A 230,686-nucleotide genomic window follows, 5' to 3' on the forward strand; every position below is an offset into this window, starting at 1 on the left:
AGTCGAACCGGCCCAGCAGCCGGAGGCGTGTCCGAGCGCGCAACGGAAGGCAACCCGCCCTTCTGAAGGGTCTAGAACTCTGGTGAGGTTTGCCCGCGTTTGTGGACATCTCTTGAGGATCAGATCGTGGGATCTGACATGGAGGTGTCGTGGTGGGTACATCCCGGTATTCGGAGGAGTTCAAGCAGGACGCGATCAAGCTGGTGGCCTCCACCGGCCGGTCCGTCAACTCCGTGGCCAAGGACCTCGGCGTCAACACCGAGTCCCTGCGGAAATGGGTACGTGCGGCCGAGGCTGCCGCTGTTGTCGGGGGCGGTGAGCTGATGACCCCGGCGGAGCGGGAGGAGCTGAAGCGGCTGCGTAAGCAGGTGCGTGAGCTGGAGCTGGAGAAGGAGATCCTGAAGAAGGCGGCCCAGTATTTTGCGAAGGAGATGGGTCGATGACCGGCCGCTGGCGGTTCATCTCCGACCACCACATGGAGTACGGCATACAGCGGCTGTGCAGAATCTTCAGCGTCTCCCGATCCGGTTTCTACCGCTGGCGTGCTGCCGGGCCTGCCCGGGTGGCCAGAGCGGCGGCCGAGGCGGATCTGACCGAACAGATCCGCGGCATCCATACCGAGACCAAGGGCGCCTATGGCGTCCCCCGGATCACGCGTGAGCTGCGGGAATGGGGTCCGGTAGTGAATCACAAGCGGGTCGCGAGGCTGATGCGGGCCGCCGGCATCACCGGCCGCCACCTGCGTAAGGGGAAGCGGACCACCGTCCAGGACGCACGAGCGCCCAAGGCCCCGGACCTGGTGGGTCGCGACTTCACCGCGCCGAGGACAGATGTGCGCTAGTGCGGCGACATCACGTATCTGCCGGTCGGGAACGACTGGATGTATCTGGCGACGGTTATCGACATGCATTCGCGGCGGGTGGTCGGCTGGTCGATGGCCGAGCACATGCGGGCCGATCTGGTCATCAACGCAATCGAGGCCGCTGTCGCTACCCGTGGCGGATCTGTCGACGGTGTGGTATTCCACTCGGACCGCGGCACGCAATATACGTCGGATGCCTTCGCCGTGGCATGCCGCAGGCATGGAATTCGCCGCTCTATGGGGCGAGTTGGCTCCAGCTACGACAATGCGATGGCGGAATCCTTCTTCGCCAGCATCAAACGAGAGCTCCTCCACGGAGAACGCTGGAGGCAGAATTCAGAGGCCCGTATGGCGGTGTTCTCCTGGCTCGCCTGGTACAACAACCGGCGCCGCCATTCCGCCCTCGGCCATCTCAGCCCAGTCGAGTTCGAACGACAAGCAATCACATCAAGTAGCCTGAATCTGGCTGCATAGCTCGTAGATGTCTACGTAGCGGGGCAAAGCCCACCAGCCGCCCGACCCGACGACGGCGACGAACCACCCGTTCGTGCAGCACCCGTCCGCTGACGTTGCCGTCAACTACTGCCGTCAGACCACAGCGAGGCCCCGCCGGAAGCAATCTCCAGCGGGGCCTCTGCCCTATTTACAATGGAATCATCCCAAGGGATCCCGGCGCTGTCACGCACCTGTTCCGTTGGCCCCATCATCCATCGCCGAAAGCCGCGCCTCCATATATAGAGGAGCAGTCCACGGTTCTTTATCCATGAATGCCTCCCAGAAGTCGGCATTCCGCAACTTGCCAGATCCAAATACCAGCAAGTCAACCCCGACCTCCGTTACGCACCAATCGCCTGGAATGCGGCTGGAGATAACCTTGAACATTCTTGAGTCAAACAAGGCGGGAATTTCATCAATGGAGTATTCAATGCGATACTCAACCGAACCTCCGCGCCTGGCGTAGATCTCAATAACGTGATAATGCGATCCGACCTTGAGCGCCGAGGCACCCCGCAAGGCGGGCACCCCAAGGTCACCAGGCCCGACAAAGCGAACCTGCATGCTACCTCCGATTCAAGACTGCCTTGTAGTCGTAGTTCATAATCTCGCCGGTCTCCTCATTCATATAGAAGTGCACCTGGAAGGGGCCATAGGGACTCTGGTGGGTTTCCGTAGTGTATTTACCCCACTGCGAAGCCCCGCCATTTTCTTCGAAGTATCCGCGCACATTCGGATTATTAATTTCATCCCCGGGAATGATCTTATTCGATCCGTCGATCGCCCCTTGCGAGAGGGTTCCATCCTCATTGAAGGCAGAGTTGGCGGATTCTGTGCGCAGCTGATCAGCAAGATTCTGCCCATCAGCCGAGCCCGATATAACGTTTCCGTTCGCGTCACTCCCGCCACCATCACGAGGAGTGACATTGCAATTGTGAACGAGGACTGGCGTGGTGCCTGCGAGTACATAGTACGTGTGCAGTTCCTCGACCGTGAGGTTGTACATGTCGCGGTCGCCGGGGCGTGGAGTGACGGCGGTGACGTGGACGTGACGGTTGCTGACCGTGTTGAGTGCGTGGCCTGCGGGGAGTTGGCCGGCGGGTACCCAGGTGTGGAGGGTGTCGTCCCAGAAGGGGTGTTTGAACGTGGTGTGGAGGGTTTCCGTCTTGCCGCTATCCAGTTGGATCTTGAGATCGACCAGATCGTAGTCGTGGTTGATGTGCGTGGCCGTAACCGTACGGGGGCCCTTGTGTTTGCCGTTGGCGGGGTTCGCGGCCTCGACTTGGTCGCCGGACTTGATGTCACCGATGGGTTTGCTCTTGCCATCGGCCATCAGGACAGGGGTGGAGGGAGTGAAACTCAACTTGCACGCTGTCGCCCTGCTGGCACCAACTTCGCCCTCGGCTTCGGCGCCGGCGCCTCGTGTTCCCAGAAGGAGGGCTATGTCGAAGAGCAGCTTTCCGGTGCCTTCAGCGCTCTTTCCGTCTGCGTAGTCGTCGTATATTTCCTTGCCGCGCGATGTCACGGCTGCCGCGCCGGCGAGGGCCGGATTGGAGTTCATGAGCAGTTGGGTGAGCATGTCCGCGCAGCCGTCGCCGTCGACCAAGCAGTGCTTGTCGGTGATGAGTTGCTGAACGGGGGCTTCGAAGATGGTGACGACGGTCGATTTGGCCTGGCCTACGATGGTTTTGCCGACATCACTGACCCAGCCCCAGGCGCCACCGCCGCCGTCGTTGACGTCCCCCTGGCTGTTGGAGGAGGCAGTGCCGCTGCCGTGGGAATTCTTGGTGGTGTCCGGAGGCTTGTCCCCGTCGGCGCGGCCGATGCTGTCACCCCCGGGATCCGGGACATTCATCAGTCCGGTGGGGTCGCTGCCGGTGACGGGGCTGTTGTCGGCGTAGGTGTAGCCGTTGAGGGACTGGGCGTCGCCGGTGTCGAGGACGGGGTCGACGCTGAGGAAACGGCCGGTGGTCGTGTCGTATTCGCGGGCGCCGATATAGGTGAGGTTGCTGGTGGGGTCGGTGGCTTTGCCGAGGAAGGTCTTGTCGTCGGCCCAGACACCGGTGCCGCCGGCGCGTGCGGCTCCGAAGGGGGTCAGGTAGCGCTTGGTGACGGCCTGGGTGGTGGCGTCGAGGCTGAGGGTGGAGGTGCCGTGGGGGTCGCCGGAGAGGTAGGAGAGGCTCTGGGTGCCGCTCTTGTTGGTGCGCACGGCGATGGTGGCGCTTCCGGTGCTGTAGTAGCGCTGGGCCCAGTACTTGGCCGTTGTGGTCGAGGTGTCCAGGTGGACCTCGGTGGCACCCAGGTAGAGGACGGTCTCTCCGCTGGTGTTGCGGCGGATGAGGAGGTTGCCGCTGGCGTCGTAGACGTGGCTGGTCGTGCTCTTGGTGGTGCCGGCGCTGGACTTCTCTGTGACCGTGTCGAGGCCCCCGGTGGTGTTCCAGGTCAGTGACTGGGTGTCGGTGCCGTTGGGGCGGGTGGTCGTGTCACCGATGTTGTCGTAGACGTAGGTGGCACTCACACCGGTGCAGGAGGTCGCGGTCGTGGTTGCGGTGAGGCGGTGGGGGTTGCTGGTGTTGTTGTAGCAGTAGGTGCGGGAGGAGTCTCCGGTGCCCGTGTGGGCGGTTTCCGTGGTGCGCAGTCCGCTGCTGGTGTAGCCGTAGGAGGTCCAGTAGGGGGAGGCTCCGCCGAGGTTGCTGGTGGTACGGCCGGTGGTGGCGCAGGAGGCGGTGGAGGGGGTCCAGGCGTCGGTGAGGCGCTGGTAGCCGTCGTAGGTGAAGCACTGGTAGTCGGTCGCGCCGGTGCCGGAGAGGTTGGCGGTGTCGAAGGTGGAGGTGACGTTGCCGGCGTCGTCGTGGGTGAAGTTCAGGTCCTGGACACTGCGGCTGGCGTCGGTGGTGAGGCTGCGGGTGAGCCGGTCGGTACCTTGCTCGTAGGTGTTGGTGATGTACGCCTTCTTGGCGGTCAAGGCCTCGGAGGTGCCCAGCATGTACTGGTTGACCTGGCCCAGAGCGTTGTAGTCCGTGGCCAGGAGGTAGCCCGTGGCGCCTCCGACGTTGGTGACCATTCCGAGGTCGTTGTACTCGTAGTCCACGGTCTCGCTGCTGAGGCCGCCGGCCGCGGGCTCGGTGTAGTACTGCTGAGTGCCGTCGATGTTGTAGTACGAGGTGGTGGCCAGCGTCGCAGAGGCGATCGCGCCCGAGGTGACCAGCGGGTCGCTGGAGGGCAGGGTCAGCTGGCTGCCGGTGGCGTGGTAGAGGGTGTCGTAGGCGGTGACCTTGCGGGTGTAGGCGCTGCCGGTGGTGCCGCCGACGTAGCTGATGGAGTCGTCCAACTGGCCCTTGGCGAGGGTGTCGTAGTCCCAGTGGGCCAGCTTGTTCGCGTTGGTCTTGGAGGTCTGCCACTGGTCGGTCTTGCGGCCCAGGACGTCGTAGCCGTACAGCAGTTGGGTGCCGCGGTTGTCGGTGGTGGTGTCCGTCTGGTCCAGGGCCGTGTAGGTGGTGGTCGTGGTGCCCAGGTCCGGGTCGGTGGCCGAGGTCTTCCGGCCGAACAGGTCGTACACGTACGACCATTGGGCGCCGTCCGGTCCGGTGACCGTGAAGGGCTTGCCGTCCAGGGTGTACGTGTACTTGGTGGATGTGTAGGCGGCTCCGGTCCCGGCGCCGTAGGCGGCGTCTGCGGGGTCGGTGCCCGCATAGGCGCGCTTCTCGACGGTGTTGCCGAAGATGTCGGTGATCGTGCGGGTCGCAGAACCTCCGTTCAGTGCAGTGGTCGCGGTGGAGTCACCGGTGTAACTGGTGCTCGTCGTCCACTTCTTCACGCCGTACACGTACAGGCTGCTGCTGGTGGCCCGGCCGGCACCGTCGAAGACCGTCTCGGTCTGTTTCGGCGCGCCGCCGTCTGCGGCCCGTGCGTAGGCGCCGTTGGGGAGATTCGCGGAGTCGAAAACGTCCGCGTAGGTCTTGTAGGCCAGACCCCGCGTGTCGTAACGGGTGTCGGTGAGAAGACGTCCGCCGTCGGGCGTCGGGGACTGCGTCTGCAGGGGGCGCAGGAGGGAGTCGTAGATCGAGTACGCGGTGTTGTAGGTGGTTCCGTCGGCCTTCAGGGTCGAAGTCGACTCCCATGACAGGGCGTCGTTGGTGACGCTGTAGGCGTAGGTGTAGTTCGGGGTCTGGTTCCCGGAGTGGGAGCGGTTGGGCAGCCAGGTGGCGGTCTTGCGGCCCAAGGCGTCGTAGCTGGTCTCGGTGATCTTGTTGTTGACGTCGTAGACCTTGGTGGGCAGGCCCGAGGCGTAGTCGGTGTAGGTGTAGATGGACTGCGACTTGGCGTTGGTGACCTTGGTCTTGGTCAGCGGGCCGGAGTCGGTGGGTGTGTAGGCGGTCGTGGTGGTGTTGCCCGCTGCGTCGGCGACCGTCAGCCGGCGCCCCAGACCTGCCGTGCCGCCGCTGTCGTCGTAGGTGGTCTTCGCGACGGTCTGCCACGTGGTCGGGTAGCGCTCGCCGCCGGTGGCGGTGGCCGGGTAGGCGGCGGCGCGTCCGGTCCAGGTCGCCTCGCCGAGCGTGGGGGTCTGGGTGGCGGACCAGGCGGTCGCGGCGGTGTTGTCGTAGACCGTCGCGGTGTCGGAAAGGACGTCGCCGCGGGAGGTGGAGGAGGCCGGCAGGTTCACGCTGGTCTCGGCGACGGAGCAGTCCTGGCCCACGACGCGGGTGCGCGAGACGAGGTTGGTCAGGCCGAGGGCCGTGTTGCGGGCGTACCAGGTACGGGTGCAGGTGTTGTCGCCGCTGACGCCGGTCTGACCGGTGTCGTTGGCCTGGGTGGGCATGCCGTAGGAGTCGTATGTGGTGCTGGTGGTGCGGGTGCGCCAGGTCGCGGACGTGGTGAGGTAGGTGGAGGTGGAGGTCGTGCCGGTGCGGACGTAGTACGCCTTGATGCTGGCGTAGGACTTCTGCTGGCTGGCGGTCTGTGATGTCCAGGGCGTGTTGACCGTCACCGAGACGGGGACGGTTCCGTTGTAGGTGATCTGCTCGCGGAGGGAGCCGGCGTCCTGGTCGCTGTCGGTGAGGTCGGCGACGTCGAGGCCGGAGACGTCGAGGCCGGTGCGGATGGCGGAGGTGGTGGTGCCGTCGGTCTGTTTGTCGCCGTTCATGCCCTGCATGTACAGGCTGACGGTCTTGGACTGGGTGGTGCCGGCGGCACCGGTGACGGCGGTGACCTTGCCGTAGCCGCGCCACTGCGACCAGGTCCGCTCGTCGGAGGGGACCAGCGGGTCGTAGTTGTAGTGCCAGGCGGGGTCGGCGTAGGTGTAGGAGTTCTCGACGCCCTGGCCCAGGCCGGTCGGGTCGGTAGTGAGCACGGCGGTGACCCGGTACTTGTGGAACCAGTCCAGTGACGCCTCGACGGCTCCGTTGATGTGCCAGTACTGGGGGTAGCAGCTCAGGGTGTCGTTGTCCTGGGACGAGGGCATGTTCGAGCCGCGTACGCACTCCGGGTCGGAGAGGGTCACCGTGGTGATGGCGCCGGTTTCGGAGGTGATGGTCGACATTCGCGGCATGCTGAGTTTCAGGATGTCGTCGGAGGTGGAGTCCACCCGGTTGGGCCGCAGTTGGTAGGTGAAGGTGACCGGATCCAGCTTTATATCGGTGCCGTTCTTGCCGGTGTGCTGGATCGAGGAGAGCGCCAGGGTCTGGTCGGAGGTGTCATCGATGTCCTGGCCGTCCTGGAACTCCTGGGTCAGCGCCCAGGAGTCCACCGCTGTGTAGGCCGAGGTCGTTGCCGAATAGGCGAGGGTATCGATGCCGGTCAGGCGTTTGCGGCTGAAGAACGACGGGCTGTCGGTATTGCAGTCGTCGTCACCGCTCGCGCAGATGCTGTCGTACGGCACGTCCGGCCAGTTGTCCGATGTCGAGTCGGTCAGCGAGGAGCAGTCCGAGGCGGTGCAGCGTTCGTCGTAGGAGAACGTCACTTCGTCCGAGGCGGTCCCGGTGAACAGGGTGCTCGCACGCTGCCCGTAGAGGATCTTGTCCAGGTGTCCGCCGCGGGTGTATTTGGTGTTGGCGGTCGAGGCCCCGTTCTTTGGGTAGTAGTTCGTCTCGGCCGTGTACCAGTACGACATGGCGTTGCCGTGCAGGTCGACGACGTAGTCGAGGTTCCAGCGCCAGGCTTGGTTGAACGAACGGTCGGCGAAGCTGGATCCCTGGTCGTAGCCGGGCTCGCCGGAGTCGTCGCCGAAGACCGGCGTGGTCCACACCGAGTTGGTGCGCTGGGTGTCGGCGCCGGGGAGTTTGTTGAGCCCGAACTTGTACTGGGTGCCGTCGCCTGTGGTGACGGTCCAGTATTCGCCCTTGCCGTCGATCCCGGTCTCGCCGTCGTCGTCGTTGTCGGCGCCGGTGGAGTGGGTGACGGTGGAGGCGTCGTCGTCCTTGAGGTGCCAGGCCCCGTCGGCGTCATTCTTGACCAGTTCGGTGGACTTGCCGTTGAGGACGAGCGAGGCGTTGTCGTACTTCCAGCACTCGTCGTGCTTGTCCGTCTGGCCGTCGTCGTCACAGGATGCGTAGGACCGCTCGATGTACGAGGAGGTGCTCAGGTCGAAGCCCTCACCGACCTGGGTGGACTGGTTGTTGGTGGACGCCGTCTTGCCGTCGGTGCTGCCGGAGTTGTAGTCCAGGGAGAGGGAAGGTGCCGGACCTGCCGCTGCAGGCGGTGCGGACATCGGATAGCTCCAGGTGAACGACCCGGAGGAGCTACCGGCCTGCCAACTCGACGACGAGGACAGGGGCGAGGCGGAGTTGTTTCCCGAACCGGACGCGGACTCCCCCGAAGTGGCCGTCAGCGCGAGTACCGTGGCCGTGGATGCCGTGGCCTGGGATAGCGCGGCTGTACTGACGTTGGAGCGAGATGTCCGTGCGTCGACCTTTACGGGGGACTGTCCCAGCGGCACTGTGGCGGACACGCTCTGGCCGCTGATGCTGTTGTGCGAGTCCAAGGTCGTCTGGGCTCGGCAGGCGGCTTTGTCCGGAGTGGTCAGGGCACAGGCCGGCAGTTGTACGAGGTGCAGGCGGCCTGCCCAGTCACCGCCGTAGGCCGAGGCGAAGGCACTGTAGTCGACGCTGATTTTGGCGTTGCCGTCGTCGCTCGCACTGGCGGTCAGCAGCACGCCCTTGATACCTGCGGCGGCTGCGGCCTTGTGGCTGAGTACCTGGACGCCGGCCGTGCCCGAGGCGGATGTCGCTCCTGCGGTGCGGCTCAGGGACACGGGCAGTCCACCTGCCGTAAGGCGGGTGACGCCGGATGCAGGCAAGGGCGCGGAAGTGGCCGCGGCTTTGGGCCACGTCGCCTTCTGTTCAGCGAGGGCGTCTTGAGTCTGTTTCTTGTTGGCGGCCTTTTCCGCGGCCACCCGGGCCCTGGCCTTCTTGGCGCCCAGGCCGTCGACCGTCTTCACGGTGTCGGAACGCTGCTCTGGCACGGCGGGTACCAACTGCTTGGTGGATGATGCGGCTTGGGCGGCCATGGGAGTCAACCCGGCCAAGGCCAGCGCGAGTGTCACGCCGACCGTGAGCACTCGATGTCTACGGCGTCTCGCACCACTGGCGGCACTCACGACAACAACCCCTCACACGTCAGAAGTCATCAAGAAAGGAAGCGCGGGACTTGCTCGGGCGAGGCGGCAGCAAATGCCGCTTCGCCCGGGAGAGGGGAGAGATCAGTCCCCGACCGTCTCGACGATCTGTTGCTGGCTGGCCATGGCACCGGCCCAGACCCGGATGTCACTGACCGTCGCGGGCAGATAGCGGTCCCAGACCGATTTCACGTACGTCTTGCCGACGGCGAAGTCACCCGTACCTGGAGTCGCCGTATAGGCAGTCGCATCCCCGTTCTGCGCGTTTCCCACGTAGAGACTGACCGCGCCGGACTGGGCGTCGAACACACCGGTCAGGCGCACCGCGCTCCCCAGATCGGCAACATGGTCGGAGACCACACCGGTGAAGCTGCCGTCGGTGTTGAGGCGGCCGAAGTGCCAGAACCCGGCAGGAGCGGTGGCACCGGTCTCAGGATCGGGATCGCTGCTGCCCGTCCGCTCGTACCACAGCCCCCACGCGGAACCGTCCGCACTGCGCTGGCCGAGAACCTGCCCCATGTAGTCCACCGCTTTCGCCGCGAGCGCGGTGCTGTCCAGTTGCACGGCGGTGGTCACGGTGAAGGATCCGGTGTCGTCCACCAGCGGGCCCGGCGCGGACGCGGCGTCATCGATGCCGTCCAGGACGATTCCCGTCCCGTCCAGTGACGCCCCGCCCGACAGAGTCAGGGGCGTTCCGTACCCGGAGGTGGTGTCGGCAACCGTGGTTCCGGTTGCCGCGGACGGATCCCAGGCCGCCACCAGCTCTGCCGCCGCGTAGCTGTCGTTGGTCTTCAGCTGTGCTTCGGTGGACAGCGCCTGCGGCGATAGGGCCTGCTGCCAGACGGTGACCTCGTCGATCTGACCGTTGAAGTAGTCGGTGAACGTGCCCGCGGTGGCACCGTTTCCGCGGCCGAACTCCAGCGGGCCGGTGTCCGCCTCCGGCTCCCCGGTAGGCAGCGCCTGCGGGCTGCCCTGTGGTTTGCCGTTGACGTAGAGCTGGATCGTGCCCGCCTTCGTGTCGTACACACCTGCCAGATGCGTCCATACCTTTACCGGCGGCGAGGCCGCATCCGCGAGCGAGCGCACGAAGTGTGTGGTGCCCGCCGAGTCAATCCAGTGCCAGTTGAAGATCCACTTGCTGTAGGCAGTGGAGTAGTAGATCGCGAAACCGGGTTGCGTGCTTCCACTGCCCGTCTGCGAGAGCAGCACGTAGTTGCGGGTCGGGGCGGCGGCCATCCGGGCCCACGCCTCGACCGTGTACGACGACCGGGACTCCACCACCGGGCCCGAGGTGGCCGCATAGCCTGTCGAACCGTCCACGGACAGGCCCGTGTCGGTGACCGGCGTCGCCAGCTCCGCACCCGCGGCGTCATGGGTCAGTACACCCCGCCGGCCACGCCCGTCCCGGGAAGCGCCGGAAGAGGAGAGGGTGGCGTTGTCCTGATCCCCCGCGACGGTGGTCGACGTGTCGAGCGCGGCGCCGCTCGCCTCGTCGAAGTGCCACTGCCCGATGGCGCCGGCACCCTCCGCGACCAGGAAGTCGACGGCATTCTGAGCCCCGTAGTCGATGGAGTCCTTGGCTCGTACGTACACGCTGAAGGTCCCGGAGGTGGGCGGAGTGAAAGTGGCCGTCGCCGTCGAACCGGTGATCGGTGCCGACCATGCGGCCGAGGACGTCGTCTTGTACTGGTAGGCAGTGTTGGTGGTGTCACCGGACGCCGGCGTGAAGGTGAACGTCACCGGCGTACCCGGGCCTCCCGCGGCGGTGCAGGAGGTCGCGGTGCACGCCGAGTACGGGCTCGACAGGGCTACCCCCGGAGCCTTGGGACGGGTCGGGTCGACCTTGAAATAGCACCAGGCCCCCGAAGCCCCGTTAGAGGGGCCGGCCAGGTAGTCGCCTCCGCTGTTGTAGTACGACCGCGTCCAGGACCGGTACCGGTACAGGGTTCCCTCGGTCAGCGTCGACGTCTGGACGCTTCCGGGAGAGACGTTGTCACCGACATAGCCGCTGGTGGGCCGGGCCGTCTCGAATACGGTCGACCATGTGTCGCTGCTTGCCGTGTATTTGTCGACGCTGTAGACGGCCTTCAGCGACGCACCCGGCTCACCACCCGCTGCGGTCTGCGGCGTCGACTGGAGCAGCGGCTGGGACTCGGACACCACCAAGGGGTCCGACTGCTTGGTTTCGCAGGCGACAGTGGTCCTGGTGGTGGACCCGACGACCAGCCCGATCTTCGTGGGTTTCGCCGGGATACCGACGTACGTCACGTCGAGTTCGGCATCGTCGTCGAACCGCTTCCAGCCGTTCGGATCAGTCTCGTCGTGCGCCTTGAGCATCAGCGTCAGGCGGGAGAAGTCGCCGTTGGCGAACTTCGTCACCGTGGAGGTGAGGTTCTCGTTCGTCTCCGTGGGGCTGTCGTTGAACTCGATCGGTGCGGCGGGCTGGCTGGGAGAGCAGGCAGACCCGCGTCCCGCGGACACATTCCGGTCCACCATCAGGTCCCAGTTCGCCGTTGGCCCGGGCCAGTTCGTCGACGAGGAGATGTTGCCCGTCCGGGTCAGGTCCACCCAGGAGGGGGTGCAGGACATTGACCACTTCTCCGTGATGGCAAAGGTGGCATCCAGGACGTGCTTGCCCGCCAGCTTCGCCGGCGAGAACTCGAAGTACATGCGGTTCTTGTAGCCGGAACCGCAGTAGTACCCGACACCCCCGGTGACGTAGGTGCCGCAGTAGCCGACGCCCTTGCCGTCGTCCCCGCCGGAGAAGTTGTAGAAGGTGTCACCGTCCGAGGACAGCAGGGTCCGCTCGGAGGCCGTCATGCCGACGTCCGGGTCGATGTACTGCGGGAAGACGGACGACTCGTCGGCGAGCATCGAGGCGTCAGGGGTCACCTTGATCGAACTCTGCCCCGCGGTGACCGGAAGGCGGGTGGAGGTGTCTCCGTCACTGGGGCCCTCAGTCGGGTCCGGCGTCGTCTCACCGTCGCCACCGGTCGTGGCCGCGGCAACACCGTCCTGCGTCGTCGTCAACGACGCCTGGGACGCCGAGCGGGAAGAGACCTTGGGCGAGGCGGATGCGCTGCTGGTGGTGTCGCCGGACGAATCCCACTGCTGGGCGGCCGGAGCACGGAAGACAGCGTTGCCATCGTCGTCGACCGCGGACAGCCCGCCGCCACCGCCGCCCTGCAGAGAGAGCCCGTCAGCTCGCACGGGGAAGGAGAGTTCCTTCAGCTCCGGGTTCGCGGCAGCCGACGCCGAGGTGACGACCAGCACCTCGCGGTAGCCCTCCGTGGTGGCGGTCATCCGCAGATCAACGCCCGGCAGGACACCCGCGTACACCGCCGAGTCCCCGTCCAGCGTCGGCTTCGGCAGTGTGCCCGGCCAACCCACGCTCAGCGAACGCCCGTTGAGGGACAGCTTCACCAGGTCGGCACCGTCCCCGCCACCGGAGAAGGAGATCTTGGCGACTGATGCCTTCGGCCCGACCGTGCCGTCCGACCTCTTCTCCAGCGTCGCGTCCGGCTGCACCCACGAACCATCGGCCTGGCGCGTTCTCACCGGAACGACAGAGTCCTTCAGCGTGAAGGTCACACCGTCCGGATTGGCGAACGTCGTGGTGTAGGGCGTGCGTTCACCCACGACCTCGACCTGCTCCCCCGACGCCGCAGCCTTCTCCGCGTCCGCCCGCGCCTCCGGCGTTGCCTGATCGGTGGTTGTGGTGTCGTCCGCGCGTGCTGCGGTCGCCGGTACGACAAGTGTCGGCACAGCAGCCATCAAAGCGGCCGTTGCAGCCAGCGAGACCACTCGTCTACGCGCGGCGACCGCCGAGCGCGCACGCCAAGAAAACCCCATCCCCCACCCCAACTGTTCACACGGCTCTTACCCCGCCCTTACGGCCGCCTCATCAGAACCGGACGCATCACAGCTGGTCAATGGCGTATGCAGCCAAGATAGACGATTTCAAGCCACCCTTCGAGCAGTACCAAGTAGGGCAAATCAGAGCCGTGTAGAGGGAGGGCCGCCATCAAACCCTGGGACCACCGGATCGACCTCGGCACCTGCTGACCAATCCCGTCGGCAGATCCGCCGCAGATGCAAACCGTTCACCCAAGAAGCTCTTTTTCTGCAACCTCCAGAGCACCATCGAAAGGTTCACTGAAATGAAGAGCTCAGCCTTCGGTCCAGCCTCGGGACTCTGGCAGCAATCCAGGCACACCTTCCTCGCCCTCGCATACGACGTACTGGAGACGTGCCGCCAACGGGGCCCAGCCCCATGGGAGCGACCAGCTTGGTGCGGCTGATTTTCCACCTTCAAAAAGTGAAAGAAACAGCAAAGACGGACCGGTGTGGCCACAGTTGGCTCACAGCTTTCTTATGCGGGACATGCTGACCCGAGTAACCACTGCGACGAACTCACTCGCCGTGAACTGGCCACCGCCTGGACCATCGAGCGCGTCGAGCGATGGCCCGACTGCACCAACCCTCGCCTGCCTGTCAGCAGACAGGCCGCCGTCAACGAGCTGAACCCGCTGGTCGGAGGCGGTCGCCAGGAAAAATTTCGTGCGGTCGCCTTGTACCCGGACAGACACAATGCGTCGAGCCACGACCGTCCACCGGCCCCCGGACCGCCGAGGGGAGCCTGACACCCCACCATCTGGCCATCGTCAGCTACATCCGGGAAGCCGTCGGCCGGCACGGCTCTCCGCCGTCGATGCATGAGATCGGCCAGACCCTGCAACTCCACCACTATCCAGCTGAGGTATCACAGGACGGCTCGGCTCCATGGTGTTATCGCCGAACTACATGCCGGGAGCAGGCCATTCCATACGCTGACCGCATGGAATGGCTGGACGGCCTGCTGCGGGGAGCCTTCGGCGGCCTCGCGATGGAGACTCTTCGGCGACGCAACCCACACGGCCCGCTTGCGGATACCCGTGGAGCTGCGGGACGGACCCATGCCATCGCTCACGCAATTCGAGCCGGGCTCGTAGCGGGTGAGTCACCTGAAGAGATAGAGGAGCGCATCCGGGCCGCCGAGGAGGCCGGCCTCCCCCTCACCCTCTGGTGAACGTGATCACGTCGGCATAGAGGCTGTCCAGCCGCCCTGTATCCACCAAGGGGTGCAGAAGCCGGTCCGCACCCGCTTCCTCGCCGCTGGTACACCCTCACTCCGAACTGGGAAATTAGGGAACGGCGGTACGGCTGGCAGGTCAGTGCCCCATCATCGGGATGTGACCGCCTCGGAGCCCATTCGCGTCGCAACGAGCGACTATGTGAGCCGACGTGGCTGACGCCCAACGCTGGGCGGGGGTACCCCTGGGGCAGCCCCTGACCGGCCACAGCGGTCGGGTGACGTCGGTGGCCTGGGCGATCATCGATGGCAGACCTGTCCTGGCCACCGGCGGGGGTGACGCCACTGTGCGGCTGTGGGATCTGCGCGACCCCGCCGCACCCACCCCCCTGGGGCAACCCCTGACCGGCCACAGCGCGCCCGTGACGTCGGTGGCCTGGGCGATCATCGATGGCAGACCCATCCTGGCCACCAGCTGCGGTGACGACACGGTGCGGCTGTGGGATCTGCGTCACCCCGCCGCACCCACCCCTCTGGGGCAACCCCTGACCGGCCACAACCTTCCGGTGCGGTGGGTGGCCTGGGCGGTCATTTACGGCAGACCTGTCCTGGCCACCGGCGGTTACGACGGCACGGTGCGGCTGTGGGATCTGCGCGCCCCCGCCGCACCCACCCCCCTGGGACAGCCCCTGACCGACCACATCGGTGCGGTGCAGTCGGTGGCCTGGGCGGTCATTGACGGCAGACCTGTCCTGGCCACCGGCAGCTACGACGGCACGGTGCGGCTGTGGGATCTGCGCGCCCCCGCCGCACCCACCCCCCTGGGACAGCCCCTGACCGACCACATCGGTGCGGTGCATTCGGTGGCCTGGGCGGTCATTGACGGCAGACCTGTCCTGGCCACCGGCGGTTACGACGCGGGGGTGCGGCTGTGGGATATGCGCAACCCCGCCGCACCCACCCCCCTGGGGCAACCCCTGACCGGCCACAGCGCGCCCGTGACGTCGGTGGCCTGGGCGATCATTGACGGCAGCCCTGTCCTGGCCACAGGCGGCGGTGACGCCACGGTGCGGTTGTGGGATCTGCGCGACCCCGCCGCACCCACCCCCCTGGGGCTACCCCTGACCGGCCACAACGGTCCGGTGGCATCGGTGGCCTGGGCGGTCATCGATGGCAGCCCCGTCCTGGCCACCGGCAGCTACGACGACACGGTGCGGCTGTGGGAGGTGGTGGAGGACCGGCCGGTGGGGCGGCTCCCCTCCTACCGTTCCGATGCGACGTCGACGGGCGATGACCTGTCCCGGGCTGGCGAGGCCCGCGCGCTGGCGGAGTTGGTGACCTCCCGCTCGGCCCGGCCGCCGCTGGCGGTGGGACTGTTCGGCGACTGGGGCGAGGGCAAAAGCCACTTCCTGGAACTGATGCAGCAGCAGGTCATATCCGTTGCTCGGCCGAACAACCCTCTGGCCCACCACGCGGTGCGCCAGGTGCGGTTCAACGCCTGGCATTACGCCGAGACCAGGGTGTGGGGCAGCCTGGTCGCCGAGCTCTTCGCCCAGCTCGCCGCCGCCCCTGTCCAGGACAGCGGTACCACCCAGCGGCAGCTCTCGCGACTGTCGGCGGACCTGGTCGCCCAACGCGAGCTCCCACGCCGGCTGCGCGCCGCGCGCAGGCGCCGCGACCAGCTCCAGGCGGCCCTGACCACCCGCGGATCGCGCTGGTCCCAGCTGTCCGAGGAGCAGCGCCTGGACTGGGCGGCGGTGGCCGGGAACAGCGGGGAGCCCGGGGAACTGTACGAGCGGATGCGCGGCGGGGGCCAGCTGGTGCGCGGCACGGTGCGCGCCGGGTTGCGGCTGGTGCGGAGCAATCCGCGCAGTGTCGTCGGGGGCTTCCTGCTGTCGGTCCTGATCCTGGCGGTGATGTCGGCGGGGGCGATCTGGGGACCGCCGGTGTGGGCACGCCTGGTGGCCGGGCTGCCGGCGCTGGCCTACATCGGATTCCTGCTGGGCAAGGTGCGCCAGGCGAAGGAGATGGGCGATCCGGTCCGCGAACGGTTGCAGGCCGTCGTGGAAGGGTGGCGGGACAGGCTGCAGACGGCAGCCGACGTCGCGGCGGGGGAAGTTGCCGCGCTGGAGCGAGAGGTGCAGGATCTGACCGCCGCGGGCCAGTTGGCCGGGCTCGTCTCCGAGCGTGCAGCCGGCGGTGACTACCGCACCCACCTGGGGCTGATGACGCAGATCCGCGAGGACTTCCAGCGCATGGCCGCCCTCCTTGCCGACGCGGGCAGCGGAGCGGGCGAGGCAGCCGAGGACGCCGCGGGCGACAGGCTCCCGGCGGTCGACCGGATCATCGTCTACATCGACGACCTGGACCGCTGCCCGCCGTCCCGGGTGGTGGAGATGCTCGAAGCCGTCCATCTGCTGCTGGCCGTGGATCTGTTCGTCGTGGTGGTCGCCATCGATCCGCGCTGGCTGCTGCGGGCCATCGCCGCGCACTACCGCGACATCCTCCACATCCCCGCCCCAGACACCCCGGGGGCGCTTGAGGTCCTGGTGGACCCCGACGACGAGGAACTGTGGCACTCCACTCCCGCCCAGTACCTGGAGAAGATCTTCCAGGTCGTCCTCACCCTGCCTGCCCTGGACACCGCCGGGTACCAGCGCATGCTCCGCTCCCTGGTAGGCACCCGCATCGACCAGACCGCCCCGCTTCCTTCCGCCCCGACCACCCCCGGCCCCGCGCCGGGCGCTCCTGCCGCCACCGCAGCGGCCCCGCCCTCCTCCGCCGTAGCAGACCCGCACGGGCAGGGCGTCCACCTCCCTGCCCCGCGCGTCATCGAACGGGTCGACCCGCTGACCCTGGACCCCGGCGAGATCGCCCTGATGGACCTCCTGGGGCCCCCGCTACTGGTCTCCACCCCTCGCGCCGTCAAACGCCTTGCCAACAGCTACGGCCTGCTCACCGCCCTGCGCCGCACCCAGCGCGCCCACGACTTGGCCGAACAACCCGCCACCACCGCGACCGCAACTCCCTACCATCCCTACCGCGCCGGTCTGGTCCTCCTGGCCGCCCTGGTCGCCTACCCCCAGCTGGGGCCGGCCCTGTGCCTGCACCTGCACCGCACCAGCCGCACCGACCCGCAGCAGACCTGGGCACAGTTCCGCACCGACCTCCAACCCCAGCGCAACCCCGCAAGCGGTCCCTGGTCCAACCCCGCCGACCCGAAGATGACTCCCGTTCAGGCCCAGCAGTGGACCTCCCTGCTCGCCGCCCTGCACCAGGTGACCGACCAGGCCGCCGCGGTCGGCCTGCCGCTCCCCGAACTGCTCGGGCCATGGGGCGACTGGGTGGTCCCGGTCGCCCGCCTGTCCTTCCCCGCAGGGCGGATCGTCTCCCTCCTGGACCGTTGACCAACCGCGTAGCACAGCGGTCTTGGACCAGGATCATCCCTTGCCCCTTCTCCCCTTGGCCGACGCTGGGGAGGGACCGCCCGATAGCCAGCCAGGTCCGGCGGGGGACGGACTGTCCGGGGTGGCCGCAGGCGCCCTTGCCCGGTCGGCACGGCCCGCACACTCCACGAGCATCTGGGCGCGACAATGCGCATGACGCTTGCCGAGTGGGCGTTTTGTGATTCTATGACCGGTTCTGATGTCGCCCGATGGTGTGGGCGTAGCCGGAACGTGCCGGTTTGATGCCGGTGGCCTGCTGGGATCGGTGGGTGAGTGAACGCAAGCCGTATTAGAGCGATTTGACGGACGGGCAATGTGCGTTGACCGAGCCGGTGCTCACGGCCTGGAAGAACCGGCACCGTTCCGCCAGCGGCCATCAGGGCCGTTACCCGATGCGGGAGATCGTGAACTCGATTCTCTACCAGTCCCGGACCGGCTGTCAGTGGGCTCTCCTGCCGAACGACCTGCCGCCGAAGAGCGCGACGTATTACTACTTCGCCGCCTGGCGGGACGACGGTACCGACCAGCAAGATCCATGAACTCCTGCACTGTCAGGTGCGGGAGAGGAACCGGCGGTTAGAGGACCCGACCCTGGTGATCCTGGACACCCAGAGTGTCCGGGCGGCCACCGGGGTCCCCGCGGTCACGACGGGCAAAGACGCCGCGAAACGGGTGCCTGGCCGCAAGCGGGGCCTAGGCAGTTTCGTTTGGATCAGGCGGTCGCTGGTCCGGGTGCGGGCCGCAGTCCGTCAAGCACGGGCGGCACCGGCCAACATGCGCGCGCGTCTGGTACAAGACCGACGAGACACGGTCAGACACGGACGTGATCGGAACGCGTTCCAGGAAGCGTGACGCCGAGACTGGGCAGGGGCTGACACCCACGCCACCCCTTCGCTGAGTCTCAAATGGTGCTGCATTTCCTACCGCGCGGAGTAGGGCGGGCGACGGCCCGCGCCGCTCTCGCGCGCCGTGAGTGCCCGAAGGGAGCCTTCAGGCACTCACGGCTTGTTGGTCCGGTCACAGGGAGAGCTGGTCCAGGAGCCAGGTGGTGACGGCCCGGGCGATCCCGGAGACGGTGCCAGCCAAGACACTGCGGACCAGGGTCAGCCGCTCTCTGCGGGTCAAGCGCTTGCTGGGCATGGGAACCTCCACGGAGACGTGGGGTGAATGGGTGGGCAGCCGGCCGGCTTGCTGTCCACGTTCAGGCCCCTACAAAGATCGACTCCCAGTTGCGACAGGCCACCAATCGGGTTGGCGGATAGGGCTGTTCGCGCCCTGTACGTTCAGCGGCCGCGTCATGATGGTGCGATGAGTGGCGACACAGGTCGCAGTTCGGTCAGTCGCCCGCGGAAGCTGGCGCGGGCCGTGGTCGGGCCCGGCCCGCTGCGAGCCCTCAAGGATCTGCTCTATGAGCTCTACACAGCCGCCGATGCACCCAGCCTGGATCAGATCGCCGCGGCCATCAGCAAGGACGACACGTTGATCGGAGCGCCGAGCCGGGACACGATCCGCCGGTGCATCACCGACCGAGACATCCCTGCCCAGCAGGGCGACACCGTAGCGATCGCCGTCGTCCTGGCTGGCCGGGCAGGCTGGGATACCACCGACGTGGCCTCCCGCAGCGCGGACCTGTGGATCCAAGCGCGCCTAGCAGACCCGCCGCCGGGCAAACCGCTGGGCGAGGTGAACGACCCCTTCGCGCTGGAAGTGCACCACGCCATCAACGCCGACCTGCTGGGCGCCGGCCGGGCGCTGCCGGCTCTACCGGCTTACGTGGAGCGGGACCATGACGTTCGCCTGCGATCCGTCGTTGAGGCGGCTGCGGCTGGGGCGAGTCAGCTGGTAGTGCTGACGGGCGGGTCCTCCACCGGGAAAACACGTGCCTGCTGGGAAGTCCTGCAATGTCTCCCCAAAGGGTGGCGGCTGTGGCACCCGTACGACCCCACACGTCCCGAGGCCGCCCTCGCAGCCATCGAGAACCTCGAGCCGCACACAGCCGTGTGGCTCAACGAAGCCCAGCACTATCTGCTGACCACCACCGACCTCGGTGAGCGCCTGGCGGCGAAACTGCGCACCCTACTGTCCGACCGTGGACGGGCACCCGTACTGGTCCTGGGCACGATGTGGCCCGAATACTGGCACACTCTCACCGCCCCACCCGAACCCCCCGCGCAGGACCTGCACGCCCAGGCCCGGGTGCTGCTGACAGGCCATGACCTACCCGTTCCGCACGCCTTCACCGGAACCGACCTGCGCGCCCTGGCCACACGCGCCGGCGACGATCCGCGCCTGGCCTACGCCGCCAACCATGCTGAAAGCGGCGCCATCACCCAATATCTGGCCGGGGCACCCGCCCTGCTGGAGCGCTACCGCACAGCAACCGATGGCGCGCGGGCACTGATCGAGGCCGCTATGGACGCCCGCCGCCTTGGCCACGGCCCCGCCCTGCCCCTAGCCCTACTCGAACAGGCCGCCGTCGGCTACCTCACCGACACCCAGTGGGACCTGCTGGACGAGGACTGGCTGGAGCAGGCCCTGGCCTACACGGCTGCACCGCTGCGCGGCGCCCGGGGCCCTCTCACCCGCATTCGACCACACCGCGGCGATCCCCCACCCCCTCAGCCGCTCTACCGCCTGGCCGACTACCTCGAACAGCACGGCCGCACCGCCCGCCGCGCCATCCGTGCTTCCGCTGCCCTGTGGAACGCCCTTACCGACCACGCCGCCCCCGCACACTGCCTCGCACTCGCCCAGCGGGCCGAGAAAATCGATGGGCTCGTGGAAGTCGCCCTTCGCCTCTACACGGCCGCCTGGGACGCAGGGAGCTCCCAGGCACCCTGGCTAGCGGCCAATATGCTGGCCGAAGACGGTCAGGTCGATGCCGCGCTGCTCTGGTATGAGCGGGCAACTGGCCGGGACCACGGCATGATGGGCGCGGACGGTGCCTTCCGCGGAGCAGAGCTTTTGGCAGATTCGGGGCGATTGGAAGAGGCCCTACCTTGGTACGGGCGTGCTGCCGCAGCCGGCTATCGTGACGCTCTCGCAGTGGCGGTCGGTCGGCTGTCGGACGAGGGTCGGCTGGAGGAAGCTCTGGCCTGGTTCGAGCGCACCGTTGCAAACGGTGAGCCCCGGGCATGGGTAACAGCAGCTGGCCAACTCTCAAGGAGAGGTCGGCTCGCAGAAGCTCGTGCTTGGCACATTCGCGCCGCTGACGCCGGCCACGTCGGCACTATGCTGGAACTCGGCTCGCATGCGGACCGGCAGGGCGATACCAAGCAGGCTCGCAACTGGTACACCCGCGCCGCTGACGCTGGCCACGGAGGCGCCGTACTCAGCCTTGGGCTGCTTGCCCAGCGCGACGGCGACACCAAGACCGCTCGCGCCTGGTACGAGCAAGCGGCTGAGCTCGGCAGCGCCAGCGCCATGTACCACCTCGGGGTACTTGCCCAGCGAGAGGACGACACCACAGGGGCTCGCGCCTGGTACGAGCAAGCGGCTGAGCTCGGCAGCGCCAGCGCCATGTACCACCTCGGGGTACTTGCCCAGCGAGAGGACGACACCACAGGCGCTCGGGCCTGGTACGAGCAGGCCGCTCGAGGCGGCAACGCCAGGGCCATGCTCAACCTTGGCCGACTCGCGCGCGAACAGGGCGACAACGAGACGGCCACCACTTGGTTCGCCCGGGCGGCGGGCACGGGCGACCCCCACGCCAAGTTCAGCCTCGGAGTGCTTACCCACCATGACGGAGACGTGGAAAGCGCACGGGCCTGGTACACCCGCGCGGCCGACGCGGGCCACGCCAAAGCCGCTGAAGCATTGGAAGGGCTAGGACCACCCCCCAATTGAGCTGGATGTAGCTTCTGGCGACCCGGATCCGCAGCCCGGACGACGAGCCGCCGCGCTAGCTACTAGGCCGTTTCGATTGGATCATCGGGCTGACCAGATGAAGATGCCTGCGAGGTGGAGTCCGGCAAGGTAGATGGTGGCGGTCTTGTCGTAGCGGGTGGCCAGGCCGCGCCATTGCTTGAGCTTGTTGATGCAGCGTTCGACGGTGTTGCGCTGCTTGTAGGCCTCGCGGTCGAAGGCCGGTGGTCTGCCGCCCTGGCTGCCCTTGCGGAGTCGGTGGCCGCGTTGGTCGGCCGGGATGGGGATGACTGCGCGGATGCCGCGCCGGTGCAGGTGTTCGCGGATAGCGCGGGAGGAATAGGCCTTGTCGGCCAGGACCACGTCGGGCCGGGTGCGAGGCCGGCCTCGCGGGCGGGGAACGCGCAGGCGGGCCATCACGTCGGGGAAGGCCGGTGCGTCGCCGGCCTGCCCAGCGGTGAGCACGAAGGCCATCGGCCTGCACCGATCGTCGGCGGCGAGGTGGACCTTGGTGGTCAGGCCTCCTCGGGACCGGCCGATGGCATGGTCGTGCGGCTCGCCGATCGGGGCCCCTTTTTGCGGGCCCCGGCCGCGTGCTGATGGGCGCGCACGATCGTGGAGTCCACCGAGACCGCCCAGTTCAGGTCTTCATCCGCGTCGGCCTGGGCCATCAGCGCGGTGAAGACCCGCTCCCAGGTGCCGTCGACGGCCCACATCCGCAACCGGTTGTAGACCCCACGCCAGTTCCCGAACTTCTCCGGCAGGTGGACCCACTGCGATCCGGTCTGGAACTTGAAGGCAATCGCGTCGATCACCTCCCGATGATCTCGCCACCGCCCACCCCGCCTGGGCGTCCGGTCCGGCAACAACGGCTCGATTCGCGCCCACTGCGCGTCACTTAACGGCACACCCCAACCAACGATCAGATGATCCGAACGAAACGGCCTAGCCGTGGACGTCCTCTGCCTGGTCATCGCCGTCACCGTGCTGGCCGCGAGTGTCCACGACAATGCCGCCGACATACCTCTGCTCGGCCAGGTCGCCGTCGCGGCCGGCGGGTCGGTCAGCAAGGCCCTGGTCGACCAGGGCTTCAAGAACCAGGTCGTCACGCACGGGGTCACCCTCGGTGTCGACGTCGAGATCGTCCAGCGGAACCCTGAGGAGCGGGGATTCGTTCCGCAGCCCAAACGGTGACGGGTGGAGCAGACGTTCGGGATCTTGATACTGCACCGGCGGCTGGTCCGCGACTACGAACACCGCCCGGCCTCCACCCGAGCCAAGATGAAACGCCTGGTCACACTAGGAATCCTCACCGAGGCCGAGCCCGGCATTCTCAGCAAGAAGCAGTAACCAAGTCCGGAACGGACATCAACTCACGAACCGCCCACTCAGAGGGCGTTTACGTAGATTTGGTCGGTTATAAGGCTTTCATGCGTGCCCTATTTCAGTATGAGATGCCGCGTTTGCGGCTATCGCCCCCTCAAGGGTCGCGTACCCGACTGCCCGTCTCATCCGACCTTGAGTCCCGAAGTCCGTCTGACTTAGAAAGATCATAGAATCGCCTAAGGAGCGGCACAGCGATGCATTCCGGCGCGCCCCATGATCACGCTGTGCCATGAGCGAGCGGAAGCCTTACCCCAGCGACCTGTCCGACGCCCGATGGGCCCTGATCGAGCCGAAGTTGACGGCCTGGAGAAAGGCCCGGCTCGACCGCAGGCCCACCGGCCAGCCGGCCAAAGTCGACCTCCGCGACGCATTCAATGCGATTCTCTACGTGAACCGCACCGGAATCCCCTGGAAATACCTCCCACACGACTTCCCGAGCCACGGCGCCGTCTACTTCTACTACGCCGCCTGGCGTGATGAGGGAATCTTCGCCCAGCTCAATTACGACCTGACCGGCCTGGCCCGCGTGAAGGAGGGGCGCAAGTCCGAACCGACCGCCTCCGTGATCGACACCCAGAGCGTGAAGACCTCCACCAACGTGCCCCTGACCAGTCAGGGAACGGACGCTGCCAAGAAGATCGTAGGCCGGAAGCGAGGGATCCTCACCGACACGATCGGACTGATCCTGGCAGTCACCGTCACCGCCGCGAGCTTCTCCGAGAACGCCCTGGGAATACGCCTCCTCGACCAGGCGAAGAGGACGTACCCGACCATCTCCAAAAGTTGGGTCGACACCGGCTTCAAGAACGCCGTCGTGGAGCACGGCGCGGGCCTCGGAATCGACGTCCAAGTCGTCAACAGAAACCCCGGAGTTCGCGGCTTTCACGTCGTTAAAAGGCGCTGGGTAGTAGAGCGAAGTATCGGTTGGATCATGATGCACCGCCGTCTCGCCCGCGACTACGAGACCCTCACCGCCAGTTCCGAAGCCATGATCCACATCGCATCGATCGACAACCTCGCCAAACGCATAACGGACGAGACCACACCAACCTGACGAGGAACCTACTAGGGCATACAGGGCAATACGTCTAGATCAAATGCCCTCTCAGAGTCATTGTCAGTGGGGCGCTCTAGGCTCTGCTCCGTTTGGGAGATCGATGTTCGTTCTTCCGTCTCGATCGGTGTTGTGGCTTCGGAGAGTGAGCGGTGTGAGACTGCGGTTAGCTGTCACGACGACGGCCTCTGAGCTGCCCTGGCAGGCTGTCCTGGCGCCGGGGCGTGGCCTGGTATATGACGTGCTGGCCCGTGCGGCCCCCGAGTTGGGCAGGCAGTTCCACGAGAGGGGCGCTGGGGCGCACGGCATGGTGCCGTTCGGGCACAGTGCTCCTGTGTTCCCGTCTGCAGGGCGCAAGCGGGGCCGTTATGCGGCTGGCGGGCGCGGCGCGGTGGAGTTCGGCAGCCCACTGCTGGAGGTGGTGGAAGCACTCGGCCGGGGATTTGCCGAGCGGGAACTGCTCGACTGGGGCGGTGTTGCCCTCCGTCTGACGGGTGTCACGGTGCTCATGCCTCCTGACTTCGCTTCCGGCCGCGCCGTTTTTCGTACGACGACGCCGGTGGTGATGAAGGGTTCCGGGCACGGGGAGGACGGCGTTCGTACCACCCGGCAGGACTGGCTGTTGCCGACCGAGCCGCAGTGGGCTGGGTATTTCCAGGGCAATCTGCAGCGCAAGGCCGAGACGCTGGGGCTTGACCCGGGGGTCGAGCTGGAGTCTGTCACCTGGGTTGGGCCGAAACGGTCGTTCAGCGTTGGCCAGGGGCTGAAGCCTGGGGCCGCCGTGGAGGTGGAGTTGACCGGCCCCCCGGAAACCCTGCAGGCCCTTTGGAGTTGGGGACTGGGTCAGGCGAATGCGGCCGGCTTCGGCTGGGTAGCCGCGTGAGCGCCCCGTCGGCGGACCTGGTCGAGCAGTCCCGTCTGGTCCTCACCGCGCATCCGCTGCAGCGGATCGGCGCGTACGCGCTCGCCGCGCTGGCTGATCGCAACCGCCCCGAGGACCTTGAGCCTGAAGACTTCAACGACGCAGTGGAGCAGATGGATCGGCACGCGATCCAGGCGGCACTGCTACGGGATAGCAAGGCCGCCAACGGGTTCTGGCTCAAGAGCAGTCTCTCCCTGTTCCCCAACTCGCCGATGAACCACAACAGCAACGGGCGTAGAAGCGACGATGCGATTCGTGAGCGCATCAGAACCTGGCATGCTCTCGCAGATCCGGCCACCTGGCCTGGGGTCGGCTGTGTACTGTGCGGGCGCCCGGCTGTGGACTTCTTCGGCAATCGTGATGTGGTCCTGGCTGAGAGCGTCTCCTATCGGAACACCACCCCGCGAGGGCATGCGGGGATGGCACTGTGCCGACCCTGCCATGTCAGTTTCTACGCGCTGCCGTACGGAAGCCAGTTGACCGGCGGCTCCTCCATCGCCGTGCACAGCTGGGACGAACGCTTCCTCAAGCGGGCCGTGACCCGCCAAGTAGACCGCAGCCTTCGCCTTGCGGAGACCGGCGATCCGAGCCGCCGTCAGACCGATGTCCGCGAGGTCGTTGCGCTGACTTCCATGCGCCGTTATGGCGAGCGGATCACCGACGGAGTTGACCTGCTGGTCTACAACAACTTCAACGGCAAGCCGTCCTTGGAAGCCCACTCTCTGGAGCAGCCCCTGGCCGAGTGGCTGCGGATGACCTCGCGCGACCCGGAGCTGCGACGCGGATTCACGGCCCTGCTGCGGGCCCACGCGACCAAGATTGACCCCGGTGTGGTGGCCCTGGCCCGCAACGCCTTCCGAGATCCGGCACGGATCCTGGCCCGCAGTGTGCGCTACCTGGGCCGACTCGTGACCGGCACGGCCCCCGACCGCGAGCGGGTGGCCGCCCTGGCGGCCCTGCTCTACTCCTTCGCCACCGAGGTGATGCTCATGAACGAGAAGGACCTGTCCGAGATCAGGTCGACCGCCGGCAGGATCGCGCGCCTGCTCAGTGAGGAGACCTCCGGCGGCAAGCTCAGGAAGTTCCGTGCTGATCTCAAGGACTCGCCCAAGCTGCGGAGTTGGCTGACCAGCCGCGGGGTGCAGTGGGCGGTCAAACCGCCCAAGGGCTCCGAGGGGCCGCTGGTGACCGAGCGGGCCTTCACTCTCCTCTTCGCCCCCGGTGCGGACAACCCGGCCTGGTTTCACCGGGACCTGCTGCTGGTCGGGGTCCTGGAGGAGTTGTCCCGCCTCGGATGGCAGGCCAAGGAGGACACGGACGAGGAGGAGGGCGACGAGGAACTCGACGCCCTCGACCAGAAGTTCATCACCGACGAAGCAGAGGACGAGCAGTGAGTTTCCTGGCAGGCAAGATCGTGCTGGATGTGGTTGCGGGTGCCCCGAACAACGGGGAGGGCGAGGACAACACCGGCCGGATCAAGAAGCTCAGGGTGGGGCGCGAGGAGTATCCGTACGTCTCCGCGCAGGCCTTCCGCCGGTGGCTGCGCGACTCGCTGCCGCCCGAGGAGTCCCGCTCGGAGGTCACCCGCATCGGCAAGGGGGCCAAGCAGCAGGCGTACACCGAGGGCCGCCCCGATCGCCACCTGGACGACGACCTGTTCGGCTACATGGTCGCGGTGAAGAGGGAGAACTTTCAGCGGGACACGGTGCTGGCCACCGGCACGCTGGTCTCCGTGGTCCCGCAGCGCCCCACCATGGACTTCGGCACGATGAGCCGGGACTTCCCGGCCGGTGAGCACCCCGTCATCCACAGTCACGAGCTCTACAGCGCCACCCTCGCCGGGGATCTGCTGCTCGACCTGCCGCGCGCCGGGGTCTTCGAGACCGACGGCAACGGTCTGCGGGTGGCGATCAGTCAGACCGTCGCCAAGGAAGCCCAGGCCGCCGGCGCGGAGAGCGCCACACTGCGCGGCACCGCCGCCGTCCGCCTTCCGCTTACGGAGCGCCGCCGCCGGATCGCCACCCTGCTGCAGACCCTGGCCGCCGTACGCGGCGGAGCCAAGCAGGCGCTCCACTACGGGGACCGCACGCCTTCGCTGATCCTGCTGGCTCCCCTCAAGGGCGGCGTCAACCCGTTCACCCGCGTCCTGGGTGCCCGCGACGGGAAGCCGGTCTTCCTCCCCGAGGTACTGCGCGAGGAGCTGAATGCCTGGGACGACGAGCTGGACGGTCCGGTGCTGCTCGGTTGGTCCCCCGGGTTCCTCGGCGAGCAGCGCGAGCAGGTCCGAGGGGAACTCAAGGATCTGATGGAGGAGGGCCGTGTGCTGCTGGATCACCCCCGCGTCCTGCTGAACCAGTTGGCCGAGCGGATCCAGCAGGGTGCGCACGACTCGTGGTTCGAGGACCCCGCAGCATGACCACTACGGACACCACGGCGCTGGAGGTCACTCTCACCGCGCCCGTCGTCTCTTTCCGCAATCCCCTGTACGCCGGGGTGCAGGTCAGCCTGCCGTGCCCGCCGCCGGCCACCGTCGGCGGGCTGCTCGCCGCCGCGGCCGGCGGCTGGCCACAGGTGGATCCGGGCCTGCGGTTCGCCATGGCCTTCCACGCCGGTGGCAAGGGAGTGGACCTTGAGACGTACCACCCGCTGGACGCTTCCGGGAAGAAGACATCTCCCACCCCGCGCAACCGGGAGTTTCTCACCGCTGCCGTGCTGACGGTGTGGCTGCTCGACGAGCCCGAGGCGTGGCAGCGCAGGCTGCGCCGGCCGGTGTGGCCGCTGCGGCTGGGCCGCAGCCAGGACCTGGTCGGCATCCGTACGGAGCGGATCGAGCTCAATGCGACGCCCGGAGCGCAGCGGTCCGCGGTCGTGCCGGATGGCGCCGCCAGGGCGGGCACGCTGCTGCGGCTGCCCACCGCGATCGCGGCCGGACGGGACCGTACCCAGTGGGACGCCTACCGGTTCGATACTTCCGGCCGCTGCGAACACCCCGTCACCGGCAGCTACTCGACGACCGGCGGGCAGGCCGTGGCCCTGCTGCCCACCTCCCACCCCGATACCGGCCTGCGCTCCTGACCGCTCCCATCCCCGCTCCGGCCCGTGCCACAGATACGGATCACCCTCACGATGACGGACATCCTGTCCACGCTGCGGGCCAAGAGCGCCCAGCGGCACCGCCCAGCCGAACTCCTCACCGCCCACCTCGCGGACACCCGCGCCGCCGCAGCCCAGCTGCAGCGGCGCGTGGGGCGGCTGAACGCGGCAGAAGAGATCTTCGACGGCAGTTTCTGGACGGCCGTGGAACTCGCCGGCCTCACCCACGACGGGGGAAAGATCCCCGACGGATTCCAGCGGATGCTCGCCGGCCGCATCCGCAGCTGGGGCGAGCGCCACGAAGTCGCCTCCCTCGGCTTTCTGCCCTCTCTCATCGACGACCCCGGCCTACTGTCGTGGGTAGCCACCGCGGTCGCCACCCACCACCGCGCGCTCACCGGCCAGACCGGACGCGACCTGGAGACGCTCTACGCAGGCGGCACCGCCGACGAACTCGCCGACCGCCTCGGCCCGGTCGATCCGCAGGCCGTTTGGGCCCTGGAAACATGGCTGCACGAAACCGCCACCCGGGCCGGACTGCCGGTGACCGCCTCCCAGGACCACGACGGCCTCACCACTACCCAGCTGGTGACCTCCGCCCACCGGGTCCTGGAGGAGGTCCTCGACCGCTGGACCATCAGGGTCGGCCCCGAGGAGGGCCTGGCCGCCGTCCTCCTGCAGGGCGCCGTCACCCTGGCCGACCACCTCTCCTCGGCCCACCAGGCCCTGTCCGCCCTCCAGCCGCTGGACGCCGCCTTCCGCCCCCTGCTGGAAAACCAGTTCGCCGCCCGCGGCAGGACACTGCGCAAGCACCAGCTCCAGGCCGCAGACACCACCGCACACCTCCTGCTGCGCGGGCCGACCGGCAGCGGAAAGACCGAGGCCGCCCTGCTCTGGGCCGCCCGCCAGGTCGTCGACATCATGGCGGCCGACGGCGGGGTGCCGCGCGTTTTCTTCACCCTCCCCTACCTGTCGTCCATCAACGCCATGGCCAGACGGCTGGGCGAGACGCTCGGCGCCCCCGAAGCGGTCGGCGTCGCCCACTCCCGCGCCGCCTCCTACCACCTGACCGCGGCGATCGCTCCAGAGGACGGGGAGGAGGAGCAGGAGGACGGCGCCCCGTGCCGGGTCGACGCCGCCACCAAGGCCTTGTCGCGCGCCGCAGCCACCAAGCTGTTCCACGAGAGCGTGCGCGTGGGCACCCCGTACCAGCTGCTGAGGGCCGCCCTGGCCGGTCCCGCGCACTCCGGCATCCTGGTCGACGCCGCGAACTCCGTCTTCATCCTGGACGAGCTGCACGCCTACGACGCCCGCCGACTCGGCTACATCCTGGCCAGCGCCCGGCTGTGGGAACGCCTCGGCGGGCGGATCGCCGTCTTGTCCGCGACCCTGCCGGGCGTCCTGGCAGGCCTGTTCGAGGACACCCTCACCGGACAGACTGCCCTGCTGGACACGCCCGACCTCGACCTGCCCACCCGTCATCTCCTGCACACCCGCGGCCACCACCTCACCGCCCCCGCAGCGCTGGAAGAGATCCGCCAGCGGCTGGCGCAGAACGAGTCCGTGCTGGTCATCGCCAACAACGTCGCCCACGCCCTGGAGCTGTACGCGGAGCTCGCCCCCGCCGTCCGGGCACGAAACGGCGAGGACGCCGCGCTGCTGCTGCACTCACGGTTTCGCAGGACGGACCGCTCCCGTATCGAGAAGAAGATCGCCAACCGGTTCGGAACCGCAGCCCCCGACGCCCAGCACACCCGCGGCCCCGGCCTGCTGGTCGCCACCCAGGTCGTGGAGGTCAGCCTCGACGTCGACTTCGACGTACTGTTCACCAGCGCAGCCCCGCTGGAGGCCCTCCTTCAACGCTTCGGCCGGATCAACCGCATCGGTGCCCGCCCGCCCGCCGACGTGATCGTCCACCACCCAGCCTGGACCACCCGGCGCCGCCAGAGCGGCGAGTACGCCGACGGCATCTACCCGCGCGAACCGGTCGAAACCGCCTGGCACATCCTCACTCGCCACGAGGGACAGGCCGTCGACGAGTCGGACGCCACCGGCTGGCTGGACGAGGTGTACGCCACCCCTTGGGGCGCGCAGTGGCGCGACGAGGTCCTGGAGCGCCGCGACAGCTTCGATCGCGCCTTCCTGCAGTTCCGTTACCCCTTCGAGGACCGCACCGCCCTATCCGAGACCTTCGACGAACTCTTCGACGGCACCGAAGCGATCCTCGCAGCAGACCGCGACCTCTACGCCGCCGCCCTCGCCGAAGCAGGCGACGACCACCAGGCCGCCGGCCGCCTCCTCGCCGACGAATACCTCATCCCCATGCCGCACTGGGCCGGACCGCTCAGCCGCTACGAGCGCGAACTCAAAATCCACATCATCGACGGCGACTACGACCCCGACCATGGCCTGCTCGCCGTACACGGACCGCCCCAGCAGGCCTACCAGCCCGGGGAAGTCCTGTGATCGGGGCCGAGGACGTCGGCGGCGTCCACACTAAGTACCTCTACTACTGCCGGTCCTCATCGTCCCTACGAGGGGTCACAACCAGTTGACGGCTGCCGTGTTGGTGCCGACGTCGAGTCCTCATCGTCCCTACGAGGGGTCACAACACGGACGAGGACATCGAGTTCCTGATCACCGCCCTGGTCCTCATCGTGTCCCTACGAGGGGTCACAACACATGGTGCCGTTCTTCGTCGACGCCACCCCGTACGCCCGTCCTCATCGTCCCTACGAGAGGTCACAACTTGGAGGTCCGCAGGTCATCCGAGAGGCCCTGTATCGTCCTCATCGTCCCTACGAGGGGTCACAACGTGTCGTAGTAGATGTTGGCCGGGACCTGGACGAGCGTCCTCATCGTCCCTACGAGGGGTCACAACACGGTGACGCTGCCGCCGGTGTGGTCGACGTCGATGGTCCTCATCGTCCCTACGAGGGGACACAACTGGTCGAAGACGGTGGGTGCCGCCAGGAGCACGGTGGTGGTCCTCATCGTCCCTACGAGGGGTCACAACCCGTACGCGGGCAGGTCGTCGCGGGCGGCGACAGCGGTCCTCATCGTCGCTACGAGGGGTCACAACATGGGTCCGGGGCGTGCGTGGTCGACGGTACCGAGGTCCTCATCGTCCCTACGACGGGTCACAACCTCGGATGGATCTTCGACGTCACCCGCGACGACGACGTCCTCATCGTCCCTACGAGGGGTCACAACGAGTCGAGTTCCTCCGTACGGACGCTGATGTACGAGCGTCCTCATCGTCCTTACGAGGGGTCACAACGTGACGACGACAAGCGCCTCCGCCTGGACCTGGACCGCGTCCTCATCGTCCCTACGAGGGGTCACAACATCCCGAACGCGCGGCGTCTGCTGGAGGAGCTGTCCAGTCCTCATCGTCCCTACGAGGGGTCACAACAGGTCGAGCCGGAGCCCGCCACCGTGGCGAGCCCGGGTCCTCATCGTCCCTACGAGGGGTCACAACTCGGCGGCCGTGTTCCTGACGGGCCTGCTCGTCAACGTCCTCATCGTCCCTACGAGGGGTCACAACGTGGCGGCGAACAGCGCGGCCGCGGCGGTGCCCGCGGCGTCCTCATCGTCCCTACGAGGGGTCACAACACGACGGACCGGAACTGGTGCTCGTCGACAAGGAGAGTCCTCATCGTCCCTACGAGGGGTCACAACCACCTTCGGTGCGATCCGGCCGTGCGCCGCAGTCGGGGGTCCTCATCGTCCCTACGAGGGGTCACAACCACCTTCGGTGCGATCCGGCCGTGCGCCGCAGTCGGGGGTCCTCATCGTCCCTACGAGGGGTCACAACCATCGCATCCACCCGCCATCCGTCCGGCAGGTACGAGGTCCTCATCGTCCCTACGAGGGGTCACAACTCGGCGCAGGTGTCGGCCCAGTCGGCGGACGGCTCACGTCCTCATCGTCCCTACGAGGGGTCACAACCGCACCCAGCGGCGCAGCGTGGACACCGGGGCGTCGTGGTCCTCATCGTCCCTACGAGGGGTCACAACCATCGCATCCACCCGCCATCCGTCCGGCAGGTACGAGGTCCTCATCGTCCCTACGAGGGGTCACAACCAGTCCAGCACGACCAGTGTGAAGCGCCATCCGCCCCGTCCTCATCGTCCCTACGAGGGATCACAACTCGGCGCAGGTGTCGGCCCAGTCGGCGGACGGCTCACGTCCTCATCGTCCCTACGAGGGGTCACAACCGCACCCAGCGGCGCAGCGTGGACACCGGGGCGTCGTGGTCCTCATCGTCCCTACGAGGGGTCACAACATGACGGCGAGGTCGGCGTTGCGGTAGAAGGTGGCGGGTCCTCATCGTCCCTACGAGGGGTCACAACGGGATGTGGACGATCGGGTCGGCCTCGTCGTACAACGTCCTCATCGTCCCTACGAGGGGTCACAACGTCCCGCCCACGTCCGCGGCACTTGCCGCTGACCTGCGTCCTCATCGTCCCTACGAGGGGTCACAACCCAGCCACGGCCGCGACAACGGCGGGCCGCTCCAGGCGTCCTCATCGTCCCTACGAGGGGTCACAACTCGACGAGGCGGTCTGGGGACAGGGCGAACAGGTACGTCGTCCTCATCGTCCCTACGAGGGGTCACAAAGTGTTTTACGGGCGGTACTGAACGGCCGGTCAGTAGGTCCTCATCGTCCCTACGAGGGGTCACAACCACACGAGCAGCGGCATCGCCGCCCACTCCAGCCGTCGTCCTCATCGTCCTTACGAGGGGTCACAACCTGAAGCTGCGCAAGGGCGAAGTCGACGTCCTCACGGGTCCTCATCGTCCCCACGAGGGGTCACAACTCCGCGACATAGGTGATCGTTGCGGTCAGGTCGGCTGTCCTCATCGTCCCTACGAGGGGTCACAACCCTATGTCGAGTCGGGTGGCGCCGGGCATCCACAGGGTCCTCATCGTCCCTACGAGGGGTCACAACGTGCGGAGGTCCATGACGACCTCGGCGGGCTCGCCCGTCCTCATCGTCCCTACGAGGGGTCACAACGCCCAGTCCGGGTCGTAGCGCGACGCTGGACTCCGGGGGTACCCTCACGACCTGCCGCCAGGCCCGTCCCGCCGAACGCCGCGACGTCGCCCACGGCTACGTGGTGCCGCAGGCCGCCTGAGCACCGCAGCCGACTGTCCGCACCCGATCCGATACCGCCACGAAGGCCGGTAGTTGGGGGTGTCGCCCATCCCCTGCCTGGTTCTACCCTGGTCCCAGGGCAGTCGTCTGCTTCACCGGCATCAGCCGGCCACCGGACGCTGAGCCCGCGTGTTTGGCCCCCCAGCCCCCGGGGCGAGTGACGGTCGGAGCCGTATCGCCGACAACACGGCTCCGACATCGTCCTCCCAGCGTTTCGAGCCGGGGTGAACTCCCGCGCACCCCGGACGCCGGTGAGGACGACCGGTGCGAGGACACCGCGGAGGGGTGCCGCCCGTCCCCGCGCCACGGCCGCCGCCGGGGACGCCGATGCCTTGGCGGCGGCCACACACTCCGGCCCAGGCCCGGAGTCCGTCCTCGTACTCCGACACTACTCGGGGCCTGCCCGCGAGGAACCCCTTCTGCGCCACGCCGATTACGGACCAGACAGCCAAGGCTGAGAAGCCGCCAGATCAGAGTCACCGTCCAGGCAGGACCCGACATCCTCCGCCGCCCCGGCAAGTCGACGCCGCAGGCGACAGTTCTCGTCAAGCAGCCCCTGGCACTCCTCGGTCAACAAGCGAGCCGTCCGCACGAGCTCAACAGCGCACTCCGTCGACGCATCCAACCGCTCCCGCAGCACATCCCATCGCGCGTCCAACACCATGAGAACAGGATTCCCCAAATCGGGAACTGTCATATCGGCCTCAGACACAGGCTCTGACCGCCATCGCGGTCAACCTCGAACGCATCAGCATCCACCTGCCGACGACACCGGCTCGGCAGCCTCGGAATCGAACCGCACTTCAGGGATTCCTCGACTGGCAGCACATTCCCCGGCCCCGGTCCTGGCGCATCGCCACCCACCCCGCAGGCTGAGGTGATCGTTCTCAAGGTGGTGCTCACCACGTTGCCCCAGACCTCGCCGAAGCCGGGCTCCATGAGCAGAGCAACCCTCCCATGACCGCTGTGGGGAGGACCGCCGTTTCAGCCCAACGCCAAGGCCCCAGCGTTGGAATCCTGAGCCGGGCGAACACTCTCCTGCACGCAAGGGCGGCTCGCCGCGTCGATGTATGTCTTGGTGACATCGGTGATGAAGTCGCGGCTGCTGTCCGGGTCGAGCGCCTGGGCCTGGAGGTGATCGTGCAGCACGCTGTAGTGCCGCACGTCGGAGTGTTTCTCCAGGTAGAGGTCGCAGAACTGGGCGTACGCGAGCTCGCTGCTCGGAACCGAAGCGACCCCGCGGCGTGTGCGGCGGCCGGACTCTTCCCCCCGGACGCCCCGGATCTTGACCGCCCGCTCCTCGGGGAACACCTGGGAGACCCAGTCCTTGCCCAGCTTCTTGGCCAACACTGTGGAGATAAGGCTCCGCAAGGCCTGCTCACACGTCGCCAGCGCCTCCGCCAGCTGCATCTGCAGCATCCGTTCCTCCACCCCGTGTGACCTCAGGACCACCATCATCCCGAAGGCGCGCGCCTCCCGTCACCGGGATGTCTCTCTCCCTTAGGCTCCAACTCGCAGGTGACATGAACTGTTTCTCGACGTCATGACCGGCTCGCGGGTCTCGCCCCTCGTCTCAAGTCCCCTGGAATTCCGCACTGTTCACATGGCGTGGGCGTACTCCACTGCCAGCGCCGCCGCCTCGGCCAGGGTTTCGGCGACGGGTAGACCGCTGTGCCGGAGAATGTCGCGGTGCGTCAAGCCTCCCGCGTACGGAACAGGCTGAACCCGATTCGCTACCGCGGCCTGGATGTCATCCACGGCATCACCGATGAGAGCGATCGGCCGGTCTCCCACCGTCTGGCGCAGCGCGGAGAGGTGCTTGGCCAGGGGTTGCTTCTTGCTCCTGGCGGAAGGGCCCGTACGTCCGTCGACCCGCAGGAACAAGGAGTCGACACCCAGTTCAGAGATGCGCTGGGTCAGCCCGTTGTGGGCGGCGAGGGAGAGCACGGAATGGGTGCAACCGCTGCGGATCAGCCGCGTAAGGAGATCCTCGGCCCCGGCCAGGAGGCCGACCGGGAGTCGGCGGGAGTGGTAGGTCTCGAATGCCACGCTCGCTCGGGTCCGCTCTCGGTCGGTCAGTGCGCGGCCGAGTATGCCGGCGCACAGGGTGGGTGCCGAGGTGGCGAAGTGGTGTCGGACGGTGTCGAGATCGACGGGTTGTGCGCCCAGGGAGGCCAGGGCTGCGTTCACCGCTGCGACCTGCCGCTGGACATCGTCGGCGAGTGTGCCTCTCCATCCCCATATGAGGTGTGGGCGGTTGAAGTTCCGTGACACCGGCCGTTTCTTCCTCTCTTGATCAGGTGAAGGGGGTTGGTTCCGGTTCTGGAGAAGGGGCCGTCACCGATGTTGGGCCTTGTGAAGGTCTGTCATCAGGACCTGGATGCGGTGGTAGTCCTTCTCGACCGTCCCGGGCACCGTGTGCGCAAGGACGATCTCGCTGGCCTCCCCGCCGGGCACGGTCGGCGCGCTCCTGGAGATGAACGAGCCCGGGTCCACGTCTATGCAGGCTGCTGTGGGCAGTCCGGCCAGGGCTCGCAGCAGTTCCAGTTCCGCCGCACACCCGTGGGGAGCATTGACGTAGATGCGAGCCACCCGACTTCCGCGGGTGTCGTTGCTGTTCCAGCGGGTGGCGGAGGATCCTTGCAGGCTTGCGTCGATGGGGTCGTGGCCGGAGATCTTCCAGACGGTCTCATCGGCATGTGATCGGTTGGTGACAACGTTGGCGGAGAGCAGGACCGGGCCGCGCTCGGGGTCGAACGCGACGTGGCATTGCATCGGGCCCCAGGTCACGGCCAGGGTGTCCAGGGCGCTGAGCGCGTACAGGGTCAGTCGGCGGGCCAGTAGGTCGTGTCGGTGCAGTAGGTCCGCTCGGTCGAGTACCCCTGTCGGAGCGTGGGCGTACGACCAGATGCCGGTAGCAGTGTGCTGAGGACCGTCCGGGTCGAGCCGCGTGACGCTTTCGACCAGGTACTGCCGCCCGTCCACTTGTTCCTGAAGGACGAGGGCGGTGTCCGCGCTGTGACGGTAGGCGGCCTCTTGGAGCTGCGGCCAGGCGGCTGCGATCTGCTGCTTGGTGGAGCACACGACGGGTCCCACGGGCGCTCCGATCGCGGCGGAGGTCAGCTGGTAGGCAGAGGGCTGATGGCAGTCGGTCCAGGCAAGAGCCTCGGCCAGACTGGAGGTGCGGAGAGTGTAAGCCGCGGTGATCCCGGCGTGGCACAGGGTTTCTGCCTGTACGCCGCGGTCTGTTCGTAGGAGTGCCGACCCGGGGATCCCGCTGCCGGGGAGACGGAGTTGCCAGGCGATCCGCTCAGCCAGCTCCACGCCTGCCGGGCTTGCGGCCACCACGGCGTCGACTCCGGCTGTGCGCAGCTTCTTGACGGTGTGGCGGAGGTCGCCGGCGTGCTCGACGACCTCGGTGTACGCCTCTTGCGCCCCAACTCCGCTGTAGGCAGGGGGTCTTGTACCGAAGCCCAGGGTGACCGCGACCGCGTCCCGTCCCCGGCGCTTCAGTGCGTCGGCGTAACCGGAGCCGGCTTGCGGGGCGATGACCGCGACAGCCGTCGTCCCCGCCGCTCGGGGTGGCGTTGCCGGTGCTGCAGCACGTGCGTTGGCTATTGGGCAGCCTCCAGCGGAGATCGGAACATGTGCGGGAGTACGGCTCACCGTGTGCAACTCGTTGTGTGTGCGGGGCGGTTGATGCGAGCCGTGAGGTGGTTGGCGACCAGGTCCAGGCGTTTCGCGCACTCTGCGGCCGTGGAGCCGGTGACGACCCAGTGGGCGAGGCGGTCGTCGATGCTGGCGTGCGGTGGCGCGGCAACCTGCGTACCGACGTCGCGCGTCCAGACAAGCCGTTCCAGCCACAGCTGGTCGCGTACAGAACCGAGCACGTCGAGCCGCTGGATGTTGCCGGCGTGCTGGGGGTAGAGGAAGCCGATCGCGGCGGCCTCCGCGCGGGTCGGGGCCAGGTCGGGCTTTTCGCCGGCGGCGAGGGCTGCCAGTGCCTGGGGCAGGTTGACGCCGGTCGCCCGCTCGACGAGAAGCGGGATGAGGTCTCCCGCGGGCCGGCCGTTGACCTCGATCACCCGGGGACCGGTCGCCGTCAGCCGCAGTTCGACGTGCAGCACGCCCCAGGTCAGTCCGAGAGCCTGGACTGCCGCGGTCACGACGTCGGCGAGGACGGGGTCGGTGAGTAGTGGGTCCCCTGCATCTACGATGTGGGCGATCTCCTGGAACTGTGGTTCGGGGCCGAGGGTCTTGCGGGTGACCGCGACGATCTGCACCTGCTCGGGGCCGAGGACGACGGTCTCCGCACTGATTTCGGGTCCGCGTAGGTACTCCTCGACCAGGACGCCGGGCACGGACCAGTCCTCCAGTCCCAGGACGCTGTCGACCAAGGCACGGTGGAACGCCGCGCGTACATCCCCGTCGCTGTCGGCCCGCAGGACCCCCGCGCTTCCCGCCCGGCCTCGCGGCTTGACGATCACGGGGTATCCCAGCCCACGGCCGATCTCCACCGCTTGGTCGGCGTCCTCCGCCAGATAGGAGCGCGCCGAGGGAACATAGTGCTCGGACAGGAGGCGCCTCGTGATGGCCTTGTCACGGCAGGCGGTAGCCGACGCCGGGGAGTTGCCCGGAAGACCGAGGTGGTGGGTGATCCTGGCCGTGAGTTCGACGAAGTGCTCCATGTAGGTGGTCACGCCGACCGCGCCGAACTCGATGACCGCATCCCGTATGAAGGCCTCCGCAGCCTCGGGGTCACGCAGGTCAACGGCTGCCTCGGCGGCCACGTAGGGGTGGGCCCACTTGGGCGGGTCCTGGTCCACGAGCACCACAGGGCGGGCGCGAGCGATCTGGCGCAGGAGAAACTCTCGGTATTCGGGCGCTCCGGCGCCCAAGAGCAGAATCGGGCGGGACCCCGGGGAATTGTGGTAGCTCATGCCGAGTCTCCAGTGTCGTGGGAAAGAAAAGGGCGGCGTACGGACTCCGGCTTCGATTGCGTCGGCGACGGGTTCATGACGAGCTGTCATGGGCCCAAAGCCGGCGCGACGTGTCCAGTTGGGCCGCGGTCGGTGGGGCAGATGGTCGGGCGAGCGCGAGGCCGTAGAGCGGTCCGGCGGTCCACCAGCGCATCAACTCCATTCCCCGCAGGGCGAGTTCGCGGCGGAGGACCGGTTCGCGGAACTTGGCCGACACTTCGGTCCGTAGCTCCTCGCCCGCTGCGAAGTCGACGGTCAGGCCGATTGCGGGGATCTTGACGGTCTGGTTCGTGCGGGCGCGCAGCCGCATCTCGATCCGCTCGTTGGCCGCGTTCCACCGGACTACGTGCTCGAAGGCGTCGAGATCGAAATCGGCGTTCAGTGCGCGGTTGATCACGCTGAGGACGTTCTTGTTGAACGCCGCCGTCACGCCGGTGGCGTCGTCGTAGGCGGCGATGAGTGCCTGCTCGTCCTTGACGAGGTCGATGCCGAGCAGGAGGGCGTCGCCGGGCGCGAGCAAGGACTGTATGGAGGACAGGAACGTGGCGCGTTCGCGGGGCAGGAGGTTGCCGATCGTGCTTCCCAGGAAGGCGAAGAGCCGTGGCCCGGGTGTGCCGGGCAGGGCCAGGCCGGTGGTGAAGTCGGCAATCAGGGCATGGACGTTGAGGCCGGGACGGTGCTCGACCAGCGTGTGTCCCGCCTGGGTGAGGGCGCTCGCGCTGACGTCGACCGGCACGTAGGTGTGCAGGTGGGGCATGGCGTCCAGCAAGTGCCGCGTCTTCTCGGAGGAGCCGGAGCCCAGTTCGATCAGGGTACGCGCGCCGGTTGCGGCGGCGATGTCGGCGGAGTGGGCGATCAACAATTCGCGTTCGGCGCGCGCGGGGTAGTACTCGGCCAGGTCGTTGATCTTCTCGAACAATTCGCTGCCGTGTGCGTCGTAGAACCACTTGGGCGGCAGTGTTTTCGGGGTGCGGGTGAGGCCGCGCAGGACGTCGGCGCGCAGGGCGGCATCGGTGGCCTCCTCGGGCAGGGTGCGGGTGATCAGGAATGGGCTCACCGTTGGGGCTCCTTTTCCGCTTCGAGATCAGAGGTGAGAGGCAGGGAGTGCGGGCGCGCCGGGGTGAGGCGCCGTCGGGTGGTGGCGAGGATCAGTGCCGCGGCAGCTGCTCCGGCCGAGAGGAGGAGCTGGGTGTGGGTGAGGCCTGCCGCGGCGGTGCCGATCGCGCACCCGATGTCGAGGAAGGCGACCAGCAGGGCGTGGGCCTGGGTGGCGTGCCCCGGTGGGGCGAAGGTGCTGGTGGTGACGAAGCCAGCGCTGAGCAGGGGGGCCATGGCCAGCCCGGGGATCACTGCGCAGGACAGAACGGTTGCGGGGCTTCCTGCAACGGTCAGGGGGATCCAGCCGGCTACGAATCCGGCGGACAGGATGATCAAGTGGTCGGCGGTGGTGCCCCGCCAGGTTCGGGCGCCGTAGACGAGGCCGCCCAGGAAGGCGCCGCAGGACAGGGCTGCGGGCAGGCCTCCGGAGAGTCCGGGGGCACCGAACCGATCGGCCGCCTCCACGGCCAGGGGCGTAAGAGCCCCGATGGTGACTCCGACACACGCCATCGCCACGTACAGCGCCCGAAGGGGCCGCGAGTGGATCGGCCCGCGCCAATTGCGCTGTGTGGGCGCGGAGTTGGCGCCATGCTCACCGGAGGCCGGGGTGCTCACGAACAGGGCGGCGCCCAGGGCGCCGACGGCCGCAGTGGCCACGAGCGCCCAGGAGGCAGACGTCGCCGTGACGATCGCGGCCACCAGCAGCGGGCCGAGGACGTACACGATCTCCTGGGTCCCGGAGTCCAGGGCCAGCGCCACCCGTTGATGGGCGGGCGACGGCATCATCCCCCACGCGCCCCACAGGGTTCTGAGCGCTGCGTCCAGCGGGGGCCGGGCTGCTCCCGCAACCGTCACGGTGGCGGCTGTCCACCGGACCTCCCCGGGGCAGGCAGCCATGGTGACGAAGGCCGCGCTGCTCAGGGCAGCACCCGCGGTGAGCACGTGCCGCTGGCCGTAGCGATCGACCAGGCGCGCGCTGAGAGGGCCTCCGACGGCGTTGGCCACCAGGTACACCGCGGCAAACAGGCCAGTTGGCGTTCCGCCCTCGCCACCGTGATCGGTGCGCAGGAGGATCGCCAGCGGGGCCATCCCGGTGGGCAGTCGCCCGATGAGCGACCCGCCCAGAAGCTGTGCCGCGTAGGGCACACGCAGGATGTCGCGGTACCCGACCACGGGGACCGATCTGCCGGCGGACGTCCGCGTGCCGTCGAGCAGGGTCATGGCCGGCGTGCCGGGGCGTAGGCAGTGGGTGAGAGGGGCGCCGTGGCAGCGGGATGGAAGGCCGGCTCCCATCCGGAGGTGTTCTGCCACGCGCTGTGGGCCAGGCAACGCAGCGCCCAGCCCATCGCGTCGGCCTCCGCGTCGGCGTGGTCGAGGTGGCTGGACGCGGCGAGTTCGCGTTTGTGGTGCCACTCGGTGTACAGGTCGAGTACTCCCGCCGCGAGCTTTCTCTCGGCGAGGCAGCCGGTCGCCTCCACGTCGGCGAGTCGCTGGGCGAGGAAGTGCGTGAAGCGCGCGTCGCGCTCGCACAGCCATCCGTCGTCGTGGAGTGTGGCGGTGAACCGAAGGTTCGTCAGGGGGTGTCCGCCGGCCCGGCTCGTCCGGTGCGGCGCGCTCATCGCGAAGCCACCATCCGGTACTCGACGCCGAGAACCTTCGCCTCGCCCTGTGCGTCGATCTCTTCGTAGTGGTCGACGATCCTGGCCGCTCCGGTGCGCGTGACCGCTCCGGTGGGGGTCAGGCTCGCGGTCGTTGCGGGGGCATCGGCCTTGTCTGGGTCCGAGCCGCATGCCGTGAGGGTGGCGGCCGTGCTGGCGCTGACGGCGAGCAGGGTCAGATGGTGCTGGCGCCGGGATCCGGGCGTGTGTCGCATCGTGCGGTGTTCTCCTTGTCTGGCGGTGGGATGTGACGGCAGGTGTGCCTGGCCCGTCCTGTTCGCCGCGGTGCAGGGCGCCAATGCGTTCACGGCAGACCTGTGGCGGCGAGGGGGGCTCGGACGATCGGCCCGTGGCTCATGACGAGCCGCGAGGTGGTGGCGTGGGCCGGCGCCGTGCTCGGCGGTCGCGATGTCCGTCATGCGCACGCCCGTGATGGGCGGTGAAGGAGCGCGGCCAACGGAAGACAGAGGGCCGCGCCGAGCAGTCCGGTCGTCAGGAGTGTCAGGGCGACAAGGTGGTGGCCGCCGTGGGCCAGGGCCCATCCGCCGAGGGCGGGAGCGCAGAGAACTGCGGTCGCGAGCGTGGTGCCCCAGAGGCCCGCGTACACGCCCCGGCTCGTCGGCGGCGTGATCCTGTTGAGGATGTCGGTCGCGGCGACGAAGGCAACGATCTCTCCCGGCACGGACAGCGCTGCGGCGGCGCTGTAGCCGGCCGCCGAGGAGACCAGTCCTGCGGAGCCCATGCCCGCGCCGAGGATGATCCCACTCATGCCGAGCAGGCCCACCATGGGGGCGGGGCGCTTGGCTCGGCGTGCGAGCCAGGGGTTGAGGAGGGGGGACAGCCCGATCACCGCGGCGGCGCTGGCGGCCTGGGTCCACCCGTAGGCCGTGGGCGGGAGACCGTCCTGGGCCATCATCATCGGGAGCACGGAGAACAGGGCAGCGACCGGGACCAAGGTCAGAAGGCTGGCCAGCCACAGGAGCCACAGCAGGGGGTCGGTGAAGGCCTCCCGGTGTCCTTTTCGCCCGAGGACCTGTGCCGGGGCGGACGGCGGGAGGACCCGCAGGACGACGACGGCGAAGACGGCACACACCAGTGCGTTGCACCAGAACAGCACCGGGATACCGACCGGCTCAGCCAGGGCCCCGCCGACAAGGCCGGTGGTCGCGGCCCCCAGGTTGACGGCGAAGTGCCGCCAGCCCGTAATGCGTGCGCGACCCGATCCGTCCGGGACGGTGTCGGCGACGACCGCGGTCAGGATCGGGCGTGGTGCGTCGTAGACGAGACCGGAGAGAGCAGCCGCAATACCGAGGGCCATCGGGGTGCGGGCCTCGGCGAGCAGAGGAAATCCCGCTGCGGCCACCGCCATGGCACCCGCGAGAGTGGCCCGGCGGCCGATCCGGTCCGCCAGCCAGCCGCAGAGCAGTTGGCCGGCGAACCAGCCGGCGCCCCACAACGCCAGGACAGTGCTCACCGCCGACGTGTCCAGGTGCAGCTCGTCCAGGCGGTAGGGCAAGTCTATACGACGCGTCTCGGCGCCTCGGGCGAGTTCGACCCCAAGACCGTACAGGCGCTCTCCCGTCACGCAAACTTCAACGAGACGTGGGACACCTACGCGCACCCTCCGGTAGCTGTCCAGGGCGTCAAGGTCAACACCTTCGGATCCATCTTCGCTCCCCTGACCGCCGGCCCGCCGGAGTAACGTTCGCCAGGTCACGGGGACTTGACCCGACCCGGCCCTGTTGTGCAAGACTCGTTTTCAGTTCGAGGCTACCCATCGTGGCGTGGGAGGGCACCGGTCCGTGGAACGGCCGATGCACTCGATTCGACCCCGATTCGACCCCGTGAGTACGGGCAGATTTGAATTATTGCTCTGACCAGGGAAGACAGGGTGTGGAGGAAGTCAATGTTCTACTTCCTCCTGAAATACGTCATTCTGGGGCCGTTGCTCAGGCTGGTCTTCAGGCCCCGAATAGAGGGCCTGGACAACATCCCGGAGTCGGGCGCGGCGATCATCGCGGGCAACCACCTCTCCTTCGCCGACCACTTCCTGATGCCGGCGGTCCTCAAGCGCCGCATCACCTTCCTGGCCAAGGCCGAGTACTTCACCGGCCCCGGCATCAGGGGCCGCCTCACCGCGACCTTCTTCCGCAGCGCGGGCCAGATCCCGGTCGACCGCTCCGGCAAGGAGGCGGGCCAGGCCGCGATCCGCGAGGGCCTCGGCGTCCTGAGCAAGGACGAGCTGCTCGGCATCTACCCGGAGGGCACCCGCTCCCACGACGGCCGCCTCTACAAGGGCAAGGTCGGCGTAGCGGTCATGGCCCTGACGGCCCAGGTCCCCGTCATCCCCTGCGCGATGATCGGCACCTTCGAGGCCCAGCCGCCCGGCAAGGTCATCCCCAAGGTCCACCCCGTGACGATCCGCTTCGGCAAGCCCCTCGACTTCTCCCGCTACGAAGGCATGGAGAACGAGAAGGCGATCCTGCGCGCCATCACCGACGAGATCATGTACGCGATCCTCATGCTCTCCGAGCAGGAGTACGTCGACCAGTACGCGGCGGTCGCCAAGGCGGAAGAGGCGGCCGCGGCGAAGGAACGCAAGTTCCCGCGCCTGCCGCTGAGTTGAGACCCCGGGAACCTTGAGTCGATGTGCGTGAGGGGCGGCCGGTTCTGAACCGGCCGCCCCTCACCACGTACAACTACTTTCTACGACGTGCTACTTACGACGTGCCGCTTACGGCACCGGCGTCGCGTGCGGGGTGCACGTGAAGTCGGCGGCGTCGAGCTTGCCGGTCAACAGGTAGGCGTCGACACGGGAGTTGATGCAGGGGTTGACCAGACCGGTCACACCGTGCGAACCGGCGTCCTTCTCGGTGATGAGCCGGGAGCCCTTGAAGCGCTTGTGCAGGTCGACGGCGCCGGCGTACGGCGTGGCGGCGTCGCGCTGCGACTGCACGATGAGGACGGGCGGCAAGCCCTTGCCGGTCTTGACCTCGACCGGGGACTGCTGCTTGACCGGCCACGTGGCGCACGGCAGGTTCATCCAGGCGTTGGCCCACGTCAGGAACGGGTACTGCTTGTTGAGCGCCGTGTTGTCCTTGTCCCACTTCGCCCAGCTGGTCGGCCACTTGGCGTCGGTGCACTCGACGGCCGTGTAGACGGCGTTGCCGTTCTCCGAGGAGATGTTGCCCGCGGTGTCCGACAGGTCGGGCGAGGCCGCGTCGATCAGCGGCTGGGGGTCACCGGCGACGTACTTGCTGAACGCGGTGGCGACCGGCACCCACGAGGAGTCGTAGTACGGGGCACCCTGGAAGAAGCCGAGCAGCTCGGCCGGACCGACGACCCCGCCGAGGGGGTTCTTCTTGGCGGTGGCGCGCAGTTCGAGCCACTTGGCCTGGACGGCGGCGCGCGTGGTGCCGAGGTGGAAGGCCGCGTCGTTCTTGGCGACCCAGTCCTCCCAGTCCTTCCAGCGGCCCTCGAAGGCGACGTCCTGGCCCAGGTTGGCCTCGTACCAGATGTTGTCCTGCGCCGGGTTGACGACGCTGTCGACGATCATGCGGCGGAGGTGGGACGGGAACAGGGTGCCGTAGACCGCGCCGAGGTAGGTGCCGTAGGAGACGCCCAGGTAGTTGAGCTTCTTCTCGCCGAGGGCGGCGCGGATGACGTCGAGGTCGCGCGCGGTGTTCGGCGTGGTCATCTGCGCGAGCATGGTGCGGCCGGTGCGCTCGGCACAGCCGTCGGCGTACTCACGGGCCAGCTTGCGCTGGGCGTTCTTGTCGGCGGTGCTGTCCGGTACCGGGTCCGCCTTGGGCGCCTTCACGAACTCCTGCGGATCGATGCAGGAGATGGGCGCCGAGTGGCCGACACCGCGCGGGTCGAAGCCCACGAAGTCGTACGCCTTGGACGTGTTGACCCACAGCGGGTTCTTGGTGGTGACCCGGAGCGGGAAGCGCATGCCGGAACCACCGGGACCGCCGGGGTTGTAGACGAGCGCGCCCTGGCGCTCCGCCGCGGTCCCGGTGCTGACCGCACGGTCGACGGCGAGCTTGATCTTCTTGCCGTTCGGCTTGGTGTAATCGATCGGCACGGTGACCCACCCGCACTGGACCGGCTTGGCGAATCCCCAGTCGGTGGGGCAGTCCTGCCAGTTGATCCCGGCCTTGGCGGCGCGGGCGGCGGTGAGCGCGGCGCCCTGGGCGGCGGCGCGGTCCTGCCCGTGTCCTGCCGTCTGGCCGGTCTGCGCGTTGGCCGCGGGTGCCACCACGGCACCGGCTATCAGTGCCGCCGCCGCGAACCCGGCCGAACCGAACGCCAGCACCCGGCTCTTCGGTCTGTTGTGCCTCAAGTGGGCCCCTCCCCGTACATCGTTGCGAAATGGTCTCGGAGGATCCTCGCGGCTGTGAGCCACCTGAGAACAGGGTCTGTTGACCTTCTTTACCAATCCGATAAGCGGAAACACCCGTACCGCTCAGCGGATACTCACCCGAGGATCGACATCGCCTCGTCCAGCACCCGCCGCAGCCGCAGCGCGTCGGAGGCGATCGCACTCACCAGCACAGCGGGCCCGGCGAGCGGCACGAGGCTCGCACACTCCCCCAGCATGCGCGCCGCGACCGGCTTCCGGGTGAACTCCGGCCGTACGACGAGGAGTTGCCCCACAGCGCGATGTCCTCCGAGCACGGCGGGCCCGTCCCAACCGCCGGGTGCTCCGGGGCCGCAGGCCAACTCCTGGTCCAGGACGGTCCGTCCGGCGATACGCAGCGTGAGCCGACTGGTGAGCCGCCCGGGCTCCTCCCCGACCCGCCCGAGCACCTGCTCCTCGCGCAGCACGAGCCGAGCGGAGTCGGCAAGGTCAACGCGCGTCGCAACCCGCAAGTCACTACCGCGCACGGAGATCAACTGCTCGGGCAACCAGTGCAGTTCACCGTCCTCGGCGACGCTGAGCCGAACGTCGTACCGGGAATCCCCCTTCGCCTGCCCGGGCAGCGCGATGGTGGCGGCAGCGGACCCGACCCGCAACCGGGCCCCACGCTCGACGCCCGCCTCGACGGCGAAGTGATCCCCGCCGAGCGGCCCGCTCATGGCCCCGACGAGCATGACCTGAGCCTCGGCCCCGCTCCCCCGGGTCCGCCGCAAGGCAAGCGGCCCGTCCCCTTCCAGCACGGGCAGCGCGGTACCGCCCCGCCCGTCCTCCCGGGCCACGATCCGCGCGGTGGCCCGCACCCCGCTCACGATCACGCGACCCACGCGGCAAGCCGCTCCCGCACCCAGCCGGCGACGTCGGCAACCCCGGCCTCGCTCCTCAACGACTGGAAGACAACGGGCAGTTCGGCCCGCTGAGCCTTGGCATCGGCAGCCATCCGCCCGAGATCGGACCCGACGTAGGGCGCGAGGTCGGTCTTGTTGACGACGAGCAGATCGGCGGTGGTGACACCGGGCCCGCCCTTGCGCGGAATGTCGTCCCCGCCGGCCACGTCGATGACGAAGATCTGCGCGTCGACAAGCCCCTTGGAGAAGGTGGCGGTGAGATTGTCCCCACCCGACTCGACCAGGATCAGGTCCAGCGGCCCGACCTCGTCCTCCAGATCCTCGACAGCTTCGAGGTTGGCGGAAATATCGTCCCGAATAGCGGTGTGCGGACACGCCCCGGTCTCCACGGCGGTGATCCGCTCGGGCGGCAACACGGCCTCCCGCAGCAGGAATTCGGCGTCCTCGCGGGTGTAGATGTCGTTGGTGACGACAGCGAGCGAGAGTTCGTCGCGCAGGGTCCGGCAGAGCGCGGCGACGGTGGCGGTCTTGCCCGATCCGACAGGCCCACCGAGCCCGATGCGCAGGGCACGGCGAGTGCCGTCGGCACGACGAGCGTCGGCACTGACGGCGGCGGGGCCGTCGTGGGTGTGGTCGAGGTGCATGGGGCGGCTCCTTCTGGTTTCCTACGGGTCCTTGTCGGCGAGGGGGGACCAATCAGCCCGTCCGGCGTTTGAGGACGAGGCCGTTCAGGCCGATCGGGGGTTCAGGGGGCGGAGCCCCCTGACGGGGTCGAAGGGGCGGAGCCCCTGGGAATGGGACGGGTAGGGGCGGCGGGGGCGAGAAAACCCCCTACGACGCGAACAACCGCACAGCCCAAGCCGCATGCGCCTCCGCCCCGATCTCCAGCAAGGGCGCAGAAACACACGGCAGCACGTCGACCCCCGCGTCGAGCACACCCCGGGCCGCCTCCACCGCCCGATCGACGACTAGGTCCAACTCCGGCGCCAACCGTGCCAGTACAGCCGTGGCGTCGAAGGGATTCAGGCTCAGCAACCGCACCGTCGCGGACGCCGGCCCACTCACACTCTCGTAGGCCGCGCAGTACGCCGCGTCCTCCGGACCCAGCCCGGCCGACCGAGCCACCAGCCCCAACACCACCGGCTGATGCGCTCCCTTGGGGAACTCCCTTGCCAGGGCGTCGAGTTCGGCGGACGGCCAGGTGGCCCGGGCGGCCCGCATCAACTGCCGCCCCAGCTTCCGCGAGGCCAGTCGCAACGCGGGCGACGGGGTCCGCGCATCCGCAGCGAGGTCCAACTCCCCGGGATCGGCGCCGAGTACGGCCGCGGCGGCCAACGCGGCGGACACAAGCCCGGCCGTGTGCAACCGCCCCCGGCAGAACTCGCCAAGGCTCGCAGCCCCGGTGACGCGCCCGGCCTTGACGGCGGCCTCCGCCCCGCCGGAGTGCGCGTGCCCCCCGGCGGGAAAGCGGCCGTCGGCCAGCACCAGCAGTGCTCCCCTGGACATCAGAAGAGGAAGTACCGCTGAGCCATGGGCAGTTCCGCCGCTGGAGTCGCCTCGACCAACTCCCCGTCGATGTGCACGGCGAAGCTGTCGGGATCGACCTGGACGCGAGGCCGGGCGTCGTTCTCCCGCATGTCGGCCTTGGTGACCCCCCGCGTGGACTCGATGGCGACGAACTTCTTCCCGAGATCGAGCCGCTCGGGAAGCCCGTCCTCGATCGCCAACTGGGCGACGAAGTTGAAGGAGTTGGCGGCCGGCGCCCGTCCGATCGCCCCGAACATCGGCCGGGGCAGGATGGGTTGAGGGGTGGGGATGGACGCGTTGGCGTCGCCCATCTGCGCGTACGCGATCTGTCCGCCCTTGATGACGAGGTGCGGCTTGACGCCGAAGAACGGCGGCTCCCACAGCACGAGGTCGGCGAGCTTGCCGGTCTCGACGGAGCCGATCTCGCGGGCGAGGCCCTGCGCGAGGGCGGGGTTGATCGTGTACTTGGCGACATAACGCCGTACGCGATGGTTGTCGGCACGGCCGTCTCCCGGCAGCGCACCCCGCCGCCGCTTCATCACGTGCGCCGTCTGCCAGGTCCGCAGGATCACCTCGCCCACGCGCCCCATCGCCTGCGCGTCGGAGGAGATGATCGAGATGGCGCCGAGGTCGTGGAGGATGTCCTCCGCGCCGATCGTCGACGGGCGGATGCGGGACTCGGCGAACGCCAGGTCCTCGGGCACCGCCGGGTTGAGGTGGTGGCAGACCATCAGCATGTCGAGGTGTTCCTCGGCGGTGTTGACGGTGTAGGGCCGGGTCGGGTTGGTGGAGCTGGGCAGCACGTGCGGCTCGGAGACCACGGTCATGATGTCCGGCGCGTGCCCGCCGCCCGCACCCTCGGTGTGGTACGCGTGGATGCCGCGTCCGGCGATCGCGGCGAGGGTGTCGCCGACGAACCCGGCCTCGTTCAACGTGTCGGTGTGGATGGCGACTTGGACGCCCGTACGGTCGGCGACGGTGAGCGAGGCGTCGATGACGGCGGGAGTCGAGCCCCAGTCCTCATGCAGCTTCAGTCCCAGCGCTCCCCCTCGGATCTGGGACATCATCGCGTCGTGCGAGACGGTGTTGCCCTTGCCGAGGAAGCCGATGTTGAGCGGGTACTGCTCCATCGCCGCCATCATCCGGGCCAGATGCCAGGGGCCGGGGGTGACCGTGGTCGCCTTGGAGCCCTCGGCCGGTCCGGTGCCGCCGCCGACCAGCGTGGTGACCCCGGCGGAGAGCGCCTCGTCGGCGATCTGCGGGCAGATGAAGTGGACGTGCGCGTCGACGGCACCGGCGGTGAGGATGCGTCCGTTGCCGGCGATGACCTCGGTCTCGGGGCCGATCACCAGGTCGGGGTGGATGCCGTCCATGGTGTCGGGGTTGCCGGCCTTGCCGATGCCGGTGATGCGGCCGTCGCGGATGCCGACGTCGGCCTTGACGATGCCCCAGTGGTCGATGATCACGGCGCCGGTGATGACGGTGTCGGGGGTGCCCTCCGCACGCGTGGCACGCGCCTGGCCCATGGACTCGCGGATGACCTTGCCGCCGCCGAACACGGCCTCGTCACCGGCGAGTCCGGGACCGCCGCTGCGGTCCTCCTCGATCTCGATCAGCAGATCGGTGTCGGCGAGCCGGATGCGGTCGCCGGTGGTCGGCCCGAACAGGTCCGCGTACGCGGCGCGGGAGATCTCAGGCATCGAGGGCACCTCCGGTCTCCCCGCGCAGTCCGGGCACGATCCGGGCGCCCGCGAGGGGGACGAGTTCGACGTCGACGGGGATGCCCGGCTCGAAGCGCACGGCCGTACCGGCGGCGACGTTGAGCCGCTGCCCGCGCGCGGCCACGCGGTCGAACTCAAGGCCGGGGTTGGCCTCGGCGAAGTGGTAGTGGGAGCCGACCTGGACGGGCCGGTCGGCGGCGTTGAGGACGGTCATCCGTGTGACCTCGCGGCCCGCGTTGTAGACGATCGGGTCGTCCGCGAACAGGATCTCGCCGGGAATCATCGAGGCCTCCTACACGATCGGGTCGTGGACGGTGACGAGCTTGGTGCCGTCCGGGAAGGTCGCCTCGACCTGTACGTCGTGGATCATCTCGGGGATGCCCACCATGACGTCGTCCCTGGTGAGCAGCTTGCGCCCGGAGGACATCAGCTCGGCGACGGTCCGGCCGTCACGGGCGCCTTCGAGGATGTGCGACGTGATGAGGGCGACGGCCTCGGGGTGGTTCAGCTTCAGACCACGGGCCCGGCGCTTCTCGGCCACGTCGGCCGCCACATGGATGAGCAGCCTCTCTTGCTCGTGCGGGGTCAGTTGCACGTCCCACCTCACAGTCCTCGCTCCGGACCGTGCGGGGTCCGGCTGCCGCAGCCCCCGGGCAAAGTCCCTGGTGGCGTGGATCGGCAGGCTAGTTGGACGGCGTTTCAAGCAAGTTAACCGAGCTGTGATCAGGACAATCACATCTACGCCCGTAGAGCGGCCCCGCACACGACCCCGCACACGACCCCTCGCGCGACCTCCCGCTACGAGGGATTCGAGCCCCGGTGTTCGGCCGCGATACCGAACCGCCGGTGTTCGCGGGGAGCGGACGCGACCTCACGTACACGCGAGACAGAGCTGATCACCTGCTCCTCCGCGACCACGTCGAGCTTGTCGAGTTCTTCGAGTCGCTCCAGGTCCGCGGCGGAGACCAGCGCGACAAGGGGCTTGCCGTGCCGCGTCACGACGACACGCTCCCCGCCGTACACCACCCGGTTGATCAGGTCGGCGAGCTCAGCCCTGGCTTGCGTCACCGGAATCTCGTAGGCCATACCCCCATCATAACGCGATGTACGTCCTGTACATTTCTTACAGATGCCGAAGGAGGGGTACCCATGACCCGACCGTCCGCCCGCCACGTCCTGCCCGAGTTCACCGAGCGCACCAGCGCCGGGCACCGGACCCTCGACCCGTACTCGAAGCTGCTGGAGGAGCGGATCGTGTTCCTCGGGACGCCGATCGACGACATCTCGGCGAACGACGTGATGGCCCAGTTCATGCACCTCGAATACCAGGCACCGGACCGGGACATCTCGCTGTACATCAACTCGCCCGGCGGATCCTTCACCGCGATGTCGGCGATCTACGACACGTTGCGGTTCGTCACGTGTGACGTGGAGACGGTCTGCCTCGGCCAGGCCGGCACCTCCGCGGCCGTGCTGCTGGCGGCGGGCACGCCGGGCAAGCGGTCGGCGCTGCCGGGGGCGCGGGTGGTGATCCACCAGCCCTCGTTCCCCGAGCCGATTCAGGGTCAGGCGAGTGATCTCGCCATCCAGGCCGAGGAGTTGGCGCGCACGCGGGTCCAACTGGAGGAACTGCTCGCCCTGCACACGGGCCGGACGGTGGCGCAGGTGAGCGCGGACATCGAGCGGGACCGGATCATGGATGCCCAACAGGCCCTGGAATACGGGTTGGTGGACCGGATCGTGTCGACCCGCAAGACCTCGCTCACCGAGCCGGGCGGGGAGTGAGCCGACGATGCTGCCGCCGGAACTGCCTCCGCTGCCCGCGCTGACGCGCGCCGAGGGCGAGTTGATCGACCGTTACCTGGATGTGGCCGACCTGCTCGGCCGTATCAACCCGGCGCACGACGGTGACACGTACCGTGGGCTGAGGGCCGCCCAGGCGCTCGTGGCCAAGGCCGCCGAGCTGCGGGACGCGCTGGCGCTGATGCACCAGCGGGGCGAGACCGAGCTGCACGCCCCCACACTCGCGCGGGCGCTGCGCGTGCTGGACGGGGAGCGCCGCACGGCTCGCGTCACCATCCCCGCGCCCTCCGACAGTTGACGGACCCTGAGCCGTCCCGGCCGGGGGCGAAACGAGCCGAACGGCGTACCCCCGATCGGAGTAGTCGCCGCTCCGTCCATACGGCCGTCCGGGTTGCGCAACACGCGTAGCCCGAGGGCCGCATGAAGTGTTCCGATGCTGGTCCGAGGGCCTGGCACCCCTCGACACCCCTTCGAACACGGGGCTGTCCACCCGAACGGGTGAGTGGTGAGTAACCCCACAAATCCCCGGTTCCGTTGGGCTTTTCGGACATTCATAGGTGAAGATCCCTGTCTGACGACAAGACCCCGCCGCAGCGGCGGGGCGATCCGGGCGGACGCCGAGTCCTGCCGCCACCCGGATGACAGGTCGACAGGAGTGCATCGGCAGGAGTGGAGGACCCAAGCACGACGGGTCGCCGGGACGGTCACGCCATGACCGGGTCGAGCAGCCCTTGGGGTGAAGCCGCGTCAGCGGCCGGGCAACTTTGTCAGCCCGAATCCGACAGGTCATCTTTCACAGGCGGCTGACGAAGGGTTGCGCATGACTGCGCTCAATCGTGTCCCGTCGCTGATGGTCAGGGCCGGTACGGCCTCGGCCTTCGCCATCGCCGCCGTGGGCGGCTCCGTCGTGATACCGGGCGTCGCATCCGACGCCGCGGCCGCGACACCCGCGACGAAGGCACTCCAGGTCGCGGCGTCCAAGAAGGGCGCCCCGTACAGGTACGGGGCCACCGGACCGGGCCGCTTCGACTGCTCCGGGCTCACGCTGTACTCGTACAAGAAGGCAGGCAAGAAACTGCCCCGTACGGCGGCCCAGCAGTACAACAAGTCCCACCACATCTCGGCCAAGAGCCGCAAGGCCGGGGACCTCGTCTTCTTCCACTCGGGCTCCAGCGTCTACCACGTCGGCATCTACGCCGGCAAGGGAAAGATCTGGCACGCCCCGAAGACCGGGGACGTGGTGAGGCTGCAGAAGATCTGGACCAAGAGCGTCTGGTACGGCCGGGTCAGCTGACCTGCGCTGAGAACTCCCGTGGGGGTGGCGGTCTCCTGACGGACCGCCACCCCCACGGGTGTCCAGAGGCGTTCGGCACGGTCCTCTACGGCTCCTGCTGGCCCGCCGCGGTCACCGGCCGGGCCGGTACCGTCCAGGGCACCTCGATGGAGACGGTCTTGCCGCCCTCCAGGGTGGGCCGGACCTTGAGTTTGCCGCCGCACTCGGCGGTCAGCCAGCGGATGATCACCATGCCCCGGCCGTTGTCCTGCTGGACGGCGGCCGGCAGGCGTTTCGGGAACCGGGGATGGCTGTCGGTGACCCCGATGCGCAGCCGTTCGTCACGCTCCAGCTCCATGTCCACCGTGAAGGTGGGTGACTGCCCGAAGGTGTGCTGTACGGCGTTGGTGGCGAGTTCGGAGACGATGAGGCGGATGGTGTCGGCGACCTCCGTGTCCGCCGGAAGTCCCCATTCCACCAGGGTCCCGACGACATAGGTGCGGGCGGTGGAGACCGAGGCGGGATCGCTCGGCAGAGTGACGGATGCTTCCAGATGGTCTGCCATGGCGCGGTCGTCCCTTTCCCGCGGGACCGGTGTCCGACACGGAGCGGATGGTTCGAGTACGGTCCCGGACTGGTGCTTCTTCGCCAGACTGCCATTACCGCGTCGGTAACGGTGGCGATCCACCAAGATATGCATATATCTGTCGCTCGAAGCGGTGAACTCTGCGACCCCAGACCGTATTTGGGCGGCTCGGAAGGAGTAAGGAGAAACCCATGCAGTACGGTCCCGCGGTGCGCCGCCGGAAACTGGGCGCGGAACTGCGCGCGTTGCGTGCGGAGGCGGGGCTCACCAGCGGTGAGGCGGCCCGGTTGGTCGGCTGGCACCAGTCGAAGGTGAGCCGCATCGAGACCGGCGCGAGTGGCGTGAAACCGCCCGACGTCCGGTTACTCCTCGACGTCTACCAGGTCGGCGACCCACAACTTCGGGACATGCTCCTCGTGTTGGCCGGCTCCGACGACGGCGGCGGCCGGCACCACTGGTGGCACGCCTATCGCGGTGTACTGCCGCCCGCCTACCGGGACTTCATCAGCCTGGAGTCACAGGCCAGCACGCTCCGCACCCTGGAGACCTCGGTGGTCCCCGGTCTGCTGCAGACCCCCGAGTACGCCCGGGCGGTGACCCGGGCCGCCGTAGGGGGCCCGGACAACGACGGCCCCGAGCGGCTCGACGCGCTGGTACAGGTGCGGCTGGCCCGGCAGGACGTGCTGCGCGCGGATCCGCCGCTGGAGCTGAGCGTGGTCCTCGACGAGGCGGTGCTGCGGCGCGAGGTCGGCGGGCCGGGCGTGATGGCACGTCAGCTGGACCGGCTCGTGGAGGCGGCCAGGCTGCCCCAAGTGAGGCTTCAGGTACTGCCGTTCGCCGCAGGAGCACACATCGGTATCACCGGACCTTTCGTTATCTTCTCCTTTCCGAGCACTTCTGATCTGGACGTGGTTGTTCTAGACCACTTGACGAGTAGCCTCTACCTCGAACGGAAAGAAGACCTAGAGGCCTACAGCGAGGCCTTCAGCACCCTTCAGTTCCACGCCCTTTCGCCCGATGATTCGTCGGATTACATCGCCGGGATAGGTGACGGCGCGTAAGGAGGCACCATGTCTGCACTGCCTCGGAACGTACCTTCCAGTTCTGAACTGTCCGGTGTGCTGTGGCTGCGCAGCAGCCACAGCACGGGAGCGAACAACTGCGTCGAGGCGGCTCGTCCGCGCTCAGGCCCCCGCGCGGGGCTGCTCGCCGTACGCGACTCGAAGGACCCGCAAGGACCCGCCCTGCTCTTCTCCCCCGAGAGCTGGACGGGCTTCCTCGCCACGTTCCACTGATCTGTCCGACCGTCAGCGACGCACGACCGTGTCACGCCGACTCATGGTCGCGTCTCGCCGATCACACGTACAGCGCGTTCGATCTCGGCCCCGGAGAGGTCCGCTCGGGCGGTCAGCCTGAGCCGTGAGATGCCGTCGGGCACGGAAGGAGGACGGAAGCAGCCCACGGCCAGCCCTGCCGTACGGCAGTCGGCCGCCCATTGCACGGCCGCCTCCGGGGACGGCGCACGCACCGAGACCACGGCGGCGTCCGGACGTACCGCTTCCAGACCCGCCGCGGTCAGCCGCGCGTGCAGCTCACTCGCCACGGCGCGGGCCCGGGCGGCCCGCTCGGGTTCGCGCCGCAGCAGGGTGAGCGCCGCCAGCGCCGCACCCGCGGCGGCGGGCGCGAGCCCCGTGTCGAAGATGAACGTCCGCGCCGCGTTGACCAGATGGTCGATGACCCGCGCCGGCCCGAGCACGGCCCCGCCCTGACTGCCCAGCGACTTGGACAGGGTCACCGTCACGACCACGTCCTCGCTGCCCGCGAGCCCCGCCGCGTACGGCGCCCCGCGCCCGCCCTCGCCCAGCACCCCGAGCCCGTGCGCGTCGTCGAGCAGCAGCCCGGCCCCGAACTCCCGGCACGCCTCGGCGAGCGCCCCCACCGGCGCCGCGTCCCCGTCCACGGAGAACACCGAGTCGGACACGACGACAGCCTGCCCGTCGTGCGTCCGCAGCGCCTTGCGCACCCCGTCCGGATCGGCATGCCCTACGACCTGGGTCGCGCCCCGGGCCAGTCGGCAGCCGTCGATGAGCGAGGCGTGGTTGCCCGCGTCGGAGACGATCAGCGAGCCGTGCGGGGCGAGTGTGGTGACCGCGGCGAGGTTGGCCGCGTAGCCGGAGGAGAAGACGAGGGCGGCCTCGAACCCGGTGAACTCGGCCAGCTCGCGCTCCAGTTGGGCATGCAGCTCGGTCGTACCGGTGACGAGCCGCGACCCGGTCGACCCCCCGCCCCAGGTCCGCGCCGCGTCGGCGGCCCCCTCGACGACCTCGGGGTGATGGGCCAGACCCAGGTAGTCGTTGCTCGCGAGATCGAGGAGCGGCGAGTCGGCGGGCCGGGGCCGCAGGGTCCGTACGAGCCCGGCGCGACGGCGCTGCTCCGCCTGCTCGTCGATCCAGCCGAACGCCATGGTTCCTCCGGGCTTTTGTAGGCAATGCACAGACACTAATCGGACGACGAGCCACCCATGGTGTGGTGATACCCACACGCCCAGCCCCATGTCTTGTGCATTCTCTCCTTGGCCGCAAGCGGTCCCGTAGGACAGGATCGGATCTCATGGACCTGCTGAACACGCTCGTGGACAAGGGGCTTCGGCGCGAGCTGCCGACCCGCGCGGAAGCTCTCGCCGTCCTCTCCACCTCGGACGACGACCTGCTGGATGTCGTGGCCGCGGCCGGAAAGGTGCGCCGGCACTGGTTCGGCCGACGGGTGAAGCTCAACTACCTCGTCAACCTGAAGTCCGGCCTGTGCCCCGAGGACTGCTCGTACTGCTCGCAGCGGCTCGGCTCCAAGGCCGAGATCCTGAAGTACACGTGGCTGAAACCCGACGCCGCCTCGAAGGCCGCGGCGGCCGGTGTGGCGGGAGGCGCCAAGCGCGTCTGCCTGGTCGCCTCCGGCCGGGGCCCGACCGACCGGGACGTGGACCGGGTCGCCGGCACCATCAAGGCGATCAAGGACCAGAACGAGGGCGTCGAGGTGTGCGCCTGCCTCGGCCTGCTCTCCGACGGCCAGGCGGACCGGCTGCGCGAGGCCGGCGCCGACGCCTACAACCACAACCTCAACACGTCCGAGTCGACGTACGGCGACATCACCACCACCCACACGTACGCCGACCGGGTCGACACCGTGCAGAAGGCGCACGCGGCCGGCCTGTCCGCCTGCTCCGGCCTGATCGCCGGCATGGGCGAGAGCGACGAGGACCTGATCGACGTCGTCTTCTCCCTGCGCGAGCTGGACCCTGACTCGGTGCCGGTCAACTTCCTGATCCCGATGGAGGGCACCCCGCTCGCCGCCGAGTGGCACCTCACCCCGCAGCGCTGTCTGCGCATCCTCGCGATGGTCCGCTTCGTCTGCCCGGACGTCGAGGTCCGTATCGCGGGCGGCCGCGAGGTCCACCTGCGCACGATGCAGCCCCTCGCCCTGAACCTCGCCAACTCGATCTTCCTCGGCGACTACCTCACCAGCGAGGGCCAGGCCGGCCACGCCGACCTGGAGATGATCGCGGACGCGGGCTTCGAGGTGGAGGGCGCGGGCGAGGTGACGCTGCCGGAGCACCGGGCGACGGCGGGCGGCTGCGGATCACACGAGGACGCCGGGTGCGGTGGGGGCTGCGGTGGGCACGAGGGCGCCGGAGTCTGCGGTTCCGCTCCCGCTTCCACGTCTACGTCGGCTGCCGCGCCGCAGGTCGACGAGGTCCGCCGGGACCTGGTCTCCGTACGCCGTCGAGGTGCCGGAACGGACATCGCGCCCAATGCCTGACCCGATCGGCCACCTGCCCGTCCCGGAGCTGCTGGAACTGGACCGGCGGCACGTCTGGCATCCGTACGGTCCGATGCCCGGCCGTGTCGACCCGCTCGTCGTGGAGTCGGCGAGCGGGGTGCGGCTCCGACTGGCGGGCGGCGGGGGCGAGTTGGTCGACGGGATGTCGTCCTGGTGGTCGGCGATCCACGGCTACAACCACCCCGTGCTCAACGCGGCCGCGCAGGAGCAGCTCGGCCGGATGAGCCACGTCATGTTCGGCGGGCTCACCCACGAGCCCGCCGTACGCCTGGCGAAGCTCCTTGTCGACATGTCACCCGACGGCCTGGAACACGTCTTCCTCGCCGACTCGGGCTCGGTGTCGGTCGAGGTCGCGGTGAAGATGTGTCTCCAGTACTGGCGCTCGCTCGGCCGCCCCGCGAAACAGCGCCTGCTGACCTGGCGCGGCGGCTACCACGGCGACACCTGGCAGCCGATGTCGGTGTGCGACCCCGAGGGCGGGATGCACGAGTTGTGGTCGGGAGTGCTGCCCCAGCAGGTGTTCGTGGACGCGCCTCCCGCCGAGTACGAGGAGTCGTACGCCGACCAGCTGCGCTCGGCGATCGAGCGGCACGCACATGAACTGGCCGCGGTGATCGTGGAGCCGGTGGTACAGGGCGCGGGCGGGATGCGGTTCCACTCCCCCGCGTATCTGCGGGTGCTGCGCGAGGCGTGCGACGCGCACGACGTGCTGCTGGTGTTCGACGAGATCGCCACGGGTTTCGGCCGCACGGGCGCGCTGTTCGCGGCGGAGCACGCGGCGGTGACGCCGGACGTGATGTGCGTGGGCAAGGCGCTGACCGGCGGCTACATGACGATGGCGGCGACGCTGTGCACGTCACGCGTGGCCGAGGGCATCTCGCGGGGCGAGGTTCCGGTCCTCGCCCACGGCCCGACCTTCATGGGCAACCCGCTGGCGGCGGCCGTGGCCTGCGCCTCGCTCGAACTCCTCCTGAACCAGGACTGGTTGACGGAGGTCAAGCGCATCGAGACGGGCCTGCGAGAGGGCCTGGCCCCGGCGGCCCAGCTCCCCGGCGTCCGGGACGTCCGCGTCCTCGGCGCCATCGGCGTGGTCCAGCTCGACCACGATGTGGACATGAAGGCCGCCACGGACGCGGCCGTACGCGAGGGCGTGTGGCTACGGCCGTTCCGCGACCTCGTCTACACGATGCCGCCGTACGTCACGGGCGACGCCGACCTGGCTCGGATCACCCGCGCGGTGTGCGCGGCCGCACGAGAGGGATGACATGCCGGTACTGGTGATCACGGGCACGGGCACGGAGGTCGGCAAGACGATCACCACGGCCGCGGTAGCAGCGGCGGCGCTCGCGGCCGGCCGCACGGTAGCCGTCCTGAAGGCCGCCCAGACGGGTCTACGGCCGGACGAGCGCGGGGACGCCGACGAGGTGGCCAGGCTCGCGGGCGCGGTCACGGCGACCGAACTCGCCCGGTACCCCGAGCCGTTGGCCCCCGGCACGGCCGCACGCCGGGCCGCTCTGGCACCGGTACGCCCGCACGAAATCGCCGAAGCCGCCCAGAAGTTGGCCACCGAGCACGACCTGGTGCTGGTCGAGGGCGCGGGCGGGCTGCTCGTACGGTTCGACGACGAGGGCGGCACGCTGGCGGACGCGGCGCGACTGCTCGGTGCCCCGGTCCTGGTGGTGACGTCGGCGGGCCTCGGGACCCTGAACACGACGGAACTGACGGCCCGTGAACTCCGTTCCCAGGGGCTTGATCTGCTGGGCTTGGTGATCGGCAGCTGGCCCAACTCACCTGATCTGGCGTCGCGTTGCAATGTGGCCGACCTGCCGGAGGTGGCGGGGGCACCGCTGCTCGGAGCGTTGCCCGAAGGGGCGGGGGCGCTGGCACCGGCGGACTTCCGTGCTGCGGCGCCGAGTTGGGTGGCGGGGCGGCTCGACGGGGTGTGGGATGCGGAGGGGTTCGGGGGGCGGGAGGCTCCGGCTGCTTGGAGTGGGGGCGCGGTTTAGGGGCCGTCCGGTTCGGCGGACAGCCGGAGGGTCGGTCGGTCCGCCGGGCGGGGGGCATGCCCTTCGGCTTCGGGGCGGCAGCGATGCGGGGAGCGGGTCGGGGACCGTGCCCCCTGGCAGACACCATCGGTGAGCACCACCAACTGGCGTCGGGCACACCTCGGTTGAGGAGACCCCGCCCGGCTGCGCAGCGTGGCTTGGCCGGTTCAGGAGAGACCGCGCCCCGAATCGCAGGCCGCGCGGCCCAAAGGCCCATGCTCGGCAGACTCCCACCGCCTAGCACCGCCTCGCCCGTCGCGTCTCTCACGCGGCCCGGCTCAAAGGCCCGGCCTCGGCGGAAACGGCGCCACCTCGGTCCGACGCGGTCCGGGTCCGGCCTACGAGGCCTCTCCTTCCGCCAGCAGCCGTACCAGTTCGATACGCGACCGGATGCCCAACCGGCTGAAGACGCCGCGCAGATGGTGGTCGATCGTGCGCGGGCTGAGGGCGAGGCGGACGGCGATCTCGCGGTTGGTGGCGCCGTCGGCTGCCATGCGGGCGACCATGAGTTGCTGAGCGGTCAGGCGGGTGGTCGGGTCGAGCGCACCCGGTGTGGGGAGGGCGGTCGCGGCCACCGGGGTACCCAGAGCGCGGAGTTCGGCGCGTGCCTGGGCGGCGCAGTGCGGGGCGCCGAAGGACTCGAAGGCCTCCAGCGAGGTGTGCAGCCGGTCGCGGGCCTCGGTACGCCGACGCAGTCGACGCAGCGCACCGCCGAACAGCAGCTCGGTACGGGCCCGTTCGAAGTCACGGGTGCCGCGCGCGTGCAGGTCGAGGGCGATGCGGTAGTGCTCGACGGCTTCGTCACCGGGCGCGAGCAGAGCCCGGCAACGGGCGCTCAGGGCAAGGTCGTCGGGGCTGCGTACGGCACGTGCCCAGCGGTCGTAGTCGGCGTGTGCGGCACGGGCGATACGGGTGTCGCCGCTGCGGACGGCGGCCTCGACGTAGTGCGGGGTGGCCAGGTGCCGGATCGCCCGGTGCCCGTGCCCCGGCCCGAACCCGGCGAGCGCACGCAGCCGGGCCGCGGCGGCGGCGAACCGGCCACTGCTCAGGTCGAGATAGGCGAGCGCCCACTGGGCGAGAGCGGCGGGCAGCCCCAACCCCCGGCCGAGGGCGTACGAACGAGCGGCGGCGGCACGTTCCCGGCAGACATCGGCGTCCCCGGTGAGCGCCGCGAACATGGCGAGCGCGGCCTGCAGATGACAGGCCCCGTTGTCCTGCCCGGTGGCGTGGGCCTGCCACAGGGCATCGGCCGTGGCCGTCTCGGCGGCCTTCGGATGCCCGGTCCAGAACTCGGCGTAAGCCCGAAATTCCATCGCCTGCGCGACGACCACGTTCGCACCTCGCGCCCGCGCCGAGGCCGCCGCCCGCACGGTGGCGGTGGTGGCACGGGTGTGATCACCGAGCATCAACGCGGCGATCCCGGCATGGATGAGGAGGGTGGGGTCCCCTCCGGGCCCACACCGCCCGGCGGCAGCCTTGAGCAGATCGCGCGCGTCCTCGTACCGCCCCTCAAAGGCAGCGGCCAGTCCCCCGAGCGTCCCGTGCGGCACGATCCCGACCCGGGAGGCGACGGCCGCCGCCTCCCTGCACCGTCTCAGGTCCCCGGTATAGACGGCGGCTTCGGTGGCTCGGGCGAGGAGGTGAACTACGTGGTCGGGGGCGGGAGTTCGGGGGGTGGGGGTGGTTCTGGATGCGGCGGGAGTCGGGGGTACGGCGGTTGTTGGGGACGCGACGGTCGTTCGAGGCATGGCGATGGTTCCGGGGCCTGTGGTGGTCCGGAGTGCGGGAGGCGTTCGGGATGCTCCGGCCTCTGAAGGCGCACCGGTAAGGGAGTCGACGGACTTCGCCGCGCCCGCGCCCGCAAACTCAGGCGCCGACGCCGACGCCGCCCGTGCACCCTCCGTAGGGGCTACGTCCGTACGTGGTCCGTCGGCAGACGCCACTCCCGTACGTGCCCCTCCCGCAGGCACCGCACCCGAACGCGCCGCCTCCGCAACCGCCCCGTCGGCGCGTGCCGCCTCCCGGCGTGCCGCTTCAGCAAGCGCCGTCTCCGCAAGCCCCGCCTCCCTTCGGGCCACCTCCGCAAGCGCCGCGCCCGCCCGACCCGCCATACCCCAAGCCGTATCCGCCTTAGCCCCTCCCCCACAACTCACTCCATCCGCCACACTGGTCCCCGCCCGCACCACCGCCACCAACAAAGCGTCAAACGCCTCGGCCGCGTTACCGGCCCGCAACGCGAACACCCCGTTCAACGCATCGCTGTCCGTCGCGGCAGCGAGTCTTCGCGCTCGATCCCCCTCCCCGGACTGCCAGGCGTCACCGGCGGCTCGGTTGAGGAGGCGGGACTGTTCACGCGGGTCGCTGGAGAGCGCGGCGGCGCGTTCCACGAGGGCGCAGGCGAAGGGGTGTTCGCCGGCGTCGCGTGCCTGTTGTGCGGCCGTGCGGAGTTCCGCGGTGAGCCGGACGCTGGGGCCGAGCGCTCCCGCACCCCGGTGCCAGGAACGTCGTGGCGTCTCACCCTCGGCGCGCAACACCCGTGCCAGCAACCGGTGGACGTCCCGCCGGTCCGCCGGTGACCCGGTCTCGTACGCGGCGATCCTCGTCCACGCGTCGCGGAAGACGACCCCGCCGGCCGTCGCGTGCGCGACCCCGGCCGTCTCGGCGGCTTCGAGGGGCCGTGTGTCGAGCCGCCCGGCCGCGACGGCCCGCAGGAAGGCGTGCGTGGCGACCGGGTACTGGTCCGCCGCCGCGAGCAGCAACAGCAGGCGTGTGTCGTCGGGCAGGGCACGGATCTCCCGGCGGTACCGGGTGAGCAACTCCGGTGCCAGGGACGCCGGTTCGGTCGGGAGGGGGTCGAGGCCCGCGGCCTGGCGTGGGGTCAGGCGCGGGAGGAGTTCGGCGGCGGCGCGCGGATCACCGTAGACCGCGCGCAGCACGCGGATGCGGACCCCTTCGGGGAGCGCGGGGTCGAAGGTTCGCCCGGTGTCGGTGCGCGACGGGGGCGAAGTGCGGTCTAGGGAAGTGGGGTTCACCGGAGTCAGCACACAACTGACGTTACTGGCGAGTTAATTCACCCGTAAAGACCGGCGATATCGCCGATGCGGCGCGCGTAGACCGCGCTGACACTCCTGACAACCCCACCCGTATCAGGAGGCATCATGCAGCGCCGCAAGCGTCGCATCGCCACGGCCCTGTCGGCCGTGACCACCTCGCTCCTTCTGTCACTCTCCCTGGCCTCGACGCCCGCTCACGCAGCGAGCCACAACCCGATCGTGTTCGTGCACGGTCTGAGCAGCGACTCCACCAGCTGGGACGACTGGATCGCGGACTTCAAGGCGGACGGCTACTCGTCCTCCGAGCTGTACGCGATCTCCTACGACTGGACGAAGTCGAACGTCACGACCGCTTCGACGCTGTCGACCTACATCCAGTCCGTCCTCGCCAGCACCGGCGCCTCGAAGGTCGACCTGGTGGTCCACTCCATGGGTGCGCTCAACAGCCGCTACTACCTCAAGAACCTCGGTGGGACCTCGTACGTCGACGACTTCGTGTCGGTCGCCGGGGTGAACCACGGGACGAGCATCGCGTCGCTCTGCGGCTGGCTGTACACGTCCTGCAAGGAGATGCAGACGGGGAGTTCGTTCCTCACGGCGCTCAACTCCGGTGACGAGACGCCGGGCAGCGTGTCGTACGCGGCCTACTGGTCGGACTGCGACGCGGCGATCGACCCGGACACCTCGGCCGAGCTGAGCGGCGCGACCAACGTCGACGTCGGGTGCATCTCGCACACCGACATGAACAACGACTACGGCGTCTACGAGCAGGTCCGGGACTTCATCTCCTGATCCCGGCCCCGCCCGATCCCCGGCGGCAGCGGGGGTGGTCAAGGGCGGCAGGGGGGACAATCCCGGTAGGGACCGGTTTCGGCCCGGTCCGGTCCGGGAGGTCGTCATGCCGCTACGGTCCGCAGGCTCCGGCACAGTCGGCACTGTGCCGCGGGACGCCGTCCACCACCCGCTGTTCGCCCGTTACTACGCCCGTTTCAGCGTGAGCGCCGAGTCGCGGTTCGGCCTCGCCGGGATGCGGGACCGGCTGCTCGCCGGGCTCTCCGGGCGGGTGATCGAGATCGGGGCCGGGAACGGCCTGAACTTCGCGCACTATCCGAGCGCCGTCTCGGAGGTCGTCGCGATCGAACCCGAGCGGACTCTGCGGCAGCTCGCCGTTGAGTCCGCGCTCCGCTCCGAGGTCCCCGTCGACGTCGTGCCGGGCGCGGCCGAGAAGCTGCCCGTCAAGAGCGAGGCCTTCGACGCGGTCGTGCTGTCCCTGGTGCTGTGCAGCGTGCGCGATGTGCCACGAGCGCTCGCAGAGGTACGGCGGGTACTGCGGCCCGGTGGAGTCGTACGGTTCTTCGAGCACGGCCGGGGCGGCGGACCGGCGATGGCGTTCACCCAGCGCGCCCTGGACCGCACGCTGTGGCCGCCGCTGAACGGCGGCTGCCATCTGTCCCGCGACCCGGTCGCCGCGCTGCGCGACGCGGGGTTCGAACTCGGGCCGTACCGGCGGGTGTTGATCCCGGAGAAGGGGCCGACCCTGCCCAGCTCGTACTGCGTCGTGGGCACCGCCTGGCGCCCTGACGCCGAAGAGTGATCACAGACGAGGTGTCACAGGCTCCACTGGCGCAGCTCGCGCGCGATGTCGTCGACCGACGCCTCACCGTTCTTGACCAACCGGGCCAGATCGCGGACCTGTTCGGGCGAGGTGACGACCTTCAGGCCGCTGGCGACGAGGTAGGCGTACGCGACGGCGGAGGCGAAGAGGGCGTTCGAGCGCTCCAACGCGGGGACGTGGATGAGGAGTTGGAGTAAGGACGCAGCGCGGGCGTGCGGGCTGTCGTAGACCGGGACGTCGAATATGTCGGCCTGGTGGCGCGCGACGGCGGCGACGAGCGCGCCCCAGTCGGTGACCTGGGGGTCTCCGGGTGTGTTGTGTTCGGCGAGCATCAGCAGCCAGGCGAGATCGATCCTGAGGTTGTTCAAGGGATCAGCGGCGACCTTCGCGGGTGTGCTTCCCGTCGGTGCCGAACTCGTCGGCGAAGACGGACTCGTACTGCTTCATGAAGTCGGCCGCGGCCTCGACGAAGGTGTGGCCGACCTCGCCGGTGTCCTGCCTGACCAGTTCTTCTATGTACCGGTTGACGCTCATGCCGCGCGCCAGGGCACGTTCACGGGCCGCGCGGGCGGTGCCCTCGTCCACGCGTACGTTCAGCTGGGTCTTCGCCATACCTAGACGCTAGCGCCGGATTGCTAGCACCGGCAAGGGCTCACCCGGGAGGGGACGGCGGGTGGAGAGTGCCCCTTACACCGGTGTCCGGGGCCCGACCTGCGGTGGAGACCGTCTCGGTCGCACGGGGGATATCGGCTGTGTGGCGCGTCACACTAGGCTCGGCCCGCGACGAAGGCGGAAGAACACGGAAGAAACGATCGGTACGTCTCGGAGAGTCCCGGGACGTCGACGAGCGAGGGAATCCCAGGGGGCTGTCTTGTCCACATCTGCTGCGGAACACGCTCCAGGCCAGGCCTCGGCCGGCGGGATCGCGGCCCGCGCCCACGGTCTGACCAAGGCGTACGGCTCGGGCGAGACGACCGTGCTCGCCCTGGACTCGGTGGACGTGGACATCGCGCGCGGCCGTTTCACCGCGGTGATGGGTCCGTCGGGTTCCGGTAAGTCCACGTTGATGCACTGCCTGGCGGGGCTCGACACCGTTTCGGCCGGGCAGGTGTGGCTCGGCGACACCGAGATCACGGGGCTGAAGGACCGCGAGCTGACGCGGCTGCGCCGGGACCGGATCGGGTTCATGTTCCAGTCGTTCAACCTCATCCCGACCCTCAACGCGGCCGAGAACATCACGCTGCCGATGGACATCGCCGGGCAGAAGCCGGACCAGGAGTGGCTGGACCAGGTCATCGACACCCTCGGACTGCGGGACCGGCTCAAGCACCGGCCGTCCCAGCTGTCCGGGGGCCAGCAGCAGCGCGTGGCCTGCGCGCGGGCGCTCGCCTCCCGCCCCGAGCTGATCTTCGCCGACGAGCCGACCGGCAACCTCGACTCACGGGCGGGCCTCGAAGTGCTCGGCTTCCTGCGCGACGCCGTGGACGATCTCGGTCAGACCGTCGTCATGGTCACCCACGACCCGGGCGCCGCCGCCCACTCCGACCTGGTGCTCTTCCTCGGGGACGGGCGGATCGTGGACGAGATGGAGCGGCCGACGGCGGAGGGGGTGTTGGAGCGCATGCGCCTCTTTTCTGGGGGAGACCCCCAGACCCCCGGCTTCGACCTGGCCAGGGGGCAGCTCGACGGCCCCTCGAAGGACACGACCGACGTAACCCTCGACAAGGACTGACCCCGTGCTGAAGGCGACCCTCCGGAGTTTCCTCGCGCACAAGGGGCGGCTGCTGCTCTCGGCGCTGGCCGTGGTGCTGTCGGTGGCGTTCGTGGCCGGCAGTCTGATCTTCTCCGACACGGTGACACGTACCTTCGACCGGCTCTTCGCCTCCACGTCCGCCGATGTGACCGTCGAGCCGAAGCAGGACCTCAAGTCCTCGGTGCCGACCGGCGCGACCGAGACCGTGCCCGCCTCGCTCGCCGCGCGGGTGGCGAAGGTCGCCGGGGTCGCCGCGACCCACGCGGACGTGTCCGTCGAGAACATCGTGGTCGTCGACAGCGACAACAAGTCCGTCGGGCCGACCACCGGCGCGCCCACCATCGCCACCGACTGGTACCTCACCGACCGCAGCCCGGTGAAACTGACCTCGGGCCATGCCCCGCAGGGCGCCGGCGAGGCCCTCCTGGACGCCGACACCGCCGACAACAAGCACGTGAAGATCGGTGACACCCTGGCGGTCCAGGCGCAGCCGGGCACCTTCCACGTCAAGATCGTCGGCATCGCCACCTTCACCACCACCAACCCCGGTGCCGCACTGGTCTTCCTCGACCCCGCCACCGCGAAGTCCCAGCTGCTGGGCGCGTCCGACCGCGCCACGAGCATCTCGGTGGACGCGGCGAAGGGTGTCGACGACGCCGCACTCAAGCAGCGGGTGACCGCCGCGATCGACTCCTCCGGTACGTACGACATCAAGACCGCCTCCGAGCAGGCGAAGTCGGCCGCCGCCGATCTGGGCGGCTTCCTCGACGTGATCAAGTACGTGATGCTCGGCTTCGCCGGCATCGCTGTCCTGGTCGGTGTCTTCCTGATCGTCAACACGTTCTCGATGCTGATCGCCCAACGCACCCGCGAACTGGGCCTGTTGCGTGCCCTGGGAGCGGACCGCAAGCAGGTGCGGCGGTCGGTGCTCACCGAGGCGCTGCTGCTCGGGCTGGTGGGCTCAACTCTCGGTCTGGCGGCCGGGATCGGGCTCGCGGCCGGGCTGATCAAGCTGATGACCGCGTTCGGGATGAACCTCAAGACCACGGAGATGGTGGTCGGTTGGCCAACTCCCTTGGCCGCGTACGTCGTTGGGGTCGGAGTCACCTTCGTCGCCGCGTATCTCCCGGCCCGGCGCGCGGCGACCGTCTCTCCGATGGCGGCTCTCGCGGACGCCGAAGTCGCGGGTGTGGGGCGGCCGTTGAGGGTGCGTGCGGTCGTGGGGTCGATCGTCGGGGCGATCGGTGTGGCCGCGCTGGCGGGCTGTGCCGCCGCGACGAGCACGGCCTCGTCCTCCTCCCTCCTGGGCCTCGGTATCGTCCTCACGCTGATCGCGACCGTGATCGCGGGGCCACTCCTGGTCCGCCCGATGATCCGGGTGCTGGGCGGCGCCTTCCCGGCCCTGTTCGGCTCGGTCGGCCGGATGAGCCAGCGCAACGCCCTGCGCAACCCGCGCCGTACGGGCGCCACCGCGGCGGCGCTGATGGTGGGGCTCGCGCTGGTCGGCGGGATGTCGGTGGCGAGCGCGTCCATGTCCAAGTCCTTCGACCAGCAGATCGACAAGACCCTGGGCGCCGACTTCGTGATCCAGAACGGCAACTTCCTGCCGTTCTCCAAGGAGGTCACGGACCAGGTGCGCGCGACCCAGGGCGTCGGTCTCGTCGTACGGGCCCGCTTCGCGCCCCTCGCGGTCCAACTGCCGGACGGCAGGCGGGTGGAGACGACGGCGGCCGGATACGACACCCCGCTCGACGACGTCGCCCACATCAAGTACGCGCAGGGCGGCACCAGTTCGGCGCTCGCGGCCGGACACCTCGCCATGGAGGCCGACTTCGCGAAGAAGCACGGCGTACGGCTCGGCAGCGTGCTCCCCGTCGAGTTCCCGGGTGGCCGCACCACGAAGCTGACGGTGGGCGCCCTGAGCGATCAGGGTTCCTCGGGCGGTTTCGGGACGCAGGGCGGGCTGTTCTTCGGGATCGCCACGGTCGAGAAGTACGTCCCGAACGGCCAGGACTCCTCGCTCTACGTGAACGCCGCCTCCGGCACCGGCGCCGACCAGCTCCGCAAGTCCCTTGAGACGACGCTGAAGCCCTATCCGCAGGTCCAGGTCCGCGACCAGGCCGACTACAAGAAGCTCGTCCACGACCAGATCGCCGTCCTGCTCTATCTCGTGTACGCCCTGCTCGGGCTGGCGATCGTCATCGCGGTGCTCGGCGTGGTCAACACTCTTGCCCTGTCGGTCGTGGAGCGTACCCGCGAGATCGGCCTGCTGCGCGCGATCGGCCTCGGGCGGCGCCAACTGCGGCGGATGATCCGGCTGGAGTCGGTGGTGATCGCGGTGTTCGGCGCGGTACTCGGGCTCGGTCTCGGCCTGGTGTGGGGCGTGTGCGCGCAGCAAGTCCTGGCCCTCCAGGGCATGAAGGCGCTCGCGATCCCGTGGACCACGATCGTCGCGGTGGTGATCGGCTCGGCGGTCGTCGGCATCGTGGCGGCACTGCTGCCGGCGCTGCGCGCGTCGCGTATGAACGTGCTGGCGGCTATCGCGCACGAGTGATGGAATCGCGACAGCGACTCACATCAAGTGACGCCCAGTCAGGTCACCTGCCTGCGAGGAGAGTTCATGCCGCGCCCGTTCCGCTTCGGAGCCAGCCTGCTCACGTCCTCACCTGCCGACGAGTGGCGCGCGAGATGCCGTCGGGTCGAGGAGCTGGGCTACGACGTGATCCTGGTCCCCGACCACCTCGACATGGTCGCGCCCTTCCCGGCACTGGTCGCCGCGGCGGACGCGACCGAACGGCCCCAGGTGGGCACGTTCGTGCTCAACGCGGGCTTCTGGAACCCGACGCTGCTGGCCCGCGAGGTGACGACGACCGACGACCTGACCGGTGGACGCCTCGAACTCGGCCTCGGCACCGGGTACGTACAGTCGGAGCACGACACGGCCGGCCTGCCCTTCGGTTCGCCGGGTGAGCGCGTCGACCAACTGCGGCGCACTGTCGAGGAGTTGGAGCGGCTGCTGGACGCCGCGAAGTGCCGCGTACCGCTGCTCCTCGGCGGCAACGGCGACCGCATGCTGCGCCTGACCGCCGAGCACGCGGACATCGCGGCGTTCGCGGGGGCGAGCCTCGAACCAGGCAGTACGACGGGCAAGCTGGCGCCGGTCGACGCCGCCGGGTTCGGTCAACGGGTCGCCCGGTACCGGGAGTTCGCGGCCGACCGCGAGGAAGCGGCCGAACTCAACCTCCTGATCCAGATGGTGGCCGTGACGGACGACCCCGCGAGCGCGCTCCGGCCGCTGCTGGACCGCCGGCCGGACCTGTCCCTGGAGCACGTGCTGGACCTGCCCGTCTTCCTGGTCGGCACGCTGGACCAGATCACCGCGAAGCTGCGCGCGCTGCGCGACCGGTACGGGTTCTCGTATCTCACCGTGCTGGAGCCGTACGTGGAGGCGTTCGCGCCGGTGGCCGAGGAACTGCGCCGAAACCCACTCGCCGCGCCCGCCGTCCCTCTGCTTGGCTCGTCCCATGAGTGATCTTCATATCCGTAGCGCAGCCCCGACCGACATCGACGCCGTGCTGGCGTTCTGGCGCGAGGCCGCCGAGGGCACGAGCATCAGCGACGACCGCGACGGCGTGGCCCGGCTGATCAGCAGGGACCCGGACGCGCTGATCCTCGCGGAACGCGACGGGCGGCTCGTCGGGTCCGTGATCGCCGGTTTCGACGGCTGGCGCTGCCACCTGTACCGGTTGGCCGTACACCCGGAGCAGCGTCGACGGGGCATCGGCTCGGCGCTGCTCACCGCCGCCGAGGAGCGGTTCGTGGCGTTGGGCGGGCGCCGCGGGGACGCGATGGTGCTGGAGCGCAACGAGACCGGCCGGCATGCGTGGCGCGCGGCCGGGTACGCACCCGAGGAACAGTGGCGGCGCTGGGTGAAGCATCTCACCACCTGATCACTTTGCTGATCCTTTACTATTGGCGGACGACTCGTAGTTCCAGAACTCCACGAAAGGTGTGAGCGTCCGCCCATGGGCGAGCCTCCCAGTACGCGACATCGCGCGAACCTCCCTGCCCTGTCCGATCATGGGACGGAGGTGACCCGATGACCGAAGTGCTTCTGCTGCTGGTGGCGATCCTGCTCTCGCTCCTCTGCGGCGCCTTCGTCGCGGCCGAGTTCTCGCTGACCACCGTCGAGCGTGGCGAGCTGGAGCGCGCGGTCGAGCGCGGCGAGCGGGGCGCCGCGGGTGCCCTGAAGGCCGTACGGAATCTGACGTTCCAGCTCTCCGGGGCGCAGCTCGGCATCACCGTCACCAATCTGGTCGTCGGCATGCTCTCCGAGCCGTCGATCGCCGCACTGATCGCGGGCCCGCTCGAATCGCTGGGCATCTCGCACTCCGCGTCGAAGTCCGTCGCGCTGGTGCTGGGCACGGCGCTGTCGACGGTGTTCCTGATGGTCGTCGGCGAGCTGGTGCCGAAGAACTGGGCGATCTCGTCGCCGCTCAGCGTGGCGAAGCGGGTGGGGAACGCGCAGCGGTGGTTCAGTGCCGCGTTCCGCCCGTTCATCAGCCATCTGAACAACACGGCCAACCACGTGGTGCGGGCCTTCGGCTTGGAGCCGGCCGAGGAGCTGGCCTCCGCGCGCGGGCCGCAGGAGCTGGCCGCGCTGGCCCGGCACTCCGCCAGGGAGGGCGCCCTGGAGCCGGACACGGCCGAGCTGTTCGTCCGGACCCTCAACCTCGCCGACCTCACCGCGGAGAACGTGATGACGCCCCGCGTCCAGGTCGTCGCCCTCGACGCCCAGGCGACCTGCGAGGACGTGGCGAACGCGACCCGGGCGACCGGGCTGTCCCGGTTCCCGGTCTTCCGCGGCAATCTGGACGAGGTCGTCGGCACGGTCCACATCAAGGACGTGTTGGCGGTTCCGGCGGACCGCCGCCCCCGCTTCCCCCTCTCCGAGGTCATGCGCGAACCCCTCCTCGTCCCGGAGTCCCTGACCGTGGACCGCCTCCTGGACCGGCTGTCGGGCAAGCGCACGATGGCGGTCGTCATCGACGAGTACGGCGGTACGGCGGGGGTCGCGACCCTGGAGGACATCGTCGAGGAGGTCGTAGGAGAGGTGCGGGACGAGCACGACCCGCACGAGACGCCCGACCTGGCCCCGGCCGGGGCGGACGACGACGGCCGCACGCTGTACTCGGCGGACGGCGCCGCCCGGATGGACCAGCTCGCGCGCGTGGGACTGCGGGCGCCGGAGGGACCGTACGAGACGCTGGCCGGTCTGGTGGCCAATGAGCTGGGGCGGATTCCGGAGGTCGGGGACCTCGTCGAGGTCGTCGGGTGGCGGATCGACGTGGTGGACGCGTCGGGGCGCAGGGCGGCACGGCTGCTGCTGCACGCGCCGCCTGACGACTCCGGGTCGGACTCCGGTTCCGATTCCGTGAAGGGGGAGCTGTGACCGCCGTACAACTGCTGATCGGGTTGGCGACGCTGGTCGTCAACGCCTTCTTCGTGGCCGCCGAGTTCGCGTTGATCTCGGTGCGCCGCAGCCAGATCGAGCCGCACGCCGAGGAGGGCGACCGGCGGGCCAAGAGTGTGCTGTGGGGTCTGCAGCACGTGTCGGCGCTGATGGCCGCGGCCCAACTCGGCATCACGCTCTGCACCTTGGTGCTCGGCATCGTCGCGGAACCGGCGATCGCCCATCTGCTGGAACCGGTGTTCCACGCGGTCGGCGTACCGGAGGGCGCGGGGCACGCGGTGTCCTTCGTGATCGCGCTCGCCGCGGCGACCTATCTGCACATGCTGCTCGGCGAGATGGTGCCGAAGAACATCGCGCTGGCCGAGCCGGTGCGCAGCGCGCTGGTCCTCGGACCGCCGCTGGTGGCGTTGTCGCGGGCGCTGCGCCCGGTGATCTTCACGATCAACACGTTCGCCAACACGCTGCTCAAGCTGCTCCGGGTCGAGGTCAAGGACGAGGTCACGGCATCCTTCTCGGACGCCGAACTCGCCCGGATCGTACGGGACTCCGGCGAGGCGGGGCTCATCGACGAACGGGCCCTGGAGCGGCTGAACGACGCGCTGGAGCTGGGCAGGCGGCCCGTGCGGGACGTCGTGCTCCCCCTCGAACGCGTCGACTATGTCGTCGCGGGTATCACCCCGGCCGAGTTGGAGGTGCTGTCGGCCGAGTCCGGCTTCTCCCGCTTCCCGGTGGTGGACGGCGAGCGCCGCATCATCGGCTACCTGCACGTCAAGGACGCGCTGGACGCCTCGCCGCGCAACGAGCCGTTCAAGGTGGAGGACATGCGCTCCATCGCCAACGTGAAGGAGAGCACCCCGCTGGACGACGTCCTCACGGCGATGCGCAGCAGCCGTACGCATCTCGCGGCGGTGCTCGATGAGGAGGGGCGGTTGACGGGGCTGGTGACCATGGAGGACGTGCTGCGGGAGCTGTTCGGGCAGCGGGCGTGAGGGAGTGAGGGGGCGGTCGGTGCGGGTGCCTGGTCCTTGGCGCCGGGTGTGGGTTGCCGGTTGCCGGGTGCCGGGTCGAGCGTGTGGCTGGTCCGGGGCGGTAGGCGGCGGCGCGGTGTGCGACGGGTAGGCGGCAGGCCGTGAGCCCCGCGCGGGACGCGTCGGAACCTGGCCGGTGACTCGGGCTCGTTCCCGGCCGATGGCTGGTGGCTGGTGGCTGGTGGCTGGTGGCTGGTGGCTGGTGGCTGGTGGCTGGTGGCTGGTGGCAGATCCTTGGCTCGGCGAGTGGCTTTGCGGGCCCGCTTCCGACAGCGGGTCGGGGCCCCGCCGGGCCGCCGGGGCCCACGCCACGGCCGGTCATCGGTCATGGCGGAGGCCGACCTACCGGCGGGTACGGACGCGGGATATCATCTTCGTCGCCATGCAGACGAACCCCACACACACCAGCCTGGTCGCGATCGGCGACTCCTTCACCGAGGGCATGTCGGACCGGCTCCCGGACGGCACCTACCGGGGCTGGGCCGACCTCCTCGCCGGCCGGATGGCCGCCCGGACGCCCGGCTTCCGGTACGCCAACCTCGCCGTGCGCGGCAAGTTGATCGCGCAGATCGTCGAGGAGCAGGTCGGCCCGGCGGCGGCCATGCAGCCCGATGTGATCACGCTGGTCGGCGGCCTGAACGACACCCTGCGCCCCAAGTGCGACATGGGCCGGGTCCGCGCCCTGCTGGAGGAGGCCGTCGAACGCCTCACCCCGGCCTGCAAGCACCTGGTCCTGATGCGCAGCCCCGGCCGCGAGGGCCCGGTCCAGCAGCGATTCCGGCCGCGCATGGAGGAACTCTTCGCTTGCGTCGACGACCTCGCCGACCGGCACGGCGCCTTGGTCGTCGACCTGTACGGCGCCCCCTCGCTCGCCGACCAGCGCGCCTGGGACGTCGACCGGCTCCACCTCACGGCCGATGGCCACCGCCGCGTCGCCGAGGCGGTCTGGCAGACCCTCGGCCACGAACCCGAGGACCCGGAGTGGCGCACCCCGATGCCGCCGACCCCGCCCCCGAACTGGACCGCCCGCCGCGTCGAGGACGCCCGCTTCACCCGCCAGTACCTGCTCCCCTGGATCGGCCGCCGCCTCACGGGCCGCTCCTCGGGCGACGGCCTCTCCCCCAAACGCCCGGACCTGCTCTCGTACGAGGGCCCGGTGGCGTAACTCCACATGACCACGCGGGTGATCAACATCAGGGGCCACATCCACGAGTACGGCCCCCGCCTGGAACTCGCCCCGGACGACATCGTCTACGTAGGCCGCCGCTGGACCCTCGGCGGCTGGGACCTGCCCCGCCACCCGCTCTACAACCCCTTCGCCTACGACACCCCCACGCGCCGCCGGGACGGCACGCGCGCGGAGGTGATGGCGATGTACCGGGCGTATCTGCTGGAGCGGCCTTATCTGCTGGAGCTGGTGCCGGCGTTGCGGGGGCGGGTGCTGGCTTGCTGGTGTGCGCCGTTGGTCTGTCATGCGGGGGTGTTGGCGGAGCTCGTTGATGGTGGGGAGTTCGGGAAGTGATGTGCGTTCCGTGGGCGGGGATCCCGACCGTGACGTGGGGCTGGTGACGGCCCCGCCCGGGATCGTCCAGGAGCGGGGCCGTGTTCACCCCACCCGCGGGGCCTCACACCGCCTGGACCGAGACGTCCGTGATCTCGACGGACACCTTCGTGCCCGCTGAAGCAGTACTGATCACGGACGGCGTGTAGTTCAGGTTCGTCTCCTCCGACAGTTCGGCAGTGTCGATGACCGGGCCGGACTCATCGCCGTGGATCTCGTAGGTGATCTCGTACACGGCGTCGGGATCGATCTCCTCGCTGTCTCCCAGATAGGTCAGGTCCGGCTCGACCGTCACGTTGCAGCCCGCCGACCCGAAGCACTGCCGGGCGGTGGTCTTGAGCCCGATCGAGAAACTGTCGGCGTCGACTTCGCTGTAGGTCGGCTCCGGAGTTGGCTGCTCCGCAGGGACGGCGTCCTCGTCGGGTGCGTTCGACTCGGCGGTGGCAGCCGGTTTGCTTTCGCCCGCCCCGGACTGCACGACCACGACGCCGGTGGCCACGATGGCGGCGATGACCGCGACGGCCGAGCCGATGACGACGAGGTTGGTGCGCGGCCTCTTCGCCGGTGGCGACGGTTCGTTCGGCGGCATGGATGGCATGGGTGGCACGCTGCTGTCGGCCATGGTCCCCCCAGGGATAGTCGGTTCCGTTCGTGTTCCGGTGCTCACGTCCTCGCGCCCGTGGAACCGGCTAGGACCAGCCCCCGGTGAAGTTGCTGCTCAGCTGCGCGTTGCAGATGTTGTAGCCGCCGGACGCGTGGCCCTTCTTCGTCTTTCCGTCCGCGGTGACCGAGCAGTTGATGTCTCCGGAGCCCTGGAGCTGCGCGTTCACGTTGTAGTACATGGCGTCCTTGTCGAGGGTGAGCGTCGCCTCGAACTTGCCGTCCTTGAACGTGCCCTTTCTCGTGTCCGAGTCGGAGCCGTAGCCGATGTCGAGACCGCCGAGGGCACCGGCGGGGGCGGTGCCCCACACCTTGAAGACGACCTTGCCGTCGGTGGCGTCCTTCTTGGTGTCGTTCTTCTTCGTATCGGCGGCCTTGTCGGAGCTCTTGCCGGCGGGCGCCGCGCTCTTCGAGTTGCCACTGCCGCTGGAGTCGTGGTTGCTGCTGCCTCCTCCAATGGCGACGACGATGAGGATGACGACGAACAGCCCGACGATGCCGAGACAGCCGAGGCCGACGACCTTCCCGACCGAGCGCTTCTTCGGGGGTTGCGGCTGGAACGGGGGCTGCCCGTAAGGCTGTTGACCGTTGCCCCAACCGGGCTGCTGTGGCGGGTAGGGCGGCTGGTTGCTCATGTGTCCCCCTGAGGTCCTCGCTGACGAATGCGAGATGTGTGACTTGTAATGACGGCGTGTGGTTGCCGCCTACTGGGGGTAATCACCCAATCGGGTTCGAGGCGGACGCGCGGTCTCGGGGCCCCTGCCCGGAGCGTCCTTGACCTGGGAGACCTGGGATCTCCGCACCGAACTGACGGTCCGGACCCCTCAAGGACGCCGGGTAAACTCCGTACACGTGACTCCCGCTCCCGCCAAGCCCCGCATCCCGAACGTCCTCGCCGGACGTTACGCCTCCGCCGAGCTCGCCACGCTCTGGTCTCCCGAGCAGAAGGTGAAGCTGGAGCGGCAGCTCTGGCTCGCGGTACTGCGGGCCCAGAAGGACCTCGGGATCGAGGTGCCGGACGCGGCGATCGCGGACTACGAGCGGGTGCTCGACCAGGTCGACCTGGCCTCGATCGCCGAGCGCGAGAAGGTCACGCGGCATGACGTGAAGGCGCGGATCGAGGAGTTCAACGATCTCGCCGGGCACGAGCAGGTCCACAAGGGCATGACGTCCCGGGACCTGACGGAGAACGTCGAGCAGTTGCAGATCCGGCTCTCGCTGGAGCTCATGCGCGACCGTACGGTGGCCGTTCTGGCGCGTCTCGGCAAGCTGGCCGGTGAGTACGGCGAGCTGGTCATGGCCGGCCGCTCGCACAACGTGGCCGCGCAGGCGACCACCCTGGGCAAGCGTTTCGCGACCGCCGCCGACGAGCTGCTCGTGGCCTACGGCCGGGTCGAGGAGCTGCTCGGTCGTTACCCGCTGCGCGGCATCAAGGGGCCGGTGGGCACGGCGCAGGACATGCTGGACCTGCTCGGCGGCGACGCGGCGAAGCTCGCGGAGCTGGAGCAGCGGATCGCCTCCCACCTGGGCTTCTCGCAGGCGTTCACCTCGGTCGGCCAGGTGTACCCGCGCTCGCTGGACTACGAGGTCGTGACCGCGCTGGTGCAGGTCGCGGCGGCGCCCTCGTCGCTCGCGAAGACGATCCGGCTCATGGCCGGGCACGAGCTGGTCACCGAGGGCTTCAAGCCGGGCCAGGTCGGTTCCTCCGCGATGCCGCACAAGATGAACACCCGTTCCTGCGAGCGCGTCAACGGCCTCATGGTCATCCTGCGCGGCTACGCGTCGATGACGGGCGAGCTGGCCGGCGACCAGTGGAACGAGGGCGATGTGTCCTGCTCCGTGGTGCGCCGGGTGGCCCTCCCCGACGCGTTCTTCGCGCTCGACGGGCTGCTGGAGACGTTCCTGACCGTGCTCGACGAGTTCGGCGCCTTCCCGGCCGTCGTCGCGCGGGAGCTGGACCGCTACCTGCCGTTCCTCGCGACGACCAAGGTGCTCATGGCCGCGGTCCGCGCGGGTGTCGGCCGCGAGGTCGCGCACGAGGCCATCAAGGAGAACGCCGTCGCCTCCGCGCTGGCGATGCGCGAGCAGGGCGCCGAGCGCAACGAGCTGCTGGACAAGCTCGCCGCCGACGAGCGTATCCCGCTGGACCGCGCCCAGTTGGACGCGCTGATGGCCGACAAGCTGTCCTTCACGGGTGCCGCGGCCGACCAGGTCGCCGTCGTCGTCGCCCGGGTCGAGGAGCTCGCGAAGCAGCACCCGGAGGCCGCGGGTTACACCCCTGGGGCGATCCTCTGACCCGCTTCACCCAGGCCGAGCTGGAGGCCGCCCGCGACCGTCTCGTACCGGACGTCGTCGCGGACGGCCTCGCCGTGCTGTTCTGCGGCATCAACCCCGGTCTGATGACGGCGGCCACGGGCCACCACTTCGCCCGTCCCGGAAACCGCTTCTGGCCGGTGCTGCATCTGTCCGGCTTCACCCCGAGGCTCATGAAGCCGTCGGAGCAGGGCGAGTTGCTGTCGTTCGGGCTCGGCATCACGAACGTGGTGGCACGGGCGACGGCCCGGGCCGACGAGCTGAGCCCGGAGGAGTACCGCGAGGGCGGGCAGCTCCTCGCGTCGAAGCTGACGGGCTGGAAGCCGCGGTGGCTGGCTGTACTCGGGGTCACGGCATACCGGGCCGCGTTCGACGACAAGAAGGCCCAAGTGGGCCCGCAGGAGCGGACGTTCGGGGACACGCGGGTGTGGGTGCTGCCCAATCCGAGCGGGCTGAACGCGCACTGGACGGCGGCGACGATGGCCGAGGAGTTCGGGCGGCTGCGGGTCGCCGCGCAGGACTAGATCCTCACAGCGGGTCCATCTCCGCTATGACGGCCAGGAGTTGGAACGGGAGTTCCTTGTCCCACTGGGACACGCCGAGGGCGATCCACCGGCCGGTCTCCGGCGACTTCCACAGGTGTACGTCCGGCACGTGCGCGCTGAGCGAGGCCCAGGGCTCCGGTATGTCCTCGCCGCCCTGCGACCGCTCGAACGCTCCGGCCAGGCTGATGACTTGGGACGCTCCCCAGCGTGCGATCAGCCGCTCGCCGAGTCCGTCCCGGTCGATCTCGTACTGTGCCTCGGTCTCCTCCCGCTCCGTCCCGCCGTCCTCCCAGAAGTCGCCGCTCGTCTGTAATTCGGCGATGTGATAGCCGGGTCCCCCCGTGCCCACGTCCGTCCTGCCGTGCTCCGCGGGGAAGTCCCGGGTGCACAGCAGGTCGATCGTCGCCGGCCAGTGCGTGATGTTCATGCCTCCAGTAAACCGGCCCCCACTGACAATTGGCGGGGCGTCAGTTCCCCCTTGAGGCCAAACGTTCCGGCACGTCAGGCGTCCCGGCGCCGCACGCTCCACGCACCCGCCGCCAACGCCGCCGCAGCCCACAGCGCCGTTACCCCGAGCCCGGTCCACGGTCCCGTCGCCCCGGCCCAGGTCTCGTGGAGTGCCACCTGGCCGGCCCGGTCGGGCAGGAGGTCCGCGAGGCCGCTCGACGCGTCGCCGACCACGAAGGACACGATGAGCAGGAGCGGTATGACGATGCTCAGCGTCGCCACTCCGCTGCGCAGCACCGCCGTGAGACCGGCCGCGAGCAGCGCCATCAGCGTGAGATAGACGGCGCAGCCGACCACACCGCGCACCTGTTCCGCCCAGCCGAGCCCGTCGGCCTCGTCGCCCAGCACCGCCTTGCCGACCACCAGTGTCACCACGCCGGTGACCAGGCCGACGGCGAACACGGGTACGGCGATCGCCGTCGCCTTGGCCGCGAACCAGCGCCCCCGGTGCGGCACCGCGGCCAGCGACAGTCGTAGCGCTCCGCCCTGGAACTCGGAGGACACGGCGGTCGTGCCGAAGGCGATCGCCGCGATCTGGCCGAAGGTCACGCCGAAGAAGACCGCGAACAGCGGGTCGAAGTCGTCGCCTCCGGTGTCGGACGAGGCGAGCACGGAGAAGATCGCCGTCACCGCGAGGATCATGGCGAGGGCCGCGACCTGTGAGCGCAGGGTACGAATCTTGATCCACTCGGAGTGGAACACGGGCGTGAACGTCATGGTCGGGCCTCCTGGCGCGGTGCGGTGAACTCGGTCTCCGTGGCGGTCAGATCGAGGTAGGCCTGCTCCAACGTGCCCTCGGTGGGGGTCAGTTCGAGGATCGGTACGCCGGTCGCGGACAACAGGGTGCCGATCGCGTCCACGCGTGCGTGCGCCACGGTCCAGTGGCCGTCCTCCTGCTCCACGGCGTCGAGACCTTGCCCGGCGAGCGCGCTCTTGAGGGCGCCGGCGTCCGTCGTACGGATGCGTACGTGAGGTTGCACGCGCGCGTCGATGAAGTCCCGCATCGGGGTGTCGGCCAGGAGTCGGCCGCGGCCGAGGACCACGAGATGATCGGCGAAGGACGCGGTCTCGTTCATCAGGTGGCTGGAGACCAGGACCGTACGGCCCTCCGCCGCCAGTCGGCGCAGCAACTCCCGGATCCAAACGATGCCTTCGGGGTCGAGGCCGTTCGCCGGCTCATCCAGCAGGACCACCTCGGGGTCGCCCAGGAGGACACCTGCGATGCCCAGCCGCTGACGCATGCCCAGGGAGTACGTCTTCACCCGGTGCCGCGCGACCGACGCGAGTCCCGTCTCCTCCAGCACCGCGTCGACCCGGGTGGCCGCGATGCGGTTGCTCGCCGCCAGGAAGCGCAGATGGTCGCGAGCGGTACGGGAGCCGTGCGCGGCCTGCGCGTCGAGCAGGGCACCCACGTGGCGGAGCGGCTCGGTGAGCGCGGCGTAGGGGCGGCCTCCGATGGTGGCGGTTCCGGAGGTGGGGCGGTCGAGACCGAGGACGAGGCGCATGGTGGTGGACTTTCCGGCGCCGTTGGGGCCGAGGAAGCCGGTGACCTTGCCGGGACGGACGCCGAAGGTGACGTGGTCCACGGCCCGCCGGGTGCCGTACTCCTTGGTGAGGTCTCGTACGTCGATGCTGGTCATGGCCAACAGCCTGGCCGGTCAAGGGGGTTGAGGCCTCCCCCGCCGGTGGAGATCGTCTCCCCCGCCCGGGGGAGGCCGATTGTCAGTGCTGGGTGTCACGATGTCGGAATGGCCCGCTTCCTGCGCCCGCTGCTCCGGGGGACGACGTACACACGTCTGCTGCACCTCTGGGTGCCGATGCTGCTCACCGCCGTGTGGATCCTGATCAGCCCGGAAACGCCTTACGCACCGGCGCTCGCGCTGATCCCGGTCGCCCTGATCCCGGCCGTGCGGATCGGTGAAGGGGTACAGGCGCAATTGCTGCTGACTCCGGGCAAGGAGGACTCGGGGATCTCCGTGGCGCCTTCGGCGACCTGGCGGGACCGGGGCCGGACCATGCTGTGGCTGGAGGCCCGGATGGCTCTGGGCTGGGTGACCGCGTTCGCCTGTGTCTGGCTGCCGATCATCGCCTTCCAGCTGATCGAGGTCGCACGCGGGCGCGTGCCCGATGGCGTCCCGATCCTCAAGGAGGCCGCGCCGAGCGGGTGGTACGCCTTGCTGGCGCCGCTCCCCCTGATCGCCTTGTACGCCGCCGTTGTCGGCCTGGGCAAGTTGGCCACACTGCTGGCCCGGAAGCTGCTCGGCCCCTCGCGCGCGGAGCAGCTCGCCGCCCTGGAGGAGCGCACCGAGCAGCTACTGGAACGCACGCGCATCGCGCGGGAGTTGCACGACTCCATCGGTCACGCGCTGACGGTGGCGGTGGTACAGGCGGGTGCCGCCCGGGCGGCGGGCGACCCGGAGTTCACCGAGCGGGCGCTGGGTGCCATCGAGGAGACCGGTCGGGCCGCGCTGGAGGACCTGGAGCGGGTGCTGGGCGTGTTGCGGGAGGCGGAGCGGCCGGTGAGCAGTCGGCCGACGCTGGTGGACGCCGACCGGCTGCTGGAGTCGGCGCGGGCCTCCGGGGCGAAGGTCGACGCGGAGGTGACCGGGTCGTTGGAGACGGTGCCGGGGCCGGTCTCCCGGGAGGGGTACCGGATCCTGCAGGAGGCACTGACCAATGTGCTGCGGCACGCGGGTTCCGTCCCCGTGCGGGTCCGTATCGGGGTCGCCGACGGCACCCTCGATCTGGAGGTCCGTAGTCCGCTGACGGCGGCGATACCGGGCCCGGGACGGGGCAGTGGTCTACGGGGTATACGCGAGCGGGCCGCACTGCTCGGCGGGCACGCGTACACCGGGCCCGACGAGGGTGACTGGCAGGTGCACGCGGTGCTGCCGCTGGGCTGATCTAGGCTGGCCGGATGCCGGTCACCGTTCTCCTGGTCGATGACGAACCCCTCGTACGCGCGGGTCTGCGGGCCGTACTGGAGGCGCAGCCGGACATCGAGGTGGTCGGGGAGGCCGCCGACGGGGCGGCGGTGATCCCGCTGGTGCGGCAGCTGCGGCCGGACGTGGTCGCCATGGACGTACGGATGCCGCTCCTGGACGGCATCGAGGCCACGCGCGCGGTGCTGCGCACGGTCGACGATCCGCCGAAGATCCTGGTCATCACGACCTTCGAGAACGACGAGTACGTGTACGAGGCGCTGCGCGCCGGTGCCGACGGGTTCCTGCTGAAGCGGGCGCGGCCGGCCGAGATCGTGCACGCGGTGCGACTGGTGGCCGAGGGGGACTCGCTGCTGTTCCCGGCCTCCGTACGGCAGTTGGCCGCCGAGTACGGCGACGACGGCGGGAACCGGGCGGCCCGCGCGGTCATGGAGCGGGCCCAACTGACCGAGCGTGAGGCCGAGGTGCTGCGGCTGATGGCGCGGGGTCTGTCGAACGCGGAGATCGCCGCCCGGCTGGTCGTCGGGACCGAGACGGTGAAGTCGCATGTGAGCGGCGTACTGGCGAAGCTGGGGGCGCGGGACCGTACGCAGGCGGTGATCGCGGCGTACGAGTCGGGGTTCGTGGCGCCGGGGTGAATCAGTGGGGCGAGTGGGTCGGGGGCGCCCGGCTCTCGCCGCGGTCCGCCGCGCCGAGTACGATCCGCCCAACACGCGCACGAGCTGGGAGGACAGACCTTGGCGGGGCTGACCGGCGGGGACCCCTCGCTGCTGCGGAGGATCAACTCCGCGGTGGTGTTGCACGCGTTGCGTGCCACGGACTGCGCCACGCTGACGGAGATCACCCGGGTGACCGGTCTGTCCCGGCCGACCGTCGAGGGCGTCGTCGAGGGACTGATGGACGCCGGGCTGGTCGTAGAGAAGGCGGCCGACGAGAGCGTTGTACGGCGGCAGGGGCGGCCCGCGCGGCGGTTCAGGTTCCGGGCCGAGGCCGGGCATCTGCTGGGCCTGGAGATCGGCGCACATCGCGTCGCCGTGCTCCTCGCCGACCTGGACGGGCGGGTGCTCGGCGCGATCGCCAAGGACGTCGACGAGACGGCCTCGGCGGACGAGCGCCTGGAGCGGCTGCGCACCGCGGTCGCCGAGCTGCTGCGCCGGGCCGGGGTCGCCCGCGGCTCGCTGCGCGCGGTGGGCGTCGCCACGCCGGGCATCGTCGAGGCGGACGGCACCGTACGGCTGGGCACGGCGTTGCCCCAGTGGACGGGGCTGCACCTGGGTGAACGGTTGAGCCGGTCCTTCAAGTGCCCGGTGCTGGTCGAGAACGACGCCAACGCGGCGGCGGTCGCCGAGCACTGGAAGGGTGCGGCCACCGAGTCCGACGACATGGTGATGGTGCTGGCCGGGTTGAGTCCCGGGGCCGGTTCGCTGATCGGGGGGCGGCTCCATCGGGGGTATCGCGGGGCGGCGGGTGAGATCGGCGCGCTGCATCTGCTGGGGCGGGACGTGACTCCGGAGACGTTGCTCTCCACCACGGACGAGCCGCTGCATCCGTTGGACGAGCAGGCGGTGGCGCAGGTCTTCGCGCTGGCGCGGGACGGTGACCAGCGGGCGATGGCGGCTGTCGACCGGTTCATCCAGCGCCTTGTGCACGATGTCGCCGCGCTGGTGCTGGCGCTCGATCCCGAGTTGGTCGTCGTGGGTGGGTGGGCGGCCGGGCTGGACGGTGTACTGGAGCCGTTGCGGCGGGAGTTGGCGCGGTATTGCCTACGGCCGCCGAAGGTCGCGTTGTCGTTGCTCGGGGAGGCCGCTGCGGCAACTGGGGCGCTGCGGTTGGCTCTTGACCATGTCGAGGAGCAGCTGTTCGCGGTCGAGGGCACGGTGACGCGGCGCTAGCTTGGCGGCGTTGGTCGTGTGCCGGGTGCGGGTTCGTTGTGGCTGGCCTTGATGGTTGTGTTTCGACTGCGGCGGCGTTGGGGCTGAGCGCGGTGGTCGAATGTCGGCTGCGGGTCCCTTGTGGCTGGGCGCGCAGTCCCCCGCGCCCCTTCGGGGCTGCGCCAACGCGTCGCGCCCCGGGCGGAGTTCCCGGGGCGCGGCGGATGGGCTGTGACCGTGTGGTCAGGAGGCCTGGCGTTCTGGGCCGTGGTGGATTTCTACGCCTCCGGAGTCGGCGAAGGTCAGGCGGCAGGTGTCTGCGCGGTAGGTCGCGACGGAGACCGCGGCGGTGCGGCCCGCGGCGAAGAAGCGGGTCGTGACGACGAGGACCGGGGCTCCGGGGAGGCGGTCCAGTTCCTTGGCGTCGTCCGCGCGGGCCGAGCCGAGTTCCACGGCGCGGTCCTGGCCCTCCAGTTCGAGGCGCTGCAACTCGCGCAGTACGGCACGCGCGCGTGCCGTCGCGGAGGGAGTGTCTATGGCGGAGAGGTCGGGCACCGACGACTCCGGGATGTAGAGCAGTTCGGCGGCGACCGGCTGGCCGTGGCTCACCCGGGAGCGCCGCACGGTGTGGACCAGTTCCTCGGAACCGGTCTCCAGGATGTCCGCGACAGCGGTCGGCGGAGCCGCCAGTACACAGTCGACGGACTGCCAGGCGTCCTCCCCGGCGCCCGGCCAAGCGTGCTGCTCGGTGCCGACGGCGACCCCCATGCGCGGCGGCGCGACGGTCGTACCGACTCCGCGGCGGCGCTGCAGCCGGCCTTCCAGTTCGAGTTGTTCCAGAGCCTGCCGGAGCGTGGCCCGGGCGACGCCGAAGCGGGCCGCCAGGTCGCGCTCGTTGGGCAGGATCTCGCCCACGGAGAACTCGGAGTCCAGTGCCTCACTCAGCACTGTCTTGAGATGCCAGTACTTCGGCTCCGGCACCGATTCCAACTGCGTGGTCCCCACCCTGTCCTCCGCAATCGCCGTGTTCCGGCGGCGTTTTAGCGCCCTTGTTTATTAAAGGTTGTTTCACTTATCTGCGACCATAGGACGACCCCCACCCTTGGTCAAGACCAATCGTCCATGTCATATGCGATGCACAGAGCGTCTGCCGCAGAGCGTTCACAGGGCGTTCGTACAGGGTGTTCTTCGTGACGTAACAGCAAAGCCCCCGTCTCGAAACGGGGGCTCCGCCGGGGCCGCGGCTAAGCGGAAGCCAGTGATCGAAGCTTGTCGGGGTTGCGGACGATGTAGACGGAGCGGATGCGTCCGGCGGATACGTCCACCTGGAAGACGCTGTCGGGCGTGTCACCCGAAAGGATCAGTACCGCGGGTCCGCCGTTGAGCTCCAGGAAGCGGAACGACATCTCAGGGATCCCCTTCCCGGCGACGGCGACCAGGAAGCGGCCCACATTGTCGGCGGTCTCCAGGATCCGCAGCGGCGCCTTGGACTTGCCGCCGCTGTCGCCGATCAGACGGACGTCCGGGGCGAGCATCTCCATGAGGCCCGCCAGGTCTCCCTCGGCCGCAGCGGCGAGGAACCGCTCGGTGAGATCGCGGCGTTGGGCAGGGTCGACCTCGTAGCGCGGGCGCCGTTCGTCGACGTGTTTGCGGGCCCGTCCGGCGAGTTGGCGCACAGCCGGCTCGCCGCGGTCCAGCATGGCCGCGATGTCGGCGTACGGGTAGCCGAACGCCTCCCTGAGGACGAACACGGCGCGTTCCAGCGGGGACAGCGACTCCAGGACGACGAGTACGGCGAGGGAGACGGAGTCGGCGAGCACGGCGCGTTCCGCGGTGTCGGGGACGGTGTCCCCGAAGTCTGTGACGTACGGCTCCGGCAGCCATGGGCCCACGTAGGCCTCGCCGCGCGCCTTGACCTGGCGGAGCCGGTCGATGGCGAGGCGGGTGGTGACGCGCACCAGGTAGGCGCGTGGTTCGCGGACCTCGGTGCGGTCGGCGGCGGACCAGCGCAGCCAGGCGTCCTGGACCACGTCCTCGGCGTCGGCCACCCGCCCGAGCATGCGGTAGGCGACTCCCATGAGGACGGGGCGGTGTTCTTCGAAGGCATCGGTCGGGGTGTCGGTGGTCACCACCTCATCCCATGCGTTGGGTGCTGCTCTGTCCAGCAGAAAACCGTGGACTCCAAGGTCCCCGGCATCTGGGGCTACCGGTGAGTAGCAGTTGCTGACAAGCTGTCTACACGGCCTGTACGGCGTCTGCCAGCACGTCCCAGACGAGGAGCATCCCCATGTCCGCCACCGTCTCCTTCCCGGTCCCCACTCCGCAGGGCCCGAAGACCGTGACCGTGTCCTACGCGCGCGTGGGTCGCGGTGAACCGCTGCTCCTGCTGCACGGCATAGGCCACCACCGGCAGGCCTGGGACCCGGTGGTGGACATCCTCGCGACCGAGCGCGACGTGATCGCCGTGGACCTGCCGGGGTTCGGCGCCTCGCCGGCGCTCCCGGAGGGGCTGGCGTACGACCTGACCACGACGGCCGCCGTGTTCAGGGCCTTCTGCGAGGCGCTGGGGCTCGACCGCCCGCATGCGGCGGGCAACTCGCTCGGCGGTCTGATGGCCCTGGAGCTGGGCCGCGAGAAGGTCGTACGGTCCGTCACCGCCCTCTCCCCCGCCGGGTTCTGGTCCCAGGCCGAGCGCCGCTACGCCTTCGGTGTGCTGCTCACCATGCGGCAGATAGCCCGCCGTATGCCCCTCCCGCTGGTCGAGAAGCTCGCGCGTACGACGGCCGGCCGCACCGCGCTCACCAGCACCATCTACGCCCGCCCGGGCCGCCGTTCACCCGAGGCCGTGGTCGCCGAGACGCTCGCACTGGTCAACGCACCCGGGTTCGACGACACACTTCGGGCCGGTACGAGTGTCCAGTTCACCGACGACATCCCGGGCATCCCGGTCACGGTGGCCTGGGGTACCCAGGACCGACTGCTGTTGCGTCGACAGGGCGTCCGCGCCAAGCGGTTGATCCCCCGCTCCCGGCTGGTGCGGCTGCCCGGCTGCGGGCACTGCCCGATGAACGACGACCCGGCCCTGGTGGCGCGCGTCATCCTCGACGGCAGCCGCTGACCGGCGCCGGAACAGGGTCAACGCGCCCGATCCCAGGGCGACTCCAGTGCCGACGAGGGCGCTGCCGCCGGCCTGCGCGGCCCCGTAGGAGCCCGTTCCGACGAGCGGCGCGGTAGCGGCGGCGGCGACCGGGATGAGGCCGGAGAAGAGCGTGGCGCGCTCCGCGCCGATCCGCTGCATGCCCATGTACCAGCACACGAAGCCGACGACCGTGACGACCGCCGCCTGCCACAGCAGCGCTGCGGCCTCGGTGCCGTCGGGGCGCCGCAGCCAGGCGGCCCCGTCGAGGACCAGGCCGGCCGTCGCCGCCTCGACCGCGGCGAGCCCGCACACGGTGGCCGACAGCAATCGCGGTCCCAGGGGCCGCAGTACGGGAACCGCGAGCACCGCGAAGCCCACCTCGCCCGCGAGTGCGCACCCGGAGAAGGCGATTCCGGCGCCGTCCGTACGGCCCCACCCCTGGACCGTGAACGCGCCGACGGCGACGAGCGACGCCCCGTAGAGCACGATCCGGCGCGGACGGCGTCCCTCCAGGAGGGGGGCGAGGACCGCGACGGCTACGGGCGCGCAGCCCACGAAGACCCCGGGGACGGCCGGTTCGGCGCTGCGTTCGGCGGCGATCACGGCCAGGTTGAAGCCGACCATGCCGACGGCCGCGAGCAGGGCGAGACGGGCCCATTGGCGTGGAGTGAGCCCGCGAAGTCGTGCCCTCGCGTCCTTGCCGGTGAACGGGAGGAGGAGCAGGCAGGCGAGGCCGTAGCGCACGAACTGCCCGCCCGCGTACGGGTAGTGGCCCAGGACGCTGTTCGCGGTGAAGGACGCGCCCACGAGGACGCAGGCGAAGGCGGCGAGCGGGGTGCCGCGGGCGGTGGTGGCGGTCATGGCAGCGACGCTAGGGAGAGCGGCGGTCCGGTTTAAGGTCCACTTCCATGACGTCATCGCGGACCAATCCGGAGGGGCCGACCGATCCGGCGGGTCTGACGGGTTCCGCCGCCTGGGAGTTGCTGCTGCCCGCCGCCTCGGCACCGGCACGCGCGCGTGGCCGCTCCCTTCAGGCGGCGCTGCGTGAGGCGGTGCGTTCGGGGAGGCTGGCACCGGACACCCGGCTGCCGTCGAGCCGGGACCTGGCGGCCGACCTCGGGGTGTCGCGGGGGCTCGTCACAGAGGCGTATGAGCAGTTGACGGCGGAGGGGTATCTGCGCAGCGGCCGGGGTGCGGGCACCTGGGTGGGCGGTGCTGTACGGGCGGCGCCGCCACGCGCGCGTGACCTCGCGCCGCGCTCCCCCGGCGCCCGCGCCGACTTCGTGCCCGGCACGCCGGACCTGTCGCTGTTCCCGCGCGCCGCCTGGGCGTCGGCACAGCGCGGTGTGCTGGCGGAGTCGCCGCACGAGATGCTCGGCTATCCCGATCCGCGCGGGCTGCCCCGGTTGCGTACAGCTCTCGCGGAACTCCTCGCGCGCCGCCGAGGTGTGGTCGCCGACCCGGAGCGGCTCGTCGTGGTCTCCGGAGTGGCGCAAGCTACGACGCTGCTCGGATTCGTGCTCCACGCGCGCGGGACACGCACCGTCGGCGTCGAGGACCCGGGCAGTCCCCAGCACGGCGCCCTGTACGCCTCGGCGGGCGTCGGCACCGTACCGCTGCCCCTGGACGAGGAGGGCATCGCGATCGGGCCGCTACGGGCGTCGGGCGTAGGGGCCGTAGTGACCACACCCGCCCATCAGTTCCCCACGGGTATCGCCTACTCCGCGCGGCGGCGGGCCCAACTCCTCGACTGGGCGCGGTCGGTGGACGGTCTGCTCTTCGAGGACGACTACGACGGCGACTTCCGCTACGACAGGGCCCCGGTAGGCGCGCTCCAGGGACTCGACCCGGAGCATGTGGCCTACGCGGGCTCGGTCAGCAAGTCTCTCGCCCCGGGGCTGCGGCTCGGCTGGCTGCTGGTGCCCGAGTCGCTGGCCGACGAGGTCGTCGAACGCAAGCGCACCATGGATCTCGGCCACCCGACCCTCGACCAGGCGCTGTTCGCCCGCTTCCTGGAACGCGGCGACTACGACCGGCAGTTGCGGCGCTGCCAGCGCGCCTACCGGCAGCGGCGCGACGCCCTCGTCGACGCCCTGGAGGAGCACTTCCCCGGAGCGCGGGTGACCGGGATCGCGGCGGGACTGCACGTCATCGCCGAACTGCCGGAGAAGTACGGCCCTCAGGAGGACTTCCTGGAACGCGCGGCCTCCGCCGGTGTCGCGGTGCGCCCGCTCAGCGCCTACGCCCACGCGCGCGTGCACGACGCGGTCGTACGGCTCGTCCTGGGGTACGCGCATCTGTCTCCCGGGCGGATTCGTGCGGGGGTGGGTCTGATGGCCGACGCCGTGCGCCCGTAGGGAGTCTCCGGTGTCGCGCGCGGGCCCCCATGTGACCGCGTTCCGTTGTTCACCCCTGGTTTGCGTGTGCGCTGTGGCGCACCAGTAGTTGTGGCAGTGCACCCTGACCGCATCCCGTCCGTGGAGGCGCAACCCCATGTCACCTCGTCCGTTCCCCGCCCGCCGTAGCGTTCTGCGCGGCTCCCTGGCCGCGTCGGCGGCCCTGACCGTGCCCGCCGCCCTCGGCGCCGCCCCGGCCTTCGCCCTGTCCGGGCGTCCCAAGGCGGGCTGGGGCGTGCAGGCGGGAGACGTGACCTCCGACTCCGGTCTGGTGTGGGTGCGTTCGGACCGCCCGGCCCGGATGATCGTGGAGACCTCGGCCACCGAGTCGTTCCGCGATCCGCACCGGTGGCACGGTCCGCTGCTCGGCGCGGACACGGACTTCACCGGCACCACCCGGCTGCGCGGGCTGCCCTCGGGGGAGCAGATCCACTACCGGGTCCTGCTCGCCGACCCCGACGATCCGCGCCGTACGGGCGAGCCGGTCGCCGGCACGTTCCGCACGGTGCCGACCGGGCGGCGCGGCGTGCGTTTCCTGTGGTCCGGCGACCTGGCGGGGCAGGGCTGGGGCATCAACCCCGAACTCGGCGGCTACCGGATCTACGACGCCATGGGCAAGCTCGACCCTGACTTCTTTCTGTGCAGCGGCGACAACATCTACGCCGACGGTCCGATCACGGCGACCCAGGCGCTGCCCGACGGCAGCCTCTACAGGAACGTCACCACGGAGGAGAAGTCCAAGGTCGCCGAGACCCTGGCCGAGTTCCGCGGGAACTTCCGCTACAACCTGCTCGACGAGAACCTCAAGCGGTTCAACGCCCAGGTTCCGTCGATCATCCAGTGGGACGACCACGAGGTGCGCAACAACTGGTACCCGGGTGAGGTGATCGCCGCCTCCGACACCCGCTACACGGAGAAGAACGTCGACGTCATGGCGGTGCGCGCCCGGCGTGCGTTCAGCGAGTACTTCCCGATCTCGACGCTGCGGCCGGGCGCCAAGGAGGGCCGCGTCCAGCGCGTGATGCGGCACGGTCCGCTGCTCGACGTGTTCGTCCTGGACATGCGGACCTACCGCAACGCCAACTCGCCCGACAAGCAGACCGTGGACCCGCAGGGCATCCTCGGCCGCGAGCAACTGGAGTGGCTCAAGCGGGAGTTGTCGCGCTCTCGTGCGGTGTGGAAGGTGATCGCCGCCGACATGCCGCTCGGCCTCGTCGTGCCCGACGCCACCGAGGGCAAGGCGAACATCGAGGCGGTCGCGCAGGGCGACCCCGGCGCGCCGCTCGGGCGTGAACTGCAGATCGCCGAACTGCTGCGGTACATCAAGCACCAACGGATCACCGGCACCGTGTGGCTGACGGCCGACGTGCACCACACCTCCGCCCAGCACTACCAGCCCTCGCGGGCCGCGTTCACCGACTTCGAGCCGTTCTGGGAGTTCGTCTCGGGTCCGCTGAACGCGGGCGCCTTCCCGGCCAGCGACCTCGACAACACCTTCGGTCCTGAGCGGGTGTTCGTGAAGGCGCCGACCGCGCAGAACGTGTCGCCGGCCGAGGGCTACCAGTTCTTCGGCGAGGTCGACATCGACGGCCACAGCGGGGAGTTGACGGTGCGTCTGCGCGAGCAGGACGGCACCGTGCTGTTCACCAAGACCCTTCAGCCGGGACGGGTCGGCCAGTAACTCCACTACCCTCGTACCTGAGCCGCGCACCGGCGTCATCCCCCGGTGCGCGGCGTGCGCCGATGCCTGCCAACTCTCCGTCGGAATAGACGTTTTCACAGGTCAGAGCGATTGTCAGTGGTGGCATCTACGGTTTTTGCATGACGCGATCTTTGCAGGCCGTGACCTATCGCCGACCTTCCGTGCTGGAGTCGTCGGCGGGTGAGCGGCGCCTCGGCCTTGAGACCTCACAGGGTGCGACTCCTTCGGGTGTCACCGACCATCCGCGCTTCTTCGCGGGCTTCCTGACCTCTCCTCAGGTGGCCTCGGCGGCGCTGCTGGCGGTGGCCGACGTGGCGGCCACGCGGTACTACCAGCGCCAACTGCCCTCCTCGCTCGACCCGGTGGTGACGGCGGGCGGCGACCGGCTGCGCTTCGAGTCCTTCTCGGGCTGCGGCGGGGTGTACGCGCGGCTGGACGTCCTCGGCCCCGGACTCGACGGCGACGAGGTGGGACACGGCACGACGAACGTCGACGTCAACAACCCGCTGCGCGAGGCACTCTCCCGGATCGGCACGGACGATCCGCTCCATCTCCGGGTCGGCCCCGAGGAGTTGGCGGTGACCACGCTGGACGGCCCGGTCGTGGAGAAGAAGGTGCCGCTCCCGGACCGGTGGCTGCGCGGCTTCGCGGAGGCCCAGGTGATAGCGGCCGGCTTCGACCTGCGGGCCGAGCTGCCCGCGGCGGAGGCGGTCCGGTTCCTGCGCTCACTGCCGAAGGGCGGCGCGCGCGGCACCACGAGCGGCCCGCGCTGGGTCGTACCGGCGGGACGCGGCCTGCGCCCGACCACCCGCCCCGTACCGGGCGCGGTCTGCCTCCCGGGCCCGGAGCGCCTGATCGCACTCCAGCGCGTCCTGCGCCACGCGACGGCCCTGCGGATCTACGGCCCCTCGGTCATCGGCGCCTCGGCTTCGGCCGGTGCGTGGGAGGCCGTCCTGCCGGGCATGCGGCTCACCCTCACGCTGTCGCCGGACGCGTCGCGCGGATTCTCCGGCGAGGGCGGGGTCCTGGACGCCCTCGCGGCCGACGAGGCGGGCGAGGACGCGGAGTTGATCTCCGTGCTGCTGGCCTGGGAGCCCCGTATCGATGTCGCCGACATGGCCGCCTCCTCGGGGCTCACGCCCGAGCGGGTCCGCGCCGCGCTGACCCGGCTGGGCACCTCGGGGCGCGTCGGCTACGACACGGCGGAGGCGGCCTACTTCCACCGTGAACTGCCGTACGACGCACGGCGCGTGGAGCGTCACAATCCGCGGTTGCGCTCGGCTCACGCTCTGGTGGCGGCGGGGGCGGTGACTCTGGAGGGCGCGATCGGGACGGTGACCGCCGAGGACGGGCATGTGCACCGGGTGCGGGACGAGGCGGGGGTGCTGAGTTGCAGCTGCGTGTGGTGGGCGAAGTACCGGGGCGGGCGCGGGCCGTGCAAGCACGCGCTGGCGGTGCGGATGGTGCGGCGGGGCGAAGCGACGGAGCGGGACACGGTCCGGATGGCGGACCGGAACGCGGATCAGACCATGGTGCGGGTCGACGGGGGTGTGCGATGAGTTCGCTGATGGAAGCGGTGCGGGCGGGCCGGACGGCCGAGGCGGTGGGGCTGCTCGACGGGTTGACGGACGCCGAACGGCGGTCGTTCCTGCCGGAGTTGAGGGAACTCCGCAAGGAGCTGCGCAAGGCGCCGTGGGAGGAGCCGTCCCGTCGCGCCTATCCGGCCCTGCACGCGGCCGGGGCCGCCTGCGAGACGGGGGCGGCAGCCGTGGCGACCTGGATCGCCGCCGCCGACATGCGCTGGTCGCGATCCTCCCCGGCGCTGCTGATCCACATCCTGGGCGACCGCGACACCGCCTGGCTCGCCGACGTGACGCAGCGCCTCGCCGGGCGCCCGGCCTCCGCCGACGTGCCGTACGAGCTGATGGCCGGTCTGGTGCGGCTCTCCGGTTGCCAGGTCCCGACTACGGACGCCTACGTGCGGGGCTGGGTGGAGCACATCAGCTACCTGCGGCAGCTCGGGAACACCCTGCTCGACCGGTTGCGCATGGACCCGCATCTCGCGGAGCTGGTGCACGCGGTCTTCGAGACGGAGGACATCGGCAGCCCACTGGAGTGGTCCTCGACCGAGGGGCCGAACAGCTGGGTCGACGCGCTCGCCCAGCTCACCGCCGAAGGTGTCCTGGACCGGAAGCGCACGGTGGACGCGTGCGTGGCCCGGCTGCTGCGGGGCGGTACGACCCTCGACAACCGGGTGTTCCTGCGCGTGTTGAAGGCCCTCGCCCTGACCCGCGACGAGGAGCGGGAGCGGATCGCCGACTGGCTGGCGCTGGCCTCGGACGCGGTGTCCATGGTGGCGTCGCATGCCCAGTCGGTGCTCGGTTCCCTCGCTCTGGAGAGGGAGTTGACCCCGCGTCGGCTGGCGGAGATGTCGGACGCGGTGCTGTTCCGGCCCGAGAAGAAGCTCGTCCGGGCCCAACTCGTGCTGCTGGGCAAGGTGTTGGCGCGGGACGCGTCCGCCGCCGGCGAAGTACTGCCCGCCCTCGCCCAGGCCTTCGGGCACGAGGACGCGGACGTACAGGAGCGGGCACTGAAGCTGGTCGAGCGGCACCTCAAGAAGGTCGACTCCCCCGAGGTACGGGCCGAACTCGCCGCATCCGCCGACCAGTTGATCCCCACCCTGCGCGCACGCGCGGTCGAGACGCTGGGCGCGGGGCCGGTGACAGCGGCGTCGATGGTGTACGAGGAGATGCTCCCGCCCGCACCGGAGCCGGCGCGCCTCGCACCGGCGCCCGAGTCCGCGGTCGAACTCGCCGAGGAACTGGGGGTGTTGATGGCGACCGAGGGAGACGTGGCGACGTTCGAGCGCACGCTCGACGGACTCGTCCGTCATGCGTACCGGGACCGGGACGCGCTGCTGGAGGCATTGGGGCCGGTGGTCGCGCGCCGCTGGTGGGCCGATGACGCCCCCGGGTACCCCCAGCGCACTGACGACCACTTCAGCAGGTCGCACCACGCCTTCGGCAGCACGGCCTACGCTCTCGACCTCCTGCTGGCCACCCTCCTGGACAGGGTGCGCACGGTCACGCTCCACGAAGGGACCCGGCACGACCATCGGGGCCGGGAGTGCGGGCACACCGCGCTGACGCGGGCCTTCGACGCCCGACTGTGGGAGGTGGCGTACCGGCTCCGCGCGGAGCCGCTGCCGTTCCTGTTGTCGACGCCGAGCTGGAGCACGGGGCTGCTGGAGCCGGACGAGTTGGTGAACCGGCTGGACGCGTACCGGCGCCTGGGCGCGCGGGTCTCGGAGGCCGACTTCGGGCAGGCGCTGCTGCGGGTGCGTCGCGAGGACCGGGCTGCGGCAGCCGCTGCCGCCGAGCGGGCGGCGGCGCTCGGCACGGCGGAGGGCACCCGGCTCGCGCGCTGGCTGACCTCCGAGAGCCCCGCTCTGCCCCTGAGCAGGCGGCGGACGGCCGGGGTGCGCGTCGTGGTGGAGTTGGGTGAACTCCTCGATCTGCAGGAGGACTTCCCGGCGGAGTTCCGCGCGCTGGGCAAGCCGGTGACCGCCTACGGCGACCGCTGGTACTGCTACCACTGGACCCAGGACGTGCAGCGGCACTGGCTCGCGATACTCCCCGAGCGTCGTGAACTGGTGGCGGCGCGGCTGGTGCGGGACGTGTCCACCGCCGCGCTGGACGACACCCGCGGCGCGGCCGCCGTACTCCCGCTGCTTGCCGAGTCCGAGGGGGTGGCGGGTCAGGCCACGCACCTGTGTCTGGCGTACGGGCTCGGCGCGCGGCACCCCGAGGATCGGCTCGCCGCCGTAGACGCCTTGCTGGTGCTCGCGGCGCGGGGGCAGTTGGACGTGGACCGGCTGGGGGCGGACCTCGGGGAGCTGGTGCGGAGCGGGGCCGTGAAGCCGTCGCGGCTCGCCGAGTCGGTGCGGACGGGGGCGGCGACCGGGGCGAACGCGACCATCTGGGGGATCCTCCGGCACACCCTGGCCGCGTTGCTCGCCGACCTCGACGGTGACGCCAAGCCCGCCCACGCGCGGGGGCTCGGGGACCTCCTGGCCGTGGCCGCCGAGTGCGCGGAGCGGTCGGGGGCGCGGGGTGAACTGCCGTATCTGGCGCAGACGGCGGCCCGGAGCGGCTCGTCCCGGCTGGTCACGCAGGCACGTCGGCTGCGCAGTGCGCTGGGGGCGGAGGTGGCCGCATGACGTAGGGCGACAGGGCTGACCTCCGGTGCACCGCACTCGCCAAAAGAACGGCAAAAGGTACAGAACCACGCTTTTACCGGTAGGTCACAGAGCGTTCGTGATCACGCAACACCCTTCCTTCACAGTGGGTGCATGAGTCGAGACATGTTTGACGTGACGCGCGCGAAGCACGGGCGTCCGGTGCACCACTGGCGGCGGGATCTGGTGGAGCTGGCCGCACTGTTCACGGCGGTCGCGGTGGCGGACGTCGTGGCGGATCTGGTGGGACACGGGCCCGACGGCCCGGTGCTGCTGGCGATCTCCGCGCTGGCGCTGATCGCCACGGCGGGGTTCCACACGTGGTGGTCACGCCGCCACGGTCATGCGCCGCCGACGGGCGATACCGGCACCCGGCCGACCGCGGAACCGCGGCAGGCCGGGCCGACCGAGCGGACCGGAGCAGAGGCCACGTCCGCATCCGAGTCCGCGCAGTCGTCCGCGACGGCCGATCCCGTCGTCGAGGCGGCCGCGCTGTGGCGGATGCGGACGACGGTGCGGGACGCGCCGGGGTCGCTGGCGGTGTTGTGCACGGCACTGGCCGGCCAGCGGGTCGACATCCTGAGCCTGCAGACGCATCCGCTGGCCGAGGGCACGGTGGACGAGTTCCTGCTGCGGGCGCCGGCCGAGGTCGCGGCGTCCGAGATCACCCGGGCGGTGGCGTCGGCCGGCGGTTCGGGCACCTGGATCGAGCGCGCCGACGCCCACGACCTGGTGGACGCGCCGACCCGCGTGCTCGGCCTGGCCACGCGGACGGCCCTGGACGCGGCAGAACTGCCGCTCGCGCTACGGCAGTTGCTGGGCAGGTGCACTATCCGTTCGCTGCCCGCCAACGTTGTCGCCGGCAAGGGGCGCGAGCCGGAATCGGTGCCGGTGGAGGGTGCGTTGGAGGACACGGTCATGCGACTGCGGGCGCCGGAAGGCGGAGTGATCACAGTGGAGCGGCCGTATCTGCCGTTCACGCCCACCGAGTTCGCCCGGGCGCGGGCGCTGGTCGAGCTGGACGCCCGGCTCGGTCCGCGCATCCCGCGCAGCCAGGACGTACTGACGCTGCCCGAGGGCAACGCGATCACCGTGCGGCGCGCGGACACCGGTGATCTGGACGCGGCGCGGGAGATGCACGAGCGGTGCTCGGCGCGGACGCTCGGTATGCGGTACCACGGGCCGGTCGGTGACGCCGACCGCTATCTCAACCACCTGCTCTCTCCGCGCTTCGGGCGGACGCTCGCGGTGCAGACGGCGTCGGGGCGGATCGTCGGGCTCGGGCATCTGATGTGGGACGGGGACGAGACGGAGGTCGCGCTGCTGGTCGAGGACGACTGGCAGCGGCGGGGTATCGGCAGTGAGTTGTTGGGGCGGCTGGTGGGGATGGCTGTCGAGGCGGGGTGCGAGAGCGTGTACGCAGTGACGCAGGCGTCCAACACGGGGATGGTGGCGGCGATGCGGGGGCTTGAGCTGCCGCTCGACTATCAGATCGAGGAGGGGACGCTGGTCGTCACGGCTCGGCTGGGTGCGGCTGTGGGGGTTGCGGAGGCCACGGAGTTCGGGCGGGCCGAAGCGCCGTAGCGGTTGCGGATCAGTTGACGGCCGCGGGTGCGTTGTGGCTGGTCGCGCCCCTCGGCGGAGCCGCATATGAGCACAGCCCCGCGTCCCTCGGGACGGGCGCAAGCGCCCTGTCCAAATCCGACCACAGGTCCTCGACGTCCTCCAGTCCCACCGACAGCCGCAGCAAGCCGTCGCTCACGCCCGACCCCTTCCTGTCCTCCTCTCCCACCACGCGGTGGGAGAGGGAGGCCGGGATCTGGATCAGGGTGTCCACGCTGCCGAGGCTGACGGCGGGGGTGATGAGGCGGACCGCGGCGGTGACCTCGTGGGGGTCGCCGTGGACCTCGAAGGCGATCATCGCGCCGCCGATGCGCGGGTAGTGGACGCGGGCGACGCGCGGGTCGGCGGTGAGGCGGCGGGCGAGTTCGGCGGCGTTGGCGGACGCGGCCCGCACCCGTACCGGCAGGGTCGACAGGCCGCGCAGCAGGAGATAGCCGGCCAGCGGGTGCAGTACGCCGCCGGTCGCGAAGCGGATCCGGCGCAGCGTCCCGGCGAACTCCTCGTCGCAGGCCACCACGCCCGCCATCACGTCGCCGTGCCCGCCGAGGTACTTGGTCGCGCTGTGCAGGACGATGCGCGCGCCGTGTTCAGCGGGGCGTTGCAGGACCGGGGTCGCGAAGGTGTTGTCCACGAGGAGCGGGACCGAGCCGCAGGACTGGGCTACGGCGCTCAGGTCGAGTTCGACCAGGGTCGGGTTGGCCGGGGACTCGACGATGACCACACCCGTGTCGGAGCGCAGCGCGTCGGCGATTCCGGCCGGGTCGGTCCAGGTGACCTCGGAGCCGAGCAGCCCGGCGGTGAGCAGGTGGTCGCTGCTGCCGTAGAGGGGTCGTACCGCCACCACGTGCCGCAGCCCCGCCGCGGCCCGCGCCAGCAGAACCGCGGTCAGGGCCGCCATGCCGCTGGCGAACGCCACGGCGCTCTCGGTGCCTTCGAGGCGGGCGAGGGCGGTCTCGAAGCGGGAGACGGTCGGGTTGCCGACGCGGCCGTAGACGGGCGGGCCGTCCGGTTCGGCGCCGGTGGCGGCGAAGGCGTCGACACGGGCGGCCTCACCGCGGCTGTCGTACGACGGGTAGGTGGTCGACAGGTCGATCGGCGGGGCGTGCAGGCCCTGCCGGGCGAGGTCGTCACGGCCGGCGTGCACGGCTTCGGTGGCCAGGGCTCGGCGGGCTGGGGAGGGGTGCGGGCTCGTTGTGTCCATGGACGTAAGGGTGAACATTCGACGGGGTGAATGACTGATTGTCCGTGTTACGTTCGGCGAATGACCGAATCCGTCGTACTCGATCCGGTGGATCTCCATCTGTTGCGGTTGCTGCAGAACGACGCCCGGGCGACCTATCGCGATCTCGCGGCGCAGGTGGGGGTCGCGCCGTCGACGTGTCTGGACCGGGTGGCGCGGCTGCGCCGGGCCGGGGTGATCCTCGGGCATCAACTGCGGGTCGACGCGGCCAAGTTGGGGCGCGGGCTGGAGGCGTTGCTGTCGGTGCAGGTGCGGCCGCATCGGCGGGAGTTGGTGGGGCCGTTCGTGGAGCGGATCCGGGCGTTGCCGGAGTCGCGGACCGTGTTCCATCTGACCGGGCCCGACGACTATGTCGTGCATGTGGCCGTGGCGGACATGGCGGATCTGCAGCGGCTGGTTCTGGACGAGTTCACGTCACAACGCGAGGTGGCGCGGGTGGAGACCCGGTTGATCTTCCAGCAGTGGGACTGCGGGCCTTTGCTGCCGCTTGCCACGCCCACAGCTGAATCGGGGTGACGGGTCCGAGTTCCGCGTATGAGGATGGTCCTCATGTCGCAGACCAACACTCCGCTGCCCCGGCAGGTCGCCGACGCCTACGTCGACGACCTCATCACCCTCGACCCGGTCACCGGTACGTATCTCGGCGTGAAGGAGAGTTCGAGCCGCCTGCCCGATCTCTCCCCCGCAGGTCAGGAACGACTCGCGGAGCTTCAGCGGGCGACCCTCGCGAAGCTCGACGAGGCAGAGCGCCGACCCGGCGCGGACAGTGACAGCGAGCGCCGGTGTGCGCGCCTGCTGCGCGAGCGGCTCAGCGCCGAACTCGCCGTGCACGACGCCGAGGAGAGCCTGCGCGCGGTCGGCAACATGGCCACGCCCGCGCACTCGGTGCGCGAGGTGTTCACGGTGACGCCGGCCCAGACCGACGAGGACTGGGCGGCGATCGCCGAGCGGCTGCGCGGGGTGCCGACCGCGCTGGCCGGCTACCGCGAGTCCCTCCAACTGGGCCTGGACCGGAAGCTGTTCGCGGGCCCGCGTCCGACCGACACCTTCATCGGCCAGCTCACCGAGTGGTCGGACACGGACGGCCAGGGGCGCGGCTGGTTCGAGGAGTTCGCCTCCGCGGGCCCCGACTCCCTGCGCGCCGAGTTGGACGGGGCCGCCCGTGCGGCGACCGCGGCCGTGGTGGAGCTGCGGGACTGGCTGCGCGACGTGTACGCGCCGGTCATCGAGGGCGCGCCGAACACGGTGGGCCGGGAGCGGTACGCACGTCTGTCGCGCTTCTTCAACGGTACGGACCTCGATCTCGACGAGGCGTACGCGTACGGCTGGTCCGAGTACCACCGGCTGCTCGCCGAGATGAGGCGGGAGGCCGAGAAGATCCTGCCCGGCGCCGGGACTCCGTGGGTGGCGCTCGCGCACCTCGACGAGCACGGCCGGCACATCGAGGGCGTCGAGGAGGTCCGTGTCTGGCTGCAGGGCCTGATGGACAAGGCGATCGAGGAACTGGACGGCACGCACTTCGAACTCGCCGAGCGGGTACGGAAGGTGGAGTCCTGCATCGCGCCTCCGGGGAGCGCGGCGGCGCCGTACTACACACCGCCGTCGGAGGACTTCTCGCGTCCGGGCCAGACCTGGTTGCCGACGATGGGCCAGACCCGGTTCCCGGTCTACGACCTCGTCTCGACCTGGTACCACGAGGGCGTCCCCGGCCATCACCTCCAGCTCGCGCAGTGGGCGCACGTCGCCGGGAACCTCTCCCGCTACCAGGCCACGATCGGCGGGGTCAGCGCCAACGCCGAGGGCTGGGCGCTGTACGCGGAGCGGCTGATGGACGAGCTGGGCTTCCTGGAGGACGCGGAGCAGCGGCTCGGTTATCTCGACGCGCAGATGATGCGGGCCACCCGGGTCATCGTCGACATCGGCATGCACCTGGAGATGGAGATCCCGGCGGACTCGCCGTTCCACCCCGGTGAGCGGTGGACGCCGGAGCTGGCCCAGGAGTTCTTCGGCGCGCACAGCAGCCGCCCGGCGGACTTCGTGGAGAGCGAACTGACCCGCTACCTCACGATCCCGGGCCAGGCCATCGGCTACAAACTCGGCGAGCGGGCCTGGCTGTTGGGCCGCGAGAACGCGAAGCAGCGGCACGGCGACACCTTCGACCTGAAGGCCTGGCACATGGCCGCGCTGTCCCAGGGTTCCCTGGGCCTGGACGACCTGGTGGACGAGCTGTCCCAGCTCTGACGCGGGGGTACGGAGACGCACGGCGTGACATGTCGGCGGCCGGGTCCGGGAGTTCGGGACACGGCCGCCGTGTGTGTCTGGCGGCGGGGCTGACGTCCCGTACGTAGAGCGGCAGTTCGGAGACGCGGCCACCGTCCGTGTGCGTCGCCGCACCCGACATCCCCACGGCCACCCGCCAGTTCAGGGCGGGAACGCGTCGCACGTGTCCGACGTCGGGTAACGAAGTCCCTTCAGCCGACCGCCGGTTCCGGGACAGGGCCGACCTCCACGCCCAACGCGGAGCCGAACTCCAGCCAGCCACCGGCCAGTTCGGGAGGGGAAGGCGCCGTCCGTGCCCGGCGCCGAACACCGGCGCCCCTTCAGCCGCCCGCCGATCCCGGAACGCAATCGCCCTCCGTATCCGATGCCGGACCTGAAGTCCCCTTGCCTGCCCGCAAGTTCGCAACGGGGTCGAACCCCGCATCCGACGCCGGGCACTGGCATTCCTCAGCCGCCCGTCATTTTTCGGGACACGGCCGCCCCGCACAATCGACGCCCAGGCCGAAGTCCCCTCGAACACCCGTCAGTTCGGGCCCAGTCACCGCCCGCATCCAACACCGGCACCGAACCCCCGCCCCCACCCCTCAGCCGGAAAGCCGCCGCAGCTGAACAAGCCCCAACCACGTCTCCGGACCCGGCCGCGCCTGACCCGCGCGGACGGCATACCGCCCCGGCACCAGGTCGACCTTCAGATGTTCCGTGCCCTCCGACTCCCGCCCCGGCCACGCCGAGTCGAAGAGGACGACAGGGCTGGGTACATCCCAGTGCACCTCGTTCTCCCAGGTCGCGCCGGCGAGTGCGGCGGGGATGACGGACAGGATCTCGTCCTCGGAGTTCGCGGCGCACCAGCGTACGAACGTGCCGTGTTCCGGGAGGAAGGAGGTCGACGCGGGGTCGTCGCCCAGGACCAGCGCCGCGCTGTCTCCTACCGGTAGCAGGCCCGCGTATCCGCCGACCTCGCAGGCCCGGTCGTAGTCCGAGGCCAGTTCGTCGCCGTCGGCTCCCGTCCAGAACGGCAGCACCGTCTCCGGCACCGCTATGAGCGGTCCGCCGCCCGACTCCACCCACTGCACCGCCGTTCCCGGCTCCGCGTATCGCGCCATGGGCAGAACCTACACGCACAGCTACCCCACATGTTGAGGGTTCAAGAGACCCGCGCGTCGGCGGTCGGCCGTACGAACTCGCCCTCCGGGGCGCCGAGTTGAAGGAGCACCGGCCAGGAATCAGCAGCCGCAGTCACCGGCCCCCACCGGTGCCGTCAACGAATCGACCGCACGCCTTTCACTCCCCTCCCACGTCTCGAACTCGAAGCCCTCACGCACCCAGTACTCGAACCCGCCGAGCATCTCCTTGACCTGGTACCCGAGTTCGGCGAGCGCGAGGGCGGCGCGGGTGGCGCCGTTGCAGCCCGGGCCCCAGCAATACGTCACGACCGGCACGGACTTGTCGAGGAGACCCTCGGCCTGCTCCGGGATGAGCGCCGTGGGGAGGTGGACCGCTCCGGGGACGTGCCCCTGGTCCCACGACTCGGTGGAGCGTGAGTCGACGACGACGAAACCGGGGGAACCGGGAAAACCGGGGTCGCCGTCGGCCGCGAGCGCGGCGGCCACGTCGGAGACGTCGGCGTGGAAGGCGAGGCTCGCGCGGAAGTGGGCGACCGCGGCCGAAGGCGCGGCGGGGGCGACCCGCAGAACGGGATTGACGGCGGTGGTGCTGCTCATGATCCGACCTTTCACCGAGGTACCGGGGTACCTCTACGTCTCAACGCCTCAACGTCGCTACATCTCTACGTCGAGAAATCTACGGTCGCCGACCGGTCCACTGAAGGGACGATCCCCGCCGTACCCCTTGATCGGCCGGGGATTCCCCTGCTATTCCTCAGACATGACCGCGGAATCCACTTACACCCCCGACGCCACCGACTGGCGCATCCTCGACGTCCTCCAGCGGGAGGGGCGGGCCAGTTTCGCCGAGCTGGCCCGGGCCGTCTCCATGTCCGCGAGCGCGGTGACCGAGCGGGTGCGGCGGTTGGAGGAGGCGGGGGTGATCCAGGGATACGCGGCGGTCGTGGACCCGGAGCGGCTCGGACTGCCCATCCTGGCGTTCGTGCGGCTGCGCTATCCGAACGGCAACTACAAGCCCTTCCACGACCTGGTCGCGGTGACGCCGGAGATCCTGGAGGCGCATCACATCACGGGCGACGACTGCTTCATGATCAAGGTCGCGGCCCGTTCGATGCGCCACCTGGAGGAGGTGTCGGGGAAGATCGGCGCCCTGGGCTCGGTCACCACCAGCGTCGTCTACTCCTCACCGCTCCCGCGCCGCCCCCTGGGCCACTGACCCCGCCGACCTCAAGGACGTCACTGCCCCCGCTGCCGTACAGCCGACCCGTCCCGCCCCTTCACGACCTCCAGCTGCGCATGGATCCGCCGCCGCAGATCGGCGACATGGCTGACGATGCCGACGCTGCGGTCCCGCTCGCGCAGGGAGTCGAGGACGTCGAGGACCTCGTCGAGGGTCTGCTCGTCGAGGCTGCCGAAGCCCTCGTCGATGAAGAGGGTGTCGAGCCGGACCCCGCCGGCCTCGTCGGTGACCACGTCGGCGAGCCCGAGCGCGAGGGCGAGGGACGCGAAGAACGTCTCGCCGCCGGACAGCGTCGCCGTGTCCCGCTCCCGCCCGGTCCACGCGTCGACGACATGCAACCCGAGTCCGCTACGGCCGCGCCCGGCCCGGTCGTCCGAGTGCACGAGGGTGTAACGCCCGGACGACATGCGCTGCAACCGTACGGTCGCCGCCGCGGCCACCTGTTCCAGGCGGGCGGCGAGGACGTACGACTCCAGGCGCATCCGGCGTTCGTTGTCGGCCGAGGTGCCCGCGGTGAGGGCGGCGAGGCGGGCCACCCGGTCGTACTCCTCGCGCAGCGGGGCGAGTTGGCGTGCCCCGGCGGCCGATCGGGCGGAGAGCCGGTCGAGTTCGGTACAGCGCCGGGCCGCCGCGTCGCGCGCGGAGGCCGCGTTACGCGTCCGCTGAACCGCCGCGGTCGCGACCCGCTCCGCAAGGTCCAGGTCGACGGGCGCCTGCTGCGCGGCTGCCGCCGTGTCGGCCTCCGCGAGCACGGCCCGTACGGCGGCCTCCTCCGACTGCCAGGCGTCCAGGCGCCGTTGGAGATCCCGGTGGGCACTGTCATCGAGGAGGGCGTCCCCGGCTGCGTGCGGGGTGTCGAACCCGGCACGGAAGGCGGCGTCGGCGAGCCGGGCGTCGGCGTCCTTGAGGCGCTGGGCGGTGTCCTCGGCGGTACGGACGGCGTCGGCCGCGTCGGTGAGCAGCGCGGCCTGCCGCTCCAGTTGGGCGGCACGCGCGGCCACGCTGTCGGCGGTACCCCGCGACTGCGCCAACTCCCCTTCCAGAGAAGTCCGTTCACGGTCGAGGGTGTCTCGCAGGGTCGTCCGGGAGGCGGCCCGAACCGCGGCCTGCTGCTGGATCGCGGTCCGCCGCTCGTGCTCCTGTTCGGCCCGGCGCAGCTCCTCGGTCGCGGGGTGCAGCCAGGACGCGTCCCGGCGTGCCTGCTCGTACAGCCGCTCCAACTCCGCGACCTCGTCGGCGAGTTGACCGGTCGGCGCGTCACCCGCCTCGGCGGTGGCGGCGGCGAGGGCTTCCCGTACGACGCCCAGGCGGCGCTCGGCCTCGGTGCGCTGTTCCTCGGCGCGCTGGTGGGCGGCGAGGGCTTGTTCCTCCGCCGCGCGGTCGACGTGTCCGGCGGATTTGCGGGCGGGGGCGGGGTGTTCGGTGGCTCCGCAGACGGCACAGGGTGCGCCGTCGGTGAGGTGGGCGGCGAGTTCGGCGGCGATGCCGTTCAGCCGCTGTTCCTTGAGGTCGAGCCAGTGGGCGCGGGCTTCGACGGCACGTTCGGCGGAGGCGAGCACCTGCCGCTGGGTGTCCTCGGTGTCACCGGCGAACTGGTCCCGCTGCCGGGCCGCCCCGAGCCGCCGCTCGGCGGGCTCGCGCCGCACGCCGAGCTGTTCGGCCCGGGTGGTGGCCTCCTGGGCCGACTCGATCCGCGTCTGGAGTCCCGCGCGGGTGGTGTCCCACTCGGCGAGCCAGGCCTCGGCCTCCTGCCGTACGTCCTCGTCGGCGCGCTCCTGGCGGTCCAACTCGGCGCGTTGCACACGGAGTTCGGTGAGCCGTTGCTCGGCGCGGCGGGCCGATTCCAGTCCGCCCAGTTCCTCGGCGGCCCGGCGGGCGGCGGCGGCGAGCCCGGCCGCACCGGCGCCCGCGAAGGTGTCCGGCAGCAGACCACGCGCGCGCGTCTCGGCCCGGGCGGCGTCCCGGTGCTCGGTGTCGGCGGCCTCGCGCAGCTCCAGCGCCGGTGCCACCGCCTCCGCCTTCCGGGCCCGCTCCATCCGCGCCTGCGCCTGCCGATAGCCGTCGGCCCGCTCCTCCATGAGCGTGGCCCGCTCCCGCGCCTGCGCGAACCGCTGTTGCAGGCGGGCCAGTTCACGAATGTCGGCCAGTTCACGATCGGCGGCGGCCTGGGCGGACTCGGCGCCAGCCAACCCGCCCTGCGCGACCGTCAGTTGCTCACGTGCGGTACTCCGGGCCACGGCCGCCGCACCCAACACCGCGTCGGCGAGGCCGGGTTCGCCCGGGGCGAGGTCCGGCAGCTCCATGGCGTCACCGGCGGCCTGCTGCATGCGGTGCGCGTCCGCGAGCAACTGGGCGTCACCCTCACGGACTTGGGCCTCGGTTGCCCGGCGCCGGTCGGCGAGCCGCTTCTCGACCTCGGCGAAACGATGGGTGTCGAAGAGCCGGCCGAGCAGCTTGCCACGCGCCTCGGCGTCGGACCGCAGGAACCGCGCGAACTCCCCCTGGGGCAGCAGCACGACCTGGCAGAACTGCTCCCGGCTCATGCCCAGCAGCTGGGTGATCTCCTCGCCGATCTCCTGGTGCGAGCGGCTGAGGTCCTTCCAGGCACCGGCCGTCGCGTCGTACTCGCGCAGCCAGCTCTGCGCCTTGTCCAGCGTGCTGCCGGTGCCGCGCTTCTTGGGACGCGCCCAGGGCGGCTGCCGGGTCAGCTCCAACCGCCGCTCGGCGACGGTGAGTTCGAGCCGCACCTCGGTACGCGTGCCGGCCGCCGCGTGATCGCTGCGCAGGGTGAGCCCCTGACCGGACTGCCGGACGCCGGGCACCGAGCCGTAGAGCGCGTAGCACACGGCGTCGAGGACGGAGGTCTTCCCGGCACCGGTCGGCCCGTGGAGCAGGAACAGCCCGGCGGAGGACAGCTCGTCGAAGTCGACGGTCTGCGAACCACCGAAGGGCCCGAAGGCGGTGATGTCGAGCCGGTGGAGCCTCATCGGTGACCCCCTGTTCCCGCGTGCCGCACGTTCACGGCGTCACCTCCCGTACCACCGAGTCCGCGCGCACCGCGTCGAACGCCTCCTGGAGAACGGTCTGTTCGTGCTCGTCGGGACCGGCGCCGCGTACGTGGGCCACGAAGTCGTCGGCGATCTCACGGTCGTCGCGGCCCGCGAGGCGGCGGGCGTACGACACGTCGGGGTCGTCGGGGCCGCGCTCGGGGTCGAAGACGAGGCTGAGCGTGTGCGGGAAGCGCTCGGTGAGCCGGGCCATGGGGTCCTCCGGGCGCACCGGGTCGGTGAGGGTCGCCTCGACCCACGCCTCCTCGTGCCGCGCGAGGTCGGGGTCGTGGAGGAGGTCATCCAACGCACCCCGGATACGGGCGAGTTCACGCGGTACCGGGCAGTCGAGGCGCTCGGCGGTGACGGTCCCGTCCGCGTCGAGGTCCACGAGCCACATGCTCTTGCGGTGGTCGGCCTCGGAGAAGGAGTACGGCAGCGGGGAACCCGAGTAGCGCACGCGCCCGGTGATCGTCTGGGAGCCGTGCAGATGCCCGAGCGCCACGTAGTCGACGCCGTCGAAGACTCCGGCCGGTACGGCGGCGACCCCGCCGACAGTGATGTCCCGTTCGCTGTCGCTGGCCTCGCCGCCGGTGACGAAGGCATGGGCGAGGACCACGGAACGGGTACCGGGCGCGCGGTAGGCGAGGTCGGCACGGACGCGGTCCATGGCGGCGGCGAGGACCGCCTCGTGCCCGGCCTTCTCGACCCCGAACTCGGCCTTCACCAGGGCGGGTTCGAGGTACGGCAGCCCGTAGAAGGCCACATCGCCGGACGCGTCCGGGATCACCACGGGCGTCCCGCAGGCCGACGGCTCGGTGCGGAGGTGGATGCCCGCGCGGTCGATCAGACGGGCGCCGACGCCGAGACGGCGGGCGGAGTCATGGTTCCCGGAGATCATCACCGTGGGCACGCCCAGGTCGGCGAGCCGGTGCAGGGTGTCGTCGAACAGCTCGACCGCGGCCAGCGGCGGCACCGCCCGGTCGTACACGTCCCCCGACACGAGCACCGCGTCCACATCGCGCTCGCGCACGGTGGTGACGAGGTGGCTCACGAAGTCGGCCTGGGCCCCGAGCATGTTCACGCGGTGGAACGCCCGGCCCAGGTGCCAGTCGGAAGTGTGCAGCAGTCTCATCGGTCCACCACGCTAGCGCCTGCCGGCCCCTGAACCACCATTGACCTCGGAGTTCCCACGCATTCGCGACCTTATGGCAGGAAATATGCCCCATACGCGGATCGGTGACCGCCGTCACGGCGCTGAAGGCCGAAGTCGAATCCCGCCGTTCCCGGGACCAGTGCCGTGCCCCGGCGTCCGGTCCGGCCTCCTCCGCGAAGCGGGTCGTCCGGCGGTCGGCCATCTCCGTGCGGGGCCGGCTGGGACACACCCTGTCAGTGCGCGGCCACGCGGCTGGGCGCCGGCTGTGGAAAGCCCCAACTCCCTTGTCGCACACGTGTGCTGCGCTAATCTCCCGTCACACGCACCACGCGAGAGACACAGGGTTCCCATGCCAGTCGAGTTCCGCGGTCGGTCCGAAACGATGGCCTACGCGGCGGCGGGGATGGAGCCGCCTCCCGTGGTGCCGCTGCGGAAGAGCGACCCGCGCCAGGCGGGTCCGTACCGGTTGATGTCGGTGCTCGGCAGCGGCGGGATGGGCCGGGTCTATCTGGGCCACGACGCCACCGGTGCCACGGGCCCCGCCGCCGTGAAGGTGATCCGGCCCGAGTACGCGGAGGACCCGCTGTTCCGCAAGCGCTTCGAGCGCGAGGTCGGCGCGCTGGGCCGGATCCAAGGGGCGCACATCGTACGGCTGCTGGGCAGCGGCTGCGAGGAGGATCTGGTGTGGGTCGCCACCGAGTACATACCCGGGCCCACCCTCGCGGAGCTGGTCGACGCGCGCGGACCGGTCGACGTGGCCGCGGCCTGGCGCCTGCTGGCCGACGTGGGGCGGGCGATCGAGGCGATCTGGCGCGAGGGGATCGTGCACCGCGACCTCAAGCCGTCCAACGTCATTCTGGGTGCGGACGGCGCCCGTGTCATCGACTTCGGTGTCGTCCAGGCCGGCGACGGCACCTCGATCACCGCCACCGGCCAGAACGTCGGCACCCCCGCCTACATGTCCCCGGAGCAGGTGCGCGGCCAGGAGGTCACCGCCGCCTCCGACGTCTTCTCGCTGGCGTCCACGCTCACCTACGCCGTCGCCGGGGAAGCCCCGTTCGGCGAGGGCACGGGCGTCGACGTGCTGCACCGGGTGGCGTTCGACCCGCCCCGGGAGGACGTCCTCGACAAAGTCGCGGGCATCGACGCGGAGTTGGCCGCGTTCATCCGCACCTGCCTGGACAAGGACCCCGAGCTGCGGCCGTCACCCGAGGCGGTGTTCAGGACGGCCATCGGGCATCAGCTGTCCACGCCGGCCGGCGGTCCGCCCCGGGTCGCCCCCCAGCGCGGGCCCTCCCCCGTCGGACAACCCGCGGCCCACCCTTCGGCGGCACCCTCCGACCCGCCCACCACGTCCCGGAAACACGCGAACACCCCGCGAAAGCGCGGAAGGTTGATCGCGGGCGCCGTCGCCGTGGCCGCCCTCCTCGTCGCCGGCAGCATCACCGCGACGCTGCTCCTGCTGCACCACGGCGACAACGGGACGTCGGCCGGTCCCGGACCGGGGACGCCCCCGGCGCTCGCCGTACCGGAGAACTCGCCCCCGGGGACGGGCAGTTCGCCGAGTACGGCCGCGTCGGCGACGAAGGGCGGGGCGACGCCGAGCGCGCCGGTCACCCGCGATCCCGCGAAACTCGACATCCGGCTCTCCTCCTGCGTCACCGAACTCACCTCGGGCTCGCACGGCGACTGCGTCAAGGCCCTCCAACTCCTCCTCGCGGGCTACGGTTTGCACGTCACGGTCGACGGTGAGTTCGGGAAGGCCACGGTCGACGCGTTGAAGGTCTTCCAGACCGAGGCCGGGACCACCGCGAGCGGATCGGTGGACGCGCAGACCATGAAGCTGCTCTACGGCGCGGAGCGCGGACCCGTCAGGGCCGGTTCGGTGACCGTCACCGAGAGCGTCCACATCGTTGACGTCGCCCGGTGCCTCGACGCCCGTACCGGTGCCGTACAGGTGTGGGGGTGCAACGGCACGGCGGCGCAGAAGTGGACGCTGTATCCCGTGCCCGGGCACAACTCCCAGTATCTGGTGGTCAATCGGGGCAGTCATCACTGCCTGGACGCCGACAGGGGCACGATCGGCCAGAACGGTCAGGTGGTCCGGACCAGAGCCTGCGACGGGCTCGGCGCCCAGCGGTGGCAACTCGGCGGCCACGGGACACTGGTCAGCGTCCCGGACGGCTTCTGTCTGGACGCCTATGCCCCCGGTGCCGGGCAGGACGGTCAGGTCGTGCAGGCCTGGGGCTGCGCGGGCAGCTCCAACCAGGTCTGGAACTGGTCCACCTGACACACCATCAGCCGCAGACCCCCCTGACGCACCGTCAAGATCTCCAGCCCCTCACGCGTCCCCGTACGCCTCGCCGCCCAGCTCCAGCCCCGCCGTCCCCGCCGTCGCGTCCGCCAACCAGCCCCGGAACGCGTCCACTTCGGCGTCCGGCAAGCCGATCTCGATCGTGACCTCCTCGCCGTAGCGGACGTCCCGCACCTCGCGGCCGGTGGCGCGCAGGTCGTTCTGGACCTTGCCCGCGCGCTGGTGGTCGACGGTCACCGTGGCGAGGCGGAAGCGGCGGCGGGTGATCGTGCCGAGGGTGTCGAGGGCCTCGCCGACCGAGCCGCCGTAGGCCCTGATGAGGCCGCCCGCGCCGAGTTTGACGCCGCCGTAGTAGCGGGTGACGACGGCGACGACGTACCGCATGTCGCGGCGGAGCAGCATCTGGAGCATGGGGACGCCTGCCGTGCCGCCGGGTTCGCCGTCGTCGCTCGCCTTCTGGATCGCGGCGTCGGCGCCGATGACGTAGGCGAAGCAGTTGTGGGAGGCGTCCGTGTGTTCCTTGCGGATGCGGGCGACGAAGGCCTGGGCCTCCTGTTCGGTGGCCGCCGGGGCGAGGGCGCACAGGAAGCGGGAGCGGTTGACCTCGGTCTCGTGCACGCCCGGGCGGGCCACTGTGCGGTACTCGTCCTGCATCCGGCCAGCCTATGCGCAGGCCCGGGGGTCGCCCCCGGTCCGGGTGCGGGCGACGATGTGGTGGATACTCGCTCCTCGTCGCCCGGGCCCCGGGCACGGTCGTCCGATCGCAAGGAGTTCACACGCATGACCGGCGCGCAGGCGGATCCTACGGAGACCACGGCGTCCGGCGGTTCCGGATCCGCCGCGGAGCGCTGCCGGGCCTGGCTCCTGGACGGTCTGAGCGACCAGAGCGCCCGGCATCCCGGCCCGCACGCCACCCCGAACCCGGAGCACGAGGGTCACCGCTGGTGGCGGGTCATGTGCCTGACCGGCGTCGACTACTTCTCCACCCTCGGCTACCAGCCGGGCATCGCCGCCCTCGCGGCCGGACTGCTCTCCCCACTGGCGACGGTCGTCCTGATCGGGCTGACGCTGCTCGGGGCGCTGCCGGTCTACCGGCGGGTGGCACACGAGAGCCCGCACGGCGAGGGGTCGATCGCCATGCTGGAACGGCTGCTGCCGTGGTGGTCGGGGAAGATCTTCGTCCTGGTGCTGCTGGGCTTCGCGGCGACGGACTTCATGATCACGGTCACCCTGTCGGCGGCGGACGCGGCGGCGCACGTCGTGGAGAACCCGTTCGCGCCGGGCTGGATGCACGGCGGGAACACGTGGATCACGCTGGTGCTCGTCGGGGCGCTGGGCGCGGTCTTCCTCAAGGGGTTCCGGGAGGCCATCGGGATCGCGGTGGTGCTGGTGGGCGTGTATCTCACGCTCAACGTGGTGGTGCTCGCGGTGTCCGCCTGGGAAGTGCTGAGCCATCCGGTGAAGATCGGCGACTGGACGGACGCGATGACGGCCGCGCACTCCTCGCCGCTCGCGATGGTCGGCGTGGCACTGCTGGTCTTCCCGAAACTCGCGCTCGGCATGTCCGGCTTCGAGACGGGCGTGGCGGTGATGCCGCAGGTCAAGGGCGATGCGACGGACACGTACGCGAAGCCGACGGGCCGCATCCGCGAGACCCGCAAGCTGCTCACCACGGCCGCCGTGATCATGTCCGGCTTCCTGCTGCTGTCCAGCCTGGCCACGACCATCCTGATCCCGCAGAGCGCGTTCAAGACGGGCGGCCCGGCGAACGGCCGCGCGCTCGCCTACCTCGCGCACGAGCACCTGGGCCAGGTCTTCGGCACGTTCTACGACGTCTCGACGATCGCGATCCTGTGGTTCGCGGGCGCCTCCGCGCTCGCCGGGCTGCTGAACCTCGTACCGCGCTATCTGCCGCGCTACGGCATGGCGCCGGAGTGGACGGGGGCGGTGCGCCCTCTGGTGCTGGTCTTCATGGTGACGGCCATCGTCATCACCCTGTGGTTTCACGCGAGCGTCGACGCGCAGAGCGGCGCGTACGCGACCGGTGTGCTCGTGCTGATGCTCTCCGCGGCCTTCGCCTCCACGGTCACCGTGCACAAAAGGGGCCATCGGAAGGCCACGCTCGGGTTCGGCACGATCACCGCCGTGTTCGCGTACACACTCGTCACGAACGTCATCGAACGGCCCGACGGCATCAAGATCGCGGGCATCTTCATCCTGCTGATCCTGGTGACGTCGTTCGGTTCGCGGGTGCACCGCGCCTTCGAACTCCGCGCCGCCGAGATCACGTTCGACGACACGGCGTCCCGTTTCGTCGACGAGGCGGCACGCGGCGGCCCGCTCCGGCTGATCGCGAACGAGCCGCAGGAGCACAGCAGGCGGGAGTACCGCGCCAAGGAGTACAGCCAGCGCGAGGAGACCCATATCCCGGACGGCGGGCCGGTGTTGTTCCTGGAGGTGTTCCTCCGCGACTCCTCGGACTTCTCGGCGGACATCTCCGTGCACGGCGACGAGAAGTACGGCGTACGACGACTCCGCATCGAGGGCCCGACGGTGCCCAACGCGATCGCCGCCGTCCTCCTCTCCCTCCGCGACCGCACCGGCAAGGTCCCGCACGCCTACTTCACCTGGACCGAGGGCAACCCGGTCAGCCACCTGATCCGCTTCCTCGTCTTCGGCGACGGCGAGGTGGCACCGGTGACCCGCGAGGTACTGCGCCGAGCGGAACCGGACCCGGAGCGGCGGCCTCGCGTGCACGTCGGCTGAACGGCCGCTCGCCGCAAGGGCGTTGACCGTCGGCAGCAACGAGCTAGCGACGGCGCAGGCGCTTGTCGGTGATCGGCTGGGTGGGGTCGATGTAGAAGTCGCCGGGGTTCACGTCGACGCCGGGCGGGACGATCTCGTCGATGCGGTCAAGGATGTCGTCGCCGAGTTCCACGTCGGCCGCGGCGAGGAGGTCGGTCAGCTGCTCGGGGCGGCGCGGGCCGATGAGCACCGCGGTGACCACCGGATGGGCAAGGACGAAAGCGGTGGCCAGATGAGGCAGCGGCAGTCCCGACTCGGCGGCCAGCACGGTCAGTTCGCGCACGGCGTCGGCCTTGGCGCGCACGCCCGGCAGGCTCAGGTCGAACATCCTCGCCCCCGCTCCGGCGCTGCGGTGCCCGGCGGTGGGATCCGAACGGCCCGACAGCCAGCCGGAGTTGAGCGGACCGAAGGTCAGCACCCCCATGCCGTACCGCTGCGCGGTGGGCAGCACCCGGCTCTCCACCCCACGGGTGAGGATCGAGTACGGCGGCTGCTCGGTGCGGAACCGGTGATGACCCCGGCGCTCGGCCGTCCACTGGGCCTCCACGATCTCCTCGGGCGAGAAGAACGAACCGCCGATCGCCCGCACCTTCCCGGCCCGCACCAGATCCGACAGGACCGCGAGGGTCTCGTCGATGTCGGTGTACGGGTCCGGCCGGTGCATCTGGTAGAGGTCGATGTGGTCGGTGTCCAGGCGGCGCAGGCTGTCCTCCAGCGCGCGGCGGATCCAACGGGCCGATCCCCCGCGGCGGTTGGGGTCCTCGCCCATCGCCAGCCCGAACTTGGTGGCCAGGACGACGTCGTCGCGGCGGCCCTTGAGCGCCTTGCCCACGATCTCCTCCGACTCGCCGCCGGAGTACACGTCGGCGGTGTCGACGAGGTTGATCCCGGCGTCCAGCGCCGTGTGGATCATGCGGACCGACTCGTCGTGGTCGGTGTTGCCCATCGCGCCGAACATCATCGTGCCGAGTGCGTATGCGCTCACCGACATGCCGGTGCCGCCAAGAATCCTGTGCTGCATCAGGGATACCTCCAGGTGCGTGCTTGCTCTCCTCCAGACGACCACCACGCACGGCCGGGGTGGGAGACCCGCTCCGACCGGGGGTCCGACAGACCCCCTCTGGCGCGGCTGCTCCCCAGGTCACCCGGTCTACGGTGGTGGCATGGCCCAGGAACCGAACAGCGAGCTGCGGGACTTCCTCCGCTCGCGCCGCGCGAAGATCACCCCCGAGGAGGCGGGCCTGGCACCCCTGCCCGGCACCCGCCGCGTCCCGGGCCTGCGGCGCGAGGAGGTCGCCCAGCTGGCCGGCGTCAGCGTCGACTACTACGTCCGCCTGGAGCGCGGACGCCACCTCAACGTCTCCGCGTCCGTCCTCGACGCGATCGCCCGCGCCCTGCGCCTCAACGACGTGGAGCGCGCCCACCTGTTCCGCGTCGCCAGACCGACCCACACACGCCCTCGCCCGCTGCCCCCGCAGCGCGTCCGCCCCGGTCTGCGCCTGCTGCTCGACAGCCTCACCGACGTCCCCGCCCTCGTCTACGGCCGCCGCATGGACGTCCTGGCCGCCAACCACCTCGCCCGCGCCCTGTACACGGACTTCGAGGCCCTGCCCGCCCGCAGCCGCAACATGGCCCGCCTGGTCTTCCTCGACGACCACTTCCGGAGCCTGTACGCCGACTGGGAAGGCGCCGCGCGCGGCATCGTCGCCTCGCTCCGCCTGTACGCGGGACGCAGCCCGCACGACCCCGCCCTGGCCGAGCTGGTCGGCGAACTCTCCGTCCAGGACGCGGACTTCCGCCACTGGTGGGCCGACCACGACGTGTTCCGGCGCACCCACGGCACCAAGCACTACCACCATCCCGTCGTCGGCGACCTCGTCCTGGGCTACGAGGCCTTCAGCCCCGCCGACGACCCCGAGCAGACCCTGGGCGTCTCCACCGCCGAGCCGGGGTCCCCCTCCGCGGAACGCCTTCAGCTGCTGGCGAGCTGGGCCCGCACCTCACGGCCCTGAGGTCTCACTTCTTCCTGCCCCTAGGCACGGTCAGGCCCGTCAACAGGGCGGTGCCCGGGGCGAGTTCCTGCCAGGTGGCGCCGTGCCAGGCCAGGACCGCGATCGCCGAGGTCGGGAACTTCACGCGGACCTCGTCGAGCGCGTCGTCGAGACTGTCCCCGGCGAGTTCGAGGATCAGTTCCTCCAGACCGGGGTTGTGGCCGATCAGGAGCAACGTCTCGACCTCGGGCGGCACTTGGTGGACGGCGTCGAGAAGTGCCGGCACATCGGCCGCGTACAGCCCGGGCTCGAACCGCACCGGCGGCGGGGTACCCCACTCGGCGGACGCCAACTCCCAGGTCTGGCGCGCCCGTACGGCCGTGGAGCACAGGGCGAGGTCCGGCAGGGAGTCGGTCTCGGCGAGGGCGATACCGGCGGCCGGGGCGTCGCGTCGCCCGCGCGGGGCGAGGGAGCGCTGGTGGTCGGGAACACCCTCCGGCCAGGCGGACTTGGCGTGCCGCAGCACGACCAGGCGGCGCAAGGGGCGGGCTCCGGCGCGGGCGCTCACGCCAACGACCCGATGTCACGGGTGAGTTCGAGCCCGAGGAGCCGGTCCGCGTAGGCGTACGTCTCGAAGCGGGCGCCGTCGAGCAGCTCGGGCCAGGTCTCCACCCGGCGCAGCACCCGCAGCACCTCGGGCACGTTCAGATCGTCCTCCCAGGCGGTCCGCAGCTCCGCGCGCACCTCGTCGGGCACCGGCCGCGAGGGCCGCCGCGCCCACTCGGCGACCGAACCGCGCCAGTGCGCCAGCGTCCGCCGCGCCTCCTCCAGGGCATCCCCGTCGAGCCGTACCGACAGGTCACGGGGGTGCGAGAGCAGCGCGAGGCGGAGCGCGGCCGGGTCGGAGAGGTCGGGCGCGGCGGTCGTAGGGGAATCGACGGGGGCTACGGCCAACAGGACTCCCCCGGTGGTCTCGGCGCCCTCCGTCGCCACGTGGAGGACCTGGGCCTCGCCGAGTCCGGAGCCGAGGTCTCCGCCGTCCTCGAAGGGCCGTATGCCCAAGGCCCTTGCGGCGGCGCGGAGTTCGGCCTGCTCGTGTTCGCCGGTGAGGAGCGACCAGACGGGGGTGCCGCCGAGTTCCAGGGCGCGTACGAGGAGGTCCGACATGAGGAGCACTCGTAGGGTGGTGGGAGCCAGGCCCGACGCATGCGCCTCGACCCTGGTCAGGCCACGGCGGGCGGGGGCGGCTTCGACGGACTCGCCGGTTCGGGCGTCGGTGATGCGCAGCACGGCCTGAGCGTAGGCGGGCGGAGGGCCGTACGCATGCATGTTCGCTCCGCTCCGGCCGAGGTGGCGGGATTCACCCCGGTCTGTCCGGTACACCGAGGTGCGTGACCCCGTCGGTGTTCACCCGTTCGCCCATCCCGCCTTTCGCCGAGGCCGGTGGGGCGTGTGGGGTGGGAGCACCGGCCAGCACCCCCGGACGAGACGATCCCGCGAGACGATCCCGGAGAGTTCCGATGACCGACCGCCGTATGTTCCCCCACGGACCCCCGTCGCCGACGCCCGTTCGACGGTGGCGGCCACTTCTCCTCCTGGCCGCCGCGCTCGTCGCCGGCACGGCGGTGCTCCCGCCCGGCATCGCCGCCGCCGCTCCGCTCCGCTCCGATTCCTGGGAGTCCTACGGACGGGGTCTGGGTGGCGGGGTGACCATCGTGCCGGGGCGGTCCGGGCTGGTGGAGATCAGCGGGTACGACGGCGCCGACCTGCCGGCCGGGTCCTCGCTGCGGCTGACCGCGCCCGCCGGGGCCCGGGTCACCGGTACGCCCCTGGCCGACACGGCACGGTTCCAGGGCTCGGTGACCGCCGACGGTGCGGCCGGCACGTACACCTACGTCCGTGACTCGGGGCCCGGTTCGTGGAAGGACGGCGGCTATCCGTTCGCGCTCGCCGTGGACACGCGGGCGGTGCCGGGGACGCGGCTGCCCGGGTGCGACGTCGAGCTGACCGACGCGGGTGGAACCCGCCGCGCGTCCGGCAGGTGCACCGTGACCGTGGGCATGCCCGTACCGATGCTGACCGAACCGGCGGGCGGCACGTTCGTGTCCGGCGCGGCGCGGCTCGCCGGGACCTCCTATCCGGGGGCGCGGGTGAGTGTCGTGGACGCCGCCGAGCGCAAGGTGTGCGCGGGTGTCGCGCGCGTCGACGGCACCTGGGCGTGCACGCCGGACACCCCGCTCCCGGCGGGCGCCAACCGCCTGCACGCGAGTGCCGCCTTCAACGGCGTCTCGGCGGTCGGCGAGGACGTCGACTTCACCGTGACCGCGAGGACGGCCTGAGGCGCACCGGTTCAGCGGGTGGCGACAAGCTCCCGCAGTGTCTTCGCCACGACGGCCGGGTCCTCCTCCGCCATGAAGTGGCCACAGGTCACGGTCGCGTGCCGCAGGTCCGGTGCCCAGGCGCTCCACAGGGCCGCCGCGTCGAAGCCGAGAGCGGCGCCCCAGTCCTGCTGGAGGACGGCGACCGGCATCCGCAGCCGGTTGCCGGCGTCGCGGTCGGCCCGGTCGTGGGTGACGTCGATGCCGGCGGAGGCGCGGTAGTCGGCCACGATCGAGGGGACCGCGGCGCGGCACGCGTCGAGGTAGGCGGTGCGGATGCCGACGGGGATCGCGGACGGGTCGTTGGTCCAGAGGTCGACGAAGTGGCCGAAGAACGCGTCGGGCGCGGCGGCGATCAACTGCTCGGGCAGGCCCGGTGGTTGGGCCATCAGGTAGAGGTGGAAGCCGACGGCGGCGGTGACGCCGTGCATCACGTCCCACATGTCCAGCGTGGGGAGTACGTCGAGACAGGCGAGGTGGGTGATCGTGCCGGGGTGGTCGAGTCCGGCGCGGAAGGCGACCAGGGCGCCGCGGTCGTGCCCGGCGAGCGCGAACCGGTCGTGGCCCAGGGCGCGGGCCAGCGCGACGACGTCCGCGGCCATGGTGCGCTTGGCGTAACCGGAGCCGTCGGTCTCGGCGGGCTTGTCGCTCGCGCCGTAGCCGCGCAGGTCGGGGCAGATCACGGTGTGGTCGGCCGCGAGGTCGGCGGCGACATGGCGCCACATGAGGTGGGTCTGCGGGAAGCCGTGCAGCAGCACGATCGGAGTGCCCGAGCCGGAGACGGCGGCGTTCAGGGAGACGCCGTCCGCGACGGGGACGCGGTGGTAGGTGAAACCGGGGATGGTCGTTGGCATGCCGTCGAGCCTGCCGCGCGCCGATGAGCAACGAATGAGCGCGCTACGGTGACCTGGGGCGATGCCCCGGAAAGGGTGGTCGGCGATGGAGGTCTCGTTCGGGGTGCTGGGGCCGGTCGCGGCCTGGGACGGCGCCGGGGACACGATCGCCCTGAAGGGCCCGCGCCACCGGGCCGTGCTGGCCCGGCTGCTGGTCGCCCGGCGTCGGGTCGTACCGGTGGGACGCCTGGTCGATGACCTGTGGGCGGACCGGGCCGACCAGGCGGAGCCACCCGCCGACGCGGTGGGCGCGCTCCGCACCTTCGTCGCCGCACTGCGCAGGGCCCTGGAACCGGAGCGCCCGCCGCGAACTCCGGCCCGCCTCCTGGTCACCGAGGGCCCGGGATACGCCCTGCGCGCCGAGCCAGAGGCGGTGGACGCCTGGCGCTTCGAACGGACGGTGACGGCCGCGGCGACCCTGCCGGCCCCGCACGCGCTCAACCGCCTTGATGAAGCGCTGAGTTGGTGGCGAGGCCCGGCCTACGCCGACTTCGCCGACAAGTCCTGGGCCCACGCGGAACGCTCCCGCCTCACCGAACTCCGCCTCCACGCCGTCGAACGCCGAGCCGGGACCCAACTCGCCCTGGGCCAGGCCGCGGAGGCGATCCCCGACCTGGACGCCCACGTCACCGAACACCCCTGGCGCGAGGACGCCTGGCGCCTACTCACCCTGGCCCTCTACCGAACCGGCCGCCAGGGCGACGCGCTAGCGGTACTCCGCCGGGCACGCACCCTCCTCGTAGAACAACTCGGAGCGGACCCGGGCCCGACGTTGCGCCGCCTGGAGGCGGACATTTTGGAGCATGCGGCGCATCTGGACCCCGACCCGCACATCGCCCATCCGCCCTCGCTCCCCCACGCCCCGCATTCCACCCCCGGGTCAGATCCGAGCGGTCCAGCCGATCGCGTATGGGCCGAAGCAACCGCCGCCTACGACCGGACCGTGGCGTCCGGCGCCCGAGCCCGCCTCGAATCGACAGTCGGCCTGCTCCGCAACCTCGCGGTGACCGGAGGCGGCGGCCTGGAAGCTGCTCGCCGACACCGCCTCGCCGCCATCACGGCCGCGCAGGAACTCGGCGACCCGGAACTCACGGCCCGTGTGATCGGTGCCTACGACGTCCCGGCGATCTGGACCCGGGTCGACGACCCGCAGCAGGCGGCGGACACGGTGGCCGCGGCCGAGCGCACCCTGGCCGCGCTCCCGCCGGAGGCCCATCTCGCGGCGCGGGCCCGCCTGTTGGCCACGATCGCGCTGGAGTCGCGCGGCACCCGCTCCGCACGCGGGCCCCAGGCCGCCCGCCAAGCGGAGGGCATCGCCCGCCGGTTGAACGACCCCGGGCTCCTCGCCTTCGCCCTCAACGGCACGTTCATGCAGACCTTCCACCGCGCGGGCCTGGCCCCTCAACGGGACGCGATCGGCGCCGAGTTGGTCGCCCTGTCCGCCCGGCACGCCATGGTCACCTACGAGGTGCTCGGCCATCTCATCCGGATCCAGGCCCGCAGCGCCCTCGCGGACTTCCCCGGAGCCGATGAGCACGTGGCAGCCGCGGACCAGCTGGCCGACCGTCATGAACTGCCGCTGGTGGGCGTGTTCACCCAGTGGTACCGGGTGCTACGGCTCACCGCGACCGGCAACCCAAAGCCGGCTCAGGTCGCAACCGCCTACCAGGACGCGGCACTTCGGCTGAACGGAGCCGGTATGCCCGGGCTGGAACGCGGGCTGCTGCCGCTGGCCCTGCTGAGCCTGCGCCTGCGGAACGGGCAGCCCGCCCAGACCGACGAACACATCGACTGGGGACCGTACGAGCCATGGGCCCGCCCGTTGGTGTTGCTGGCCAGGGACTGTCCCAACGAAGCCCGGACTGCGCTGAGTTCGCTCCCGGACCCGCCCCGCGACCTCCTCTTCGAGGCCCTGTGGTGCCTGGCCGCCCGCGCGGCGATCGCCGTCGACGACCGGGGCACGATGGAGCGCGCTCACGCCGAACTGACGCCCGCCGCGGCCGAGTTGGCCGGGGCGGGCAGCGGCCTGCTCACCTTGGGGTCGGTCGCGCGGTACCTCGACGATCTCGCCCTCGCGCTACGAAGCCCTCGGTGAGCCGGAGTTCGCGTCAGCCCGTCACCTGCACCACCGCCGTCGCCCCCGCTCGTACCGTCGGCGTCGCGTATGTGTAGGTCACGCCGTTGACCACCTTGGTGCGCACGTGCTGCTGGACGCCGTTGACCTTGATCTTCTTGTGGACGCCGGGGAAACGGGCCTCCCAACTGTAGGAGCCCTTGCGGGAGTTGTTCGTCAGGGTGGTCTTCGTCGCGCCGTCGTGGCGGACGGTGACCGTACCCGTGCCGATGGGGACGTCCGCCGCCTGGAGCCACTTCATGCCGGTCGGCAGCTGCGACTGGGTGGTCACCTTGCGGTTCGGGGCGTCCGGTGTGATGCCCATCAACCCCTGGATGGTCTGGCTGACCAGGGTGAACGACACCTCGGGGTAGTCGCCGTCGGGGCCCTGGCTGGAGTTGACGTGCTGGGTGTCCCGCTCGCCGTAGATCTTCCGCATCCACTGCCAGGCGGTGTCGGCGCGGTTGTTCTTGAAGAACATGTCGGGCAGGTAGGTCGTCGACTCGATATTGGGCGAGCCGTCCGGGCCCAGTTCCTGTGCCTGGATGTAGTCGAGGTAGGCGTCGTTGCGCGGGCCGGGGTCGATGATCTGCTTCATCGGCATGAAGACGCTGTTCTCCTTGCCCCAGCCGGTGACCGGGGTGCCGGAGTTGGTGTACGCGCGGACCATGTCGGCGCCGCTGCCGGTGCCGCTCCAGTCGTCGTTGAAGTACGTCTTCAGGTCGGCGGCGCGCTTGTCGTACGTCCTGGCCAGCGCGGTGTCGCCCTTGCCGCGGGCGAGGACCGCCATCGCCAGGTAGGCCTGGTACTCGGAGGCGATGCCGTCCCCGGCCTCGGCGAGACCGTCGCCGTCCTGCTCGTTGTAGCTGGCGGCGCCCTGGAAGATGCCCTGGCCGGTGCCTTCGGCGACCTTCACCTTGCCGTTGTCCTTGGCGGAGTTGTGCAGGTCGATGAACTGCTCGGTGGCGTGCCGGTAGAAGTCCCACAGCACCGGGTCGTCGACGTACCTGCGGTCGCCGGTCCACAGGTACGCCTGGGCCGCCTTCTCGACGAGTTCGAACGTGGCCGGGACCTCGCGGACGAAATTGTCCGGGCTCTTGTAGTCGATGCTCAGGTAGGTCTTGGCGTCGAAGTTGAGGGACCACACCGGGAAGTACTTGTGCTCGGCGGTGGCCGACGCCGCGTACGAGCGGAGCATCGTCTCGTTCTCCGCGTCGAGGCCGATGAGGTGGGCGCCGGCCAGCTGGTGGGTCATGTCGCGGGAGTAGTAGGCGCTGCGGTTGGCGTATCCGGCCCAGTAGGTGGGCTCGTACGTCGCGGTGCCGGTGCCGCCGGTCTGGTACTCGTCGACGTTGACCGGGCCCACGGTTCCCGGGAGTTGGACCCAGCTGTTGGCCTTCTTCTGCGCCCAGCCGAACATCGCGACGACCTCGGGGTCGGACGAGGTGACCTTCGGGTCGGCGGGTGCGGCGGGCGAGATCATCAGGTCGTCGGCGTTGACCCAGGCGCTGCCGGAGCCGAATTCGATCTGCAGCTTGTCGCCGGTCCTCAACCGGACGCCGCTGATGGTGTACCGGGCGTAGCCGGGGTGCTGCGGCAGGGTGATCGTCTGGACGGTCTGGCCGTTGCGCCGGATCGTGTACGTGCCGCCGGTGCCGGCGCTGCCGATCCACGCGGAGAAGTCGTAACTCCCGTTCCTGGGCGCGACGATGGTCAGCTGGGCGCTCTTGCCGGCTCCGGCGTCGAGGTAGAGGAAGCGTTCGCCGCCGTGTCTGTTGCCGGTGCCGACACCGGCCCCCGAGGTGAAGGTCCAGCCCGTGCCGCCGTTCTCGAACCCGGGGTCCGGGATGGTGAGTTGGGGGCGGGGTGCGGCGGACGCGGTGGCCGACAGAGCGGGAGCCATCGGGGCGAGCAGGGCAACAGCGGTGAGCAGCATGAGCCTTGAGGGCTTCATCGGGTCTCCCGGTCTTCGGTCACTGCGGGATGGGGCCGCGTGGTGGCCGGAAAGCTAGCAGGGGCCGAAGTGACGATTCAATGGTCATGCGCAAGAAACATGGAAGACATGCAGTCCCGCTGCTATGTTGCGTGGGAGGTTGGACTGAAAGTTTTCGTCCATCCATTGCAAGTCGGGGTGGAGGGAAGCGGATGAAGGTCGGTATCACCGAGGTCGCGGACCGGGCGCGGGTGAGCGAGGCTACGGTCAGCCGGGTCATCAACCGGCGTCAGGGCGTGTCCCGCAAGACCCGCGAGGCGGTCGAGCAGGCGATGGCCGACCTGGGGTACGAGCGGCAGACCCGGGGTCAACTGGTCGCGGTGGTCACCGAGTTGGTCTCCAACCCGTTCTTCGCCGATGTCGCCGAACGCATCGAGTCGGTCCTCGCCCCGCACGGGCTGAAGACGGTCCTGTGCCCGTGCTTCCCCGGCGGGGTGCAGGAGTTGGACTTCGTGACCTCGCTCGCCGACCGGGGCGTGGCCGCGGTCGTGTTCCTGTCGGCCAGCAACACCCTTGAGGGCGCGGACCCTTCGGCGTACGAACTGCTGCGGTCCCGCAGGATCCCGTTCGTCGGGATCAACGGCCGGTTCGAGGGCGTGAGCGAGGCGCCGGTCTTCTCCACCGACGATCTGCTCGCCGCCGAACTCGCCGTCGACCATCTGTACCGGCTCGGCCACCGCCGTATCGGCATGGCGTCGGGCCCGCTCGGCAACCGCCCCGCCGACCGGCGCGTCAGCGGCTTCGTCGCCTCGCTCGCCAGGCGCGGTGTCGAGGACGCGGAGCAGTGGGTGGTCCGGCAGTCGTACACCGTCGAGGGCGGCCAGTCCGCCGCGATCTCGCTGCTCGGGCGCGGTGCCACGGCGATCGTCGCGGCCAGCGACTACATGGCGCTGGGCGCGATCCGCGGCGCGCGCCGGCAGGGGTACGACGTGCCGGGCGATGTGTCGGTGGTCGGCTACGACGGCTCCATGATCATGGACTTCGTCGATCCGCCGCTCACCACGGTCCGCCAGCCGGCCGACCGGCTGGCCTCGGAGGCGGGGCGCAGCGTCCTCGCCCTGGTCGGCAACCGTGACGTCCCCGTCGGTGAACTCCTCTTCGACCCGGAGCTGGTGATCCGCGCGAGCACGGGAGCGCCGAAGGCGTGAGGCGGCGGAGGGCGTGCCCCGAGCCCCCTGACTCGTCCAGACCATTGACCTAGAGGTCGGATCTAAGGACACTCCAGTCGGAGTTCAGACCGGGAAATCGGCCACAACTCCGTATATTCATCGGGTGTTTCGCGGCTGATGGCCGTGCATCATGAATGCTCCGGAGGGGCTATGTCTCGGTCTCGGTTCGTGTTTGTCGGGGTGGCGCTCGCGCTGCTCGTGGGCGGCGGCGGTCCTGTCGCCGCGGCGCAGAGAACGACGCCGGTGGCGGTGGTCGACGTGGACGCGTTCGGGGCCGACCCCACCGGCCGGACGGACTCCACGCCCGCCGTCGTCGCGGCGCTGCGGCACGCCAAGAGCGTCGATCACGGGCGTGCGGTCAGGATCGAGTTCTCGAAGGGGACCTACCAGCTCTACCCCGAGCGGGCCGAGACGCGTGAGCTGTATGTCTCCAACACCGTTGGCGCGGACCAGCGTTACCGGGACAAGAAGATCGGGCTCCTCATCGAGGACATGCACGACGTCACCGTCGACGGCGGCGGCGCGAAGCTCGTCTACCACGGTCTGCAGACGGCGTTCGCGTCGATCCGCTCGACCGACGTGACCTTCCAGAACTTCTCGTTCGACTACGCGGCCCCCGAGGTCATCGACGCGACCGTGGCCACCACCGGAGTCACCAGTGGCACCGACGCCCACGCCTACCGCGTCCTGAAGATCCCGGCCGGCAGCCCGTACGAGGTGAACGGCACGCACATCACCTGGCTCGGCGAGAAGAGCCCGGCCACCGGACAGCCGTACTGGTCGGGCACGGACGGGCTCCAGTACACCCAGATCCACGACCCCAAGGCGCAACGGACCTGGCGCGGCGACAACCCGCTCTTCAACGACGTCTCCAAGGTCACCGACCTCGGCGACCGCCGGATCAGGATCGACTACACCAGCGCGACGCAGCCGACAGACGCCGGGCTCGTCTACCAGATGCGCCTGATCGAGCGGACCGAACCGGGCGCCTTCATCTGGCAGTCCAAGAACGTCACGATGCGCTCGATGAACGCCTACTACCTCCAATCCTTCGGCGTGGTGGGCCAGTTCAGCGAGAACATCTCCATCGACAAGGTGAACTTCGCGCCCGATCCGAAGTCCGGCCGGTCGACGGCCTCGTTCGCGGACTTCGTGCAGATGTCCGGCGTCAAGGGCAAGGTCTCCATCACCCGGAGCCTCTTCGACGGCCCGCACGACGACCCGATCAACATCCACGGCACCTACCTGGAGGTCGTCGGGCAGCCCGGCCCGAACACCCTCACCCTCGCCTACGAGCACCCGCAGACCGCGGGCTTCCCGCAGTTCGCGCCCGGCGACGAGGTCGAGTTCACGACGCAACGCACGATGACCCCGCTGGCGGACCCGCACGCGAAGGTCACCGCGGTCGACGGGCCCAGCGGCATGGACCACACCAAGTCCCTCACCACCATGAACGTCACCTTCGACCGGCCGGTCCCCGCCGGGGTCGAGATCGGCGGCACGGTCGTCGAGAACATCACGGCCACCCCGTCCGTCGTCATCACCGGCAACACGTTCCGCAACGTGCCGACGCGCGGCATCCTGGTCACCACCCGCAAGCCCGTCCTGATCGCCGGCAACAGCTTCGACGCGATGTCCATGGCCAGCGTCTACGTCTCCGCCGACGCCTACCAGTGGTACGAGTCGGGCCCGGTCGCCGACCTCACGATCCGCGACAACTCCTTCACCCGCCCCACCGGCCCGGTGATCTTCGTGGAGCCGACCAACCAGGTCGTCGACCCGGCGCACCCGGTGCACCACAACATCAAGGTCGAGCACAACTCCTTCGACATCGGCGACGTGACGGTCGTCAACGCCAAGAGCGTCGGCGGCTTCACCTTCACCGGCAACACCGTCCGCCGCCTGGCCCCGGCGGACCAACCGCCGTACACCTCACCGCTGTTCGTCTTCCACGGCAGCACGGGCATCAAGATCGCGCACAACCACTACGACAAGGGCCTCAACACGTCCGTGGTCGCGGACTGAGGAATGGACCGAGGAATCACGGTGCGCCGCCCGCTGTTGTCGCAGGCAGCAGCGGGCGCGCACGATTCCAAGGAGGCCGAGCATGTACGGCGACCCAGCAACGATCCGCAAGATCCTGACCGAGTCCGGCGACACCTGGGCCGTCGTGGGCCTGTCCTCGAACAGGTCACGCGCGGCCTACGGCGTCGCGCAGGTACTGCAGCGCTTCGGCAAGCGCGTCGTACCCGTCCATCCCAAGGCGGAGACGGTGCACGGCGAGCAGGGCTACGCCTCCCTCGCCGACATCCCCTTCGAGGTGGACGTCGTGGACGTGTTCGTCAACAGCGACCTCGCGGGCGCGGTCGCCGACGAGGCGGCGGGCATCGGCGCGAAGGCCGTCTGGTTCCAGCTCGGGGTCATCGACGAGAGCGCGTACGAGCGGACCCGGGCGGCGGGTCTGGAGATGGTGATGGACCGGTGCCCGGCGATCGAGATCCCGGCCCTCGGTCGCAGTTCCGGCTGACAACGTAAGAACGCTGTGAACATGTAAAAGAAGCCCTCGAAGACGAGTCAAATTTCAGGCAACGGACTTCTGTAAATATTCATTCATTCCTAACCTGAGGCCTCTTCCTCGTTAAGCATGCGTGCTGAACCGGCCCCCCTCCAGGTGGCCGGTTTTCGGCTGTCTGCACACCGTCATAATGGTCCGGTGACCTTCACCTCCCCCCACCCCAACTCCGCTTCCCCACACCACTTTCCGGTCGTCATCATCGGCGCCGGACCCGCCGGACTCACCATCGGCAACATCCTGCGCGCCGCCGGGATCGACTGCCTGGTACTGGAGACCGAGACCCGGGAGTTCATCGAGCGGCGGCCTCGGGCCGGGGTCATCGAGGAGTGGGCCGTCCGGGGACTCCAGCAACGGGGGCTCGCCGAGGGCCTGTTGGCGCGGGCGCAACTGCACACCGAGTGCGAGTTCCGGTTCGGCGGGCAGCGGCACCGGTTGGCCTACACGGAGTTGACGGGGCATCACCACTTCGTCTATCCGCAGCCGTTGCTGGTGACGGACCTGGTGCGGGAGTACGCGGACGTACGGGGCGGTGAGATCCGTTTCGGCGTCCAGGACGTCCAGTTGCACGATCTCGACTCCGACCGCCCGACAGTGTCGTACACCGACTCCGAGACCGGTCAACGGCGGCTCGCGCACGGCGACTTCGTGGCGGGCTGCGACGGTGCGCGCGGGGTGACCCGGGCCGCGTTGCCACCGGAACGGGCGCGGATCGCGCGGCACGACTACGGCATCGGCTGGCTCGCGCTGCTCGCGGAGGCGCCGCCGTCGTCGGACTGTGTGGTGTTCGGCGTCCATCCGCGCGGGTTCGCCGGACACATGGCGCGCAGCCCCGAAGTCACCCGCTACTACCTGGAGTGCCCGCCCGGCGACGACCCCGACAACTGGCCCCACGACCGCGTCTGGTCCGAGCTCCGGCACCGCCTCGCCGCGACCGGCGCCCCGCCGCTGACCGAGGGCCGGCTGATCGAGAAGCGCGTGCTCGACATGCACAACTACGTTGTCGAACCCATGGTGTTCGGCCGTCTCTACCTCGCCGGCGACGCGGCCCACCTCACCGCGCCCATCGCCGCGAAGGGCATGAACCTCGCCCTACACGACGCGTTCCTGCTCGGCGACGCGCTCGTCGCGTACGTCGCGAAGGGCGACTCTGCGGGCCTGGGCGGCTATTCGGAGGCCTGCCTGAGCCGCGTGTGGGAGTACCAGGAGTTCTCCCAGTGGCTCTCCGAGGTCTACCACGGCACCTCGTCCGGCGACCCGTACCACGCGGGCACCACCCTCGCCCGACTCCGCCGCGTCTTCGAATCCCCCGCCGCGGCCCTGGCGTTCGCGGAGAGCTACCTGGGCAAGGACCCCAACTCCTGAGCTACTGCGGCCAGTTGTACGGCCGTCACGTGCACGGCTGTCAGTCGTGCGGCGGGCGGTCGTTGAGGCGGTGGTCCGCCACGTTCAACGCCTCGTCGACCAGCCGCCGTAGATGACCGTCGCTCAACGCGTAGATCACCCGGCGGCCTTCCTTGCGCGTGGTCACCAGGCCCGCGAGGCGCAGCCGTGCCAGGTGCTGGCTGACCGCCGGGCGGGCCGCGTCGCAGGCCTCCGTGAGGGTGGTGACGTCGGACTCGCCCGCCGTCAGCGCGTGCAGGAGGGTCAGGCGGGTGCGGTCGCCGAGGAGGGCGAGGAGTTCGGCGGCCAGCGCGAACTGTTCCTCGCCCGGGGTGCGCGGATGCGCATCATGCGCAGTTGATAGGTGCATGCGTGCGCTCATACGCACATAATGGCCCTGTGGGCGCCGTCCGTCCACCCGCGCACCGGAAGGGGACTTACGTGAGCGACCAGCACCACCACGAACACGGGCACGCACACCCGTACGACGACCACGGCCACGACCACCCGCACCCCCATGACCACTCCCCCACCGGCATCCGTCACCGCCTCGGCCACCTCCTCACCCCGCATTCCCACGAGACCGCCGACAAACTCGACTCCGCCCTGGAGTCCTCGGCCCGCGGGATGCGCGCGCTCTGGCTCTCGCTCGCCGTGCTCGGGGTGACGGCGCTGGTGCAGGCGGTCGTGGTGGTCGTGTCCGGGTCGGTCGCGCTGCTCGGCGACACCGTGCACAACGCGGCGGACGCGCTGACCGCCGTACCGCTCGGCATCGCGTTCGTGCTCGGCCGCCGGGCCGCCACCCGCCGCTTCACGTACGGCTACGGGCGCGCCGAGGACCTCGCCGGGATCGCGATCGTGCTGACGATCGCCGCGTCCGCCGCCTTCGCGGCCTGGGCGGCGGTGGACCGGCTGCTCGATCCGCGTCCCATGTCACACGTCCCGGTGGTCGCCGTCGCGGCGCTCGTCGGGTTCGTCGGCAACGAGTCGGTGGCCCGGTACCGGATGCGGGTGGGCCGGGAGATCGGGTCGGCCGCACTCGTCGCCGACGGACTCCACGCCCGTACCGACGGGTTCACCTCGCTGGCCGTGCTGGTCGGGGCCGCCGGTTCCGCGCTCGGGTGGCAACTCGCCGACCCCATCGTGGGGTTGGCGATCACGGCCGCCATCGCGCTGGTGCTGCGGGACGCGGCGCGCGAGGTGTTCCGGCGCGTGATGGACGCCGTCGATCCGGACCTGGTGGACCGGGCCGAGCATGCCGTGCGGGAGGTCGAAGGGGTACGCGGGGTGGGCGAGTTGAGGCTGCGCTGGATCGGGCACCGGCTGCGCGCCGAGGTGGCGGTGGTCGTGGACGGGGAGGCGACGGTACGACAGGCCCACGCCGTCGCCGTGGCGGCGGAGCACGCGCTGCTGCACGCGGTACCGCGGCTCACGGCCGCCCTCGTGCACGCCGACCCGGCGCCGGTGCCGGGCGAGGCGGACCCGCATGGGGAGTTGGCGCACCACCACGCCGTGGCGTGAGGCCGGTTTTCTACGGCTCGGGGCTCAGGCGACGCCCAGGCCCTCCAGCACCACCGCGCCCGGGAGTTCCGCGAACGCCTTGCCGGGGATGAGGAGTTTGCCGCGGCGGCGTCCGCTGCCGACCAGGACGTACGGCAGGTCGACGACGGCCGAGTCGACCAACACCGGCCAGTCGGCGGGGAGTCCGACGGGGGTGATGCCGCCGTACTCCATGCCGCTCTCGCCGGTCGCGGTGTCCATCGACGCGAACGAGGCCTTGCGGGCGCCGAGTTGGCGGCGGACGACGCCGTTCACGTCGACGCGGGTGGTGGACAGGACGACGCACGCGGCCAGCGTGGTCTCGCCGCCGCGCTTTCCGGCGACGACCACGCAGTTGGCGGACCGCTCCAGCAGGTCCTGGCCGTAGTGCTCGACGAAGGTGGCGGTGTCGGCCCACTCGGGGTCGGTGTCGACGTAGACGAACTGGTCGGCGGGGACGCTGCCCTGCCAGGCGCGCACGGCGTCGGCGACCGGGCGGATCAGTTCGTCGAGGCAGTCGGGGGCCGGGGTGGCGTGGTCGAAGTGTCCGATGGGTGCGCGCATGACGGCACGCTAACAGGCGTACGGCGACGGCTCACGGGGTGTCCCGAACGGTCGTCCGGCGGCTGCTCACGGGGTCTCCCGGTGCACGGGCGGGACCGACACCGCCATCACCATCTCCATCGGTACATCGCCCCGATTGCCGTACGTGTGCGGGGTGTTGGCCTCGAAGGTGGCGCTCGCGCCGGCCGGGACGCGGTGGTCCTCGCCGTCCACGGTGAGGGTCAGCTCGCCGGTGGTGACGTGGACGAGTTCGACCGTGCCGGTGGGATGCGGCTCGGAGGGACTGGCATCCCCCGGCATCAGCCGCCAGTCCCACATCTCCAGCGGGCCGGGGGCCTCGGTACCGGCGAGGAGGCGGTTGTAGCTGCCGGCGTCGGTGTGCCAGAGGCGAACGGCGCGGTCGGCGGGGACGATGCGGACCTTCGGGCCCTGTTCGTAGTCGAGCAGGGTGGTGATGCTGACGCCGAGGGCGTCGCCGATCTTGACGACCGTGCCGATGCTGGGGTTCGTGCGGGCCTGCTCGATCTGGATGAGCATGCCCCGGCTGACCGCGGCCCGGGCGGCGAGCACGTCCAGGGTGAAGCCGCGCACCGAGCGCCAGTGCTTGACGTTGCGAGCCAGGGACTGGTTCAGCAGGTCGAGGTCCGACACGTTCCGCCCATACCTTGAGTTCAATATTATGGATGACAGAGTTCAATGCAGCGAACTACGGTGTGGTGCACCCGATCGTTCATCGAACTGCACCGAACTGTACTGCGAGGCACCCCGTGACAGCATTCTTCGCCCTGGCCACCAGCCTCCTGTGGGGGTTGGCCGACTTCGGCGGAGGCCTGCTGACCCGGCGGACCCCGGCACTCACGGTGGTCGTGGTGTCGCAGGCGATCGCGGCGGCCGTGCTCGGCGCGGTCGTGGTGGGCACCGGGGGCTGGAGCGAGGCCGGGCCGCGGTTGTGGTTCGCGTTCGCGGCGGGGGTGGTGGGGCCGGTCGCGCTGTTCAGTTTCTACAAGGCGCTGGCGCTGGGCCCCATGGGCGTCGTCTCGCCGCTCGCGACGCTGAGCGTGGCCGTACCGGTCGGGGTAGGGCTCTTTCTCGGCGAACGGCCCGGCCTGATGCAGGTGGCGGGGATCGCGGTCGCCGTCACCGGGGTCGTCCTCGCAGGCGGGCCGCAGTTGCGGGGCGCGCCCGTACAGCGCCAGGCGATCCTGCTGTCACTCATCGCCGCGCTCGGCTTCGGCACGGTGTTCGCACTGATCGCGGAGGCGTCCACGACCGTGACCGGGCTCTTCCTCGCGCTGTTCGTGCAGCGCGTGACGAATGTGGCCACGGGTGGCGCCGCGCTCTACGTCTCCGTACGGCGGGGCGGGGTCGCGCTCCCGGCGGGCGGGTTCCCCTGGGGTTCACTGCCGGCGCTGGCCTTCGTGGGGCTGGCCGATGTGGCGGCCAACGGTACGTATTCGATCGCCGCGCAGCATGGGCCGGTGACCGTGGCGGCGGTGCTCGCGTCACTGTATCCGGTGGTGACGGCGCTGGCCGCGCGCGGATTTCTGAGCGAGCGGTTGCGGGTGGTACAGGCGGCGGGGGCGGGGTTGGCGTTGGTGGGGACGTTGTTGTTGGCGACGGGGTGAGGGGGTGGGGGTGGCGTCGAGTGCCGCGGGGTGGGGGGCGGGGGGCGTCGGTTGCTAGGGGGTGTCGGGTGGCGCGGGGTGAGGTGCCGGGGGGCGCCGGGTGAGGTGCCGGGTGCCGTGCTCGTCTCGGCATGAGTGCCAGGTCAAGCCTCGGCAGGAGCACCGGATCACGCCTCGGCGCACAGCCGACAGGCACCGGCTGCCAGGTGAAGTGCCGAAGACGTCGAGTACCTGGCCCGTCTTGACATGAGCGCCAGGTCAGGCCTCGGGATGAATGCCGGATCGGGCTTCGGCACACGTGTCGGATCAGGCCTCAACACGCATGCCGGATCACACCTCGACACCCGTGCCAGGTCAGGCCTCCGCGTCCAGCTCCGCCAGGTGGGCGATCACGTTCTCGTCCAGTTCGGCCAGCCGTGCCGCGCTCGCCTCGTCCAGGCCGGCGAGAGCCCGGAGTTGATCCGGGGTCACGTCCGCGGGGATCGGTACCGGTGCGGGGGTGCGGAGCGGTGGCTGCCAGCCCTCCGTCGGTGTCCAGCGGCGTACGACCCGTGCGGGTGCCCCCGCCACCACGGCATGGTCGGGCACCGTGCCGCGGACCACCGCACCGGCCGCGACCACCACGTTCCGGCCGATCCGCGCGCCCGGCAGGATCACCGCGCCGGTGCCGATCCAGCACCCGGGGCCGATCTCGACGGGTTCCATGCGCGGCCACTGCTTGCCGATGGGCTCGTGCGGGTCGTCGTAGGAATGGTTCGTGGACGTGACGTAGACGTACGGCCCGAAGTAGCAGTCGCTGCCGATGGTGACCGTCGTGTCGGCGATGACGTGGCTGCCGCGGCCGAGGACTACGCCGTCGCCCAGGCGCAGGATCGGGTCGGGGCCGAGGTCCAGGTCGGGCATCAGGCCGGCCGTGAGTGTGACCTGTTCGCCGACGATGCAGTGAGAGCCGAGGTGGATCCAGGATTCGCCGAAGACCGTGCCCAGGGGGAAGGCGAGCCGGGTGTGTTCGCCGATGGAGCCGAACCGGAAGCGGCCGGGGTGCTCGGCCGTCACCGAGCCCGTGCGCTGCACCCAGGCCCAGCCCGCGTGGACGGCGCGCTGCGCGAGGTGGCTCCGCCATTTTGAGAACGTGTTCTTGCGGTTGGGCACCCGGCCACGGTACTCAGCGTGAGCCGTGGCCATGAGGTCCGGCCGCTGTGATCTTCGCCCCACCGATGTCGTACCGTGCGGGTGTCTTCGACGGTCGGGAGGGTCTTATGACGCACAGGGCGTTGATCGTGGGTATCGGTGGGCGCGAGCCGAAGGTCGACGGGGAGGCCTTTGTGGCTCCTACGGCGTCTGTGATCGGGGATGTGACGCTGGCTGCCGGGGCGAGTGTCTGGTACGGAGCGGTGGTGCGGGGCGATGTCGAGCGGATCGTCGTCGGGGCGCACAGCAATATCCAGGACAACTGCACGCTGCATGCGGATCCGGGGTTTCCGGTGAGTGTGGGTGAGCGGGTTTCTGTGGGGCACAACGCCGTCGTGCATGGGGCGACCGTTGAGGACGACTGCCTGATCGGGATGGGGGCTACGGTGCTCAACGGGGCGGTGATCGGGGCGGGTTCGCTTGTTGCGGCTCAGGCGTTGGTGCCGCAGGGGATGGTTGTGCCGCCGGGGTCACTGGTCGCCGGGGTGCCTGCGAAGGTGCGGCGCGGGCTGAGCGGGGAGGAGCGGGAGGGGTTGACCCTTAACGGGACCATGTACGCGGAGTTGGCCAAGGCGCATCGCGGGGTGCATGAGTAGACCGGCTGGCGGGTGCGGGTACGTCGTGGCTGATCGCGCCGTTCCCCGCGCCCCTTCAGGGCGTTTCACTCGCCGGCGGTTACCGGTTCGGGTTCGTTCTTCTCGGCCGACATTTTCTGCGCCCTGCGCTTTACCAGCAGCATGGAGGCGACGCCAACCAGTACCGCAGCCGCCAGGCCGAAGTACGAGAAGCGCTTGAGCCAGTCCTCGGCGACGATTCCCACGTAGTAGACGACCGCTGTGGTGCCGCCGGCCCAGATGACCCCGCCGAGGACGTTGGCGATCAGGAACTTCCAGTAGGGCATGCGGAGTACGCCCGCGAGGGGGCCGGCGAAGATGCGGAGGAGGGCGATGAAACGGCCGAAGAAGACGGCCCACATGCCCCACTTCTCGAAGGAACGCTCGGCGGTGGCCACATGGCCTTCGCTGAAGTGCCGGGGGAACTTGTTCGCGAGCCAGGCCAGCAGAGGGCGTCCGCCCTTGCGGCCGATCGCGTAGCCGATGGAGTCGCCGATCACGGCACCCAGGCTGGCGCAGGCACCCAGGACGATCGGGTTGATGCCCGAGTGCTGGGAGGAGAGCAGTGCCGCCGAGACCAGGACGATCTCGCCCGGCAGCGGGATGCCCAGGCTCTCCACCCCGATGACGAGTGCCACCACGGCGTAGACGGCCACCGCCGGAACCGAGTCGAGCCATTCCTGGACGTGCAACGCCGGTCCTCCTGTAACGCGCGGACTGCCTGTCTTGCCGGCATGCGCCTCGCGGAAAAACGGGCGCACTCCGGAAGCCTACCGCTCGGCATGGGACGGCAACGCCCCTCGTGCGACCGGTCGGACAGCGGCTCTGACACCGACCTGGGCAACTGCATGACGGCGGCCTGACAGCGGCCTCACAGCGGCTCTGACGACCGCATCGGAATCGCTCCGTTACGTGCCGGGAGGACCGAAAGGGCGTCGACCGCCCGAGATTCACTTAGAGTAGCCTTGCCTAAGTTGGCCGGTTTCCGGAGGGTGGCTGGTGGGAGCAGGGGAACTGTCGGGGCGGGATGTCCTGACGCGCTCGGTCAAGGGACAGACACGGCGTGTCGCGCTCGGCTCGGCGCTCGGAAGCGTGCACCAACTGGGGGAAGCCCTGGTGCCGGTGCTCATCGGTGTCGTCATCGACCAGGCCGTCGCCGGGCAGAACGCCGGACGTCTGGCGCTCTGGCTCGGCGTACTGGCCGTCATGTACGTGACGCTGTCCTGGAGTTTCCGGTTGGGCGCCAAAGCCGGTGAGCGCAGCGCCGAAGAGGCCGCGCACACACTGCGGTTGGCGATCGTGGGGCGAGTGCTCGACGCCCGTGGCGGTGCCGAGGAGGGACGACTCCCCGGGGAGCTGGCCAACGTCGCCACCGAGGACGCCAAGCGGGTCGGCGCGGTCAACATGGCGCTGATGGCGGGGATTTGGGCCTTCTCGGGTGTCGCCGTGAGCGCCGTGGCGCTGCTGCTGACGTCCGTGACGCTCGGGCTGATCGTGCTGCTGGGTACGCCCGTTCTGCTCTGGCTGGGGCATCTGCTGAGCAAGCCGTTGGAGCGGCGCAGCGAGGCCGAGCAGGACAAGGCCGCTCACGCGTCGGGCGTGGCCGCCGATCTGGTGGCCGGGCTGCGGGTGCTGAAGGGCCTCGGCGCGCAGGACGCCGCCGTCGAGCGGTATCGCCGGACGAGTCGTATCTCCCTTGCCGCCACGCTGCGTTCGGCGCGTGCCGAGTCCTGGCAGACCGGGCTGGTGCTCGCGCTCACCGGCGGATTCATCGCGCTGATCGCTCTCGTGGGCGGCCGGCTGGCGCTCAACGGGTCGATGACTCTCGGGCAGTTGGTGTCCGCGGTGGGGCTCGCGCTGTTCCTGCTGGGGCCGTTGGAGACGTTCGCCTGGGTCAACGCCGAGTTGGCACAGGGCCGTGCCTCGGCCGCGCGCGTCGCCGAGGTACTGGCCACCGGGCCCGCCGTCGTGGACGGCGACGACGCGGTCGCCGAACCCGTTCGCGGAGAACTGCGGCTGCGTGGCGTACGGCTCGGTGGGCTCGACGGTGTCGATCTCGACCTGCCCGCCGGGCAGTTGACCGGCATCGCGGTGACGGACCCGGCCGGAGCGGAGGCGCTGTTGCGGTGCCTCGGGCGTGAGACCGACCCGGAGTCGGGCTCTGTCGAGCTGGACGGCGTGCCCCTGACTCGGCTTGACCCGGCGGGACTTCGGGCCGTTGTGCTGGTCGCCGCGCACGACGCGGCGCTGTTCGAGGGCTCGTTGGCGGCCAACGTGACGCCGGAAGACGGCTCTCGCGGCGGAGAGGCCGATCTGCTCACCGAGCGCGCCATGGCCGCCGCCCGTGCCGATGAAGTCGCCGACTCCCTGCCGCACGGCACCGCGACCGGCGTCGGTGAGGGTGGGCGGTCTCTGTCCGGCGGCCAGCGCCAACGCGTCCTGCTGGCAAGGGCGTTGCGTGCCGAGCCGCCCGTCCTGGTCGTGCACGATCCGACCACCGCCGTCGACACGGTGACCGAGGCCCGTATCGCCGACGGCCTGCGCGAGTTCCGGCAGGGCCGCACCACGATCGTGGTGACCAACAGCCCCGCCCTGCTCGCCGTCACCGATCACGTGATCCTCCTCGACGCCGGCCGCGTCGGCGCCGAGGGCACCCACGCGGACCTCGTACGAACCGACGCGACCTACCGGACGGCGGTGCTGGCATGACGACGGGAGCCGAGGGGACGGGAGCGGGGCGGGTGGACGCGCGAGGGATGGACGCGGAGCGGGTGGACACCGGGCGGGTGGACACCGAGCAGGTGGGTGCCGGGCAGGTGGGTGCCGGGCTGACGCAAGCCGAGCCGGTCGACGCTGAGCTGGCCGACGCCGGGCGTCCGTGTGCCGAGCGGACGGAAACCGAGCCCGTCGACGCCGGGCGTCCGCGTGTGGAGCGGACGCCCGCCGACCCGTCGAACCCCGACCAGTCCGACCCCGAGCCCGACCGCACCCTCCTCCCCACCGCCACCCCCGCCCGCACCCGCGCCGCAGTGCGCGAACTCCTGCGCCCACAGCGGGGGTTGGCCCTCGCCGGGTTCGGGCTGCTGGTGCTCGCTACCGCCGTCGGACTGCTCACCCAGCCTCTGCTGGGTCACATCGTCGACATCGTCACCGAGCACCGCTCCCCCGACGCGCTCACCTTCCCGGTGGTCGCGCTGGCCGGAGTCGCTGTGGTCCAGGGCGTGACGACCGCGCTCGGCATGTCCCTCGTGTCACGGCTCGGCGAGACCGCGCTCGCGCGGCTGCGCGAACTGTTCGTCGAGCGGGCCCTGTCACTCCCCCTGGACCGGGTGGAGAAAGCGGGCTCCGGTGACCTCAACGCCCGTGTCACGCGCGACGTTTCGCGGGTCGCCGACGCCGTGCGCGGGGCGCTGCCCGAACTGGCGCGGTCCGCGCTGTCGATCGTGCTGACGCTGGGCGCGCTCGCCCTGCTGGACTGGCGGTTCCTCATCGCGGCACTCATCGCCGTGCCGGTGCAGGCGCACACCGCCCGCTGGTATGTGCGCAACGCCGTTCCCCTGTACGCCAAGGAGCGCATCGCCACCGGGACACAGCAGCAGCAGCTGCTGGACACCATCGGCGGGGCGCGGACCGTCCGGGCGTACCGGCTGCAGAAGGGCCACACCCGGCGGGTCACCGAACGCTCGCGCTCGGCGGTCGAACTGACCATGAGCGGCGTGCAGTTGATGCTGCGCTTCTACAGCCGGCTGCACATCGCCGAGTATCTGGGGTTGTCCGCGGTCCTGGTCACCGGGTTCCTGCTGGTGCGCGACGGTACCGCGTCGGTCGGTACGGCCACCGCGGCAGCGCTGTACTTCGCCAGTCTCTTCGGTCCGGTCAACACCGCGCTGGTGCTGCTGGACGACGCGCAGTCGGCAACAGCCGGGCTGGCACGGCTCGTCGGGGTCGTGGACGAGCCCGCGCCCAAGGTCGTCGACCGCGCGGACGACCGTACGACCGCCGCCGGACCCCCGTCCGTGACGCTGACCGGCGTCTCCCACGCGTATGTGCCCGGCCGCCCGGTGCTGCACGACGTCGACCTGGAGATACGGCCCAAGGAGCGGGTCGCGCTGGTCGGTACGACCGGTGCGGGCAAGACGACCCTGGCCAAGCTGGTCGCGGGGTTGCACCGCCCGCAGTCGGGCCGGATCGACGTCGGCGGCGCCGAACCGGACGAGGCAGGTCACCTGGTCGGACTCGTCACGCAGGAGGTGCACGTCTTCGCCGGGCCGCTCGCCGAGGATCTGCGGCTGGCCCGCCCGGACGCGCACACCGAGGAACTCCGGGAGGCGCTCGACACGGTGGGCGCGCTCGGCTGGGTCGAGGCGTTGCCGGAGGGGCTGGACACCGTCGTCGGTGACGGTGGTCATCGGCTGACCGCCGACCGTGCGCAGCAACTCGCCCTCGCCCGGCTCCTGTTGGCGGACCCACCCGTTGTCGTCCTCGACGAAGCGACGGCGGAGGCGGGCAGTTCGGGTGCGCGGCAACTCGACGAGGCCGCCGAGCAGGCGCTGCGCGGCCGTACCGCACTGGTCGTGGCGCACCGGCTCAGTCAGGCCGCCTCCGCGGACCGGGTGATCGTCCTGAGCGACGGCCGGGTCGTGGAGAACGGCACGCACGACGAACTCCTCACCGCCCAGGGGCAGTACGCCACCTTGTGGCACGCCTGGTCCGACAGCCGCTCAGCCGAGACCACCCCCGACACCCACTAGCCCCCCCGCGCTCAAGACCTGTCACCCCCCGCCGAACCCACCGCGACGAACAGAAGGATCATCCGATGCCCCGCGCCACCAGAGCTTCCCGGCTGTCCGGCCTGCTCGCCTCCGTAGTCCTGCTGGCCGTCACGGCGGTCGGCTGCGGTTCCACCAACTCCGGCTCCACATCGTCCGGTTCGAACACGTCGGGGTCGGAGGCGAAGGCCTCCGCGGACGCGTTCCCCGTGACGATCGCCCACAAGTTCGGCAGTACGACGATCAAGTCCGAGCCCAAGCGGATCGTCACCGTCGGTCTCACCGACCAGGACGCGGTTCTCGCCCTGGGCACGGTGCCGGTCGGCACGACCGAGTGGCTCGGCGGCTACAAGGGCGCCATCGGCCCTTGGGCGAAGGACAAGTTGGGCAGCGCGGCGGCGCCGACTGTCCTCAAGGACACCGGCACCGGCCCGCAGGTGGAGAAGATCGCCGCCCTGAAGCCGGATCTGATCCTCGCCGTGTACTCGGGTCTGACCAAGGCGCAGTACCAGAGCCTGTCGCAGTTCGCGCCGGTCGTCGCGCAGCCCAAGCAGTACAACGACTACGGCGTGCCGTGGCAGCAGCAGACCGAGGAGATCGGCAAGGCACTCGGCAAGGCCGACGAGGCCAAGACCCTGGTGTCGGGCGTCGAGGCCAAGTTCGCCGCCGCCAAGAAGGCCAACCCCGCCTTCGCCGGCGCGACGGCCGTCATGGCCACCCCGTACGAGGGCGTCTTCGTCTACGGCAGCCAGGACCCGCGCTCCCGCCTCCTCTCCGACCTGGGTTTCACGCTGCCGCAGGACCTCGACAAGGTCATCGGTGACACGTTCGGCGCCAACATCAGCAAGGAACGCTACGACCTCCTCGACCAGAAGGTCGCCGTGTGGATCGTGCCGGACACCACCACGGCCGTCACCAAGCTGCACAGCGACAAGATCTACGGCGATCTGAACGTGGTGAAGCAGGGCCGCGAGGTCTTCGTCAAGGAGACCAGCGACTACGGCAACGCGGTGTCCCTGTCCACGGTGTTGAGCATCCCCTACGTCCTGGACCGCATGGTGCCGCAGCTCGCGGCGGCGGTGGACGGCAAGACGTCGACGAGGGTGGAGCAGCCGGCGTCCTGACCCACGGAACGTGAAAGGGGGGCGGGTCCGAGGTAGTTCGGACCCGCCCCCCTTTCGTGTGCTCAGGCCCCGTCGACCTCGACCAGGCTCTTCGGCCTCATGTCCGTCCAGTTGGCCTCGATGTGGTCGAGGCATTCCTGCCGCGCGGCCGGTCCGAACGCGACCGTCCAGCCCGCCGGTACGTCCACGAAGTCGGGCCAAAGGCTGTGCTGGCCCTCGTCGTTGACGAGGACGGAGTAGACGCCGTCGGGGTTCTCGAACGGGTTGCTCATGTCGGGGTTTCCTTGCCTCTCTGATGCGGTCGGGTGAGTCAGGCGGTTGGGTAAGTCCGGTTGGATCAGGTCTTGTTCAGAGCTTGTTCAGGGCTTGTTCAGGGCCTGTCGAGTACGGCCGCTCGGCGTACGACCGCCTCCAGTGCCCGGAACCAGGTGCGGGCCAGGTCTTGTACCTGTTCCTCGGTGAGGAGTTCGGCGGCGTACGCCCAGTGGGCGCTCAACTCCGCTCCCTCGGGGCGGTCTTCGGTGATGGCGTTGAGGGTCAGGGTGTGGGACATCGGCTGGCCGGGGTCGGCGTCGAGGTCGGCTGCGTCGTCCTCGGGGGCGTAGGACCAGTCGGCTGCCGCCGGCCGGTCGAAGCGGCCCATGTAGTTGAACTCGATCTGCGGCTCGGCGAGTTGGGCGAGATGTGCGCCCGTCCCGGGGTTGAGGTGGCGCAGCAGGCCGTGTCCGATGCCGGCGGTGGGCAGCGCGGTGAGGTGTTCTCGGATGCGGGCCAGGGCCGTGTCCAGCGCCGGTCCGCCCGTGAAGGCGTCCGCCAAGTCCGCCAAGTCGGCCTCGCCGGGGTCGAGTCGTACGGGTACGACGCTGGTGAACCAGCCGACCGTACGGGACAGGTCGGCGTCGCCCGCGAGTTGCTCCTCGCGGCCGTGGCCCTCCACGTCCACCAGCACCGGGCCGCCCGACTGTTCGGCGCCCAGGGTGCGGGCGCGCCAGTCACCGACTGCCAGCGCGAAGGCGGTCAGCAGCACGTCGTTGACCGTGGCTCCGAACGCGGCCGGGGCCCGGCTCAGCAGCGGTCCGGTGACGTCGGCGGGCAGGGACAGGGAGACATAGCGGGTGGTGGCGACCGTGTCCCGGGCCGGGTCGAGCGGGCGGGCCAGCGGGAGTTCGGCGCCCTCGGCGAGGGCGGAGGTCCACCACGGCAGCTCGTCCTCGGTGGCCGGGTCGGTCGCGCGGGTTCCGAGGAGCCGGGACCAACGGCCGAACGACAGCTCCACGGGAGCGAGTTCGGGAGTACGACCGCCCCTGACCGCCGCCCAGGCGGTGGCGAGGTCGGGCAGCAGGACGCGCCAGGAGACGCCGTCGATCACCAAGTGATGAACGAGGATGAGGAGTCGGCCGGGCTGTCCGGGTCCGGCGTCGAACCAGACCGCCCGCACCATCGCCCCGGCGTCCGGGTCGAGCCCGGCCCGGGCCGTCTCGGCGTGGCGGGAGATGGCCGCGCGGAGTGCGTCGTCGTCCGCCCCGCGCACGTCGGCGCGGGTGAGCCAGGTGCTGACGTCGGTGTCCCGTGCGGCGGGTACCCGCAGCAACCACTCGGGCTCGCGGACGAGTTGGGCCCGCAGCATGTCGTGCCGGTCGGCGAGTGCCGTGAGCACGGTCAGCAGGCCGGGTTCGGTCAGGTCGGCCGGGGTCTGGACGAGGGCCGCCTGGTGGTAGGCGGCGATGGGGCCGCCGCGCTCCAGCAGGGCGCGCATGATCGGGGTGAGCGGGACGGTGCCGGTGCCGTCGTCGTGCACAGCGTCGCGTTCGTGGCTGCCGAGCGGGACGGCAACGGCCGCCAGGGCGGCGACAGTTCGGTGCTGGAAGACCTGCCGGGGCGTGACCCGCAGACCGCCCGCGCGGGCCCGGGCGACCAGTTGCATGGCGACGATGCTGTCGCCGCCGAAGGTGAAGAAGTCGTCGTCGGTGCCGACGGCCTCGGCGGGCAGTCCGAGGGCGTCCGCGAACAGGTCGCGGAGAGTGCGCTCGGTGTCGTTCTCGGGGGCACGGCCGCCGCCCTGGGCGGTGAAGTCCGGTGCGGGCAGGGCGGATCGGTCAAGTTTGCCGTTGGACAGCAGCGGCAGCCGGTCGAGGACGACCACGGCGGCCGGGACCATGTAGTCGGGCAGCGCGGAGGCGGCGTGGGCACGGAGTTCGGTCCCGTCCGCCTCGTCGGCGACCACGTAGGCGATCAACTGCCGGATGCCGGGCCGGTGTTCGCGGGCGACGACGACGGTCTGGGTGACGGCCGGGTGGGTGTCCAACGCGGCCTCGATCTCGGCGAGTTCGATGCGGTAGCCGCGGATCTTGACCTGGTCGTCGGTGCGTCCGGCGAACTCCAGCTGGCCGTCTTCGGTCCAGCGGGCCAGGTCGCCGGTGCGGTACATGCGCACGCCGGGCTTGGTGGCGTACGGGTCGGCGACGAAGCGTTCGGCGGTGAGTTCGGGCCGGCCGAGGTAACCACGGGCCAGACCCGGCCCCGACAGGTACAACTCCCCTGTGACGCCCGGCGGTACGGGGCGCAGGGCGGTGTCGAGGACGTAGGCGCGGGACTCGTGAACCGGGCGCCCGACGACCGGGGTCGCACTGTCGCGGACCCGGCCGACGAGCGCGTCGACGGTGGCCTCGGTGGGGCCGTACAGGTTGAACGCCTCGGTGTCCTGAAGCCCGGCCAGCCGGGCCCACAGCGACTCGGGTACGGCCTCGCCGCCGAAGCCGACCACGGAGAGCGGGCAGTCGCCCTCGTCGCCGATCAGGCCGCTGTCCGCCATCTGCGCGAGCAGCGAGGGGGTGACCTCGATGAAGTCGATGCCCCGGTCGCGGATGAACGCGGCGAGGAGTTCGGGGTCGCGCCGGGTCTCGTCGTCGGCGATGTGCAGCGCGTGTCCGTCAAGGAGCCACAACTGCGGTTGCCAGGAGGCGTCGAAGGAGAACGACCAGGCGTGCCCGACGCGCAGGCGCCGCAGTCCGGTGCGCCGCTTGGCGACCTCGTGCAGGTCGTGGCGGTGGCTGTGGAAAAGGTTGGCGATGCCTCGCTGGGTGACGACGACGCCCTTGGGTCGGCCGGTGGAGCCGGAGGTGTAGATGACGTAGGCGGGGTGGTCGGGGCCGGGCGCGACGGGTTCGGCCTCCGGCAGTCCGTCGGTCGGGGCGTCAAGTCGCAGGACGGGGACGGTGGTTGGGGGCAGCGTGGCGGCCGTCTCCGCCGTGGCCAGGATCAGCGTGGGGCGGGCGTCGTCGAGCATGCCGGTCAGGCGGGACTCGGGGAGGTCGGGGTCGAGGGGCAGATAGGCGGCGCCCGCCTTCATCACGGCGAGGATCGCGGCGATGTGGTCGGCGGTGCGGGGCAGCGCGAGGGCCACGATCCGCTCGGGTCCGACACCGTGTCCGGCGAGGACGCGGGCCAACTGGTCGGTGCGCGCGTCTAGTTCGGCGAACGTCCACGTCGTACGGCCGTCGGTGACCGCGACCGTACCGGGGTCGGCCGCGGCCTGCGCGACGAACAACGCCGGTACGGTGCCGAGCCGTTCGGTCTCCGGCGCGGGCAACGCGGTGTCGTTCCATGCCTCCACGACGGTGTGCCGCTCGGCGGAATCGAGGAGGTCGAGTCGGCCGACGGGACGTTCGGGTTCGGCCGCCATGCCGGTGAGCAGGGCGGTCAGGGCGTCCGTGATCCGCCGTACGACGGCCGGTTGGAAGAGGTCGGGCCTGAACTCGGCGGTGAGCCGCAGCCGTTCGGCGGGCTCGACCGCCCACGCGAACGGGTAGTGCGTGGAGTCCTCGTGATCGCGCACGGTGACGCGCGGCCCGTCGCCTCCCTCTTCGCCATCGGCGACCGGGTACGACTCGAACACCACGAGTGTGTCGAAGAGTTCGCCGATTCCGGCGGCCCGCTGGATGTCGGCGAGGCCGAGGTGCTGGTGGGCGATCAACCGGGACTGTTCGTCCTGGAGTCGTTCCAGCAGCGCGGCCGTGCTCTCCTCCGGGCGGACCCGCACCCGTACCGGAATGGTGTTGATGAACAGGCCGATCATCGACTCCGCGCCGGTGAGTTCGGGCGAACGGCCGGCGACGGTGGCGCCGAACACGACGTCGTCCCGACCGGTGAGCCGACCGAGCAGCACGCCCCAGGCAGCCTGGACAAGGGTGTTGACCGTGACGCCCTGCCGCCGCGCGAACGCCTCCAGCTCCGCCGTGCGGTCCGGGTCCAACTCCACGGTGTGGGTGGACGGTACGACGGCAGCACGGTCGGGGTCGACGGGCGCGAGGCGCGTCGGCTCGGCCAGTCCTCCGAGTGCCTCGGCCCATGCCGCGGTGGAGACGGCCGGGTCCTGGGCGGCCAACAGCCGCAGGTGCTCACGGTACGGAGCGGGCGCGGCCGGCGTACGGCCCTCGTAGCGCGCCCAGAGTTCGGCGGTGAGCAGCGGCAACGACCAGCCGTCCAGCAGGAGATGCTGATGCGAGAGCACGAGCCGGTACCGGTCCGGACCGAGCCGGGCCAGCAACAGCCTTAGCAGCGGCGGCTGTTCGGGATCGAAACGGCGCCGCTCCTGGACGAGCAGCCGCTCCCACTCCTCGGGGTCGTCGGCGAGGTCGAGCTGCCGCCAGGGCAGGACGGCAGTGCGCGGTACGACGGCCACGGGCCGCCCGGAGGAAAGGTGCCGGAAGCCGCTGCGCAGGTTCTCGTGCGCGTCGAGCAGGGACTGGGCCGCGGTGTGCAACCGGTCGGCGTCCAGGGGGCCTTCGAGGTCGTAGGAGACCTGGACGGTGTACACGTCCGGTCCGTCGTCGCCGGAGTCGAGGGCGGCGTGGAAGAGCAGGCCGGCCTGGAGCGGGGAGACGGGCAGGACTTCGGTTCCGGCGGGCAGGGTGGCCAGTTCGGCGCGCTCGTCGTCGGTGAGGTCGAGCAGGATGACGTCGTCGCGCTCGGCGGAGGCCGTGGTGGTGGCGGTCACGGTGGCGAGCCCCGCGGCCGACTTGTGGCGGAACACGTCGCGCGGGCTGAAGGTGAGCCCGGCCGCACGGGCGCGGGCGACCAGCTGCATGGCCACGATGCTGTCGCCGCCGAGCGAGAAGAAGTCGTCCTCGACACCGACGCGTTCGAGACCGAGCACGTCCGCGACGAGGGCGCAGAGGGTCTCCTCCAGCGGTGTGCGCGGGCGGGTGTCGGTGACCTCGGCGGCGAAGTCCGGGGCGGGCAGGGCGCGGCGGTCGAGCTTGCCGTTGGGGGTGAGCGGGAGGGCGTCGAGGGTGACGACCGCTGACGGGACCATGTGGTCGGGCAGCGACTGGGCGCTATGGGCGCGGAGTTCGGCGGAGTCCGCTGCGTCTCCGTCTGGGACCACGTACGCGACGAGGCGTTCGTCCCGCAGGACGACGGTGGCGTGCGCGACGCTCTCGTGGGCGGCCAACACGCTCTCGATCTCGCCGAGTTCGATACGGAAGCCGCGCAGCTTGACCTGGTCGTCGGCGCGGCCGAGGTACTCCAGTTCGCCGTCCCGGGTCCAGCGGGCCAGGTCGCCGGTGCGGTACATCCGGGCGCCGGGCTCGGTGGCGTACGGGTCGGCGACGAAGCGCTCGGCGGTCAGGGCGGACCGACCCAGGTAGCCGCGCGCCAACTGGACGCCCGCCAGGTACAGTTCGCCGGCCACACCGGGCGGTACGGGGCGGAGTCCGGCGTCGAGGACATAGGTGCGGGTGTTCCACACCGGGCGACCGATCGGCACGGTGCCCGGGTCGGCGGCAACCTCGTGAGCGGTGACGTCGACGGATGCCTCGGTCGGGCCGTAGAGGTTGTGCAGGCGGCTGCCCGGGAGGACCTGGTGGAAGCGGGCGGCCAGCGGGGCGGGCAACGCCTCGCCGCTGCACATGACTTGGAGCAGGTCGGTGCAGTCGGCGGCGGCGGGCTCGTCGAGGAAGGCGCGCAGCATCGACGGCACGAAGTGGGCCGTGGTGATGTGCTGACGCCGGATCAGTTCGGCGAGGTAGACCGGGTCCTGATGGCCTTCCGGGCGGGCCACGACGAGCGTGGCCCCGGTGATCAGCGGCCAGAAGAACTCCCACACCGACACATCGAACCCGGCCGGGGTCTTCTGCAGCACCCGGTCGTCGGCGTCGAGGCGGTACGTGTCCTGCATCCACAACAGGCGGTTGGTGATGCCCTGGTGGGGGACGGAGACGCCCTTGGGGCGGCCGGTGGAGCCGGAGGTGTAGATGACGTAGGCGGGGTGGCGAGGGTCCTGGGCGGTGGGCAGCGGCGCGTACGCCGGGCCGTCGGGGGCGCCGTCCGCGTCCACCGTGAGGGTGGGCACGTCGCTGTCCGGGAGGGTGAGGCTCTCTTTGGTGATCAGGCAGACCGGGCGGGCGTCGGTGAGTGTGTAGGCGAGCCGCTCGGCCGGGTAGCCGGTGTCGAGAGGCAGGTAGGCGGCGCCCGCGCGGTGGACAGCGAGGAGGGACACCACGAGGGCGAGAGAGCGGGGCAGGGCGACGGCGACGACGGCCTCGGCCCGCGCTCCGTGTGCGGCGAGGGTGTGCGCCAACTTCTCCACCCGCAGGTCGAGTTCGGCGTAGGTGAGGGCGGTGTCCTCGAAGACGACCGCCGTTGCCTCGGGGGTGCGGGCGACCTGGGCACGGAAGAGTTCCGGGAGGGTGAGGTCGGGGACGGTGCGTGCGGTGTCGTTCCAGTCGGTGAGGACGAGGGTGCGTTCGTCGTCGCGCAGGACATCGAGTGCGCCGACACGTCGGTCGGGGTCCGTGGCGACCTGAGCGAGCAGCAACTCAAGCCGCTGGGCGAGGAGTTCGGCGGTCGACTCGTCGAAGAGGTCGGCGCTGTACTCGATCCAGCACCGCATCCCGTCCTCACCCTGCTCGACGAAGTCGAAGCTGAGGTCGAACTTCGCGCCCTGCTGGCCGAGTTCCTCGCGGCGGGCGACAATGCCGGGCAGGGCGGGGGTGGCGCCCTCGTCGTCGAGGTGGACGACCATCACCTGGAACAGCGGGTGCCGGGCCAGTGAGCGGGGCGGGTTGACCGCCTCGACCAAGCGCTCGAAAGGCAGGTCCTGGTGTTCGTAAGCGGCAAGGTCGGTGTCCCGGACGCGGGCGAGCAGATCGGCGAACGTGGGATCACCGGACAGATCGGTGCGCAGGACAAGGGTGTTGACGAAGAAGCCGACCAAGTCTTCGAGGTGTTCGTCGCCCCGCCCTGAGATGGGCGCGCCGAGCGGGATGTCGTCCCCGGCGCCGAGCCGGTGGAGCAGTGCGGCGACGGCGGCCTGGACGACCATGAACATACTGACGCCGTGGCGGCGGGCCAGCGCACGCAGGTCGCCGGTCCGTTCGGCATCGAGCTTCAGGCCGACCGCGCCACCCCGGTGACTGCTCTCCAGTGGGCGGGGACGGTCGGTGGGCAGGGCGAGTTCGTCCGGCAGCCCCGCCAAAGTGTCCTGCCAGTAGGCGAGTTGGCGGGACTGTCGGCTGTCCGGGGCGTCGGGGTCGCCGAGGGCCTCGCGGTGCCAGAGGGCGTAGTCGGCGTACTGCACGGGCAGCGGGGCCCATGTGGGTGCGTGTCCATCACGGCGAGCGTCGTACGCGATGGCCAGGTCACGCCACAGCGGGCCGTCGGACCACTGGTCGCCGGCGATGTGGTGCAGCACCAGCAGCAGGACGTGCTCGCCCTCGCTCACCTCGAACACGTGTGCGCGCAGCGGGAGTTCACGGTCGATCTCGAAGCCGCGCGCGGCGGCCTCGGCGAGCCGGTCGGGCAGTTCGGTGTCCGTGACGTGGCTGTGGTGGAGAGGCACGGAGGCTTCGTCCAACACGACCTGGTGGGGGCGGCCGTCCCGTTCGGGGAAGACCGTGCGCAGGCTTTCGTGTCGTACGGCGAGGTCGTCCAGGGCTGCGGACAGTGCGTCCCGGTCGAGCGTGCCGGTGAGTCGCCAGGCGGCCGGGATGTTGTACGTGGCTCCCGGGCCCTCGATGCGGTGCAGCAGCCACAGTCGCTGTTGGGCGTAGGAGAGCGGGAGTTCGTCGGGCCGGTCTGCGGGGACGAGGGCGGGCAGTCCGCCGACCCGGTCGTCGAGGCGGGCCGCGAGGAGCGCGGGCGTGGAGGCCTCGAAGACGGTACGGACGGTGAGGTCGGCGCCAAGTACCGTGCGGACGCGGCTGACCAGGCGCATGGCGAGCAGGGAGTGGCCGCCGAGGGTGAAGAAGTCGTCGTCGGCGCCGACGCGTTCGAGACCGAGCACGTCACCGAAGAGTCCGGCGAGGATCTCCTCACGCGGACTGCGGGGCGAAGTGCGCGCGTCCGTACCGGTGTTGGTCGTGAAGTCGGGGGCGGGCAGGGCGGCGCGGTCGAGCTTGCCGTTGGGGGTCAGGGGCAGCGCGTCGAGGGTGACGAAGGCGGCGGGGACCATGTGGGCGGGGAGTGCGGTGGTCGTGTGGGCGCGCAGGACCGTCACGTCCACCGATCCGCTGCCGTCCCCGGCCGGGACCACGTACGCCACCAGGCGCTGCTCCCGGACCACGACGACGGCGTGGCCGACGGACGGGTGCGCGGTCAACGCGCCCTCGATCTCGCCGGGTTCGACGCGGAAGCCGCGTACCTTCACCTGGTCGTCGGAGCGGCCCAGGTACTCGATCGTGCCGTCGGCGTTCCAGCGGGCCAGGTCGCCGGTGCGGTACATGCGGGTGCCGGGCACGCCGTACGGGTCGGCGACGAACCGCTCGGCGGTCAGGCCGGGCCGGTCGAGGTAACCGCGAGCCAGTTGGACGCCCGCGAGGTACAACTCGCCCGGGACACCGGGCGGGACGGGGCGCAGGCCGGCGTCGAGGACGTAGGTGCGGGTGTTCCACACCGGGCGGCCGATCGGGACGTTCGTCGCGTCGGGGCCGATCTCCACCGCCGTGACGTCGACCGAGGCCTCGGTCGGGCCGTAGAGGTTGTGGAGTCCGGTGGTGGTCAGGGTGGTGTGGAAGCGGTGGGTGAGGGTGACGGGCAGGGCCTCACCGCTGCACATCACTCGGCGCAGGCCGGTGCAGTCGGCTGCGGCCGGTTCCTCCAGGAAGAGTTGGAGCATGGAGGGCACGAAGTGGACGGTGGTGACGTCCTGTTCGCGGATGAGGCGGGCCAAGTAGGCCGGGTCGCGGTGGCCTTCGGGGCGGGCGACCACCAGCGTGGCGCCGGTGATCAGCGGCCAGAAGAACTCCCACACCGACACGTCGAAGCTGGACGGCGTCTTCTGGAGCACCCGGTCGGCGGCCGTCAGACCGTACGCGTCCTGCATCCAGAGCAGCCGGTTGACGATGCCCTCGTGCGGGACGACGACGCCCTTGGGGCGACCGGTCGAACCCGAGGTGTAGATGACGTACGCGGGGCTCGACGGGTCGTAGGACGTGGGGAGTTGGCCCTCGGGGCCCGTCGGCAGGGTGTCGCGGATGACGTACACCGGGCGGGCGTCCTCGACCATCAGGGCGAGGCGCTCCTCCGGGTAGTCCGGGTCGAGCGGGAGGTAGGCGGCACCGGCTCGGTGTACGGCGAGGAGGGCGACGACGAGTTCGAGTGAGCGCGGGAGGGCTACGGCCACGGTCTGCTCGGGGCCTGCGCCGAGTGCGGTCAACACCCCGGCTGTGCGCTCCACTTGGGCGTCCAGCTCGGCGTATGTCAGCTCCTGCCCCTCGAAGACGAGGGCCGTGGCGTCGGGGGTGCGGGCGGCCTGGGCGCGGAAGAGTTCCGGGAGGGTGGTGGCCGGGACGGGGTGGTCGGTGGCGTTCCACTCCTCCAGGACGAGGGCACGTTCGGCGTCCGCCAGGAGGTCGAAGTCCCTTACCGCGCGGTCGGGCTCGGCCGCCGCGTGGTCCAGCAGGCGGGCCATGCGGGCGGCGATTCGTTCTGCGGTGCCGTGATCGAAGAGGTCGGTCGCGTACTCCAGGAGCAGGACCACCCGGTCACTGCCCGTCTCGTCGACGAAGGTGAAGTGCAGGTCGAACTTGGCCATGCCGGTGTCTATGTCGAACCACTCGGTCGCCAGGCCGAGCACGTCCGGATCGCCTTCGGGGCGGTGGTGGTAGCCGAGCATGACCTGGAAGAGCGGGTTGCGGCCGGCGACGCGGGGCGGGTTCAGGGCCTCGACGACCCGGTCGAAGGGCAAGTCCTGGTACTCGAAGGCGGCGAGGGACGACTCCCTTACCCGGCCGAGGAGTTCGCGGAAAGTCAGCTCGTCGCCGGACACATCGGTGCGCAGCACCAGCGTGTTGACGAAGAAGCCCACCAGGTCGGCGAGGGCCTCGTCGGTACGGCCCGCGATGGGGGCGCCGAGCGGGATGTCGTCGCCCGCGCCGAGCCGGTTCAGCAGGGCCGCGGTGGCCGCCTGGAACAGCATGAACATGCTGGTGCCGGTGGCGCCGGAGAGGTCACGCAGGGCGTGGCCGGTGGCGGTGGGGAGTTCCAGACGGACCTTGCCGCCGTGGCCGGTCGGTCCGGCGGGGCGCGGTCGGTCGGTGGGGAGGGCTAGTTCGTCGGGCAGGCCGCGCAAGGCGTCGGCCCAGTGGGCGAGTTGGGCCTCGCCGGTACGGGCGAGGAGGTCGTCCTGCCAGAGCGTGTAGTCGGCGTACTGCACGGGCAGCGGCGCCCATTCGGGCGCCCGTCCCTCGCGACGGGCCGCGTAGGCGGTGTCGAGGTCGGCGAGGAGGGGGCGGTCGGACCACTCGTCGGTGGTGATGTGGTGCAGGACCACGGCGACGACGTGCTCGTCCGCTCCGAGCCTGAACACCTCACAGCGCAACGGGAGTTCGGTAGTGAGGTCGAAGGGGCGGCGCTGGGCGGACTCGATCAGCGCGGGCAGCTCGTCCTCGGCGCAGTCGACGACTGTGGAGACGGGATGAGCGTCGGCGGCCGGGATGATCCGCTGGTACGGCTCGCCCTCGTGGGTCGGGAAGACGGTCCGCAAGGCCTCGTGGCGGCCGGCGACATCCCGCAGGGCGGCAGACAGTGCCTCGGTGTCGAGGGCGCCGCGCAACCGGAAGACCAACGGGAAGTTGTACGCGACGCCGCTGCCGGTGATCTCCTCGACGAGCAACAGCCGTCGCTGGGCGGCCGACAGCGGAATGCGGGCGGGTCGTTCGGCGACCGGGGTCACTGCCGGGCGGGCCGGGCTCGCCTGGTCGGCGCGGCCCGCGAGCAGGGCCGGGGTGGGGGCCTCGAAGAGGTCTCGGATGGCGAGTTCGGCGCCGAGTTCGGTGCGGGCGCGGCTGACCAGGCGGGTGGCGAGGAGTGAATGGCCGCCCAGGTCGAAGAAGTTGTCCTCGGCGCCGACCTCGGGCAGGCCCAGCACCTCGGCGAACAGGCGGCAGAGCACCTCTTCCTGCGGGGTGCGCGGGCCGCGTCCGCCGCCGAGGGCGACGGCGGGTTCGGCGTCGGGCAGGGCGCGGACGTCGAGCTTGCCGTTGGCGTTCATAGGCAGGCCGTCGACGGTGACGAAGGCCGACGGGACCATGTAGTCGGGCAGTTCACGGCCCAGGTCGTCCCGCAGCCGCCGTACCAGCGCGCTCGCCTCGCGGGCAGCGGTGGGGTCGTTGGCGTAGGGGTGCGTACCGCCGCCGGGCCTGAACAGGCCGCCGGTCAGGCGTAGTTCGGCGGACTTCAGGAAGACGGCGTCGTAGGTCCCTGTCTCCCCCGACCAGGTCGTCAGCACCTGGTATCCGGCCGCCGTGCCGAGTTCGTGCAGGTGCTCGGGGTCGACGCCCGACTCGGTCGTACGGCCGTCGGGGATGCCGGTGAAGCGGAGCGCCTCGGGCCGTTCGCCGCGCGGGCGTTCGGACGTGGCTCCGGTCGCGGACCAACCGCCGCGCAGGAGTTCACCGATCGCCTCGGCCGACGACCAGTCGCCGCGCAGGAGTTCACCGATGGTGTTGCCGGTGGCCCAGTCGACGGACGGGATGCTGTCCAGGCGTACGTCCGGCTCGTCGGCGTAGAGGACGACGTCGTAGCGGTGGCGGGACAGTTCGTTGTGGTGGTGGGCGCGCTTGGTGCGCAGGTCGACGCCGTAGCCGAGGGTGGTGAAGTAGTCGGGGTCCACGAGGAGTTCCTTCTCCAGGCGCAGGCCTCGTTCCACCGCTCGCTCCAGGTCTTCCTCGGTGGTGCCCCGGGTGCGCTGGATCTCGGTGTGGAAGGTGCCGGCGAGCCGCAGGTTGCGGACGTCGCCGACGAACAGGGCGCCGCCGGGCGCGAGCAGTTCCATGGCGCCGTGCAGCACGGCGGTCAGGTGGTCGATGCTCGGGAAGTACTGGATGACGGAGTTGATGACGATCGTGTCGAAATAGGCGAACGGCAGACCGCTCAGGTCCTCGGCCGGGCGGCAGCGGAGTTCGACCTTGGAAGCGAGGGCGGGGTCGCGCCGTACTTCCTCGCCGATCTTGCGAATGACGGGCGCGGCGAAGTCAGTTGCCCAGTACGCCTCCGCGTCGGGGGCGAGCCGGGACAGCAACAGGCCTGATCCGACGCCGATTTCGAGGATGCGGCGGGGCTTGAGGGCGCCGATGCGGGCGAGGGTGGCCTCGCGCCATTCGTGCATCTCCTCGAAGGGGATGGGCTGTCCGTCGTAGGAGCTGTCCCAGCCGTCGTACTGCTCGGTGAAGACGGCGGTGCCGATCTCCTCGTACTCGTCGGAGTAGATCTCCTGCCACTCCCCGACCTGCGCGGCCTCGGCGGCGGTGCGTTCGGCGGAGTCGGCGCCGGAGGGGACGACGTAGCCGACGAGGCGTTCGTCGCGGACGACGACGGCGGCCTGGGCGACCAACGGGTGGCGGCTGAGGGCGGTTTCGATCTCGCCGGGTTCGATGCGGTAGCCGCGGATCTTGACCTGGTCGTCGGTGCGGCCGAGGAAGTCGAGGTTGCCGTCGGGGTTGCGGCGGACCAGGTCGCCGGTGCGGTACATGCGTTCGCCGGGTTCGCCGAACGGGTCGGCGACGAAGCGCTCGGCGGACAGCGCGGGGCGGTCCAAGTAGCCGCGGGCCAGGCCGATTCCGGCGATGTACAGCTCGCCGGGGACACCGTCCGGCACCGGGCGCAGCCAGGCGTCGAGGATGTGGGCGCGGGTGCCGCGGATGGGCTTGCCGACGGTCGGGGTGTCGCTGTCGAGGGTGCCGCCGCCGAGGGTGTTGATGGTGTACTCGGTCGGCCCGTACAGGTTGTAGCCGTACGTGCCCTCGGTGTCGCGCAGCGCGGTCCACACCGTCTCGGGGACGGCCTCGCCGCCGAGCAGGACGAGCGGCGGGACGTGGCCCTCCAACAGGCCCTGCTCGATGAGGAGTCGGGCGTAGGTGGGGGTGACGTTGACGACGTCGACGCGGTGCCGTTCGCAGTAGGCGACCAGTGCTTCGGCGTCACGCCTCAACTCCTCGTCACAGACGTGCACTTCGTGCCCCTCAACGAGCCACAGCAGCTCTTCCCACGACATGTCGAAGGCGAAGGACACGGTGTGCGCGATGCGCAGCCGCCGCCCGCCGGCCGAGGCGATGGCGGGCTCGAAGATCTCCTTCTGGTGGTTCAACTGCATGTTCGTCAGGCCCCGGTAGGGGGTGACGACACCCTTGGGGCGGCCGGTGGAGCCGGAGGTGTAGATGACGTACGCGGGGTGTTCGAGGCTGAAGCGGAGGCGGACGGGAGCGCCCGACTGGCCCGCCAACTCCCCCTTGATCTCAAGGGTGTCGAGCAGCACGCGGGTCATCTCACCGTCCAGCGTGGCCGATACGGCCGTGGTGCTGAGCAGCAGAAGCGGGCGGGCGTCGGCCAGCATCAGGGAGAGACGGTCGGCCGGGTGGTCCAACTCCAGGGGGAGGTAGGCCGATCCGGTGCGCAGGACCGCGAAGAGGGCGACCACCATGTCGAGGGAGCGCGGCAGGGCGAGGGCGACAACCTGCTCGGGGCCTGCGCCCCGGTCGATCAGGAGCCGCGCCAACCGGTTTACGGCTGCGTCGAGTTCGGCGTACGTCATGCTGCGCTCGCCGAAGACGAGGGCCCGTTCGTCCGGGGTGCGTTCCGCCTGCGCGGCCAGCAGGTCGGCGATGGTGTCCTCGGGGTCGGGGACACGACTGGCCGCCGACTCCCGCCGTAGCGCCGCGTGTTCGGCGGGCAGGAGCGGGTCGAGGGAGCCGACCGGTGCCGTGAGGTCGGCGGTGAGGCGGTCGACGAGCAGAGCGAAGCGGTCAACGAGGGCCTGGGCCGCGCCGGTTGGGACGAGGTCGGGGCGGTGGGTGAGGGTGACGGCGATCTCGCGGCCCGGGGTGATGACGAGGTTGGCCGGGTAGTGGGTGGCGTCGACGTTGGCGACGGCCGTGGCGCCGTGCCGGGTCTTCAGGTCCGCCAACCGCTCCTCGGTGTCGTTGTTGCGCAGCACGAACAGCGTGTCGAAGAGCTTGCGGTGCCCGGTCTCGGCCTGGAGCACGCCGAGGCTCAAGTGCTCGTACGGCATGAGGTCGAGGCGTTCGCCCTGGATACGGCGGAGCAGGTCGAGGACCGGTTCGGCGGGGTCGAGGGCGATGCGGGTCGGGACGGTGTTGAGGAACAGGCCGATGATGTTGCCGACGTCCGGGACCTCGCTGGGGCGGCCGGCGACGGTCGTACCGAACACGACGTCGGCGCGGCCGGTCGCGGAGGCGAGGGTGAGTCCCCAGGCCGCGTTGAGGATCGTGTTGAGGGTCAGGCCATGGATCGGGGCCAACTCGCGGAGCCGGTCGCCGAGTTCGGCGGGCAGGCGTACGTCGAGCTGGTCCGGGATGACCGGTTCGAGACCGTCGGTCGCGGTGGGCGCGAGCAGCGTCGGCTCGTCGAGACCGGCGAGCGCGGCGCGCCAGGCGGCCGTGGCGACCGAGTCGTCCTGCTCCTCCAGCCAGGTCAGGTAGTCGCGGTAACTGCCGGGTGCGGGCAGGGCGTTGGCGTCGCCGCCCGTCTCGTAGAGGGCGAACAGCTCGTCGAGGAACAGCCAGGCCGACCAGCCGTCCCAGAGGATCAGGTGACGGCCGATGACGAGGCGGTCGCCGCGTTCCGCGCCGAGGCGGAGCAGGAGGAGGCGGAAGAGCGGGGGTGCGGAGAGGTCGAAGCGGCGGTTGCGCTCGGCGTCCGTCAACTCCCGCAGGAGTACGTCCTGTTCGGCGGCGGAGAGGAGGGAGAGGTCGACCTCTTCGAGGGGGATCTCCGGGTCCTCGACGATGAACTGCACCGGCTGGTCCAGGCCGTCGCTGGTGAAGCCCGCCCGCAGGCCCGGGTTTCGGTCGAGGAGCGTGCGGACGGCGGCGCGCAGACGAATGGTGTCGAGGCGGGTCGCGAAGTCGAAGGTCTCGTGGACGGTGTAGACGTCCAACGCGCCCTCGTCGTACGCCGAGTGGAAGAACAGGCCCTCCTGGAGCGGGGCCAGCGGCCATACGTCGGCGACCTCCGCCGGGGCGGCGACGGCGCGGACGCGGGCGTGTTCGGCCTCGGTGAGGGTGAAGGCCTCAACTCGGCCGCTCGGGGCAGCTGTTGCGGTACCGGCCGACCTCGCGAGAGCGGCCGGGGTGCGGTGCGTGAACACGTCGCGCGGGCTGAGGTCCAGGCCGGCCGCGCGGGCGCGGCTGGCGACGCCGATGGAGCTGATGCTGTCGCCGCCGAGACGGAAGAAGTCGTCGTCCGGTCCCGCGTCCTCGATGCCGAGGACGGCCGCGAAGATCTCGGTGAGCTGCTGCTCCAACGGCCCTTCGGGCAGGCGCCGTTCGGCACGCTCGGCCTCGGGGGCGGGCAGCGCGGCCTGGTCCAACTTGCCGCTGGGGGTGAGCGGGAGGTCGTCGAGGACGACGTACGCCTCCGGGACCAGGGGGGCGGGCAGCGCGTCGGCGAGGGCGGCGCGCAGGGCGGCGGGGTCGAGCGTGCCTCCGGATGACGGCACCGCGTAGGCGACGAGCCGCTGGTCGCGGATGACGACGGCGCCCCTCGCCACGCCCTGCACTCGCGTCAACTCGGCCTCGATCTCGCCGAGTTCGACTCGGTTGCCACGGAGCTTGACCTGGCGGTCGGTACGGCCGAGGTAGTCGATCGTGCCGTCGGGGCGGCGGCGTACCAGGTCGCCGGTGCGGTACATGCGGGTGCCGGGTTCGGTGGCGTACGGGTCGGCGACGAAGCGGTCGGCGGTGAGCGCGGGACGCCTGTGGTAGCCGCGGGCCAGCTGGACGCCGGTCAGGTACAGCTCGCCGGGTACGCCGTCGGGGACCGGGCGCAGGCATGAATCGAGCACGCGCAGGCCGGTGTTCCACACGGGTCGGCCGATGGGCACGGTGGTGTCGGACGAGCCGTCGTAGGCGTGGTAGGTCACGTCGACGGCGGCCTCGGTGGGGCCGTAGAGGTTGTGCAGCGGGACGCCGGTCAGTTCGTGCCAGCGGTGGGCGGCGGACCCGGACAGGGCCTCGCCGCTGCTGAACACGCGGCGCAGGCTGCCCGCCCACGCCGGGTCGGCGGTGACCTCGTCGGAGGCGAGGAACGCGTCCAGCATCGACGGCACGAAGTGCATCGTCGTGACGCCCTCGGACCTGATCAGGCGGGACAGATAGGCGGGGTCGCGGTGTCCGTCGGGGGCGGCGAGGACGACTGCGGCGCCCTCGCGCAGCGCCCAGAAGAACTCCCACACGCTCACGTCGAAACTGGACGGCGTCTTCTGCAACACCCGGTCATCGGCGGCGAGTTCGTACTGGCCCTGCATCCAGGCCAGCCGGTTGACGATGGCGCGGTGGGTGACGACGACGCCCTTGGGGCGGCCGGTGGAACCGGAGGTGTAGATCAGGTAGGCGGGGTCGTCGGGGCGGGCGGGGTCGGGAGTTCCGCCGAACAGAGCCTCGTCGCCCTCCGCGTCCACGCGCAGCACGTCCAGGCCCTCGATCAACGGCAGCCGGTGCGCGTCCTGTTCGGTCGTGACGACCGTCGTCGCCCCCGAGTCGGCCAGCATGTACGCGAGCCGCTCGGCCGGATAGTCCAGGTCGAGAGGCAGATACGCGGCCCCCGACTTCAGGACACCCAGCAGCGCCACCATCAGCTCCGCCGAGCGGGGTACGGCGACGGCGACGAACCGCTCCCGGCCGGCGCCCCTGGCCCGCAGCCGTGCGGCCAACTCCTCTGCTCGCCCGTCCAGTTGGGCGTAGGTGAGCGTGGTCGTACCGTCGTAGACAACAGCCGTCGCGTCCGGAGTGCGCATGACCTGCTCGGCGAACGCGGCGGCGAGCGTGGTGGCCGGAACCGGCCGCGTCTCCCCCGCCGGGTGGGCGTCCTCCAGCTCCTCCGGCGTCAGCAGGTCGAGGTCGGCGACGCGGGCGCCGGGGTCGTCCGCCAGCGCGTGCAGGATGAGGGTGAGCCGGTCGGCGAGGGACTGTACGGCGTCGGCGTCGAGACGGCGGGCATGGTGCTTGAGGCGCAGGTCGAGGCGGCGGCCGGGCTTGACGATGAGGGCCAGGGGGTAGTGCACGGCGTCGTGGAAGGCGTGTCCGGCGACGGCGATCGTGCCGGTGGGGTCGGTGATGCCCGGGGCGCCCTCGCCGCCGGGGTAGTTCTCGAACACCACGAGGGTGTCGAAGAGTTCACCGTCGCCTGCGTGCCCGGTGGCGCGCTGGATGTCGGCGAGGCCGAGGTGCTGGTGGTCGAGGAGCGCGCTCTGCTCGTCCTGGAGCCGGTCGAGCAGCCCGCCCAGGGTGTCCCCCGGAGCCCAACGCAGCCGGGTGGGCAGGGTGTTGATGAACAGGCCGATCATCGACTCGATGCCGTCGACGGCAGCGTCACGTCCGGCGACCGTGGTGCCGAACAGCACGTCCTCGCGGCCCGTCATACGGCCGACGAGCAGACCCCAGGCACCCTGGACGAGCGTGCCGAGGGTGACCCCGCGTTCGCGGGCACGGGCCGCGAGCCGGGAGGTGACCCGCTCGCTCAACTCGACACGGATCTGGGCGGGTTCGACGGGTCCGGCGGGCGCGGGGGTCTCGACGAGTCGGGTGGGTTCCTCCACCCCTGCGAGCGCGGCGCTCCAAGCGGCTCGGGCCGCCTCACGGTCGGCGCCGGCGATGCGGCGGAGGTAGCCGCGGTAGGGGGCGACTTCGGGGAGAGGGGTCGGGTTCTCGCCGTACAGGGCGAGGAGTTCGCGGTGCAGGACCGGCAAGGACCAGCCGTCCGCGACGATGTGATGGAACGTCAGGACCAGGCGGCTGCGGTCCTCGCCGAAGCGGATGAGGGCGCAGCGGATCAGCGGCGGGCGGGCGAGGTCGAGGCGGTGGGCGCGTTCGTCGGCGGCGACGGCCTCGGCGAGGGTGCGGCGGACGGTGGTGTCGTCCTGTGCGCCCAAGTCGACCTCGCGCCAGGGCAGTTCGAGGCCGGAGGCGATGAGCTGGACCGGGCGGCCGTCGGGGGTCTGGCGGAAGCAGGCGCGCAGCGGGGCGTGCCGGTCGACGAGTCGTTGGGCGGCCTCGCGCAGCAGGGTGCCGTCGACCGGTCCGGACAGCTCGATGACCTGCTGGACGACATACGCGTCGAGTTCGGCGCCGTCCACCAGCGCGTGGAAGAAGAAGCCCTCCTGGAGCGGGCCGAGGGGCAGTACCTCCTCGACGGCGACGGGGAACTCGCCCTGGACGGAGGCGAGTTCTTCAGCGCTCAGCGTCTGCCACGGGGTCTCTTCGACGAGGTCGGCGGTACCGGTCCGCGCGACCGTGGCGAGTTCGGCGACCGTGCGGTGCCGGAAGACGTCTCGCGGGGTGAGTTCCAGGCCTGCCCGGCGGGCGAGGATGAGGAGTTGGACGGCGACGATGCTGTCGCCGCCGAGCGCGAAGAAGTCGTCGTCGACGCCGACCGAGGGCACCTTGAGCGCCCGTGCGTACAGGTCGCACAGCAACTGCTCGCGGGCCGTCCCGGGCGCCCGGCCCGCGCTCAGCAGGCGGGTGAGGTCCGGGACGGGCAGCGCGGCGGCGTCGAGCTTGCCGCTCGGGGTGACGGGCAGCCGGTCCAGCGGCACGAACGCGGCCGGGACCATGTAGTCGGGCAGGTACTCGGTGGCGTGTGTCCGCAGGGTCGACATGAGGGCGTTGACGTTGCGGAAGGGCGCGGGGCGGTTGGTGAGCGGGTGACCGCCGCCGGGACGGTAGTCGACCATGCCGACGTCGGCTCCGGCAGGGACGAACACGGCGTCCAGGCTGCCGTCCTCCGCACCCCCGTTCCAGGTGAGCGCCACCTCGTAACCGTGCCGCGCGGCGACCTCGTACAGGGCCTCCGGTTCGACACCGTACGACCCGGCGGCCGGCCTGCTGCTGTCGTCGAGGGCGTCGAGCGCGGCGAGGTCGTCGGCGAGACGGGAGTTGGGGATACCCGTGATCCGCAACCGGTCCGGGCTTCGGCTCCCGGCGAGCAGCTCGTCCAGCGCCTGCACCGAACCGAGCGCGGGCCAGGGCGACTCGGGGATCTCCTCGGAGGCATCCAGCTGCGGTCGCAGGACAACGTCGTAGCGGTAGCGGGTGAGTTCGTTGTGGTGGGTGCCGCGCTTGACGCGGATGTCGGCGCTGAGGCCGTCGAGGCTCGTGAAGTAGTCGGGGTCTACGAGGAGTTCGCCCTCCCAGGCGACGGCTCGGTCCACGGCGGCGCGCAGGGCTTCCTTGTCGTCGTGCGCCTGCTCGTCCCGTACCCGTCCGCTCTCGACGGCCGCGCTCAGGGTGCGGAGCAGACGCAGGTTGCGTACGTCGCCGACGAACACCGCGCCGCCGGGTGCGAGAAGGGCGGCCGCGGCACGGAGTACGCCCGTGAGGTAGTCCCCACCGGGGAAGTACTGGATGACGGAGTTCACGACGATCGTGTCGAAGTGGCCCTCGGGCAGATCTGCGAGGTCGTGCGCGGGGCGGGCCAACAGGGTGACGCGGTCGGCGAGTTCGGGGACGGCGGACACCTGGGCGTCCAGGGCGCGTACGGCCTCCTCGGAGAGGTCGGTGCCCCAGTACTCCGTGCAGTCCGGGGCGAGCCGGGACAGCAACAGGCCGCTGCCGACGCCGATTTCCAGGATGCGGCGGGGTCGTAGCGCGCGGATGCGGTCGAGGGTGGCCTCGCGCCACTCGCGCATGTCGGCGAGGGGGATGGGCAGGCCGTCGTACATGCTGTTCCAGCCGGCGAAGTTCTCCTCGAAGCCGTCCGATCCGGCTGCGGAGTAGAGGAGTTCGTGCAGGTCCTTCCACTCGGCCACCCCCTCGTCGGGGCTCGGTTCGGCGTCCAGCGAGGGCACGACGTAGGCGGCGAGGCGGCGTTCGCCGGGGCGGTCCTCGCGGACGACGACGGCGGCCTGGTCGACGAACGGGTGGGAGCGCAGGACGGACTCGATCTCGCCGGGTTCGATACGGAAGCCGCGGATCTTGACCTGGGTGTCGACGCGGCCGTGGAACTCCAGGCGGCCGTCCGCCTTCCAGCGGACCAAGTCGCCGGTGCGGTAGAGGCGTTCGCCGGGTGCGGCGGTCATGTCGGCGGGGGCGGCGACGAAGCGTTCGGCGGTGAGGGCGGGGCGGCCGAGGTAGCCGCGGGCCAGGCCGGCGCCGCCGAGGTAGAGCTCTCCCGTGACACCGGCGGGGACCGGGCGCAGCCGGTCGTCGAGGACGTAGGCGCGGGTGCCGGGGTCGGGGATGCCGATGGGCACGATGGTGCCGGCCGGGGTGTCCGGGTCGCACAGGCCGAGCGTGGAGTTGGTGGTGGCCTCGGTCGGGCCGTAGGCGTTGAACATCATCCGGCCGCGCGCGTAACGGCCGACCAGTTCGGGCGAGACGCGTTCCGTTCCCGCCAAGAGGGTTGCCTCGGGCGGGAGTTGGACGTCCTCGGGCATGGCGGCGAGCAGGGCCGGGGGCAGGATCATGAAGGTGATGCCGTGCTCGTCGGCGTAGTCCGCGAGGGGGGCGCCGGGGACGCGGCGGTCGGCGGGGACGACGACCAGGCGGCCGCCGGAGAGCAGGCCGAGGCACAGGTCCCAGAACGCGACGTCGAAGCTGGGCGAGGCGAACTGGAGGACCCGGCTGTGCGGGCCGATACCGAAGCGTTCCTGCTGGGTGGCGACGAGTTTCGCGACGCCCGCGTGGGAGAGGACCGTGCCCTTGGGGCGGCCCGTGGAGCCGGAGGTGTAGATGACGTAGGCCGCGTGCGCGGTCGTCAACTCGTCTGCGGTGGAGGGGCCTTGGGCCGGGTGCGCGGCCAGTTCGGCGACCGTCTCCGGGGCGTCGAGGACCAGCGGGTCGAGGTCCGGCGGGAGGTCGGGGGCGATCTCGGCGGTGGTGACGAGGCAGACCGGGCGGGCGTCGGCGAGCATGTAGGCGATGCGGTCGGCCGGGTAGTCGGTGTCGACCGGCAGATAGGCGGCGCCCGACTTCAGGACGGCGACCTCGGCGACGATCATGTCCGCCGAGCGCGGTACGGCGAGCGCCACGACCTGCTCGGGACCGGCCCCCCGGGCCACCAACGCGTGCGCCAACTTGGCGGCGCGGGCGTCGAGTTCGGCGTAGGTGAGGCGGACGTCCTCGTGGATGAGGGCGATCTCGTGCGGGCGGGCGGCGACCTGGTCGGCGAACATGCGGGGCCAGGTGAGCGCGGGAACGTCGTGCTCGGTGTCGTTCCAGCCGCGCAGGATGCGGTGCCGTTCGTCCGCGCCCAGGAGGTCGAGGTCGGCGACCGGGGTGTCCGGGCGGGCTACGGCGTCGGCGAGGAGCGTGCCGTAGTGGCCGAGGACCAGGTCGATGGTGGCGGGTGCGAAGAGGTCGGTGCGGTAGTCGGCAGCCACCTCCCCTTCGGCCACGGTCAGGGCGAGGTCCAGTGGGGCGTTCTCGTCCCAGGGGCTGGGCCCGAAGCCCGTGGCGCACAACAGGCCGCCGCCGCGGAAGGGTTCGGGGGCGAGGAGCTGTAGCAGATCGGTGGTCGGGAGGTGGTGGGCGGCGGCCTCCGCGCGTACGGCCTCGATCTGGTCGCGGAGTTGGGAGAACGGGGTGTCGCCGTCGATGGTGACGCGCAGCGGGAGGCCGTCATGGGCCACTGCCGTCTCGGTGGCCGTCGTACCGCCGTAGCGGTGCAACAGGGCGACGAAAGCCGTGAGTTGGGTGGCCTCATCGGCTGTCACGGCGAGGACCGCCGCGCGTCGCGCGCGGGAGAGCGCACCCTCCGCGCGTGGCGGACGGGGGTGGTCCAGCGGCAGGGACGTCTCCGGTACCGGTGACGCGAACCGCCGTCGCCAGAAGTCGTTCGTCGCCGTTACCTGTGCCGAAGAAAGCGTGTTGCCCGCCACAGCTGCCCGTGCCTCCCGATGCGTGTGGAACGGCTCAGCGGAGCCGCGACCGCTCGCATAGTAAGGTAAGCATTGCCTTACTTGATAGACCTACCCCGGAACCACAGGTCCACGTCACAGCCGCTGAGGTTATGCTCACCTAAGCTGCTGGAGGGGCCGTCCGGTGGTCCGCCAACAGGGCTCCAGGGCACGGAAGACGACATGGAGACCGGCAAAGTGGCTTCAGGCAGAAGGCTTCGCACCACGGTGCTGGTGACACTGATCGTCGCCCTCCTCGTCCTGCTGTCCCTGCTGTCGGTCGCCCTGGGCGCGCTCAGCGTCCCGCTCGACCAGGTCGTGCGCTCGGTCCTCGGGCATCCACCCAGCCGCCTCGTCGACAACGTCATCTGGTCGGTGCGCGTGCCCCGCACACTGCTCGGCCTGACGACCGGCGCCGCGCTCGGCCTGTCCGGCGCGCTGATGCAGGCCCTGACCCGAAATCCCCTCGCGGACCCGGGAATTCTCGGGGTGAGCGCGGGTGCGTCCTTCGCGATCGTCATGGCGGTCGGGGTGTTCGGGGTGGCCTCGCTGTACGGCTATGTGTGGTTCGCGTTCGGCGGGGCGCTCGTCGCGAGTGTCGTGGTCTTCTTCCTGGGGCGGATGGGCCGATCCGGGGCCACACCGGTCAAGTTGGCGCTCGCCGGAGTCGCCATCACCTCGCTGCTCCAGTCGTTCACCAGCGCCGTCGTCCTCACCGACCAGGACGCGCTGGACCGCTACCGCTTCTGGTCGGCCGGCACCCTCGCCGACCAGGACTCGGGCGAGCTGGTGCGCATCCTGCCCTTTCTCGCCGTGGGCGCGGTACTGGCCCTGGCCTGCGCGCCCGCCCTCAACAGCATGGCCCTCGGCGACGACGTGGCCGCCTCGCTGGGACGGCGGTTGGGTCTCGTACGGCTCCAAGGGGTCACCGCGGTCGTGCTGTTGACCGGCGCGTCGGTCGCCGTCATCGGTCCCGTGGTCTTCCTCGGCCTGGTCGTCCCGCACATCGCGCGGGTCCTCGCGCAGTACGCCGGGATCGGCCCCGACTACCGCTGGCTGCTGCCGCTCTCGGCCGCGCTCGCGCCCCTCCTGCTGCTGTCCGCCGACATCCTGGGCCGGATGGTGGACCGCCCGAGCGAGATCCAGGCCGGTGTCCTCGTCGCCTTCCTCGGCGGCCCGTTCTTCATCGTCCTGGTCCGCCGCCGGAAGCTCGCGGAGGTATGAGCGTGCCCACACCCGTAGTCGCTCCCCCACGCGCCGCCCTCGCCGACCGGCCGTTCCGGCTGACCGTGCCCCCGGTGTCCGGAATACTGCGTCCGCGCTTGCTGCTCACCGGAGTTGGCGTCGCGACCGGCGCGTTTCTCCTGTTCTGCTGGGGGCTGACCATCGGCGACTATCCCGTCGCCTTCACCGACGTCATCCGGGCCCTGTGGGGTTCGGGCGACGCGGGCACGGTCATCGTCGTCCAGGACCTACGGCTGCCCCGTGCCCTGGTCGGGCTTTTGGTCGGCGTCGCGTTCGGCGTCTCCGGGGCGGTGTTCCAGACGATGACCCGCAATCCGCTGGCCAGCCCCGACATGATCGGGCTCACCGAGGGCGCCGGAACCGCCGTGGTGGCGGCGGTAGTTCTCGGCTGGACCGGCGGACTCGGGCTGTCCACGCTGGGGTTGCTCGGCGCGCTCGCCACCGCGCTCCTCGTGTACGTGCTGGCATGGAAGGGCGGGGCCACCGGGTACCGCATCATCCTCGTCGGCATCGGGGTGTCCTGGATCTGCTCCAGCGCCACCAACTTCCTTGTGGCGCGCGGCAATCGGTTCGAAGCGGAGGCGGCCCTCGGCTGGCTGGTCGGCAACCTCAACGGCCGGACCTGGAACCAGGTGGACTCGCTGGCCATCGCCCTGGCCGTGCTGCTGCCGATCACGCTGGGCATGGGCCGCTGGATGCGGACGCTGATGCTCGGCGACGACGTGGCCGCCGGACTCGGCACACCCGTCCAACCCGTCCGGCTGGCCCTGCTGTTGGCCGGTGTGGGCCTGGTCGCCTTCGGTACGGCGGCTGCCGGGCCGGTCGCCTTCGTCGCGCTGGCCTGCCCGCAGATCGCCCAACGGCTGGCGGGCACCTCGTCGCCGCCCCCGCTCGTCTCCGGTCTCACCGGCGCGCTCGTCGTCCTCGGCTCCGATCTCCTCGCCCGCGAGGCGATCCCGGGGACGGAACTGCCGGTCGGGATCGTCACCGGCGCCCTCGGCGCGCCGGTCCTGCTGTGGCTGCTCATCCGCGCCAACCGCGCGGGCTCTGGAGGCTGATCGCATGTCGACCACTGACCCGCGCGTCCCGCGGACGTCCGAAGCACCGGCCCCGGGGCCCGAGTTGCGGGCACGTGATCTTCATCTCGCCTACGACGGACGGCCCGTGGTCGAGAACCTGAACCTCACGGTGCCGACCGGCCGGATCACGGCCATCGTCGGTGCCAACGCCTGTGGGAAATCAACCCTGTTGCGGGCACTCGCCCGGCTACTGGCCCCGCGCCAGGGGGTGGTGGAGCTGGACGGTGTCGCGCTGCGATCGGTCCCCACCCGCGAACTCGCCCGCAAACTGGGCATCCTGCCGCAGACACCGGTGGCGCCGGAGGGCCTCACCGTGCTCGACCTGGTCGGCCGGGGCCGTTCCCCGCACCAGACCTGGTGGCGGCAGTGGTCGGCGGCCGACGAGGAAGCCGTGCACGCGGCCCTCGAAGCGACCAGCCTCACCGACCTCGCCGAGCGCCCCGTCGACGAACTCTCCGGCGGCCAGCGGCAACGCGCGTGGATCGCCATGGCCGTCGCCCAGGGCACCCCGGTCCTGCTCCTCGACGAGCCGACGACCTATCTCGACCTCGCCCACCAGATCGACGTACTCGACCTGATCACGGACCTCAACCGGCGCGAGGGCCGCACGATCGTGATGGTCCTGCACGACCTCAACCAGGCCTGCCGGTACGCCGATCACGTCATCGCCATGAAGGCCGGCCGCATCGTGGCCGAGGGCGTGCCCGCCGACGTCGTCACCGAGGCGACCGTCGAGGACGTCTTCGACCTGCGCTGCCGGATCACACCCGACCCGGTCAGCGGCACGCCGTTGGTGATCCCGCTGGGGCGGCACCACCACGACGGCGCCCCCCGGGCCGAGAAGTCCGAGCAGACCGAGGACGCCGTCACAACGCGGTGAGGGCCGCGCCGCGGGCGGGCAGGGGTACCCGGTCGCGGAAATGTGACACTCAGGTGGGCAAGTGTCACATTTCTCGAACCACCACCCCCATCCCGCCCTACGCACCGGCAGTGTCCGCCGGCCGACGCGGGTAACCCCGCTCAGGGCCGGGACGTCAAGTACCCGCCCATCGTGCGGAAGTAGTCACCGGCCGCGTACTCGGTGCCGTCATCCGTGCGCACCCGGCGCACCAACAGGCCCTGGCTGCGCCCGGTGTGGGCGTCGGGGCCCGCCACTATGACCACACCGTCGCCCTCACGGATGAAGATCCGGCCCGGGGTGCCGCCGTAGCGTCCCTCGGAGACGGCCGCGGAGACGATCCTGAGCCGCTCGCCGCGATGGAAGGCGTACGCGTTCGGGTACGGGTCCGACTGGGCCCGTACGAGACGCTCCAGGCGTTCCGCGGGCCAACTCCAGTCGATGCGGCTGTCCTCGGCCGAGCGCTTGTGGAAGAAACTGGCGCGGCCGCGGTCCTGCGGGACCCACTGGCCGGCGTCGCGGCCGGAGGCGATCAGGTCGAGCGACTCGCGCACGATGGGCGCGATGAGGTCGACGGTCCGGTGGAACAGGTCGGTCGCCGTGTCGGTGGGTCCGACCGGTACCGAGCGCTGGATCAGGACGTCCCCGGCGTCGAGTTCGCCGTTCATGCGGTGCGCGGTGACGCCGACGCGCGGCTCGCCGTTGATGAGCGCCCAGATGATCGGCGAGAAGCCCGCGTACGACGGCAGCAGCGAGTCGTGGACGTTGAGGGTGCCGTGCGGCGGGAGGTCGAACAGCTCCGGCGGCAGCCAGGTGCGCCAGTTGTTGGCGACGATGATGTCCGGCCGTGCTTCCCGTACGGCGTCGAGGAGTTCGGCGTCGTCGGGGCGGTTGCGCAGCAGGACGGGGACGTCGTTCTTCTCGGCGAGTTCGGCGACGCTGTCGTCCCAGATCTTCTCGTAGGCATGCTCACTTTTCGGGTGGGTGACGACGAGAACGACCTCGTGGTCGGAGTCCAGCAACGCCTGCAGCGTGCGGTGACCCCAGGTCTGATAGCCGAGCATGACGACCCGCATGACGGTCCTTCCCTTCAACGACTCATTGCAAGGTAAGCCTTACCTTATCTAGCATTGGGCTGCCTGAGGGAGGCGATGCCACGGTGAAGTCACCGCTACTGGATTCCGAAGTGGTCCACGACATACTCGGAATCGGATTCGGTCCGTCAAATCTCGCTCTGTCCATAGCGGTTGAGGAGCACAACAAGAGCCTTCCGGCAGACAGCCGTCTCAACGCCCTGTTCCTGGAACGCCAGCCGCGCTTCGGCTGGCACCGGGGCATGCTGATCGACGACGCCACGATGCAGGTGTCGTTCCTCAAAGACCTGGTCACGCTGCGGAATCCGACCAGCGACTACAGCTTCCTCTGCTTCCTGCGCGAGCAGGGCAGACTGATCGACTTCCTGAACCAGAAGACCCTGTTCCCGCTGCGCGTGGAGTTCCACGAGTACTTCGAGTGGGCGGCGGAACGGGTCTCCCACCTGGTCTCCTACGGCAGCGAGGTCGTCGCCGTCGATCCGGTGCGCGGCGACGACGGCGAGATCGCCTACTTCGACGTCACCAGCCGCGACCCTGCGGGTTCCGGTACGACGATCACCCGCCGGGCGCGCAACATCAGCGTCGCGATGGGACTTGAGCCGCACGTCCCGCCCGGCCTCGAACTGGCCGAACGCATCTGGCACAACAGCGAGTTGATCCCCCGCGCGACCCGACTCGCCAACGCGGGCAGGCCCGTGCAGCGGGCCGTGGTGCTCGGCGCCGGGCAGAGCGCCGCCGAGGCGGTGGACTATCTGCACCGCACCTTCCCGGACGCCGAGGTGTGCTCGGTGTTCGCCAAGTACGGCTACACCCCGGCCGACGACAGCCCGTTCGCGAACCGCATCTTCGACCCGGAGGCGGTGGACGTCTACTTCTCGGCCCCGTCCGAGGTCAAGCAGTCACTCATCGACTACCACCGCTCGACCAACTACTCCGTGGTCGACATGGAGTTGATCGAGGCCCTGTACGCCACCGCCTACCGGGAGAAGGTGGCCGGCCGGGAACGGCTGCGCTTCCTCAACGTCTCCCGCATCCGCGCCGTCGACACCGTGGCGGACGGCGGTCTCGACGTCGCCGTGGAGTTCCTGCCCACCGGCGAGAAGCAGGTGCTGTCCGCGGATGTCCTGGTGCTCGCCACGGGTTACCGCCCCCGCGACCTGAGTTCACTCCTCGGCGAGGCCGCGAAGCTCTGCCTGCGGGACGACGGCGACGAGGTCCGCGTGGGCCGGGACCACCGCGTCGAGACAGTGCCGGAGGTGACAGCCGGCCTCTACCTCCAGGGCGGCACGGAGCACACACACGGGCTGACCAGCACGCTGCTGTCGACGGTCGCGGTACGCGCGGAGGAGATCCACCGCTCGGTACAGGCGACGAGGCTGCCCGCCTGACACCACCCCGACTCCCCGGACCCGGAGGGTACGGTCCCCTCCGGGCCCGGGGTTTTGCACGTCCGGGGCGGGGTTCTACACGTGGGAGGGGCGGCTCTCTCCGCGGTGCCGGGGACCGGGTTCGCCGAACACGCCTGCCACGCCCCGTACGGTCCTGACCGCCCCGCAGGTCGCCGCGATCCAGTCCACGGCCATCCGGTGGTCGTCGTGCGCGCGGTCGGCCACCGCGTCCGCGACGACGAAGGGCTCCATGTCCTGCATCCACGCGTCGGCCGCCGTCAGCAGCACCTGGGTGCGGGCGAACACCCCGACGATCACCGGCTGGTCGCGCCCCAACTCCGCGAGCCTGCGGCGCAGTCGGGTACCGGCGAACGCGCTGAACCGCTTCGCGACGAGCACGCTGTCGCCGACCTGCGGCCGGATCGCGTCCACGACGTCGCGGGAGTCCTCGCCGCCGGGCAGGCGTGGATGCCCGAAGCTGGTCTCCCGGCCGTCCGGTTCCCGCTCGGCGGTCTTGAGGGTGTACAGGACGGGGATACCGGCCGCCCGCGCCGACTCCGTCAACAGGCCGACTCCTGCGAGGAGTTCACCCACCGGCGCGGAGGACTCCCGCAGGACGTGCAGGAAGTGGTTCTGGACGTTCAGGACCACCAGCGCCGCGCGACCGGGGTCGATGGCCCAGCCCGTCCGGTCCGGGGGCAGCGCGGCGGAACCGGGCATGACGTACGGGACCATGTCGGATGACGGCATACGCGTCGGCCTCTCACCGCTCGTCGGACGTCATGGAGAGACGTCGCGGGATTGTGTCGCGGGGTTACGTCGTGGGGTTACGTCGTGGGGTTGGAGAACACGGGACCGGACTGAACCGGACCGGCTCAGTAAGGCCCGTGAGTCCAGCGGCCGTTGGTCATCGTGGCGTGGACGGGCATCGCACGCAGGGTGTCCGGGTCGGCGTCCAGGGGATCCGCGTCGACGACCACCAGGTCGGCCGGATCGCCGACCCGGATGAGCCGGCGCCCCCGGGCCGCGGCGACCAACGCGTCGGGGACGGACAGGCGTTGCTCCGGGTGCCAGACGGGCCGTTCGTCATCGGTGCGGTTGACGGCGGAGGCGATGGCGAGCCAGGGGTCGAGCGGCGACACCGGGGCGTCGGAACCGAACTCCAGCCGTGCGCCCGCGGCGAGCAGGTCGCCGTAGGCGAATGCGCGTTCGGTGCGCCCGGCCCAGTAACGGTCCGCCACGTCGCGGTCGTCCGTCACATGCCGGGGCTGCACTCCCGCAACCACTCCCAACTGGGCGAATCTCGGGAGGTCTTGAGGGCTCAGCAACTGCGCGTGCTCGATCCGGCCGCGGCAGCGCACCGCCTCGAAGGCGTCCAGGGCAACGGTGTTGGCGCGGTCGCCGATGGCGTGCACGGCGGGTTCGATGCCGTGCGCGGCGGCGTGCCGCATGAGCCGTACGAGCTCCTCGGGTGCCGTCTCCTCGATGCCGTGGGCGCCGTCCGTGCCCTCAAGTCCCGGGTAGGGGTCGCGGCACAGGGCGGTACGGGTGTTGAGCGAACCGTCCGTGAAGAGTTTCAGCGGGCCCATCCGGACCAGACTCCCGTCCGCGCCGACCTCGTCCCCCGTACGCAACCCTCGTTGGATCGCGGCCTCCAGATGACTGGGGTAGACCGCGGCCGACACCCGTACGGCGGGCCGGAATCGGGCCGACCGCCGTTGCCAGTCCGTGACCGTGTCGCCGTACTGGAAGTCGATGACACCGCTGACCCCGCGCGCGGCGGCGGCCCGGCAGGCCTCCTCGATCCAGCCGTCGACCACGTCGGTCGGGGCCGCTGGCAACGCGGAGAGGACCTCGAAAGCCTCGTGTTCCCTGATCAGGCCGGTGGGGTGATCACCCCGCCCCACGAGGGCGAGGCACGCGGAGTTGAGCCACGCCGCATGCAGATCGGCACTGACGAGAGCGACCGGCCGATCGGGCAACACCGCGTCCAGCAGCGCCTTGTGCGGGGCGTCGGCCCACAGCCCGTCCCGGAACCCGTACCCGTAGAGCACCGCGCCGTCGCCCACCCCTGCCCGCTCCCGGACGAGATCGGCGACGGCCCGCGCGGACCCGGTACCGGCCAGGTCGAGCCGGTGCCGGGCGCTCGCCCACTCCGCCAGGTGGACATGGGCGTCCCAGAGGCCGGGGAGCAACACCCGCCCGTCCAGATCGAGTTGCCGCCCACCGCCGACCTCGACACCCGATCCCGCGTCCGCGTCCGCCTCCGGTACGACGTGAGTGATCCGGCCGTCCGCCACCCGCACCCGGGCGAGCGGCCCACCGGCACCGAGCCGCACCCGGGTGAGGATCAGGACGCTTGGGTTGTCCGCCATAAGGGCCTCCAGGGGAATGCCGAGGGCACTCCTCCAACGATTCCACCAACTTAAGTAAGGCTTACCTTACCTCGTGGATCGTGCCCTCCGCCGCCTACTTCACGTCGACACTCGTCCGCACCCGCAGATCCCCCGCCGAGGCCGCCACCCACACAGCCCGCCGCCCGCTCCCCAGCACCCACGCATGCCGCTTCGCGTCCCACGACGACAAAGTACGCGCATCGACATGCACGGTAACCCGCCGCCGCTCCCCGCCCCGCAGCACGAGTCGCCGATAGCCCCCCAACACCCGCACGGCCTGGTCGAGTTGGAGCTTCGGTGAGCGACCGACGTACACCTGAGGCACGGCGACACCCTCCCGGCGCCCCGTGTTGCGGACCGTGAAGGTCACATCGAGCCCGAGCCCGTGCCCGTGCCCGTTCCACCGCGCCGCCGCGTCCTCGTAGGAGAAGGAGGTGTACGAGAGTCCGTGCCCGAAGGGGTAGAGCGGCCGGACGCCCTCCGCGTCGTACCAGCGGTAGCCGACGTGGATGCCCTCCGAGTACTCCTCGATGCCGTTCACGCCGGGGTAGCGGCGGGGGTCGCCGGCGACCGGGTGATGGGCGTCGTCGACCGGGAAGGACTGGGTGAGACGGCCGCCGGGGTCGCAGTCGCCGAACAGGACGGCGGTCGTGGCGGCGGCGCCCTCCTGGCCCGGGTAGTACATCTGGAGGACCGCGCCGGTGCGAGCCAGCCACGGCATCGCCGTAGAGGACGAGGTGTTGAGGACCACCGTGGTGCGCGGGTTCACGGCCGTCACCGCGTCGATCAAGTCGGCTTGATTTCCCGGGAGTTCGAGGGAGGTGCGGTCGAGGCCCTCCGTGGCGTCCTCGTAGGCGAACAGGACGACACCACGGGCGGCGCGCGCCGCGGTGACCGCCTCGGCGACGTCCTGCGCACGGGTCGCGCCGGTGATGCGCCGCAGCCGGAACAGCAGTCCGGCGTCGCCGCCCTCGGCGGTGATCTTCAGGCTGTGGCTGCCCTGGGCGAGGGTGAGGGTCCTGCGGCGGACGGAGAGGCCGTCGGGGTCGGCCGAGACCAGGCCGCCGGAGAAGTACTCGCCGTATCCGGCCGCGATGGGGAACAACTCCTCGCCGTCCAGGAGGACTTGGGGGCGGGCGGTGGGGGCGGAGGAGAAGTGCAGGACGAACGTCCACTCGTCGGTCTCGGTCACGGTGAGCGAGCCGTCGTACTGCCAGCTCTTGCCCGCGTCCACCCGCCGGCCCTCGCTGTCGAAGGCGGGGGTGAGGGCGGACGCGGGGATGGCCTTGCCGAACAGGTCCTCGCCGAGCGCGTACGTGACCCGGGTCCGTGAACCGGCCCGCGCCCTGATCGCGTCGAGCGGGCTGTCCGCGTGGTCCGGCACGACATGCGCGCTGCCGCCGCCGCTGACGAAGGGCAGGGTGCCGGTGGGGCCGATCACCGCGATGGTGCCGCCACTGGTCAGCGGGAGGGTGTGGTGTTCGTTGCGGAGCAGGGTCGCGCCCGCCTTGGCGACCTCCAGGGCTACGGCGGCACCGGCCTTCGCATCGCGGGCGGGGCGCGGCGGCACGCTGCCGTCGAGGAGCCCGAACCGGTCCATGACGCCGAGGACGCGGCGTACCGCACGGTCGACGTACGACTCGGGCAAACTGCCGTTCTGTACGGCCGACTTGAGGGGCGCGTCGAAGTAAGTGCCGTCCGGCATCTCCATGTCGAGGCCGGCCGTGATCGCGGCGACGGTGCTGTGCGCGGCGAACCAGTCGGTCATCACCCAGCCCTCGAAGCCCCATTGACCGCGCAGGATGTCGGTGAGGAGGGTCTTGTTCTCGCAGGCGAAGGTGCCGTTGACCTTGTTGTACGCGCCCATCACCGCACCGGTGCCCGCGCCCACGGCCGCTTCGAAACCGCGCAACTCGATCTCGTGCATGGTCTGTTCGCCGACCCGCACGTCGATGGAGTCGCGGTCCTTCTCCTGGTTGTTCATCGCGAAGTGCTTGACGGTCGCGATGAGTCCCTCGCCCTGGATGCCCTTGATCTCGGCGGCGACCAGATCACCGGCGAGCAGCGGATCCTCGCTGAGGGTCTCGAAGTTGCGGCCCGCGTACGGGGTGCGGATGAGGTTGACCATCGGGGACAGCAGGACGTCCTGGCCCAGCGCGCGGCCCTCCCGGCCGACGACCTGGCCGTAGCGGCGGGCGAGTTCGGGGTCGAAGGCGGAGGCGAGCAGGACGGGTGCCGGGAGGGCGGTGGCGTGTGCGGTGACGCGGACGCCGGCCGGTCCGTCGGTGAGCCGTAGCGGCGGGATCTTCAGGCGCGGGACGCCGGGGATGTAGCCGGCCTGGCCGAGCGAGTCCGGGTCGGTGGCGCCGTGCAGGAGGGAGATCTTCTCGTCGAGGGTGAGCCTGGCCAGGAGCCCTTCGACGCGGGGGCCGGCCCCCGCCTCGGGTCTGGCCTGCGCGTACGCGTGCGACGGGGAGACTAGTCCGGTGGTGGCCGCGCTGGCGACCGCGATCGCGCCGCCCAGCAGACGCAGGGCGGATCGCCGGGACACGGTGTCGGTCATGAGCCGTCACTCCTTCGGTGTGCGGGCACGACGGTGTGAACCGCGAGTGCGTCTCGGGGTCAAAACGCTCTGTATTGAACGGACTTGACGAACCGTTGGGCACCCTGGTGCGGCGGGAAAGCTATGACCGTCACTGACTCGTGTCAATAAGTCGAACAGGAATCGGCCGCACGCCGACAAGAACCGAAGGGTGAGAAGGGTGCGGGGCCGCCCCGGTGGGGCGGCCCCGCGAGTCGTGCGTCAGCGAAGGGGCGGAAGGAGGGAGGTGACGGTGTCCACGACAGCCGCCACGACCGTCGTCAGCGGCTCCGCGGCGACGGCGACGCCGCCGGTTCCGGCACCCGCGGGCGCGGGCTCAGGCGCCGGTTCGTCGCAGCAGGCGACCTGCGCGGCGCGGGGCGCGTACTGCGGCTGGTCCTGTTGCGGAAGGTTCGAGAGAGGAGGCGGCGGTACGTCGCCCTGGGGCGCCCCCTGGGACGGCACGGGCGCATCCGGTGCGCCGTCCCCCGGCGCCTCGCTCTTCCCCGTCGCCTTCCCCTCCGCCCCGCCCTTTCCGTTCGGTTCACCCTGTTTCACCCGCGCGTCGGCGTCGGATTCGAGCGCCCAGCGCTGCACGGCGGACCCGTCCCGGTCCTTGACCACGACCCGCGCCCCGGCCTTCGCGCTCGCGGGACTCACGGCCAGCCCCTGGCTCCAGCGGAGCAGGAACTCGCCGCGCACCGTGAGGTCGTAGTGCACCTCCCCCGCGTGCACCAGGCACCCGGCCAGCGTGACCGTACGGGCGTTGGTGTCGGCGTCGAGGCAGAGGCCCGGGTCGGTGAGGCTGCGCAGCAGGCCGTCCTGGTCGTACGACCACTGCTGTGACTCGGCGGTCGAGCACGTCGCCATGGTGACGGCGGCGCCGGACCGCACCTGACGGCCCGGGATGTCGAGGCACAGGCCGGAGGCGAGGCTGCGCAGGACGCCCTGCTGGACGACTCCCCCGGCGGCACCGGCGGCCGACGCGGAGGCGGCGGAACCGTCCGACGAGGGCGCGCCGACAGGGCTCGGGCGGGTCGAGCTGCCGCTGGCGGCGCCCCAAGTGACCTGCGGATCGGGCGTGTTGCCCCCCTCGGTCCAGCCCTTGGTGGCGAGCACGGTCGCGAGCAGGGCGAGGGAGGTCAGGCCCACGCCCACGAGTGCGACCTTGGGGTGCCTGCGCCGGAAGACGAGGCGGCCGTCCGGCGCCGGGCGGTGGCGGCCCATCGGACGGCCGGCGGCGCGGGCGGCGCTCTCGGGGGTCTCGCGGCCGGGCCGTGATTCGAGGTAGCGGCGGGCGCCCCAGCCGAGGACGGTCTCGGCGAGCAGCACTTCGAGGCCGCCGTCGAAATGGCTCAACTGCTCTGCCGCGAAACGGCAGTAGCGGCACGTCATGAGATGCCGTTGCACATCGGGCAACAGGCCGCCGCCGCGGCGGATCGGGACGTCGAGGAGTCGGTTGTAGTGGCGGCATTCCGAGGTCGGCGCGAGTTCCCGGTGGGCGCGCGCACAGCCCTGCCTGAATTGTTCACGTGCCTGATCCAGCGCGGCGGTCGCGGTGAGCTCGTCCACGCCCAGCAGACCGGCCGGTACGGATATGGGTTCGGCTTCGACCTCGGAGTGCCACAGCAGGCATTGGGAGGCGCCGGACAGCGCGCCGAAAGCGCGCTCCGCGAGCTTCCGCCTTTCGGAGGTGCCGGGCCTCGCCGCGCGTAGACCTCGGGCGCCAGTGGGTTTACGAAGTTCCGGCAGCACCGCGGCAATTCGCTCCTCCGCCGCCCACTTCTTCACCATCTCCCTTACCGCGACGAGGAGTTGGGGACGCAGGGCACCGCCGGTGGCACGGCCCGCCAGTACCTGGTGGAAGGCGGCGCCGGCCACCATGGACGCCGAACTGTCGGCGGTGGCAAGGCAGATGGCGGCATATTCGCTTGTCGCCTGCCAATGTCGTGCCAGCAGCAGTGCCACGGCACGGGTGCCCGCCGCCTTATCGCCGAGTTGCGCCACGAGATTGCGGTCGGACTCCCCCGGGCTCGATCCGGGGCGGGGCGGGAAGGGCGGGCGTGGGGGGTTGGGGGATTGCACGGAACCATTTCCTTCCAAGCCGCAGGGCGGCGCACGGAATGACCGACCTCGGAAAGCAGGTGCTTGATTGGTGCATACCTATGAGATGTCAGAAGGCGCCGGAAGGGACGCTGACCATTGCCTTCCGGTGCCTACTGACAGCCGGTCTCACGCGGTGGCTCACACTCGCACAAGCCGCTGACAGGAAACAAGGAGTTCGAGTGACCGATGTTCAAAACGCTGAGAATTCAGATTGGTTACCGGCGGTATCCACAGGCGTCTCCACCAAATCTCCAACTCCCCCGCGAACTAAGGGCGGCCCACAGGGAACTCCGAGGTTTCTCTCGGGGCGCTCTCATCGCCGTACGCCACCATGGGCCGCATGATCGCCCCCCACTCTTCAGCCACCCCCACCCCCACCCCCGCCCCCGCCCCCACGGTCCGCAAGGCGGTCGTGCCGGCCGCCGGGCTCGGCACGCGGTTCCTGCCCGCGACGAAGGCGACGCCGAAGGAGATGCTCCCGGTCGTCGACAAGCCCGCGATCCAGTACGTCGTCGAGGAGGCCGCCGCGGCCGGGCTCGACGACATCCTGATGGTCACCGGCCGGCACAAGCGCGCCATCGAGGACCACTTCGACCACGCCTTCGAACTCGAACAGGCCCTGGCCGCCAAGGGCGACACCGTGCGCCTGGACGCCGTACGCGACCCCGCGCGCCTCGCCGACATCCACCACATCCGCCAGGGCGACCCGCTCGGCCTCGGCCACGCGGTGCTGTGTGCCCGCCACCACGTCGGCGACCAGCCCTTCGCGGTCCTCCTCGGCGACGACCTCATCGACCCGCGCGAGACCCTGCTCAGCCAGATGCTGGACGTCCGCGAGCGCTACGCCGGCAGCGTGGTCGCCCTCATGGAAGTCCCGGAGGAATCAGTCCACTTGTACGGCTGCGCGGCCGTGGAGCCGACCGGCGAGGAGGGTGTCGTACGCGTCACCGGCCTGGTCGAGAAGCCGTCCCGCGAGGACGCCCCGAGCCGCTACGCCGTCATCGGCCGCTACGTCCTCGACCCCGCGATCTTCCCGACCCTGGAGCGCACCCCGCCCGGCCGCGGCGGCGAGATCCAACTCACCGACGCCCTCCAGGAGTTGGCCGCCGGAGGCACCGTCCACGGAGTCGTCTTCACGGGCCTGCGCTACGACACCGGCGACAAGGCCGACTACCTGCGCACGGTGGTCCGGCTGGCCTGCGACCGCGACGACCTGGGACCCGAATTCATCGCGTGGCTCAAGGAGTTCGTGGCGGGACTGGAGAGCACCGCGCAGCCTGGCGAGAGCGACGGCGCGCGCATCGCGGCCTGAACCCCACGCACAACACGACGGCCCGGTCATCGGCAGGCGATGACCGGGCCCTCGTGGCAGAGTCGGTCGTCTGTGGGCAACAACCGGACCTCGTACCGAAGTTGAGCTGTTCAGCCGTTCGGGCGGAGTGTCCAGATGACCGTCATCTCGCCCGTGACGGCGCCGTCCTCGCGCTGGATGGCGACGGTGACCGGGAACTCGGGGCGCTCGCCCGCGTCGAGTTCGGCGACGACGTCGGCGGCAGGGCGGCCGAGGGTCGCGGTGGCCTTCACCGGGCCGAGGGCGATCTTCTTGAACGCGATCTCGGCGTTGACCGGGAGCGGCACGGCCCGCGAGAGCTGGTCGCCGAAGGCGGCGAGGACGATCGCGCCGCTGGCGGACTCGCCGAGGGTGAACATGGCACCGGCGTGCGGCCCGCCGACGTGGTTGCGGTACTCGCTCTGATCCGGCAGGGCCAGCACGGCCCGCTCCGGACTGGTCTCCAGGTACTCCAGGTTCAGCGTGCGAACCATCGGCACCGTCGCGGCGAGCAGCTCGCCGATGGACATCTGATCTGCGCTCATGGAAGGCATGTTACCCACGAGTAGCCAGTCCTGGCCAGATGTGTGCGCCCGCACACATCCCCCGTTCTCCGCCCGCCCGTCACTCAGCCACGAAGTTGGTACGACCCTGACAAGGGGCGGTGACCCAACCGTGTCCGACGCCGGACTAGGGTTACTGCCCATGTGGCCAGGACAGCAGCCGCCCGGGGGCGAGCAGAACCCGCAGGACAACCCGTACCAGCAGCCGGGGTACCAACAGCCGAATCCGTATCAGCAGCCCGGCTACCAGCAGCCCAATCCCTATGGGCAGCAGCCGCAGTGGGGCGCTCCGGGCCCCGCCGGCGGACCGCAGCCGCCACAGCCGCCGCAGGGCGGGGGCGGCGGAAACCGGACGAAGATCGTCGCGATCGTCGCCGCCACGGCCGTCGTCGTGGCCGCGGGCGTGACCGGATTCCTGGTCCTCGGCGGCAACAAGGACGACAAGGCGGACGGCGGCAAGGACAAGTCGAGCCGGTCGCCGTCGGCGTCCGCGGACCCGAGTGCCTCCTCCTCCGGTTCGGACGACAACCCACGCGGCAACGAGACCGAGAAGCCGACGATCGCGGGCTGGAAGGTCGTCGTCAACCAGAAGTACGGCACCGCGTTCGACGTCCCCGCCACCTGGGAGGTCGGCAAGCCGGGCACCTTCAGCTTCTTCGAGGACGAGGTGAAGGGCGACGGCTCCCCGTACATCGGCTTCTCGGCGCCCGCCTATCTCAAGGAGAACTGGTGCGAGTCCGACGACAACAAGGACGGCACGAAGGAGACGTCGTCGCTGGCGTCGAGCGGCACCAAGGGCGAGGACGGCGCGAAGGACACGGCGAGCACCGCGCGCGGTGACGCGGCCTCGTTCGCGTTCGGCGGGTACACGGACCAGAAGGACTCGTCCAAGAAGTACCTGAAGATCGGCGCGGCCAAGCCGTACACGACGAAGTCGGGTGTCGTCGGCAGCGTCGCCACGTCGTACACGTCCGGCGTGCCGAAGACCGGCAAGTGTTCCTCCGACGGCAAGGCGACCACGTTCGCCTTCAAGAACTCGGCGGACGACTTCGTCTCCTGGACGCTCTACGGCGCGAAGGGCGTGAGCGAAGAGATCCCCGACGCCACGATCCAGCAGATCCTGAGCACCGTACGACTGCACGGGGACCCGACAGGCGCAACCAGCTGACAGCCGCGGGCCGTTGACGGTTCGCCGTTGACGGTTCGCCGTTGACGGTTCGCCGTTCGCCGTTGGCCGTTTGGCTTGATTCTGGCGGCAATCTGTTTGGCAGGGTGTGGCGTGGGCGGCGATAGTCGGCCGGTGACCGTCGCACCCGCCCCCGCTCCCCGTCGACCGCGCAGACCCGACTGGGCGGGCCGCAACTACACCCTGCTGACCGCCGCCGCGGTGGCGACCGGTCTCGGGGGCAACGGCGCGCTGATCGCGTCCGCGTTCGCCGTGCTGGACGCGGGCGGCGACAGCGGTGACGTGGGTCTGGTGGCCGCCTCGCGCACGCTGCCGCTGGTGTTGTTCCTGCTGATCGGCGGCGCGATCTCGGACCGGGTTCCGCGCCACCACGTCATGGTCGCGGCGAACGCCCTCAGCTGCGTCTCCCAGGCGGCCTTCGCGGTCCTCGTCCTCACCGGCGAGCCGCGCCTCTGGCAGATGATGCTGCTGACCGCGCTCGGCGGCACCGGCCAGGCCTTCTTCGGCCCGGCTGCCGAGGGCATGCTCATGTCCACCGTGAGCGGCGAACAGGCGGGCCGGGCGTTCGCGGTCTTCCGGATGGCGATGCAGGGCGCGTCGTTGGGCGGCGCGGCGCTCGGCGGCGCACTGGTCGCGGCGGTCGGCCCCGGCTGGGTGCTCGCGGTCGACGCGACAGCGTTCGCGGTGGCCGGCGGACTCCGCTCCTTCCTGGACGTGAGCCACATCCCGCCGCGCGCACCGGGCGGCGGCATGCTCGCCGATCTCCGGGACGGCTGGCGGGAGTTCACCGGCCGCTCGTGGTTGTGGTCCATCGTCGTGGCCTTCTCCATCGCCAACGCGGTCGTCGGCGCGGCGGACGCGGTCTACGGCCCCCTCGTCGCCCGCGACAGCCTCGGCGGCGCGGGCCCGTGGGGCCTGGCCCTGGCGGCGTTCGGCGCGGGCACGGTCGCCGGCGCCTTGCTGATGACCCGCTGGAAACCCCGCCGCCTGCTCCTCGCCGGCATGCTCGGCATCTTCCCCCTGGCCCTCCCGTCCGCCGCGCTCGCCGTCCCGGTCCCGATCGGCGTCCTGTTCGCGGTGATGTTCGTCGCGGGCACGACGGTCGAGATCTTCGGGGTGAGCTGGATGACCGCCCTGCACCAGGAAATCCCCGAGAACAAACTCTCCCGCATCTCCGCCTACGACTGGTTCGGCTCCATCGCCCTGATGCCGCTCGCCGCAGCGGCGGCGGGCCCGACGGAATCCGCCTTCGGGCGTACGGCCGCGCTGTGGGGGTGCGCGGCGCTGGTCACGGTGGTGACGGGGGCGGTGCTGTGTGTGCCGGAGGTTCGGAATCTGCGGCGGCGGGGCGGGGCGGGGGACGGGAAGGGGGTGGCCGGGGGTGCCGGTGGGGCGGTTGATGATGCGGGGCGGGTGGTGGAGGGGCTTGGGTGATGGTGGAAGTAGGCCCCCGGGGGCGGGGTGCGTGTACGGCAGTGAAGTGCCGTAGGGCGGGGCCGAGTTCGGGGCGTGTGGGGAGGGTGGGCGGGGCTGCGGGTCGGCGCGTTGAGGTGACGCGGTACGGCGCTCTCGTCGCGGGTGGCTCGCGTGCCGCCGGTGAAGTCCCGTAACGCAGGCCCGTGTTCGGGGCGCGGCAGGAAGGCGTCCCAGGCGGCAGGCGACGACACAGCATCCCCATTGCGCACCGGCCACGCACCGCCGACGAACTCCCGTAACGCAGGCCTGCGTTCGAGCCGCGCCGGGAAAACGTGCGGGGCCACGCGAGCCCGGTCAACCAATCCCCACCCCGGACCGGCCGTGCCCCGCCCCGCCTAATAACTCCCCCGGCCCGAGCCGCCGTTCGAGCTGCGCCAGGCAGACCCGCCGCCCAGGAGCCAGCTCAGCCGATGCCGAACGCTCCCTCAGGGGGCTCCGGCGACGGAACGGCATCCTCATCCTGGACCGGCCGCGCCCCGCCGATGAAGTCCCGTAGCGCAGACCCGTGTTCAAGCCGCGCCGGGAACGCGTCCGAGGCAACGAGCCGGGTCAGAGGCGCCCTGTCGATCGGGTGGTGCGCGGCGACGAGTACCGCGTTGCCGAAGCGGCGACCTCGCAGCACTCCCGGTTCCGCGATCAGTGCCAGCTCCTGGAACACCGTGCCGAACGTGGCGAGTTGGGCGCGCAGGAAGCTGAAGGGGGCGGCGTCCGCGAGGTTGGCCAGGTAGACGCCGTCGGCGCGCAGGACACGCTCGGCTTCACGGGCGTACGCCACGGATGTGAGGTGCGCCGGGACCCGTGAACCGCCGAAGACATCGGCGACGATCACGTCCGCCGAACCGTCCGGCGCCGCCTCCAGCCAAGCGCGGGCATCGGCCCCGTGCACGGTGACACCGGCACCGTCCGGCACCGGCAGGTACTCGGCGACCAACTCCAGCAGTTCCAGGTCGGCCTCGACCACATCCTGCCGCGAACCTGGCCGGGTCGCCGCCACGTACCGGGGCAACGTGAGCGCCCCGCCGCCCAGGTGCAGCACGTCCAGCGGGCGCCCCGGTTCCGCGAGGGTGTCCAGCACGTGCCCGATCCGCCGCGTGTACTCGAACTCCAGGTGCGTCGGCGCGTCCAGGTCCACGTAGGACTGCGGCGCCCCGTCGACGGTCAGCAACCAGGCCCGCTCCCGATCCACGTCGGGCATGAGCTTGGCGACCCCGTGATCTACGTCCCGGGTCACGGGTATCGGCTCGTTCACGGGTCCATTGTGCCGGGGTGCTGGGGCGGAAGGTGACGCGGTGGGGTGGTGGTGGGCTCGTGCGGGGGTTGGTTGTGGGGGGCACTGGAGTGTGGGTGGGGCGCTGACGCGCGGGACGCGGGCGCGGGCTGCGCGGCTCATTCCGGTGTGCGTGTGCCTGCGTAGTCCCGGCACCGTGAGCCCCCGCGCAGTCCGGTCATCGCCGGTGCCCACGCCACCCGCATCCTCCAGTCAGCCCCCGAGATCAGCAGCGCCAGCCGTCAGCCCACGCCCCGCCAACCGTCCGCGCGCCCCACCGATACCCACCCCACGCCCCCACCCCCCAACACCCTCACCCCGCCAACCCGCCCCCTCACCAAGCCAACAACCGGCAAACCGATCACCCACCCGCCCCGCCAACGCCCCAGACGTCCCCCACCTCCGCCACATGCACCGCCGCCTGCTCACGCCCCGCCCGCGCCGCCCCCGCCCGTACCGCCGGGTCGAGCGGATTACGGCCGAACGCCTGCCTCGCTTCCGGAGACGGCGAGACGACGACCGCACGGGCGCCCCGCTCCACAAGTCGCCGGGTCTGGGCCGCCGGGGACACCAGGGGCCCACCCCCGAGGGTTATCGGCGCGAGGACGACGACCTGGTCGTACCCCTCGGCGAGTTGTGCGTTGGCCGCTGAATGGACGCCGCCGTCGATCCAGCGGCGGTCCTCGATGGTGACCGGGGGCCACACGCCGGGGACGGCACAGCTGGCGGCGACGGCGTCGACCAGGGGCAGCCCGCTGTCCTTGTCGAAGACCCGGAGTTCACCGGTCACGGTGTCGACGGCGGTGATGCGCAAGGCGCGGTCGGGCCACTCCGGTGAGACGAGCCGGGTCTCGATCGCCGCGCGCCGGGCCGCCGCGTTGGGTGTTCTGGCCGCGAGTGCCATACGGCCGATCTTCCGTCCGTACGCCTCCGGAGTACGCGAGGTCACCGTCGTCCAGGCATAGCGGAGCATCAGGCCGGTGCCGAGTCGGGCGGGGATCTCGCCCTCGGGGACGGCGAGTTGACGTTCGTAGAGCTCCTTGAGCGTGCCGGCCCGCAGCTGGGCCCCGACGGTCGAACCCGCCGACGTACCGATCACGACATCGGCGTCGGAGAGATCGACCCCCGCTTCGGCCAGCCCGTACAGCACTCCGGCCATCCAGCCGATCCCGCTGCTGCCCCCGCCGCCCAGGACTAACGCCTTGCCCGCCATGGTGCCCCTGCCTTCCCGACTCCTCGCCGCAACTGCCGCCGCGATCAAGTCTTGCGCACGCCACTGACAATCACGGGTACGAGCCCCTGACCTCGAAAAAGCCCGCGGGGCCGCCTGACCGAGAACGCACATGGGTGCCCGCCCCCGAAGGGACAGGCACCCATTCCACTCAGCCGACCCCGCTCAGCCCACCTTCGTCACCGTCCCCGCCCCCACCGTCCGCCCGCCCTCACGGATCGCGAAGCCGAGCCCCGGCTCCAGCGGGACCTCACGGCCCAGCTCGACCGACATGGTGACGGTGTCACCGGGTCGCGCGACCGCTGTCTCGCCGAGGTCGATGTCGCCGACCACGTCCGCGGTGCGGATGTAGAACTGCGGCCGGTAGCCGGTCGACACGGCGGTCGTGCGGCCGCCCTCACGGGCCGACAGGACGTATACCTGCGCCGAGAAACGACGGCTGGGCACGACGCTGCCGGGCGCCGCGACGATGTGCCCGCGACGGACCGCGTCGCGCGGGACACCGCGCAGCAGCAGCGCCACGTTGTCGCCGGCCTGCGCCTCCGCCATGGGCTTGCCGAAGGTCTCCAGGCCGGTGACCACCGTGTCGACGGCGGCGCCGAGCACTTCGATCCGGTCGCCCACCCGGACCGTGCCGCGCTCGATCGCACCCGTGACGACCGTCCCGCGCCCTGTGATCGTGAGCACGTTCTCGACCGGCAACAGGAACGGCGCGTCCAAGTACCGCTCGGGCATGGGCACATACGTGTCCACGGCGTCGAGCAGCGCGTCGATCGACGCCGCCCAACGGGGGTCCCCCTCAAGGGCCTTGAGGCCGGACACCCGTACGACGGGTACGGAGTCGCCGCCGTAGCCGTTCGCGGTGAGCAGTTCGCGGACCTCCAGCTCGACCAGGTCGGTCAGCTCGTCGTCGCCCGCGTCGGCCTTGTTGAGCGCGACCACGATGTGGTCGACGCCCACCTGCCGGGCGAGCAGCACGTGTTCGGCGGTCTGCGGCATGATCCCGTCGAGCGCGGAGACGACGAGGATCGCCCCGTCGAGCTGCGCGGCCCCGGTGACCATGTTCTTGACGTAGTCGGCGTGGCCCGGCATGTCCACGTGCGCGTAGTGCCGGGTGTCCGTCTCGTACTCGACGTGCGCGATGTTGATGGTGATGCCGCGCGCGGCCTCCTCCGGCGCCCGGTCGATCCGGTCGAACGGTACGAAGGTGGACGCGCCGCGCTCGGCGAGGACCTTGGTGATGGCGGCGGTCAGGGTGGTCTTGCCGTGGTCGACGTGGCCCATGGTGCCGATGTTCAGATGCGGTTTGGTGCGGACGTATGCCGTTTTGGACATGGCGGAACCTCGAAGCCTCTCCAGAGGTGAAAAGCCCAGTGGTGAAAAGGGGGACCCCGAGGACTCGCCGACCCTCCCCCTGCGGGGTCCGCCGGACGATCCGGAGAGGGTCAGCTTCGGGTGCCGTCGGCTGCGGCCGCTGGAACAGGCACGAGAACGGGAACGGCAGCCTTCGGGGCATCCGCGACCGCGGATGCTGCGAGGTGGAAGGCGTACCGGAACATGTGGCCGATCATTGCCGACGCTTTGCCCGGCGTCGAACGATTTATCAGTACGTGGGACGTCAGGCGCCGATGTTCTTCAGGGCCTCGCGCACCGACAGCGGCGCGAACCGCCCCTTCTCCCGGGCCAGGAAGCCCCGTACCGCCTCCGGGTCCGTCTTGGCGTACTCGCGCAGGCACCAGCCGATCGCCTTGCGGATGAAGAAATCGGGGTGCCCGGACTGACTGAGGCAGTACGCGAAGAGGCGTTCGGTGTCGGTGCGCTCCTTGTAGCGCAGTTGGTGGAGGAGGGCCGTACGGGCGACCCACATGTCCTCGTCGACGATCCACGCGTCCATGTCCGACGTCAGCTTCGGGTCGGCGGCGACCAGGCCTCCCACTACGTGGGAGGCGAGTGCGTCGACGGTGTCCCACCAGGGGACCGTCGAGACGAGGTGACGGGCGACCGGCAGGAAGCCGGACGTGCAGTGCCTCACATGGCGGCGCAGGTAGTCCACCGCGAAGTACTGGTACTCGCGCTCCGGCAGTTCCCAGCAGCGCAGGGCGATCGCGGTGCAGTCGGTCTCGTCGGGGTCGGGTGTGCCGTCCAGGACCGTGCGGGACAACGCCCTGCGTACGGGTGTGGTGAGGCCCAGGAAGGGCGCGATGTCCTTCATGTACGCCCGCATGGGCACGGCCCGCTCCGGGTCGGCCGCGGCGGTGTACGTGGCCGTGAGCCGCTCCAGCACGGTGTCCGCGAGAACGCTGCCCGGCACCCGCACGGTGCCCGCACCTGTGACGCTCATGAGACGAACCATACGGCGATCACATACACGGGTCGGTTAGTGTCGCCGACATGCTCGCCGATGCCGCCACCGACTCTGGGGGCACCCGCTCCGGGGGAATCGCCACGGCCACTCCCCCGGCCACTGCCCATGTCACCGGCACGGAGCTCGCCGCAGTCGTGACCGTCCCCGCGGCCATGGCCGTAGCGCCTCTGCTGCCCGTCGTCCCGACCGGCTTCAGCGCGCGCTGCACGAGAGCCCTGCTCTCGCCGTGGTCGCGGCTGTCGATGCTCCTCGTGCTGCTCGCCGGGGCGGCCTCGACCGTGCTGCTCTTCCACCCGCAGCGCCTGCTCTCCGACGGCTGGCCGCCCCAACTCGGCGGCGCCATGGCGGCGTTGGTGTTCGCGGCGGCGTACGGCCTGTGCAGCGTGGCGTTCGTACCGCGCCCCCTGCTGAACCTCGCGGCGGGCGCGCTGTTCGGTTCCCAGCTGGGCACCGGCGCGGCGCTGGCGGGCACGGTGCTCGGCGCCGGGATCTCCTTCGGCCTGGGACGTGTGCTGGGCCAGGACGCCCTGCGTCCGCTGCTCCGGGGCCGGTGGCTGAAGGCAGCCGACGGCCAGCTCAGCAGGCACGGCTTCCGTTCGATGATGGCGGCACGGCTCTTCCCGGGACTGCCGTTCTGGGGCGTGAACTACTGCGCCGCCGTCTCCCGCATGCGCTGGACGCCGTTCCTGCTCGCGACGGCGCTCGGCTCGATCCCGAACACCGCCGCGTACGTCGTCGCCGGCGCCCGCGCCTCCAGCCCCACCTCACCGGCCTTCCTGATCGCGATGGCCTGCATCGCCCTGCCGGCCCTGGGCGGCGCGGTGGTGGCCTGGCGCAAGCGGCACCACCTGCGAGCCCAGTAAGGGATCGGATCAGACCGCCTCGATGATCATCGCGTTGGCGAGACCCCCCGCCTCGCACATCGTCTGCAGCCCGTAACGCGCCCCTCGGTCCCGCATCGCGTGCACCAGTGTGGTCGTCAGCCGCGTACCGCTCGCCCCGAGCGGATGCCCGATCGCGATGGCCCCGCCGTGCACGTTGACCTTGGCGAGATCCGCGCCCGTCTCCTGCTGCCACGCCAGCACCACGCTGGAGAACGCCTCGTTGACCTCGAACAGGTCGATGTCGTCGAGGGTGAGCGACGCCCGCCGCAGCACCTTCTCGGTGGCCGGGATGACGCCGGTGAGCATGAGCAGCGGGTCGGAACCGGTCACGGCGAAGCTGTGCAGCCGCGCGAGCGGGCGCAGGCCGAGCCTGGCCGCCGTCTCGCTCGACGTGATGAGGACGGCGGAGGCACCGTCGTTGATGGGGCTGGAGTTGCCTGCGGTGATGTTCCACTCGATCTGCGGGAAGCGCTCGGCGTACGTCGCGTCGTAGAAGGCGGGCTTCAGGTCGGCGAGTATCTCGGTGGTACTGCCGGGCCGTACGCACTCGTCGCGCGAGGCGCCCGCCAGGGGTGTCACCTGGGCGTCGAACAATCCCGCGTCCCAGGCGGCGGCCGCCTTGAGGTGCGAGGAGACCGCGAAGGCGTCCAACTGGTCGCGTGTCATCGACCACTTGGCGGCGATGAGTTCGGCGCTGATGCCCTGCGGGACGAGGCCCTCCGGGTAGCGCCCGGCGACACCGGGGCCGAAGGGATCCGTGCCCGGCAGCACGCTCGACCCCATCGGAACGCGCCCCATGGACTCCACTCCGCAGGCCACGACCATGTCGTACGCCCCGGAGATCACGCCCTGCGCCGCGAAGTGCACGGCCTGCTGGGACGAGCCGCACTGGCGGTCCACCGTGGTCGCGGGCACCGACTCCGGGAAGCCCGCCGACAGAACGGCCTGCCGGGTGATGTTCACGGCCTGCTCACCGACCTGGGTGACCGTGCCGCCGATGACGTCGTCGATGATCGCCGGGTCGATCCCGGTGCGCTCGACGAGGCTGCGCAGGGCGTGCGAGAGGAGTTCGACGGGGTGGACCTGGGCGAGGGAGCCGTTCGGCTTGCCCTTGCCTACGGGCGTGCGTACGGCTTCGACGATCACTGCGTCACGCATGGTGCGGGCCTCCGTTGTTCCAGCGTTGTTTCCAGCGCTATTTCCAGCGCTATATCCAGCAGGCACTACCAGTGAGTAGGAAATCCAAACTCACCATAACCCTGTCAGTTGGAAAAACAAACCCACCCCTGGATCGGCCCTAGACTGGACGCCATGCTCACCCCAAAAGACAAGCCCACCCCAAAAGACAAGCCCGCCCCCAAAGACCCGCGCCCCTGTTCCATCGCCGACGCGCTCGCACTCGTCGGCGAGAAGTACTCCCTGCTCGTCCTGAGGGAGGTGTGCCTCGGCAACCGCCGCTTCGACCAGCTGGTCCGCAACATCGGCGCCCCGCGCGACGTCCTGGCCACCCGGCTGCGCCGCCTCGTCGACGCCGGGATCCTGACCCGGCGGACGTACAGCGAGCACCCGCAGCGCTTCGAGTACCGGCCCACCGAAGCGGGGCTCGAACTGGAGCCGGTCCTGATGACCCTCATGGCGTGGGGCGACCGCCATCTCCGGAGGGATCAGCTCGACCGCCCCATGGTGATCGAGCACATCTGCGGCAACGAACTGGTCCCCGCCGTCACCTGCACGGCCTGCGGCGCCTCGGTCCACCACCAGGACCTGACGGCCCACCCGCAGACACCGGGCTGGACGGTGACAGGCCCGACGGCGGCCTGACCCGAAAGCCAGGCCCCGGAGCCGCTCCCCCTACCGACCTACTGCCCCTTGTAGACGTCCAACCGCCCACACATCCCGAACTTCCCGTACACAGACGGCTGTTCGGCCCGTACCGCAGCACCCGCAAGGTGCGAGAAGTCACCCTGTTCCAGCCGGTCGAGCTGCGCCCCCGTAGCCGCAGCGGCGGCCCGCGCCCCCCGCTCCCAGCGCTCGCGCCACTCCGCGAGCCGGGGCCGTACCAACGCGGCGGCGGCCCGCTGGAACGCGGCCAGCGCTTCCGGGCCCTCGGCGTCACGCAGCGCCCGGTAGCCCTCCAGGGCGAGGTCGCGCCGGGCACGCGCGACGCGTTCCTGCTCCGCCTCCGGCGCCTCGGCCGGGATCACGGTGACGGAGGCGTACGTCTCCGGGTCGGTGAGGTACTGCGGAGGCAGCGTGAGCACCGCGTCCCCCGCCTCGGGCAGGCCGCTGTTCTGCATGAGGACGGTGATGCGCAGGTCGGCCTCGTTGACGAGCCGGTGGATGGTACCCGGCGTGAACCAGGCGACCGTTCCGGCCGCGAGCGGCGTCACCTCGTACCCGGACGTCGTGAGCGTCTGCACCGCACCCCGCCCGCCGGTGACGACGTACCCCTCCGAACAGGTCAGGTGCATATGGGGAGTTCCGCCGCACAATCCGTCGCCACTGCCGACCTCGGCAGGCCAGTCGTAGACCGACAGATGCGAGACGGCGACCCCGCCCGGCAGCCCGGAAAACCCTTCAGCGGCCCCTGCGTTCACCACAGGTCCGTTCACCACAGATGTGTTCACCACAGGCGTGTTCACCACGGACGCGCCTCCAGGTACTTGGCGATCTCCTCCCGCTCCCACGCCCCGTCGGCCACGACGACCCGGTAGCGCCGGGTGAGCGTGTCGCCGGGGTCGAGCACCAGCTCGCCGTAGAAGGCGTAGGAGGGGGCGATTCCCGCGAACGGCTCGTTGCGTACGAACCAGTGATCGGGGTGGGAGCCCTGGGCGCCTGCGTGGTCGTTCTCGGGCGCGTGCGCGAAGACGACCGTCGCGTGGCCGTCGGTGCCGTCGTGCTCTCCGGAGACGGCGAGCCAGGGGCCCTGGGAGCCCATCAGCTCGGGGCCCTCGCCGTCGGGGCCGATGATGCGGCCGTCGCGGAAGGCGCGCGGGCCGCGCCAGAAGAGGCCCGTGTAGCCGGCCGCCTCGCGCCCGTGGGTGGTCGGGCTGCCGAAGAGAAGGGGCTCGTCACGGCGGTTGGTCACGGCGCTCGTCCAGGTCAGCGCCCAGGAACCCGACTCCGTGTCGACGTCGTGCACCTCGATCCGGCGCTGCTCGTCGGCCCAGAGTTCGCCGCTGTGCGGGTGCCAGGTGAGCCGCTCGGCGATCACGAGACGCGCATCGTCGGCGTCGATCTCGTCGAAGGCGACATGGGCCATCGACCCGACCCGCTCCGGGAGTTGGAGATACCCCTCACCGTGAACGTATGTGTTGCCGCCCCACAGGTTCTGGCCCGACAGATGCGAGGCGGTGAACTGCAGGCCCTTGTGCCAGCGGTGGTCGTTGGGCCGGTAGTCCGTGACGACGTCACCGGCCAGCGTCCTGATCGGGTGGAGGTACGGCTTCGGCGCCTCCCAGGCGGCCTCGGGCCGGTACACATAGCTGAACAGCTCGACGCCGGTGGCCGGTTCGGTCACCGTGATGCGGTCCCCGTGGGCATGGACGATACGCAGGCCGGTCACGCCGACACCTCCTCGCGCGCCACGGGCGCCCAGCCGGGGGCGCCGCCGTGCAGCGCCGTGTAATAGGGGTCTCCGGGGCCGATCTCGCCGGCCCGTACGGTCGTGTCCGTGAACGCCGACTTGTAGAGCGCGGTGATCAGTTCGAGGCTGGTGCGGCCGTCCGTGCCGCTGCTGCGCGGCCGTTCGCCGGCCCGCATGCTCACGACGAGTTCACGCAGCTGCTCCAGGTGCGAACTCGGCACGTCCGGCCCGAAGTCCTGCCAGGCCGCGGCCTCCTCGCCCGACACGTCCGGGGCGGGCGTGATGCGCCAGTTGTCGTTGCTGTGCCCGTACAGGTGGGTGAGTTCGACGGTCGCGCGCTCGCAGTCGATGCGGATACGGCTGACCTCGTCGGGGCTCAGGACGCTGTTCACGACGGTGGCCAGCGCGCCGTTCTCGAAGCGCACCAGCGCGGTCGAGACGTCCTCGGTCTCCACGTCGTGGACCAGCCGCCCGGCCATCGCCTTCACCTCGCTCCACGGCCCGAGCAGATCGAGCAGCAGATCCATCTGGTGGATGCCGTGCCCCATGGCGGGACCGCCGCCCTCGGTCTCCCAACGCCCGCGCCAGGGCACGGCGTAGTAAGCGGTGTCGCGGTACCAGGTGGTCTGGCAGTGCGCCACGAGCGGCCGCCCCATCGCCTGCTCGGCGAGCAGCCGGCGCACATGCCGGGACCCCGACCCGAAGCGATGCTGAAAGACGATCGAGGCGTAAGGCCCCCCGTGCTCGCCCTCTTCGCCCTCTACGGCGTCGAAGTCGGCCAGCGTCGGCACCGGCGGCTTCTCGCACCAGACCCAGGCGCCGGCCCGCAGCGCGGCGATCGTCTGCGCACGGTGCAGGGTCGGCGGGGTGCAGATGGTGACAAGGTCGGGCCGCTGTTCCCGGAGCATCTGCTCCAGGTCGGTGTAGGCGTGCGGGATCCCGGCCTCGGCGCAGAAGGACTCGACCGACGTGGCATCGATGTCAACGGCGGCGACGACCTCGGTCCCGCCCTCCTCGGCGAGCCGCGCGAGCGCCGGGAAATGGGAGCCGCGGCCGATGGCACCGGCGCCGACCACCGCGGCCCTGATGCGCCGGCCGGCGAGCGGCGTCAAGGGCTCGAACGCCCCGGGGTCGGTGGCGGGTGTGGACATGGTCGTGATCAGCACTCCTCCGGGGAACAGCGAGCGCATGCAGCAAGCGCTTTCCTCCGCTGCAACGTATGCGCCGCCCCCGCAGCTGGTCAACACCGCGAACCCGGAGTCGTCGGACCACTCGTGAAACCTCTGTGTACGGAGTCGCGCAACGGCCCTGAAACCTCTGCGCCCGGAGTCCCACAACCGCCCTGAAACCCCTGTGTCGGGCCTGTCACACCGGGACGCTACGCTGCCCCTCACACACACTCGTTCACCGCGCGCGGCGTTTTGGTGTGTCCTTTGCCCCTCCACGATCAGCACTTGGACTCCGTAACTCCATGTCTTGGTTTGAATCCCTCATCCTCGGACTCGTCCAGGGGCTGACCGAGTTCCTCCCCGTCTCCTCCAGCGCGCATCTGCGGCTCACGGCGGCCTTCTCGGGCTGGGAGGACCCGGGCGCGGCCTTCACCGCGATCACCCAGCTCGGCACGGAGGCGGCGGTGCTGATCTATTTCCGCCAGGATGTCGGGCGGATTCTCGCCGCGTGGTTCCGATCACTCACCAACAAGGAGATGCGGCGCGACCACGACGCCCAGATGGGCTGGCTGGTGATCGTCGGCTCCATCCCGATCGGCGTGCTCGGCGTGACCCTCAAGGACCAGATCGAGGGCCCGTTCCGCGACCTGCGCGTCACCGCCACGATGCTGATCGTGATGGGCATCGTCATCGGCATCGCCGACCGCCTCGCGGCCCGCGACGAGAACGGCGGCCGGCACCGGGCCCCCAAGCAGCGCAAGACCCTGGTGGACCTCAACACCAAGGACGGCCTGCTCTACGGCCTCTGCCAGGCGATGGCCCTCGTCCCCGGCGTCTCCCGCTCGGGCGCGACCATCAGCGGCGGTCTCTTCATGGGCTACACCCGCGAGGCGGCGGCCCGTTACTCCTTCCTCCTCGCCATGCCGGCCGTACTGGCCTCCGGCGCCTTCGAGTTGAAGGACGCGGCGGAGGAAGGGCATGTCGCGTGGGGGCCGACGATGTTCGCGACGTTGATCGCTTTCGTGGTCGGATATGCCGTAATTGCATGGTTCATGAAGTTCATCTCCCACAAGAGCTTCATGCCGTTCGTCTACTACCGCGTCGCCCTCGGCATCGTCATCATCGCGCTGGTGACGGCGGGCGCGCTGAGCCCGCACGCGGCGGAGTCGGCGGGCTGAGTCAACTCCCGGGCAGGGCAAGGGCCCAGGGCTCGGGATCGATCCCGACGCCGTTGGCGACGTAGGCGATGGTGCGGTACCACCCGGCCAGCACGAGGAACTCGATCGCTTCGGGCTCGTCGAGGTGCTCCCGCAGGCCGGACCAGACCGGGTCGCTCAGCCGGGCGCCGGCGTGGAGTTCGTCGACGGCTCGGAGCAACGCGGACTGCCGGGGCGACCAGGCAGGATCGTCGGAAGCGCCGGTCGCGGTCAAAGTGACCTGCCGTTGGGTGAGTTGAGCGGCCTCGGCGTACGTCGCCATGTGGACGCCCCACTCGTAGGCGCAGCCGGAGCGGGCGCAGACGCGGGCGATGACGAGTTCGCGGTCGGCGGCGCCCAGGAGGCCGTGGACGAGGAGCCCGGCGCCCAACGCCCGCATGCGGGAGGCGAGTTCCGGGTGGCGTTCGAGGACCTTGAAGAGCATCAGGGGTTCGCGGGTGACGCCGGGTGGCATCCAGCGGTGCAGGGCGCGGTCGGTCTCGGGGGTGTAGGGCGGGGTGACACCTTCGATGCGCTGTTTCATGTCCGGGTTCACGTCTACCGACTCTTGCGCTTCTGAAATCGAAGCGCAAGGGTGAGCCAGGAGTTCGTACCAGGCGATCACCATGTGCCGGGCGAGGAGGCCCAGTTGGAACCGACCCCCACCCCCGGTCACCCCGTGCGCGGATCGTCCACCGGCCGCCCGGTCATGGCCGCGCTCGACCTCCTCGGCCGACGCTGGACACTCCGCGCGATCTGGGAACTCCACCGGCACGGCACCCCGATCGGCTTCCGCGACCTGCGACGCCGCTGCGACAACATGTCCTCCAGCGTCCTGTCCACCCGGCTGACGGAGCTGCGCGAGGCGGACATCGCGGGGCAGACGCCGGACGGGGCCTGGCAGTTGACCCCGCTCGGCGCGGACCTCGTGGCGGCGATGGGGCCGTTGCTGGAGTGGTCGCGGGTGTGGGCCGAGCGGCGGGGGTGACCAACTCATGGCGCTGACACAGCAGTTCGCCCGCGTGACGCCCGACTACCTCGACCGCTGCCGCACTTCGGCCCTCACCTCGCCCGGCGCGTCCCCGGGCTGGGATCCACCGGACGGCGACCTGCTCGACACGGGCTGGGCACTGTGGGGCCTCATCCGCTACTGCCGGTCGACCGGCGCCGACCCGGAGGCGATCGCGTTGCTCGACCGGGCCGTCTCGGGCGATCCCGACGGGAATGTGGGATTCCTGGACCACGACGACGTGTACGACGGCTTCGGCGATCCGCCTCGACTGCTCGCTCCAGCCGCGGTCGCCGACGTCGCCGCCGCACTGGACCGCCTCCAACTCGGCGACCTGCTCGCGGACATGCCGGCGTCCGCCGAAGTCGCGGCCGACGTCTGCGGGTTCGGCCCCCGGTCCGACATCGACGTACGGGAACATCTGACCGAACACTTCGTCGCCCTGCGGGAGTTCTACCGGACCGCCGCACGTCACACCCAGTGCGTCGTCACGTGGATCGACTGAGCGTCCGGGCCGCGCCGGGCGCTCCGCTCAACCCGCCCGTGACCAAGCCCATACGGTCTGAGTAGCCGTCCGGTAGCGCAGTGTCAGTCCTTGCCCCTAGGCTGTTCACATGTCCCCCGATTCCGTGGCCCCTGGTTCCGTGCGGTCTGCTTCCGAGGTGAACGAGCAGATCCGGGCACTCTGGCTGCGTGCGGGCGGCTCGCTCTCCACCGAAGAGCGCGAGGAATACGAGCTGTTGGTGGTCGAGTGGGCCAAGGCGATACGTGACGAGGTCATCGCGGCGGCCTGAAGCTCACCGCCCGCCGGACACCCGCACCACCGTCCCCGTCGCGTAGGACGCCTCCGGTGACATCAACCAGGCGATGGCCGCGGCGACTTCCTCGGGCTGACCGGCGCGGCGCAGCGGGATCGACGCCGCCAACCGCTCGGCGCGGTCCGGGTCGCCGGACCTCCCGTGGATCTCCGTGTCGATGACGCCGGGTGCGACCGCGTTGACGCGGATGCCGTCGGGGCCGAGTTCCTTGGCCAGGCCCAGGGTGAGGGTGTCGACGGCGGCCTTCGTCGCGGCGTAGTGGACGTAGTCGCCGGGGCTGCCGAGGGTGGCGGCGGCGGACGAGACGTTCACGATCACGCCGTTTCCTCGTGCCGTCATCGCACGTGCCGCGCGGCGTGAACACAGCAGCGTGCCCAGCAGGTTGACCTCGACGACGCGGCGCAGATCGGCGGGTTCGGTGTCGGCGAGGCGGCCGAACGGGCCGGTCACCCCGGCGTTGTTCACCAGCCCGGTGACCGGGCCGAGTTGCTTCTCGGCCACCGTGAAGAGCCGCTCGACGTCCGCCTCGACGGACGTGTCCGCCCGTACGCAGACCGAACGGGCACCGGCCCGCCGTACCGCCTCCGCGACGTCCTCTGCGGCCTGCGCGTCCCGGAGGTGGCCCACCACCACGTCGTGCCCGTCCTCCGCGAGCCGTCGGCAGGTCGCGGCGCCGATCCCCCGGCTGCCCCCGGTGACGACCGTGACAAGACGTTTCATGAGCACTCCTCGCGACGACGACCACCGAATGTTCCCCACCTTGTATCCGCGTCCCCCTTGGCGCGACACGCTCCGTAGCCAACACTGAGCCGATGACGCAGCGTGTGGAACTGGCGATTGTGATGGACCGGCTGGCCGTGGACGAAGTGATCACCGAATACGCGGTGGCGGTGGACGACGGCGACTGGGAGGCGTACCGGAAACTGTTCGCCCCGAACGGGCGTGCCGACTACCGGTCCGCCGGAGGGATCGAGGGGAACGCGGAAGAGATCGCCGGGTGGCTCACGGAGAGCCTGGGACTGTTCTCGATGCGGCAGCATCTGATCGTGAACCGGCGGATCCACTTCGGAGCCCTGGATCAGCACACCGACGACACCGCACGCGTCCAGGCCGACTACGTCAATCCGATGCGCTTCGCCAGGGACAAGGAACAGGATCAGGACGAGGAGAGCAACGGCGACGGCGACCGCTCCCCCGCTCCCGACTTCGTGTGCGGCGGGCGGTACGCGTTCGGGCTGCTGCGGACGCACGACGGCTGGCGGCTGACCGAGGTCGTCGTGGAGGAGAAGTGGCGGCGCCTTCCCGAGCGGCGCCCGGAAGCCGTGGTCCACTGATACGACCGGTTCGGCGTCCGCTGTCCGCGGCACGCACACCGGAGCCACCAGCGGGTAGGGGGTTCACATGAAGAACTTCGGCGACTGGCTCGTCTCCCCCTGGCGGCGTTCCCTGCTCGCCGTGCTCGCGGGCGCCCTGCCCGTGTTCGCGTTTCCGGCGCCGTCCCTGTGGTGGTTCGCCTACGTAGCGCTCGTCCCCTGGATCCTGCTGACGCGCTCGGCGCCGACCGGGCGGCGGGCGGTCTACGACGGCTGGTTCGGGGGGCTCGGGTTCATGCTGGCCGTGCACAGCTGGCTGGTGCCGAGCCTGAGTGTGTTCATCGTGGTCATCGCGGGGCTGCTGGGCGTGCTGTGGGCGCCGTGGGGCTGGCTGGTGCGCCGCTTCCTCGGGGGCGTGCCGTCGCCCCGGCGTGGCGGTGCCGCGCTGCTGGTGCTGCCCTCGGGCTGGCTGATGGTCGAACTCGTCCGGTCCTGGCAGGGGTTGGGCGGTCCCTGGGGGCTGCTCGGCTCCACCCAGTGGCAGGTTGAACCGGCGTTGCGGCTCGCGTCCGTCGGCGGGGTGTGGCTGCTGAGCTTCCTGGTCGTGGCCGTCAACGTCGCGGTCGCCGTCCTTGTCGCCGTGCGCGAGTCCCGGGTGCCCGCCGTCGCCGGTCTCCTGGCCACCGCCGCCGCTACCTCCGCGGCCTGGGTGTGGTCGCCGCGCCCCGACGTCGACGGCCGCGTCCGGATCGCCGTCGTACAGCCCGGGATCATCGACGGCGACGAGAGCGGCGCCCGGCGCTTCGACCGCGAGGAGCAGCTGACCCGCCAACTGGCCGGTCGGAACGTCGACTTGATCGCCTGGGGCGAGAGCAGCGTCAGCTTCGACCTGACCAAACGGCCCGATCTCGCGCGCCGTATCGCCGCCCTCTCCAAGGAGACCGGCGCCGACATCCTGGTCAACGTGGACGCCCAGCGCTCCGACAAGCCCGGCATCTACAAGAGCTCGATCCTGGTCGGCCCGAAGGGTCTCACCGGCGACCGCTACGACAAGATGCGGCTCGTCCCCTTCGGGGAGTACATCCCGTTCCGCTCGCTGCTCGGCTGGGCCACCTCCGTCGGCAAGGCGGCGGGCGTGGACCGCAGGCACGGCACCGAGCAGGTCGTGATGAACGTGGGGCACGGGCTGCGCATCGGCCCACTGATCTGCTTCGAGACCGCGTTCCCCGACATGAGCCGCCACCTCGCCCAGGACGGCGCCGACGTCCTGCTCGCGCAGTCGTCGACCTCGTCGTTCCAGAACAGCTGGGCCCCCGAACAGCACGCCACCCTCGCCGCCCTCCGCGCAGCCGAGACCGGCCGCCCGATCGTCCACGCCACCCTGACCGGCGTCTCCGCCGTCTACGGCCCCAGCGGCCGGCGCATCGGCTCCTGGCTGGGCACGAACAAGAGCACCACCCAGGTCTACGACGTCCCGCTCGCCCACGGCATCACGCCGTACGTCCGCTACGGCGCCTGGCCGGTGGGGATGGCGCCGCTGATCCTCGCGGCCATGTGTGCCGGCGAGGGGGTACAGGCGCTCAGGCTGCGGCGGACCGGTCCGCGACCTCTCGTACCACCCGCTCGCACAGCTCATGAGTCGCCAGCGCGTCCCGGGCGCTGAGCACCTTGCCGGCGCGTACGGCGTCGAGGAACGTGAGGACGGCCTGCTCGATGCCGCGCTGCCGGGCCACCGGAACCCAGTCCCCTCGGCGCCGTACCGTCGGCTGGCCCTTGTGGTCGACGACCTCGGCGAGGTTGAGGACCTGACGCTTGGTGTCCTGGCCGGAGACCTCCAGGATCTCCTCGACCGAGCCGCTGAGCCGGTTCATCACCCCGAGCGCGGTGAAGCCGTCGCCGGAGAGCTGGAGCACGAGGTGGTGCAGCAGTCCGTCCCGGGTGCGGGCGCGCACGGTCACGTCCTCGACCGGGCCCGGCACCAGGAACCGCAGGGTGTCCACGACGTGGATGAAGTCGTCCAGGATCATCGCGCGCGGCTCCTCCGGGAGCCCGATCCGATTCTTCTGCATGAGGATCAACTCGCGCGGGTGGTCGAGGCACTGCGCGTACCCAGGGGCGTGGCGGCGGTTGAAGCCGACCGCGAGTGACACGTTCCGCTCCTCCGCGAGCCGCACCAGCCGCTCGGAGTCGGCGAGTTCGTAGGCGAGCGGCTTGTCGACGTATGTCGGTACGCCCGCCTCAAGGAGCCGGGTGACGATCTCGGGGTGCACGATCGTGGGCGCGTGCACGAACGCGGCGTCGAGGCCCTGCGCGAGGAGCGCGTCGAGGTCGGTGTGCCGCCGGTCCGCCGGGAGGTGCAGGCCGTCGGCGACCCGGGCAAGGGTGGCGGGCGTGCGGGTCTGCAGATGCAGCTCGCCCCCGGGCAGCCCGCCGAGAACCGGCAGGTAGGCCTTCTGTGCGATGTCTCCGAGCCCGATGCAGCCGACCTTCACGGAGTCTCCCAACGCTCGCCCAGCGGTACCTCGTGTACCTCCTCGGAAGGATACGGCGGGGGAATATCCGCTGGTGCGGGCGGGCGGAGCACGCGAGGATGCGGGGATGACCATCGAGCGCAGTGAACCCGCCACCACCGCCGACGAACGCACCATGCTGGAGGGCTGGCTCACGTACCACCGGGCGACCCTCGCCTGGAAGTGCGAGGGCCTGACCGACGAACAGTTGAGGACCGCTTCGGTGGAGCCGTCCAACATGACGCTCATGGGCCTGGTGCGGCACATGGCGGAGGTGGAGCGGAGCTGGTACCGCCGGGTCATGTCGGACGAGCAGTTGACCCCGATCTACTACAGCGACGAGGACCCGGACGGCGATTTCCACGTCACCGAGGCGGACACCTGGGCGGAGGCGTACGCGACCTGGCAGGCCGAGATCGAGGCGGCGAACGAGCACGCGGCCCGGTTCGCCCTGGACGACGTCTCCGTGGGCAAGCACCGGCGCACCGGCGAGCGCTTCAACCTGCGCTGGATCCACACCCACATGATCGAGGAGTACGCCCGGCACAACGGCCACGCCGACCTGCTGCGCGAGCGGATCGACGGGAACACCGGTGACTGACACCGGCGGCTGACGTCACGTCACCCGTCACCCGGAGCGGGCGCGCGCCGTCCGTAAGGGGTCGGAGATCACCCGTGTGGGGCATCATCCGCCCGTCCGCTGTCCCAACCAGGTCCGGAACCAGCAGAGTTGCGCGGGTGCATCGAACGACGACCACCGCAACTCTCCTGGTCACCGTGGCTGTCTCAGCCCTCTCCGGCTGTGTGACGGTCCAGCGGCCGGCGGCCCCCGCTCCCCCGGCCGCACCGACCCAAGCGTCGGTGCCGCGCCCGGACGGCAGCGCGGAGCCGCAGGTCGTACAGGCCCCGGCGCGGGAGGCGCTGGAACTGATCAGCCCGTCCCACCGCCCCAAACCCGCCACGCATCCGCCGCACCACGCACCGGTCCCGCCCCCGCAGGCGGCCCAGGAACCGGTCCCCCGCTCGCACCAGCACTCCCACCCGCAGGCGCACCCCCATCCGCACCCGAAGCCGCACCACCCCCGGCAGCCGGGCGCGGACATCCCGAACGTGGTCAAGTCGGTGCCGAAGAACACGCAGGACGTCTGCGCCCTGGGCAAGAAGTACGGCGGCTGGCAGTCGGACAGCCCGCAGTCGATCATCTGCGGCCAGACGTACGGCCGTTGAGGCGCCGGGGACTCCGGGGCCACTGCCACCACCCGGACCCCGGGACCCCTGTCCCGACCGGACCCTACGGCCGCTGTCTCGGCGGTCCCCAGCTCTCGCCCGCGCCCCCGTCGCCCAGCCGCAGCTCCAGCCGGCCGATCGCGGCCCGCACCCCGTTGCCGTAACCGTCGTCGGTGAGGACGGTGCAGGCGTCGCGGGCGCGGCGGATGTGGGTGCGGGCGGCGTCCGGGCGGTCGAGCTTCACGTAGTCGGCGGCGAGGTTGAGGTGCAGGGAGGGGTAGAAGGCGCGGATCGCGGTCGCCCCCTCCTGGCCGGCGTCCACAACGTCCGCGTCCGCGACATCCCCGAGGTCTCCGGGGTGTCCCGCGTCCCGCCCGTCCCCCAGCTCGTCCGCCGCCGACAACGCCCTTAGATCCCAGGCCAGTTCGTCGGTCGGGTCGTCCTGGGTGTCGGCGAGGTAGTGGGCCAGGGTGCAGCGGTGGAGCGGGTCGCCGTCCTCGCCCAGCTCCACCCAGAGGCCCAGCAGCCGGTCCCGGGCCTCCTCGCGGTCGCCGCCGTGGTGCAGCATGACGATCTGTCCGATCCGCGTCAGCAGAGCGTCCGGCGCCGCCTGCTCCTGTCGCTCCGCCACCGCGTCCTCCGCACTCGCCAGCCACCCTGGCTGTCCCTGTCGACGCTAACCGCAGCCACTGACAATCCGCGTCAGGCGGCCCCGGACCGGCCCTTGCGAGGTCAGCCCAGGTTCGGGATGCGCCAGTCGATGGCGGTGTGGCCCTGCCGCGCGACGGCCTCGTCGATCTGGGTGAACGGGTGGGAGCCGAAGAACTTCTTGGCCGAGAGCGGCGAGGGGTGCGCGCCCTTGACCACCACGTGGCGCTCCTCGTCGATCAGCGGGAGCTTCTTCTGCGCGTAGTTGCCCCAGAGGACGAAGACCGCCGGGTCGGGGCGGTCGGCCACCGCGCGGATCACCGCGTCCGTGAACTTCTCCCAGCCCTTGGCCTTGTGCGAGTTGGCCTCGCCGGAGCGGACCGTGAGCACCGCGTTGAGGAGCAGGACGCCCTGCTGGGCCCACGGCATCAGATAACCGTTGTCCGGGATCGGCAGGTCCAGCTCCTCCTTCATCTCCTTGTAGATGTTCCGCAGGGAGGGCGGGGTCTTCACGCCGGGGCGGACCGAGAAGCACAGGCCGTGGCCCTGGCCCTCGCCGTGGTACGGGTCCTGACCGAGGATCAGGACCTTCACCTGGTCGTACGGCGTCGCCTCCAGGGCGGCGAAGACCTCCTCGCGCGGCGGGAAGACCGGTCCCTTCGCGCGCTCCTCCTCGACGAACTCGGTCAGCTCCTTGAAGTAGGGCTGCTGAAGCTCGTCGCCCAGGACCCCGCGCCAGGACTCGGGGAGCATGGAGATGTCGGTCACGTCAACTTCCTTACGGTGTGCGGCGACTGCGATGCGGAGCGACCGCGCGGTGCGGTCGCTGCCATGCCCAGAACCTACAGGCGGCCACTGACAACGGGTGCCGAAAGCCGTGTCACCAGCTGGTCTTGCGGTACAGCTCCCACATCATCATGATCGTCGACGGGTCGAGGGCCTGCTCCCCGCCGGAGACGTCCTCGCTCGCGGCCACGTACTGCCGGCCCTGCCACAGCGGCAGCAGCCGCGCGTCGTCGACCAGGACCTGCTGGGCGTCCTCGAACTCCTTGACCACGTCGGCCCGGTCGCTCTCCCGGCGGGACTCGGGCAGCAGTACGTCGGTGATCCTGGTCGACGGATAGGGCGTACCGAGCGCGTTCTGCTTCCCCACGAACGGCGCGATGAAGTTGTCGGCGTCGGGGAAGTCCGGGGACCAGCCGCGCCCGAACACCGGATACTCGCCCTTCTGGTAGCCCGTCACGTACGTCTTCCAGGGGCGGCTCTTCAGCGTGATCGAGAACAGCCCGGAGTCGTCCAACTGCCGCTTGAGTTCCCTGAATTCGAGGGCGGTCTCGGAGCCGTAGCGGTCGGTCGTGTACCAGAGGGTGAGCGGGACGCGCCGGTTGATGCCCGCGTCGGTGAGGAGCTTGCGGGCCTTGGGGACGCTGGGGTCTCCGAAGGCGTCGAAGAAGGCGGTGGTGTGGCCGGTGAGGCCCTTCGGGACCATCGAGTAGAGCGGGTCCACGGTGTCGCGGTAGATCTTGTGGGTGATCGCCCCGCGGTCGACGAGCTGGGCGACGGCCTTGCGGACGGCGAGGTTCCCGGCCCACTTGTCCTTGGGGTTGAACACCAGGTAGTTGATGTCGGTGCCGGAGCCGTCGACCAGTTGCAGGCTCTTCGAGGCGCGGCCCTGGAGGGAGATGATGTCGTCGGCGGCGAGACCCCGGTAGGTGACGTCGATCTTCCCGTCCCGCAGGGCCTTCACCATGGTGCCCGAGTCCTGGAAGTAGCGGATCGTCACCGCGCTGTTCTCGCGCTTGGCGAAGCCCTTGTAGTGGTCGTTGCGGACGAGTCGGGCCTGTTTCCCGTCGTCGTAAGACTTCAGGGTGTACGGCCCGGAGCCGAAGACCTTGCCGTCCTTGCGCAGGGAGTGCGCGGGGTAGTCGTCGGGGTCGACGATCGACATGGCCGGGGTGGCGAGCACGAACGGGAAGGTGGCGTCGGGCTTGTTGAGGTGGAAGTCCACCTCGCGGTCGCCCAGGACCTGCACCCGGTCGAGGCTGCCGAGCAGGCCGGCGGGTCCGCCCGGGACGTCGATCTGCCGGATCCGGTCGATGGAGTGCTTGACGGCCTTGGCGTCGAGGGTGTCGCCGTCGGCGAACTTCATGCCCGCGCGGAGTTCGCAGCGGTACGTCGTGTTGGACCCGTCCGTGAACTCGCACTCGGCGGCGTCCGGCTCGGGCGAGGTCGCGCCCGACGGGTAGGCGAGGAGCGTCTGGTAGATGTTGCGGAACAGCTCCCAGGAGCCGTCCCAGGAGGCGGCCGGATCGAGTGTGCTGGGGGCGCTGGTGGTGCCGACGACGATGGCTCCCCGGTCATCGGAATTCCCGTCCGAGAACACACCGCATCCGGCCGCCAGGGATATCGACGCGATCGCCGCGCCCGCCCGCAGGCCTCGGTTCCGGTTGAACACACGCACGCTCCTCGATCCGCCGTACCAAGGGTCGGCAGACCGTACCGCAGTTCCCCGGCCGGAAAAGCTGGTTCGGACGAGGCTGTTGAGCAGCGTTTTTATGACGACGTTGTCATTCGGCTGTGCGCGTTCCATGTCCTGACACGGGCGCCGATTCCGTCAAGGGAACAGCAAAGAAATCGGCGCCCGGGCGGATCGGTCAGCCGACTCCGGCGTTCAGGAGGATGCCGCCGTCGACGACGAGGGTCTGGCCGGTGATCCAGTCGGACTGGTCCGAGGTCAGGAACGCGGCGGTGCCGCCGATGTCGGACGGCACGCCGAGCCGGGCCAGCGGGTAGGAGGCGGCGGCCTCCGCCTCGCGGCCCTCGTACAGGGCGGCGGCGAACTTGGTCTTCACGACCGCCGGGGCGATCGAGTTGACCCGCACGCCGGGCGCGAACTCGTGCGCCAGCTGGAGCGTCAGGTTGATCATCGCGGCCTTGCTGACGCCGTACGCGCCGATGAACGGCGAGGCGGAGACGCCCGCGAGGGAGGCGATGTTGACGATGGCGCCGCCGTTGTCCTTCTGCCAGGCGTGCCAGGTCTTCTGGGCGAAGCCGAGCGCCGAGATGACGTTGGTCTCGAAGACCTTGCGGGCGACGTTCAGGTCGAGGTCGGCGATCGGGCCGAACACCGGGTTCGTACCGGCGTTGTTGACCAGGAAGTCGACGCGGCCGAAGGCCTCCATCGTGCGCTCGACGACGACGGTCTGGTGGGCCTCGTCGTGGGCCTTGCCGGCGACGCCGATGACGCGCTCGGCGCCGAGGGTCTCGACGGCCTCCTTGAGGGCGTCCTCGCTGCGGCCGGTGATGCAGACCCGGTCGCCGCGGGCGAGCAGCGCCTCGGCGACGCCGTAGCCGATGCCGCGGCTGGCGCCGGTGATGACGGCGACCTTGCCGGAGAGTTCGGGCAGTTCAGGCTGTTCAGTCATTTTCGCGTGTCCCGTGTCCCGTGTTCCGGTGTTCCCTAGTTGAGCGGTCCGCCGGCGACATACAGGACCTGGCCGGAGACGAAACCGGCCGCCTCGTTCGTGAAGAAGGCGACGGCGTTGGCGATGTCGTCGGGCTCGCCGACGCGCTGCACCGGGATCTGGGTGGCGGCGGCGGCCTTGAAGTCGTCGAAGCCCATGCCGACGCGGGCGGCGGTGGCGGCGGTCATGTCGGTGGCGATGAAGCCGGGGGCGACGGCGTTGGCCGTGATGCCGAACTTGCCCAGCTCGATGGCGAGGGTCTTGGTGAAGCCCTGCAGACCGGCCTTGGCGGCGGAGTAGTTGGCCTGGCCGCGGTTGCCGAGGGCGGAGGACGAGGAGAGGTTGACGATCCGGCCGAAGCCCGCGTCGACCATGTGCTTCTGGACGGCCTTGGTCATCAGGAACGAGCCGCGCAGGTGGACGCCGAGGACGGTGTCCCAGTCGGCGACGCTCATCTTGAAGAGCAGGTTGTCGCGGAGCACGCCCGCGTTGTTGACGAGGATCGTCGGCGCGCCCAGCTCCGCGACGATCCGCGTGATCGCGGCCTCGACCTGCGCCTCGTCGGAGACGTCGGCGCCGACCGCGAGGGCCTTGCCGCCGGCCGCGGTGATCTTCTCCACGGTGTCCTTGCAGGCGGCCTCGTCGAGGTCGATCACGGCGACCGCACGGCCCTCGGCCGCGAGGCGTACGGCGGTGGCGGCGCCGATGCCCCGCGCCCCGCCGGTGACAATCGCGACCCGCTGCTCAGTGGTGGACATTGCTGGTTCTCCTCGCCCTTGAGAATCTCTCGCCCTGCGCGGCCCGCCGGTGAGCGACCGCTTAGTACCTTCGGCAGACGTGACGCTAGAAGCCCTGGCACCCGGTGTCAACGCCACACGAGCCGGGTGTGATCCATTACCTCACCAGCAGGTCCAGCAGGCGCTCCGCCTCGGCCGCCGGATCGACGGTCAGCCCGGTGTGCACGGGCCCCGGCTGCACCACGGTGGACCGCGGCGCGATCAGCCACCGGAACCGCCGCCCGGCATCGTCCGCAGCCGCCTGCCCGGCCGCGTCACCGCCCGCACACACACCCTCCACGGCGCCGAGCGCGGCCCTGATCCCGGCCACATCGGCATGCGGGTCGAGGGCGAGCAGCCTCGCTTCGTCCAGATGGGTGCGGGCGCCGACGTAGGACTGGGCGCGGCAGTAGACGAGGACCCCGGCGTTGACGCACTCGCCGCGCTCGATGCGCGGTACGACCCGGAGGAGGGCGTACTCGAAGACGTCCCGGGTGTTCGCCTCGCTCGGGCGGATGATGTGGCGCTCGGTCACTGGAGTCCCTTGATGCGGTCGTGGATGAGGGGCACGCGCGCGAGGAGGGGTGCCGCGTACGCCTCACGGAGGAGGTCCGGGGTGTCGAAGCCGGGTTCGCCGGTCAGCCAGGCGTCGGGGATCTCGGCGGTGACCTCGGCGAGGAGTTCCTCGGTGACCTTCGGTGCCAGGTCCACGGCCGCGGTCGCGACGTCCGGTGCGAAGCGGGCGAGGGCGTGGTCGGTGGCGTCGTAGGGGCGGGCCGCGGAGGTCTGGGCGCCGGGCCAGTTGTGGTGCCAGATCATGGTGGCGCCGTGGTCGATGAGCCACGGGTCGCCGTGCCACATCAGGAGGTTGGGGTTGCGCCAGGAGCGGTCGACGTTGTTGACCAGCGCGTCGAACCAGACGATCCGGCCGGCCTCCTGGGGGCTCACCGTGAAGGCGAGCGGGTCGAAGCCGAGCGCGCCGGACAGGAAGTCCATGCCGAGGTTGGTGCCGCCGCTGGACTTGAGCAGTTCCTGGACCTGCTGGTCGGGTTCGCCGAGGCCGAGCACCGGGTCGAGGTCGAGGGTCACCAGCCGGGGCACCCGGAAGCCCAGCCGGCGGGCCAGCTCCCCCACGACGACCTCGGCGACGAGCGTCTTGCGGCCCTGTCCGGCGCCGCTGAATTTCATGACGTAGGTCCCGAGGTCGTCGCCCTCGACGAGCCCCGGCAGCGAGCCGCCCTCGCGCAGGGGCGTGATGTAGCGGGTCGCGATGACTTCCTTGAGCATCGCCCCAGGTTACTGGTGCCTGTTGGCGGTGCCTGGCCAGGGCTTATGCACGGTCGACAGCGGAACGACAGGGACGTTTTACGTGTTCCTGATCTCGGTAAGGCCAAGCTCTCGACACCGTCTGAACGACGGTCGCCCGCACCTCGTACCCCTTTGCACATCCACGAATGCTTTCCATGGAAGGAACGTCAGCATGACCAGCGAATCGTTCGAACCCGTCACGACGCCGTCCCGTCGCACCGCGTTGGCGGCGGTCGGCGCGGCGGGACTCGCCGTCGCGCTGACCGCGTGCTCGTCCGGCGACGACTCGTCGTCGGGCACGTCGAGCTCCTCGGACACCTCGGGCTCCACCACCACGGCCGGCGCGTCCACCGCCCAGGGTGACGCGGGTGGCACCGAGCTGGCGAAGACAACCGACATCCCCGAGGGCGGCGGCAAGATCTTCGCGAGCCAGGGCGTGGTGGTCACCCAGCCGACGGCGGGCACCTACAAGGCGTTCTCGTCGAAATGCACCCACCAGGGCTGTGCGGTGAGCAGCATCAGCAGCGGGGCCATCGTCTGCCCGTGCCACGGCAGCGAGTTCTCCGTCACCGACGGCAGCGTCAAGAAGGGCCCGGCCACCCAGGGCCTGCCCGCCGAGCAGATCACCGTCTCCGGGGACTCGATCACGCTGGCGTGACGGTCAGCCGCGACGCGCCCTGCGCGGTCGTTTGAGACAGCCCAGCACCTCGTCCGTGGTCGCGACCGTAGCGACCAATGCGAGGGTGTTGCGGATCATCGCGGGGGTGTAGTCGGCGGGCACCCCCGCGATGGCGTCCCTGGGGACGACGACGGTGTAGCCCCGGTTGACGGCGTCGAACACCGCGTTGGGAATGGCCACGTTGGCCGAGACGCCGGTGACGATCAGTGTGCGGCAGCCCAAGTTCCTTAACAGCGCGTCGACTTCGGTGCCCTGGATCGGCGACAGACCGTGCAGCCGTCGTACGACGAAGTCCTCCTCGGCGACCTCGATCGGGGGCGCCACGCGCACCGCCGTGGTGCCCGACAGCTGCTGCACGGGCAGGCGTTCGGCGGCGCGGAACAGCCGGGCGTTGCGGTTCGCCCCGCGCCCGTCCGGCCGGCGCTCGGCGACGGCGTGGATCACCTGCACCCCGCTCTCGTGCGCGGCGGCGACCAGTCGGGCCACGTTCGCGAGCGCGCCCGACTGGCGTGCGGCGAGGGCGAGTTCGGGCAGCGCGCTGTCCGGTCCGACCACGCCCTGTTGACATTCGACGGTCAGCAGGACAGTACTCACCGTGTCGAGGATCTCACTGAGTTGTTCGTGCGACGGCATGGCTCTCCCTTGTCGTCGACGGCCGGGGCGGGCGACAGTAACGAGCATCGCGTGCGGAGGGAAGACGGCCGACGCTCCTCCGGCCCGATTTCTGACGCGGCGTCAGAAGCGGCTGCCCGCCGCTCGTGCCGTAGCCGAAGGGGATCGCATGACCGCCACTCAGCGTCGAGGCCGGAAGATCATGATGACACCCGAGGAACTGGACGAGTTCCTCACCACCGAGCACACCTGCCGCGTTGCGACCGTCTCCTCGGACGGGGCCCCGCATGTCAGCCCGCTCTGGTTCGCCTGGGACGGCACCTCGCTGTGGCTGTACTCGATCACGCGCAGCAAGCGCTGGTCGGACCTGCGCCGCGACCCGCGCGTCGCGGTGGTGATCGACGGCGGGGACGCCTACGACGAGCTGCGCGGCGTCGAACTCTCCGGCACCGTCGAGTTCGTCGGCGAGGCCCCGCGCACGGGCGAGCCGCATCCCGAACTCGTCCCCGTGGAGAAGCTGTTCGCCCAGAAGAACTTCGGGCTCGACGCGATGCCGTACGACGGCAGGCACGCGTGGATACGACTGACGCCGGACACTCTGGCGTCCTGGGACTTCCGTAAGTTGGGGGCGCTGTAGGGCAGTTGCCGAGGCCCTTCCGGGAGGCCCAGCCCCTCTAGCCGACGGTCTCGGCCGCCGCCTGGAGTGCCTCGACCGCCGCGCGGATGGACGGGCGGCGGTCGGCGTCGGCGCGCCAGACGACGTAGACGTGTCGGCGGACCCGTTGCTTCAGGGGGACGGTGACGACTCCGGTGGGCATGGGGTTGCGGCCGAGGAGGGGGGCGATGCAGACGCCCAACCCAGCTGCTACCAGGCCGAGTTGGGTGTGGGTCTCGGCGGCTCGGTGGCCGATGATCGGTTCGATGCCGCGGGAGCGCAGGGTGAACATCAGCCACTCGTGGCAGAACTCGCCCTCGGCCCAGGTGATCCACTCGTCGTCGGCGAACTCCCCGAGGTCCACCTCGTCGCGCCCGGCCAGCGGATGGCCTGACGGCATCGCCACGTCGGCGGGGTCGTCCAGGATCGGCGCCTTGACCAGGCCGTCCGGGAGCGGCATCGGCTTGTTGTACCAGTCGAGGACGACGGCGAGGTCGAGGTCGCCGCGTACGACGCCCGCGATGCCGCTCTCCGGTTCCTGTTCCGTGGAGCGGACGCGCAGGGCGGGGTGGCGGGCGCGCAGGGCGGCGAGCGCGGTGGGGAACAGGCCGCGGGCGGCGGTCGGGAACGCGGAGAGCCTCAACTCGCCGACCACCTGGCCGCGTTGGGCCTCCAGGTCGGCCTGGGCCAGCTCCACCTGGGAGAGGATGCGGCCCGCGTGCTCCGCGAGGAGCCGGCCGGCGTCGGTGAGCCGTACCCCCCGACCGTTCTTGGCGAGGAGTTGCTGCCCCACCTCCCGCTCCAGTTTGGACATCTGCTGCGACACGGCGGAGGTCGTCACGTGCAGCCCCTCGGCCGCGCCGCTGACCGAGCCGTGCCGGGCGAGGGCGTCCAGGGTGCGCAGGCGCTCCAGATTCAACATGTAAGCGATACTACGAGATAGCTGTCGCGAATTCTCGCTTGTGCTACGAGGTCCGGGCCAGGATCTTGGTATCCATGAGCACAGTCAGCACCGCCGCGACCACCAGCACCGTCATCGCCGCCGACGCCGCCCTGAAGCAGGCCGGGGACACCGCCGCGCCCCTCTCCCTCCCCGTCCCCCTCCCCCGCCGCGCCCTCGACTGGCGGCTGCGCTTCGGGGCGCTCTCCCTCATCTGGGGCTTCAGCTTCCTGCTCATCAAGGTGGGCACACATGGTTACGCGCCCTTCCAAGTCACGTTCGGGCGGCTGCTGTTCGGGACGGTGGTGCTCGCGGCGGCGATGGCGGTGAAGCGGGAGCGGCTGCCGCGCGGCGCGCGTACGTGGGCCCATCTGGCGGTGGCCGCGTTCCTGCTCAACGCCCTGCCGTTCTCCCTCTTCGCCTACTCCGAGCTGACGATCCCGTCCACGCTCGCGGGCATCTGCAACGCGACCTCGCCACTGTGGGGCATGGCCCTCTCCCTGGTCGCCCTCTCCGAGGACCGCCCGACCCGCGTCCGCGTCGCCGGCCTGGGCCTCGGCTTCCTGGGCGTCCTGACGGTCCTCGGCGCGTGGCAGGGCTTCAGCGGCCTGGACGCCAGGGGCACGGCGATGGCCCTGCTGGCCTCGCTCAGCTACCCGATCGGCTGGATCTACGTCCGCCGCACGCTGGCGGGCACCGGCGCGTCACATCTCTCGCTGACGGGCGCCCAGTTGCTCCTGGCCACCCTCCAACTGGCCGTCATCACCCCGCTGTTCACGTCCGCCCCGGCCCGCTTCCCTCTCGTCCCCCTGCTGGCGATCGCCGCGCTGGGCGCCCTGGGCACGGGTCTCGCCGTCCTCCTCCAGTACGGCCTGGTCGCCGAAGTCGGCCCCACCACCGCGCAGATGGTCACGTACTTCATCCCGGTCATCGCCACGGCGGCGGGCGTCGCGATCCTGGGCGAGTCGCTGACCTGGTCGACGCCGGTCGGGGCGGTGATCGTGTTGGCGGGGGCGGCGCTTACGCAGGTGCGGGCGAGGGGGAAGCGGTAGGTGACGCGGCGTGGGCGAGGGGGCGTAGGGGCCCGCGAACTCAGGTGAAGGCAGGCGACAGGGGGTGGCAAGGGGTACAGCCCGACCGACGCGTATGTGCCTCACCACCGACGCGTCGGCGAACCGGCCTCAGACATAACCCCGAACCGGCGCCGGACCACTCGCCGAAGCAATCGCTTCCGCCAACGGCCCGACCTCGTCAGCCGTCAACGTCGAGACGGTGACACGGATACCCGGCGGTGCGCTCAGGCGGAAGCGTGCGCCCGGGGCCACGGCCCAACCGGCGTGGAGGAGGCGGGAGACCGCGCCGGTCTCGTCCGGTACCGGGATCCACACGTTGAGGCCGCTGGTGCCGTGGGCCGTGACGCCGCGTTCGGCGAGCGCGGCGATCAGCGCGTCGCGGCGGGCGCCGTACGCGGCAGCCACCGCCGGGGTGTCGACCGCGCCGTCGGCCCACAGGCGGGCCACGGCCCGCTGGGTGATGCGGCTGGCCCAGCCCGGGCCCAGCCGTTGGCGGCCTCGGACGCGGTCGAGGGTCACGGGGTCGCCGGTGAGCACGGCCAGCCGTAGGTCGGGGCCGTAGGCCTTGGCTACCGAGCGGACGAAGGCCCAGGTGCGGGTGGTGCCGGCCAGGGGGTGCAGGGGCTGGTCGACGATGCCGTGGCCGTGGTCGTCCTCGATGAGCAGGGTCTCCGGGTGGCGGCGGAGCACGGAACGCAACGCACGCGCGCGCGTGGCGCTCACCACGGCTCCGGTGGGGTTCTGCGCCCGGTCGGTGACGATCAGGGCCCGCGCGCCGGACTCCAGCGCGGCGCGCACGTCGTCGGGGAGCGGCCCCTCGTCGTCGACGCGGACGGGGGTCACGCGCAGCCCCAGCGCCGGCACGAGGTCGAGCAGGCTGCCCCACCCCGGGTCTTCTACGGCGACGGTGTCCCCGGGTTTCAGATGGGCGGCGAGGACGCGTTCGATGGCGTCCAGGGAGCCGGAGGTGACGGCCACGGGGCCTTCCGGCACCCCGTCGGCGTCCAGCTCGGACCGGGCGATGCGGGCCAGGTCAGGTTCGACCGGGTCGTCGCCGTACATGACCGGCTCCCGGTCGGATTGTTCGGCGGCCGAGGTGAACGCCCGCACCAGAGACGGCAGTTGTGCCGGATCCGGGTTGCCGTGGGACACGTCGCGCACCCCCGTCGGCACGTCGACCCGGATGTGCTCGCGGCCGGTCGTGGCCGGCTTGGGCCGTACCCGGCTGCCCCGACGCCCGGCGGTCTCGATGACCCCGCGCTCCCGCAGCGTCCGGTACGCCGCCGCGACCGTGTTCGGGTTCACGCCCAGCTCGACCGCCAACTCCCGCATGGGCGGCAGCAGTTGCCCGGGTTCCAGCTCTCCCGAACCCACCGCGCGCTCGACGTCCGCCGCAATGTCCGCTGCGCGTCGCCCCTCGATCCGATATCCTCCTAGCACAAAGCGTATTATGCACTAGTGCAATACAGATGACAATCGAGCACCAGCCCCCCGATCAACGAACAGCGAACAGCGAACACACCAACGGAGAGCACCATGCAGGGGACCACCTCGCAGCCGACGTCACCGCCCGCCGCCTACACGCCGACCGACCGGACCGTCCCCACGCGCTCCGCTGAACGGGCGTCGTACGACAAGGAGTTGGTGCACGCGATACTCGACCAGGCCTACGTCTGCCACCTCGGCTTCGTGCGCGACGGCATGCCGGTCGTGCTGCCGACGTTGTACGGGCGGGTCGGCGAGCGACTGTACGTGCACGGGTCGACGGGCGCGCGCCCGCTGCGGATGACGGGGCAGGCCGACCCGGGGCTCCCGGTCTGCCTGACGGTCACGCACGTCGACGGCCTGGTGCTGGCCCGTTCCGCGTTCCACCACTCGATCAACTACCGCTCCGTGGTGGTGCACGGCATCGCCCACCAGGTGACGGACCCCGAGGAGAAGCGGACGGCACTGGACGCGCTGGTCGACCACGTCGTGCCGGGCCGGTCGGCGGACTCGCGGCCCGCCAACAAGAAGGAACTCGCCGCCACCATGGTGATCCGCCTCGACCTCGACGAGGTCTCCGCCAAGCTCCGCACCGGCGGCGCGAACGACGACCCCGAGGACCTGGACCTCCCCCACTGGGCCGGAGTGGTCCCGCTCTCCCCCGCCTACGGAACCCCGCTCCCGAACGACGACCTGGCCCCCGGCACCGAACTCCCCGCCTACCTGGCCGCGTTGTAATGCTCGTCCACCCCTGGGACGCGCCGCACGACGACGCCGAGTGGCAACTCTGGCTCACCACCCACGACTTCGGCCAACTCGCCGTCAACGGCCCTTCCGGCGAACCCCCGTTCGTCCAGCCCCTCCACTTCGCCTACGACCCGGAGCGCGGCGAGGCGATCATCCATCTCGCCCGCCCCAACCCGCTGCTGCCCGCGCTGGCGGCAGATCCACAGGTGGTCCTGAGCGTCGTGGACGACTACGTCTACGTCCCCGGCCCCTGGCAGGCGGAACCGGTCGGCCCGCCCGAGCACGGCGTGCCGACCAGCTTCTACGCGGCGGTCCAACTCCGGTGCACCGCCCGCCTGGTGGACGACCCCGCCGAGACGGCGACCCTGCTCAACCGTCAGGTCGGCCACTTCCAGCCCGAGGGCGGCTCCTCTACGGTCGCGGCGGGCGAGGCGCCGTACGGACGGCTGTTGTCCGGCATCCGGGTGGTGCGGCTCGAAGTGACCGGCGTACGGGCGAAGTTCAAGTACGCGGGCAAGCGGTCGGCCGAGGTCCAGGACCGTATCGCGGCGGGGCTCGTGGAGCGGGACGGGCCTCGGGACGCGGTGGCGCGGGAGCATTTGCTGCGGCGGCGGCACGAGGGCTGAGGCACGGAACTCCCGTTACACCAGGGCTTGTTCGTCGGCCGCCGCCCCGCGCGCCTCCGTCACCGTGAGGCCCGCGACCGAGGTGAGCATCAGCAGGATGCCGGCCAGGGTCGTGGGGGTCAGTGGTTCGCCGAGCAGGGTGACGGCGAGGACGGTCGCGCTCACCGGTTCGAGGAGCATGATCACGGAGACCGTGGCGGACCGTACGACGGCCGCGGCCACGAAGTTGAGCACGTAGGCGAGGGCTGTGGGGACCGTCGCGATGTACGCGAGGAGCCACGGGACCCGGCCCGGCCGGGCGGTGTGCGGTATCAGCCCCTCGGCCAGGGCGAACGGCAGCAAGCACAGGCTGGTGACCGCGAGCGTCCCGACTGCCGTGACGGACGCGTCGGTTGCGCCGCCGCGTCCCCAGCGCCCGGTCAGCAGGGTCATGGCCGAACCGCCGGCCGCCGAGCCGAGCGCGAGCAGCACGCTCGACGGACGTATGGTCGCGGCCGGGCCAAGGGGCAGGACGGCGAGCCCGGTGGCCTCGACGGCCGCGAAGTAGGCCGTCTGGAACACGGCCGGCCCGAGCCGGTCGTCACCGTCCGCAGGACCTTGCGGCGGAGTGGTTCGGATACGGCGGCGGGGCGGACCCGCGGCCGTCGCATGCGGTGGACGGCGAGCAGCAGGACGAAACCGGCCGCGCAGCGCCAGAAGGACAGGGCGAGGGGGCCGAGGCCGCTGGTCCGGTAGACCAGGGAGGCGGACGCGCCCGCGGTGCCCCAGGCGACTCCGGCGACTCCGGCGATGGTCAGGTAGAGCAGGCCTCGCCCGACGGGCAGGCCGAGAGCGGTGTTCGGCACGAGGGGTCTCCGCAGCGGTGCAGAAGTGCGACGAGGGACCCCTGTCGGCGGGGTCCGTGGGGTCCGTGGGCTTCTTCTGCGGGCGGCACCGTTCCGCCCTGCGATGTCCTGGGCCGTGCCGGGCGTGGAATCCGGGGCCCGCCTCAGACGGCGGGCGCCGGAAGAACGAGTGCGTTCGCGTGCGTGGCGGCCGGACTAGGGGCCGACGGGGGGAGACGCAGGTCATATTCGCCGATGTCACAGGGGGCCGGGCTGTCTCGTCTCGGGGGTGTAGCCACGGACGACCACAGCCCACGGAGGCACACGATGGACGCACGACTGAACTACCTCTCCAGCCCGATCGCCGGCAAGGCCGCCAAGCAGTTCATGGCGGTGGGCAGGACGCTCAAGGGGGCGGCGCTGCCGGCGCTGACGCAGGAGCTGGTGGCGCTGCGCGTGAGCCAGATCAACGGCTGCGCCATCTGCGTCGACATGCACACCAAGGAGGCCGGGGCGGCGGGCGAGACCTCGGTACGGCTGAACCTGGTCGCGGCCTGGCGGGAGGCCACGGTCTTCACCGAGGCGGAGCGGGCCGCGCTGGAGCTGGCCGAGGAGGGGACCCGGGTCGCGGACGCGGCCGGCGGGGTGAGCGACGAGGTGTGGGCGCACGCCGCCAAGCACTACGACGACGAGCAGCTCACCACGCTGGTCATCCTGGTCTCCTTCATGAACTCGGTGAACCGGCTGAACATCATCACCCGGCAGCCGTGCGCGGGCGACTACGAGCCCGGCCTGTTCGGCTGAACGGGACTGCTGAACGAGACGGGCACCAACAGGCCATCAGGGGAAGGGGATTCGGCGTGAGCAAGGTCGAGGAGTTCGAGGAACTGCGGCCGCTGCTGTTCTCGATCGCCTATCGGATTCTGGGCAGTGTGGGCGAGGCCGAGGACGCGGTGCAGGAGACCTGGCTGCGGTTCGACGGCACGGCGACCCGGCCCACGTCGACCAAGGCGTTCCTGTCGGCCACGGTGACGCGGATCGCGATCGATGTGCTGCGTTCCGCTCGGGTGCGGCGGGAGGAGTACGTCGGCCCGTGGTTCCCCGAGCCGCTGCTGAGCGACCCGTACCAGGATCCGGCGCGGTCCCTGGAGCTGGCCGACTCGGTGTCGATGGCGGCCCTTCTGCTGCTGGAGCAACTCAGCCCGCTGGAGCGGGCGGTGTTCGTACTGAGGGAGGTGTTCGCCTTCGGCTTCGACGAGATCGCCACGACCGTGGGGCGTTCGGAGTCGGCGTGCCGGCAGTTGCTGGTACGGGCGCGGCGGCACATGGCGGACCGGCGGCCCCGGTTCGCCGCGGACCGGCAGGAGCGGGAGGAGCTGGCGACCCGGTTCTTCGACGCGTTGAAGGACGGCGACGTGGGCGGACTGCGTCAACTGCTCGCCGCGGACGTGCAGTTCGTCGGTGACGGCGGCGGGAAGGCACCCCAACTGGCCAAGGCCGTCGCCGGGGCGGAGAACGTGGCCCGCGTCCTGGGCACGGTCTTCCCCTGGCTGATCCGCATCGACGTGTCGTACGAACCGCACGAGGTCAACGGCCAGCCCGGCGCGCTCTTCCGCGACCGCGACGGAAAGGTCCTCCACACCCTGGCCCTCGACGTCCTCGACGGCCGGATCCAGACCATCCGCGCGGTGATCAACCCCGACAAGCTCGGCCACCTCGGCCCGGTCGCCGACGCCTGGGCCGTCGACCGCGAACTGAGACAGGCACGCCGCCGACCGAGCTGACGGGCGGTGGACGGCGGGCCGGTCGCGACGAGCGGCTGGCCCGCGGGCGTTCTGATGTGGGGGGGCGCTGGAAGCCGGGGGTAAATCTAACCGCTGTCCACCCCAGTGACCGGTTAGAAATAACCCCAGCCTGCGGAGGGGGCGGGGGCGGCGAGCGGGCGGCTGGCGGCTGGCGGCTGGCGGCTGGCGGCTGGCGGCTGGCGGCTGGCGGCTGGCGGCTGGCGGCTGGCGGCTGGCGGCTGGACGGTAGGCGGCTGGCGGCTGGCGGCTGGACGGTAGGCGGCTGGACGGTAGGCAGCGCGACGGCAAGGCCGTGGACGGTCGCAGCGGGCGATAGGCGGCGAGCCTGCGGGCGGGCGGCGGGGCGGCAGGCCATAGACGGCGAGCCGACAAGCGGCGGCCGGTCGCGGGTGGCGGCGGGCGGCGGGCGGCGGGCGTTAGGCGGCGGGCGGTAGGCCGATCACGGCAAGCCGTGGGAGCCGGGACGACAGGGGGCAGTCGGTCGCGGCGGACAGCAGGCCCGCGGGCGGTAGTCCGTGGGCTGCCGACCGATCGCGGTGAACGCCGGGACGGCGGGCGGGCGTTCGGGACCATCGCGACGGCAGGCGGGCGGCAAGACGGCAGGCCGTGGGCGGCGAGCCGACAGGCGACGGCCGGTCGCGGTGGGCGGCAGGCCCGCAGGAATTAGGTGGCGTGCCGATCGCGGGGAGCGCGCAAACGGCAGGCTCGCACGCGTTAGGCGGCGGCCCGATCGCGGGGAGCGCCCGGGACGGTAGGCCGATCGCGGCGGGCGTCGGGGCGGTAGGCCGCAGGTGCCGATGTGGCGGGCGGTGGGGCGGTGGGGCGACCGGTCGTACGACGCGCTCAGGCCGTCGTCTCCCGGGTGGCCGGCTCTCGTTCCGGGCCGCCGCCGGCCACCGGTTTCGCGGAGCCCTTCGTGGGTGCGGAGGACTGGGCGATGAAGGCGCCCAGCAGGACCACCGCTCCCCCGATGATCTGCGGTGCGGAAAGGTGTTCGCCGAGGAGGATCCAGGCGAGGCCGGTCGCGATGACCGCTTCGAGGCAGGCCACGACACCCGCTACCTGCGGGGAGAGGCGGCGGACGGAGACGACTCCGGTGACGTACGCCAGGACCGTGGCGATCAGGACGATCCAGGCGAGCAGGAGGGCGGCCGGGACCGGGGTGCCGTTCATGTGGGCGTCGCCCGCGAGGATCGACCAGTTCATGGTCCAGGGGCGGGCCACGGCGGTCAGGACGAGGGTGCCGACGAGGAGGCCGTAGGCGATCACGCCGAGCGGGTCGGGGGCCTCGTCGCCGGCGTCGCCGCCCTGGTCGGACAGGACGAAGTAGCCGACCTGGCAGCAGGCGGCGGCGAGCGCGAGCAGCAGTCCCACGGCGTCGAAGCTCAGGCCCGCCCACACCTCGACGACACAGGCGAGCCCGCCGGCCGCGAGGACGACGCCGAGCGCGGCGGCACGGGTGACCGGGCGCCGCTGCACGAACCGCACCCAGCCGAGCACGAGCGCGGGTGCGAGGTACTCCACGAGCAGGGCGACCCCTACGGGTATGCGGGAGATCGCGGCGAAGTAGCAGGCCTGGACACCGGCCACGGCGAGCAGCCCGAACCCGAGGAGCAGCGCGGGACGGCTCCGTACGAGCGCCCGGTGCCGTACGGCGAGCGGCAACATCACGAGGGCCGCGCCGGCCACCCGCAGCCACACCACGTGCAGCGGGTCCAGCCCCGCCTCGATCAGCGGCTTCGCCGCGACCCCGGATCCCCCGAAGGCCAACGCGGACCCGAGCGCCAGGCCCAGCCCGACACTCTTGCCGCCACCACCTCCGGCCGCACTGCTCTCAGACGTATGCACGGGCACATGATGACAGGGGATGACAGGGGCGTCACCCTTGTTGACACCTGTCTCAGGGCGTGGACTGTCAGCAGCCCGTCTCGGCGCCCCTGACGTACTCCCCTAAGCGCCCCTCGATCCAGACCAGCACCTCGGGGGACTCGATGCCCGCACGGTGGAGGACCTCTACGGCACGGGACTCAGGGTCCGCGACGATCGCGGCGAGGAGGTCGATGCCGCAGGCCAGTGCGCCGTCGCGGAGTTCGGCACGCCCGCAGGCGTACTCCAGGGCGTCGGCGGCCAGCGGTGACCAGCCTTCCGCCGCGGGGATCACGGGGATCGCGCCGGAGTCCTCGACCGTGCCCTGCCAGCGGAGGCCGTAGCCGATGCTGCGCTGGACGAGGTAGCCGAGGAGCCGGGCGATCTGGGGGCCGTCACCGAAGACGGCGCGCGCTTCGGGGTCCGACTCCAGGAGGCTGTGCAGCAGGTGGGCCGTGTCGATCTGGCGGTCCCCGTCCCGCAGGGCCCGGCGGCGCGCACCGGCGACCACCGCTGCCAGCTCTGCACTGAGCCTGGCATCGTTGTCCGCGCGGTGGATTCCCTGCTCGCGGGCCGACTGCCTGGGGATACGGGGTTGCACACTCTTACCCCATCAGTCCCCCGCATTGAGGGCATCCCCGGAGGGTTGCATTTCGGCATCCCACACAGAGTGGACCCGGGGCGGCGGAATCTCCTCCTTACGGATGAGATCACGCCCCTTGACCTCGAGAGGCGCGCGCCCGGCCGCCGCGCGCCCCGTGCGCAACCGCCCCGCACCCGGCGTACGTCTTTCGCGAACGTGGAGAGCAGGTGCTGGCTGGTGGCATTGCCGGCGGTCGACGGCAGGCAGTACGTGTACCGGGTGTACGCCCCGGAGGACGCGCTGCTCGCCGACCTGTTCTGGGACGCGTGGCACTGCCACGACGAAAGTGCCCACCCGCGCGCGTGGGACCTCTTCGACGCGGCGGTCATACGACGGGTGAGCTGAACCGCGCGGAGCCGAACCGGGCAAGTCGGCTCCCGTACGCAATTCCGGTCGCGTACACAATTCCCGTCCCGTACGCAATTCCTGACGGTTCATCAGTATTGAATGTTGCGCGCCCTGCGGCTACGTTCCGCGACACGGTAGCCCGATACGAAGAGGTGGTCGCATGGCCGAAATCAGCGCGGAGGCACGCATCGAGGCCCCGGCCGAGAAGGTGTGGGCTCAACTCACGGACTGGTCCGCGTACGGCGAGTGGAACGCGACCCACACCAACTTCCCCAAGGGCGGCCCGGACGTGCTCGCGGTGGGCGGGACCTTCCAGGAGAACATGAAGCTGATGGGCTTCCCGGCCGAGGTCGAGTGGACCATCGAGGAGGTCGAACCGGCCCGGGTGTTCGCCATCCGCGGCAGGGGCCCGATGGCCGTGAACGTCGCCACGCGCTACACGCTCACGCCCGACGGCGACGCCACGACGGTCCGGATCGACGGTGAGTTCACGGGTGCGGCGGTGTCGTTGATGGCGGGCAAACTGAAGGACTCGGGTACGGCTGCCCTGAACGAGTCGCTGCGCAAACTGGCCGGGCTGGTGGCCTGAGGAACGCGCCGGGGCACCGCAGGAACGGGAACACGCACAGGGAAGGCGCCCCACGGAAGTTCCGCGGGGCGCCTTGGCCTGCCACCTCTTCCGACCCGGAGGACATCAGTCCTCGTCGGCCAGAATCAGGTACAGCTTCTTGCGGGCGTCGTTGATGACGGTCAGCGCCTTCTCGCGCTGCTCCTTGCTGCCGGTCTTCCAGACCTGGCCGAAGGCCTCCATCAGACCGAAGCCGGCCTGGCGGATCTCACTGAGAGCCTCCCAGTCGACCCCGCGGGAAGCCTCTTCCCAGGGGGCGTCCGGGCCCTCTTCGGCCGCGGTACGGCCGGCCTCGGTGAGGGCGAACAGCTTCTTGCCGCCCTCCGACTCACTGGCGATCAGGCCCTCGTCCTCCAGCAGCTGCAGGGTCGGGTAGACCGAGCCGGGGCTCGGCTTCCACGCGCCGCCGCTGCGCTCGGCGATCTCCTGGATCATCTCGTAGCCGTGCATCGACCGGTCCTTGAGGAGGGCCAGGATCGACGCGCGTACGTCGCCGCGCCGCGCCCTGCCGCCCCTCGGGCCGCCGCGCCCTCGTCCACCCCAGGGACCGGGACCGAAGCCCGGTCCGAAGCCGGGGCCGCCGGGCCCACCAGGTCCACCGGGCCCGAAGGGACCGAAAGCCCCACGCCGCCCGTCAGGACCACCCCGACCGCGCCGGGAGGGTCCGTCCTGTCCATGTCCACGCTCGTATCCGTGGGTACGCATCGCAATCACTCCATTCCATCGTTGATCTGTCGCGATGCGTCAACGATATATCGGGACTGTTCGGATGGCAACCCCATTCCGGCAACCCCCTCCCACAGCCCGGTCCGGCAACCCCGTCCGGCCCCTTCTGACGACGCCCCCTAGAGTCACCGGCGTGACCGAGCAGTCGCCCTCCTACCTCGCCGCGATCCGGAAGTCGTACGACACCGTCGCCACCGCCTACGTCCAACTCGTCAAGGAACCGGGCGAGTTGGACCCGCTGTCCCGCGCGATGCTGGCCGCGTTCGCCGAGACCGTGCGGACGGCCGACCTCGGGCCGGTGGCGGATCTGGGGTGCGGGCCCGGCAAGATCACGGCCTATCTGGCGGACCTCGGGGTGCCTGTCTTCGGCATCGACCTCTCCCCGAGGATGATCGAACTGGCCCGCCGCGCCCACCCGGACCTGACCTTCACCGTGGGCTCGATGACCGCGCCGCCGATCGGGGACGACGAGTTGGGCGGCATCCTCGCCCACTACTCCACACACCACACGCCGCCCGACCAACTACCCATCGTCTTCGGTGAGTTCCACCGCGCACTCGCCCCCGGCGGCCACCTGCTGCTGGCCGGCCACGTCGGAGACGACCAACTCCTGCGCCCGACACAGGCGTACGGCGGACACCCCGTGTCCTACGAGTCCCACCTGATCCCGCCGGACCGGATCGCCGAGCTGCTCGCACAGGCCGGGCTCATGCTCACCGCGCGCCTCGTCCTGGAACCGGCCGAGGGCGCGAAGCGGACGCACGCCGCCTTCCTGGCCCGGAAACCGGAACGCCCCTCAGCCTCATAGCCGCCCCCGAATCGGTCCAGTTCCCCCGAATTGGCCTTGGCCCGCGGCTCCACGCAGCGCCTAGCGTCGAGCCATGCGGATTCGAATCGTCGACGCCTTCACCGACCGCGCCTTCGCCGGCAACCCGGCCGGGGTGCTGCTCCTCGACGCCTTCCCGGCGGACGACCGGCTGCAGAAGATCGCGGCGGAGGTGAATCACGCGGAGACTGCGTTCGCGCACCGGCTGCCCGAAGGCGGCGACGCCGACTGGGCGTTGCGGTGGTTCACGCCGGCGACCGAGGTGGCGATGTGCGGGCACGCGACCCTCGCCACGGCCCACGTCCTGCACACCACCGGCGCCCACGAAGGGACCGTGCGGTTCGCCACGCGGAGCGGGATACTCGTCGCCACGCCGGCCGAGGACGGGTCGATCACGCTCGACCTCCCGACCGCCCCGCTCACCCCCGAGACGGTTCCGGACGGTGTCGCCGAGGCCCTGGGTGCCGAGACGCTCCCCACCGCGTTCGACACCGGCCCGAACATCGGCGACCTCGTCGTCGAACTCGCCGACGAGAAGACCGTCGTAGGACTCACGCCGGATCTCAAGGCCCTCGCCGCCGCCTCCGAGCGCGGCATCATCGCCACCGCACGCGCCGAAGACCCCACCCGGGGCTACGACTTCGTGTCCCGCTGCTTCTTCCCGAACATCGGGATCGACGAGGACCCGGTCACCGGGAGTGCGCACACGGCGCTGGCTCCCTACTGGTCCGAGCGCCTCGGCGGCACGGTCCTCACCGGGTGGCAGGCCTCGGCCCGATCGGGGCGCGTCCGTACCGAACTCCGGGGCGACCGCACCCTGTTGACCGGACGCGCGGTCACGGTCATCGACGGCGAGCTGCTCGCCTGAGCCTCAAACCGCAAACCTCAAGCCGCCAACCTCAAGCCTCAAGTCGCCTGCCCCCCAAGCGACTTACGCCGTCGGCAGCCAGCCCACCTTCCCAGCCAGCAGCGCGTAGCCGACGAACGCCCCGATGTCGAGCAGGGAATGCGCCACCACCAGGGGACCCACGCGACCCCAACGCCGGTACAGGTAGACGAACACCACGCCCATCACCATGTTGCCGACGAAGCCGCCGATGCCCTGGTAGAGGTGGTAGCTACCGCGCAGTACGGAACTGGCCACCAGCGCGGTGCCCGGCGTCCAGCCCAACTGGCCGAGGCGGCGCAGGAGATAGCCCACCACGATCACTTCTTCGAGGATCGCGTTCTGCATCGCGGAGAGGATCAGGACCGGGTACTTCCACCAGACGTCGGGCAGCGCCTCCGGCACCACCGTGAGGTTGAAGCCGAGGCCGCGGGCGGACAGGTAGAAAGCGATGCCGGTGCTGCCGATGACCGCCGCGATCGCAGCCCCGCGGCCCAGGTCGGGCCAGGGGCGGGTGCGGTCGAAGCCGATCGTGCGCAGGCTCTCGCCCTCCCTCAGGAGGAAGTGCGCGACGAGGGCTACGGGGACGAGCGCCGAGGCGATCCCGAACAACTGCCAGGCGAGATCGAGCCACGGACGACCCGGCGCGGCCGAGGCGTTGAGCGTGGCCGCCTGGTCCTTGAGACCACCCGGTTTCGTGACCGATCCGACAAAACTGATCAGGGCTGACACACCACTCACACCGAGCGAAAGCCCCAGAACGAGCAGTGCCTCGGACCGGAGAATCCGCCGTGTGGGCCGCTCCAGCGGAAAAGATTCGGCCACCTGCCCTGCCTTCACCTGCACACCTGCCTTCAGTTCGGAAATCCCGCCTCATGCCCATCTTCGCCCCGCTAGGGTCTCGAAAGAACTTACGAAGATCGTGCGTGACAGGCCGTTGGGGGGACGGACGCGGTACGGGGCGTACCTCCCCCATGTCTGCCATACGGCCGCATACCGGCACGTGGTTCAACAGGGAGGGGCATCACCGTCATGGGACGTCACAGCTTGCCCGATCAGTACGGCGCGGGCGGCAGCGACCCCCGTCCTCGCGCGCGCCGCCGTACGGTGGCCATCGCCACGGTGCTCGTGCTGACCGTCGCCGGCGGTACCGCCGTGGCGGTGCAGAGCGGGTTGCTCTCCTTCGGTTCGTCCTGCCGGAAGGACACGGTGCGGCTGAAACTCGCCGCCTCCCCCGACATGGCTCCCGCCCTGCGCGCGGCGGCCGGACAGGCCCGCGACGAGAGCATCACGTCGGACGGGCAGTGTCTGAACATCTCCGTGACCGCCCAGGAGTCGTACAAGTTCGCGGACACGCTCAAGGCGGGCAAGCACCCGGACGTACAGGTGTGGGTGCCGGACTCGGAGCTGTGGGTGAACGAGGTCTCGTCGGCCGCCGACAGCGACGCGACGGAGGTCACTCCCACGGGCAACGTGGCCTCCACGCCGGTCGGGGTGGCGATGGTCCCGGCCGCCGCGAAGTCGCTCGGGTGGCCGCGGAAGACGTACAGCTGGCTGGACCTGGCCGGTGCCACCCTGACGGACGACTCGCTGCGGCTGGGCGCGGCCGACCCGGCGCGCAGCGCGACGGGACTGTTAGCGCTCACGCAGTTGAGTACGGCCGCCGCCAAGGTCAAGGGCGGGGCCACCCAGGCGGCGGCGATGATGAAGACGCTGTCGCAGCGGACCTCGGACACCGACAGCCAGGTCCTGGACACCCTGCCGCGCAACGCGTCCGGCACCGAGCAGGGCAACCCGAAGCGCAACCAGGCGCTGGTCCTCAGCGAGCAGTCGGCGTTCGCGTACAACGCGTCGGCGGACAGCGACGGGAGCCTGGATCTCTTCTACCCGAAGGACGGCTCCCCGCGGCTCGACTACCCGTACAACCTGGTCGACCAGGAGCGGCTGACCACGGACCAGAGCCGGGCCGCGATCCGGTTCATGACCTATCTGAGCCAGCCCGCGCAGCAGAAGCTGATGGAGAAGTACGGCTTCCGCACGGACGACGATGCCGCGCCGAAGGCCGTGGTCGCCAAGGCCGGTGGCAGCAGTCCGCAGCCGTACGCCGTGGCCGCGCCCGAGCCGGCCTCCGACGCGGCGCTCCAAGAGGCCCTGGGCACCTGGACGATCACGGTGCAGAGCGCGCGGATCACCACGGTCGTCGACGCGTCCGCCTCGATGGCGGAGTCGGTGCCGGGGACCGGGCAGTCGCGGATGGATGTCACGAAGGCCTCGCTGTTGCAGGCGCTGGCCACGTTCACGCCCGAGGACGAGATCGGGCTGTGGGAGTTCTCGACGAAGCTCGACGGCGACAAGGACTACCGCGTCCTGGTGCCGACCGAGCGGCTCGGCGACCGCACGGGCGACGGCACCCAACGGGACGCCCTGTCAGCGGCGTTCGGCTCCCTGAAGCCGGTGCGGAACGGCGCGACCGGGCTCTACGACACGACGCTCGCCGCGTACAAGGCGGCCACGTCCTCCTACGCGAAGGGGAAGTTCAACGCGCTGGTCATCCTGACCGACGGGGTCAACCAGGACCCGGGCAGCATCTCCCGCTCCACGCTCATCAAGCAGTTGCGGCAACTCGCCAGCCCTGAGCGGCCGGTGCCGCTCATCATGATCGGGGTGGGCCCGGAGGCCGAATAGGAGGAGGCCCGCCAGATCGCGGAGGCGACCGGCGGCTCGGGCCACGAGGTGACCGACCCGGCCCAGATCCAGTCGGTGATCCTCCAGGCCATCGTGGCGGCGGGCGCGTCGGGCGCATCGGCCAACGCGGGCTGAAACAGAGCCAGTTCACCCCACCCCCACACCTCACCCCCACCCCCACACCTCACCCCACCTCCACACCTCACCCCAGCGGCACCGGCTCCGGCAACCCCACCGGCCACGTGTGGACCGGCTCCCCGAGATGCATCAACTCGCTGTAGCGGCGGGTAGTTGCCGCCAGCGCGGCTTCCCTCGTGAGCCCCTGCTCCAGGGCGCGGTGGAACGTGGCGGACTGCCAGGTCGCACCATTCGCGCGACGGCGGCAGCGCTCGTCGATCACGCCCAAGTACAGGTCCCGGTCGGCCGGTTCGACCCCCCACGCGTCCAGGCCGGCCTCCGCGAGCGGCAGCAGTTCGTCGCGTACGAGGGCCACCGCGTCGATCTCGGTGGTGCCGCCCAGGCGTCCGCGCCGGGGCCAGAGGAGGCGGGCGTCGATGCCGTGGCGGCACGCGGTGTCGAAGTTGGCGGCGGCGGCCTCGAAGGGCAGCCGGGTCCACACCGGCCGCGACTCCTCGGCGAGGGCGCGGACGACGCCGTAGTAGAACGCGGTGTTGGCGATGACGTCGGTGACGGTGGGGCCGGCCGGCAGGACGCGGTTCTCGACGCGCAGGTGCGGGACACCGTCGGCGATGCCGTAGACCGGGCGGTTCCAGCGGTACACCGTGCCGTTGTGCAGGACGAGTTCGGCGAGGGTGGGGATGCCGCCCGTGTCGAGGACGTCGAGGGGCTCCTCGTCGTCGTGGATCGGGAGCAGGGGCGGGAAGAAGCGCAGGTTCTCCTCGAAGAGGTCGTACGCCGAGGTGACCCAGCGCTCGCCGAACCAGGTGCGGGGGCGGACGCCCTGGGCCTGGAGTTCGGGCGGGCGGGTGTCGGTGGCCTGCTGGAACAGCGGGGGCCGGGACTCGTGCCACAGCTCGCGGCCGAACAGGAAGGGCGAGTTGGCGCCCACGGCGACCTGCACGGCGGCGACGGCCTGGGCCGCGTTCCACACGTCGGCGAAGCGGTCCGGGGTGACCTGGAGGTGCAGCTGCACGGAGGTGCAGGCGGCTTCGGGCGCGATGGAGCCCGAGGTACAGGTGAGGTGCTCGACGCCCTCGATGTCGAGGACGAAATCCTCGCCGCGAGCCGCCACGATCTGGTCGTTGAGCAGGGTGTAGCGGTCGACCGCGGAGAGGTTCGAGGAGACCAGGTCGTCCCGGTCGAGCGTCGGCAGAATGCCGATCATCAGTATTCCGGCGTCGACCTCGCCCGCTTTCCGGTGGGCATATGCCAGTGACGTACGGATCTCCTCGGCGAGCCGGTCGAATACCCGGCCCTCCAATCGGTGTGGGGCAATGTTGACTTCCAGATTGAACATGGCGAGTTCTGTTTGGAAATCTCGGCTCGCGATGCGTTCGAGCACCTCTCCATTCAGCATTCTCGGCATGCCGTCGGAGCCGACGAGGTTCAGTTCGATCTCCAGCCCCATGAGGTTCCTGGGGCGGTCGAACCGCTTCTCGGCCAGCAGCCGCTCCAGCCCCGTCAGACAGCGCCGCAGCTTGGCGCGGTAGCGCTGACGGTCGGCGAGCTCGAACGATCCTCCCGAAACGACCTTCTCCCCCACGATGCGTCACCTCCTCGTCCCACTCGTCCCCGGGTCAGGAAGGATGATGCCCAGACCTGGCGATCGGTAACGTCCCCGGACCGGCCCGGCGCCCGCTACTCTGGTCGAACGTGACCCGCGGCACATTCACGAGGCATGCGGCAGCGAGCAGTTCCCGGACAATGAGAACCTCGTGAAAAACGCCGACGAGAATTGGCCGACCCCATCGGTGACATATCCCGAGGTCATCGCCGTAGGGCCCGTTCGGAACCGGGATGATTCCCGTGAATCGCTGGCCTAATAGGTCCTTGTTGTTCATACGGGAAACGGTTAGACGAAACATCGTCTGAACCCGTGTCGTATAAACTCCGCGAACAAGGCAGAAGGTTGGCGCCCCGGTCCTGGAACCTGCCGTCTAGGTGACGTGCGGCAGGCCGTACCCATGTTCACAGAACCCGGCCCGGCCTCCCTGACCCCGAGAGCTGACAGCGCCGTCCGCCCCCGCCCCGCCCTCGCGCCATCAGTGCCTGTCGAATGAGAGGCGACCCACCATGCCGCTGCATGTCCCCCCGGCTCCCGCGCCCGCCCTGCGCTCCGTTCTCACGGCACTCGGTTCCCCCACCGCGGTCCGCGAGGCCAAGACCCCGTCCCTGCGCGCGGCCCAGGGACCGGCCACACCCGAACTCCCTTTGCCCCTGCATGTGTTGGACCGTGTGTCCGCGGACGGGACGGCCGTCACCCGGCTGGCCGGATGGCGTTTCCTGATCCGCTGCGGGGACCGCGCGGTCGCCGCCGCCGAGACCATGCTGACCCCGGACGGCTGGGCGTTCTCGCACTTCTTCGAGGGCCCCTACATCGCCTCCACCGAGCGGGCGCTGCGCCAGGCCGAGAACATGAAGGCCGCCTACCAGCCGCGCCTCCTCTCCGTGCCCGGTCTCTACATGCTCACCCTCTGGCTGCACGGCGACCTCACCGAGGACGGCGCCGGCGGCCGCCCCGTCGCATCCGATCTGCTGGTCCCGCTGGCCCCGGCACCGCCCGGCATCGCGGCCCATCGTCCGCACCGGGTCGCCGAGTTGCTGCCGATGCTGACCCATCGGGTGACTCCCGCGCCGCTGCTCAGTTCGCCCGCCTGACTTTCCCCCGCCGTCACCCCCGTACCCCGCCGCCGAATTCCCGGCAGCGGGGTACGATCGCGTTTCCGGCCCTTTCACGCTCGTAACGCTCGTCCGAGCACGAAAAAGCTCGTACGAGCCGGGAATTGGGATGAACCGTCCGCGCGGGTGATGCGTCATGAACCTGTGAGAAGCGGTGCTGCTAAATCCCTGCGGATCGACGTCCATAGGGCAACACTGGGTTCGGACCGACTCAACACCACGGGGGACGGACATGACCACAACAGAGCGAGAGATCCCACCAATGTGCAAGCACCAGCCACCGTGTCCCACAGCCGAATCCGCCGACCGGGAATCCGCCCGCCTCATGGCGCACCACCCGGAACAGGGCTGGAGCCTGCTGTGCAACGGCGTTCTCCTGTTCGAGGACACCGGTGAGCTCCTGCCCGACGGGCAGATCATCGCCCCACACCGCCAAGTGGTGACAGCCGCTTGAGCATTTCCCGTTTGAGCATTTCAGGGACATGAGGGGCCGGCCGCACACATGAGGTGCGCACCGGCCCCGACGCATTTCCGGGGTCGGTCACCCCGTGTAATCGGCCGCTATCGGAGTGCCTCCTGGTAGTCGAACCAGTCGAAGGCCGCTTCCCCCTCAGTGACGTACATACCGATCACCCGTCCGGTGAATCCCCCTGCCACTTGCGTGGACAGATAACGTCCGTCCAACTCGGCCAGTTCTACGGCGCCTTCAGGGCCCTCCACGGAGAAGGCGAGGGTGTCGGGGGCTCGCGTCTCGGCGTCCGTCGCGGTGATGCCGACGGTCAGGACGACCGGGCCCGGCGCCACCGGACACTCGGCGACCCGCTGCCGTACCGGGCCGATCCGCGCGACCACGCTCACCACTCCCCCCGCGACCTCGATGTCGTAGTGATGCGCCTCGTCCATCCGGACGGAGAGGCCGGCGCGGCCGGAGCCGGGGTCGATCCGCACGGACGCGCGGCAGTCGGGGTGCTGCTGCCTGCGGGCGAGGAACACGGGGCCCGACTTCGCGTCGAGGGTCAGCCAGCCCGGGCGCTCGGTCAGCGACCAGCTGCCGTCCGGCCTGCCGCGCGGGGAGATCCAGGCGTGGGCGAGGGTCGGGGCGTCGAAGTCGTCGCGTACCGGCGGGAGTTGGAAGGGGTGCCAGGCCTCCGGCGCCGGGTGCTGCTCCTGTACCGGGCCGACCCGAGGCCAGCCGTCCACCCACTCCACCGGGGTCAGGAACGTCTCGCGACCGAGCACGTGGAAGCCGGGGAACCAGCCCCGGGGCCGGGTGCCGAGCAGGACCATCCACCAGGTGCCGTCGGGGGCGGTGACCAGGTCGGCGTGGCCGGTGCTCTGGATGGGGAGGTCGGTGCTGCGGTGGGAGAGGACCGGATTGGCGGGGGCCGGTTCGTAGGGGCCGCGCGGGGAGCGGGCGCGGGCGATGGAGACGCTGTGGCCGTCCGCGGTGCCGCCCTCGGCGATCATCAGGTACCACCAGTCGCCGACGCGGTAGAGGTGCGGGGCCTCGGGGTGCTGGAGTCCGGTGCCGGACCAGATCGGGAGCGGGCCCTCCAGGACCTTGCCGGTCGCCGGGTCGATGCGGGACACCGTCACCCCGGCGACGGCGCACCAGCAGGTGCCGTCCTCGTCCCAGGCCAGGTCGGGGTCGATGCCGGGCACGTCGACGAGGACCGGGTCGGACCAGGGGCCCTCGGGGCGGTCGGCGGTGACAAGGAAGGTGCCCTTGCCGCGCACGTCGGTGGTGATCAGGTAGAAGCGGCCGTCGTGGTGGCGGAGGGTCGGGGCGTAGATGCCGGCCGAGGCGGGGGTGTCGTCCGGAAGGTCCAACTGCCCCGGCCGGTCAAGGACGTTGCCGAGCTGGCGCCAGTGCACCAGGTCCCGGCTGTGGAAGAGCGGGACCCCGGGGAAGTACTCGAAGCTGGAGCACGCGAGGTAGTAGTCCTCGCCGACCCGGCACACGCTGGGGTCGGGATGGAAGCCGCCGATGACCGGGTTGTCGTAGGTCCGCATGTGTCCCCGCCTCTTCGCACGACCCGGTCTCGAAAGTTTCGGGCCGTATGTCGAATATTACGGAGCCGGACTGTAGGTGGAACCTTCGGCGGGGGCAAGGGCGGGTGCCGGGGCGAGGTGGAGGCTGAGGACCATCGTGAGGCCGCCGCCGGGGGTGTCCTCGGCGCTCAGCGTGCCGCCGAGGGCCTCGGTGAAGCCGCGGGCGACGGCGAGGCCGAGGCCCACCCCGGCGCCGCGCGGGGCGTCGCCGTAGCGCTGGAAGGGTTCGAAGATGCGGTTCTTGGCCTCGTCGGGGACGCCGGGGCCGCGGTCGACGACCCGGATCTCGACGCGGTCGGCGATGGCACTCGCCTTGACCAGTACGGGAGTTCGCTCCGGGCTGTACTTCACCGCGTTCTCGACGATGTTGGCGACGGCGCGTTCCAGCAGGCCCTGGTCGACGGGGACCATGGGCAGGCTCTCGGGGATGTCGAGTTCGACGCTGTCCTCGGGGACCCCGCCCAGCGCCATCGGGATCACCTCGTCGAGGTCCGCCTCGCGGATGATCGGGGTGACCGTGCCGGTCTGGAGGCGGGACATGTCGAGGAGGTTCCCGACGAGGTTGTCGAGTCGGTCGGCGCCGTCCTCGATGCCGGCCAGCAGCTCGGCCTGGTCCTCGTCCGACCAGGCGACGTCCTCGGAGCGGAGCGAGGACACGGCCGCCTTGATACCGGCGAGTGGCGTGCGCAGGTCGTGGCTCACGGCCGCCAGGAGTGCCGTGCGGATGCGGTTGCCTTCCGCCAACGCCCGTGCCTGGTCGGCCTCTTCGCGAAGGCGGCGGCGGTCGAGGACCACGGCGGCCTGCGCTGCGAAGGCCGCCAGGACGCGGCGGTCCTCGGCGGGCAGGACCCGGCCGGAGAGGGCGAGGGCCATGTGGTCGCCGACCGGTACGTCGACGTCCGCGTCCTCCGGGTTCCGGCAGGGGCGGGGGCCCACGCTGCCCGCGCAGGTCCAGGGTTCGACGTCGCTCGCGCGCTCCAGCAGGGCGGCGGACTCCATGCCGAAGGTCTCCCGGACCCGTTCCAGGAGCGCTTCGAGGCTGGTCTCGCCGCGCAGTACGTTGCCCGCGAGGAAGGAGAGGATCTCCGACTCGGCGCGCAGCCGGGCCGCCTGGTGGGTGCGGCGGGCCGCCAGGTCGACCACCGACGCGACCGACACCGCGACGGCCACGAAGATCGCGATGGCGACGATGTTCTTGGGGTCGGCGATGGTGAAGGTGTGCACGGGCGGGGTGAAGTACCAGTTCAGGAGCAGCGATCCGACCGCCGCCGAGGCCAGTGCGGGGAAGAGTCCGCCGAGCAGGGCCGCCGCCACGGTCAGGGTCAGGTAGAGCAACATGTCGTTGGCCAGGCCGACTTCGGGGGCGACGCCGCTCAACAGCCAGGTCAGCAGCAGCGGTCCGCCGATTCCGGCCAGCCAGCCCCAGCCGATCCGGGCCCGCCCGAGCCGCGTGCCCCGGTTCACGGGCAGTCCGCGTCCCTTGCCCGCCTCGTCGTGGGTGATGAGGTGGACGTCGAGATCGGGGCCGGACTCGCGGGCGACCGTCGAGCCGACGCCGGGCCCGAAGACGTACTGCCAGCCCTTGCGGCGGGAGACGCCGAGGACGATCTGAGTGGCGTTCACACCGCGCGCGAAGTCCAGCAGTGCCGCAGGTATGTCCTCGCCGACGACGTGGTGGAAGGTGCCGCCCAAGTCCTCGGCCAGGGTGCGCTGTTGGGCGAGTTCCTTCGGTGAGGCGGAGGTCAGTCCGTCGCTGCGGGAGATGTAGACCGCCAACACCTCACCGCCCGCGCCCTTTTCGGCGAGGCGCGCGGCCCGGCGGATCAGCGTGCGGCCCTCCGGACCGCCGGTCAGCCCTACGACGATCCGTTCGCGCGAGCCCCAGATCGCCGAGACCCGGTGTTCGCTGCGGTACTCCTGGAGGTAGGCGTCGACCCGGTCGGCGAGCCAGAGCAGCGCCAACTCCCTGAGGGCGGTGAGGTTTCCGGGCCGGAAGTAGTTGGAGAGGGCCGCGTCGACCTTGTCCGGTTTGTAGATGTTGCCGTGGGCCATCCGGCGCCGTAGCGCGGGCGGTGACATGTCGACCAGCTCGATCTGGTCGGCGCGGCGGACGACCTCGTCCGGGACGGTCTCCTGTTGCCGTACGCCGGTGATGGACTCGACGATGTCGCCCAGGGATTCCAGGTGTTGGATGTTGACGGTCGAGACCACGTCGATGCCGGCCGCCAGCAGCTCCTCGATGTCCTGCCAGCGCTTGGCGTTGCGGGAGCCGGGGATGTTGGTGTGCGGCAGCTCGTCGACGAGGGCGACCTCGGGGTGGCGGGCGAGGACCGCGTCGACGTCCATCTCGGTGAACCGCGTGTCCCGGTAGGCGAGTTCACGGCGCGGGATCTCCTCCAGGCCGTGCAGCATCACCTCGGTGCGCGGTCTGCTGTGGTGTTCCACGAAGGCGACCACGCAGTCGGTGCCCCGCTCGGTTCGCCGGTGCGCCTCGGACAGCATCGCGTACGTCTTGCCGACGCCCGGTGCCGCGCCGAGGTAGATCCGGAGCTTGCCGCGTCCCATGTCATCCTTCGAAGCGGTAGCCCATGCCGGGCTCGGTGATCAGATAGCGGGGGCTCGACGGGTCCCCCTCCAACTTCCTTCTCAACTGGGCCATGTAGACCCGGAGATAGTTGGTCTTGTTGCTCTGGGTCACCCCCCACACCTCCTGCAACAGGTACTTCTGCGTGATCAGGCGGCCGGGGTTGGTGACCAGGATCTCCAGCAGATGCCACTCGGTGGGGGTGAGCCGGATGTCGTGTCCGCCGCGGGTGGCCTTCTTGGCGAGCAGGTCGATGGTGAAGTCGTCGGTGGTGACGAGGGTGGTCGTCGGGGCGAGCGGCACGTCCTCGACACGGCGGACCGCCGCCCGTAGCCGGGCGAGGAGTTCGTCCATGCTGAACGGCTTGGTGATGTAGTCGTCGGCGCCCGCGTCGAGGGCGGCCACCTTCTCGTCGGAGGCCTGCCGGGCCGACAGCACCAGGATCGGGACCCGGGTCCAGCCGCGCAGCGCCTTGATGACGTCGACGCCGTCCATGTCGGGCAGCCCGAGGTCGAGCATCACGACGTCCGGCTGCCGCGCCGCCGCGAGCCGCAGCGCGGTGGCGCCGTCGGGGGCCGCGTCGACGCCGTAGCGGCGGGCCTGCATGTTGATCACGAGGGCCCGTACGAGCTGCGGGTCGTCCTCCACCACCAGCACCCGTGTCATGGGGGTGTGCCTTTCGTGTGGTCCCTGGCATGGCGGCGGGAGTCGGCGGTGCCGGGATCTCTCCCGGGCCGCCGACTCCCCTGCCGGTCGTGTAACGCCATCAGCTCTTCGTCACAAGGGACTTGAGCGCGATGTTGAGCTCCAGCACGTTCACCGTCGGCTCGCCGATGAAGCCGAGGGTGCGGCCGTCGGTGTGCTCGTCGACCAGCCTCTGCACCTGGGTGACGGACAGCCCGTTCTTCTCGGCGATGCGGTGGACCTGGAGGTCCGCGTACGCCGGGGAGATGTCCGGGTCGAGGCCGGAGCCGGAGGACGTGACCGCGTCGGCGGGCACCTGGGACGGCTTGACCGTGTAGCCGGGCACCGAGTTGTCCTTGACGACGGCGGCCTTGGCGTCCTTCACCTGCTGGACGAGGACCTTGCTGTCGGCGGAGAGGTTGGTGGCGCCCGAAAGGATCAGCTTGTACTGGGTGTTGATGCTGTTGGCGCCGAGCCCGTTCTGCGGGCGGCCCTGGAACCACTTCAGATCCGGGTCCGGGGTCTCCTGGCCCTTCTTCAGCGGCAGGTTGTAGGACTGCCCGATGAGCGAGGAGCCGACGACCTTGCCGTCCGCCTTGATCTCCGAGCCGTTCGCCTTGCCGGGGAAGATCCCCTGGGCGATGCCGGTGACGACCAGCGGGTAGATGACGCCCGTCACCAGAGTCAACACGAGGAGCGCTCGCAGGCCCGCCCAGAGCAACCGGGCTGTGTTCGTAACGGAGTTGTTCATGGCCTTCAGCCGATTCCGGGGATGAGGGAGATGAGGAGGTCGATGATCTTGATGCCGATGAAGGGGGCGATCAGTCCGCCGATGCCGTAGATCCCGAGGTTGCGGCGGAGCATCTTGTCGGCGCTGACCGGCCGGTACCGCACACCCCGCAGGGAGAGCGGGACCAGCGCGATGATGACCAGCGCGTTGAAGATGACCGCGGAGAGGATCGCGGAGTCGGGCGAGGCCAGGTGCATGATGTTGAGCTTGTCCAGGCCCGGGTAGACGGCCGCGAACAGCGCCGGGATGATCGCGAAGTACTTCGCGACGTCGTTGGCGATCGAGAACGTCGTCAACGCGCCCCGGGTGATGAGGAGTTGCTTGCCGATCTCGACGATCTCGATGAGCTTGGTCGGGTTCGAGTCGAGGTCGACCATGTTGCCGGCCTCCTTCGCGGCCGACGTGCCGGTGTTCATCGCGACGCCGACGTCCGCCTGGGCCAGCGCGGGCGCGTCGTTCGTACCGTCACCGGTCATCGCGACCAGCTTGCCGCCGGCCTGCTCGCGCTTGATGAGGGCCATCTTGTCCTCGGGAGTGGCCTCCGCGAGGAAGTCGTCGACGCCCGCTTCTTCGGCGATCGCCTTGGCGGTCAGCGGGTTGTCGCCCGTGATCATGACGGTCTTGATGCCCATGCGGCGCAGTTCGTCGAACCGCTCGCGCATGCCCGCCTTGACGACGTCCTTGAGGTGGATGACGCCCAACACCCGTGCGCCGTCGGTGTCTTCGACCGCCACGAGCAGCGGGGTGCCGCCGGCCGCCGAGATCCGGTCGGTGAGCGCGCCGGCGTCCTCGGACACCTCGCCGCCCCGCTCGCGGACCCAGGTGACGACCGAACCGGCCGCGCCCTTGCGGATCTTGCGTCCGTCGACGTCCACACCGGACATCCGGGTCTGGGCGGTGAAGGCGATCCACTCGGCGTGGGCCAACTCGCCCTGGTGTCGCTCCCGTAGCCCGTACTTCTCCTTCGCCAGGACGACGATGGAGCGGCCCTCGGGCGTCTCGTCGGCCAGCGAGGAGAGCTGGGCGGCGTCGGCGAGTTCGGCCTCGGTGGTGCCGGGGACGGGCACGAACTCGGAGGCCTGGCGGTTGCCGAGGGTGATGGTGCCGGTCTTGTCGAGGAGCAGGGTCGAGACGTCACCGGCGGCCTCAACTGCCCTGCCGGACATGGCCAGTACGTTCCTCTGCACGAGGCGGTCCATGCCCGCGATGCCGATCGCGGAGAGCAGTGCGCCGATCGTCGTCGGGATCAGACAGACCAGCAGGGCCACCAGCACGATCATCGTGAGGTGGGTGCCCGCGTAGTCGGCGAACGGCGGCAGCGTGGCGCAGGCGAGCAGGAAGACGATGGTGAGGGACGCCAACAGGATGTTCAGGGCGATCTCGTTGGGCGTCTTCTGCCGGGCGGCGCCCTCGACCAGGGCGATCATCCGGTCGATGAAGGTCTCGCCGGGCTTCGTCGTGATCTTGATGACGATGCGGTCGGAGAGGACCTTCGTCCCGCCGGTGACGGCGCTGCGGTCGCCGCCGGACTCACGGATGACGGGCGCGGACTCGCCGGTGATGGCCGACTCGTCGACACTCGCGACGCCTTCTACGACGTCACCGTCGCCGGGGATGATGTCGCCTGCCTCGCACACCACCAGGTCGCCGATGCGGAGTTCGGTGCCGGGGACCTGTTCCTCGACGGTGCCGTTGAGCCGCCGGGCCACCGTGTCGGTCTTGGCCTTGCGCAGGGTGTCGGCCTGCGCCTTGCCGCGGCCCTCGGCGACGGCCTCCGCCAGGTTGGCGAAGATGACGGTCAGCCACAGCCAGGCGCTGATCGCCCAGCCGAACCAGTCGCCCGGGTCCTTGAAGGAGAAGACCGTGGTCAGCACGGACCCGATCCACACCACGAACATCACGGGCGACTTGACCATCACCCGCGGGTCGAGCTTGCGGCAGGCGTCGGGCAGGGACCTGATCAGCTGCTTCGGGTCGAACAGGCCGGCGCCGACGCGTCCCTCGTCCTTGTGACCGGTCGGCACATCGCTGTGCGGCGCCCGGGTCGGAGTGGCAGTGGACATCGAGTCCTCTTGGTTTTCTTGGTTGTCTACGCGGGTGGTCATGACGCCAGCCCCTCGGCCAGCGGGCCCAGCGCCAGCGCCGGGAAGTAGGTCAGACCGGTGATGATGAGGATCGCGCCCACCAACAGGCCGGTGAACAGCGGCTTCTCGGTGCGCAGGGTGCCTGCCGTGACCGGCACGGGCTTCTGCTCGGCGAGCGAGCCGGCCAGGGCCAGCACGAACACCATCGGCAGGAAGCGGCCGAGCACCATCGCGAGTCCGGTCATGGTGTTGAACCAGTCGGTGTTCGCGTTCAGCCCGGCGAAGGCGGAGCCGTTGTTGTTGGCGGCGGAGGTGAAGGCGTACAGCACCTCGGAGAAGCCGTGCGCGCCGGAGTTGAGCATGGAGTGCGGCGGGGTCGGCAGCGCCATGGAGGCAGCGGCGAAGATCAGCACCAGGGCCGGGGTGATCAGGATGTAGCAGGCCGCGAGCTTCATCTCACGGGTGCCGATCTTCTTCCCCAGGTATTCGGGCGTACGGCCGACCATGAGCCCGGCGATGAACACGGCGATGACCGCCATGATCAGCATTCCGTAGAGGCCGGAGCCGGTACCACCGGGTGCGATCTCGCCCAACTGCATGCCCAGGATGGTGATTCCGCCGCCGAGACCGGTGAACGAGGAGTGGAAGGAGTCCACCGCACCCGTCGAGGTCAGCGTGGTCGACACCGCGAAGATCGAGGAGGCGCCGACGCCGATGCGCGTCTCCTTGCCCTCCATCGCTCCGCCCGCGGCCTGCAACGCCGCGCCGTGGTGGGCGAATTCGGTCCACATCATCAGGGCGACGAAGCCGACCCAG

At 70.5% G+C, this 230,686-nt stretch carries 176 protein-coding genes, 6 pseudogenes, 1 CRISPR repeat array and 1 riboswitch (1 of these 184 cut by a window edge); of the genes and pseudogenes, 90 read left to right on the plus strand and 92 right to left on the minus strand.

The window, feature by feature from the left end; all coding sequences use genetic code 11:
* Positions 1-149: 149 nt before the first annotated feature.
* Positions 150-1,336, plus strand: a pseudogene (locus tag OG407_RS09840) (IS3 family transposase).
* Between the two features lie 204 nt (positions 1,337-1,540).
* Here OG407_RS09840 and OG407_RS09845 read toward each other — a convergent pair.
* The 3 genes from OG407_RS09845 to OG407_RS09855 form a co-directional block, all read right to left on the minus strand.
* Entirely contained in the window at positions 1,541-1,921 is a 381-nt protein-coding gene (locus tag OG407_RS09845; protein WP_405856959.1) for a hypothetical protein, read from the minus strand.
* 1 nt (position 1,922) lies between these two features.
* Positions 1,923-8,897, minus strand: a complete 6,975-nt coding sequence (locus OG407_RS09850; protein ID WP_405868347.1) for a polymorphic toxin-type HINT domain-containing protein — start codon at positions 8,895-8,897, stop codon at positions 1,923-1,925.
* A 156-nt stretch (positions 8,898-9,053) separates the two neighbouring features.
* A complete protein-coding gene (locus OG407_RS09855) occupies positions 9,054-12,743 on the minus strand; it encodes a LamG domain-containing protein (RefSeq protein ID WP_405856961.1) in 3,690 nt (1,229 codons plus the stop codon).
* Between the two features lie 1,509 nt (positions 12,744-14,252).
* Here OG407_RS09855 and OG407_RS09860 point away from each other — a divergent pair.
* Both OG407_RS09860 and OG407_RS09865 read left to right on the plus strand, forming a co-directional pair.
* A complete protein-coding gene (locus tag OG407_RS09860) occupies positions 14,253-17,447 on the plus strand; it encodes a P-loop NTPase fold protein (protein WP_405856963.1) in 3,195 nt (1,064 codons plus the stop codon).
* Positions 17,448-17,785: 338 nt separating this feature from the next.
* Positions 17,786-18,182, plus strand: a pseudogene (locus tag OG407_RS09865) (transposase); the annotation flags it as partial.
* Positions 18,183-18,503: 321 nt separating this feature from the next.
* On the opposite strand, the gene OG407_RS09870 reads toward OG407_RS09865, so the two are convergent.
* A complete protein-coding gene (locus OG407_RS09870; RefSeq protein ID WP_405856965.1) occupies positions 18,504-18,626 on the minus strand; it encodes a hypothetical protein in 123 nt (40 codons plus the stop codon).
* A 168-nt stretch (positions 18,627-18,794) separates the two neighbouring features.
* Between OG407_RS09870 and OG407_RS09875 the strand changes: the two genes are divergently transcribed.
* Positions 18,795-21,332, plus strand: coding sequence for a tetratricopeptide repeat protein (locus tag OG407_RS09875; RefSeq protein WP_405856967.1), 2,538 nt, complete (start codon positions 18,795-18,797; stop codon positions 21,330-21,332).
* Between the two features lie 81 nt (positions 21,333-21,413).
* Here the strand turns inward: OG407_RS09875 and OG407_RS09880 are convergent.
* Positions 21,414-22,273, minus strand: a protein-coding gene (locus tag OG407_RS09880; RefSeq protein WP_405868349.1) for an IS5 family transposase whose coding sequence is annotated in 2 segments (ribosomal slippage) — positions 21,414-21,899 and positions 21,902-22,273 — 858 coding nt in all. Because the reading frame shifts where the segments join, the coding sequence is not laid out codon by codon here.
* A gap of 13 nt (positions 22,274-22,286) precedes the next feature.
* Here OG407_RS09880 and OG407_RS09885 point away from each other — a divergent pair.
* From OG407_RS09885 to cas3, 7 genes and pseudogenes are all read left to right on the plus strand, one after another.
* A pseudogene (locus OG407_RS09885) lies at positions 22,287-22,700 on the plus strand (IS5/IS1182 family transposase); the annotation flags it as partial.
* 265 nt (positions 22,701-22,965) lie between these two features.
* Positions 22,966-23,790 carry an IS5 family transposase gene (locus OG407_RS09890; protein WP_405856968.1) on the plus strand — a complete coding sequence of 275 codons (825 nt, stop codon included), beginning with the start codon at positions 22,966-22,968 and terminating at the stop codon, positions 23,788-23,790.
* 334 nt (positions 23,791-24,124) lie between these two features.
* The gene (locus OG407_RS09895; protein WP_405856970.1) at positions 24,125-24,673 is read left to right on the plus strand and encodes a CRISPR-associated endoribonuclease Cas6; all 549 of its coding nucleotides are present in this window, start codon (positions 24,125-24,127) and stop codon (positions 24,671-24,673) included.
* Positions 24,670-26,106: a hypothetical protein gene (locus tag OG407_RS09900; RefSeq protein ID WP_405856972.1), complete on the plus strand. Its 1,437-nt coding sequence runs from the start codon at positions 24,670-24,672 to the stop codon at positions 26,104-26,106. Before OG407_RS09895 ends, OG407_RS09900 begins: the two co-directional genes overlap by 4 nt.
* A complete protein-coding gene (cas7i, locus tag OG407_RS09905) occupies positions 26,103-27,128 on the plus strand; it encodes a type I-B CRISPR-associated protein Cas7/Cst2/DevR (protein WP_405856974.1) in 1,026 nt (341 codons plus the stop codon). The genes OG407_RS09900 and cas7i overlap by 4 nt, the downstream gene beginning before the upstream one ends.
* Complete coding sequence (gene cas5 / locus OG407_RS09910) at positions 27,125-27,787, plus strand: CRISPR-associated protein Cas5 (protein WP_405856976.1); 663 nt, start codon at positions 27,125-27,127, stop codon at positions 27,785-27,787. Before cas7i ends, cas5 begins: the two co-directional genes overlap by 4 nt.
* A gap of 24 nt (positions 27,788-27,811) precedes the next feature.
* The gene (gene cas3 / locus OG407_RS09915; protein ID WP_405856977.1) at positions 27,812-30,271 is read left to right on the plus strand and encodes a CRISPR-associated helicase Cas3'; all 2,460 of its coding nucleotides are present in this window, start codon (positions 27,812-27,814) and stop codon (positions 30,269-30,271) included.
* A 253-nt stretch (positions 30,272-30,524) separates the two neighbouring features.
* A CRISPR array of direct repeats spans positions 30,525-32,827; the repeat unit is 30 nt; unit sequence GTCCTCATCGTCCCTACGAGGGGTCACAAC.
* Between the two features lie 1,125 nt (positions 32,828-33,952).
* Here cas3 and OG407_RS09920 read toward each other — a convergent pair.
* From OG407_RS09920 to OG407_RS09960, 9 genes are all read right to left on the minus strand, one after another.
* Positions 33,953-34,387, minus strand: coding sequence for a Scr1 family TA system antitoxin-like transcriptional regulator (locus tag OG407_RS09920; protein ID WP_405856979.1), 435 nt, complete (start codon positions 34,385-34,387; stop codon positions 33,953-33,955).
* A 180-nt stretch (positions 34,388-34,567) separates the two neighbouring features.
* Positions 34,568-35,242 carry an HAD family hydrolase gene (locus tag OG407_RS09925; protein ID WP_405856981.1) on the minus strand — a complete coding sequence of 225 codons (675 nt, stop codon included), beginning with the start codon at positions 35,240-35,242 and terminating at the stop codon, positions 34,568-34,570.
* 63 nt (positions 35,243-35,305) lie between these two features.
* Positions 35,306-36,634 carry a hypothetical protein gene (locus OG407_RS09930; RefSeq protein ID WP_405856983.1) on the minus strand — a complete coding sequence of 443 codons (1,329 nt, stop codon included), beginning with the start codon at positions 36,632-36,634 and terminating at the stop codon, positions 35,306-35,308.
* Entirely contained in the window at positions 36,631-37,908 is a 1,278-nt protein-coding gene (locus tag OG407_RS09935) for an ATP-grasp domain-containing protein (protein WP_405856984.1), read from the minus strand. The genes OG407_RS09930 and OG407_RS09935 overlap by 4 nt, the downstream gene beginning before the upstream one ends.
* A 73-nt stretch (positions 37,909-37,981) precedes the next feature.
* Positions 37,982-39,004: an L-histidine N(alpha)-methyltransferase gene (egtD, locus tag OG407_RS09940; protein ID WP_405856986.1), complete on the minus strand. Its 1,023-nt coding sequence runs from the start codon at positions 39,002-39,004 to the stop codon at positions 37,982-37,984.
* Positions 39,001-40,266: an MFS transporter gene (locus OG407_RS09945; RefSeq protein WP_405856988.1), complete on the minus strand. Its 1,266-nt coding sequence runs from the start codon at positions 40,264-40,266 to the stop codon at positions 39,001-39,003. Before OG407_RS09945 ends, egtD begins: the two co-directional genes overlap by 4 nt.
* Positions 40,263-40,664: a hypothetical protein gene (locus OG407_RS09950; RefSeq protein ID WP_405856990.1), complete on the minus strand. Its 402-nt coding sequence runs from the start codon at positions 40,662-40,664 to the stop codon at positions 40,263-40,265. The genes OG407_RS09945 and OG407_RS09950 overlap by 4 nt, the downstream gene beginning before the upstream one ends.
* Positions 40,661-40,918, minus strand: coding sequence for a hypothetical protein (locus OG407_RS09955; protein ID WP_405856992.1), 258 nt, complete (start codon positions 40,916-40,918; stop codon positions 40,661-40,663). Before OG407_RS09955 ends, OG407_RS09950 begins: the two co-directional genes overlap by 4 nt.
* Before the next feature lie 200 nt (positions 40,919-41,118).
* Complete coding sequence (locus OG407_RS09960) at positions 41,119-42,219, minus strand: MFS transporter (protein WP_405856994.1); 1,101 nt, start codon at positions 42,217-42,219, stop codon at positions 41,119-41,121.
* A 390-nt stretch (positions 42,220-42,609) separates the two neighbouring features.
* On the opposite strand from OG407_RS09960, the gene OG407_RS09965 reads away from it, so the two are divergent.
* The gene (locus OG407_RS09965; RefSeq protein ID WP_405856995.1) at positions 42,610-43,329 is read left to right on the plus strand and encodes a lysophospholipid acyltransferase family protein; all 720 of its coding nucleotides are present in this window, start codon (positions 42,610-42,612) and stop codon (positions 43,327-43,329) included.
* A gap of 108 nt (positions 43,330-43,437) precedes the next feature.
* Here OG407_RS09965 and OG407_RS09970 read toward each other — a convergent pair whose 3' ends face one another.
* The 8 genes from OG407_RS09970 to OG407_RS10005 all read right to left on the minus strand — a co-directional run bounded on the left by OG407_RS09970 (position 43,438) and on the right by OG407_RS10005 (position 50,305).
* Positions 43,438-45,048: an alpha/beta hydrolase gene (locus tag OG407_RS09970; protein WP_405856997.1), complete on the minus strand. Its 1,611-nt coding sequence runs from the start codon at positions 45,046-45,048 to the stop codon at positions 43,438-43,440.
* 134 nt (positions 45,049-45,182) lie between these two features.
* Positions 45,183-45,950, minus strand: a complete 768-nt coding sequence (locus OG407_RS09975; protein WP_405856999.1) for an urease accessory protein UreD — start codon at positions 45,948-45,950, stop codon at positions 45,183-45,185.
* Positions 45,938-46,615: an urease accessory protein UreG gene (gene ureG / locus OG407_RS09980; protein ID WP_403593670.1), complete on the minus strand. Its 678-nt coding sequence runs from the start codon at positions 46,613-46,615 to the stop codon at positions 45,938-45,940. The genes OG407_RS09975 and ureG overlap by 13 nt, the downstream gene beginning before the upstream one ends.
* Positions 46,616-46,802: 187 nt before the next feature.
* The gene (locus OG407_RS09985; RefSeq protein ID WP_405857001.1) at positions 46,803-47,477 is read right to left on the minus strand and encodes an urease accessory protein UreF; all 675 of its coding nucleotides are present in this window, start codon (positions 47,475-47,477) and stop codon (positions 46,803-46,805) included.
* Positions 47,477-49,198 (minus strand): urease subunit alpha, encoded by a 1,722-nt coding sequence (locus tag OG407_RS09990; RefSeq protein ID WP_405857003.1) that lies wholly within the window; start codon positions 49,196-49,198, stop codon positions 47,477-47,479. The genes OG407_RS09985 and OG407_RS09990 overlap by 1 nt, the downstream gene beginning before the upstream one ends.
* Positions 49,191-49,502 (minus strand): urease subunit beta, encoded by a 312-nt coding sequence (locus OG407_RS09995; protein ID WP_327405694.1) that lies wholly within the window; start codon positions 49,500-49,502, stop codon positions 49,191-49,193. Before OG407_RS09995 ends, OG407_RS09990 begins: the two co-directional genes overlap by 8 nt.
* A gap of 9 nt (positions 49,503-49,511) precedes the next feature.
* Positions 49,512-49,814 carry an urease subunit gamma gene (locus tag OG407_RS10000; RefSeq protein WP_019059531.1) on the minus strand — a complete coding sequence of 101 codons (303 nt, stop codon included), beginning with the start codon at positions 49,812-49,814 and terminating at the stop codon, positions 49,512-49,514.
* Between the two features lie 203 nt (positions 49,815-50,017).
* Complete coding sequence (locus OG407_RS10005; protein ID WP_405857005.1) at positions 50,018-50,305, minus strand: type II toxin-antitoxin system Phd/YefM family antitoxin; 288 nt, start codon at positions 50,303-50,305, stop codon at positions 50,018-50,020.
* Positions 50,306-50,368: 63 nt separating this feature from the next.
* On the opposite strand from OG407_RS10005, the gene OG407_RS10010 reads away from it, so the two are divergent.
* From OG407_RS10010 to OG407_RS10020, 3 genes are all read left to right on the plus strand, one after another.
* Entirely contained in the window at positions 50,369-51,004 is a 636-nt protein-coding gene (locus tag OG407_RS10010; protein WP_405857007.1) for an ATP-dependent Clp protease proteolytic subunit, read from the plus strand.
* A 7-nt stretch (positions 51,005-51,011) separates the two neighbouring features.
* The gene (locus OG407_RS10015; protein ID WP_266766684.1) at positions 51,012-51,320 is read left to right on the plus strand and encodes a hypothetical protein; all 309 of its coding nucleotides are present in this window, start codon (positions 51,012-51,014) and stop codon (positions 51,318-51,320) included.
* Between the two features lie 307 nt (positions 51,321-51,627).
* Positions 51,628-51,839: riboswitch (cyclic di-AMP (ydaO/yuaA leader) on the plus strand.
* A 3-nt stretch (positions 51,840-51,842) separates the two neighbouring features.
* On the plus strand, positions 51,843-52,316 hold the full coding sequence (locus OG407_RS10020) for a C40 family peptidase (RefSeq protein ID WP_019059527.1): 474 nt from the start codon (positions 51,843-51,845) through the stop codon (positions 52,314-52,316).
* 85 nt (positions 52,317-52,401) lie between these two features.
* Here OG407_RS10020 and OG407_RS10025 read toward each other — a convergent pair whose 3' ends face one another.
* On the minus strand, positions 52,402-52,860 hold the full coding sequence (locus tag OG407_RS10025; protein ID WP_403593814.1) for an ATP-binding protein: 459 nt from the start codon (positions 52,858-52,860) through the stop codon (positions 52,402-52,404).
* A 212-nt stretch (positions 52,861-53,072) separates the two neighbouring features.
* Here OG407_RS10025 and OG407_RS10030 point away from each other — a divergent pair, with 212 nt between their 5' ends.
* Together OG407_RS10030 and OG407_RS10035 are read left to right on the plus strand one after the other, a co-directional pair.
* Positions 53,073-53,942, plus strand: a complete 870-nt coding sequence (locus OG407_RS10030) for a helix-turn-helix domain-containing protein (RefSeq protein WP_405857010.1) — start codon at positions 53,073-53,075, stop codon at positions 53,940-53,942.
* A 9-nt stretch (positions 53,943-53,951) separates the two neighbouring features.
* Positions 53,952-54,176, plus strand: coding sequence for a DUF397 domain-containing protein (locus tag OG407_RS10035; protein WP_405857012.1), 225 nt, complete (start codon positions 53,952-53,954; stop codon positions 54,174-54,176).
* Between the two features lie 41 nt (positions 54,177-54,217).
* Here OG407_RS10035 and OG407_RS10040 read toward each other — a convergent pair whose 3' ends face one another.
* Positions 54,218-55,345 carry an 8-amino-7-oxononanoate synthase gene (locus tag OG407_RS10040; RefSeq protein ID WP_405857014.1) on the minus strand — a complete coding sequence of 376 codons (1,128 nt, stop codon included), beginning with the start codon at positions 55,343-55,345 and terminating at the stop codon, positions 54,218-54,220.
* A 146-nt stretch (positions 55,346-55,491) separates the two neighbouring features.
* Here OG407_RS10040 and bioB point away from each other — a divergent pair, with 146 nt between their 5' ends.
* From bioB to bioD, 3 genes are read left to right on the plus strand one after another with little or no spacing between them, the layout of a single operon-like run.
* Entirely contained in the window at positions 55,492-56,694 is a 1,203-nt protein-coding gene (gene bioB, locus OG407_RS10045) for a biotin synthase BioB (RefSeq protein WP_405857016.1), read from the plus strand.
* Entirely contained in the window at positions 56,687-57,979 is a 1,293-nt protein-coding gene (locus tag OG407_RS10050; protein ID WP_405857018.1) for an adenosylmethionine--8-amino-7-oxononanoate transaminase, read from the plus strand. Before bioB ends, OG407_RS10050 begins: the two co-directional genes overlap by 8 nt.
* A gap of 1 nt (position 57,980) precedes the next feature.
* Complete coding sequence (gene bioD / locus OG407_RS10055) at positions 57,981-58,721, plus strand: dethiobiotin synthase (RefSeq protein WP_405857020.1); 741 nt, start codon at positions 57,981-57,983, stop codon at positions 58,719-58,721.
* Positions 58,722-59,098: 377 nt separating this feature from the next.
* Here the strand turns inward: bioD and OG407_RS10060 are convergent, their stop codons facing one another.
* Positions 59,099-61,792 carry a LuxR C-terminal-related transcriptional regulator gene (locus OG407_RS10060; RefSeq protein ID WP_405857022.1) on the minus strand — a complete coding sequence of 898 codons (2,694 nt, stop codon included), beginning with the start codon at positions 61,790-61,792 and terminating at the stop codon, positions 59,099-59,101.
* A 126-nt stretch (positions 61,793-61,918) separates the two neighbouring features.
* On the opposite strand from OG407_RS10060, the gene OG407_RS10065 reads away from it, so the two are divergent.
* Both OG407_RS10065 and OG407_RS10070 read left to right on the plus strand, forming a co-directional pair.
* A complete protein-coding gene (locus OG407_RS10065) occupies positions 61,919-62,605 on the plus strand; it encodes an esterase/lipase family protein (RefSeq protein ID WP_403593837.1) in 687 nt (228 codons plus the stop codon).
* A gap of 106 nt (positions 62,606-62,711) precedes the next feature.
* A complete protein-coding gene (locus OG407_RS10070) occupies positions 62,712-63,407 on the plus strand; it encodes a class I SAM-dependent methyltransferase (protein WP_405857024.1) in 696 nt (231 codons plus the stop codon).
* Positions 63,408-63,421: 14 nt separating this feature from the next.
* On the opposite strand, the gene OG407_RS10075 is transcribed toward OG407_RS10070, so the two are convergent.
* Both OG407_RS10075 and OG407_RS10080 read right to left on the minus strand, forming a co-directional pair.
* Positions 63,422-63,796, minus strand: a complete 375-nt coding sequence (locus tag OG407_RS10075; protein WP_403593842.1) for a fic family toxin-antitoxin system, toxin component — start codon at positions 63,794-63,796, stop codon at positions 63,422-63,424.
* A gap of 4 nt (positions 63,797-63,800) precedes the next feature.
* Positions 63,801-64,040 (minus strand): toxin-antitoxin system HicB family antitoxin, encoded by a 240-nt coding sequence (locus OG407_RS10080; protein WP_328684767.1) that lies wholly within the window; start codon positions 64,038-64,040, stop codon positions 63,801-63,803.
* A gap of 259 nt (positions 64,041-64,299) precedes the next feature.
* Here OG407_RS10080 and OG407_RS10085 point away from each other — a divergent pair, with 259 nt between their 5' ends.
* The 8 genes from OG407_RS10085 (at position 64,300) to OG407_RS10120 (ending at position 73,204) form a co-directional block, all read left to right on the plus strand.
* Positions 64,300-65,160 (plus strand): ABC transporter ATP-binding protein, encoded by an 861-nt coding sequence (locus OG407_RS10085; protein ID WP_405857027.1) that lies wholly within the window; start codon positions 64,300-64,302, stop codon positions 65,158-65,160.
* 4 nt (positions 65,161-65,164) lie between these two features.
* Positions 65,165-67,735 (plus strand): ABC transporter permease, encoded by a 2,571-nt coding sequence (locus OG407_RS10090; RefSeq protein WP_405857029.1) that lies wholly within the window; start codon positions 65,165-65,167, stop codon positions 67,733-67,735.
* 66 nt (positions 67,736-67,801) lie between these two features.
* Positions 67,802-68,713, plus strand: coding sequence for an LLM class F420-dependent oxidoreductase (locus tag OG407_RS10095; RefSeq protein WP_405857031.1), 912 nt, complete (start codon positions 67,802-67,804; stop codon positions 68,711-68,713).
* Complete coding sequence (locus OG407_RS10100) at positions 68,706-69,131, plus strand: GNAT family N-acetyltransferase (RefSeq protein ID WP_405857033.1); 426 nt, start codon at positions 68,706-68,708, stop codon at positions 69,129-69,131. Before OG407_RS10095 ends, OG407_RS10100 begins: the two co-directional genes overlap by 8 nt.
* 149 nt (positions 69,132-69,280) lie before the next feature.
* A complete protein-coding gene (locus OG407_RS10105) occupies positions 69,281-70,633 on the plus strand; it encodes a hemolysin family protein (RefSeq protein ID WP_405857035.1) in 1,353 nt (450 codons plus the stop codon).
* Positions 70,630-71,643, plus strand: coding sequence for a hemolysin family protein (locus tag OG407_RS10110; RefSeq protein WP_405857037.1), 1,014 nt, complete (start codon positions 70,630-70,632; stop codon positions 71,641-71,643). Before OG407_RS10105 ends, OG407_RS10110 begins: the two co-directional genes overlap by 4 nt.
* A gap of 421 nt (positions 71,644-72,064) precedes the next feature.
* Entirely contained in the window at positions 72,065-72,847 is a 783-nt protein-coding gene (locus OG407_RS10115; RefSeq protein WP_405857039.1) for an SGNH/GDSL hydrolase family protein, read from the plus strand.
* 6 nt (positions 72,848-72,853) lie between these two features.
* Complete coding sequence (locus tag OG407_RS10120) at positions 72,854-73,204, plus strand: DUF4326 domain-containing protein (protein WP_405857041.1); 351 nt, start codon at positions 72,854-72,856, stop codon at positions 73,202-73,204.
* A 103-nt stretch (positions 73,205-73,307) separates the two neighbouring features.
* Here the strand turns inward: OG407_RS10120 and OG407_RS10125 are convergent, their stop codons facing one another.
* Both OG407_RS10125 and OG407_RS10130 read right to left on the minus strand, forming a co-directional pair.
* Positions 73,308-73,841, minus strand: a complete 534-nt coding sequence (locus tag OG407_RS10125; protein WP_405857043.1) for a hypothetical protein — start codon at positions 73,839-73,841, stop codon at positions 73,308-73,310.
* Positions 73,842-73,932: 91 nt separating this feature from the next.
* Positions 73,933-74,538, minus strand: a complete 606-nt coding sequence (locus OG407_RS10130; RefSeq protein ID WP_405857044.1) for a hypothetical protein — start codon at positions 74,536-74,538, stop codon at positions 73,933-73,935.
* 217 nt (positions 74,539-74,755) lie between these two features.
* Here OG407_RS10130 and purB point away from each other — a divergent pair, with 217 nt between their 5' ends.
* Together purB and mug are read left to right on the plus strand one after the other, a co-directional pair.
* Positions 74,756-76,198 (plus strand): adenylosuccinate lyase, encoded by a 1,443-nt coding sequence (gene purB, locus OG407_RS10135; protein WP_403596711.1) that lies wholly within the window; start codon positions 74,756-74,758, stop codon positions 76,196-76,198.
* On the plus strand, positions 76,195-76,740 hold the full coding sequence (mug, locus tag OG407_RS10140; RefSeq protein WP_405868351.1) for a G/U mismatch-specific DNA glycosylase: 546 nt from the start codon (positions 76,195-76,197) through the stop codon (positions 76,738-76,740). Before purB ends, mug begins: the two co-directional genes overlap by 4 nt.
* Before the next feature lie 4 nt (positions 76,741-76,744).
* On the opposite strand, the gene OG407_RS10145 is transcribed toward mug, so the two are convergent.
* The 3 genes from OG407_RS10145 to OG407_RS10155 form a co-directional block, all read right to left on the minus strand.
* Positions 76,745-77,188, minus strand: a complete 444-nt coding sequence (locus OG407_RS10145; protein ID WP_405857046.1) for a hypothetical protein — start codon at positions 77,186-77,188, stop codon at positions 76,745-76,747.
* Between the two features lie 74 nt (positions 77,189-77,262).
* On the minus strand, positions 77,263-77,985 hold the full coding sequence (locus tag OG407_RS10150) for an ABC transporter permease subunit (protein ID WP_405857048.1): 723 nt from the start codon (positions 77,983-77,985) through the stop codon (positions 77,263-77,265).
* Entirely contained in the window at positions 77,982-78,908 is a 927-nt protein-coding gene (locus OG407_RS10155) for an ABC transporter ATP-binding protein (RefSeq protein WP_405857050.1), read from the minus strand. The genes OG407_RS10150 and OG407_RS10155 overlap by 4 nt, the downstream gene beginning before the upstream one ends.
* Before the next feature lie 108 nt (positions 78,909-79,016).
* Here OG407_RS10155 and OG407_RS10160 point away from each other — a divergent pair, with 108 nt between their 5' ends.
* The 3 genes from OG407_RS10160 to OG407_RS10170 all read left to right on the plus strand — a co-directional run bounded on the left by OG407_RS10160 (position 79,017) and on the right by OG407_RS10170 (position 82,102).
* Complete coding sequence (locus OG407_RS10160; RefSeq protein ID WP_405857051.1) at positions 79,017-80,171, plus strand: sensor histidine kinase; 1,155 nt, start codon at positions 79,017-79,019, stop codon at positions 80,169-80,171.
* A 14-nt stretch (positions 80,172-80,185) separates the two neighbouring features.
* Positions 80,186-80,848, plus strand: a complete 663-nt coding sequence (locus OG407_RS10165) for a response regulator (RefSeq protein ID WP_405857053.1) — start codon at positions 80,186-80,188, stop codon at positions 80,846-80,848.
* 99 nt (positions 80,849-80,947) lie between these two features.
* Positions 80,948-82,102 carry an ROK family transcriptional regulator gene (locus tag OG407_RS10170; RefSeq protein WP_019059496.1) on the plus strand — a complete coding sequence of 385 codons (1,155 nt, stop codon included), beginning with the start codon at positions 80,948-80,950 and terminating at the stop codon, positions 82,100-82,102.
* A 222-nt stretch (positions 82,103-82,324) separates the two neighbouring features.
* Here the strand turns inward: OG407_RS10170 and OG407_RS10175 are convergent, their stop codons facing one another.
* On the minus strand, positions 82,325-83,086 hold the full coding sequence (locus OG407_RS10175; RefSeq protein WP_405857056.1) for a GntR family transcriptional regulator: 762 nt from the start codon (positions 83,084-83,086) through the stop codon (positions 82,325-82,327).
* A gap of 239 nt (positions 83,087-83,325) precedes the next feature.
* Positions 83,326-84,210 carry an RNA polymerase sigma-70 factor gene (locus OG407_RS10180; RefSeq protein WP_405857058.1) on the minus strand — a complete coding sequence of 295 codons (885 nt, stop codon included), beginning with the start codon at positions 84,208-84,210 and terminating at the stop codon, positions 83,326-83,328.
* A 158-nt stretch (positions 84,211-84,368) separates the two neighbouring features.
* Between OG407_RS10180 and OG407_RS10185 the strand changes: the two genes are divergently transcribed.
* Positions 84,369-85,199, plus strand: coding sequence for an alpha/beta fold hydrolase (locus OG407_RS10185; protein ID WP_405857060.1), 831 nt, complete (start codon positions 84,369-84,371; stop codon positions 85,197-85,199).
* 45 nt (positions 85,200-85,244) lie between these two features.
* Here OG407_RS10185 and OG407_RS10190 read toward each other — a convergent pair.
* Positions 85,245-86,138: pseudogene (locus OG407_RS10190) on the minus strand (DMT family transporter); the annotation flags it as partial.
* Here OG407_RS10190 and OG407_RS10195 point away from each other — a divergent pair.
* The 5 genes from OG407_RS10195 (at position 86,129) to OG407_RS10215 (ending at position 95,139) form a co-directional block, all read left to right on the plus strand.
* On the plus strand, positions 86,129-87,577 hold the full coding sequence (locus tag OG407_RS10195; RefSeq protein ID WP_405857062.1) for a PLP-dependent aminotransferase family protein: 1,449 nt from the start codon (positions 86,129-86,131) through the stop codon (positions 87,575-87,577). The pseudogene OG407_RS10190 and the gene OG407_RS10195 sit on opposite strands and share 10 nt — an antisense overlap.
* Positions 87,578-87,713: 136 nt before the next feature.
* Positions 87,714-89,297, plus strand: coding sequence for an alkaline phosphatase D family protein (locus tag OG407_RS10200; RefSeq protein WP_405857064.1), 1,584 nt, complete (start codon positions 87,714-87,716; stop codon positions 89,295-89,297).
* Between the two features lie 140 nt (positions 89,298-89,437).
* On the plus strand, positions 89,438-90,877 hold the full coding sequence (locus tag OG407_RS10205; RefSeq protein ID WP_405857066.1) for an SWIM zinc finger family protein: 1,440 nt from the start codon (positions 89,438-89,440) through the stop codon (positions 90,875-90,877).
* Positions 90,874-93,537, plus strand: coding sequence for a DUF6493 family protein (locus OG407_RS10210; protein ID WP_405857068.1), 2,664 nt, complete (start codon positions 90,874-90,876; stop codon positions 93,535-93,537). Before OG407_RS10205 ends, OG407_RS10210 begins: the two co-directional genes overlap by 4 nt.
* Before the next feature lie 132 nt (positions 93,538-93,669).
* Positions 93,670-95,139: a GNAT family N-acetyltransferase gene (locus tag OG407_RS10215; RefSeq protein WP_405857070.1), complete on the plus strand. Its 1,470-nt coding sequence runs from the start codon at positions 93,670-93,672 to the stop codon at positions 95,137-95,139.
* A 10-nt stretch (positions 95,140-95,149) separates the two neighbouring features.
* Here the strand turns inward: OG407_RS10215 and OG407_RS10220 are convergent, their stop codons facing one another.
* A complete protein-coding gene (locus OG407_RS10220) occupies positions 95,150-96,379 on the minus strand; it encodes a trans-sulfuration enzyme family protein (RefSeq protein ID WP_405857072.1) in 1,230 nt (409 codons plus the stop codon).
* Positions 96,380-96,439: 60 nt separating this feature from the next.
* On the opposite strand from OG407_RS10220, the gene OG407_RS10225 reads away from it, so the two are divergent.
* A complete protein-coding gene (locus OG407_RS10225) occupies positions 96,440-96,934 on the plus strand; it encodes an Lrp/AsnC family transcriptional regulator (protein WP_328684745.1) in 495 nt (164 codons plus the stop codon).
* Positions 96,935-96,967: 33 nt separating this feature from the next.
* Positions 96,968-98,659 (plus strand): DUF885 domain-containing protein, encoded by a 1,692-nt coding sequence (locus tag OG407_RS10230; protein ID WP_405857074.1) that lies wholly within the window; start codon positions 96,968-96,970, stop codon positions 98,657-98,659.
* Positions 98,660-99,282: 623 nt separating this feature from the next.
* On the opposite strand, the gene OG407_RS10235 is transcribed toward OG407_RS10230, so the two are convergent.
* Together OG407_RS10235 and OG407_RS10240 are read right to left on the minus strand one after the other, a co-directional pair.
* Positions 99,283-99,801, minus strand: coding sequence for an immunity 21 family protein (locus OG407_RS10235; protein WP_405857076.1), 519 nt, complete (start codon positions 99,799-99,801; stop codon positions 99,283-99,285).
* Between the two features lie 120 nt (positions 99,802-99,921).
* Positions 99,922-100,419, minus strand: a complete 498-nt coding sequence (locus tag OG407_RS10240; protein ID WP_405857078.1) for a rhodanese-like domain-containing protein — start codon at positions 100,417-100,419, stop codon at positions 99,922-99,924.
* Between the two features lie 163 nt (positions 100,420-100,582).
* Between OG407_RS10240 and OG407_RS10245 the strand changes: the two genes are divergently transcribed.
* Complete coding sequence (locus tag OG407_RS10245; RefSeq protein WP_405857080.1) at positions 100,583-101,038, plus strand: Lrp/AsnC family transcriptional regulator; 456 nt, start codon at positions 100,583-100,585, stop codon at positions 101,036-101,038.
* 20 nt (positions 101,039-101,058) lie between these two features.
* On the opposite strand, the gene OG407_RS10250 is transcribed toward OG407_RS10245, so the two are convergent.
* Both OG407_RS10250 and OG407_RS10255 read right to left on the minus strand, forming a co-directional pair.
* On the minus strand, positions 101,059-104,049 hold the full coding sequence (locus OG407_RS10250; RefSeq protein ID WP_405857082.1) for an AAA family ATPase: 2,991 nt from the start codon (positions 104,047-104,049) through the stop codon (positions 101,059-101,061).
* 31 nt (positions 104,050-104,080) lie between these two features.
* Positions 104,081-105,244 (minus strand): exonuclease SbcCD subunit D, encoded by a 1,164-nt coding sequence (locus OG407_RS10255; RefSeq protein ID WP_405857084.1) that lies wholly within the window; start codon positions 105,242-105,244, stop codon positions 104,081-104,083.
* A gap of 370 nt (positions 105,245-105,614) precedes the next feature.
* Here OG407_RS10255 and OG407_RS10260 point away from each other — a divergent pair, with 370 nt between their 5' ends.
* Positions 105,615-107,555: a protein kinase domain-containing protein gene (locus OG407_RS10260; RefSeq protein ID WP_405857086.1), complete on the plus strand. Its 1,941-nt coding sequence runs from the start codon at positions 105,615-105,617 to the stop codon at positions 107,553-107,555.
* Positions 107,556-107,606: 51 nt separating this feature from the next.
* Here OG407_RS10260 and OG407_RS10265 read toward each other — a convergent pair whose 3' ends face one another.
* Positions 107,607-108,233 (minus strand): YigZ family protein, encoded by a 627-nt coding sequence (locus tag OG407_RS10265; RefSeq protein ID WP_365307367.1) that lies wholly within the window; start codon positions 108,231-108,233, stop codon positions 107,607-107,609.
* Between the two features lie 126 nt (positions 108,234-108,359).
* Between OG407_RS10265 and OG407_RS10270 the strand changes: the two genes are divergently transcribed.
* The gene (locus tag OG407_RS10270) at positions 108,360-110,345 is read left to right on the plus strand and encodes an amino acid transporter (RefSeq protein ID WP_405857088.1); all 1,986 of its coding nucleotides are present in this window, start codon (positions 108,360-108,362) and stop codon (positions 110,343-110,345) included.
* Between the two features lie 43 nt (positions 110,346-110,388).
* On the opposite strand, the gene OG407_RS10275 is transcribed toward OG407_RS10270, so the two are convergent.
* Positions 110,389-111,405, minus strand: a complete 1,017-nt coding sequence (locus OG407_RS10275) for an aldo/keto reductase (RefSeq protein ID WP_405857090.1) — start codon at positions 111,403-111,405, stop codon at positions 110,389-110,391.
* 142 nt (positions 111,406-111,547) lie between these two features.
* Between OG407_RS10275 and OG407_RS10280 the strand changes: the two genes are divergently transcribed.
* On the plus strand, positions 111,548-112,396 hold the full coding sequence (locus OG407_RS10280) for a helix-turn-helix transcriptional regulator (protein WP_405857092.1): 849 nt from the start codon (positions 111,548-111,550) through the stop codon (positions 112,394-112,396).
* Between the two features lie 4 nt (positions 112,397-112,400).
* Here the strand turns inward: OG407_RS10280 and OG407_RS10285 are convergent, their stop codons facing one another.
* Both OG407_RS10285 and OG407_RS10290 read right to left on the minus strand, forming a co-directional pair.
* The gene (locus OG407_RS10285; protein WP_329351777.1) at positions 112,401-112,943 is read right to left on the minus strand and encodes a histidine phosphatase family protein; all 543 of its coding nucleotides are present in this window, start codon (positions 112,941-112,943) and stop codon (positions 112,401-112,403) included.
* On the minus strand, positions 112,940-113,704 hold the full coding sequence (locus tag OG407_RS10290) for a hypothetical protein (protein ID WP_405857094.1): 765 nt from the start codon (positions 113,702-113,704) through the stop codon (positions 112,940-112,942). The genes OG407_RS10285 and OG407_RS10290 overlap by 4 nt, the downstream gene beginning before the upstream one ends.
* A 191-nt stretch (positions 113,705-113,895) precedes the next feature.
* Here OG407_RS10290 and OG407_RS10295 point away from each other — a divergent pair, with 191 nt between their 5' ends.
* A complete protein-coding gene (locus OG407_RS10295) occupies positions 113,896-114,714 on the plus strand; it encodes a carboxypeptidase regulatory-like domain-containing protein (protein ID WP_405857096.1) in 819 nt (272 codons plus the stop codon).
* Positions 114,715-114,725: 11 nt separating this feature from the next.
* Here the strand turns inward: OG407_RS10295 and OG407_RS10300 are convergent, their stop codons facing one another.
* Positions 114,726-115,607: an alpha/beta fold hydrolase gene (locus OG407_RS10300; RefSeq protein WP_405857098.1), complete on the minus strand. Its 882-nt coding sequence runs from the start codon at positions 115,605-115,607 to the stop codon at positions 114,726-114,728.
* Positions 115,608-115,692: 85 nt separating this feature from the next.
* Here OG407_RS10300 and OG407_RS10305 point away from each other — a divergent pair, with 85 nt between their 5' ends.
* Positions 115,693-117,741 (plus strand): BTAD domain-containing putative transcriptional regulator, encoded by a 2,049-nt coding sequence (locus tag OG407_RS10305; protein ID WP_405857100.1) that lies wholly within the window; start codon positions 115,693-115,695, stop codon positions 117,739-117,741.
* A 13-nt stretch (positions 117,742-117,754) separates the two neighbouring features.
* Here the strand turns inward: OG407_RS10305 and OG407_RS10310 are convergent, their stop codons facing one another.
* A complete protein-coding gene (locus tag OG407_RS10310; protein ID WP_405857102.1) occupies positions 117,755-119,713 on the minus strand; it encodes a hypothetical protein in 1,959 nt (652 codons plus the stop codon).
* Positions 119,714-119,904: 191 nt separating this feature from the next.
* On the opposite strand from OG407_RS10310, the gene OG407_RS10315 reads away from it, so the two are divergent.
* The 4 genes from OG407_RS10315 (at position 119,905) to OG407_RS10330 (ending at position 124,858) form a co-directional block, all read left to right on the plus strand.
* Positions 119,905-120,900: a LacI family DNA-binding transcriptional regulator gene (locus OG407_RS10315; protein ID WP_405857104.1), complete on the plus strand. Its 996-nt coding sequence runs from the start codon at positions 119,905-119,907 to the stop codon at positions 120,898-120,900.
* Between the two features lie 171 nt (positions 120,901-121,071).
* Positions 121,072-122,946 carry a right-handed parallel beta-helix repeat-containing protein gene (locus tag OG407_RS10320; protein WP_405857106.1) on the plus strand — a complete coding sequence of 625 codons (1,875 nt, stop codon included), beginning with the start codon at positions 121,072-121,074 and terminating at the stop codon, positions 122,944-122,946.
* A gap of 82 nt (positions 122,947-123,028) precedes the next feature.
* Positions 123,029-123,448, plus strand: coding sequence for a CoA-binding protein (locus OG407_RS10325; RefSeq protein ID WP_405857108.1), 420 nt, complete (start codon positions 123,029-123,031; stop codon positions 123,446-123,448).
* Positions 123,449-123,634: 186 nt separating this feature from the next.
* Complete coding sequence (locus OG407_RS10330) at positions 123,635-124,858, plus strand: 4-hydroxybenzoate 3-monooxygenase (RefSeq protein WP_405857110.1); 1,224 nt, start codon at positions 123,635-123,637, stop codon at positions 124,856-124,858.
* Positions 124,859-124,898: 40 nt separating this feature from the next.
* Here the strand turns inward: OG407_RS10330 and OG407_RS10335 are convergent, their stop codons facing one another.
* A complete protein-coding gene (locus OG407_RS10335) occupies positions 124,899-125,258 on the minus strand; it encodes a metalloregulator ArsR/SmtB family transcription factor (RefSeq protein WP_328684723.1) in 360 nt (119 codons plus the stop codon).
* Between the two features lie 59 nt (positions 125,259-125,317).
* On the opposite strand from OG407_RS10335, the gene OG407_RS10340 reads away from it, so the two are divergent.
* Entirely contained in the window at positions 125,318-126,397 is a 1,080-nt protein-coding gene (locus OG407_RS10340) for a cation diffusion facilitator family transporter (RefSeq protein ID WP_405857112.1), read from the plus strand.
* Positions 126,398-126,421: 24 nt separating this feature from the next.
* Here OG407_RS10340 and OG407_RS10345 read toward each other — a convergent pair whose 3' ends face one another.
* Both OG407_RS10345 and OG407_RS10350 read right to left on the minus strand, forming a co-directional pair.
* Positions 126,422-126,979 carry a YbaK/EbsC family protein gene (locus OG407_RS10345; protein ID WP_405857114.1) on the minus strand — a complete coding sequence of 186 codons (558 nt, stop codon included), beginning with the start codon at positions 126,977-126,979 and terminating at the stop codon, positions 126,422-126,424.
* A gap of 66 nt (positions 126,980-127,045) precedes the next feature.
* Positions 127,046-127,630 (minus strand): helix-turn-helix domain-containing protein, encoded by a 585-nt coding sequence (locus OG407_RS10350; RefSeq protein ID WP_405857116.1) that lies wholly within the window; start codon positions 127,628-127,630, stop codon positions 127,046-127,048.
* A gap of 116 nt (positions 127,631-127,746) precedes the next feature.
* On the opposite strand from OG407_RS10350, the gene OG407_RS10355 reads away from it, so the two are divergent.
* Positions 127,747-128,604, plus strand: a complete 858-nt coding sequence (locus tag OG407_RS10355; protein WP_405857118.1) for an EamA family transporter — start codon at positions 127,747-127,749, stop codon at positions 128,602-128,604.
* Between the two features lie 354 nt (positions 128,605-128,958).
* Here the strand turns inward: OG407_RS10355 and OG407_RS10360 are convergent, their stop codons facing one another.
* On the minus strand, positions 128,959-129,789 hold the full coding sequence (locus OG407_RS10360) for an acyltransferase (RefSeq protein WP_405857120.1): 831 nt from the start codon (positions 129,787-129,789) through the stop codon (positions 128,959-128,961).
* 74 nt (positions 129,790-129,863) lie between these two features.
* Here OG407_RS10360 and OG407_RS10365 point away from each other — a divergent pair, with 74 nt between their 5' ends.
* Positions 129,864-130,391 carry a gamma carbonic anhydrase family protein gene (locus OG407_RS10365; protein ID WP_405857122.1) on the plus strand — a complete coding sequence of 176 codons (528 nt, stop codon included), beginning with the start codon at positions 129,864-129,866 and terminating at the stop codon, positions 130,389-130,391.
* Positions 130,392-130,456: 65 nt separating this feature from the next.
* Here the strand turns inward: OG407_RS10365 and OG407_RS10370 are convergent, their stop codons facing one another.
* Entirely contained in the window at positions 130,457-131,101 is a 645-nt protein-coding gene (locus tag OG407_RS10370) for a DedA family protein (protein WP_405857124.1), read from the minus strand.
* Positions 131,102-131,408: 307 nt separating this feature from the next.
* Here OG407_RS10370 and OG407_RS10375 point away from each other — a divergent pair, with 307 nt between their 5' ends.
* From OG407_RS10375 to OG407_RS10385, 3 genes are all read left to right on the plus strand, one after another.
* The gene (locus OG407_RS10375; protein ID WP_405857126.1) at positions 131,409-133,118 is read left to right on the plus strand and encodes an ABC transporter ATP-binding protein; all 1,710 of its coding nucleotides are present in this window, start codon (positions 131,409-131,411) and stop codon (positions 133,116-133,118) included.
* Positions 133,115-135,160, plus strand: a complete 2,046-nt coding sequence (locus OG407_RS10380; protein WP_405857128.1) for an ABC transporter ATP-binding protein — start codon at positions 133,115-133,117, stop codon at positions 135,158-135,160. The genes OG407_RS10375 and OG407_RS10380 overlap by 4 nt, the downstream gene beginning before the upstream one ends.
* A gap of 65 nt (positions 135,161-135,225) precedes the next feature.
* Positions 135,226-136,302: an iron-siderophore ABC transporter substrate-binding protein gene (locus tag OG407_RS10385; protein WP_405857130.1), complete on the plus strand. Its 1,077-nt coding sequence runs from the start codon at positions 135,226-135,228 to the stop codon at positions 136,300-136,302.
* Positions 136,303-136,364: 62 nt separating this feature from the next.
* Here the strand turns inward: OG407_RS10385 and OG407_RS10390 are convergent, their stop codons facing one another.
* Both OG407_RS10390 and OG407_RS10395 read right to left on the minus strand, forming a co-directional pair.
* A complete protein-coding gene (locus OG407_RS10390) occupies positions 136,365-136,574 on the minus strand; it encodes an MbtH family protein (RefSeq protein ID WP_405857132.1) in 210 nt (69 codons plus the stop codon).
* Between the two features lie 98 nt (positions 136,575-136,672).
* A complete protein-coding gene (locus OG407_RS10395; protein ID WP_405857134.1) occupies positions 136,673-158,632 on the minus strand; it encodes a non-ribosomal peptide synthase/polyketide synthase in 21,960 nt (7,319 codons plus the stop codon).
* Positions 158,633-158,833: 201 nt separating this feature from the next.
* On the opposite strand from OG407_RS10395, the gene OG407_RS10400 reads away from it, so the two are divergent.
* The 3 genes from OG407_RS10400 to OG407_RS10410 are packed head-to-tail and all read left to right on the plus strand — an operon-like array spanning position 158,834 to position 161,854.
* Positions 158,834-159,874 carry a FecCD family ABC transporter permease gene (locus OG407_RS10400; RefSeq protein WP_403596834.1) on the plus strand — a complete coding sequence of 347 codons (1,041 nt, stop codon included), beginning with the start codon at positions 158,834-158,836 and terminating at the stop codon, positions 159,872-159,874.
* Positions 159,871-160,953, plus strand: a complete 1,083-nt coding sequence (locus tag OG407_RS10405) for a FecCD family ABC transporter permease (RefSeq protein ID WP_405857136.1) — start codon at positions 159,871-159,873, stop codon at positions 160,951-160,953. The genes OG407_RS10400 and OG407_RS10405 overlap by 4 nt, the downstream gene beginning before the upstream one ends.
* A gap of 4 nt (positions 160,954-160,957) precedes the next feature.
* Complete coding sequence (locus OG407_RS10410; protein ID WP_405857138.1) at positions 160,958-161,854, plus strand: ABC transporter ATP-binding protein; 897 nt, start codon at positions 160,958-160,960, stop codon at positions 161,852-161,854.
* A 140-nt stretch (positions 161,855-161,994) separates the two neighbouring features.
* Here OG407_RS10410 and OG407_RS10415 read toward each other — a convergent pair whose 3' ends face one another.
* Positions 161,995-162,948: a methionyl-tRNA formyltransferase gene (locus OG407_RS10415; protein ID WP_405857140.1), complete on the minus strand. Its 954-nt coding sequence runs from the start codon at positions 162,946-162,948 to the stop codon at positions 161,995-161,997.
* Between the two features lie 83 nt (positions 162,949-163,031).
* On the opposite strand from OG407_RS10415, the gene OG407_RS10420 reads away from it, so the two are divergent.
* Positions 163,032-164,354: a lysine N(6)-hydroxylase/L-ornithine N(5)-oxygenase family protein gene (locus tag OG407_RS10420; protein ID WP_405857142.1), complete on the plus strand. Its 1,323-nt coding sequence runs from the start codon at positions 163,032-163,034 to the stop codon at positions 164,352-164,354.
* A 75-nt stretch (positions 164,355-164,429) separates the two neighbouring features.
* Here OG407_RS10420 and OG407_RS10425 read toward each other — a convergent pair whose 3' ends face one another.
* From OG407_RS10425 to OG407_RS10440, 4 genes are all read right to left on the minus strand, one after another.
* Positions 164,430-165,104, minus strand: a complete 675-nt coding sequence (locus OG407_RS10425; protein WP_405857144.1) for an isochorismatase family protein — start codon at positions 165,102-165,104, stop codon at positions 164,430-164,432.
* Between the two features lie 125 nt (positions 165,105-165,229).
* On the minus strand, positions 165,230-166,729 hold the full coding sequence (locus OG407_RS10430; protein ID WP_405857146.1) for an amidohydrolase: 1,500 nt from the start codon (positions 166,727-166,729) through the stop codon (positions 165,230-165,232).
* 94 nt (positions 166,730-166,823) lie between these two features.
* Entirely contained in the window at positions 166,824-169,313 is a 2,490-nt protein-coding gene (locus OG407_RS10435; RefSeq protein WP_405857148.1) for a beta-glucosidase, read from the minus strand.
* Positions 169,314-169,553: 240 nt separating this feature from the next.
* Positions 169,554-171,338, minus strand: coding sequence for an RICIN domain-containing protein (locus OG407_RS10440; RefSeq protein ID WP_405868353.1), 1,785 nt, complete (start codon positions 171,336-171,338; stop codon positions 169,554-169,556).
* Positions 171,339-171,777: 439 nt separating this feature from the next.
* On the opposite strand from OG407_RS10440, the gene galU reads away from it, so the two are divergent.
* Complete coding sequence (gene galU, locus OG407_RS10445) at positions 171,778-172,749, plus strand: UTP--glucose-1-phosphate uridylyltransferase GalU (RefSeq protein ID WP_405857150.1); 972 nt, start codon at positions 171,778-171,780, stop codon at positions 172,747-172,749.
* Between the two features lie 110 nt (positions 172,750-172,859).
* Here galU and OG407_RS10450 read toward each other — a convergent pair whose 3' ends face one another.
* Complete coding sequence (locus tag OG407_RS10450; protein WP_327407361.1) at positions 172,860-173,297, minus strand: DUF4442 domain-containing protein; 438 nt, start codon at positions 173,295-173,297, stop codon at positions 172,860-172,862.
* A 175-nt stretch (positions 173,298-173,472) separates the two neighbouring features.
* On the opposite strand from OG407_RS10450, the gene OG407_RS10455 reads away from it, so the two are divergent.
* The gene (locus tag OG407_RS10455) at positions 173,473-174,498 is read left to right on the plus strand and encodes a hypothetical protein (RefSeq protein WP_405857152.1); all 1,026 of its coding nucleotides are present in this window, start codon (positions 173,473-173,475) and stop codon (positions 174,496-174,498) included.
* Between the two features lie 132 nt (positions 174,499-174,630).
* The gene (locus OG407_RS10460; protein WP_405857154.1) at positions 174,631-175,950 is read left to right on the plus strand and encodes an MFS transporter; all 1,320 of its coding nucleotides are present in this window, start codon (positions 174,631-174,633) and stop codon (positions 175,948-175,950) included.
* 445 nt (positions 175,951-176,395) lie between these two features.
* Here OG407_RS10460 and OG407_RS10465 read toward each other — a convergent pair whose 3' ends face one another.
* The 4 genes from OG407_RS10465 to OG407_RS10480 form a co-directional block, all read right to left on the minus strand.
* The gene (locus OG407_RS10465; RefSeq protein ID WP_405857156.1) at positions 176,396-177,241 is read right to left on the minus strand and encodes a spermidine synthase; all 846 of its coding nucleotides are present in this window, start codon (positions 177,239-177,241) and stop codon (positions 176,396-176,398) included.
* A 379-nt stretch (positions 177,242-177,620) separates the two neighbouring features.
* Entirely contained in the window at positions 177,621-178,472 is an 852-nt protein-coding gene (locus OG407_RS10470) for a patatin-like phospholipase family protein (protein WP_405857158.1), read from the minus strand.
* Between the two features lie 183 nt (positions 178,473-178,655).
* Positions 178,656-179,825, minus strand: a complete 1,170-nt coding sequence (tuf, locus tag OG407_RS10475; RefSeq protein WP_403596869.1) for an elongation factor Tu — start codon at positions 179,823-179,825, stop codon at positions 178,656-178,658.
* A gap of 283 nt (positions 179,826-180,108) precedes the next feature.
* Positions 180,109-180,831 (minus strand): DNA alkylation repair protein, encoded by a 723-nt coding sequence (locus OG407_RS10480; protein ID WP_405857160.1) that lies wholly within the window; start codon positions 180,829-180,831, stop codon positions 180,109-180,111.
* A gap of 50 nt (positions 180,832-180,881) precedes the next feature.
* Here OG407_RS10480 and OG407_RS10485 point away from each other — a divergent pair, with 50 nt between their 5' ends.
* Positions 180,882-181,718, plus strand: a complete 837-nt coding sequence (locus OG407_RS10485; RefSeq protein WP_405857162.1) for a TVP38/TMEM64 family protein — start codon at positions 180,882-180,884, stop codon at positions 181,716-181,718.
* A gap of 9 nt (positions 181,719-181,727) precedes the next feature.
* Here the strand turns inward: OG407_RS10485 and OG407_RS10490 are convergent, their stop codons facing one another.
* Positions 181,728-182,897, minus strand: a complete 1,170-nt coding sequence (locus OG407_RS10490) for a thiolase family protein (RefSeq protein ID WP_405857164.1) — start codon at positions 182,895-182,897, stop codon at positions 181,728-181,730.
* 153 nt (positions 182,898-183,050) lie between these two features.
* Here OG407_RS10490 and OG407_RS10495 point away from each other — a divergent pair, with 153 nt between their 5' ends.
* Positions 183,051-183,560 (plus strand): winged helix-turn-helix transcriptional regulator, encoded by a 510-nt coding sequence (locus OG407_RS10495; protein ID WP_405857165.1) that lies wholly within the window; start codon positions 183,051-183,053, stop codon positions 183,558-183,560.
* 38 nt (positions 183,561-183,598) lie between these two features.
* On the opposite strand, the gene OG407_RS10500 is transcribed toward OG407_RS10495, so the two are convergent.
* The 3 genes from OG407_RS10500 to OG407_RS10510 form a co-directional block, all read right to left on the minus strand.
* Positions 183,599-184,210, minus strand: a complete 612-nt coding sequence (locus tag OG407_RS10500) for a cupin domain-containing protein (protein ID WP_405868356.1) — start codon at positions 184,208-184,210, stop codon at positions 183,599-183,601.
* Between the two features lie 167 nt (positions 184,211-184,377).
* Complete coding sequence (locus tag OG407_RS10505; RefSeq protein WP_405857167.1) at positions 184,378-185,304, minus strand: PmoA family protein; 927 nt, start codon at positions 185,302-185,304, stop codon at positions 184,378-184,380.
* Complete coding sequence (locus OG407_RS10510; protein ID WP_405857169.1) at positions 185,301-186,476, minus strand: Gfo/Idh/MocA family protein; 1,176 nt, start codon at positions 186,474-186,476, stop codon at positions 185,301-185,303. Before OG407_RS10510 ends, OG407_RS10505 begins: the two co-directional genes overlap by 4 nt.
* 320 nt (positions 186,477-186,796) lie before the next feature.
* Here OG407_RS10510 and OG407_RS10515 point away from each other — a divergent pair, with 320 nt between their 5' ends.
* On the plus strand, positions 186,797-187,672 hold the full coding sequence (locus OG407_RS10515; protein ID WP_405857171.1) for an undecaprenyl-diphosphate phosphatase: 876 nt from the start codon (positions 186,797-186,799) through the stop codon (positions 187,670-187,672).
* A 1-nt stretch (position 187,673) separates the two neighbouring features.
* On the opposite strand, the gene OG407_RS10520 is transcribed toward OG407_RS10515, so the two are convergent.
* Positions 187,674-188,234, minus strand: coding sequence for a carboxymuconolactone decarboxylase family protein (locus tag OG407_RS10520; RefSeq protein WP_405857173.1), 561 nt, complete (start codon positions 188,232-188,234; stop codon positions 187,674-187,676).
* A 165-nt stretch (positions 188,235-188,399) separates the two neighbouring features.
* On the opposite strand from OG407_RS10520, the gene OG407_RS10525 reads away from it, so the two are divergent.
* The 3 genes from OG407_RS10525 to OG407_RS10535 all read left to right on the plus strand — a co-directional run bounded on the left by OG407_RS10525 (position 188,400) and on the right by OG407_RS10535 (position 189,493).
* Positions 188,400-188,678, plus strand: coding sequence for a winged helix-turn-helix transcriptional regulator (locus OG407_RS10525; protein WP_405868358.1), 279 nt, complete (start codon positions 188,400-188,402; stop codon positions 188,676-188,678).
* Positions 188,679-188,685: 7 nt separating this feature from the next.
* On the plus strand, positions 188,686-189,204 hold the full coding sequence (locus OG407_RS10530; protein ID WP_405857175.1) for a DUF1877 family protein: 519 nt from the start codon (positions 188,686-188,688) through the stop codon (positions 189,202-189,204).
* A gap of 109 nt (positions 189,205-189,313) precedes the next feature.
* Positions 189,314-189,493, plus strand: a complete 180-nt coding sequence (locus OG407_RS10535; RefSeq protein ID WP_328684689.1) for a hypothetical protein — start codon at positions 189,314-189,316, stop codon at positions 189,491-189,493.
* Positions 189,494-189,496: 3 nt separating this feature from the next.
* On the opposite strand, the gene OG407_RS10540 is transcribed toward OG407_RS10535, so the two are convergent.
* Positions 189,497-190,237 carry an SDR family NAD(P)-dependent oxidoreductase gene (locus tag OG407_RS10540; RefSeq protein WP_405857177.1) on the minus strand — a complete coding sequence of 247 codons (741 nt, stop codon included), beginning with the start codon at positions 190,235-190,237 and terminating at the stop codon, positions 189,497-189,499.
* A 92-nt stretch (positions 190,238-190,329) separates the two neighbouring features.
* Between OG407_RS10540 and OG407_RS10545 the strand changes: the two genes are divergently transcribed.
* Together OG407_RS10545 and lnt are read left to right on the plus strand one after the other, a co-directional pair.
* Complete coding sequence (locus OG407_RS10545) at positions 190,330-190,851, plus strand: nuclear transport factor 2 family protein (RefSeq protein WP_405857179.1); 522 nt, start codon at positions 190,330-190,332, stop codon at positions 190,849-190,851.
* A 67-nt stretch (positions 190,852-190,918) separates the two neighbouring features.
* Positions 190,919-192,493, plus strand: a complete 1,575-nt coding sequence (gene lnt, locus OG407_RS10550; protein ID WP_405857181.1) for an apolipoprotein N-acyltransferase — start codon at positions 190,919-190,921, stop codon at positions 192,491-192,493.
* Here the strand turns inward: lnt and OG407_RS10555 are convergent.
* Positions 192,411-193,322, minus strand: a complete 912-nt coding sequence (locus OG407_RS10555; protein WP_405857183.1) for a Gfo/Idh/MocA family protein — start codon at positions 193,320-193,322, stop codon at positions 192,411-192,413. The genes lnt and OG407_RS10555 overlap by 83 nt on opposite strands.
* A gap of 106 nt (positions 193,323-193,428) precedes the next feature.
* Between OG407_RS10555 and OG407_RS10560 the strand changes: the two genes are divergently transcribed.
* Positions 193,429-193,941, plus strand: a complete 513-nt coding sequence (locus OG407_RS10560) for a DinB family protein (protein ID WP_405857185.1) — start codon at positions 193,429-193,431, stop codon at positions 193,939-193,941.
* A gap of 137 nt (positions 193,942-194,078) precedes the next feature.
* Positions 194,079-194,567: a hypothetical protein gene (locus OG407_RS10565; RefSeq protein ID WP_405857187.1), complete on the plus strand. Its 489-nt coding sequence runs from the start codon at positions 194,079-194,081 to the stop codon at positions 194,565-194,567.
* Positions 194,568-194,631: 64 nt separating this feature from the next.
* Here the strand turns inward: OG407_RS10565 and OG407_RS10570 are convergent, their stop codons facing one another.
* The 7 genes from OG407_RS10570 to OG407_RS10600 form a co-directional block, all read right to left on the minus strand.
* The gene (locus OG407_RS10570) at positions 194,632-195,198 is read right to left on the minus strand and encodes a hypothetical protein (protein ID WP_405857189.1); all 567 of its coding nucleotides are present in this window, start codon (positions 195,196-195,198) and stop codon (positions 194,632-194,634) included.
* Between the two features lie 101 nt (positions 195,199-195,299).
* The gene (gene ung / locus OG407_RS10575) at positions 195,300-195,983 is read right to left on the minus strand and encodes a uracil-DNA glycosylase (RefSeq protein ID WP_405857191.1); all 684 of its coding nucleotides are present in this window, start codon (positions 195,981-195,983) and stop codon (positions 195,300-195,302) included.
* 112 nt (positions 195,984-196,095) lie between these two features.
* The gene (locus tag OG407_RS10580; protein WP_405857192.1) at positions 196,096-197,670 is read right to left on the minus strand and encodes an ABC transporter substrate-binding protein; all 1,575 of its coding nucleotides are present in this window, start codon (positions 197,668-197,670) and stop codon (positions 196,096-196,098) included.
* A 199-nt stretch (positions 197,671-197,869) separates the two neighbouring features.
* Positions 197,870-198,640 (minus strand): SDR family oxidoreductase, encoded by a 771-nt coding sequence (locus OG407_RS10585; RefSeq protein WP_405857194.1) that lies wholly within the window; start codon positions 198,638-198,640, stop codon positions 197,870-197,872.
* Between the two features lie 35 nt (positions 198,641-198,675).
* Positions 198,676-199,437: a 3-oxoacyl-ACP reductase FabG gene (gene fabG, locus OG407_RS10590; RefSeq protein ID WP_019059411.1), complete on the minus strand. Its 762-nt coding sequence runs from the start codon at positions 199,435-199,437 to the stop codon at positions 198,676-198,678.
* Between the two features lie 136 nt (positions 199,438-199,573).
* Positions 199,574-199,990 carry a DUF3037 domain-containing protein gene (locus tag OG407_RS10595; protein ID WP_365307429.1) on the minus strand — a complete coding sequence of 139 codons (417 nt, stop codon included), beginning with the start codon at positions 199,988-199,990 and terminating at the stop codon, positions 199,574-199,576.
* A complete protein-coding gene (locus tag OG407_RS10600; protein ID WP_405857196.1) occupies positions 199,987-200,742 on the minus strand; it encodes a HipA family kinase in 756 nt (251 codons plus the stop codon). Before OG407_RS10600 ends, OG407_RS10595 begins: the two co-directional genes overlap by 4 nt.
* Positions 200,743-200,935: 193 nt before the next feature.
* Here OG407_RS10600 and OG407_RS10605 point away from each other — a divergent pair, with 193 nt between their 5' ends.
* Positions 200,936-201,421 (plus strand): Rieske (2Fe-2S) protein, encoded by a 486-nt coding sequence (locus tag OG407_RS10605; RefSeq protein ID WP_405857198.1) that lies wholly within the window; start codon positions 200,936-200,938, stop codon positions 201,419-201,421.
* 3 nt (positions 201,422-201,424) lie between these two features.
* Here OG407_RS10605 and OG407_RS10610 read toward each other — a convergent pair whose 3' ends face one another.
* Complete coding sequence (locus tag OG407_RS10610) at positions 201,425-202,075, minus strand: cysteine hydrolase (RefSeq protein ID WP_366497306.1); 651 nt, start codon at positions 202,073-202,075, stop codon at positions 201,425-201,427.
* 148 nt (positions 202,076-202,223) lie between these two features.
* Between OG407_RS10610 and OG407_RS10615 the strand changes: the two genes are divergently transcribed.
* A complete protein-coding gene (locus OG407_RS10615) occupies positions 202,224-202,691 on the plus strand; it encodes a pyridoxamine 5'-phosphate oxidase family protein (protein WP_405857200.1) in 468 nt (155 codons plus the stop codon).
* A 37-nt stretch (positions 202,692-202,728) separates the two neighbouring features.
* Here OG407_RS10615 and OG407_RS10620 read toward each other — a convergent pair whose 3' ends face one another.
* Positions 202,729-203,631: a LysR family transcriptional regulator gene (locus OG407_RS10620; RefSeq protein WP_403596938.1), complete on the minus strand. Its 903-nt coding sequence runs from the start codon at positions 203,629-203,631 to the stop codon at positions 202,729-202,731.
* 74 nt (positions 203,632-203,705) lie between these two features.
* On the opposite strand from OG407_RS10620, the gene OG407_RS10625 reads away from it, so the two are divergent.
* Positions 203,706-204,701: a DMT family transporter gene (locus OG407_RS10625; RefSeq protein WP_405857202.1), complete on the plus strand. Its 996-nt coding sequence runs from the start codon at positions 203,706-203,708 to the stop codon at positions 204,699-204,701.
* A gap of 129 nt (positions 204,702-204,830) precedes the next feature.
* On the opposite strand, the gene OG407_RS10630 is transcribed toward OG407_RS10625, so the two are convergent.
* The gene (locus OG407_RS10630; RefSeq protein WP_405857204.1) at positions 204,831-206,162 is read right to left on the minus strand and encodes an aminotransferase class I/II-fold pyridoxal phosphate-dependent enzyme; all 1,332 of its coding nucleotides are present in this window, start codon (positions 206,160-206,162) and stop codon (positions 204,831-204,833) included.
* 96 nt (positions 206,163-206,258) lie between these two features.
* Between OG407_RS10630 and OG407_RS10635 the strand changes: the two genes are divergently transcribed.
* Complete coding sequence (locus OG407_RS10635; protein WP_405857205.1) at positions 206,259-206,945, plus strand: pyridoxamine 5'-phosphate oxidase family protein; 687 nt, start codon at positions 206,259-206,261, stop codon at positions 206,943-206,945.
* Positions 206,945-207,580: an FMN-binding negative transcriptional regulator gene (locus OG407_RS10640; protein WP_405857207.1), complete on the plus strand. Its 636-nt coding sequence runs from the start codon at positions 206,945-206,947 to the stop codon at positions 207,578-207,580. Before OG407_RS10635 ends, OG407_RS10640 begins: the two co-directional genes overlap by 1 nt.
* A 15-nt stretch (positions 207,581-207,595) precedes the next feature.
* On the opposite strand, the pseudogene OG407_RS10645 reads toward OG407_RS10640, so the two are convergent.
* Positions 207,596-208,425: pseudogene (locus tag OG407_RS10645) on the minus strand (DMT family transporter).
* 306 nt (positions 208,426-208,731) lie between these two features.
* Here OG407_RS10645 and OG407_RS10650 point away from each other — a divergent pair.
* On the plus strand, positions 208,732-209,208 hold the full coding sequence (locus OG407_RS10650; RefSeq protein WP_405857209.1) for a carboxymuconolactone decarboxylase family protein: 477 nt from the start codon (positions 208,732-208,734) through the stop codon (positions 209,206-209,208).
* Positions 209,209-209,264: 56 nt separating this feature from the next.
* Positions 209,265-210,188, plus strand: a complete 924-nt coding sequence (locus tag OG407_RS10655; RefSeq protein ID WP_405857211.1) for an RNA polymerase sigma-70 factor — start codon at positions 209,265-209,267, stop codon at positions 210,186-210,188.
* A gap of 864 nt (positions 210,189-211,052) precedes the next feature.
* Here the strand turns inward: OG407_RS10655 and OG407_RS10660 are convergent.
* Complete coding sequence (locus tag OG407_RS10660) at positions 211,053-212,063, minus strand: EamA family transporter (RefSeq protein WP_405857213.1); 1,011 nt, start codon at positions 212,061-212,063, stop codon at positions 211,053-211,055.
* Positions 212,064-212,124: 61 nt separating this feature from the next.
* A complete protein-coding gene (locus OG407_RS10665; protein WP_405857215.1) occupies positions 212,125-212,676 on the minus strand; it encodes a Clp protease N-terminal domain-containing protein in 552 nt (183 codons plus the stop codon).
* A 219-nt stretch (positions 212,677-212,895) separates the two neighbouring features.
* Here OG407_RS10665 and OG407_RS10670 point away from each other — a divergent pair, with 219 nt between their 5' ends.
* Positions 212,896-213,063 carry a hypothetical protein gene (locus OG407_RS10670; protein WP_106971117.1) on the plus strand — a complete coding sequence of 56 codons (168 nt, stop codon included), beginning with the start codon at positions 212,896-212,898 and terminating at the stop codon, positions 213,061-213,063.
* Between the two features lie 163 nt (positions 213,064-213,226).
* A complete protein-coding gene (locus tag OG407_RS10675) occupies positions 213,227-213,655 on the plus strand; it encodes an SRPBCC family protein (RefSeq protein WP_405857217.1) in 429 nt (142 codons plus the stop codon).
* A 105-nt stretch (positions 213,656-213,760) separates the two neighbouring features.
* Here OG407_RS10675 and OG407_RS10680 read toward each other — a convergent pair whose 3' ends face one another.
* The gene (locus OG407_RS10680; RefSeq protein ID WP_403596961.1) at positions 213,761-214,399 is read right to left on the minus strand and encodes a PadR family transcriptional regulator; all 639 of its coding nucleotides are present in this window, start codon (positions 214,397-214,399) and stop codon (positions 213,761-213,763) included.
* A gap of 154 nt (positions 214,400-214,553) precedes the next feature.
* On the opposite strand from OG407_RS10680, the gene OG407_RS10685 reads away from it, so the two are divergent.
* Positions 214,554-215,228, plus strand: a complete 675-nt coding sequence (locus OG407_RS10685; RefSeq protein ID WP_405857219.1) for a class I SAM-dependent methyltransferase — start codon at positions 214,554-214,556, stop codon at positions 215,226-215,228.
* 73 nt (positions 215,229-215,301) lie between these two features.
* Positions 215,302-216,114, plus strand: a complete 813-nt coding sequence (locus tag OG407_RS10690; RefSeq protein ID WP_405857221.1) for a PhzF family phenazine biosynthesis protein — start codon at positions 215,302-215,304, stop codon at positions 216,112-216,114.
* Positions 216,115-216,177: 63 nt separating this feature from the next.
* On the opposite strand, the gene OG407_RS10695 is transcribed toward OG407_RS10690, so the two are convergent.
* Positions 216,178-216,978 (minus strand): CPBP family intramembrane glutamic endopeptidase, encoded by an 801-nt coding sequence (locus OG407_RS10695; RefSeq protein WP_405857223.1) that lies wholly within the window; start codon positions 216,976-216,978, stop codon positions 216,178-216,180.
* 186 nt (positions 216,979-217,164) lie between these two features.
* On the opposite strand from OG407_RS10695, the pseudogene OG407_RS10700 reads away from it, so the two are divergent.
* Positions 217,165-218,952 (plus strand): annotated as a pseudogene (locus OG407_RS10700) (substrate-binding and VWA domain-containing protein).
* Between the two features lie 67 nt (positions 218,953-219,019).
* Here the strand turns inward: OG407_RS10700 and OG407_RS10705 are convergent.
* Positions 219,020-220,540 (minus strand): glutamate-cysteine ligase family protein, encoded by a 1,521-nt coding sequence (locus tag OG407_RS10705; protein ID WP_405857225.1) that lies wholly within the window; start codon positions 220,538-220,540, stop codon positions 219,020-219,022.
* A 530-nt stretch (positions 220,541-221,070) separates the two neighbouring features.
* Here OG407_RS10705 and OG407_RS10710 point away from each other — a divergent pair.
* Positions 221,071-221,655: a hypothetical protein gene (locus OG407_RS10710; protein WP_405857227.1), complete on the plus strand. Its 585-nt coding sequence runs from the start codon at positions 221,071-221,073 to the stop codon at positions 221,653-221,655.
* Between the two features lie 283 nt (positions 221,656-221,938).
* Positions 221,939-222,130, plus strand: a complete 192-nt coding sequence (locus OG407_RS10715) for a DUF5999 family protein (RefSeq protein ID WP_033283380.1) — start codon at positions 221,939-221,941, stop codon at positions 222,128-222,130.
* Between the two features lie 107 nt (positions 222,131-222,237).
* On the opposite strand, the gene OG407_RS10720 is transcribed toward OG407_RS10715, so the two are convergent.
* From OG407_RS10720 to kdpA, 6 genes are all read right to left on the minus strand, one after another.
* Complete coding sequence (locus OG407_RS10720; RefSeq protein WP_405857228.1) at positions 222,238-223,689, minus strand: glycoside hydrolase family 43 protein; 1,452 nt, start codon at positions 223,687-223,689, stop codon at positions 222,238-222,240.
* A 57-nt stretch (positions 223,690-223,746) separates the two neighbouring features.
* Positions 223,747-226,293, minus strand: a complete 2,547-nt coding sequence (locus tag OG407_RS10725; RefSeq protein ID WP_405857230.1) for a DUF4118 domain-containing protein — start codon at positions 226,291-226,293, stop codon at positions 223,747-223,749.
* Between the two features lies 1 nt (position 226,294).
* The gene (locus OG407_RS10730) at positions 226,295-226,978 is read right to left on the minus strand and encodes a response regulator (RefSeq protein ID WP_405857232.1); all 684 of its coding nucleotides are present in this window, start codon (positions 226,976-226,978) and stop codon (positions 226,295-226,297) included.
* Between the two features lie 100 nt (positions 226,979-227,078).
* Positions 227,079-227,747: a potassium-transporting ATPase subunit C gene (locus tag OG407_RS10735; RefSeq protein WP_405857234.1), complete on the minus strand. Its 669-nt coding sequence runs from the start codon at positions 227,745-227,747 to the stop codon at positions 227,079-227,081.
* 5 nt (positions 227,748-227,752) lie between these two features.
* Positions 227,753-229,849 carry a potassium-transporting ATPase subunit KdpB gene (gene kdpB, locus OG407_RS10740; protein WP_405857236.1) on the minus strand — a complete coding sequence of 699 codons (2,097 nt, stop codon included), beginning with the start codon at positions 229,847-229,849 and terminating at the stop codon, positions 227,753-227,755.
* Between the two features lie 38 nt (positions 229,850-229,887).
* Positions 229,888-230,686, minus strand: the 3' end of a protein-coding gene (gene kdpA / locus OG407_RS10745) for a potassium-transporting ATPase subunit KdpA (protein WP_405857238.1). The gene runs 866 nt beyond the window's last position; the window shows 799 of its 1,665 coding nt (coding positions 867-1,665); its start codon lies off the right edge, out of view; it ends in the stop codon at positions 229,888-229,890.

Origin of the sequence: Streptomyces sp. NBC_01515 (genome assembly GCF_045040345.1) — a bacterium.
Taxonomy (GTDB): domain Bacteria; phylum Actinomycetota; class Actinomycetes; order Streptomycetales; family Streptomycetaceae; genus Streptomyces.

What these genes read in the sequence shown, in the direction of transcription:
- OG407_RS10535 (WP_328684689.1), top strand. Translation starts at nt 189,314, where the DNA reads ATGTCCCCCGATTCCGTGGCCCCTGGTTCCGTGCGGTCTGCTTCCGAG.
- OG407_RS10260 (WP_405857086.1), top strand. Translation starts at nt 105,615, where the DNA reads ATGCCAGTCGAGTTCCGCGGTCGGTCCGAAACGATGGCCTACGCGGCG.
- OG407_RS10295 (WP_405857096.1), top strand. Translation starts at nt 113,896, where the DNA reads ATGACCGACCGCCGTATGTTCCCCCACGGACCCCCGTCGCCGACGCCC.
- OG407_RS09950 (WP_405856990.1), bottom strand. Translation starts at nt 40,664, where the DNA reads ATGAGCGCGCCGCACCGGACGAGCCGGGCCGGCGGACACCCCCTGACG.
- OG407_RS10070 (WP_405857024.1), top strand. Translation starts at nt 62,712, where the DNA reads ATGCCGCTACGGTCCGCAGGCTCCGGCACAGTCGGCACTGTGCCGCGG.
- OG407_RS10230 (WP_405857074.1), top strand. Translation starts at nt 96,968, where the DNA reads ATGTCGCAGACCAACACTCCGCTGCCCCGGCAGGTCGCCGACGCCTAC.
- OG407_RS10150 (WP_405857048.1), bottom strand. Translation starts at nt 77,985, where the DNA reads ATGACGTTCACGCCCGTGTTCCACTCCGAGTGGATCAAGATTCGTACC.
- OG407_RS10100 (WP_405857033.1), top strand. Translation starts at nt 68,706, where the DNA reads ATGAGTGATCTTCATATCCGTAGCGCAGCCCCGACCGACATCGACGCC.
- OG407_RS10280 (WP_405857092.1), top strand. Translation starts at nt 111,548, where the DNA reads ATGGCCCAGGAACCGAACAGCGAGCTGCGGGACTTCCTCCGCTCGCGC.
- OG407_RS10250 (WP_405857082.1), bottom strand. Translation starts at nt 104,049, where the DNA reads ATGAGGCTCCACCGGCTCGACATCACCGCCTTCGGGCCCTTCGGTGGT.
- OG407_RS10400 (WP_403596834.1), top strand. Translation starts at nt 158,834, where the DNA reads ATGGAGACCGGCAAAGTGGCTTCAGGCAGAAGGCTTCGCACCACGGTG.
- OG407_RS10720 (WP_405857228.1), bottom strand. Translation starts at nt 223,689, where the DNA reads ATGCGGACCTACGACAACCCGGTCATCGGCGGCTTCCATCCCGACCCC.
- OG407_RS10450 (WP_327407361.1), bottom strand. Translation starts at nt 173,297, where the DNA reads ATGTCCATCGGCGAGCTGCTCGCCGCGACGGTGCCGATGGTTCGCACG.
- OG407_RS10325 (WP_405857108.1), top strand. Translation starts at nt 123,029, where the DNA reads ATGTACGGCGACCCAGCAACGATCCGCAAGATCCTGACCGAGTCCGGC.
- OG407_RS10415 (WP_405857140.1), bottom strand. Translation starts at nt 162,948, where the DNA reads ATGCGGGTCGTCATGCTCGGCTATCAGACCTGGGGTCACCGCACGCTG.
- OG407_RS10335 (WP_328684723.1), bottom strand. Translation starts at nt 125,258, where the DNA reads ATGAGCGCACGCATGCACCTATCAACTGCGCATGATGCGCATCCGCGC.
- OG407_RS10365 (WP_405857122.1), top strand. Translation starts at nt 129,864, where the DNA reads ATGACGCACAGGGCGTTGATCGTGGGTATCGGTGGGCGCGAGCCGAAG.
- OG407_RS10040 (WP_405857014.1), bottom strand. Translation starts at nt 55,345, where the DNA reads ATGGCGTTCGGCTGGATCGACGAGCAGGCGGAGCAGCGCCGTCGCGCC.
- OG407_RS10065 (WP_403593837.1), top strand. Translation starts at nt 61,919, where the DNA reads ATGCAGCGCCGCAAGCGTCGCATCGCCACGGCCCTGTCGGCCGTGACC.
- OG407_RS09985 (WP_405857001.1), bottom strand. Translation starts at nt 47,477, where the DNA reads ATGTCCAGGGGAGCACTGCTGGTGCTGGCCGACGGCCGCTTTCCCGCC.
- OG407_RS10025 (WP_403593814.1), bottom strand. Translation starts at nt 52,860, where the DNA reads ATGGCAGACCATCTGGAAGCATCCGTCACTCTGCCGAGCGATCCCGCC.
- OG407_RS10160 (WP_405857051.1), top strand. Translation starts at nt 79,017, where the DNA reads ATGGCCCGCTTCCTGCGCCCGCTGCTCCGGGGGACGACGTACACACGT.
- OG407_RS10275 (WP_405857090.1), bottom strand. Translation starts at nt 111,405, where the DNA reads ATGCAGCACAGGATTCTTGGCGGCACCGGCATGTCGGTGAGCGCATAC.
- fabG (WP_019059411.1), bottom strand. Translation starts at nt 199,437, where the DNA reads ATGTCCACCACTGAGCAGCGGGTCGCGATTGTCACCGGCGGGGCGCGG.
- OG407_RS10715 (WP_033283380.1), top strand. Translation starts at nt 221,939, where the DNA reads ATGTGCAAGCACCAGCCACCGTGTCCCACAGCCGAATCCGCCGACCGG.
- OG407_RS10680 (WP_403596961.1), bottom strand. Translation starts at nt 214,399, where the DNA reads ATGCGTACCCACGGATACGAGCGTGGACATGGACAGGACGGACCCTCC.
- OG407_RS09965 (WP_405856995.1), top strand. Translation starts at nt 42,610, where the DNA reads ATGTTCTACTTCCTCCTGAAATACGTCATTCTGGGGCCGTTGCTCAGG.
- OG407_RS09935 (WP_405856984.1), bottom strand. Translation starts at nt 37,908, where the DNA reads ATGAGCTACCACAATTCCCCGGGGTCCCGCCCGATTCTGCTCTTGGGC.
- OG407_RS10195 (WP_405857062.1), top strand. Translation starts at nt 86,129, where the DNA reads ATGACGTCATCGCGGACCAATCCGGAGGGGCCGACCGATCCGGCGGGT.
- tuf (WP_403596869.1), bottom strand. Translation starts at nt 179,825, where the DNA reads ATGTCCAAAACGGCATACGTCCGCACCAAACCGCATCTGAACATCGGC.
- OG407_RS10675 (WP_405857217.1), top strand. Translation starts at nt 213,227, where the DNA reads ATGGCCGAAATCAGCGCGGAGGCACGCATCGAGGCCCCGGCCGAGAAG.
- OG407_RS10540 (WP_405857177.1), bottom strand. Translation starts at nt 190,237, where the DNA reads ATGAAACGTCTTGTCACGGTCGTCACCGGGGGCAGCCGGGGGATCGGC.
- OG407_RS10005 (WP_405857005.1), bottom strand. Translation starts at nt 50,305, where the DNA reads ATGGCCTACGAGATTCCGGTGACGCAAGCCAGGGCTGAGCTCGCCGAC.
- OG407_RS10030 (WP_405857010.1), top strand. Translation starts at nt 53,073, where the DNA reads ATGCAGTACGGTCCCGCGGTGCGCCGCCGGAAACTGGGCGCGGAACTG.
- OG407_RS10710 (WP_405857227.1), top strand. Translation starts at nt 221,071, where the DNA reads ATGCCGCTGCATGTCCCCCCGGCTCCCGCGCCCGCCCTGCGCTCCGTT.
- OG407_RS10225 (WP_328684745.1), top strand. Translation starts at nt 96,440, where the DNA reads ATGACCGAATCCGTCGTACTCGATCCGGTGGATCTCCATCTGTTGCGG.
- cas5 (WP_405856976.1), top strand. Translation starts at nt 27,125, where the DNA reads ATGACCACTACGGACACCACGGCGCTGGAGGTCACTCTCACCGCGCCC.
- OG407_RS10305 (WP_405857100.1), top strand. Translation starts at nt 115,693, where the DNA reads ATGGAGGTCTCGTTCGGGGTGCTGGGGCCGGTCGCGGCCTGGGACGGC.
- OG407_RS10480 (WP_405857160.1), bottom strand. Translation starts at nt 180,831, where the DNA reads ATGAGCGTCACAGGTGCGGGCACCGTGCGGGTGCCGGGCAGCGTTCTC.
- OG407_RS10120 (WP_405857041.1), top strand. Translation starts at nt 72,854, where the DNA reads ATGACCACGCGGGTGATCAACATCAGGGGCCACATCCACGAGTACGGC.
- OG407_RS09920 (WP_405856979.1), bottom strand. Translation starts at nt 34,387, where the DNA reads ATGCTGCAGATGCAGCTGGCGGAGGCGCTGGCGACGTGTGAGCAGGCC.
- OG407_RS10080 (WP_328684767.1), bottom strand. Translation starts at nt 64,040, where the DNA reads ATGGCGAAGACCCAGCTGAACGTACGCGTGGACGAGGGCACCGCCCGC.
- OG407_RS10530 (WP_405857175.1), top strand. Translation starts at nt 188,686, where the DNA reads ATGGCGCTGACACAGCAGTTCGCCCGCGTGACGCCCGACTACCTCGAC.
- OG407_RS10735 (WP_405857234.1), bottom strand. Translation starts at nt 227,747, where the DNA reads ATGAACAACTCCGTTACGAACACAGCCCGGTTGCTCTGGGCGGGCCTG.
- OG407_RS10435 (WP_405857148.1), bottom strand. Translation starts at nt 169,313, where the DNA reads ATGACCGACACCGTGTCCCGGCGATCCGCCCTGCGTCTGCTGGGCGGC.
- OG407_RS10105 (WP_405857035.1), top strand. Translation starts at nt 69,281, where the DNA reads ATGACCGAAGTGCTTCTGCTGCTGGTGGCGATCCTGCTCTCGCTCCTC.
- OG407_RS09855 (WP_405856961.1), bottom strand. Translation starts at nt 12,743, where the DNA reads ATGGCTGCTGTGCCGACACTTGTCGTACCGGCGACCGCAGCACGCGCG.
- OG407_RS10500 (WP_405868356.1), bottom strand. Translation starts at nt 184,210, where the DNA reads ATGCACCTGACCTGTTCGGAGGGGTACGTCGTCACCGGCGGGCGGGGT.
- lnt (WP_405857181.1), top strand. Translation starts at nt 190,919, where the DNA reads ATGAAGAACTTCGGCGACTGGCTCGTCTCCCCCTGGCGGCGTTCCCTG.
- OG407_RS10510 (WP_405857169.1), bottom strand. Translation starts at nt 186,476, where the DNA reads ATGTCCACACCCGCCACCGACCCCGGGGCGTTCGAGCCCTTGACGCCG.
- OG407_RS10605 (WP_405857198.1), top strand. Translation starts at nt 200,936, where the DNA reads ATGACCAGCGAATCGTTCGAACCCGTCACGACGCCGTCCCGTCGCACC.
- OG407_RS10215 (WP_405857070.1), top strand. Translation starts at nt 93,670, where the DNA reads ATGAGTCGAGACATGTTTGACGTGACGCGCGCGAAGCACGGGCGTCCG.
- OG407_RS10115 (WP_405857039.1), top strand. Translation starts at nt 72,065, where the DNA reads ATGCAGACGAACCCCACACACACCAGCCTGGTCGCGATCGGCGACTCC.
- OG407_RS10620 (WP_403596938.1), bottom strand. Translation starts at nt 203,631, where the DNA reads ATGTTGAATCTGGAGCGCCTGCGCACCCTGGACGCCCTCGCCCGGCAC.
- OG407_RS10545 (WP_405857179.1), top strand. Translation starts at nt 190,330, where the DNA reads ATGACGCAGCGTGTGGAACTGGCGATTGTGATGGACCGGCTGGCCGTG.
- OG407_RS10585 (WP_405857194.1), bottom strand. Translation starts at nt 198,640, where the DNA reads ATGACTGAACAGCCTGAACTGCCCGAACTCTCCGGCAAGGTCGCCGTC.
- OG407_RS10265 (WP_365307367.1), bottom strand. Translation starts at nt 108,233, where the DNA reads ATGCAGGACGAGTACCGCACAGTGGCCCGCCCGGGCGTGCACGAGACC.
- OG407_RS10520 (WP_405857173.1), bottom strand. Translation starts at nt 188,234, where the DNA reads ATGAAACAGCGCATCGAAGGTGTCACCCCGCCCTACACCCCCGAGACC.
- OG407_RS10130 (WP_405857044.1), bottom strand. Translation starts at nt 74,538, where the DNA reads ATGAGCAACCAGCCGCCCTACCCGCCACAGCAGCCCGGTTGGGGCAAC.
- OG407_RS10205 (WP_405857066.1), top strand. Translation starts at nt 89,438, where the DNA reads ATGACGCGATCTTTGCAGGCCGTGACCTATCGCCGACCTTCCGTGCTG.
- OG407_RS10050 (WP_405857018.1), top strand. Translation starts at nt 56,687, where the DNA reads ATGCCTGACCCGATCGGCCACCTGCCCGTCCCGGAGCTGCTGGAACTG.
- bioD (WP_405857020.1), top strand. Translation starts at nt 57,981, where the DNA reads ATGCCGGTACTGGTGATCACGGGCACGGGCACGGAGGTCGGCAAGACG.
- OG407_RS10255 (WP_405857084.1), bottom strand. Translation starts at nt 105,244, where the DNA reads ATGAGACTGCTGCACACTTCCGACTGGCACCTGGGCCGGGCGTTCCAC.
- OG407_RS10200 (WP_405857064.1), top strand. Translation starts at nt 87,714, where the DNA reads ATGTCACCTCGTCCGTTCCCCGCCCGCCGTAGCGTTCTGCGCGGCTCC.
- OG407_RS10690 (WP_405857221.1), top strand. Translation starts at nt 215,302, where the DNA reads ATGCGGATTCGAATCGTCGACGCCTTCACCGACCGCGCCTTCGCCGGC.
- OG407_RS10470 (WP_405857158.1), bottom strand. Translation starts at nt 178,472, where the DNA reads ATGGCGGGCAAGGCGTTAGTCCTGGGCGGCGGGGGCAGCAGCGGGATC.
- ureG (WP_403593670.1), bottom strand. Translation starts at nt 46,615, where the DNA reads ATGCACCTCGACCACACCCACGACGGCCCCGCCGCCGTCAGTGCCGAC.
- OG407_RS10625 (WP_405857202.1), top strand. Translation starts at nt 203,706, where the DNA reads ATGAGCACAGTCAGCACCGCCGCGACCACCAGCACCGTCATCGCCGCC.
- OG407_RS10240 (WP_405857078.1), bottom strand. Translation starts at nt 100,419, where the DNA reads ATGAGCAGCACCACCGCCGTCAATCCCGTTCTGCGGGTCGCCCCCGCC.
- kdpB (WP_405857236.1), bottom strand. Translation starts at nt 229,849, where the DNA reads ATGTCCACTGCCACTCCGACCCGGGCGCCGCACAGCGATGTGCCGACC.
- OG407_RS10185 (WP_405857060.1), top strand. Translation starts at nt 84,369, where the DNA reads ATGTCCGCCACCGTCTCCTTCCCGGTCCCCACTCCGCAGGGCCCGAAG.
- OG407_RS10380 (WP_405857128.1), top strand. Translation starts at nt 133,115, where the DNA reads ATGACGACGGGAGCCGAGGGGACGGGAGCGGGGCGGGTGGACGCGCGA.
- OG407_RS10525 (WP_405868358.1), top strand. Translation starts at nt 188,400, where the DNA reads ATGGCCGCGCTCGACCTCCTCGGCCGACGCTGGACACTCCGCGCGATC.
- OG407_RS10725 (WP_405857230.1), bottom strand. Translation starts at nt 226,293, where the DNA reads ATGGGACGCGGCAAGCTCCGGATCTACCTCGGCGCGGCACCGGGCGTC.
- OG407_RS09845 (WP_405856959.1), bottom strand. Translation starts at nt 1,921, where the DNA reads ATGCAGGTTCGCTTTGTCGGGCCTGGTGACCTTGGGGTGCCCGCCTTG.
- OG407_RS10220 (WP_405857072.1), bottom strand. Translation starts at nt 96,379, where the DNA reads ATGGACACAACGAGCCCGCACCCCTCCCCAGCCCGCCGAGCCCTGGCC.
- OG407_RS10015 (WP_266766684.1), top strand. Translation starts at nt 51,012, where the DNA reads ATGCTGCCGCCGGAACTGCCTCCGCTGCCCGCGCTGACGCGCGCCGAG.
- OG407_RS10235 (WP_405857076.1), bottom strand. Translation starts at nt 99,801, where the DNA reads ATGGCGCGATACGCGGAGCCGGGAACGGCGGTGCAGTGGGTGGAGTCG.
- OG407_RS10730 (WP_405857232.1), bottom strand. Translation starts at nt 226,978, where the DNA reads ATGACACGGGTGCTGGTGGTGGAGGACGACCCGCAGCTCGTACGGGCC.
- OG407_RS10320 (WP_405857106.1), top strand. Translation starts at nt 121,072, where the DNA reads ATGTCTCGGTCTCGGTTCGTGTTTGTCGGGGTGGCGCTCGCGCTGCTC.
- OG407_RS10360 (WP_405857120.1), bottom strand. Translation starts at nt 129,789, where the DNA reads ATGGCCACGGCTCACGCTGAGTACCGTGGCCGGGTGCCCAACCGCAAG.
- OG407_RS10095 (WP_405857031.1), top strand. Translation starts at nt 67,802, where the DNA reads ATGCCGCGCCCGTTCCGCTTCGGAGCCAGCCTGCTCACGTCCTCACCT.
- OG407_RS10020 (WP_019059527.1), top strand. Translation starts at nt 51,843, where the DNA reads ATGACTGCGCTCAATCGTGTCCCGTCGCTGATGGTCAGGGCCGGTACG.
- OG407_RS10300 (WP_405857098.1), bottom strand. Translation starts at nt 115,607, where the DNA reads ATGCCAACGACCATCCCCGGTTTCACCTACCACCGCGTCCCCGTCGCG.
- OG407_RS10425 (WP_405857144.1), bottom strand. Translation starts at nt 165,104, where the DNA reads ATGCCGTCATCCGACATGGTCCCGTACGTCATGCCCGGTTCCGCCGCG.
- OG407_RS10485 (WP_405857162.1), top strand. Translation starts at nt 180,882, where the DNA reads ATGCTCGCCGATGCCGCCACCGACTCTGGGGGCACCCGCTCCGGGGGA.
- OG407_RS10210 (WP_405857068.1), top strand. Translation starts at nt 90,874, where the DNA reads ATGAGTTCGCTGATGGAAGCGGTGCGGGCGGGCCGGACGGCCGAGGCG.
- OG407_RS10640 (WP_405857207.1), top strand. Translation starts at nt 206,945, where the DNA reads ATGCTCGTCCACCCCTGGGACGCGCCGCACGACGACGCCGAGTGGCAA.
- OG407_RS10290 (WP_405857094.1), bottom strand. Translation starts at nt 113,704, where the DNA reads ATGCATGCGTACGGCCCTCCGCCCGCCTACGCTCAGGCCGTGCTGCGC.
- OG407_RS10515 (WP_405857171.1), top strand. Translation starts at nt 186,797, where the DNA reads ATGTCTTGGTTTGAATCCCTCATCCTCGGACTCGTCCAGGGGCTGACC.
- OG407_RS10125 (WP_405857043.1), bottom strand. Translation starts at nt 73,841, where the DNA reads ATGCCATCCATGCCGCCGAACGAACCGTCGCCACCGGCGAAGAGGCCG.
- OG407_RS10455 (WP_405857152.1), top strand. Translation starts at nt 173,473, where the DNA reads ATGTGGCCAGGACAGCAGCCGCCCGGGGGCGAGCAGAACCCGCAGGAC.
- OG407_RS10315 (WP_405857104.1), top strand. Translation starts at nt 119,905, where the DNA reads ATGAAGGTCGGTATCACCGAGGTCGCGGACCGGGCGCGGGTGAGCGAG.
- OG407_RS10010 (WP_405857007.1), top strand. Translation starts at nt 50,369, where the DNA reads ATGACCCGACCGTCCGCCCGCCACGTCCTGCCCGAGTTCACCGAGCGC.
- OG407_RS10035 (WP_405857012.1), top strand. Translation starts at nt 53,952, where the DNA reads ATGTCTGCACTGCCTCGGAACGTACCTTCCAGTTCTGAACTGTCCGGT.
- OG407_RS09995 (WP_327405694.1), bottom strand. Translation starts at nt 49,502, where the DNA reads ATGATTCCCGGCGAGATCCTGTTCGCGGACGACCCGATCGTCTACAAC.
- OG407_RS10615 (WP_405857200.1), top strand. Translation starts at nt 202,224, where the DNA reads ATGACCGCCACTCAGCGTCGAGGCCGGAAGATCATGATGACACCCGAG.
- OG407_RS09990 (WP_405857003.1), bottom strand. Translation starts at nt 49,198, where the DNA reads ATGCCTGAGATCTCCCGCGCCGCGTACGCGGACCTGTTCGGGCCGACC.
- OG407_RS10345 (WP_405857114.1), bottom strand. Translation starts at nt 126,979, where the DNA reads ATGCGCGCACCCATCGGACACTTCGACCACGCCACCCCGGCCCCCGAC.
- OG407_RS09890 (WP_405856968.1), top strand. Translation starts at nt 22,966, where the DNA reads ATGAGCGAGCGGAAGCCTTACCCCAGCGACCTGTCCGACGCCCGATGG.
- OG407_RS09875 (WP_405856967.1), top strand. Translation starts at nt 18,795, where the DNA reads ATGAGTGGCGACACAGGTCGCAGTTCGGTCAGTCGCCCGCGGAAGCTG.
- OG407_RS10155 (WP_405857050.1), bottom strand. Translation starts at nt 78,908, where the DNA reads ATGACCAGCATCGACGTACGAGACCTCACCAAGGAGTACGGCACCCGG.
- OG407_RS10410 (WP_405857138.1), top strand. Translation starts at nt 160,958, where the DNA reads ATGTCGACCACTGACCCGCGCGTCCCGCGGACGTCCGAAGCACCGGCC.
- OG407_RS09945 (WP_405856988.1), bottom strand. Translation starts at nt 40,266, where the DNA reads ATGACCCTGCTCGACGGCACGCGGACGTCCGCCGGCAGATCGGTCCCC.
- OG407_RS10495 (WP_405857165.1), top strand. Translation starts at nt 183,051, where the DNA reads ATGCTCACCCCAAAAGACAAGCCCACCCCAAAAGACAAGCCCGCCCCC.
- OG407_RS09870 (WP_405856965.1), bottom strand. Translation starts at nt 18,626, where the DNA reads ATGCCCAGCAAGCGCTTGACCCGCAGAGAGCGGCTGACCCTGGTCCGC.
- OG407_RS10385 (WP_405857130.1), top strand. Translation starts at nt 135,226, where the DNA reads ATGCCCCGCGCCACCAGAGCTTCCCGGCTGTCCGGCCTGCTCGCCTCC.
- OG407_RS10390 (WP_405857132.1), bottom strand. Translation starts at nt 136,574, where the DNA reads ATGAGCAACCCGTTCGAGAACCCCGACGGCGTCTACTCCGTCCTCGTC.
- OG407_RS10405 (WP_405857136.1), top strand. Translation starts at nt 159,871, where the DNA reads ATGAGCGTGCCCACACCCGTAGTCGCTCCCCCACGCGCCGCCCTCGCC.
- OG407_RS10310 (WP_405857102.1), bottom strand. Translation starts at nt 119,713, where the DNA reads ATGAAGCCCTCAAGGCTCATGCTGCTCACCGCTGTTGCCCTGCTCGCC.
- galU (WP_405857150.1), top strand. Translation starts at nt 171,778, where the DNA reads ATGATCGCCCCCCACTCTTCAGCCACCCCCACCCCCACCCCCGCCCCC.
- OG407_RS10610 (WP_366497306.1), bottom strand. Translation starts at nt 202,075, where the DNA reads ATGCCGTCGCACGAACAACTCAGTGAGATCCTCGACACGGTGAGTACT.
- OG407_RS10490 (WP_405857164.1), bottom strand. Translation starts at nt 182,897, where the DNA reads ATGCGTGACGCAGTGATCGTCGAAGCCGTACGCACGCCCGTAGGCAAG.
- OG407_RS10245 (WP_405857080.1), top strand. Translation starts at nt 100,583, where the DNA reads ATGACCGCGGAATCCACTTACACCCCCGACGCCACCGACTGGCGCATC.
- OG407_RS10560 (WP_405857185.1), top strand. Translation starts at nt 193,429, where the DNA reads ATGACCATCGAGCGCAGTGAACCCGCCACCACCGCCGACGAACGCACC.
- OG407_RS10635 (WP_405857205.1), top strand. Translation starts at nt 206,259, where the DNA reads ATGCAGGGGACCACCTCGCAGCCGACGTCACCGCCCGCCGCCTACACG.
- OG407_RS10270 (WP_405857088.1), top strand. Translation starts at nt 108,360, where the DNA reads ATGACCGGCGCGCAGGCGGATCCTACGGAGACCACGGCGTCCGGCGGT.
- OG407_RS10650 (WP_405857209.1), top strand. Translation starts at nt 208,732, where the DNA reads ATGGACGCACGACTGAACTACCTCTCCAGCCCGATCGCCGGCAAGGCC.
- bioB (WP_405857016.1), top strand. Translation starts at nt 55,492, where the DNA reads ATGGACCTGCTGAACACGCTCGTGGACAAGGGGCTTCGGCGCGAGCTG.
- OG407_RS10430 (WP_405857146.1), bottom strand. Translation starts at nt 166,729, where the DNA reads ATGGCGGACAACCCAAGCGTCCTGATCCTCACCCGGGTGCGGCTCGGT.
- OG407_RS10165 (WP_405857053.1), top strand. Translation starts at nt 80,186, where the DNA reads ATGCCGGTCACCGTTCTCCTGGTCGATGACGAACCCCTCGTACGCGCG.
- OG407_RS10600 (WP_405857196.1), bottom strand. Translation starts at nt 200,742, where the DNA reads ATGCTCAAGGAAGTCATCGCGACCCGCTACATCACGCCCCTGCGCGAG.
- OG407_RS10145 (WP_405857046.1), bottom strand. Translation starts at nt 77,188, where the DNA reads ATGAACATCACGCACTGGCCGGCGACGATCGACCTGCTGTGCACCCGG.
- OG407_RS09955 (WP_405856992.1), bottom strand. Translation starts at nt 40,918, where the DNA reads ATGCGACACACGCCCGGATCCCGGCGCCAGCACCATCTGACCCTGCTC.